Source organism: Caballeronia udeis (genome assembly GCF_044909315.1).
Taxonomy (GTDB): domain Bacteria; phylum Pseudomonadota; class Gammaproteobacteria; order Burkholderiales; family Burkholderiaceae; genus Caballeronia; species Caballeronia udeis_A.
In genome coordinates, this window is sequence record NZ_JBIYEB010000010.1 from 113,994 (window position 1) to 277,042 (window position 163,049).

At 61.0% G+C, this 163,049-nt stretch carries 149 protein-coding genes and 3 pseudogenes (1 of these 152 only partly in view); 70 read left to right on the top strand and 82 right to left on the bottom strand.

Annotated features, from left to right (window positions below; translation table 11 throughout):
* On the bottom strand, nucleotides 1-773 hold the 5' portion of the coding sequence (locus ABH944_RS17915; protein WP_404607897.1) for a LacI family DNA-binding transcriptional regulator. 262 nt of this gene lie to the left of the window's left edge; 773 of the gene's 1,035 nt are visible here — the first part of the coding sequence; its start codon is at nucleotides 771-773; the stop codon falls past the left edge of the window.
* Nucleotides 774-975: 202 nt separating this feature from the next.
* On the opposite strand from ABH944_RS17915, the gene ABH944_RS17920 reads away from it, so the two are divergent.
* The 7 genes from ABH944_RS17920 (at nucleotide 976) to ABH944_RS17950 (ending at nucleotide 7,727) form a co-directional block, all read left to right on the top strand.
* Nucleotides 976-2,298, top strand: coding sequence for an extracellular solute-binding protein (locus tag ABH944_RS17920; protein WP_404607898.1), 1,323 nt, complete (start codon nucleotides 976-978; stop codon nucleotides 2,296-2,298).
* Nucleotides 2,299-2,369: 71 nt separating this feature from the next.
* Entirely contained in the window at nucleotides 2,370-3,296 is a 927-nt protein-coding gene (locus tag ABH944_RS17925; RefSeq protein ID WP_404607900.1) for a carbohydrate ABC transporter permease, read from the top strand.
* Nucleotides 3,293-4,168: a carbohydrate ABC transporter permease gene (locus ABH944_RS17930; RefSeq protein WP_404607902.1), complete on the top strand. Its 876-nt coding sequence runs from the start codon at nucleotides 3,293-3,295 to the stop codon at nucleotides 4,166-4,168. The genes ABH944_RS17925 and ABH944_RS17930 overlap by 4 nt, the downstream gene beginning before the upstream one ends.
* A gap of 81 nt (nucleotides 4,169-4,249) precedes the next feature.
* Nucleotides 4,250-5,377, top strand: coding sequence for a Gfo/Idh/MocA family protein (locus ABH944_RS17935; protein WP_404607903.1), 1,128 nt, complete (start codon nucleotides 4,250-4,252; stop codon nucleotides 5,375-5,377).
* A complete protein-coding gene (locus tag ABH944_RS17940; RefSeq protein WP_404607905.1) occupies nucleotides 5,370-6,050 on the top strand; it encodes a ThuA domain-containing protein in 681 nt (226 codons plus the stop codon). Before ABH944_RS17935 ends, ABH944_RS17940 begins: the two co-directional genes overlap by 8 nt.
* A 159-nt stretch (nucleotides 6,051-6,209) precedes the next feature.
* A complete protein-coding gene (locus tag ABH944_RS17945) occupies nucleotides 6,210-7,202 on the top strand; it encodes a fatty acid desaturase family protein (RefSeq protein WP_404607907.1) in 993 nt (330 codons plus the stop codon).
* Between the two features lie 102 nt (nucleotides 7,203-7,304).
* Nucleotides 7,305-7,727 (top strand): RidA family protein, encoded by a 423-nt coding sequence (locus ABH944_RS17950; RefSeq protein WP_404607909.1) that lies wholly within the window; start codon nucleotides 7,305-7,307, stop codon nucleotides 7,725-7,727.
* 57 nt (nucleotides 7,728-7,784) lie between these two features.
* On the opposite strand, the gene ABH944_RS17955 is transcribed toward ABH944_RS17950, so the two are convergent.
* The 7 genes from ABH944_RS17955 to ABH944_RS17985 all read right to left on the bottom strand — a co-directional run bounded on the left by ABH944_RS17955 (nucleotide 7,785) and on the right by ABH944_RS17985 (nucleotide 15,244).
* A complete protein-coding gene (locus ABH944_RS17955; RefSeq protein WP_047848850.1) occupies nucleotides 7,785-8,321 on the bottom strand; it encodes a cupin domain-containing protein in 537 nt (178 codons plus the stop codon).
* A 227-nt stretch (nucleotides 8,322-8,548) separates the two neighbouring features.
* The gene (locus ABH944_RS17960; protein ID WP_404608114.1) at nucleotides 8,549-9,316 is read right to left on the bottom strand and encodes a MipA/OmpV family protein; all 768 of its coding nucleotides are present in this window, start codon (nucleotides 9,314-9,316) and stop codon (nucleotides 8,549-8,551) included.
* Between the two features lie 211 nt (nucleotides 9,317-9,527).
* Nucleotides 9,528-10,109, bottom strand: a complete 582-nt coding sequence (locus ABH944_RS17965) for a DUF4136 domain-containing protein (protein WP_404607911.1) — start codon at nucleotides 10,107-10,109, stop codon at nucleotides 9,528-9,530.
* Nucleotides 10,110-10,128: 19 nt separating this feature from the next.
* Nucleotides 10,129-12,579 (bottom strand): CHASE2 domain-containing protein, encoded by a 2,451-nt coding sequence (locus tag ABH944_RS17970; protein WP_404607913.1) that lies wholly within the window; start codon nucleotides 12,577-12,579, stop codon nucleotides 10,129-10,131.
* 9 nt (nucleotides 12,580-12,588) lie between these two features.
* Nucleotides 12,589-13,983: a FecR family protein gene (locus ABH944_RS17975; protein ID WP_404607915.1), complete on the bottom strand. Its 1,395-nt coding sequence runs from the start codon at nucleotides 13,981-13,983 to the stop codon at nucleotides 12,589-12,591.
* A 32-nt stretch (nucleotides 13,984-14,015) separates the two neighbouring features.
* Nucleotides 14,016-14,714: a response regulator transcription factor gene (locus tag ABH944_RS17980; RefSeq protein WP_097272212.1), complete on the bottom strand. Its 699-nt coding sequence runs from the start codon at nucleotides 14,712-14,714 to the stop codon at nucleotides 14,016-14,018.
* 122 nt (nucleotides 14,715-14,836) lie between these two features.
* The gene (locus ABH944_RS17985) at nucleotides 14,837-15,244 is read right to left on the bottom strand and encodes a peptidase (protein ID WP_404607917.1); all 408 of its coding nucleotides are present in this window, start codon (nucleotides 15,242-15,244) and stop codon (nucleotides 14,837-14,839) included.
* 624 nt (nucleotides 15,245-15,868) lie between these two features.
* Here ABH944_RS17985 and ABH944_RS17990 point away from each other — a divergent pair.
* Nucleotides 15,869-16,657 (top strand): substrate-binding domain-containing protein, encoded by a 789-nt coding sequence (locus tag ABH944_RS17990; protein WP_404607918.1) that lies wholly within the window; start codon nucleotides 15,869-15,871, stop codon nucleotides 16,655-16,657.
* Nucleotides 16,658-16,722: 65 nt separating this feature from the next.
* A complete protein-coding gene (locus ABH944_RS17995) occupies nucleotides 16,723-17,328 on the top strand; it encodes a pyridoxamine 5'-phosphate oxidase family protein (protein ID WP_404607920.1) in 606 nt (201 codons plus the stop codon).
* 17 nt (nucleotides 17,329-17,345) lie between these two features.
* Here ABH944_RS17995 and ABH944_RS18000 read toward each other — a convergent pair whose 3' ends face one another.
* On the bottom strand, nucleotides 17,346-18,434 hold the full coding sequence (locus ABH944_RS18000) for a zinc-binding dehydrogenase (protein ID WP_404607922.1): 1,089 nt from the start codon (nucleotides 18,432-18,434) through the stop codon (nucleotides 17,346-17,348).
* Between the two features lie 90 nt (nucleotides 18,435-18,524).
* Here ABH944_RS18000 and ABH944_RS18005 point away from each other — a divergent pair, with 90 nt between their 5' ends.
* Together ABH944_RS18005 and ABH944_RS18010 are read left to right on the top strand one after the other, a co-directional pair.
* The gene (locus ABH944_RS18005) at nucleotides 18,525-19,436 is read left to right on the top strand and encodes a LysR family transcriptional regulator (protein WP_404607923.1); all 912 of its coding nucleotides are present in this window, start codon (nucleotides 18,525-18,527) and stop codon (nucleotides 19,434-19,436) included.
* Between the two features lie 159 nt (nucleotides 19,437-19,595).
* A complete protein-coding gene (locus ABH944_RS18010) occupies nucleotides 19,596-20,837 on the top strand; it encodes a GGDEF domain-containing protein (RefSeq protein WP_404607924.1) in 1,242 nt (413 codons plus the stop codon).
* Nucleotides 20,838-20,853: 16 nt separating this feature from the next.
* Here ABH944_RS18010 and ABH944_RS18015 read toward each other — a convergent pair.
* The 4 genes and pseudogenes from ABH944_RS18015 to ABH944_RS18030 all read right to left on the bottom strand — a co-directional run bounded on the left by ABH944_RS18015 (nucleotide 20,854) and on the right by ABH944_RS18030 (nucleotide 24,607).
* A pseudogene (locus tag ABH944_RS18015) lies at nucleotides 20,854-21,583 on the bottom strand (class I SAM-dependent methyltransferase).
* A gap of 114 nt (nucleotides 21,584-21,697) precedes the next feature.
* Nucleotides 21,698-22,216: an ureidoglycolate lyase gene (locus ABH944_RS18020; RefSeq protein WP_404607926.1), complete on the bottom strand. Its 519-nt coding sequence runs from the start codon at nucleotides 22,214-22,216 to the stop codon at nucleotides 21,698-21,700.
* Nucleotides 22,217-22,222: 6 nt separating this feature from the next.
* On the bottom strand, nucleotides 22,223-23,233 hold the full coding sequence (gene alc / locus ABH944_RS18025; RefSeq protein WP_404607927.1) for an allantoicase: 1,011 nt from the start codon (nucleotides 23,231-23,233) through the stop codon (nucleotides 22,223-22,225).
* Nucleotides 23,234-23,284: 51 nt separating this feature from the next.
* The gene (locus ABH944_RS18030) at nucleotides 23,285-24,607 is read right to left on the bottom strand and encodes a C4-dicarboxylate transporter DctA (protein WP_404607928.1); all 1,323 of its coding nucleotides are present in this window, start codon (nucleotides 24,605-24,607) and stop codon (nucleotides 23,285-23,287) included.
* A 236-nt stretch (nucleotides 24,608-24,843) separates the two neighbouring features.
* Here ABH944_RS18030 and ABH944_RS18035 point away from each other — a divergent pair, with 236 nt between their 5' ends.
* Nucleotides 24,844-25,533, top strand: a complete 690-nt coding sequence (locus ABH944_RS18035) for a FadR/GntR family transcriptional regulator (RefSeq protein ID WP_404607930.1) — start codon at nucleotides 24,844-24,846, stop codon at nucleotides 25,531-25,533.
* Between the two features lie 211 nt (nucleotides 25,534-25,744).
* On the opposite strand, the gene ABH944_RS18040 is transcribed toward ABH944_RS18035, so the two are convergent.
* Nucleotides 25,745-26,344 carry a short chain dehydrogenase gene (locus ABH944_RS18040; RefSeq protein ID WP_404607932.1) on the bottom strand — a complete coding sequence of 200 codons (600 nt, stop codon included), beginning with the start codon at nucleotides 26,342-26,344 and terminating at the stop codon, nucleotides 25,745-25,747.
* A 103-nt stretch (nucleotides 26,345-26,447) separates the two neighbouring features.
* Between ABH944_RS18040 and ABH944_RS18045 the strand changes: the two genes are divergently transcribed.
* The 3 genes from ABH944_RS18045 to ycaO all read left to right on the top strand — a co-directional run bounded on the left by ABH944_RS18045 (nucleotide 26,448) and on the right by ycaO (nucleotide 30,076).
* Nucleotides 26,448-27,341 (top strand): LysR family transcriptional regulator, encoded by an 894-nt coding sequence (locus ABH944_RS18045; RefSeq protein WP_404607934.1) that lies wholly within the window; start codon nucleotides 26,448-26,450, stop codon nucleotides 27,339-27,341.
* 304 nt (nucleotides 27,342-27,645) lie between these two features.
* A complete protein-coding gene (locus tag ABH944_RS18050) occupies nucleotides 27,646-28,281 on the top strand; it encodes a 2OG-Fe(II) oxygenase (RefSeq protein WP_404607935.1) in 636 nt (211 codons plus the stop codon).
* 67 nt (nucleotides 28,282-28,348) lie between these two features.
* Nucleotides 28,349-30,076 (top strand): 30S ribosomal protein S12 methylthiotransferase accessory factor YcaO, encoded by a 1,728-nt coding sequence (ycaO, locus tag ABH944_RS18055; protein WP_404607936.1) that lies wholly within the window; start codon nucleotides 28,349-28,351, stop codon nucleotides 30,074-30,076.
* 102 nt (nucleotides 30,077-30,178) lie between these two features.
* On the opposite strand, the gene ABH944_RS18060 is transcribed toward ycaO, so the two are convergent.
* The 9 genes from ABH944_RS18060 to ABH944_RS18100 all read right to left on the bottom strand — a co-directional run bounded on the left by ABH944_RS18060 (nucleotide 30,179) and on the right by ABH944_RS18100 (nucleotide 38,565).
* Nucleotides 30,179-31,315 (bottom strand): ATP-binding protein, encoded by a 1,137-nt coding sequence (locus tag ABH944_RS18060; RefSeq protein ID WP_404607938.1) that lies wholly within the window; start codon nucleotides 31,313-31,315, stop codon nucleotides 30,179-30,181.
* 68 nt (nucleotides 31,316-31,383) lie between these two features.
* Complete coding sequence (locus tag ABH944_RS18065; RefSeq protein WP_404607939.1) at nucleotides 31,384-32,946, bottom strand: class I adenylate-forming enzyme family protein; 1,563 nt, start codon at nucleotides 32,944-32,946, stop codon at nucleotides 31,384-31,386.
* Nucleotides 32,943-33,719 carry a VOC family protein gene (locus ABH944_RS18070; protein ID WP_404607940.1) on the bottom strand — a complete coding sequence of 259 codons (777 nt, stop codon included), beginning with the start codon at nucleotides 33,717-33,719 and terminating at the stop codon, nucleotides 32,943-32,945. The genes ABH944_RS18065 and ABH944_RS18070 overlap by 4 nt, the downstream gene beginning before the upstream one ends.
* Nucleotides 33,719-34,165 carry a PaaI family thioesterase gene (locus ABH944_RS18075; RefSeq protein WP_404607941.1) on the bottom strand — a complete coding sequence of 149 codons (447 nt, stop codon included), beginning with the start codon at nucleotides 34,163-34,165 and terminating at the stop codon, nucleotides 33,719-33,721. Before ABH944_RS18075 ends, ABH944_RS18070 begins: the two co-directional genes overlap by 1 nt.
* A gap of 32 nt (nucleotides 34,166-34,197) precedes the next feature.
* Entirely contained in the window at nucleotides 34,198-35,202 is a 1,005-nt protein-coding gene (locus tag ABH944_RS18080; protein ID WP_404608116.1) for a quinone oxidoreductase family protein, read from the bottom strand.
* Nucleotides 35,203-35,251: 49 nt separating this feature from the next.
* The gene (locus ABH944_RS18085; protein WP_404607943.1) at nucleotides 35,252-36,253 is read right to left on the bottom strand and encodes an ABC transporter substrate-binding protein; all 1,002 of its coding nucleotides are present in this window, start codon (nucleotides 36,251-36,253) and stop codon (nucleotides 35,252-35,254) included.
* Nucleotides 36,254-36,274: 21 nt separating this feature from the next.
* Complete coding sequence (locus ABH944_RS18090; RefSeq protein ID WP_404607944.1) at nucleotides 36,275-37,048, bottom strand: ABC transporter permease; 774 nt, start codon at nucleotides 37,046-37,048, stop codon at nucleotides 36,275-36,277.
* A 3-nt stretch (nucleotides 37,049-37,051) separates the two neighbouring features.
* Nucleotides 37,052-37,792: an ABC transporter ATP-binding protein gene (locus ABH944_RS18095; RefSeq protein WP_404607946.1), complete on the bottom strand. Its 741-nt coding sequence runs from the start codon at nucleotides 37,790-37,792 to the stop codon at nucleotides 37,052-37,054.
* A complete protein-coding gene (locus tag ABH944_RS18100) occupies nucleotides 37,789-38,565 on the bottom strand; it encodes a GntR family transcriptional regulator (protein WP_404607948.1) in 777 nt (258 codons plus the stop codon). Before ABH944_RS18100 ends, ABH944_RS18095 begins: the two co-directional genes overlap by 4 nt.
* Before the next feature lie 356 nt (nucleotides 38,566-38,921).
* Between ABH944_RS18100 and ABH944_RS18105 the strand changes: the two genes are divergently transcribed.
* Nucleotides 38,922-39,242: a DUF4148 domain-containing protein gene (locus ABH944_RS18105; RefSeq protein WP_404607949.1), complete on the top strand. Its 321-nt coding sequence runs from the start codon at nucleotides 38,922-38,924 to the stop codon at nucleotides 39,240-39,242.
* 237 nt (nucleotides 39,243-39,479) lie between these two features.
* Here ABH944_RS18105 and ABH944_RS18110 read toward each other — a convergent pair whose 3' ends face one another.
* From ABH944_RS18110 to ABH944_RS18135, 6 genes are all read right to left on the bottom strand, one after another.
* Nucleotides 39,480-40,160 (bottom strand): GntR family transcriptional regulator, encoded by a 681-nt coding sequence (locus tag ABH944_RS18110; protein WP_404607951.1) that lies wholly within the window; start codon nucleotides 40,158-40,160, stop codon nucleotides 39,480-39,482.
* A gap of 776 nt (nucleotides 40,161-40,936) precedes the next feature.
* A complete protein-coding gene (locus ABH944_RS18115; protein WP_404607953.1) occupies nucleotides 40,937-42,259 on the bottom strand; it encodes a replication protein O in 1,323 nt (440 codons plus the stop codon).
* Nucleotides 42,260-42,608: 349 nt separating this feature from the next.
* Nucleotides 42,609-43,571, bottom strand: a complete 963-nt coding sequence (locus ABH944_RS18120) for a ParB/RepB/Spo0J family partition protein (protein ID WP_404607955.1) — start codon at nucleotides 43,569-43,571, stop codon at nucleotides 42,609-42,611.
* Nucleotides 43,572-43,573: 2 nt separating this feature from the next.
* Nucleotides 43,574-44,770: a ParA family protein gene (locus tag ABH944_RS18125; protein WP_062089437.1), complete on the bottom strand. Its 1,197-nt coding sequence runs from the start codon at nucleotides 44,768-44,770 to the stop codon at nucleotides 43,574-43,576.
* Nucleotides 44,771-45,018: 248 nt separating this feature from the next.
* Nucleotides 45,019-46,941: a phage integrase family protein gene (locus tag ABH944_RS18130; protein WP_404607956.1), complete on the bottom strand. Its 1,923-nt coding sequence runs from the start codon at nucleotides 46,939-46,941 to the stop codon at nucleotides 45,019-45,021.
* 371 nt (nucleotides 46,942-47,312) lie between these two features.
* The gene (locus ABH944_RS18135) at nucleotides 47,313-48,167 is read right to left on the bottom strand and encodes an SDR family oxidoreductase (RefSeq protein ID WP_404607958.1); all 855 of its coding nucleotides are present in this window, start codon (nucleotides 48,165-48,167) and stop codon (nucleotides 47,313-47,315) included.
* A gap of 88 nt (nucleotides 48,168-48,255) precedes the next feature.
* On the opposite strand from ABH944_RS18135, the gene ABH944_RS18140 reads away from it, so the two are divergent.
* Entirely contained in the window at nucleotides 48,256-48,657 is a 402-nt protein-coding gene (locus ABH944_RS18140) for a winged helix-turn-helix transcriptional regulator (protein ID WP_404607960.1), read from the top strand.
* Between the two features lie 80 nt (nucleotides 48,658-48,737).
* Here ABH944_RS18140 and ABH944_RS18145 read toward each other — a convergent pair whose 3' ends face one another.
* On the bottom strand, nucleotides 48,738-49,697 hold the full coding sequence (locus ABH944_RS18145; RefSeq protein ID WP_404607962.1) for an aromatic alcohol reductase: 960 nt from the start codon (nucleotides 49,695-49,697) through the stop codon (nucleotides 48,738-48,740).
* Nucleotides 49,698-50,000: 303 nt separating this feature from the next.
* On the opposite strand from ABH944_RS18145, the gene ABH944_RS18150 reads away from it, so the two are divergent.
* Entirely contained in the window at nucleotides 50,001-50,921 is a 921-nt protein-coding gene (locus ABH944_RS18150) for a LysR family transcriptional regulator (RefSeq protein ID WP_404607963.1), read from the top strand.
* Nucleotides 50,922-51,077: 156 nt separating this feature from the next.
* On the opposite strand, the gene ABH944_RS18155 is transcribed toward ABH944_RS18150, so the two are convergent.
* From ABH944_RS18155 to ABH944_RS18165, 3 genes are read right to left on the bottom strand one after another with little or no spacing between them, the layout of a single operon-like run.
* Complete coding sequence (locus ABH944_RS18155; protein ID WP_404607965.1) at nucleotides 51,078-51,569, bottom strand: DsrE family protein; 492 nt, start codon at nucleotides 51,567-51,569, stop codon at nucleotides 51,078-51,080.
* 40 nt (nucleotides 51,570-51,609) lie between these two features.
* A complete protein-coding gene (locus ABH944_RS18160) occupies nucleotides 51,610-52,398 on the bottom strand; it encodes a sulfite exporter TauE/SafE family protein (RefSeq protein ID WP_404607967.1) in 789 nt (262 codons plus the stop codon).
* 3 nt (nucleotides 52,399-52,401) lie between these two features.
* Nucleotides 52,402-53,121, bottom strand: a complete 720-nt coding sequence (locus ABH944_RS18165; protein ID WP_404607969.1) for an MBL fold metallo-hydrolase — start codon at nucleotides 53,119-53,121, stop codon at nucleotides 52,402-52,404.
* Between the two features lie 195 nt (nucleotides 53,122-53,316).
* Between ABH944_RS18165 and ABH944_RS18170 the strand changes: the two genes are divergently transcribed.
* The 4 genes and pseudogenes from ABH944_RS18170 (at nucleotide 53,317) to ABH944_RS18185 (ending at nucleotide 55,326) form a co-directional block, all read left to right on the top strand.
* Nucleotides 53,317-53,751 (top strand): YeeE/YedE family protein, encoded by a 435-nt coding sequence (locus ABH944_RS18170; RefSeq protein WP_404607970.1) that lies wholly within the window; start codon nucleotides 53,317-53,319, stop codon nucleotides 53,749-53,751.
* A gap of 1 nt (nucleotide 53,752) precedes the next feature.
* Nucleotides 53,753-54,194: pseudogene (locus ABH944_RS18175) on the top strand (DUF6691 family protein).
* 98 nt (nucleotides 54,195-54,292) lie between these two features.
* Complete coding sequence (locus ABH944_RS18180) at nucleotides 54,293-54,823, top strand: Mpo1 family 2-hydroxy fatty acid dioxygenase (protein WP_404607972.1); 531 nt, start codon at nucleotides 54,293-54,295, stop codon at nucleotides 54,821-54,823.
* A gap of 179 nt (nucleotides 54,824-55,002) precedes the next feature.
* Nucleotides 55,003-55,326 (top strand): DUF4148 domain-containing protein, encoded by a 324-nt coding sequence (locus ABH944_RS18185; RefSeq protein ID WP_404608118.1) that lies wholly within the window; start codon nucleotides 55,003-55,005, stop codon nucleotides 55,324-55,326.
* 231 nt (nucleotides 55,327-55,557) lie between these two features.
* Here the strand turns inward: ABH944_RS18185 and ABH944_RS18190 are convergent, their stop codons facing one another.
* A complete protein-coding gene (locus tag ABH944_RS18190) occupies nucleotides 55,558-56,940 on the bottom strand; it encodes an aminotransferase-like domain-containing protein (RefSeq protein ID WP_404607974.1) in 1,383 nt (460 codons plus the stop codon).
* A 112-nt stretch (nucleotides 56,941-57,052) separates the two neighbouring features.
* Here ABH944_RS18190 and ABH944_RS18195 point away from each other — a divergent pair, with 112 nt between their 5' ends.
* The 6 genes from ABH944_RS18195 to ABH944_RS18220 all read left to right on the top strand — a co-directional run bounded on the left by ABH944_RS18195 (nucleotide 57,053) and on the right by ABH944_RS18220 (nucleotide 63,523).
* Complete coding sequence (locus ABH944_RS18195) at nucleotides 57,053-58,396, top strand: hydroxymethylglutaryl-CoA reductase, degradative (RefSeq protein WP_404608120.1); 1,344 nt, start codon at nucleotides 57,053-57,055, stop codon at nucleotides 58,394-58,396.
* A gap of 73 nt (nucleotides 58,397-58,469) precedes the next feature.
* On the top strand, nucleotides 58,470-59,021 hold the full coding sequence (locus ABH944_RS18200) for a hypothetical protein (RefSeq protein WP_404607975.1): 552 nt from the start codon (nucleotides 58,470-58,472) through the stop codon (nucleotides 59,019-59,021).
* Nucleotides 59,021-60,403: a tripartite tricarboxylate transporter permease gene (locus ABH944_RS18205; protein WP_404607977.1), complete on the top strand. Its 1,383-nt coding sequence runs from the start codon at nucleotides 59,021-59,023 to the stop codon at nucleotides 60,401-60,403. Before ABH944_RS18200 ends, ABH944_RS18205 begins: the two co-directional genes overlap by 1 nt.
* A 273-nt stretch (nucleotides 60,404-60,676) precedes the next feature.
* Nucleotides 60,677-61,384 carry a response regulator gene (locus ABH944_RS18210; protein ID WP_404607979.1) on the top strand — a complete coding sequence of 236 codons (708 nt, stop codon included), beginning with the start codon at nucleotides 60,677-60,679 and terminating at the stop codon, nucleotides 61,382-61,384.
* A 127-nt stretch (nucleotides 61,385-61,511) separates the two neighbouring features.
* Nucleotides 61,512-62,327, top strand: a complete 816-nt coding sequence (locus ABH944_RS18215; protein ID WP_404607981.1) for an alpha/beta hydrolase — start codon at nucleotides 61,512-61,514, stop codon at nucleotides 62,325-62,327.
* A gap of 74 nt (nucleotides 62,328-62,401) precedes the next feature.
* On the top strand, nucleotides 62,402-63,523 hold the full coding sequence (locus ABH944_RS18220; RefSeq protein ID WP_404608122.1) for an ATP-binding protein: 1,122 nt from the start codon (nucleotides 62,402-62,404) through the stop codon (nucleotides 63,521-63,523).
* Nucleotides 63,524-63,565: 42 nt separating this feature from the next.
* Here the strand turns inward: ABH944_RS18220 and ABH944_RS18225 are convergent, their stop codons facing one another.
* The 3 genes from ABH944_RS18225 to ABH944_RS18235 form a co-directional block, all read right to left on the bottom strand.
* Nucleotides 63,566-65,791 (bottom strand): patatin-like phospholipase family protein, encoded by a 2,226-nt coding sequence (locus ABH944_RS18225; RefSeq protein ID WP_404607982.1) that lies wholly within the window; start codon nucleotides 65,789-65,791, stop codon nucleotides 63,566-63,568.
* Nucleotides 65,792-66,019: 228 nt separating this feature from the next.
* Nucleotides 66,020-66,562 (bottom strand): DUF2867 domain-containing protein, encoded by a 543-nt coding sequence (locus tag ABH944_RS18230; protein WP_404607984.1) that lies wholly within the window; start codon nucleotides 66,560-66,562, stop codon nucleotides 66,020-66,022.
* 234 nt (nucleotides 66,563-66,796) lie between these two features.
* On the bottom strand, nucleotides 66,797-67,429 hold the full coding sequence (locus ABH944_RS18235) for a TetR/AcrR family transcriptional regulator (RefSeq protein ID WP_404607986.1): 633 nt from the start codon (nucleotides 67,427-67,429) through the stop codon (nucleotides 66,797-66,799).
* A gap of 59 nt (nucleotides 67,430-67,488) precedes the next feature.
* On the opposite strand from ABH944_RS18235, the gene ABH944_RS18240 reads away from it, so the two are divergent.
* On the top strand, nucleotides 67,489-69,027 hold the full coding sequence (locus tag ABH944_RS18240) for an FAD-dependent oxidoreductase (RefSeq protein WP_404607988.1): 1,539 nt from the start codon (nucleotides 67,489-67,491) through the stop codon (nucleotides 69,025-69,027).
* A 46-nt stretch (nucleotides 69,028-69,073) separates the two neighbouring features.
* On the opposite strand, the gene ABH944_RS18245 is transcribed toward ABH944_RS18240, so the two are convergent.
* On the bottom strand, nucleotides 69,074-69,946 hold the full coding sequence (locus tag ABH944_RS18245) for a LysR family transcriptional regulator (protein ID WP_404607989.1): 873 nt from the start codon (nucleotides 69,944-69,946) through the stop codon (nucleotides 69,074-69,076).
* Between the two features lie 111 nt (nucleotides 69,947-70,057).
* Here ABH944_RS18245 and ABH944_RS18250 point away from each other — a divergent pair, with 111 nt between their 5' ends.
* From ABH944_RS18250 to ABH944_RS18265, 4 genes are all read left to right on the top strand, one after another.
* Complete coding sequence (locus ABH944_RS18250) at nucleotides 70,058-71,365, top strand: aspartate aminotransferase family protein (RefSeq protein WP_404607991.1); 1,308 nt, start codon at nucleotides 70,058-70,060, stop codon at nucleotides 71,363-71,365.
* Between the two features lie 304 nt (nucleotides 71,366-71,669).
* Nucleotides 71,670-72,005: an ArsR/SmtB family transcription factor gene (locus ABH944_RS18255; RefSeq protein WP_062089455.1), complete on the top strand. Its 336-nt coding sequence runs from the start codon at nucleotides 71,670-71,672 to the stop codon at nucleotides 72,003-72,005.
* On the top strand, nucleotides 72,002-72,529 hold the full coding sequence (locus tag ABH944_RS18260) for an SRPBCC family protein (protein ID WP_404607993.1): 528 nt from the start codon (nucleotides 72,002-72,004) through the stop codon (nucleotides 72,527-72,529). Before ABH944_RS18255 ends, ABH944_RS18260 begins: the two co-directional genes overlap by 4 nt.
* A gap of 65 nt (nucleotides 72,530-72,594) precedes the next feature.
* On the top strand, nucleotides 72,595-73,017 hold the full coding sequence (locus tag ABH944_RS18265) for a DUF1801 domain-containing protein (protein ID WP_404607995.1): 423 nt from the start codon (nucleotides 72,595-72,597) through the stop codon (nucleotides 73,015-73,017).
* Between the two features lies 1 nt (nucleotide 73,018).
* Here the strand turns inward: ABH944_RS18265 and ABH944_RS18270 are convergent, their stop codons facing one another.
* The gene (locus ABH944_RS18270) at nucleotides 73,019-74,056 is read right to left on the bottom strand and encodes a GlxA family transcriptional regulator (protein ID WP_404607996.1); all 1,038 of its coding nucleotides are present in this window, start codon (nucleotides 74,054-74,056) and stop codon (nucleotides 73,019-73,021) included.
* Between the two features lie 84 nt (nucleotides 74,057-74,140).
* Here ABH944_RS18270 and ABH944_RS18275 point away from each other — a divergent pair, with 84 nt between their 5' ends.
* Nucleotides 74,141-74,695, top strand: coding sequence for a cysteine hydrolase family protein (locus ABH944_RS18275; RefSeq protein WP_404607997.1), 555 nt, complete (start codon nucleotides 74,141-74,143; stop codon nucleotides 74,693-74,695).
* Nucleotides 74,696-74,741: 46 nt separating this feature from the next.
* On the opposite strand, the gene ABH944_RS18280 is transcribed toward ABH944_RS18275, so the two are convergent.
* Nucleotides 74,742-75,638: an alpha/beta fold hydrolase gene (locus tag ABH944_RS18280; protein ID WP_404607999.1), complete on the bottom strand. Its 897-nt coding sequence runs from the start codon at nucleotides 75,636-75,638 to the stop codon at nucleotides 74,742-74,744.
* Nucleotides 75,639-75,948: 310 nt separating this feature from the next.
* On the opposite strand from ABH944_RS18280, the gene ABH944_RS18285 reads away from it, so the two are divergent.
* Nucleotides 75,949-76,713 (top strand): IclR family transcriptional regulator, encoded by a 765-nt coding sequence (locus ABH944_RS18285; protein WP_404608001.1) that lies wholly within the window; start codon nucleotides 75,949-75,951, stop codon nucleotides 76,711-76,713.
* On the opposite strand, the gene ABH944_RS18290 is transcribed toward ABH944_RS18285, so the two are convergent.
* From ABH944_RS18290 to ABH944_RS18335, 10 genes are all read right to left on the bottom strand, one after another.
* Nucleotides 76,701-77,525 carry a citryl-CoA lyase gene (locus ABH944_RS18290; protein WP_404608002.1) on the bottom strand — a complete coding sequence of 275 codons (825 nt, stop codon included), beginning with the start codon at nucleotides 77,523-77,525 and terminating at the stop codon, nucleotides 76,701-76,703. The two genes, ABH944_RS18285 and ABH944_RS18290, sit on opposite strands and share 13 nt — an antisense overlap.
* A gap of 2 nt (nucleotides 77,526-77,527) precedes the next feature.
* The gene (locus tag ABH944_RS18295; protein ID WP_404608003.1) at nucleotides 77,528-78,727 is read right to left on the bottom strand and encodes a CaiB/BaiF CoA transferase family protein; all 1,200 of its coding nucleotides are present in this window, start codon (nucleotides 78,725-78,727) and stop codon (nucleotides 77,528-77,530) included.
* A 15-nt stretch (nucleotides 78,728-78,742) separates the two neighbouring features.
* Nucleotides 78,743-80,176 (bottom strand): MFS transporter, encoded by a 1,434-nt coding sequence (locus ABH944_RS18300; protein WP_404608004.1) that lies wholly within the window; start codon nucleotides 80,174-80,176, stop codon nucleotides 78,743-78,745.
* A 193-nt stretch (nucleotides 80,177-80,369) separates the two neighbouring features.
* Nucleotides 80,370-80,732, bottom strand: a complete 363-nt coding sequence (locus tag ABH944_RS18305; protein ID WP_404608005.1) for a c-type cytochrome — start codon at nucleotides 80,730-80,732, stop codon at nucleotides 80,370-80,372.
* Nucleotides 80,733-80,735: 3 nt separating this feature from the next.
* Nucleotides 80,736-81,059 (bottom strand): ribbon-helix-helix domain-containing protein, encoded by a 324-nt coding sequence (locus ABH944_RS18310; RefSeq protein ID WP_062089465.1) that lies wholly within the window; start codon nucleotides 81,057-81,059, stop codon nucleotides 80,736-80,738.
* 66 nt (nucleotides 81,060-81,125) lie between these two features.
* Nucleotides 81,126-82,694, bottom strand: coding sequence for a GMC family oxidoreductase (locus tag ABH944_RS18315; protein WP_404608007.1), 1,569 nt, complete (start codon nucleotides 82,692-82,694; stop codon nucleotides 81,126-81,128).
* Between the two features lie 45 nt (nucleotides 82,695-82,739).
* Nucleotides 82,740-83,372, bottom strand: a complete 633-nt coding sequence (locus tag ABH944_RS18320) for a twin-arginine translocation signal domain-containing protein (RefSeq protein WP_404608008.1) — start codon at nucleotides 83,370-83,372, stop codon at nucleotides 82,740-82,742.
* A gap of 41 nt (nucleotides 83,373-83,413) precedes the next feature.
* Nucleotides 83,414-83,809 (bottom strand): VOC family protein, encoded by a 396-nt coding sequence (locus ABH944_RS18325; protein WP_404608010.1) that lies wholly within the window; start codon nucleotides 83,807-83,809, stop codon nucleotides 83,414-83,416.
* Between the two features lie 584 nt (nucleotides 83,810-84,393).
* Nucleotides 84,394-85,254: a DMT family transporter gene (locus tag ABH944_RS18330; RefSeq protein ID WP_404608012.1), complete on the bottom strand. Its 861-nt coding sequence runs from the start codon at nucleotides 85,252-85,254 to the stop codon at nucleotides 84,394-84,396.
* Nucleotides 85,255-85,502: 248 nt separating this feature from the next.
* A complete protein-coding gene (locus ABH944_RS18335; protein WP_404608013.1) occupies nucleotides 85,503-86,273 on the bottom strand; it encodes an SH3 domain-containing protein in 771 nt (256 codons plus the stop codon).
* Nucleotides 86,274-86,532: 259 nt separating this feature from the next.
* Between ABH944_RS18335 and ABH944_RS18340 the strand changes: the two genes are divergently transcribed.
* The 4 genes from ABH944_RS18340 to ABH944_RS18355 all read left to right on the top strand — a co-directional run bounded on the left by ABH944_RS18340 (nucleotide 86,533) and on the right by ABH944_RS18355 (nucleotide 88,733).
* The gene (locus ABH944_RS18340) at nucleotides 86,533-87,006 is read left to right on the top strand and encodes a GNAT family N-acetyltransferase (RefSeq protein ID WP_404608014.1); all 474 of its coding nucleotides are present in this window, start codon (nucleotides 86,533-86,535) and stop codon (nucleotides 87,004-87,006) included.
* A 66-nt stretch (nucleotides 87,007-87,072) separates the two neighbouring features.
* Nucleotides 87,073-87,621, top strand: coding sequence for a GNAT family N-acetyltransferase (locus tag ABH944_RS18345; protein ID WP_404608016.1), 549 nt, complete (start codon nucleotides 87,073-87,075; stop codon nucleotides 87,619-87,621).
* A gap of 56 nt (nucleotides 87,622-87,677) precedes the next feature.
* Nucleotides 87,678-87,932 carry a cold-shock protein gene (locus tag ABH944_RS18350; RefSeq protein WP_404608018.1) on the top strand — a complete coding sequence of 85 codons (255 nt, stop codon included), beginning with the start codon at nucleotides 87,678-87,680 and terminating at the stop codon, nucleotides 87,930-87,932.
* A 78-nt stretch (nucleotides 87,933-88,010) separates the two neighbouring features.
* Nucleotides 88,011-88,733 carry a GntR family transcriptional regulator gene (locus ABH944_RS18355; RefSeq protein WP_404608019.1) on the top strand — a complete coding sequence of 241 codons (723 nt, stop codon included), beginning with the start codon at nucleotides 88,011-88,013 and terminating at the stop codon, nucleotides 88,731-88,733.
* Between the two features lie 35 nt (nucleotides 88,734-88,768).
* Here the strand turns inward: ABH944_RS18355 and ABH944_RS18360 are convergent, their stop codons facing one another.
* The 3 genes from ABH944_RS18360 to ABH944_RS18370 all read right to left on the bottom strand — a co-directional run bounded on the left by ABH944_RS18360 (nucleotide 88,769) and on the right by ABH944_RS18370 (nucleotide 92,497).
* Nucleotides 88,769-90,325, bottom strand: coding sequence for a methyl-accepting chemotaxis protein (locus ABH944_RS18360; RefSeq protein WP_404608021.1), 1,557 nt, complete (start codon nucleotides 90,323-90,325; stop codon nucleotides 88,769-88,771).
* Between the two features lie 84 nt (nucleotides 90,326-90,409).
* Complete coding sequence (locus ABH944_RS18365; protein WP_404608022.1) at nucleotides 90,410-91,243, bottom strand: amidohydrolase family protein; 834 nt, start codon at nucleotides 91,241-91,243, stop codon at nucleotides 90,410-90,412.
* A 6-nt stretch (nucleotides 91,244-91,249) separates the two neighbouring features.
* The gene (locus tag ABH944_RS18370) at nucleotides 91,250-92,497 is read right to left on the bottom strand and encodes an MFS transporter (RefSeq protein WP_404608024.1); all 1,248 of its coding nucleotides are present in this window, start codon (nucleotides 92,495-92,497) and stop codon (nucleotides 91,250-91,252) included.
* Between the two features lie 366 nt (nucleotides 92,498-92,863).
* On the opposite strand from ABH944_RS18370, the gene ABH944_RS18375 reads away from it, so the two are divergent.
* On the top strand, nucleotides 92,864-93,325 hold the full coding sequence (locus tag ABH944_RS18375) for a GNAT family N-acetyltransferase (protein WP_404608025.1): 462 nt from the start codon (nucleotides 92,864-92,866) through the stop codon (nucleotides 93,323-93,325).
* Nucleotides 93,326-93,337: 12 nt separating this feature from the next.
* On the opposite strand, the gene ABH944_RS18380 is transcribed toward ABH944_RS18375, so the two are convergent.
* Nucleotides 93,338-93,859 carry a DinB family protein gene (locus ABH944_RS18380; RefSeq protein WP_404608027.1) on the bottom strand — a complete coding sequence of 174 codons (522 nt, stop codon included), beginning with the start codon at nucleotides 93,857-93,859 and terminating at the stop codon, nucleotides 93,338-93,340.
* 99 nt (nucleotides 93,860-93,958) lie between these two features.
* Here ABH944_RS18380 and ABH944_RS18385 point away from each other — a divergent pair, with 99 nt between their 5' ends.
* Complete coding sequence (locus ABH944_RS18385; RefSeq protein ID WP_404608028.1) at nucleotides 93,959-95,116, top strand: citrate synthase; 1,158 nt, start codon at nucleotides 93,959-93,961, stop codon at nucleotides 95,114-95,116.
* Nucleotides 95,117-95,143: 27 nt separating this feature from the next.
* On the opposite strand, the gene ABH944_RS18390 is transcribed toward ABH944_RS18385, so the two are convergent.
* Nucleotides 95,144-95,494 carry a zinc-binding dehydrogenase gene (locus tag ABH944_RS18390; protein WP_404608123.1) on the bottom strand — a complete coding sequence of 117 codons (351 nt, stop codon included), beginning with the start codon at nucleotides 95,492-95,494 and terminating at the stop codon, nucleotides 95,144-95,146.
* Here ABH944_RS18390 and ABH944_RS18395 point away from each other — a divergent pair.
* Nucleotides 95,492-95,578: pseudogene (locus tag ABH944_RS18395) on the top strand (LysR family transcriptional regulator); the annotation flags it as partial. The gene ABH944_RS18390 and the pseudogene ABH944_RS18395 overlap by 3 nt on opposite strands.
* 33 nt (nucleotides 95,579-95,611) lie before the next feature.
* Nucleotides 95,612-96,316: a substrate binding domain-containing protein gene (locus tag ABH944_RS18400; protein ID WP_404608125.1), complete on the top strand. Its 705-nt coding sequence runs from the start codon at nucleotides 95,612-95,614 to the stop codon at nucleotides 96,314-96,316.
* Between the two features lie 84 nt (nucleotides 96,317-96,400).
* On the opposite strand, the gene ABH944_RS18405 is transcribed toward ABH944_RS18400, so the two are convergent.
* Nucleotides 96,401-96,694, bottom strand: a complete 294-nt coding sequence (locus ABH944_RS18405; protein ID WP_404608029.1) for a hypothetical protein — start codon at nucleotides 96,692-96,694, stop codon at nucleotides 96,401-96,403.
* Between the two features lie 357 nt (nucleotides 96,695-97,051).
* Between ABH944_RS18405 and ABH944_RS18410 the strand changes: the two genes are divergently transcribed.
* A complete protein-coding gene (locus ABH944_RS18410) occupies nucleotides 97,052-98,113 on the top strand; it encodes a helix-turn-helix domain-containing protein (protein WP_404608030.1) in 1,062 nt (353 codons plus the stop codon).
* A gap of 28 nt (nucleotides 98,114-98,141) precedes the next feature.
* Here ABH944_RS18410 and ABH944_RS18415 read toward each other — a convergent pair whose 3' ends face one another.
* The 3 genes from ABH944_RS18415 to ABH944_RS18425 all read right to left on the bottom strand — a co-directional run bounded on the left by ABH944_RS18415 (nucleotide 98,142) and on the right by ABH944_RS18425 (nucleotide 102,031).
* A complete protein-coding gene (locus ABH944_RS18415) occupies nucleotides 98,142-99,356 on the bottom strand; it encodes an MFS transporter (protein ID WP_404608031.1) in 1,215 nt (404 codons plus the stop codon).
* 203 nt (nucleotides 99,357-99,559) lie between these two features.
* Complete coding sequence (locus ABH944_RS18420; protein ID WP_404608032.1) at nucleotides 99,560-100,654, bottom strand: adenosine deaminase family protein; 1,095 nt, start codon at nucleotides 100,652-100,654, stop codon at nucleotides 99,560-99,562.
* Nucleotides 100,655-100,681: 27 nt separating this feature from the next.
* Nucleotides 100,682-102,031 carry an NCS2 family permease gene (locus ABH944_RS18425; protein WP_404608127.1) on the bottom strand — a complete coding sequence of 450 codons (1,350 nt, stop codon included), beginning with the start codon at nucleotides 102,029-102,031 and terminating at the stop codon, nucleotides 100,682-100,684.
* Between the two features lie 92 nt (nucleotides 102,032-102,123).
* On the opposite strand from ABH944_RS18425, the gene ABH944_RS18430 reads away from it, so the two are divergent.
* Entirely contained in the window at nucleotides 102,124-103,032 is a 909-nt protein-coding gene (locus tag ABH944_RS18430) for a LysR family transcriptional regulator (RefSeq protein ID WP_404608034.1), read from the top strand.
* Nucleotides 103,033-103,051: 19 nt separating this feature from the next.
* On the opposite strand, the gene ABH944_RS18435 is transcribed toward ABH944_RS18430, so the two are convergent.
* The 3 genes from ABH944_RS18435 to ABH944_RS18445 form a co-directional block, all read right to left on the bottom strand.
* Nucleotides 103,052-104,095 (bottom strand): nucleoside hydrolase, encoded by a 1,044-nt coding sequence (locus ABH944_RS18435; RefSeq protein ID WP_404608035.1) that lies wholly within the window; start codon nucleotides 104,093-104,095, stop codon nucleotides 103,052-103,054.
* Between the two features lie 2 nt (nucleotides 104,096-104,097).
* Complete coding sequence (locus ABH944_RS18440) at nucleotides 104,098-105,207, bottom strand: porin (protein WP_404608036.1); 1,110 nt, start codon at nucleotides 105,205-105,207, stop codon at nucleotides 104,098-104,100.
* Between the two features lie 207 nt (nucleotides 105,208-105,414).
* Entirely contained in the window at nucleotides 105,415-106,314 is a 900-nt protein-coding gene (locus tag ABH944_RS18445) for an AraC family transcriptional regulator (RefSeq protein ID WP_404608038.1), read from the bottom strand.
* A 166-nt stretch (nucleotides 106,315-106,480) separates the two neighbouring features.
* Here ABH944_RS18445 and ABH944_RS18450 point away from each other — a divergent pair, with 166 nt between their 5' ends.
* Complete coding sequence (locus ABH944_RS18450; RefSeq protein ID WP_404608040.1) at nucleotides 106,481-107,563, top strand: aldo/keto reductase; 1,083 nt, start codon at nucleotides 106,481-106,483, stop codon at nucleotides 107,561-107,563.
* Nucleotides 107,564-107,639: 76 nt separating this feature from the next.
* Here the strand turns inward: ABH944_RS18450 and ABH944_RS18455 are convergent, their stop codons facing one another.
* Nucleotides 107,640-108,404, bottom strand: coding sequence for a GntR family transcriptional regulator (locus ABH944_RS18455; protein ID WP_404608042.1), 765 nt, complete (start codon nucleotides 108,402-108,404; stop codon nucleotides 107,640-107,642).
* 157 nt (nucleotides 108,405-108,561) lie between these two features.
* Between ABH944_RS18455 and ABH944_RS18460 the strand changes: the two genes are divergently transcribed.
* From ABH944_RS18460 to ABH944_RS18485, 6 genes are all read left to right on the top strand, one after another.
* The gene (locus tag ABH944_RS18460; protein WP_404608044.1) at nucleotides 108,562-109,782 is read left to right on the top strand and encodes a pyridoxal-phosphate-dependent aminotransferase family protein; all 1,221 of its coding nucleotides are present in this window, start codon (nucleotides 108,562-108,564) and stop codon (nucleotides 109,780-109,782) included.
* A gap of 54 nt (nucleotides 109,783-109,836) precedes the next feature.
* Nucleotides 109,837-112,860 (top strand): FAD-binding and (Fe-S)-binding domain-containing protein, encoded by a 3,024-nt coding sequence (locus ABH944_RS18465; protein ID WP_404608046.1) that lies wholly within the window; start codon nucleotides 109,837-109,839, stop codon nucleotides 112,858-112,860.
* A gap of 204 nt (nucleotides 112,861-113,064) precedes the next feature.
* On the top strand, nucleotides 113,065-114,366 hold the full coding sequence (locus ABH944_RS18470; protein WP_404608128.1) for an MFS transporter: 1,302 nt from the start codon (nucleotides 113,065-113,067) through the stop codon (nucleotides 114,364-114,366).
* A 45-nt stretch (nucleotides 114,367-114,411) separates the two neighbouring features.
* Nucleotides 114,412-115,194: an enoyl-CoA hydratase/isomerase family protein gene (locus tag ABH944_RS18475; RefSeq protein ID WP_404608048.1), complete on the top strand. Its 783-nt coding sequence runs from the start codon at nucleotides 114,412-114,414 to the stop codon at nucleotides 115,192-115,194.
* Nucleotide 115,195: 1 nt separating this feature from the next.
* Nucleotides 115,196-116,425 carry a CaiB/BaiF CoA transferase family protein gene (locus ABH944_RS18480; protein ID WP_404608049.1) on the top strand — a complete coding sequence of 410 codons (1,230 nt, stop codon included), beginning with the start codon at nucleotides 115,196-115,198 and terminating at the stop codon, nucleotides 116,423-116,425.
* A 330-nt stretch (nucleotides 116,426-116,755) separates the two neighbouring features.
* Nucleotides 116,756-117,652, top strand: coding sequence for a DMT family transporter (locus ABH944_RS18485; RefSeq protein ID WP_404608051.1), 897 nt, complete (start codon nucleotides 116,756-116,758; stop codon nucleotides 117,650-117,652).
* A 6-nt stretch (nucleotides 117,653-117,658) separates the two neighbouring features.
* Here ABH944_RS18485 and ABH944_RS18490 read toward each other — a convergent pair whose 3' ends face one another.
* Nucleotides 117,659-118,288, bottom strand: coding sequence for a LysE family translocator (locus tag ABH944_RS18490; protein WP_404608053.1), 630 nt, complete (start codon nucleotides 118,286-118,288; stop codon nucleotides 117,659-117,661).
* Between the two features lie 142 nt (nucleotides 118,289-118,430).
* Complete coding sequence (locus ABH944_RS18495) at nucleotides 118,431-119,348, bottom strand: DMT family transporter (protein ID WP_404608054.1); 918 nt, start codon at nucleotides 119,346-119,348, stop codon at nucleotides 118,431-118,433.
* A gap of 208 nt (nucleotides 119,349-119,556) precedes the next feature.
* On the opposite strand from ABH944_RS18495, the gene ABH944_RS18500 reads away from it, so the two are divergent.
* Together ABH944_RS18500 and ABH944_RS18505 are read left to right on the top strand one after the other, a co-directional pair.
* Entirely contained in the window at nucleotides 119,557-121,035 is a 1,479-nt protein-coding gene (locus ABH944_RS18500; protein WP_404608056.1) for an AlkA N-terminal domain-containing protein, read from the top strand.
* Nucleotides 121,032-121,538 (top strand): methylated-DNA--[protein]-cysteine S-methyltransferase, encoded by a 507-nt coding sequence (locus ABH944_RS18505; RefSeq protein ID WP_404608058.1) that lies wholly within the window; start codon nucleotides 121,032-121,034, stop codon nucleotides 121,536-121,538. Before ABH944_RS18500 ends, ABH944_RS18505 begins: the two co-directional genes overlap by 4 nt.
* Here ABH944_RS18505 and ABH944_RS18510 read toward each other — a convergent pair.
* Both ABH944_RS18510 and ABH944_RS18515 read right to left on the bottom strand, forming a co-directional pair.
* Nucleotides 121,511-121,918, bottom strand: a complete 408-nt coding sequence (locus tag ABH944_RS18510; RefSeq protein WP_404608059.1) for a DUF4406 domain-containing protein — start codon at nucleotides 121,916-121,918, stop codon at nucleotides 121,511-121,513. The two genes, ABH944_RS18505 and ABH944_RS18510, sit on opposite strands and share 28 nt — an antisense overlap.
* Entirely contained in the window at nucleotides 121,915-122,514 is a 600-nt protein-coding gene (locus ABH944_RS18515) for an NUDIX domain-containing protein (RefSeq protein ID WP_404608061.1), read from the bottom strand. Before ABH944_RS18515 ends, ABH944_RS18510 begins: the two co-directional genes overlap by 4 nt.
* An 82-nt stretch (nucleotides 122,515-122,596) precedes the next feature.
* Between ABH944_RS18515 and ABH944_RS18520 the strand changes: the two genes are divergently transcribed.
* Together ABH944_RS18520 and ABH944_RS18525 are read left to right on the top strand one after the other, a co-directional pair.
* Complete coding sequence (locus tag ABH944_RS18520) at nucleotides 122,597-123,352, top strand: DeoR/GlpR family DNA-binding transcription regulator (protein WP_404608063.1); 756 nt, start codon at nucleotides 122,597-122,599, stop codon at nucleotides 123,350-123,352.
* A gap of 77 nt (nucleotides 123,353-123,429) precedes the next feature.
* Nucleotides 123,430-125,250, top strand: coding sequence for a serine hydrolase domain-containing protein (locus ABH944_RS18525; RefSeq protein ID WP_404608064.1), 1,821 nt, complete (start codon nucleotides 123,430-123,432; stop codon nucleotides 125,248-125,250).
* An 18-nt stretch (nucleotides 125,251-125,268) separates the two neighbouring features.
* Here ABH944_RS18525 and ABH944_RS18530 read toward each other — a convergent pair whose 3' ends face one another.
* Nucleotides 125,269-125,787, bottom strand: a complete 519-nt coding sequence (locus ABH944_RS18530; protein ID WP_404608129.1) for a nucleoside 2-deoxyribosyltransferase — start codon at nucleotides 125,785-125,787, stop codon at nucleotides 125,269-125,271.
* Nucleotides 125,788-126,769: 982 nt separating this feature from the next.
* On the opposite strand from ABH944_RS18530, the gene ABH944_RS18535 reads away from it, so the two are divergent.
* From ABH944_RS18535 to ABH944_RS18545, 3 genes are all read left to right on the top strand, one after another.
* Nucleotides 126,770-127,885 (top strand): porin, encoded by a 1,116-nt coding sequence (locus ABH944_RS18535; RefSeq protein ID WP_404608066.1) that lies wholly within the window; start codon nucleotides 126,770-126,772, stop codon nucleotides 127,883-127,885.
* A 416-nt stretch (nucleotides 127,886-128,301) separates the two neighbouring features.
* Nucleotides 128,302-129,444 (top strand): diguanylate cyclase domain-containing protein, encoded by a 1,143-nt coding sequence (locus tag ABH944_RS18540; RefSeq protein ID WP_404608068.1) that lies wholly within the window; start codon nucleotides 128,302-128,304, stop codon nucleotides 129,442-129,444.
* A gap of 131 nt (nucleotides 129,445-129,575) precedes the next feature.
* Nucleotides 129,576-130,859: a glycosyltransferase gene (locus ABH944_RS18545; RefSeq protein ID WP_404608069.1), complete on the top strand. Its 1,284-nt coding sequence runs from the start codon at nucleotides 129,576-129,578 to the stop codon at nucleotides 130,857-130,859.
* A gap of 38 nt (nucleotides 130,860-130,897) precedes the next feature.
* On the opposite strand, the gene ABH944_RS18550 is transcribed toward ABH944_RS18545, so the two are convergent.
* A complete protein-coding gene (locus ABH944_RS18550; RefSeq protein WP_404608070.1) occupies nucleotides 130,898-131,209 on the bottom strand; it encodes a hypothetical protein in 312 nt (103 codons plus the stop codon).
* 322 nt (nucleotides 131,210-131,531) lie between these two features.
* Between ABH944_RS18550 and ABH944_RS18555 the strand changes: the two genes are divergently transcribed.
* Nucleotides 131,532-132,986: a metallophosphoesterase family protein gene (locus ABH944_RS18555; RefSeq protein ID WP_404608071.1), complete on the top strand. Its 1,455-nt coding sequence runs from the start codon at nucleotides 131,532-131,534 to the stop codon at nucleotides 132,984-132,986.
* Nucleotides 132,987-133,065: 79 nt separating this feature from the next.
* Entirely contained in the window at nucleotides 133,066-133,719 is a 654-nt protein-coding gene (locus tag ABH944_RS18560; RefSeq protein WP_404608072.1) for a DUF2278 family protein, read from the top strand.
* 56 nt (nucleotides 133,720-133,775) lie between these two features.
* Here ABH944_RS18560 and ABH944_RS18565 read toward each other — a convergent pair whose 3' ends face one another.
* Together ABH944_RS18565 and ABH944_RS18570 are read right to left on the bottom strand one after the other, a co-directional pair.
* Complete coding sequence (locus tag ABH944_RS18565; protein WP_404608073.1) at nucleotides 133,776-134,117, bottom strand: zinc ribbon domain-containing protein YjdM; 342 nt, start codon at nucleotides 134,115-134,117, stop codon at nucleotides 133,776-133,778.
* Nucleotides 134,118-134,201: 84 nt separating this feature from the next.
* Nucleotides 134,202-135,362, bottom strand: a complete 1,161-nt coding sequence (locus tag ABH944_RS18570) for an alpha-hydroxy acid oxidase (RefSeq protein WP_404608074.1) — start codon at nucleotides 135,360-135,362, stop codon at nucleotides 134,202-134,204.
* Between the two features lie 97 nt (nucleotides 135,363-135,459).
* On the opposite strand from ABH944_RS18570, the gene ABH944_RS18575 reads away from it, so the two are divergent.
* Nucleotides 135,460-136,287 (top strand): IclR family transcriptional regulator, encoded by an 828-nt coding sequence (locus ABH944_RS18575; protein ID WP_404608076.1) that lies wholly within the window; start codon nucleotides 135,460-135,462, stop codon nucleotides 136,285-136,287.
* 15 nt (nucleotides 136,288-136,302) lie between these two features.
* Here ABH944_RS18575 and dapA read toward each other — a convergent pair whose 3' ends face one another.
* From dapA to ABH944_RS18600, 5 genes are all read right to left on the bottom strand, one after another.
* Nucleotides 136,303-137,208 (bottom strand): 4-hydroxy-tetrahydrodipicolinate synthase, encoded by a 906-nt coding sequence (gene dapA / locus ABH944_RS18580; RefSeq protein ID WP_404608078.1) that lies wholly within the window; start codon nucleotides 137,206-137,208, stop codon nucleotides 136,303-136,305.
* 26 nt (nucleotides 137,209-137,234) lie between these two features.
* Nucleotides 137,235-138,947, bottom strand: a complete 1,713-nt coding sequence (locus tag ABH944_RS18585; protein ID WP_404608131.1) for an ABC transporter permease subunit — start codon at nucleotides 138,945-138,947, stop codon at nucleotides 137,235-137,237.
* Nucleotides 138,948-139,043: 96 nt separating this feature from the next.
* Nucleotides 139,044-140,141, bottom strand: coding sequence for an ABC transporter ATP-binding protein (locus ABH944_RS18590; RefSeq protein ID WP_097272396.1), 1,098 nt, complete (start codon nucleotides 140,139-140,141; stop codon nucleotides 139,044-139,046).
* 52 nt (nucleotides 140,142-140,193) lie between these two features.
* Nucleotides 140,194-141,300, bottom strand: coding sequence for an ABC transporter substrate-binding protein (locus ABH944_RS18595; protein ID WP_404608080.1), 1,107 nt, complete (start codon nucleotides 141,298-141,300; stop codon nucleotides 140,194-140,196).
* Between the two features lie 97 nt (nucleotides 141,301-141,397).
* Complete coding sequence (locus tag ABH944_RS18600) at nucleotides 141,398-142,825, bottom strand: FAD-binding oxidoreductase (protein ID WP_404608082.1); 1,428 nt, start codon at nucleotides 142,823-142,825, stop codon at nucleotides 141,398-141,400.
* 101 nt (nucleotides 142,826-142,926) lie between these two features.
* Here ABH944_RS18600 and ABH944_RS18605 point away from each other — a divergent pair, with 101 nt between their 5' ends.
* Nucleotides 142,927-143,181 carry a hypothetical protein gene (locus tag ABH944_RS18605; protein ID WP_404659438.1) on the top strand — a complete coding sequence of 85 codons (255 nt, stop codon included), beginning with the start codon at nucleotides 142,927-142,929 and terminating at the stop codon, nucleotides 143,179-143,181.
* A 302-nt stretch (nucleotides 143,182-143,483) separates the two neighbouring features.
* Nucleotides 143,484-145,472, top strand: coding sequence for an RNA polymerase sigma factor RpoD (rpoD, locus tag ABH944_RS18610; protein WP_404608083.1), 1,989 nt, complete (start codon nucleotides 143,484-143,486; stop codon nucleotides 145,470-145,472).
* Nucleotides 145,473-145,586: 114 nt separating this feature from the next.
* Here the strand turns inward: rpoD and ABH944_RS18615 are convergent, their stop codons facing one another.
* Nucleotides 145,587-146,213: a ParB-like protein gene (locus ABH944_RS18615; protein ID WP_404608085.1), complete on the bottom strand. Its 627-nt coding sequence runs from the start codon at nucleotides 146,211-146,213 to the stop codon at nucleotides 145,587-145,589.
* A gap of 292 nt (nucleotides 146,214-146,505) precedes the next feature.
* Between ABH944_RS18615 and ABH944_RS18620 the strand changes: the two genes are divergently transcribed.
* Nucleotides 146,506-148,404, top strand: a complete 1,899-nt coding sequence (locus ABH944_RS18620) for a potassium transporter Kup (protein ID WP_404608086.1) — start codon at nucleotides 146,506-146,508, stop codon at nucleotides 148,402-148,404.
* A 333-nt stretch (nucleotides 148,405-148,737) separates the two neighbouring features.
* On the opposite strand, the gene ABH944_RS18625 is transcribed toward ABH944_RS18620, so the two are convergent.
* Complete coding sequence (locus tag ABH944_RS18625) at nucleotides 148,738-150,294, bottom strand: acid phosphatase (RefSeq protein ID WP_404608088.1); 1,557 nt, start codon at nucleotides 150,292-150,294, stop codon at nucleotides 148,738-148,740.
* Between the two features lie 258 nt (nucleotides 150,295-150,552).
* On the opposite strand from ABH944_RS18625, the gene ABH944_RS18630 reads away from it, so the two are divergent.
* On the top strand, nucleotides 150,553-151,821 hold the full coding sequence (locus ABH944_RS18630) for a cytochrome-c peroxidase (protein ID WP_404608089.1): 1,269 nt from the start codon (nucleotides 150,553-150,555) through the stop codon (nucleotides 151,819-151,821).
* Nucleotides 151,822-151,833: 12 nt separating this feature from the next.
* Here the strand turns inward: ABH944_RS18630 and ABH944_RS18635 are convergent, their stop codons facing one another.
* Entirely contained in the window at nucleotides 151,834-152,739 is a 906-nt protein-coding gene (locus tag ABH944_RS18635) for a LysR family transcriptional regulator (protein ID WP_404608091.1), read from the bottom strand.
* A 133-nt stretch (nucleotides 152,740-152,872) separates the two neighbouring features.
* Between ABH944_RS18635 and ABH944_RS18640 the strand changes: the two genes are divergently transcribed.
* The 3 genes from ABH944_RS18640 (at nucleotide 152,873) to ABH944_RS18650 (ending at nucleotide 154,913) form a co-directional block, all read left to right on the top strand.
* Nucleotides 152,873-153,724 carry an oxidoreductase gene (locus ABH944_RS18640; protein ID WP_404608093.1) on the top strand — a complete coding sequence of 284 codons (852 nt, stop codon included), beginning with the start codon at nucleotides 152,873-152,875 and terminating at the stop codon, nucleotides 153,722-153,724.
* 149 nt (nucleotides 153,725-153,873) lie between these two features.
* Nucleotides 153,874-154,326, top strand: a complete 453-nt coding sequence (locus tag ABH944_RS18645; protein WP_404608095.1) for an ester cyclase — start codon at nucleotides 153,874-153,876, stop codon at nucleotides 154,324-154,326.
* Nucleotides 154,327-154,451: 125 nt separating this feature from the next.
* Nucleotides 154,452-154,913, top strand: a complete 462-nt coding sequence (locus ABH944_RS18650) for an Lrp/AsnC family transcriptional regulator (protein ID WP_404608097.1) — start codon at nucleotides 154,452-154,454, stop codon at nucleotides 154,911-154,913.
* A 63-nt stretch (nucleotides 154,914-154,976) separates the two neighbouring features.
* On the opposite strand, the gene ABH944_RS18655 is transcribed toward ABH944_RS18650, so the two are convergent.
* Nucleotides 154,977-156,674, bottom strand: coding sequence for a S10 family peptidase (locus ABH944_RS18655; protein WP_404608099.1), 1,698 nt, complete (start codon nucleotides 156,672-156,674; stop codon nucleotides 154,977-154,979).
* A 437-nt stretch (nucleotides 156,675-157,111) separates the two neighbouring features.
* Between ABH944_RS18655 and ABH944_RS18660 the strand changes: the two genes are divergently transcribed.
* The gene (locus tag ABH944_RS18660; RefSeq protein ID WP_404608100.1) at nucleotides 157,112-159,043 is read left to right on the top strand and encodes a potassium transporter Kup; all 1,932 of its coding nucleotides are present in this window, start codon (nucleotides 157,112-157,114) and stop codon (nucleotides 159,041-159,043) included.
* 59 nt (nucleotides 159,044-159,102) lie between these two features.
* Here the strand turns inward: ABH944_RS18660 and ABH944_RS18665 are convergent, their stop codons facing one another.
* Nucleotides 159,103-162,735 carry a hydantoinase B/oxoprolinase family protein gene (locus ABH944_RS18665; RefSeq protein ID WP_404608101.1) on the bottom strand — a complete coding sequence of 1,211 codons (3,633 nt, stop codon included), beginning with the start codon at nucleotides 162,733-162,735 and terminating at the stop codon, nucleotides 159,103-159,105.
* A gap of 133 nt (nucleotides 162,736-162,868) precedes the next feature.
* A partial coding sequence (locus ABH944_RS18670; RefSeq protein ID WP_404608103.1) for a hypothetical protein occupies nucleotides 162,869-163,049 on the bottom strand: 181 nt, incomplete at its 5' end.

The window sequence follows — 163,049 nt, forward strand, 5'->3', positions numbered from 1 at the left end:
GCGATCGCGCCAAACGCGCTCAAATCATTCGCGGCAAAGATCGCGGTCGGCGGCCGCTTCAACTTCAACAGATGCAATGCCGCCTTGAAACCCATCGCCTGACTAAACCGTCCGATCGCCGTCAAGCTCGCTTCAGGACGCAGGCCCTGCTGCCGCATTGCGTCATTAAAACCGCGCGCCCTGTCGTGCGCGGCTGTCAGCCGTTCGTCGCCGCTGATAAATGCAATCCGCGTATGGCCGAGTGCGACCAGGTGCTGCACAGCCAGACGCGCACCCTCGTAATTGTCGGATGCGACCGAAGGATATTGCGGGAACACACCACGCTGATCCACCACCACGACCGGCACGTCCGCCTCATTCAACGCCTTTAGATAGGGCGCGTCGTCATGTGGAAGGATCGCCACCAGTCCGTCCGAAAACTGCTGCAGCAGCGTCAGCACGTTGTGGTGCGTCTCACGATCCTCGTCGAACATGGGATACACGAGCATTTCGTAACCCGCGTTTCGAGCGGCCCGGCCCGCACCAATGATCAACTCGGTGACAAACTGATCCTGGCGGACCGGAGTGAGCAAGCCAACAATACGGGTACGCCCGCCTGACAATTTCTGTGCGGTTCTGTTGGCGACATAGCCAATCTCCGCAGCAATGCGCAGAACCTTGTCGCGTGTCTGCTCCGACACCCCATGACGGTCGTTGATGGCGCGCGACGCGCTCATCTGGGAAATGCCGGCCAGCTCCGCGAGCCGAGCCAACGTGGGAGTCCGTCTTGCCATGAGCACAAATCAACTTAGTAGGATTAACCAATCAGTACAGCCAGCCACCGATCTGCAGGTCGCATGCGGTGAAATACGCGGTCCGAAGTCTTATCCCGGCTGGGGTAAATACGCATTTCATAGAGGAAGGCCGCTCCCTATTATTGTTACACAACGTTAGCGGTAACGTTATAAAACATTTTATAACTAAAAGTGGAAAGATATGAACGGAATCGTTTCGGTCTTCGTTTCAGTCATCACCCGCCGCCGGACCCTGGCCATAGCATGCGCGGCGCTCTGTGCAGGCCTCGCTTCGTTGGGGCCGGTGAGCATTGCCGCTGCTCAAACAAAAACGCTTACCGAATGGGATTCGCAGACTGTCGGCGCCGGCCCGAAGATCATCAATGACGCCGCCGCGCGTTTCGAGAAGGCGAACCCGGGCTTCAAGGTCGAGTCATCGCACGTCCTTAACGATGCGTACAAGACCAAGCTGAAAATCGCGTTTGGTGCGAACCAGCCGCCCTGCGTCTTTTCGAGCTGGGGAGGCGGTCCTCTGCGCGAGTACGTGAAGTCCGGTCAAGTGGTTGATCTCACGCCTTATCTTCAGCAAAACGCATCTTTCCAGAATCGCTTCCTGGCAACCGCGTGGCCGGCGGCGACCTTCGACAATAAGGTCTGGGCGATCCCCGCCGAGAACACGTCGGTGGCCGTGGTGTTCTACAACAAGGAGATTTTCGAGAAGTACAAGCTGACACCCCCGAAGACCTGGGACGAGTTGCTCCATGTGATCAGCGTACTGAAATCGAACAACATCGCGCCCTTTGCGTTGGCAAATAAAAACAAATGGACCGGGTCGATGTACTACATGTACCTCGTCGATCGCATAGGAGGTTCCGACGTGGTCCGCCACGCGGTCATGCGAGCGCCAGGCGGCAGTTTCGCCGATCCCGCCTTCGTGGAAGCAGGAACCCGCTTGCAGGAACTGGTAAAGGCCGGCGCGTTCGCGCAGGGATTCAATGGGCTTGACTACGACATTGGCGCGTCAAGGCGCCTTCTCTATTCCGGGCGTGCCGCAATGGAACTCATCGGAAGTTGGGAAGCGTCGACCGTGAAGGCGGAAAATCCGGCATTTTATTCAAAGCTCGACTTCTTCCCATTTCCTACCGTACCGGGCGGGAAAGGCGACCCGAACGATGTTATCGGCACGGTGGGCGACAACTTCTACAGTATCTCCAAGGCCTGCGCGGATCCGCAGGCAGCATTCAAGCTGATCCAGTCGATGACGGACGATCAATCCATGCGAGAGCGCGTGGCCGACACGCGCATACCGCCGGTTAAGAACCTGGAAGTGACCGATCCCATGCTTAAACGCTTTCTAAAGACGGTCTCCGACGCGCCCGCGGTGCAACTCTGGTACGACCAGGAGTTGCCGCCGGCGCTTGGCGAATTGCACAAGAACACAACGCAGGCTCTGTTCGGACTGACGATGAGCCCGCAGGAAGCCGCACAACAAATGGAAGTCGAAGCAAAGAAAGACCTCAACTAAGCGCCTGTATTTCGCTTGGAGCAGCGCGCGTTCAGCTACTCGCCGATTCCCCTCGACCGACGGAGCAAGATGTGAGTTCTACGAATCTTCCCATGGCGCCCATGCCGAAGCGATCGCGGCTGGGAAGACCCTCCGGGTTGGTCTCCGCTACGTTTCTCGCACCCGCGATCGCATTGCTCGGCCTCTTCCTGCTGTATCCCCTGGTCTCGAGCTTCCGGTTATCGATGCTCGACTGGAACGGACTTGGCACCACGGGACGCTTCATTGGGGCTCAGAACTGGATTCATCTCTCGCACGATCCCGCATTTTTTAAAGCGGTGCGCAACAACCTGATACTCGCGGTCTTTTCGGTGCTTATCCAGATGCCGGTCGCGTTGGCTCTTGCCGTCATGCTCGACAAGGCGGGCCGGGGATCGCGCACGCTCAAGATCCTGTATTTCCTGCCCCTGCTGATGTCGAGTGTCGCCATTGGTGTCGTGTTCAAGAACGTGTATGACCCGAATTTCGGCCCGCTAAACGCAGCTTTGAACGCGCTCGGGCTTGGCAACCTTGCGCAGGACTGGCTGGGTGACGGGCGCTTCGCTTTAGGCGCCACGCTTGCCGTGATCTGCTGGCAGAACATCCCGTTCTACATGATTCTCTTCATGGCCGGACTGTCTTCCCTCTCGCCCGAACTCCGTGAAGCGGCACGCCTTGACGGGGCTTCTCCATGGAGAGTGTTCTGGCATATCGAACTACCTCATCTGCAAGGCACTTTGCGCACCGGCGTGCTGCTTGCCGTGATCGGTTCGCTGCGTTATTTCGACCTGATTTTCGTGATGACCGGCGGCGGTCCCGACGGAGCGTCAGAGCTCATGGCGACCTATATGTACCGCACGGTCTTCAGTTCGTTTCAACTCGGCTACGGCAGCACCATTGCCTCCGCGATGTTCCTGATCGTGCTCGTAGTCGCCAGCGTCACCCTGACCCTGACACGCCGTTTCGAGACCGAGATATGAAAGCGATCCCCAACGTTCATCTTGAATCGAGTGCCCCGTTTCGGGCACCGCGATTTTCCGTATCGCGTGCGATGGTTCTGACGCTCGGTACCGGCTGGCTTGCGGTAACGACACTCCCTTTTCTGTTCGTCGTGGTAACCAGCCTGAAATCCCAGCAGGACACGTATTCCGGCTCGGCCTGGTCTCTCCCGTCGGCGCTGGACCTGAGCAGCTATCAAGCGGTCCTGGAAGGCGGTTTCTGGGTTTATCTGCGCAATAGCCTTTTCGTGGTGGGCTTGTCGACTGCACTGATCCTGTTGACCGCTTCAATGGCCGCCTACGTATTCGCGCGCATGAGCTCCCGGCTCAATAAATCGATTTTCTCGATTGTTGTTGCCGGAATGATCGTGCCGCTGCACGTCACCCTGGTACCGGTCTACCTGATGACGCGCACAGCCGGGCTGTACGACACGCCCTTTGCCTTGATCGGCCCTTATGTAGCGTCGAGCCTTCCTGTCTCGATCTTCATTCTCACGGAGTTCATGCGCCAGATCCCGCGTGAGCTGGAAGAAGCGGCGCTGCTCGACGGCTGCGGACCGTTTGCCATTTTCTGGCGCATCTTCATTCCGCTGTCCGGGCCGGGATTCGCCACGGTCGCCATCTACAACGCAATCGCGTTGTGGAATGAGTTCATTTTTGCCTATGTACTCACCTCGACGCCAGCCAATCGCACGCTGCCACTCGCGGTGTGGGACTTCCAGGGCCAATACGCGTCGAACATTCCAGCCACTCTCGCGGTCGTTACCCTGACGTCCCTGCCGTTGATCGTCGCCTACGCGTTCGGCCAGGAACGCATTATCAAAGGAATGATGGTCGGCTCCGTCAAGGGATGAAATTCGAGGCGTGAAGTGTCTTCAGATGTTTTCCATCTGCCCTCCGATGGGCACGTGTTCATTCGTTCGAGGCAACGTCATATGACTTCAGCACCCCATCACAAGCTGCGCGTCGCGGTCGTCGGCTGCGGCTATATCAGCGACATTTACCTGACCAACCTCCCTAAGTTCGCCGGCGTCGAGGTCTGTGCTGTTGCGGACCTCGACATGGAACGGGCGCAGGCTTCGGCACTCCGTCACGGGGTTGCGCGTGTCCTTGCCGCCGATGCGGTCTACGCCGATGCCGACCTTGACCTGATCCTCAATCTCACGCATCCGGCCGGCCATGCAGAGGTCGCGCGACGCGCGCTGCAGTCCGGCAAGCACGTCTACAACGAAAAGCCGCTTACGCTCGATCTCGATGAAGCACGCGGGTTGATCGATACGGCGCGGTCCGCCGCCCTTCAAATCTGCTGCGCGCCGGACACGGTACTGGGTGCGGGGATCCAGACGTGCCGCAAATTGATCGATAGCGGCGCCATCGGCGAACCGATCGCCGCGACTGCGTTCATGACCAACCACGGCCATGAAGGCTGGCACCCTGACCCGGCGTTCTATTACCAGCCAGGCGCCGGCCCGATGTTCGACATGGGACCGTACTACCTGAGCGCGCTGGTCAACCTGATCGGACCCATCGATTCCGTATCGGGATTTGCGCGCGCGAGTTTTCCGGAACGAGTCATCGGGAGCAAGCCCAAACGCGGTCAGCGGATCGAAGTGAATACACCTACACACGTAGCCGGCCAGATGCAGTTCGCCAACGGTGCAATCGGGACTATTGTGACGAGCTTCGATATCTGGGGGGCGAAACTTCCCTTCATCGAGGTCCACGGAACAGAGGGAAGCCTGAGTGTGCCCGACCCCAACACGTTCGGTGGTCCGGTAAGCCTGAAGGTTCGCAACGGCGACTGGACTGAAGTCGCGCTCTCGCATCCCTATAGCGAGAACACCAGGGGGCTTGGCATTGCGGAACTGGCCCATTCATTCCAGACGCGTGAGCGGCCGCGCACGGACGGGGAGATCGGATACCACGTGCTGGAGGTCATGCACGGTTTTCTTGCCGCGGCGGCCCGGCGTCAGACGGTATCGATCGACAGCACCTTTCAACGGCCCGCACCCATGTCGGAGCAACCCCTGCCGATGACAAACGAGAGAGTCACCCATGCCTGAAAACAACGTCACACCGCGCCGCTCGGCATTGATGGTCTGGGGAGGTTGGGACGGCCACGAGCCGCGCCTCACGACCGAGCGCTTCGCGAGCCTGCTCGACAGCCAAGGGTTCGCGGTAGAGATTCACAACGACCTGAGCGTGTACCTCGACCGTGAACATCTCGCTGAACAGAGCCTGATCGTCAACTGCTTCACCATGGGCCAGTTGGACAAAGCTCATACCGCCAACCTGCTCGCAGCGGTTCGTGATGGTGTCGGTTTTGGAGGCTGGCACGGCGGTGCCGGCGACGCGTTCCGCGCGAATACCGACTACCAGTTCATGGTGGGAGGCCAATGGGTTGCGCATCCTGGCAACATCGTTGACTACACCGTTCAGATCGCGGCGCCCGATGACCCTGTTGTTTCCGGTCTCGCCCAATTTTCGATGCACTCGGAGCAGTACTACATGCATTTTGATCCGAGCAACGAGGTACTGGCGACCACCCGCTTCGACGGCCCGTATGTACGCGAACATGAGCCGCAAGTGGCGGGCGTCGTCATGCCTGTCGCATGGAAACGCCGGTGGGGCAAAGGAAGGGTTTTCTATTCGGCGCTTGGTCACGTCAACGCCGATTTCGACGTCCCGGAAGCCCGTGAATTGACCTTGCGTGGACTACTTTGGGCAGCGCGCTGAGTGAGTAGCGCTCGTTGTATGCAGGTGCTGGCAATAAAGGCCGGGGCTCTTTTCCTGCTGCGCACCTTACCGATTGTTACGGACACACGAGCGAGTCTTCAGACTGTCACAAGGCGTTGCTAAGTTTCTGCGGCGACATGTCATGTCGACGGAGAGAAGATGGATCCACAGGCATCCGCTACGGCGGAACCGGACGCACCCGCGGCAGCGCGCACGCAGCGAACACCCAGGCAGGTTGCAATCAACAGCACCGTCAATCTGGCACTGCTCGCGCTAGTCGCCACGGCCATGCTGCTGCAACTCTTTGCGTGGCCATTCCTGTTGCGGCACTGGGGGAAGGCGGCCCTATGGCTCGCCGTGCCGCTCGTGGTGTTCACGCCGACTCACTGGGGCTTGATACACGAAGCGATTCACGGGCAGTTGCTGCCGCGGCGACGGCTCAATGAGTCGGTTGCCCGGGTACTGGCCATCACCTTCCTGCTGCCGTTCGACGCCGTGCGTTTCGGTCACCTGATGCACCATCGCTTCACGCGAGAACCCTACGATCGCCCGGATGTGTACGATGGCACGACCCATCGTATGCGCGCCCGCGCGCTCTATTACGCGCGCTTACTGGGTGGTATCTACGTGGCGGAACTGGTGTTACCGGCACTCACGTTTCTGCCGGTCAGGCACGCGTGCCAGGTGGTCGCGCGTGCGATCGGCAGCGAAGGACCGGCGGGGATGGATATCCAGCGCCTGTTCGTCCGGTTTGCAGGCGATCCTGCACGGCGCAGCCGCATCCGGCGCGACTGGCTGCTGTCGCTCGTGCTGCATGCGGGCGCGTTTTATCTATACGGCGCGTGGTGGCCGGCGCTTGCCATGACCCTGTATCTGCGCGGCGTGTGGTTGTCGCTGGCGGACAACCTGCCGCATTACGATGTCCCGCTCGATGAACCCGAACGGGCGCGCAATTTTCGCGTGCCACGAATCTGGCAGGGAGTACTGATGAATCATCATCTTCATCAGTTGCATCACCGGCACCCAACGCTGCCGTGGACGGCGCTTCCCACGCTTGCGCGCGAGATAAGCGCGTCATTGGCGCCCGTCGGTGAAGCCGCCTACTTCCGCACCGCGCTCCGACAGTTTCGCCGGTTCGGCAAGGTGCATTGAACGCGGTGTTTGCGAACGACGCGGGTTGGCATCACATCGCGAACAGCGGCCACGGCATGCGGCGCATAATTCCTCGATGCAACCACTCACAGGAATTCAGCCATGGTGAATGCCGCAAATCCCGCCGGTGTCTGGGCGCCGTTCGGCGCATTCTCGATGGTTGTGGTCCAGGGCGATGGTCAGATCGTTCACCTGAAAGGCCAGGTGTCTCTCGATCAGCAAGGGCAAATCGTCGGTCACAACGATATGCGCGCACAGGTGCGCAAGAGTCTGGAAAACATCCGCGACGTGTTGGCGACGATGGGAGGGCAAATGACCGACGTGCTGTCGCTCGTTCACTATGCAACTGACGTAGACGAGTTCATGCGCGCGTCAGACATTCGGAAGGAGTTTTTTGCCGCACCGTATCCGGTCACCACGACCGTTCAGGTCGAACGCCTGTACCGTCCCGAATTGATGATCGAGATCACTGCAATTGCAGAGATTCCCCGTTCGCGGTTTCGCTCCCCGCAGCCGCGCGATTGACAGACTGCCTTGCCCTTTCCGATTTGATGGGCCAATGCTGATCGGTTAGCTCGGCGCTTAAGGGTTCGGTGGAGTCACCGAGAGGATGATTTCGGTTTGCTTGTCCGACTCATTGCGATATCGATGGGCCAGGCGCCCGTCGAAGGAAACGCTCTCGCCGCCAACGACGGTGTAGTCCACACCGGCAATCTCCGCGATGAGTTCGCCCGCGACCACATAGACACACTCCGTTGACGCGTGACCGCGTGGCTCCTCGGCTGAGGTCTGGCCAGGATCGAGCACGGCCCGCAGCACCTCGAGCTGGCCGTTGCCGGCAGTCAGCCGTTCATAGGTCACCTGGCCCATAGGCGCAATCAGCCTTGCCCGGTTGCCGGGCCGGCTGATCCACACGGACGGCGCCGCTGTTGCGGTAAACAGAGACGCGACAGACTCGCCAAAGACACCGGCCAGGCGGCGCATGGTTTCCAGGCTCGGATCGGTGACAGATCGCTCGACCTGACTCAATAACGTCGCGGATACGCCCGCCTGGCTCGCCAGGTCTCGTAATGACAGGCCGTGCGCAGTTCGCAACTCTTTAAGTCTCTCGCCGATCACGATGTAGCCACCCGCTTGTAAAGTCTCAATTGACAAAAATAAGTATATGGAGCACACCGCAGGTGGTCAAGCCAGTGGCAAAACACCTTGGCAAGGCTGGCCGAATACCTCCTCAAGCCAGCACACAGGGGAGTGCGCGGCGTTCAGTACTTTAGGAGGCAGCGACGGAGCAGGTTTGGAAAATGTGATGGTGCGGCATTGCGTGTGCAGTAATTCTTCACATCATGTCACTTGAACCGGTAGTTCACTGCAGCGAGAAAATTCAGTTCGGTTCTTTGCTCGGTGATCGGGCTGTGCCCTGCGTTGTGCTCCAACCGACCGGCCGTGAGAGAAACCGACCCTACCCATTTCTTCGAGAAATCGTAGCTGACGTAGGTGTTGAGGTGAACGTCCCGAACCCCTGAACTGGTGTTATACGCCGGCAAACCAGACGCGGCGCTTTGACTGGCCGACACGCCGAACAGCGTCCGGTTATAGACCGCATTCGCCCACGTCACACCCGGCCCCATCGAAACCAGCAACTTCGAAGTAAGCGGCATGTTCGCCACCAGATCCCCGCTGACGAGCAGACCCTGCCCCGTCCCCGCGATGTCCTGATAGGCCGCGACCGAACCCGTCAGCAGCGACACCGAATAGTCCGCAAACACCTTCAGCTTCGGACCATAGTGCACATTACCCAGGCCGTGAAGACGCGGATCGTCGGATTCATTGCGCGATTGAAAGTCGAAGCTGATCGACGTGCCGAAGTGATACGCCGGACCTTTCAGGAGGTTGATGCCGAGTATGTCGAGACCTTGCGAGAAGATCCGGTCGTCGTAGGAGATATCGAGCGACGGCAGCGGCAGGACCTGGAACGCACGGGAACCAGGGTATTTCGGCGACACCATCAGCGCGGGGCCGATCGAGACCTTCCATGGATCGGAGGCGGTCGTGTCGGCGGCGGCTGCTCCGGTATCAGGGGTAGCGCTCTGCTCGTCGGCGAATGCGTTAGTCAGCCAAACGCAAGTAAACGAGACTACGGTGCAACGGCAAAAATCGGCAAACTTCACTGCGGGTTCCCTGGCATGTCGAGTCCTTCGGGCTCGTGTGGACTGAACGTCATCAGCGGCCTGGCGTGTCGCCTGCAATGCTCGCCGCTTCGTTCAGGCGCAAGAATACGCGAATATCCCCCGCGCCAGTCCCCGCGTGCCGATCTTCCGCTGGCCGCTAATCACAATGCGCGACTTCGCGCCGCTCGGCATTGTGCATGGGAAAGTCCGCGAACGCACAATTCATGAGGCCGTGCAGCGCCGCGTTGCCGGCCGGGTCGCGATCCGCATGGGTGACGTTTACCTGGTAACTCACCGCCCCGCTCGTCCGCCCGACGAACTGGACAGTTAGCGCGTGAACGTAGTGCTTGCGTCCAAACCATTCCTTCGACGGCACCACGTCGTCACATGCGCTTTCGGGCGCGCCCGTGCAGGCAGCGCGCACCCGCACCGCTTGTGGACGCGTTGCATAACCCAGCTTGACGAGGTAGTCCGCGCTGTCCTGAGGCGCCGGCCGCAAGCCCTTCGCGGCGAGTGCTTCATCAAGCCAGCGAGCGGCAGCGGCATCGGTTGCGGTGTCGGTCGCGGCGGTGCCCTGAGGCTCGATGCTCGACGATTGCAACGCGTAGGTCTTGACGCTCTTCGTCGCGAAATCCCCGCCCTGCGCACTGTAAGCACTGATCCTCACCGGCGGCTCGCTGGCGCAACCGCTCAGGAGCGCGAGAAGGAAAATGGCGCTTGCCATCGATCGTATGTTCACTTCGTTCCCCAAAAAACGTTCATTGCTTCTGCGCGGCGGGTTCTTCTCCGCTTGCTTCGCGCGGTTCAATTGTCTGCGAGCGCAAGGTGATCGTCACTGTTGTTCCCTGGTCCGGCGCGCTTTGAATCGCGATCTCCCCCGCGTGGCGGCTGATCACCGTCTTGACGAACGCCATCCCCAGCCCGGTTCCGTCGCTCGGCGGCTGGCCATCGAGATGAAAGCGCCGGAAGCGTTCGAACAAATGCGCCTGCTGCTCGAGCGCAATACCGTAACCCGCGTCCCGCACCGCGCACACGATAGCGCCCGGCATCTCCGTGACAATACAGTCGACGCGCGTGCCGGGCGGACTGTACTTCACCGCGTTGCTGAGCAGGTTGATGAGCGCGCGTGTCATCAGCGACCGGTCCGCCAGGACCCAGAAGACCTGGCCTTCGCTCTCGCAGCGCACCTCGATTTCCTTTGCGTTCGCGAGCGGCCAGATTTCGTCGCTGGCGTCGATCGCGAGTTCATGCAGGTTCAGCAGTTCGAGACTGTAATGCTGCGACTCGGCGCGGGCGAGCTGCACGAAGTCATCGGCCAGCGCGAGCGTGCGGCGCGCGTAGCGCTCCACTCGCTCCATCAGTTCCATTGCCGGCTTCGAGTCGATGTGCGGCCGCCCGGTGTCGAGCAGCGCGAGAATGGATGCCTGCGGCGAGCGCATGTCGTGCGACAGCAGATGCAGCATGTCGTCGCGCTGGCGCTCGGAGGCGTGCAGCGCGGTGATGTCCACCCAGCTCGCAATCCACCCGAGCGATTCGCCCGTGCTGGTCGTGCAGGGCGCATACCGCAGCATGTGGTCGCGGCCATGGCGATCGCGCACTTCGATGCCGTGCATCATCACGGCCGTGTGACGCTCGACGCGCGGGTCGAGCATCCCCGGCCATTGCATGCCGCTCGGCAGCGCGCCGCTGCTGTCTTCGTCGACCAGACGCACGAAATGGAACTCGCCGAAGAGCTGCATGATCGACAGGTCCGTGAATCGCACGGGGCCACAATGCAGCCGCGCGGGATCGTTGACCATCAGGATCCGGCCGTCGCAATCGCAGACCATGATCGGCTCGGGCAAGCTGTTCAGGCTGTCCCAGATGAACTGCCGCATATTGCGCTGGCGCTGCACGGCCTGGCGTGTGAGCGCGATCAGGCGTTCAAGCACGTCGCCCGCCGTGCCCTGCGGTTTCGGTTGGGGACCGGGCAGCAGGTTGGGCTCGGCAGCCAGCAGACGCAACTCCTGTCCGAGATACGACATCGCGACCTCGAGACGCCGCCAGCTCCACAGCAGATAGATCAGCGCCAGCCCGCCCACCGCAGGCACCGGCGAGAGCCAGCACGAGCGCAGATACATCAGGCAGGCGCTCGCAATCAGGCTGGCGAAGGCCAGCGCGATCGTCAGCATGAGCGACTGCAACGGCGACACCACCAGCAGCGCCGCGAGCAGGATGCCGACCGGCACGATGCTCACCCAGGCGGCCTCCTTGTCGCCGACAGGTTTGATCGCGCGGCCGTCGAACAATGCGTCGAGGATGGTCGCGTAGATATCGACACCCGGCAGTTCGCCCACTTCGCCCGAGATCGGCGTGGCAAAGCGATCGCGCAGACCGGCCGCCGTTGCACCGACCAGCACGATCTTGCCCGCGAAGAATTCGGGCGGGACGGCACCCTGCATCGCGGCGGCGAACGAGACCCGCGGATAATCCAGCGACGTGCGCGAGAACGGAATCATCATCCGGTGCGCGCGCTTGAGGTCGCCCGCGCCGGCCGGTCCCGACGCCGCGAACGCCGCATCCGCAGCCGCTGTGCCGATCCCGGGCAGCACCGCGTCCGGCCCCCGCAAAGCCTGGTACACCGGCACCGTGATGCTCGGCCACCAGTCCTTGCCGCTGCCTTCGAACAGCGAGACGCTGCGCACGATGCCGTCGTGATTCACTTCCAGGTCGATATGGCCCACGCCCGCCGCCGCCTGGCGCAACGCAGGCACGGGCTCGACCACGGCAGGCTCGTTCTGGTTGACGGGCAGCCGGTCGACGAGCAGCGGCAGATAGGTCGGCACATGCTTCATGGCCTCGGCGAAAGCGGTGTCGCCGGGAGACGGCTCGGTGAACAGCACGTCGTAGGCGACGCTCGCCGGTTTCGCCTTCGCAAGTTGCGTCAGCAGCGCGGCGTGAGTCTCGCGCGGCCATGGCCAGCGCCCGAGTTCCGCAATGCTCTCGTCATCGATAGCGACAATCACGATGCCATTCGACGGACGGCTCGACGAGTGCAACAGCAATTGGTCGTAGAACAGGAAACTGGCGCGCTCGGTCAGCGGGCTCAACACGCCAAAGAGCACCGCGGCCACCCCCACCATGCCGATCAGCGTCCATTCCAGGAAAAAGCGCTTGCCGATCGAAGGCCCCAGCCAGCGCCGGTTGCGGAAGGGGAAGCGCCATGGCATGGGTCGCGCCTACCGCGTTTGAGTGAACGACCGGATTTCGCTCGGGATCGACAGGAGCCGGCCGTTCTCGAAGGTATCGACAACAATCGTCCAGTAGTACTTTCCTGGCGGCAGGTTCGCCACCGTCATCTCGCCGCCCGCCACATCGAGCAAGTCGATATACGGCGCGCTCAGGTCCGCATGATCCGACAGGATGAACCGATACCGCGCGCCCTTCGCTTGGCTATCGACATGCCAGCGGAAAACGTAGCCATCCCCTTTTACAGGCGTGGCCGCCGCGTTGGTGGTGTCGGTATAACGGTTGAACGTGAACACTTGCGGCAAGCCGTCGATGCCGTGCGTGTCGGTGGCCAGGACGCGCACGAAGTAGTTGCCGTCGGGAATATTGTCGAACGCCGCGTGCAGGCCGGTGGTGCGCTCGTCGCGAAGCAGGTCGAGGAAGTCGGCATCGGTCGCGATCTCGGTGCGGTACGCCCGGGCGCCGTCGACCGGCGTCAGGTCGAAGCTCACTTGGGGCGCACGCTGCAACTTGCCCGGATCGACAATATCCGGCGGGGCGAGCAGCCGCACCGACGCGCCGGCGGCCTCGCCCGTGCGTGTCAGGTTACCGTAGCCGGCCAGCACGAGCGTCTGCGCACCGCCCGGGACCGGCAGCGGAGCAGCCGTGCTGTTCCCCGCACCGTCGGGCCCCGCTCCATCCACGCCGATCTTGCCCGCCAGCACCTCGACGGCGGTGGCATCCTGCTCCGCCAGGTAATTCACCCGGAACCGCGTGCCGCGCACGCCCGCCACCACGGACGGCGTGACGACACGGAACGAATCACGCGGGTTCTTGAACGGCGTGACGTCGGTCGTGACCTCGCCTTGCTTCAGGTCGAACTGCCGGTCGACCGCGCCCGTCAGCAGCGTGGTCCGCAAGCGTCCGATCTGGATCCGGCTGCTCGACGGCAGCACGACATGCGAGCCGTCCGGCAGCGTCATGGAGACAAACGCGTCGCGGCCCGTGCTGACCTCGTCGCCTTCTCTCAGCAGCGTCCCCGCGCCGACCGGCGTGGCGGACGCGCCCGCAGCGCCGAGCTTCTCGACACTGCCGCGCACCGCCACTACCTGGGCCGTCAGCAGTGTCTGCCTGAGCCGCGAGGTGGGCATGGAGAGATGAGCGTTGACCTGCAGGTGCCGCGGATTCGCAACGTGATTGATGTCGCGCAACAGCCTCCAGTCGGAAGGACTCTGCATATAGCGGTCCGCGAGCGTGTACAGCGAATCATCCGCGCGCACCACATAAGGCGTCATGTCCTGCGGCGGCACGCGTTTGGCGTAGACCGGCTGGATCGAACAGGCAATGGCGATGACACCGGCCACCGCCATTGCGATATCCAGCCCCGAGCGCGGAGGTTGATGCACCACCCAACCCCGGCTGTTTTTATGGAACCCGTTCACGGCGAATCATTCCCCACTTTTTCCAACCGGTAGCCGTAGCTGTAGATGGGTGTTATGCGGTAACCGTTTTGGGGCCGCACCACCAGCTTGGAGCGAATCTGCGACACATGCGTATCGATTGTGCGCGACGGAATATCCACGTCCTGCCGCCAGACCGATTCGCGGATATGCGTGCGTGACAGCGGCCTCGAGAGGTTGCGAAAGAGCAGCAGCGCCAGCTCGAATTCCTTCTGCGTCAGCGCGGCCGGCACTTCGTTGACCAGGGCGGTCTGGGTGGTCAGCTCGAATCGATAGATGCCGTAGGTTTCCTGGGTCACCTCGTTCTGATGCATGTAGACCCGCCGCAGCAACGCTTCCACACGGGCGAGCAGCACAGGCCGCGACACCGGCTTGAGGATGTAGTCGTCGGCGCCGGCATTGAGCATCTGAACAACGTCGCTTTCAACACTGCGGCTCGTCAGGAACAGAACCGGCAGGTTCGTGGTGAGGTTTTGCCTGACCCACTTCAGCACGACGTCGCCCGGCATTTCAGGCATGTTCCAGTCGAGCAGCAGCAGGTCGTACGGCTGACGCCTGAGCTCATGGATCAGGCTCTTGCCTTCCGTAAAGACCTGGCAGAAATGCCCGGCCGCAGTCAGTGTCTGAGCCACGAATGCCGTCTGGCTCAGGTCGTCGTCCAGCACACAAATCCGCATTGCCTGATATCCCGTTAATTAGTCAAGACGGCTTTGTCATTTATTTTGCTTGCGCACCGAATGCCAGTACAGATTGCCAGCGCAGATTATCTTGTATTCTTATTATACTTTTTTATACGAAATCAACGCATTTGAACCAACATCCGGTCAAAGCTTTTCATGACGTGATCCCATGCCGCAGCCGAGTAATCCTCACGCGCTCTCGCGCACATGCATGCAAACGCCATCAACCGCCGCGCCGTGTGTTCGCAATAAGTCAGCGGCATTGGGGCGGCGCCATCTTCCTGAAGTCCGGCAAACTGATCCTGAGCGCGTTCTGCCGAACGGTTTAATCTTTCCAGCCGTGCTCGCAGAATATCCGCCAACCACGGCAACTCGGCCGAACACGAATCGGCATATGCCTCGATTGCCGCACGAGCGTGCGAATCCGACGCGAGATCCAGCGTCACATAACGCAAGCTGTCGGCCGGCTGCTGCGGGCGGATTTTCGACTTCCACGCAAGCGGGCAGCCGCTGGATTTATTCAACATTCAAAGCCCCCGGTCTAGTGGGACGCCACGAGATTGCTTAAGAGCGATTGCACCGCGACGTCCTGCGTATGGCTCAGACCGGAATCCCGCAACGTCAATAACCGGTTACGCCAATAGTTCGCTTGAAAAATCGCGCCATCAGCTCCCATTGCCAGACAACGCGACATGATCGCTTCAATATGGAGTATTTCCGCGTCGATGATTATCGACGCACGATTTCCTTGGTATTGCAATTTGGTATTCACTTGATATCCCCGAAAAACAGACGTCTTGTGCGCGACGAACCCGCCTCTCAGCGCTGATAATGCGGCTCGCCTTCATGGGTTCTCAGCCCTTGGCGCAGGGCGCCGGGCATGTTTTTTCCCACTGATTTTATTGACCGAAGGACAAACCAAACATGTCTTTCGATGAAGTACTCTAACGCCAATCAATACGCTGTTTGTCGTACTTGTCAGTATTTAACAGTCCGGCCGGAGCAACTCGGCAGGGATGTCTGAGGGTATTGAAAGTAAAACGTTTGCGCCGGCTATATCGCGGGGTTGTTCCCTAACGACCCGTGTGCCCACGACGTTTAAACTTCGTCGGCGCAAACGTTATCGATTCATTCACTCCTTACGGTTATCCATGAAATCGTTCCTGCTAAAGCTTTCCACATTCGGATTCATTGCCGGCGTTGCAGCGGCGGGCGCGACTACCGTTCAAGCCGCCGAATTGCACGTCGTGAGCTCAGGCGGATTTACCGCGGCCTATAAAATCCTCGGGCCGAAATTCGCCGCGGCAAGCGGCAATACCCTCGACACGGCCCTTGGCCCGTCCATGGGCAAGGCGCCCGAAGCCATTCCAAACCGGCTGGCCCGGGGCGAACCGGCGGACGTGGTGATCATGGTCGGCTATGCGCTCGACGACCTCATTAAACAGGGCAAGGTAATTCCGGGTTCACGTGTGGAACTTGCCGATTCAGCCATCGGCATGGTCGTGCGCGCCGGTGCGCCGAGGCCGGACATCACGACGGTCGCGGCGTTGAAGGACACATTGCTGCACGCGAAGTCGGTCGCCTACTCCGACAGCGCGAGCGGCGTGTACATACAGAACGAGTTGTTCAAGCGTCTTGGCATAGAGGACCAGATCCGGCCGAAGGCGACCATGGTGCCGAAGATTCCGGTAGCGTCGGTGGTGGCCAGGGGCGACTACGAACTCGGCTTCCAGCAAGTGAGTGAACTGCTGCCCGTGCCGGGCGTAACGTTCGTCGGCAAGATCCCCGAGTCCGTCCAGTCGATCACGCGATTTGCAGCCGGTATTCCGGTGGGCGCGCAACATCCGGCCGAAGCGAAAGCGCTGCTCGAGTATCTCGCCTCGCCGGAAGCGGCGCCGGTCGTCACGCAGACGGGACTCGACCCTATCACACCGCACTAGTCACGTCAGGTTCAGCCGGGCCTGCTAATGTACGTGCTGAACCCTGATCACCGAAGGAGCGGAGCATGCTGACGAGCGTCGAACAACTGGAGGGTATCTACGGCAAGCCGAACGAGCGGTCGTTGCGCAAGGAGATTTCATTCATCAGCGAGGACTATGCGGCGTTCATCCTTGCGTCGCCGTTCGTGATGCTGGCGTCGGCGGGAGAGGACGGGCTCGACTGCTCGCCCAAGGGCGATGCAATGGGCTTCGTACGGATCCTCGATGCCCATACGCTCGCCATTCCCGACCGCCCGGGCAATAACCGTATCGATACACTCAGGAACCTCGTGCATGACCCGCGCGTGGCCTTGCTGTTTCTGGTGCCGGGCGTGGGGGAAATGATGCGGGTGAACGGGCGTGCATCGATTGCCGACGACAGCGAGTTGCTCGCCTCGTTCAGCGTTAACGGCAAACCGCCGCGCACGGTGATCCTCGTACATGTGGAGTCCGTGTATTTTCACTGTTCGAAGGCGGTCGTGAGGTCGGACTTATGGAACGGCGAGAAGCACGTCGACCGCTCGAGCTTGCCCTCGGCGGGCGCCATGCTGCAGAACGTAAGCGACGCCAGCTTCGACGGCGACGCCTACGATCGTGCATTGCCCGGACGCCTCAAGACCGACCTGTACTAGACGCCGCCCTCGTCCTGCTACTTCCAGGCTTGCGGTGAATCACCGCGCACCACCGTGCATTGCAGGCCCGACATGCGGCCCGCCTCGTCAATAGCCGCTTCCAGTGCGGCGAATGGAAACGTCTTCAGCTCGACGGACGCGAGCGGCAACTGGCGCGACGCGGCCAGCGCAACCAGCGCGAGGTAATCGGCGGGCGTGTACATGAAGTTGCCGATCAACTCCCAGTTGTTCAGCAGCATCTCGGAGTAGGGAATCGGCAAGTCCACCAGCATGCTGCCCATCAATACGAGGCGCCCGCCGCGGCGCAGGCTTCTTAGCGTAGCGAGCGTGGCGTTGGCATCGGTTGCATTGCCGACCATATCGAAAGCCAGGTCCGCACCGCCGCCCGCCGCCGCGCGAATGGCCGCCATGTCGTTCGCAGCATCGCCCGACAGCACGACCGGCACCACGCGGCCTTGTCCGAGTTCCGCCAGCGTTTGCAGCGGCTCTGCACGCCTGCCGAGTGCAACCACCCTGCTCGCGCCCATCGCCACCGCGGCGAGTACGGCCGCCGAGCCGAAGTAGCCGGTCGCACCGTTGACGATCACGGTTTCACCCGCCGCCAGCCGTCCGCGCCGCAAACCGCCAAACGGCACCGCGAACTTGCCCAGGATCGCGAGGCGCTCGGCCGGGAGATCGTCGAGACCATTGAGCGGAATCAGCGTCGACGCCGGGAATTCCGCCACTTCGCGCAACGTGCCATGTGGAAATTCGGCGAGCATCGGCGCGCTGTCGGCGCCAAGGCCGGTCAGCGCAATCAGCACTTGCGCCGGTTCGCGTACCGTTTCATTCGCCATCCAGTACGGGTTCACCGCGACGCGCTGACCAACGTGAAAAGACATCACGCCTTCGCCGACCGCTTCCACGCGGCCAACGCCGTTTGTCCCCGGCGAGAACGGTTCCGGCGGATAGGCATACGGCAACTTTCCTTCAACGTGAGCGCGCGTGTAGCTGAGCAGCGGCACGGCTTCCATCCGGACGGTTACTGCGTTGCGGCGCGGCAGCGGTTGCGCAACGTCGCGCAGCGCCAGCGGCGTACCGGGTTCATCGAGCATCCAGGCTTTCATCTGTATTCCCCTCAAGGTCGGTTGGACAGTTGAACTCTAGGTGTCGCGCACGTATTCTTGAAATCAATTACTGGAATGCGACCTATCAATATGATTGATCTTCGCGGTATCGATCTGAATCTGCTCGTCTCGCTGGACGCGTTGCTTGCCGAATCGAACGTCACGCGTGCGGCGCAACGACTGCATCTGACGCAGCCCGCTGTGTCGACCCAACTTGCGCGGCTGCGGCAAATCTTCGGCGATCCGCTACTAATACCCGCCGAAACCGGCCGGGGCATGACGCGCAGCACGCGGGCGCTCGAGTTGATGGAGCCGCTGCACGTGGCCTTGAAAAATCTCGAAGCGGTCGTGCGCCATCAACCTTCCTTCGACCCGCATACGGACCGCCGCAACTTCGTGATTGCCGCAAACGACAACGCCACGGCGGTGCTCGGCCAGCGGCTGATGGAGCAGTTGCCGACGCTGGCGGGGCCGGGCGTGCGAATCGCGTTTATCGTGGCCGACCAGCCGTCGATGGCGACCCGCCTCGAGCGCGGTGAAATCGATTTGCTGCTGGGCTCGGAGCGGATGGTCCCGGCGTCGATGAAAGCCCGCAAACTCTTCGACGAGCATTTTGTCGTCGTCCAGCGCAAGCGGCATCCGCGTGGCACTGCGCCGCTCGATCTCGACACGTATTGCGCGCTGGACCACGTGCTGGTGTCGACGAGCGGGGGCAGTTTTCATGGCTTCATGGACGAACACCTGGACGCGCTGGGACGCGAGCGCCGGGTCGTGTTGTCCGTGCAGCATTTCACGCTGGTGCCTGAGCTGCTGGCGCGCACGGACTATGTTTCGACGCTGCCCGCCCGGTTTGCCGAGCGTTATCGGGAACGCCTCGATATCTTCGATCTGCCGTTCGAGGCACGCGGTTTTACGCTGTTCGCTGCGTGGCCGCCCCGGAGTCAGGCCGATCCGGCGCACGTGTGGCTGCGTGACACGCTGGCCGAGATCGCCGGGGCATAGCGGGGTCGCAGTCGCTGCGGCTCCCGCCACCCCTCTCCGGCATGGGTAACCCCTTCCTATCCCCCATACGGCGTTTCGTCCGGACGCCGACGTGCCGGGGTGGATCGGTAAAATGACTTATCATGTTGCCCCCAACTGCGACATCCGACATGGCGAGCGATGGCAGAACTGAGTGAAATCTCACGGTTTGACGCCGAGACGAATTTCAGACTCGACCGCCTGTGGTCCGAGTTCGAAGACCCGTCGGTGGAACAGGAGTTTCAACTCCAGCACCGGGCCGCCACCCATACCGCTCTGGTGCGCACGCTTGTTTTCTCCGCGCTGTTTTACGTCGCCTTCACGATTACCGACATAGCCGCCCTTGGTCATTCCCGCACTACGGTCGTGCTTTTCCTCGCACGATGCTGCCTTGCGTTGACGTGTTTGATCGGCTTGCGTGCCGTCACCTTGCTGCAGGTTTCCATCGCCTCCCTGCGCGCGGCGGCGAGTGCGGTCGAAGTCGTCGGCTTCACCGCATTCATGATGATCACCTGGCTTCGTCCCACCGGGATGGTCGCGCACTGCATGTCCATGTGCATCCTGCTGGTCGTGGTTTACAACTTCATTCCGAACAAGCTGCTTTGGGCCGGGCTTATCTCCGTTGTCGCGACAATCGCGTTTATCGTCATTTCGGCGGCGTTGAAGACCCTCGATTCGTCGACGTTCCTGACGTCGACGATGCTTCTGGCCTTCACCAATGTGCTCGGTTATGTCACGGCTCGCCGCCACAACCGGCTGGCCCGCGATGAATTCTGCCAGCACGCGATGTTGCGCAACCTCTCCGTGCGCGACTACCTCACCGGCTGCTTCAACCGGCGATACCTGACCGACGTGCTGTTCGACGCCGAACTCCAGCGCACCCGCCGATACAAGCTCAAGCTTGCGGTCATCCTGTGCGACATCGACCACTTCAAGCAGATCAACGATACCTACGGGCACCCTGCAGGCGACGCGGTCTTGCGGACCTTCACTGCCATGCTGCTTGCCCACACGCGGCATCAGGTCGACAGCGTGATTCGCTATGGCGGCGAGGAATTCCTGTTGCTGCTTCCGCAAACCGACCTTACCGGCGCGACAGTGCTTGCCGAGCGCATGCGCCAATCGTTCGAACTGACGACCACGCGTGCATGGGATGGCCGCGAGGTGCGTTCCACCGCCAGTTTCGGTGTTGTGTCCGTGAATTACGCGGACGAGTCAGGTCACGTGACCGAGGAAAGCGTGGTCGGCGCGGCGGATGCGCAGTTGTACCGGGCGAAGAACGCCGGGCGCAATCGGGTCTGCGCCAGCGGAGCGCCGGCCGCATCGAGTGCACCAAGCCGGGATGCCGGGCAAGAGGGCGTCGTTGCCGTCACGCGGCCCTAGTTCTTGGAGCGCCCGGTTATCGGCGTGCGGACACCAGCAGCATCATGGGGCGCTCACGCTCCTCGGCCAGTTCGGGCCGTGCGGCAACCTCGTCGTCTGTCGGACCCCATTCCTGCACGTGGGCAATCGTAAAGCCCGCACCAATCAGACTGTTCAATAGTGTGCCCATCGTCCGGTGCTGCTTGACCACGCCATCGGCCAGCCAGTTGGTGATCCGCCCGCCCCTCCTGTTGATAGCTGTCGACGGGCCAGGTCTTGCGGCCGCTCTCATCGATCAACCATCCCGGCTTTTGAGGCGCCATGTAGATAGGATGCTCGATCGAGAAGACCAGCCGCGCACCCGGTACAAGCGCACGATGGATGTTCTGCAGCAGGCCACGCAGGTCTTCAATGTAGTGAAACGCGAGTGAGCTATACGCCAGGTCGAAGCTGGCTTCCTGGAGATCAAGCTTCTCCAGGTCGGCTTTTGCGTAGGTGATGGCCGGGTCGGCGGAGGACGATCTTGCGCGGTCGAGCATCTTCTCCGACACGTCAAGACCGAGAACGGCTGCCGCGCCCTGCTCGCGTGCCCAGCGGCAAAACCAGCCGTAACCGCAGCCGAGATCGACGACCCTGAGGCGGCGCGTGGGCGGAAGCAATGCCATGAGCGCAGGCCATTCCGCTGCACCCGCCAGACCCTGCACTGAGCGGCCCAGCTTGCTGTAACCCTCGAAGAACGCGGGATCGTCGTAGATGTTCTGTGTCATTTTCCGGTGCATTCCATCGCTTGATTTCGCCGTGCAGCGCGTCACTCATCCAGAATAATGCACTGAGCGAAGGCAAACGTGGAACGCCGGCATCCCGGCGAGAAGATCAGTGCTTTACGCGGCTGACGGATAAACAAGCTTGTCTTCAATCAGCCGCACACTCGCGGATAGATAGGCTTCCTCACAATTTTCTCCCTCACCTCCCCGATCCACCACAATGAAGTCCGCCCCCGTATTCAACACGATCAGCGGATGATGCCAGACGCCCCGCGCATAGTTCACGCCCTGCCAGCCGCGCGTGAAAAATGCCCGGAGTTTCGACGCATCGAATTCACCCGCCGGCGCGACCACCACCAGATACGACACCACGCCGAGCGGCAGGAACGCCTGGCTGCCCAGCGGATGGCGCTCCATCATCGAGATCTCGACGGGCTGAGCACGCGGCTGTCCGCGGAACACGTTGATGAGCGGCCTGCCGCCAACGTCCGCGCCGACATCCACACGCGCCAGGTCGTGGAAGCGTTCCGTCGTGCCGCCGTTGATCGGAAAATGCCGTGCGCCGTCGAGTTCGATGACATCGCCGAACGGCTCGAACGCCGCGCGCGTCAGGGGTTCAAGCGTAAGCGTGTTCATGTCTTCTTACTCGATCGCACCGAACAGGCGCAAGCGCGACACGCCACCGTCCGGGAACATGTTGAAACGAACGTGCGTGACGGGCCCAAGCGCCGCCACTTCACTTTCGAACCGATGGATATTGTCCGCCGACAGCTTTTGTTGCGACAGCAGCACCGGCCAGAACATCGCCTGCGTAACGAGCGACTCGTCCGTGCCACCAGCGACACGCGCGGCCTGCAGCGAACAGCCATCGGGGAAATTGCCCTTGAAGTGGGCGGTATCGACTTCTATCGCGTGGATCACGCCGGGGTGCGCCAGCGCCACGATCGCCCAGTCGTTGCCGGGCTCGCGGCGCCGCCGCGTTTCCCAGCCGTCGCCCATGTCCACACCTCGCCCGGGCATCAGCATCTGCGAAGCCGGTCCGAAATGCTGGTTGTTCGCCGCCACCAGATACGCGCCGTTTTCGATCGCGGCAAGGTCAACGCGTGTACCGCGCTCCACGCGCGTCCAGTCCACCTTGGGCTGGCCATACACACGCAATCGCGCGATCCCGCCGTCCGGGTAGATATTCACGCGCAGGTGGGTGTAGGCACGCGCATCGGAGATCGGCAGATAGTGATGCTGGTTGCCCTGCAGCGTGGTCGCCGGCACGATCTCGCGCCAGTCGGCATCGTCTTGCGGGGTGGCGCTTTCGCTTGTGCAGGCATCGATTGACGCCGCCGGCGGGAAGTTGCCTGTGAAGTGGCTCGTATCCAGGTCGATACCGTGAATGGTGCCCGGCCGCGCCAGTTTGACGATGCAGAAATCGTAGCCGGTGGTGCGCTTGCGGCGCGTTTCCCAGCCGTCCATCCACTTGCCGTTGTCATCGTACTTGCCGGGGATGAAAACCGCCGGCTGCGGATTGAGCATCCGCTCCTTGGGCGCGAAGAATTCGTCGCTGGCGAAGAGCGCTGTGGCGCCGAGACGCGGATCGGCGAGGTTCATGAAGCGGCGGGTAAATGCCGGCGCGTTGGGGTCGAGTACGGGACTGGCCATGAAGTGAGTTCCTTTAAGACGATTCAGGGAATGGCGACAAACACCGCGCGCTCAGACAGCGTGCGCAGGTTCGTGGCCGTGACTTGCGCCGGCGTGATCGGCCGGCACGAAAAGCAGTTCGGCATCCTGATTCAGCACACGTGTGGCGCGGACACGGTCGATATCCTTCTCCCACACGGCGACGACCACCGTCGCGACGCAGTTGCCGATCAGGTTGGTGACGGCGCGCGCAATGCCGACGAACCAGTCCACCGGCAGGATCAGCACGAGGCCGAGCACGGGAATGGCGGGGATCGCGGAGAGCGTCGCGGCAAGAATCACGATGGCCGAGCCGGGAATGCCATGCGCGCCTTTCGACGTCACCAGCGACACCAGCACCACCACGATCAAATCGTGGATGGACAGCGGCGTGTTGGTGGCCTGCGCGATGAAGATCACGGCGAGCGTGAGATAGATCGAGAAGCCGTCGAGGTTGAACGAATAGCCGGTCGGGATCACGAGGCCGACGGTGGAATCCTTCACGCCCATCCATTCGAGCTTGCGCATGATCTGCGGCAGCACGGCGTCCGACGAAGCGGTGCCGAGCACGATCAGCAGTTCCTCGCGCAGATATCGCACGAGCTTGAAGATGCTGAAACCAGTGAGCCGCATCACCACGCCGAGCACGACAAACACAAACACGAAGCAGCTCGCATAAAACACGATCACCAGCATGCCGAGTTGCTTGAGTGACTCGACGCCATACGTGCCCGTCGTGAACGCAATCGCACCGAGCACGCCGAGCGGCGCGAGCTTGATGATGAAACCCATGATGCGAAAGAACACGTGCGACAGCTCATCGATAAGACTCGTCACGCGCTGCGCCTTCTCGCCCAGCAGCGAGAGCGCCGCGCCGAACAGCACGGAGAACACCAGTACCTGCAGGATGTCGCCCTTCGCGAAGGCGTCCGTGGCGGTATCGGGAATGATCTTGAGCAGGAAGCCGGCCGTGTCCTTCAGGCTTTTCGCGTGTTCCGTGTAAGTGGCGAGCGAACCGGCGTCGAGCGTATGCAGGTCGATATTCATGCCCACGCCCGGCCGTGTGGCGTACGCGAGCACGGCGCCAATCACGAGCGCGAGCGTGGTCATGACCTCGAAATAGACCACCGACTTCAACCCGACGCGTCCGACCTTCTTCAGGTTCCCGGCGCTTGCCATGCCCGAGACGACCACGCAGAACACGATCGGCCCGATCACCATCTTGATGAGCTTGAGGAAACCGTCGCCCAGCGGCCTGAGAGTCTGGGCGAAATGAGGGAACACCGCACCGATCACGATCCCCGCGACCAGCGCGATCATGACCCGTCCAAACAGGGAATTAAGAAATCTCAACACGATGTTTCTCCTCGGTGTCGCACGGCACGGGATGATGACCATGCTAACTGTTCAGACTGGTCCGACCAGTTGCTGATGAGGAATATTAGAAAGCCGATATAGTGGAGTCAAGATCCGTTTGATACCGGTTTACCCGGCTTTTCAGCGTGCTTTCAAGCGGAAAACCGAATCAGGGCAGACGCTTGGGCGGAGCGCGCCTACAATGGCGGTCAGACCGCGCCACTCTTACTCGTCCTATGAAAAATGTTCCGCATACCGTGACCGATGCCGCCATCGCGACTATTCGTGAGCGCATCGAGACGAGCGTTTATCCGGTGGGCAGTCTGCTGCCGGCGCAGCGGCAGTTATCGGAGGAACTGGCGATCAGCCGCGCCTCGCTGCGTGAAGCGCTGTCCACGCTCGAAGCGCTCGGGATGCTGCATATCCGCCCCGGCAAGGGCGTATATGTGAACAGCGCCGAGGCGGCCGGCGCGCACGCGTGGCGTTTCGCCGATCAGGCGTCGCTGCCCGATACCTACCAGATGCGCTTCGCGCTCGAGGGTTTCGTCGCGCGGCTGGCGGCGCCGGCCATTGGGGACGCCGACATTGTCTGGCTGGAGGACAACCTCGATTCGCTGCATGGTGCGCTGACCTGCGCCGAACTCGACGAAGCCGCGCAACTCGACTTCGCGTTCCACATGCGCATCGTGAGCCTTGCGGGCAATACGGCGATCGAATCGATACTGCGCGGCAGCGCCGACATCATGAAAGAGAGCCAGCGTTTGCCGTTTTATCGGCGGGAACTGGTGTTGTCGACATATCACGAGCATCTGGCGATTGTCGACGCATTGAAGGCGCGCGACAGCGAACACGCCGGGCGCGCCATCGAAGCGCATATCGTCAACGCGGCTCAGCGGGCGGGCGTTCATTTTCCGATTCCGGTCTAGTCGGGCGGCCGTATTCACCGCCCGAAACAATGACGCGAAACAGGCTCGCAGGTTATTCACCGTTTATGTTGAGAACCTTGTGGATAACGTGTCTGGCGACGATCTAAGCCCTTGATGCGGCTCGGATTTGAGCCGCTGCCTCGCTTTGGTCAGCGGCGCATCGGGCGGGGAAACCGATTCATTACCGGCTCCGCTGATTGTCCAGACCCCGTTACCAGATCCGATAGACGCGACCCGTCTGCGCGCCTTCCACGCTGCGCCGGTAAGCCAACGCGACTTTCGCAACGGGGACACTCTCGAAGCCTGGAAAGAATGGCCCATACACCGATGCGGATTCCGTCACCAGGGTCGGACTGACGGCATTGATGCGAAGCCCGCGCGCCAGCTCGATCGCGGCTGCGCGCACAAAGCCTTCCACGGCGGCATTGACCGTGGTGGCATTGCTGCCCTGTCGAATGGGTTCCTCGGCAACAATGCCGCTCGTCAACGTGATCGAGCCGCCGTCGTTCAAGTGATGTTGGACTGCCAACGCGACGCGTATCTGGCCAAGCAGCTTGTCCTGCAAGCCCAGGTTGAACTGTTCGGCGGTGGTTTCAGCAACCGGCCCAAGATGCAGATTGCCTGTTGCCGCGATCAGGGCGTCGAATCGACCTACATGATCAAACAGCGCCTGCACGCTTGCCGCGTCGGTGATATCGACTTGCCGGTCTCCCCGGCTCTGGCCCACCACGACAATGTCATGCCGCGGCTGCATCTCTTCAACGATCGCGCGTCCAATCGTTCCCGTTCCTCCGATCACCACAATTTTCATCGCTAGCTCCCTGGTTCATGAAGATAAGCCGCGATTGTTCGCCTCCCACACGGTTAGTAAAAGACGCATAAGATTCGGACATCTCTAACTGGTGGTTAGCAATATGGACAAGTTGCGGTGTATGGAGGCGTTCGTCGCAGTGATCGAGACCGGGAATTTCAGCGCCGCCGCTGAGAAGCTCGACGTGTCATCCGTCATGGTCGGCAAGCACATCCGGCAATTGGAGGAGTTGCTGGGCGCCCGGCTTCTCCAGCGCAGCACGCGTCGGCAGAGCCTGACGGAAGCTGGTGCAGCCTTCTACGAAAGTGCCCGTACGGTGCTCGAACAAGTCCGCGTGGCGGAGCATTCGATCGAAATCATGCAGGCGGTTCCGCGCGGTCTCCTGCGCGTGAGCGCACCGGTGACCCTTGGCGCGAACGCCGTCGCTCCGCTGATCCCGGACTATCTGCGTCAGCACACCGAAGTGAAGATCGAACTGGTCCTGAGCAACACGCGCGTGGATCTGATCGAGGAAGGTTTCGACCTGGCAATACGCATAGGCGCGCTCTCCGACTCCGAACTCGTCGCGCGGCCGTTGCCGCCTTATCGGATGATCATTTGTGGCGCACCGGCCTATCTGGCACGAGCGGGCGTGCCGAGGACGTCGGCGGACCTGGCCAACCATCACTGTCTGGCACACCTGGTCTGGAACGGGCGAACCGCCTGGCAACTCGAAGACCGCCCCGAGTACACCTGGCCAATGCAGACGCGCTTTGCATCCAACGATGGGCAAGCGCTGCGTGCGGCAGCCGTGAATGGCGCGGGGTTGATCCTGCAGCCGGAAGTCCTGCTTGCGGACGATATTGCCGCAGGGCGGCTCGTACCCGTGCTGCAATCGATTGTGCCGGCCGCTCGTCCGGTGAACATGGTTTATCTTCGCGACCGCCGCCCGCGCCGCAAGCTGATGAGTCTCGTGGAGTATCTGCTCGAACGGATGGGCGGACCCGCGAACGCCTGAACAAGGCTCCAACGGCGCGAGCGAATCAAACGCTCAACACGTCTGCGTAGCCGATGGAAACCCGCTGCGCGAAGCAAAACACACCACCCGGAATGGGCCCAACGACACGCATCTTAAAGCGGGCCAGACCAGCGCGGGCACGCCGCTTGGGACCCCAGGGAAACAGTCAGGAGCCGGTGTTAATATCTGCCGCTCAGATTAAAGCCCCACCCCACCGATATCCGATCCCGCTTGCTTATCCGTAGCTTCGCTTCGGACAGCCTGCCGAATTTCCACCCAGCACCTTCGTTCGAAGGAAACCGCAGTGACCCGATCGCACCCGCCGGCGCATTCCGATGCGTCCGGAGATGACCTGCATGGTCATATTGTCGATGCCGTTCATGAGCATGGCTGGTCGGAACAGGACATTTTCCTGCCGCCGGACCTGACCCTTGCGCTGGCGCTGGAATGCGCGGCGCTCGCGGCGGCCGGCACGCTTACCTTGGCGCGTGTCAGCCAGGGCGCGGCGCGCTCGCTCCAGCCCGGCGTGCGCGGCGACCGGATCCAGTGGCTTGCGGCAGGTCAGTCGGCCGCATGCGATCGTTATCTCGCGATCATGGAAACACTGCGCGTTGCATTGAATCGCGGCCTGTTCCTGGGCCTCGATGAATACGAAAGCCACTTTGCGTTCTACGCACCGGGTGCTTCATACATGCAGCACCGCGACCGTTTTCGCCACGACGACAGCCGGACCGTGTCCGTGATCGTCTATCTGAATGCGGACTGGCTACCCGAGCACGGCGGCGCTTTAAGGCTGCATCCGGAAGGTTTGAGTACGCGGGACATCGCACCCGTCGGCAGCCGGATTGCCGTGTTTTTATCTGCCGACATGCTGCACGAAGTATTGCCCGCGACGCGCGACCGTTTATCGCTCACGGGCTGGTTCAGACGGCGCGCGTGACGTCACGTCATCGCCATGCCTCACACACATACCAGACTCCTCCTCGACCTAGATAAAGGCACACATCATGCAAACCGAAAGCTTCATTCCCGGCAAGGACGCATCGCTGGAATCCTCCATTGCCACCATGCAGCAGAAGCTCGCGGCGCGCGGCTTTTTCCTCGAGGAAAGCTCGTGGCTCAACCCGGCGGAGAACATCTGGTCAGTGCACATGCGCGACAAGGATTGTCCGCTGCTGTTCACCAACGGCAAGGGCGCGTCCGAACTCGCCGCGCGTGCGAGCGCACTCGGCGAATTCTTCGAGCGTCTCGGCTGCCACTATTTCTGGACCCACTTCTATCTCGGCCAGACCCGCGCTGAAGGCCCGTTCGTTCATTACCCGCAGGAACGCTGGTTTGCTCCCACCGAAGACGGTGCGTGGCCCGCTGAATTGCTGAACCCCAAGTTGCAGGCGTTCTACAACCCGGACAGCGATATCGACAGCTCGGTGATGGTCGACCTGAACTCAGGCAACGTGGAGCGCGGCATCTGCGCCCTGCCCTACACGCGTCTGCGCGACGGCACAGTGACGTGGTTCCCGGTGAATCTTATCGGCAACCTGTATGTGAGCAACGGCATGTCGGCGGGGAACACGAAACTCGAAGCGCGCACGCAAGCGCTCTCCGAGATTTTCGAGCGCCATGTGAAGTACCGCATCATCAGCGAAGGCCTGTGCCTGCCCGACGTCCCCGAGGAAGTCATCGCACGGTATCCGGGCATTGCGGCCGGTGTGAAGGCATTGCGCGACGCGGGCTTCGGCATTCTCGTGAAGGACGCTTCGCTGGGTGGCCGGTATCCGGTCATGAACGTGACCTTGCTGCATCCGAAAGACCAGGGCGTATTCCCGAGCTTCGGCGCTCATCCGCGCTTTGAAATTGCGTTGGAACGCGCGCTGACGGAACTCTTGCAAGGCCGCTCGCTCGACTCGCTGGAGAACTTTCCGGAACCCGGTTTCGATATGGACGAGATCACCGCCGTCGCAAATCTGGAGATCCACTTCGTGGATTCGAGCGGCGTGGTCAGTTGGGATTTCCTTGGCGAAGAACCCGACCACGCGTTCGCCGACTGGAATTTCAGCACGACGACGCAGGAAGATTACGACTGGCTGTGTGCGTGTATTGCGGCTGAGGGCAAGGACGTCTATATCTCGGATTTCGAAGAGCTCGATGTCTACGCGTGCCGCATTCTCGTGCCGGGCATGTCGGAGATTTATCCGGTCGAAGATCTGCAATGGGAGAACAACAGCGTGGGCAACGAGATCCGTCCGGCGCTGATCCGCCTGAACGAGCTCGACGACGACGAATGCCGCACGCTGCTCGACGACCTGCAGACCATGAACCTCGGCGACGAACGGCCGCTATGGGAGATTCTGGGCCTCGCCGTGCCGGTGGGAACAACATGGAAGGAACTGCGTATTGGTGAGTTGAAGACCTTGCTGGCGCTTGCCATAGGCGACACGGAAGCAGCCCGTGAAGGCTGCGACTGGATTCATCATTACCGCCAGATGAACCACGGGCGCTGGCTGGTTTACCGCTGTGTGGAAGCGCTGTTGAATCTCGACGAGCCGGACGACTTCAAGCATTCGCTCACGCTGCTCTACGGCGCGGAAACCTTGCGGCAGGCAGAAGCGCTGGTCGATGGTAAAGAGCGTTTCTTCGGGCTGCCCACGCTGGGCGCCGACATGGAAGGCAGTGCGATCCACGGCAAGCTGCTGGCAGCGTACGACAAGCTGTTTGTGCCGGTGAACAAGCACTGAGCGGAGATTCGAGGTGCGTCGCAGCGTGGACCATTCCCGGTTCCGGCCACGACGCGTATTGATCGTTCGTTGCAAAAGCGATGGCTTTAAAGAGCGTCCCTGTCAGACCGGGGCATCGTCACCCAGGGTGCCCTGTTCTCGAATCCACTGCGCAAACGCTTCATCCTCGAAGCGATATTCGCCATGTGCGAGTTTAGTCACGATGTTATCCGCCTGAAGCCGGCGCAATGAATGCGCAGGCGTGTTCATCGGCGGCGCCTTGGGCAGACCCAGCAATGTTCCCAGTTGCTCGCGCGCTGCCTGGCCATGGAAGTCGGAGACCATGCCTTGAGCCATCATGCCGAGCAGCGCGCGGTCGGCAGGCAGCAACCCGGTCCACTGCCGCTTGAATTGCTCGTTATTGAATACATGTTCTTTCGTGAATTGCAGCGCGGCGTCCGGGCCGTCGAACGGGTACGTAAGATGCCGCTCCAGAAAACGCCGGAAAAATTCCGGCGTGCTGTTGAGCTGATCGAAAGCCGCGACCGCATGCTTCATTGAGAGCTGATGCTTGGCGATGGTGTTGACTTTCTTCACCATGAATTCCAGGAAATCGCGGCCAAGCAACGGAAACGCTTCAAGGGGCGCCCAGTTGAAAAACGGCTCGGACGAACGCCCGAACATGGTTCTCAAGGTCGATTCCGAACTGCCGGCAAAGATCACTTTCAGCCGGTCCTTGCGAACATCAAGCTCCGCGCGCAGCGCATGCGCGAAATTCGAGTGGGCCACGGCAGCCAGAACCTGCGCTTCATCTATGATCAGCAGGAGTGGTTTCGGCTGCGAATCGAAGGCCTTGAGCGCGTCGGATAACAACGTGTCGACATACTTCTTGTCCTCCTCCGATAATTCCGCCTCGACCGACGCTTCACCGAATGCCGGAATCTTGCCCGAGGCCTTGAGCTTCCTGACCGGACTTTTGGCTCGACGTGCGAGCCTGGCCCACCAGTTTGGCTCAATGGCGCCATAGAGAGCGCCCACCAGCACGCCGGCGGGTTCCTTGTCGTCGTCCCACAGGTTCACGTACGCGCTCAAGTACCCGCGTGCCGCGGCTGCCGGAATCAGGTCTTTGAGCAGGAATTCGGTCTTGCCCATCCGCCGCTGTGCGAACAGCGTGCGCGCGGAAGAAAGACCCAACCCGAACAGGTCGAGATAGCCTGCAGCAAGCTCCGGACGAGAAAAATGCCACTGATCGGGTTTCATGTTTCAAACTATATCATCATATTTTAAATATATCAAAACCGATGATATAACTTGATAGTCAGCGCCGGTCAGGTCTTTTCAGGATGTTCTTCATCCGCCAGCCGCCTTGCCGCTTCGCCCTTTAAAACCGTCCGGTCGATCTTGTTCGTCGACGCGAGCGAAAACGCATCGACGAACCAGACTTGCCGCGGATGCTGATAGGCCGGCGCATGTTCCAGCGCGAAGGCTTTCACCTCCTCCGCGCTCAATTGCGCCCCCGGTTTCAGCACGACAAAGGCCACGGGTTTTGCCCCCTTGATCGCATCGTCGACGGGAATCACGCTCGCTTGCTGGATTGACGGATGCTGCTCGAGCATCTTTTCCACATCACCCGGGAAGATGTTCTCGCCACCGGAAACGAACATGTCGTCGCGTCGTCCGATGAACGAATAGAAACCATTTTCGTCGCGACGGAATACATCACCGGTGCGATAAAAACCGTCGGGGGTGATCGGCGTGGCCAGGTCCGGGCGGTTGTGATATCCGTTCATCAGGCCCCGGCTGCGCAGTTCCAGCTCACCTTCGCTCGCGAGCTCACCGTTCGTATCGACAAGACGAAGTTCGACCTGGCCGTGCGCCGCGCCGATCGCATACGCAGGCGTGGGCAAACCAGCGGGATGCGGTCCGAACACGACCGGCCCTCCCTCGGTCGTGCCGTACGCGTTGATGACCTGCGCGTTCGGCAGCAGCGCGTGAGTCCGCTCGAGCAACGCGCCGCTGACCGGCGCCGAGCCCATTCGCACATAGCGCACCGACGACAAATCCGTGTGCGCAAGCAGTTCACGCTCCTGCATCATCATGGCGATCATCGGCGGCACGGAAGTCAGCCACGTGCAGCGATACGTATCGATGGCGCGAATGTAATTGCGCGCGTTGAAGGCCGGCATCAACACGGTTGTGGCACGCGCGGCCAACGCAAGAAACACCAGCGCGAGCGCGTTCATGTGATAAAGCGGCGCGGCGATCAGCACGCGCTCACCGCCCAGCGGCTGCGCTTTCAAGCGCGTTTCGATCACCCAGAGATGACTCGCGTGCGAAAGAACGACACCCTTGGGACGGCCTGTGGAGCCCGACGTATAAAGGAATAACGCGGCTTCCTTTTCGTGCGGAATAACCGGCTCGAAGGTCCGCCCTTGTGCTTTTGAATCCGCGATAAACGATGCAAATCCCTGTTCACCGGGGGCTTCTTGCTCACCGTCGAACACCACGCGCGGCAGCATGACGGGAGCGTCGGCGAAACGCCTGGAATCAGTGAAGACGAGACACGCCCCGCTATCCGCAATCACATCCGCAATCAGCGCCCGCGGAAATTTATAGTTGACCGGCACAGCGACCAGTCCTGCGCGCATGATGCCGAGCATGGTCGCGACATAGTCCGCTGAATTCGCTGCGAGCAGCGCAATGCGCTCGCCTCGGGCGTACTGGCCGGCGAGCGTATAGGCCACTGCGTCGGCGAGCGCATCGAGTTGGGCGAAGGTGTATTGACGCTCGTTGAAACCATCATCAAGGCCGATGATCGCTAGTGCATCGGCGCCTCGATCGCCATTCTCGCCGCGTGCAATCAGCGCGCCGAGATTCGTCGGGAAAGTCATGGTATGAATTCCAGCAAGGTATCGAAGCGAGGCAGAGCGATAAGCGCGCGCTGCGTCTCGACAGACGCAGGAAAACCGGCCACGTCCGCGTGCTCACCCACCGAACGCCACGCCGGAGTGCGCACCGTGATCGCGGCATAACGCGGCCCACGCGCAGCAATGTACTGCGCAGTCGTGCCAAAACGCGTGTAGAAATCCGCACGAGTCCAGTACACCAGGTCGAAGCCCGGCTCGATCTCGCCGAGTTGCACATACGGCTCAGGCGCAACGTCGATCAGATGCAGCGCGCTCAAGCCCACGGCGCCATTCGGATGGCTCTGCCACTCGCTGCGGAAAACGAGCTCGGGCGTCAGGTGCCGGCAGAAGTAGACGCGGCCTCCGTCAAGCTGGCCCGGCTTCAGGCGCACGGTAGTGAAACGCGCGTCGCCAAGGGGTTCGCCATCGAGCTCGACCGGACGCGAGAACGTCTGCGGCGGCGTGGCATGGAAACCGGCCTGGCGCAGGCTATCGAAGATCTCGACCGGATCATCGATGCGGAACACGAGGCCATCGGGACCCAGTGGACTCGACACAATCTCCTCGCGCACGGTCTTGCCATCGGCAGGCAAGCCGATGAGTTCAAGGTAGTGGTCACCGAACACAATCGCGTGATTGATCGAGCCGAGCGTGTGATACCCACGGGGAGCCACCGTGAAGCCGAGTTGCTCAAAGGTCTGCTGAGCGGCGTCGGTATCGAAACGCGTGTTGATGACGAGATGGTCGAGCTTCAGCATCAGGGTCTGGCCGGCGCGGGGGTTGAGGTCGCGGTCGCCGTTGAATAGGCGCCGCGTCCGCTGGCAACGAGCTTGCCGTCCTTGTCGAAGACCTGTGCTTCGGACACGGAGACCTGCGAGCCGAACTTGATCACCTTGCCCTTCACGGTCAGGTCGCCCTGGAACGCGGCGCGGTGATAGTCCACGCGCAGGTCGATCGTGGGCACGCCCCGCCCGGTCTTCGACACCAGCGCCCAATCCGCCGCCAGGTCCACGAGCGCGGCGAGAATGCCGCCGTGCGTGTAGCCCTTGTCCGGATTCACGACCCATTCTTCGCGCCAGGTGGCGAGCAGTTCGATCTCGCCCTCACTCACCGATACCACCTTCAAACCCAGCCATTCGTGAAACGGGCCGCGCCGCAAACGCGCCTCGATATCCTGCGCGCTCGGCAATGTTGCTTCGTTCATGATGTTTACCTCAACTGATCTCATCGACGGATTCAGGGATTGACCACGACCTTGCCCAGCACTTCGCGATCGCGAATCAGGCGCAGTCCTTCAGCCGCTTGTTCCAGCGGCAGCGTCCGGTCGATGGACGGCGTCAGGTCACCCGCCGCAATCTGATCGAGCAGCGCGCGCAGGTTTTCATCGTAGAAACTGTTCGAGCCGATGATCTTCAGCTCGAAGCTCCAGATGTAGCGAAGGTCTTCGGCAGGCGCGTGCCCTGCCGTCGCGCCGCATACGAGCAACGTGCCGCCGCGCTTCAGGCATTTCAGCGACGGCACCCAGGTGTCTCCGCCGGTGAAATTCACCACCACATCCACCCCGCCCTCATAGGTCCGGCGCTGCGGTTTGCCGTACTCGCCGATCGCCCACTTCGAGAAGTCCGTCGTCTTGTAGTTCACCGTATGATCAGCGCCCAGCGCCTTCAGTTGCTCGCACTTCTCGTCGCTGCCTGCGCACGCAATCACCTCGGCGCCCAGTTGCTTCGCGATAAGAATGCACGCCGTGCCCACCCCGCCGCTCGCACCGAGAATCAGCACGCGGTCGCCCGCTTTCACGGTCTTGTGCGTGACCAGCATGCGGTGTGCAGTGCCGTACGCCACCGGCAACGCGGAAGCAGCGTCATAGCTCACGGCATCGGGTAACGGAATCAACTGGCCGACCGAGACCAGGCAGTATTGCGCCATGCCGCCGTCGAGCATTTCGCCCATCAAGCCTCTCTCGGGATATAGCGGATTCACGAGCACGCGGTCACCCGTCTTCCACCCTTCCACACCCTCGCTCAGCTCAGCGATATCGCCCGCCATGTCGAGCCCGATCACGACCGGAAACGGCACCTTGATTCCCGGCATGCCCTTCACGGTGAACACATCGTGGTAGTTGAACGACGACGCGCGCACGCGGATCACCACGTGTCCGGGCGTTGCCTTGGGCACAGGCTTGTCGGTGACCACATGCAGCTGATCGAGGTCGCCGTGCTCATTGAGCACGAGCGCCTTCATGGTCGATGGAATGGCTGTTGTCACGGTGTCTGCTCCATTTGATGTCAGATTATTGGATCGTTTTCGACGCCGCATACGGGCCGGTATCGAAGAGATCGGCGGGCAGCGTGCCTTTGATCACACCGCCATCCACGAAGATCTGGTGCTCGCGCTTGAGCGTCTCCAGATCGATTGGTTCAAACGTCACGCGATTGATGTCCGACCAGCGCGCGGCGTACGCCTGCGCGTCCTCGGCGGGCAGATTCGCGCTCTTCTGCAGGATTGCTGCGACGTCGTTCTGATGCGTCGCGCCCCATTGCAACGCCGTGCGCATGCCTGCGATCAGCTTTGCCACGTCTTGCGGATGCTGAGCGAGGTAGTCGGCGCGGATCGCGCTCACGCCTATGTAGGGGGTTGCATCCGACTTTGTCAGCTTCTTCCACTCATCGCCAAAACTGCCAAGCCGCTTGACCTTCAACTCCTTTAGTTGTGCGATGGTCACCGAACGCAATGCAGCGGCATCGACCTGATTTTGTACGAGGAATTGCGCAAGCCGTGCTTCGTTCCCTGGAACGATGGAAAAGTCGTTCGCCTTGATGCCGTCATTACCCTGCAGCACCGCGGTGGCAATCGCCGCGACCGAACTGCCCGGCGGCGACATGCCGACCTTCTTGCCACGCAGGTCGGCAAGTGACTTGATAGGCGAATCCTCGGCCGCGACGAATTCGACATCGGCCGGTTGTGTGGCAAGCACGATCTTCAACGGCACACCCTCGGCTGCTGTGCTGAAGACAGCAGCGGCAGGTGCGGCAAATGCGAAGTCGATCGCGTTGGCGGCCAGCGCGCGATTGGGTGCGTTAACATCGGAGAATCGAATGAAGGTGACGTCGAGGCCGCGCTGCTGCAGGAATTTTTGTGCCTCGAGCACCGCGCCGAAGCCGAGGCTCACACCGCTCGTCCAATAGCCAATGCGCATGGGTTCGGCATGCGCCGTTTGCACGGCGCCGAGTATCGCGGTGGTCGCGACAGCCGTCGCAACCGCCGCTCGCCTGAAGAGTGAAATACCTTTCATGGTTCCTTGTTCCCCGTTAGATCAATCCGTCTTTTTCCAGCGAAACAGATGGCGCTCGAGTGGCTTCAACACACCCGCTTCGAGCAGGAGCATCAGGACAACGAGCGTGACGGTCCACGCGAAGACCTGGTCGGTCTGCACGAGATCGGCCGCCTGCCGCAGACGATAACCAATGCCGTTCGACGACCCGATCGTCTCCGCCACGAGCGAGACGCGCCAGCCAAAACCGAACGCGAGCCGCGCGCCGGCGAAGAAATGCGGCAGGATGGTCGGCAGGAAGATCTTGCGCATGATCTGCGTCTGCGACATGCGAAAACTGCGCGCGAGTTCGACATGGCTGCTGTCAACAGTCAGCGCGCCTTGCCATACGTTCGTCAGGATCAGCGGCATTGCCGTCATGAACACAACGAAGATGGTGGTCGAGTTCGAGATGCCGAACCAGATGATGGCGAACACCGCCCATATCGCGGAAGACACCGTGTTCACGATCGACAGCAGGGGCTCGAAAAAATGCGCCACGCGCGGGTTCGAACCGAGCGCAATACCCAACGGCGCACCAACCAGGGCCGCCAGCAGAAACCCAGCCACTACGCGATACAGCGTGATGCCGAGGTCATCGAAGAACGTGCCGCTTTGTACGAGTCCGACAAACGCGTGCGCCACTCGCAACGGGCCGGGCAATACGAACTGCGGCATGCGCAGCGACGCGAGCCACCATGCCGCGAGCAGCAAGATGACAAGCACCACGCGTTGCGCAACGGTTGAAGCGAACGAACTACGCGGGACAGTGGACATAGGTCAGATCAGGAGACGCAGTTGGCGGATCGCTTCGGCGACGATCGGATCGGTGGCAGTACGCGGGCGCGGCAACTGGACATCGACAATCTCGCGCACACGGCCAGGGCGCGGCGCGAGCACCACGACCCGATCCGCAAGCACGATCGCTTCCTCCACGTCGTGGGTCACGAACAGCACGGTCATGCGCTGCATCGCATGAATGCGCAGCAGTTCCTCATGCATCTGCGTGCGCATCTGCGGATCGAGCTTTGAAAACGGTTCGTCCATCAGCAGGATACGAGGACCGGTGACAAGGCTCCGTGCCAGAGCGACACGGCTGCGCATGCCGCCCGATAACTGGTGCGGGTGGGCATCGGCAAAACCTTGCAGTCCAACCAGATCAAGGACCGCGTTGGCGCGGGTGTGGCGCTCGCGAGCGGGAATCGCAGGACTCGCCGCTTCAAGACCGAACTCGGCATTCGAACGCGCAGTGCGCCAAGGCAACAGGCGGTCTTCCTGGAACATATACGAGAGTGCGTTACGGTCCTTCGTCCCTTCGGCACGCTTGCCATCGATCCAGAGTTCGCCCTCGCCCGGTTCAAGCAGGCCGGCGACCATGTTGAGCAGGGTGCTCTTGCCGCATCCCGAGGTGCCAAGAAGCGCGACTATTTCGCCCTGGGCTACATCGAAGGTGACATGATCCAAAACCTTTAGTGATCCGAAGTGCTTCCCTATACCGCGCAACGAAATGACAGCGCTCATCGGCGAAGCTCCGCCACCGTGTATAGCGGCAACGACGCGCCGGCGCTCGAAAGACTCGCGTATACCTTCTCCATCGTCATGCTCTGGAACGTTTCTATATGACGGCGGGCGATGGTCTCCGCCCGGCGTCCATCGCGCGCAATGAACGCGTCGATCATCGCGTTGTGATCGTGCTTGATCTCCGGTTTGGTGCCCTGCACGCCAAAACCAAGCGCGACGAGACGCGACATTTCATCGAGCAGGCTTGCGAGCGTTCGATACAGCCGCTCGTTGCCGCTTGCCGCAGCTATTGCCAGATGAAATTCGCGATTGGCGTCGAGGAACACATCTATTTGCGCCGATAATGCCCGCTCCGGATGCGGCACCCGGCACGCCGCTTCGAGGCGCCGCAGCAGCTCGACATCAACGCGGCCGCATGCCAGCCGTGCAGCCAGCGGCTCGAGTTGCACGCGCAGCGCGAACACCTCTTCCACGTCTTTCAACGTGATCGCCGCAATCCGGTAACCCTGTCGCGGCAGAGAGCGGACGAACCCTTCGTGGACAAGCCGCACGAGTGCAATACGGCAGCTGGTTTTACCAATGCCGTACTCCGACATCAACTGGCTTTCGGTCACGGTCGACCCGGGCATCAGCTTGCACGAAAGCAGGTCGCGGCGGATACGTTCGTAGGCGTCATCGCCGCGTAAGACAGCGGGCATGGACGGAACAGGCAATTCAGGAGATGGCGCTGCGGATTCGTCGTAGGTCATGGCCGTAGGTTGTGAGCTGCTCACGACATGGAATTGATATGTTCAAGAAACTATCGTAGGCGCTGATACGGCTTTTCGAAAACAAGTTATTTAAATAAGTACCTTGGACACGGATATATCGTGGGATGCTCAGGATCAGGTGGCATCCAGGCCTTGCGCCTCCGTTAGCGCCCGGTTTTCCAATCAGATGTAAATGCTGACCATTGTCGGCAATCCTTAGCATGGCTTTTATTGCTTCGTTCGCAATTAAACGGGGGGTTTTAGCTACTTAAAGCCGATACTGTTGCTTATACTGGAAGGAATTGGCGGCAGTTAAGCCCCGCTTATCTGGCGTGAGGTTTGCATGTATCTACTTGGCAAACTTCATGGGAGATTTGATCATGCTCAAGACTCTTATTCCTGCGGTAGTCGTCGCTTCGGCCCTCGCTGCACCGGCGCTCGCATTTGCTCAGGACAACACGCAAGTGACCCGTTCGGCCGTCAAGACGGATTTGCAGCAAATGGAGCAGTCGGGCTACAACCCCGCAGCCGAGAGTACGACTTATCCCGACCAGGCCCAGGCCGCCGAACAGCGTGTGGAGTCCGAGCGCGGCGTGGCCGCGACGTCATACGGGCCATCGATGACCGGCGCATCTGCTTCAGGCATGCGCTCACCGATGACTGCGGCGGACGGAACACATTCAATTTATTTCGGCCATTGATGAGCCGGGTTGGGTTGGGGTAAGCCGCTGACTGACGTGGAGGAATGTGGGCGCTGGTAATACCTGATCGCGAGCGTTCCTACAACTCGACGGATCAAGGAGGCAAAGGCGCCGTACGGAACGAAAGAGGCCGTTTTCAACTGACGTTGGAAACGGCCTCTTTCATTGTCTGCTGAGTGCGACGCTTACCCGGCAAAGTGAGCTCGCCGGTCTTCGCTCCCGTCCTACCCCCGCGAATTACTCTTGCTCTTCCGATGTTTCATCCAGCATTCGCATAGCCGCCTGCTCGGCGTTGGCCACATGCAACCGCGCGGCCGCACCGGCTCCCTCCGCATCCCGCGCTTTCAATGCCTTGAACAGTTTGTCGATTTCACGAAGGCTGGTCGGCAACCGGTCTGGATGCATTAGCGAAGTCGCGCGCAGCAGGTTGACCCGCGAATACAGGCTATTCAGGATCTCTTTGACCAATGCATTGCCGCAGTTATCGAGCAGGACATCGTAGAGTTCAGTTTTGGCCTTGAGCACGCCCGCTTGATCATTGGCCAACGCCTGCGCGCGCAGTGCCTTCGCTTTTTCTCCGAACTGCACGATGGCCTGATCGTCCGCAAGGCGGGCGAATTCACTGGCCGCGAAACCTTCCAGCAAACCGCGAATTGCATACAGCTCGGCCGCTTCCTGCTTCGACATGATGGCGACCACAGGTCCCTTGTGCGGCACGCTGCGTACCAGCTTCTCAGCTTCCAGGCGGCGCAAGGCTTCGCGGACCGAGGTTCGGCTGACACCCAGCGTCTCGCACAACTCACGTTCGATAAGCCGCGCGCCAGGCGCGAAGCGTCCTGTCGTGATCGCCTGTCGAAGCACATTCTCCACCTGATGGCGCAGCGTTTCCGGCCGCACCAAACCCATTTCGGCTGTCATTATTGTATTCCCGTCTGACAAAGATCACCCCGCATGATACTTGATGCGGCGGGTTAAAAAGAATGCCCGTGAGCTTGGCTTTGGGCCGTTCTGGGAAGTATCTTGTCTTTCTGATGAATTTGTCGGATTGAATGATTGTCGGGTAGCTTGATCGATATTTGATGATGTCTTTTCCGTCGCCAGACTGGGTCGTCGTCAGTGCCTCTTTGAACGAAGCTTCGATCCGATGACCCGAATTCAGGGTGCAAGACTTCGACTCGCTTTTTGAACCGGCGTAAGCCTCGCTATTGATATTCCCTGGGGCACCTGGCCCAGTTCGTAATCTGGTTTTGGCCTGGCGCAGTGGTTTCGATCTGGAGACGAGGTCCTCTGGGAGTGGCCGCACGGCGCAGTGCATCATGAAATACAGACGGTAAGCGGTTTGACCGTTAGTTGCGACTGGGTACATTTCAGGTGTCTTCTGCGATCCGATTAGAAGGCATCTGCACCCTGGAGATGTGAACTGAAATTTGCAGTGGAAGGCTGACTCCCGCACGTTGCCGTGCTATGCATGCCCTTCTCGAATTCCGATTTCACTCCTGTCAACGAATCCCCCAGTCTGCTAAATCTGCGGGTGACGAACCAGCGGAGAGCATGTTTCGCTCACGCATTTATGCCGGTTCACATCCCACGGTTCGCGACAGATTGATCGTGCGGATCAATTGCGATTTGTCATTCAGAAGCATCGGAGAACACCGCTTCTGATGACATCTGTGAAACCGCACGGAAGCTCACCATCATTGACCAGTCGTCAAATTGGGCTCCACAGTCTCAACTGTCCGCACGTCGCGAGTATCTGACGAGACGCCGGCACACGTAGCCCGGAGCATCTTCTTCATCTCATTGAGGCGGTCGTTGATCGTAGACGTTCTTGTCCGCGGCATTGCGTGCTCAGCAGTCGATATGGCCTTTGTCTGATTCGCGTGGTTTTCGTCGCATTTCAAACGGAATGCCGTGACCTGATCGGGCGTTGCCGGACCGATTTCCTTCGCGTTTAGCGCGGCGACGAACGCGGTTGCCCATTGCCCAGTCGCGACACGTGGTCTTGCTTCACGATAGTTGTGGACGCTGATCGAATCCGCTGTGCTGGAGACCGTGATGAGTCGTGTGTTGGCAGTGTCGACGAACATCTGGGCAGCGCATTGAAGCACGGTGGCATCGACGCTCGCAGCGCGTTGGTTCTCTTCGGCCAGTTGTTCCGCAGCGAGTCGTTTAGCGCGGATCTGATGTCCAAAATCGACCGGGGAACGGAGCAGGGCGCGAAGATAGCTTATCGGGCGCTTCGCGTTTCGGAGATGTTCCCATGTCGCTTCGACTACATCGGACAGCAACTTTGCCTGTGCCTTCGCTTCTCGCATGAGTTTAAAAATCAAAAATTGACGAAAACCCAAGCTCAGCAGGCGCTGGAGATCCGCGGGGAGCTCTCCTGGTTGTCTCTTTTGATTCTTAGGGAACAGATCCTTATATATAGCTCCGTCTGCCACCGTGACACACGGTGGGTTAAATGAAGGAGCGGGCGGGCGGAGTGTTTCAACGCTCGTTGAAACGAAGCCATCAGGTTGAGCGGCTGGAGCGTGCCGGGCAAAAGCGTCCGAACCGGTCGCTTGTGTTCCGGATGCATGAGACACGTATCCAAGGACAATGGCGGATTTTTCGGTGAGATGGAGGTAGGCGCGGCCAAACAGGCCCGCGGTCCCGAAGCGTTTTTGCGGAACGCGTTCGACCAGCCCAGCCGTTTCGAGATCGTCCAGGCTCCGATAGAAGGTCCGCATTGACTGCATGGCACGGCCGGTCAGAAGCTCACGGCGGGCGAATATGGCGGCGTACGGACGGTTGGCGTCCACAGTACGAGCAAGCGCAGCCAACACGGCTCGAGCACGAGCAGGGAGTGCCGGGAAGTTCGCAGCACGATGTGCGGCCCGGAATACAACCCAAGGGAGGTTTGATTGACCGGCCAGAAACTCGTCCAGCGCGGTTTGATCGATGTCGACGGAATCGTCGGAGGGTGGAAGAGGGTACAAGTCCCCCTCGCCAGCAACGGAAAGTTGCGCGATAAGCATGTCACACGTCCATTTCTTCAAAATGGAAGAGAAACGCTTGACTGCCGATCGCTATCCGCTACACTTCGAGGTGTTGGGCCTTTATCCGATTCCCGTCGGAGAAATGCAGCGGTGGGCAAGCGACAGCGAAGCCCGGTTACTCAAAAGCCTTCGGTTCCCGCCGAAGGCTTTTGTTTTTCTTGCATTGAAATCAGTTCATGATCGTTCTCGGCCGTTTGGTTAAGTCCATGATTTTTAACGATTCCCTACTAGGGAAGTCCTGAGGAAATTTTGAACTTCGGTTCAGAACTTCAGGGTGCCGATGTGCTGCGCGCTAAGTCATTGATTTAAAGCAGTTCCCTACTAGGGATCACTGCTTTTCGAGTTCCGACTCAATAAATGCGTGAATTCTTTCTGCCCACTGTTCGGCTTCGTCGGCGGCTTTGCCGGAGAACGAAACACCAACCACTCCATTGCGTGCCGATATCTGGCAAACCTTCTTGGCGCCGCGTTTGACGACCAGGGGTTCGTGTTTCTCACGATGCGCCCGGTCTGGCTTCGTTGCCGCGACTGCTTGCGCCTGGGTGTAGGTGTCGTCAGTCAAAAGCCGCTCGATTGCTGCTTTAACCTTGTCTCCCCGACCCTCCGCTACTGCCTTGGCCATTTGCTCCGCTGCATTGCTTCCCAGCTTCTCGGGGCGGGTGGCCAGCAATTCCTTGCACTCGTCAGGCAGCAGATCGAATTTCATGATCCGCCCCACATGCGAGTCGCTAATGCCTGCAGCCTTTGCCAAATCTTCCTTCGTAATTCCGGTTGAATCCTGAAGCGATTTGAAGCCCCAGAATTTCTCGAAGTCAGAAAGAGTCGGTGATAGGAGGTTTGAGAAGAAAGCGGCGTACTCGACCATCGACGCATCGATGTCCAGCACGATGCCGTCGATCTCGGTGCGACCTAGTTCCCGATAGATCGAAGCCCGGTTATGACCGGCAACGATGTCGTATTCGCCGTCCGGCCGTTCGCGTACCGTAATAGGCTGGGCGAGGGGGTAAGCCGTCAGGTTCGCCTTAAGCTCGGCGTACTCCAACTGAGTGAGTCGTCGCCGCCGTCCCGGGATCTCGTGAAGCTTGTCCAGCGGGAGCTTGCCGGGCGCGCGTTGCTCCAGCGCCCGTTTCAGTTTGTCGATTTCAGCCTGCTGGCTGTGCACCCGCCCTTGAAGGCCGATCAACTGTCCAGGTGCGGTGCGAGGTGCGACCGGTTCAGAGGGCGTATCAAGACCATCGTCATCCAGTCGAATACCCGCTGCTTTTGCCTTTTGTTTCGCTGCTGTAGACATGCTTACTCCTTGTCCCAGAGGTAACAGACCTTGCTGTCGATCAAATCCACAACCTGGTCATAGGGCACGCGGATTCGCCGAAGCGTCGCGGCATTGCCGTCGTAGTTCGGGAAGTCGTACACCGTCGAAAAATCGTTGGTGGTCGTGCGAGCAAGGTCGGTTTCCGGGATTTCAACCGGCAAGACGCGCTCGCCGTAGGTCGTGATGACCCAGTCACGAACAATGGATGCGTTCGCCTTGTTCGGCATGCGCGTCACCAGGATGTCGATGAAATCGAATACCTTGGCTTCATCGGCCGATTCCCCGAACTGCTTCATGCCGGAGACCATGTCGGAGAAAAGCGACCAGAACTGGACCATCGATGCAAACGAGAGCGTGTCCGGCATCACCGGCACAATGACGCCATCTGCCGCGAACAGCGCGTTGATGGTCAGGTAACTCAACGTGGGTGCGGTATCGATGATGATGTAGTCGTACTCGTGCTTGAGATCCTTGAGCCCGTCGCTCAGCACGTTCCAGAACTTTGCGCTCGGCGACGCGTGAACGCGGGCCGGGAGCATGAATTCGGCGTTGAACAGATCCGTGGACGACGGGATCAGGTCGAGGTTTTCCCAATACGTCTGCATTGGCAAATGCTTCATGTCGAAGCTCTCGCCGCTGACGTAAGCCTCGATCAAGGGCAAAATAGTCTGGTCGCCGCTGATTTCCGCGTGCGGGTTGATCCCGTATAGCGTGGTCGCGCTGCCCTGCGGGTCCATATCTATATGCAGGACCCGCCGGCCGTGGCGCAGCGACAAGCCTTGCGCCAGCACCATGGACGTCGTGGTCTTGGTCACGCCGCCCTTGAAGTTGCCGATGGCGATGACTTTTCCGTCCTTCCCCGCCGGACGCTGTCTGGGCTTGCGTTCAGCCCTGACCCATTCGATGGTTTCGGCGAGCGTAAACTGCCGCGCAGCCCCAGGTTTTTCCTGGGTGCCTTGAGGCAGCTCCCCTTTCTTGATCAGATAGGAGAAGCGCGCTTTGTCGATGCCGCACAGTTCCTGGAGTTTGCCGCTCGGGAACACCGGGGCAACCTTCCGTGGGAACGGCTGGAGCATTTGAGTGCGAATTCGCTCGAGCATTTTCGCGGAACGAGCCGCCAAATTGACGAGGTCGTCCGGCGTCACCTCGATGGGTGGCGTCGAAAGGTTAATATCCATGCGTTCTTCCCGGTGGCTCTGGTTCTACCAAAAACGTGGATTCTCCCTTAAAAGGTAGAACCGACGGTAACCGAAGACTAAGAGGTATACGGAGTAAACGCAAGTAAACTTTGCCGACCCGGGGTAGCCGCAAAGGCACGTGGTTGTTGAGCTTCGAGGGAAAAGGTGAGAAAAGACTTGAGGCAAATCGGGGGTTTTGCGGGGCTTTAGGTCTGTAGATTCAAGCGCCGGCGTGGAATTTCTTGCTGTTAGCGCGTCGGTAAAACGCCGCTTTTACCGTTCACGACCGGACCGTGATGCCCGGCTTTCACGTAAAGAAGCGTGGTGGAGAGGTTGGCATGACCGAGGCGAAGCTGGATCTCGCGGCAATCCGCGCCGCTTTCGAGTGCGTGATGCGAGTGGGTGTGACGAACCCAATGGGTGCTCGCATTGGAACGAGCGCGGTCGCCGACCGGATTTTGCGGGGTTGAAAGCAGTGCCGCCCACGAAAAAAGCCGGCGAAATACCTGTCCCATACCGTCGGGCGTCAATGAATTGCCGGTACGAAAATGCGTAAGAAGTGGGGTGTCAGCGGGACAAACGCCAGGATCCCCGGGCAAACCGCGGGCGCGCAGGCTCTCCTCAACCAGTTCCATGACGGCTTGCGGAACGGGAATAGTCCGCGTCGCGCGGCCTTTTCCGGGGATAACCAGCTGCCAGCCATTAGCCGGTCCGCTCCCAAGCGCCGACTGGGTAAGCCAGCCGGTTGTTGCACGCGCTAATTCCGCACGCCGCAGCCCGGTCGAATAGGCCAGGTTCAGCGCCAGATAGTCGCGCAACTCCCTTTGGGAATACTGGACGCGACAGGCCGCCTGGACCACGTTTTGCCATTGCCCGTGGTTCAGCGAGCGCCCCGAAACATCGATGCGCGGGCCGATTGCCACTGCCGGGGCATTCGAAAACGGGTTGTGCCCCCAATAGTTCTGCGCGACCAGCCACTGGCCCATTGCGTGAAGAATCGCCTGCGCGGTTTCCCTGCTGCGGTTCGAGAGGGCGCCGACAAACGGGCGCCAATCCGGGTGATTTCGCTCGATTTTCGCGCGCCCGACCCATCGGGCCGCGGGCTGGGGATCGGCAAGAAACGTCCCGATGTACTCTGTACAGTCCGCGCTATCCAGCGAAGACAGCGCCTTTTTCCTTTCATTGACGGCCCATAAAAGCAGCCGCTCGGCTTCCCGCCGATAGGCCCGGGCGGTATGCGGACTATGTTGCCGTGTGGCAAGCCACGCATCGATTGCCTGCAAATCCGTGCTCATCGGGCACGGCAAACCAGGGTTTCGGAGCCGGTTGGTACCGGCCGATCCGTCTATTTCCGTGGGCACATCGAGTGATTCGATAGGGACAATGCCGCTTTGGCGTGGCCGCACGAGCGCGGGATCGTTGCTGGATAAGCGCCGGCGCGGGGTGAGCGCGCGTTTTGACAGCATATGAAGCAGTGAATCGGCGTGCAGGGCAAGCCATTCAACTATCCGGCGCGCCGCCTTCGGGCCGACGCGCGCCACGTTCGCGTACCAGCGATGGCCGCGCCGCTCGATGAAACCCAGCAGGTCGCCGAGCGTATGGATGCCAGTGTTCTGAAGACGGTGAGCAATTGAGGGTTCGAGCCAGCTTGCAACGGGGTGATCCGGCCGCGGCGCCTGGACCAGACTGGCTTCCATGCGCGCGAGGGCGTCGACCTGACGCCGGCGCAGGCGCGCATTTCTGGTTGTACGCCGGTCAACGCTCGGGGTGTTTTCCTGGGGAAACTCCGCCCTATAAAGCTCCAGAAGTTCGGCTTCGCTATGGAAACCGTCTGGATCGACTGATTCGCGATACGCCTCCAGCGTAGGCATCTCGCTGGCTGCCAGCCGCTGTGCTTCAGGAATGCTCCCCGGTCTCAGGCGTAAAAGATGCGTGGCTTCAACATCACGCGTGCGGCGTGCAGCCCCCGAGAGGGTGTCGCGCAACAGCCCGATCAGACGCCGGGTAGCGCGGACGTCGGTGGTGGCGTCGCCGTAGGTCGCGTGCAATTGCTCGACTGAGACGCCATCCAGGTATCCGCGATATAGCGCGAAATGTTCACGAGTGAGCCGCTTGATGGACGCGCGGTTCTCGGGGTTACGAACGGATGACGTTGGTGAAGCAGCCGGCATGAGTTATTTATGCTTTGGTTTCAATAGCTTGGAGGAAGGCTACCAGCGTGCAGGCGGTTTGACAACAAAAAAAGCTACATCTGATAAGTATACGAACACGCCGAACACATGCCGATGCCAACGGCGACGCGAACAGTGAGGAGATGAAAATCGAAGCGCCGACGTTCGCACGCTGGATGAAGCCGCATCGAGTGATGATGCTGACTGATGAGGGGTGTTCGGTTTGACGGGCGAGGGCAATGCTCCTTGAACCCTTGTCGAAGAAAACATCCGCGTTGACCCTGCCTGAAATGCCGAGCCGAGCTACCCAGACGTACCGGATCCCGTCGCGGACCGGCACGCCTCATCGCTATAAGAAGAACACCCGCGTTTTACGCAGCGAGTGCTTCGGCAACCACGGTAGCCAATGGCGTGGTCGGCCGGGCGAGGAGTTGGCTCAACTGGTGACCGTCGTCGAAGAGTGCGCCTTTCGATGTAGCCGTATCCGAGTCCGATATGAGCGCAGCCATGTATTCCGGTAGCCCGACGCCGATCAGCGCGGCCTTGTAGTCCGCCTCGGAGAGATTTTGGTACTTGACCTCCTTGCCCGACTGCCGCGTCACTTCGGCGGCGAGATCGGCGAGGGTGTAAGCGGTATCGCCCGCCAGTTCATAAATGCGGCCCGCTTGAGTGCTGCCTGTCATGACCCGTGCCGCTGCTTCCGCATAGTCCACCCGCGCTGCCGATGAAATCCTGCCGTCGCCCGCGCTGCCGCGGATAACGCCGTGTTCAAGCGCAGGGGCCAGGCTGCGGAGGTAGTTCTCGGTGTACCAGCCGTTACGTAGCAAAACGAACGGCACGCCCGACACACGTAGTGCCTCTTCCGTTTCGCGATGTTCATCGGCTAGTCCGAGCGGCGACGTATCGGCGCGCAGCACGCTCGTGTAGCCGATCAGTTGAACGCCATTACGGTTCGCCGCGTCGATTGCTGCACGATGCTGAACCCCACGCCGGCCCATTTCACTCGATGAAATCAGCAGCAACTTGTCCGCGCCCTTGAATGCGGTCTCGAGCGTGGCGGGTTCGTTGTAGTCCGCGCGCCGGACTTGCACGCCCAGTGCGGCGAGGTCGGCTGCCTTCTCGGGACTGCGTACCGCGGCAACAATCTCGCTTGCCGATTGAGTCTTCAACAACGCTTTGATAACAAGCCGGCCAAGTTGGCCGGTGGCTCCGGTGACGACGATCATGATGAAACTCCTGGGGTAAATGCGACTGAAGCCGTACCGTATCGGATAAACTAACTTTTCGTAAGTACGTACGCCGAGGTAAGTATCGATGGACTCAAAGGTTGATTTGCCCCGCGACGGCGTGCCGTTGTCGGATCTGCTGCGTCGCGGCGAATTGCTGTCGGCGGACTGCCCGTCGCGGGAAGTGCTCAAGCACGTGACCAGCCGGTGGGGTGTTCTCGTTTTGATGGTGCTGCTGGATCAGACCTGCCGTTTCAGCGATCTGCGCCGGAAGGTGGACGGTGTGAGCGAAAAGATGCTCGCGCAGACGCTGCAATGGCTCGCGGCCGATGGTTTCGTGACACGCACTGTGTATGACGAGGTGCCGCCGCATGTGGACTATCGGCTGACACCGCTGGGAGAAGAGGTTGCGCGCCAGGTGACGTCGCTGGCGGACTGGATCGAGATGAACCTGTCGCGGATCCTGAGTGCGCGGACGGTGGACGCGTAGACAACCGGGCTCGAACGACGCACCGCTGACGGTGCTGGCAAAACTGCCCGAACCCGCCCGTCCTCTTACGGCCGACTCAGTTACCGATGGCCAACGTCTGCAAGCGCAACGGGTTCATTTGCCAAAAGATTGGCGCGCATCCAGTCTTCCAGCCCGCAAGCCTTAATGCCGCGTTGGGCATTGAACGTCTGCGACTTGTCCCACGCCACGCCTCTTCCTTCGGCGAATACCGCGCGATATTTCTTGATCGAATTGTCGGGATCCTTGGCCAGTACGCGCTTCAGTTCCGGCACGCTCCACTCGCTGCGACGGACGTTCAGGCTTAGTAGTTCATCAACTGTATCGGCGAGTTGACGGTAAGTAATGGTGTCGCCCGCGATGTACACGATCTGATCGACGATACGCGGCCGCGCGAACACGATCTCCGTAGTCAGCGCACCGATATCGTCCGCCGTTGTCACGGTCACGCCGTTGTCCCAGCTTCCCAATGCGTTCACCGTCTTTTGCCCAAGATCCACCACGCCGAACGACGGCTCGAAGAGAAAGCTGGTGAACATGCCTGCTGATACGATTACCCACTCTGTCTGATCTTGCGAGCGCAGCAGGTCGCGCACGTCGAGCTGCTCGTCAAACAGATCCTGCGGACTACCCCGGCCGATGACATCGTAGTCAACGCCGAATTGCCAGGGGAAATACCGCTTCACTCCCGCTTTCAGCACCGCACGGGCGAGCTTGCGCTGTACGCCGCTGCCGCCCACGAATCCGGTGCAGGAGATAACCGTGTGGAAGCGTTCAAAAACAGCGGCGAGCGATTCTTCCGATTGCCCCGCCAGATCGCCCGGAAGCAGGCCGATGCCAAGCGAGCGCAATTCGGCAATGTCCTTTTGCCTGGCAGGATATTGCGAATCGATCGTAGACGGCCGCAGCAGAGCTGCGATGGAAACGCCCGGCGTCTCACCGGCGCGGCGCGCAAGACTGCGCAGCATGGCCATGCCGAGTTCGCCGGCGCCCAGGACGAGAATAGAATTAGCATGCGACATATCAGTGCCCTTGTAAGCCCTTTCAAGCTTGAGAAAAGTTATCGGAAGCGTGTCGCAAGTGTGTGATTGCGCGACCCGTCATCACCGGCTCAATACTGCGCAGCGCGTTAGAAGTTAAAAGCGAGGTCAGCCGGACAATCGAAAGTGTAGTGGCGGGTATGAGCGGCATTGTTCGCCGTGACGGAAATGAGAACGCGTGGGCATCGAACGATTCATCTGGCGGGCGGGAGATCAATGCAGGATCAACGACGCTTCCGAGCTGCCTGCCGACGACAAAATACAAACCGGACACGAACCCCGTTCATGGACAAACTTCAAGCGATGACAACCTTTGCGCGCGTCGTCGAAACGCAAAGCTTCAGCAAGGCGGCACAGACGTTGTCGATGCCCCGGTCGTCCGTGACGACGCTGATCAAGAATCTCGAGCGGCATCTGGGTACACCCCTGCTTCGGCGAAGTACACGCACGCTCAGCCTAACCGATGCGGGCGAGCGCTACTACGCCTCATGCCGGGAAATCCTGTCGGACATCGATCGGGCAGAGAGCGGGCTGCTAGCGGATGCCGCCACTCCGCAGGGGCGAATACGAGCGGGTATGCCGGGTGTCCTGGGCCGGGCGATCGTGTTGCCGAGACTGCGCGAATTCGAGCAGCTTTTTCCTGGCATTGAACTGGTGCTGGTCTTGAGCGACCGGCCCGTCGACCTGATTTACGATGGGATCGACTGCGTCATCCGCACCGGCGAACTGATGGATTCGACCTTGACCGCACGCAGGCTGGGTCATCTGAACTGGCTTACCTGCGCGGCACCACGCTATCTCAAGGAGTACGGAGAGCCTGATACTGTCGAATCGCTCAGTGCCCATCGTGCGGTCAACTACATATCGAGCGCTACCGGCCGGCCGCTTGACTGGCGCTTTAATGTCGACGGTGAAAACGTCACCGTGACAATGCCGGGCCGCTTCGCCGTCAACGAAACCGAAGCGTATTTGCAATGCGGCCTGGAAGGATTGGGACTGATCCAGTTGTCGGAGTTCGTCGCGTCACCGTACCTTGAAACAGGGCGTCTCAAAGAGGTGCTGGCAAGCGCAAGAAGTTCGCCCGTACCCATTTCTATCGTCTATCCGAACGGTAGAAATGCGGGCGCGGCTATCAAGGCTTTTGTCGATTGGGTCATCCGGATTTTTCCGCAAAGCGGCCTCAATCCGGATGCGGGATCAAGATGACAACCGATCCTCAAGGCGCTCCCAGTACCCGGCCGTTGACCTTCTCCCCGTACATCGAATTGGGTGGGCCGTGGTACTTCGCCCGCATCGTAGGGATGGTCTGAAAACAGCGCCTGCTGCTTTCGCCATGGCGTATGCCGGATCAAGCCGGGCCGACTATAGCGGCATCAAGCTGTATCCATCGTGTTGCAAGACAGTAATGGTCGTGAGCGCGGAGAGCGAGCGCGTCACGCCGTGAAGAAGTCCGTCCTGGGAAAAGCCATTGGCAATCAGCGCTTGCGTGCAAACCGATACCTCAACGCCCGCGACTTGCAGCGCAGCAATGAGGCTTGCGTTGGGGTTGGGCCGTCCGTCGTGGGTCTGGTGTTGCGCGTCGTTCAACACACTCGATGTTGCCTCGCCGTGGATAACGACGAGACATCGAAGTCGATCGGGGGTCACGCCGGACAGGTCGTACAAGTTCACGGCTCGCGCCACGCGCTCGAGTTCCGTATTGGGGGCCTCAGGCTTTTTGGCCGGCGCGCTGAGCGAGAAAACAATCTTGTATGTCGCGTGCGCGTCCGGAACATGGACCGCGCCCTTGATCCAATGCGCTGTACCGAATTGCTCTATGACGGGACTTGCCGCCGCGGAATGATCTTGCGTCATGACTTGCCTGCACCGGCTGAGGTGTTGAACTGATCGAGAGTCATCGCGCCTGCCATGAGTGATAAAGCATATAGGCCGCGACCGAGATGATCATCGCGGAGAAAACGCGGTTCAGCGCGCCGCGTTTGCGTGCAAGGCGGCTTGCCGCCTGGGTGCCCACCAGGCCGCCAACCACGCCGCCGCCAACGAATTCCGCCGCCACTATCCAGTCGACCTGGCCCGACAGCGAATAGTTGATCGCGGTCGTCAATCCGAACGAACCTACTGCAAACAACGACGTGCCGATTGCATCGACGATCTGCATTCGACCCGCGAACATCAGGCCCGGGACCACGAGAAAGCCCCCGCCGATTCCAAAAAATCCCGACAAGCTTCCTGCGCCCAATCCCGTTCCGCATAAACGCGAATAAGGCGTGGGGTAAGCACCGGCAGTGGCCGGTGCCAATGGGCGCGGCCGGAGCATGAGGAAAGCGACAAAGCACATTAGAAATGCAAAATAGGTCAACAGCTTCTGGCCATCGATCAGCTTGCCGACGGACGAGCCCAGCGTTGCGCCAAGCACGCCGCTCGCCGCGAACGCAAAGGCCGGTCCCCACCGGACATGCCCGGCTCGCGCGTGCGGGATCATGTTGATGTAGGCGCTGGCCGCGACCGCCAACGCCGCGGTCCCGATCGCGATGTGCGGATTGTGAACCCCGACCACGTACAGGATGAGCGGCACGGCGAGGATCGAGCCGCCTCCGCCGACGAGACCCAGCGAGAAGCTCACGAAACCACCGCATAGCGCCGCGGCAATACCTTGTGTCAAAGGAGTGGAAGCAACGATCATGGATCAGCCCTGCTGTCTGGCAGGGGTGGATAGCTGACCGCAGTCCAGGTTCGCCGGTATGGCGACATCCATCATCTTGGGGTTCGGAAGATTCAGCTTCTTCATGATCTCCACGTATTCGTTTTCGGTTTTCCCCGCCAGCCTCGGATTGAAGTGCTTCTCTTCGCCAATGCTCGACGCTGTCCATCCGTTGTAATCGTGAGCGGGATAGAGCGTGGTTGCGTCGGGCAGCCTGAACAGCTTGTTGACGATGGAATCCCATGACCGATGCGGGTCTCCACCCTGAAAGTCCGTGCGTCCGCTGCTGCGAATGAGCAGGACATCGCCGGTGAAAACCGCTTGCGGTGCTGAAGGGTTCAGCACGAAGCTAAAGGACTCGTCGGTGTGTCCAGGCGTATAAAGCGCGCGTAGCGCGATCCCGTCGACATGCAAGATTTCGTCTTCACGGACATGCTGCGACACGCAATGCGCCTTCGACAATTCGCCCATAATCGTTGTGCAGTGCGTGGCGTCTCGCAGGCCACCAAGCGCTGTGATGTGATCGGCGTGGGTGTGGGTGTCAATGGCGTGAACCAGTTGCAGGCCCAACTGCTCGATCACCTTGAGATATTGCTCAAGCTGTTCTTTGACGGGGTCGATGATCACTGCTTCCCCGCCTGTTCGAGAGGCCAGCACATAGGTGTATGTGCTCGATTGAGTGTCGAAGAATTGCCGGAAAAGCATTGCTTTATAACCTTGAAAAAATCGCTATATTACTTTTAAATATAAGCTTATATGTGTAAAGAATATAGATTGAGCGGGCGGAAAGTCAACGGGTGAAACGCGTCATGAGCTGGCAATGCGGTTATCAGGACGGAGGATGACGCGAACTGGCGTTGGTGAAACCTGCAACGGAAAACGAAGAAGGGATGACGAACGATGATGGTTGACTGGGTGAATTTCACGCCGATCAAGTCCCTGCTGGGAGGTGCGATGATCGGTTTGTCCGCGGCGCTTTTCATACTGCTCAACGGACGAATTGCCGGGATAAGCGGGGTTCTTGGCGGCCTTCTGACTGCCGGCGGATGGCGCGATGGCTGGAGAATTTCCTTCGTTGCAGGGCTGCTTGCCGCACCGGTGCTTTATGTTTTGACGAGACCGCTACCCCCGATCGTTATCCAGGCCAGCGTGCCGCTTCTTATCCTTGGCGGCTTGCTCGTCGGCTTTGGCACACGCGCGGCAAGCGGCTGTACGAGTGGTCATGGCGTGTGCGGAATATCGCGAGGGTCGGTCCGTTCGGTTGCCGCGACGTTGACATTCATGGTGGCGGGTTTCGTGACGGTCTTCGCTATCAGACATCTGTGGGGCGGCTAGCATGCGAAACGTGAGTTCGTTTCTGGTCGGGCTGCTTTTCGGTGGCGGCCTGATTGTGTCCGGCATGGCGAACCCTTCGAAAGTGCTGGGTTTCCTGGACCTCGCGGATCACTGGGATCCTTCGCTAGCCTTTGTCATGATTGGTGCAATTACGTTTGCATCAATCGGATTTATCGTCAGCAAGCGCATTGGAAAACCGCTTCTCGACGAAACAACGCATCTCCCCACGAAGAAAAAAATCGATGCGCAATTGATCCTGGGAAGCGCGATTTTCGGAGTCGGCTGGGGGGGTAGCGGGATTTTGTCCCGGACCGGTCATGGTCGCGGTGGGCGCGGGAAAATCCGGTGCTGCGATCTTCCTCGTGGCAATGCTTGCCGGCATGCTCGCTTTCAACTTGTTCGACGCTCGGCGAACCATCCGGGGCAATGCGAATGCGCGTTAGGCCGTCATCGCGTACGCTAGCAGGAGGTCGGAATAGTTTGAGCGCCGTCCACGGCTTGACCGTGCACAATGCCGTTAGCCACTTCGGAGGGCTGTGCCATGAAATCTCTGGTTGACCAACTTGGGCAGTACGCGGTGTATCACCGTGACTCGCGCAACATTGCTTCGCACCTCATCGGTATCCCGTTGATCGTGGTCGCGGTCGCTACCTTGCTGGCGCGGCCGTCGGTCGGTGTGACGGCTACGCTGGCCCTGTCACCAGCAATGATGCTCGCTGCAGCGGTCGCTGTGTTCTACCTTCGGCTGGACTTACGGTTCGGTATCCTGATGATGGTCCTGCTCGCGTTGAGCGTATGGGCCGGGAAGCTGCTCGCAATGCAAACGACCGGATTGTGGCTTGCATGGGGCCTGGGTCTGTTTTTCGTCGGCTGGGTCATACAGTTCATCGGCCACTACTTCGAAGGCAGCAAACCCGCTTTCGTGGACGATGTAATCGGGCTCGCGATCGGGCCGCTGTTCATTGCGGCGGAGGTGGCGTTCTTCCTCGGCCTGCGCGACCCGGTTCGCCGCGCGATTGAAGAACGCGCCGGTCCCGTACGCGGCGCGGCGGGCAAAAGCGCCGTTCGATAATCGTCAGTCATTTGTAGGGTGGTGCCGTCACCGCCCTTTCAGGTTCCTAGGGTTTACGCCTAATTAGACAATAATCCCTTGCGCAGTCTGCTATTAATCTTAAGCGTGCATTTACCTACACTTGAATCACTGAAACGCGAACAGGGCTGTTCGCGACGAAAATCAAGATTCGGAGGTAGATCATGAAAGTCGTTCAATCGCTTATTGTTGCCGCAGTGCTCGCTATCCCGGCTGTCTCGTCTTTTGCTCAATCGAATGCGCCTGTTACCCGCGCCGAAGTGAGAGCTCAACTGATCCAGGTTGAAAAGGCAGGCTATCAACCCGGCCGCGACGACCCGAATTACCCGGCTGACATTCAGGCTGCAGAAGCACGCGTTGCTGCGCAAAACGGCGCTGCTACCAGCTTCGGCGGCGTGACCGACGGTACGTCGGCATCGGGTGCACGGGCTGTCGTGAGCCCCGCGTTGAACGACAACGCAAAGTCGATCTACTTCGGCCACTAATCAGTTGTATTGCCAAGCCGCACAGGAATCCTGGCGGTATTGAACAAGGTTCGATACTGATGGATGAGCGCGCAGCGATCCTGTGCGCTCATCCATTTCGAATCAAGGAACAGCACCTCCTCCAGCGGGGTTGCTCCGATCCCGATGGAATTTGCCCAGCTATAAGTTGGGCTTTTTTTGCTCTCGACAACACGTGATGACACCCGACGGGTGCACACCCGGGTGAAGACCTCAACCGAGGGCCTTGAGCGCGGCCGCGAATCGAGGGTCCTTCAAATACGCGACGTTAAACCGGCAGTAAGGCGAAACGCCTTCCGCATGGGGTGAAAAGACTGTCCCCGGCGCGAGAATGACGGATTGAGCGAGCATCGCCCTGGCGAACGCGATCGAGTCATCGCCGTGAGGCAGCGCGGCCCAAAGATACAGGCTCTGATCGCTGACCTTGTAGATCTTCGCGCCCAGTGCGTGGAGCGCATTGACGCCTGCTTCGGTCGCCCGGCGAAGTTTCTCCTGCATATGATTGGTGTGACGCAGGAAATGGCCGTCGCTGAGAATGGCTTCCAGCGTGCGTTCGCAATACTCCGAACTGCTCACGTGCGTGAGCATTTTTACATCGGCGAGATCGCTTGCCAGCGCCGGGTCGCACGCCAGAAAACCAACCCGCAACGCCGCTGAAACCGACTTCGCGAAACTGCCGATATAAATCGTCCGGCGCAGTTGATCGAGTGTCGAGATGCGCGTAAGCGAGCGTGGTTTCAGGTCCGCGAGCGCGTCGTTTTCGACTATCGTGAGGTCGTAGGTTTCAGCCAGCCTGAGTATGCGATGCGCCTTCGCGGCGCTGGTGTCGGTCGCGGTCGGATTGTGTCCCACCGACTGCGTGAAGAACAGTTTCGGCCGATGCGTCTTCAACTGCTCTTCGAGCACCGCAATGTCAGGGCCGTCAATCTCCCTTGGCACGCCGACCATGTTCGCCCCGCTCAACTTCAACTTACCGAACAGCGGGTAATAACCGGGATCGTCGACGAGTACCGTGTCTCCCGGGCGCACGAAATAACGCAGCACCATGTCCATCGCCTGATTCGCGCCGTGCGTGAGCACGATCTGCGTGGGCGCCGCTTCTATCTCATAGCCGGCCAGCTTCTGCTGAAGATGCTGGCGCAATGGCAGATACCCGAAGCGGCTGCCGTAGCGAAACAGCGATCCCACCCCGGTACGAACCACGCGTTGATGGAATTGATCCAGACGCGTTTCTTCCAGCCACTCCACCGGCGGAAATCCTTCCCCGAGATTGAGAAATTCCGGCTTGTTCTGCAGTTGTTCGCGCATCAGCCAGACAACGTCCATTGCCCGGTCCAGGGTGGTGGGTTCGTCACCCGCGGGCTGTACCTCGACCGAACGTGACACGAAGAATCCCGATCCCCGCTTCGGCTCGATCAGGCCGTTGGCCGTCAGGATGTCGAACGCGCTGATGACGGTGTTCTTCGAGCAACCGTTCCCCTCAGCGTATTCCCTAATCGAAGGCAATTTGGCGCCGGCCTGCAGCAGGCCATCTTTGATCTGTCTGGCCAAATTGTCCGCGATGGATCGAGGCAGGCTCGTCTTCTCGCGTTGCATGATCCCGATTTCTCCGTTTTCGACTGAATTGTTCTGGGTACAGTGACTTGGCTGTCTCAGATAAGTGTGCCTTTTAATAGGGTACAGCTGGCCTATTATTCGCTCGATCCAGATACTTCCGCAAGCCGGACGCACGGCGAACAACAGAGAAAAGCAAGGAGCATTGCAAGTGAACATCGATTCGAAGTTGCCGAATTTTCGCGGGCTCTCGCCGGCGCAACGCCTGAAGCACATTGCCCAGGCAGCGGATCTGAGCGACGCCGAGCATGCGCTGCTCGGCAACCCCGGCGCGCTCTCGCTGGAAACCGCTAACGGCATGATCGAAAACGTGATCGGGACGTTCCAGTTGCCGATGGCGGTCGCCGGCTACTTCCAGATCAACGGACGCGACGTGCTCGTGCCCATGGCGGTAGAGGAACCGTCGATAGTCGCGGCGGCCTCGTTCATGGCGAAGATGGCGCGCGAGGCCGGCGGCTTCATCACGTCGAGCACCGGGCCGCTGATGCGCGCGCAAGTGCAGGTCGTCGGCGTGAGCGATCCCTACGGCGCGCGCTTGTCCATCCTCAAACACAAGGACGAACTGGTCCAGCTCGCGAATAGCCGCGACAAGGTGCTGATCGGTCTGGGCGGCGGCTGCAAGGACATCGAGGTTCACGTGTTTCCCGAGACGCCTCGCGGTGCGATGGTGGTCGCGCACCTGATCGTCGACGTAAGGGACGCGATGGGCGCGAACACCGTCAACACCATGGCGGAGTCGGTGGCGGGCCGTATCGAGGAGATCACGGGCGGTAAAGTTCGCCTGCGCATCTTGTCGAACCTCGCGGACCTGCGCCTTGCCCGCGCACAGGTCCGTTATTCGGCCGAGACGCTCACGACCAAGGAGTATTCGGGTGAGCAGGTGATAGACGGCGTGATCGATGCTTATCTGTTCGCCGCCATCGATCCGTACCGCGCCGCGACGCATAACAAAGGGATCATGAACGGCATCGACCCGGTGATCGTCGCAACGGGGAACGACTGGCGCGCGGTCGAAGCGGGCGCGCACGCGTATGCGTGCCGGAACGGCCGTTATACGTCGTTGACCAAGTGGGAGAAAGCGGGCAACGGTGACCTGGTGGGCACGATCGAAATGCCGATGCCGGTGGGCCTTGTCGGCGGGGCGACCAAGACGCATCCGCTCGCGAGGCTTGGCCTGAAGATCATGGATGTACGCTCCGCCCAGGACCTCGGCGAGATTGCCGTTGCAGTCGGTCTGGCGCAAAACATGGGCGCGTTGCGCGCGCTTTCCACCGAAGGTATCCAGCGCGGGCATATGGCGCTTCACGCGCGCAACATCGCGATGTCCGCAGGCGCGACGGGCGCGGACGTCGATTGGGTGGTCAGGAAGATGGTCGCGGCAAACGACGTGCGCACCGACTACGCGATGACGCTGCTCGCCGGGCCGCGTGACGCCTGAGAGAGCGGTCTGCGCGCCCAACGCGTGCACAACGGGTGTAACGAAACAAAAACTTCCGCAAACGGAGGAGACGATGAAACATTCATTATTGGACGCCGATGAGGCGTTACGACCCGCGTCCGTTGGCATGACCACCGGCGTCGATGCGCAGGCTTCCCACCTGGTTGAAGTGTGGGGAGACACCGTCGATATCCGGCATCTAGCGTGGTCCGTCGCGCTGGGCATAGGCATCAGCCTCGGCGCTTTTTTCTTGGCCAACTACTTGCTCGCGCTCTATGTACACGATGCCGCGATGACCCGTGCCTACGCAATGCTGGTGGGTCTCGCGGGCTGCCTGATCGCGGGCGCGGTGTGCGCGAAACTATTCAGGCCCAAACGCGAAGTAGTCGACCAGGCGTCAGATACCGCTCGCCGCGAAGAAGTGCTCGACCAGCTTGCGGCGGAAGCGGGCGGCCTGGGGTTTGTCGCCGACCTGCCGCTGCCGGTCGCGACCGAGATGAAGGAGCTCGGTCTCTACGATGTATTCCTTAAACACGAGCAGCGCATCGAGGCTTCAAAACGCGCGCTCGACGAAGGCTTCGCCGCCCCGAATACGAACACCCCTGCAAGCAAGGAGTCCTCCTGATGGACGCTCTTGCTCACCAGGTGCTCGTCGCTGTGTCGATGGGCTTGATTGGCGCTATCGTGTTCGCCGGGATCGGTCTTATCTCCGGGACGGACGAAACCACGACCATTGCACCGCTCACCTTGCTGGTCGTGCTGCTCGGCGTGCCGCCCGCCGGCGTCTTCACGTTCTTCATGGCTGGGGCCGTGGCAAAACACATGACGCACGCGATCCCGACGGCGCTGCTCGGTATTCCGGGCGACACGCTCGCCGCCCCCTTGCTTCAGCAAGCGACCATGCTGCGCAATCTCGGCGTGCCGCATATTGCGTTGCGAAAGATGATTTCGGGTGCGATTGTCGCGGCCTTCGTCGCGGTGCCGTTGGCCGTGCTGTTCGCTGTGCTGCTCGCGCCGTTTGGCCCGTCGATATCGAAAGCGGCGCCGTGGGTGTTTCTCGCGGCAGCCGTTGCAATCGCATACTTTTCGGCGGGCCGATGGGCGTCGGTGTTGTTGCTTGTGCCGTTCGTGCTGGTGATCGTCGGGCTTCAGGCGCTGACCGGGAAATATGGCGTGAAGCTCAGCGTCAGCTACTTTCTCGGCATTGCCATCGGCCCGTTGATTGCCGACCTGTTCTCCATCCTCTCGCCCGCCGACCGCGCGGTGATGCGCCGCGATCGCGTCAAGACGTTCTCGCTTGCGCCCGACGTGAAAGGCTGGAGCGGATACTTTCCTAATCCGCTCAAGGTACTGGACCGGCAGCAGCGCAACTGGACTGTCGCGACCGCGGCGGTGTCGAGCGCGACCTTCGTGTTCAGCCCGGTCGCAATGACAGTCGTGATGGGTGAACTGGTCGGCTCGCGGATCAAGCATGCATACCATCGCCTGACTACGGTCATTGCCGCGCGAAACGGCGTGACGGAGGCAACCTATATTGCCGAGGCGCTGATTCCCCTGATTGCGTTCGGACTGCCTTTGAGTCCTGTGGCGGCAGGTCCCGCTGCGCCGCTCTTCAACGCGCCGCCGCGCTTTTTCGTCGATACAGCCACGGGGCACATGAACAACCTGCACACGCTGATGACGACCTGGGAATTCCTCGGCTACGGCTTGTTGTCGGTGGCCCTCGCTGCGCTGATTGCGTATCCGTTCTCGATGAACTACGCCCACCGGGCGGCTTCGTTTGTCGCCAGGCGGCTCAGCCACGAAGCGATTATCGCGACGTTCGCAGGACTGATCGTGGTGATCAGCGTGTGGGAAGGGCAGTTGCTGGGTTTCCTGGTGATCGTGACGATCGGGCTGCTGGGAGGACTGCTGTCCCGGCGTTTCGGCTTTAACACCGGGGTTCAGTTCATGGGGTATTACGCGGCGGTGCTGAGCGTTCCGGCACTGACCAAATTGATCGCGTGAGCGGACGGGATTGGTGCCGGGTTGCTTCACGCCGGCAGTCCAAGGGTTCGAGTCGAATTACTTGGAGAATTGTTGAGTTTTGTCGAGCGATCCGGCCCTGCTCCGGCGCATCCACTATCCTTCGCGTCGCACGAACACGCCCAGCCAGTGCGGATAAACGGGGCAGTTCGCAGTATTATTCGGTCAGCGTCCACTGGCGCTGACCGTATTGTGTACGGTTCCGCCGTTATGGTAGGCCGGCATCCCAACTAGTACGTCTGGAACGAACCCCTCATGCCCTTCCGGATTCTGCTCGTAGAAGACGACGACCGCCTGTCCGCGCTGGTCTCCGGCTATTTGCGCAAACATGACTACCACGTAGACGTCGTGCTTCACGGCAACGACGCGGTTCCGGCCATCCTGAAAGGCCAGCCCGACCTCGTGATCCTCGACGTCAACCTGCCGGGCAAGGACGGTTTCCAGATCTGCCGGGAGGCACGCGAGCACTTCGACGGCGTGATCATCATGGTGACCGCCCGCGACGACCAGTTCGACGAAGTGCTGGGCCTCGAATTCGGTGCGGACGACTATGTTCACAAACCAGTCGAGCCGCGGATCCTGCTGGCACGCATCAAGGCGCAACTGCGCCGCGAGACGGGGCGCGTTGCCAACGCGGCCAGCCAGCAAGACAGCTTCACGTTCGGCAAATTCGAGATCAGCCGTGCGAGCCGCAGCGTGAAACTGCCGGACGGCAGCGCGCCCGAACTGACCTCAGCCGAATTCGACCTGCTGTGGGCATTGGCGAGCTGTGCAGGCGAAGTGGTCAGCCGCGACAACCTGATGCGGCAGTTGCGCGGGCTCGAATTCGACGGCCTCGACCGCACCATCGACGGCGGCATCTCGCGGCTGCGCCGGAAATTGCACGACGATATCGGCACCCCGCAACGTATCAAGACCATCCGCGGCAAGGGGTATCAGTTCAGCAAGGGCGGGTGGGACTGAGTCAAGTAGCCGAGCAGGGAAACGCGGGACCGAATCGACAAAACTCGACAATCCCCCGTGTAACTCGACAGTCGCAGGCGCGCGGCGCGGCTAGCATCGCAGGCTCATTCTGCCAAGAGCCTGTGCCATGTCCACCCCTGCTTCACCTCCTTCAAATCACGCCGTTCTGATGATTCATGGCCTGGGCGGCACGCGTCACGACTTCGGGTCGCTCGACCGGAAGTTCGAACAGATCGGCTGCGATGTGTATCTGCCGTCGCTGCCCGGTCACGGCTCGCGCCCCGACCAGTTGAGCGGCGTGAGCCTGCGTGACTATATGCAACTGTTGAGCCGGACCTACCGGGAACTGGCGTTGCGTTATGAACGTGTCGATGTGGCCGGCATCTCGATGGGCGCATTGCTCGCGGTGATGCTGAGCGCACGCGAGCGATTGGGTAGCGGGACAGGCAGAGGCAAAGGCCGCCTGATCCTGCTGTCGCCGCTGCTTTTCCTCGACGGTTGGGCCGGGTCGCGTTTCCAGCCGTTGCGTTACCTGCTGTATTGCGTGCCGGGACTGCGCCACCTGATCCGCGTGCCGGAGGGCGAGCCGTTCGGCATCAAGAACACGCGCATCCGCAACCTGATCCGCCGGCATCTGCTCAAAGGCAGCGGCGTGCATTATCCGTACGTGCCGCTTGCCGCGATTGCCCAGGTGGACTGGATGCGTTTTGCCGTCAAGCGCGCGTTGTCGCGCGTTACGTGCGAGACGCTCGTGATGCATTCGGAAGAAGACGAAGTCACGAGCATCCGTTCCGCCGAATTCGTTTGCAAGCATCTGGGCACGCGCAATGTCACGCTGGTACGCCTGACTGACAGCTACCACATGATCACGCTCGATAACGAGCGCAACACCGTTGCCGACTACACCGTCGCGTTTGTCCAGCGCCCCGGTATGCTAACGTGAGCCGCGCGCCGGCGCGCTGGCTTGAGCGAGCGCTACTGCCCGGTTCGCCTGCTCATCTGAAGAAGTCCGTGACCATGACCTCTCCCGCGCAAAAACTGACTCCCTTCCGATACCTAAAATGGCGCTGGCTGCACTTCCGCCGTTCGTGGACCGATACGCGCGCCGACCGCATTCCGAGCTGGTCGAGACTTTTTCTGCGAGCCTATTTTCGTCTCCTTGGGCTGGTGCTGCTCGTCGCCGTGATGCTGCTGCTGGTGTTGGCGTATGTGCTGACGCCCGGTGTGGTGTGGCATGCATTCGATGTGCTGCCGGGCGGCGGTGTGTCGATGATCCTGGTCGGCTGTGCGTTGCCGGCGGTGGTCGCGTATCGCTGGATGCGGCCGGTCTGGCATGACCTCGTGATCATCCGCGAGCGCGCGAGTGATTTCACGGGCGGACGTTTCAACACGCGGGCGCAGGTGTCGCACAGTGTGATCCTCGGTCCGCTGGCGCGCATGCTCAATGCGCTCGCCGCACGCATGGAGCGCCTGATCGCCGCGCAACGCGATCTGACCAATGGCATCTCGCATGAGTTGCGCACACCGCTTGCACGTGTGCGTTTTGCGCTGGAAATACTACGTCAGCCAAGCTCGACAGCGGAGTACGACCATGCGTTGGCGAGCATTGCGCAGGACGTCACCGAGCTGGACGAACTGATCGATATGAGCCTGACTTATGCGCGGCTCGAATACAGTTCGCTGCAATCGAATCTTGAACCGACGTCGCTGGTAGCGTGGTTCAACAGCCAGTTGACCGACGCCACGCTGATGTACGCGGACAAGCAGATCGTCCCGCAGGTGGAGATCGACGAGACGGCGCAGGTCGTGATGGACAAGCGCCTGATGTCGTATGCCATGCGCAACCTGCTGCGCAACGCCAGCAAATACGCGCGCTCGCGGATCCTGGTGGGTTTATCCGTGCGCCACGGCAACGTCGAGATCTTCGTGGAAGACGATGGCACGGGGGTGCCGGAAAGCGAGCGCGAGCATATTTTCAATGCGTTCGTGCGGCTCGATCGTCATACCGCGGGCTACGGGATCGGGCTTGCGATTACCCGCCTGGTGCTGCACGCGCATCACGGCCGGATCGGCGCGACCGACCCCGTCACGTTGGCCGGTGCACGCTTCGAGTTGAGCTGGCCGGTCGGGGTTGTTTGAGGCCCGCGGGTCCCGACGATGAAACTCAAATCCAAGACTGCTTCAATAACTGTGTCCAAGCTGGAAGTAGAAGTTTCTCCTGCCACCCGGTGCAAACGCGACGCCCAGGTAGATCGGGCCAAACGAACTCGTGACGGGCGAAAAGAGCGTGACGCTGCGCTTGAGCGGGCCGCTGCCGAATTGCGCGTCGTGCACCCAGACGTTGCCGGCTTCGAGGCTCATCCCGGCATACAGGCCGCGGATAGGCAGTGCGTTGAAGGCGGCGAGCTGGTTCATGTAGGTAACTTGACCGTAGACCATCGAATTGCCGGACAACTGGTCCGCCGCATACGCCGACAGATGCTGGAAACCGCCGAGCGTAAAGCCGAGCGGATTGGTCAGGTTGGTGGTGCTGCCCAGATCGTCGCCACCTTCAATGCTCGCGTTGAAGCTGTGACGCCCGAAGCTCGCCGCGACGAGTCCCTTGCCATAGACCTCCGTGAAGTTGTCACTGCCGGCGAACAGGGAGCGCTCCACGCGCAGTTCCGTGAAATACCCCTTGCGTGCAAACAGCGGATCGTCGAGCTGATCGATCACAAGGCGTGCTCGTGCGCTGATCTGCCGCCCGGAGATGTCGTCGAACAATCGAGCGGACGGCGGGGCGGTGGGGTCGAAAATATCGAGCGGCAAGTTGTATTGCGGCGAACCGAATGCATGAGCGTAGGCAACGCCGATACGGAAGTCGCCGAGCGTGGCCAGCGGCAGGCCGAAGTCAAGGCCGGCGCGTTCGGTCTGCAGAGAGTATTGCGTCAGCTTGGTGTCGCCGGTGTCGTCGTAGACGTTCGCGTAGCGGCGCTGGAATTCCAGATAGGGCGCGATGTAGTAACCGGCGGCATTCGACAAAGGCTGCCGCAACTCGGCGTGAATTTGCGTCAGGTCGCTGCCGACCGTTGCATCAATGCGCCCCTCCAGCCCCGACGAAGTCAGCCATGGCCGCCGATAACCCCCATGCATCCGGAAGCCGCCGGCGTCGGTGGAACTGCTCGACAAGCCGAGCCCGAACAGCAGGAAGTTGGGGCCCCAGTATTTGTCGCGGGCATCGATCACGAGCGTGTGTTCATCGCCGTTCTCGACGAGCTGCTGCGTGATGCTTTCAAAGTCTCCAGCGGTCGTGAGCGCCAGCAGATCCTTGTTGAGCGTCTTTGGATCGTAGATGTCGCCGGGTTTCACGTGCAACGCGTCACGGATGCGGCCCTTCGGCACGGCGCCCCGCGACTCGATCTCGATCCGGGTAATGCGCACAGGCTTCGTTCCCGGCATTGCGTGCGACGCACGATACGCCGCGTACTGCTCGGGCGACAGCGCGAGATGCCGCAGTTTCGGCAGCGCGGCAATTGCTGCCGCCTCCCCCGCGGCAATCGCCTGAGGGGCATTGGCGAAATCCGTAAAGCTCAGCGAGCCGAGCGCCGGTTCGATCAGCACGTCGCCCGCACCCAGTTGCTCGCGTTGGCGTGCGACGTTCTGGTGAATCAGGATGCCGATCATCTGCTGCATCACATCCGTAGGCGAAGCCAGCGCGTCAAGTCGCCGCAGCGGCGAGCCGATATCAACCGCGATCACCACGTTCGCACCCATCGAGCGGGCGGTTTCGATCGGCAGGTTGCTGACGAGGCCGCCGTCGACCAGGGTGCGGCCGTCCACCTCGGCCGGCGAGAACAAGCCGGGCAGCGCCATGCTGGCGCGAATGGCTTGCGGCAAAGAACCGTGATCGAGCACGACCATCTGCCCGGTCTGCAGGTCGGTGGCGATGGCCCGGAACGGAATGGGCAGTCCGTTGAACGACACGTTGCCGGGGATAGCCGAGGTCCAGTCCTGCAGCAGTGCCTGCAGCCGGTTACCTTGTACGAGGCCGGTCGGCAGCCGGAAGCCGTGCGTGCCGAAGCCGAACGACAGGCTGTTCACATACAGATGCTCGTCTTCGCGTTGCGATTGCGGCAGGTCGGCGCGGGCGGTGACGTCGAAGGCGACATCGGCGAGGTTGATTTGTGCGAGGCGGTTCTGCATGTCCTGCGCGGTCATGCCGCTCGCATACAGTCCACCGACCACGGAACCCATGCTGGTTGCCGCGATGCAGTCAACCGGAATGCGGTTCTCCTCGAGCACCTTCAATACGCCGAGGTGCGCATAACCGCGTGCGCCGCCGCCCGAGAGCACGAGACCGATAGCGGGACGATTAGCCGGACCGGAGTCGGCCAGACACGCAGGAGCAGCGGCAGCGGCGGGACGCACGCAGGCAGCAGGCCAATTGCCAACAGCGTAGCGGCATGGAGCAGGCGTTGGGCTGCAGAGCGGGATTGGCCGCCGGTCGTTATAGTCAGGATTTTTTTGCTCGCCAAGGCCCGCATCGTCTACTTCAGGACAGGAAGAAGACCGAGAGGTTACATGGTTTCGGACGTCCGAAAGCGGATCTTGTGACGCGAGCGGCGATGTGCCGCGAAGCGGCAAGCGCGAGCTGGTTCAGGAGGCAGTGGGCCAGCCAATGCGCGCGGCGCGGCGCATGCTTGATCGAACCACCATTTCGTGGAACGGCGCGATGAGCAGAATGTAGGTGCGTCCCAAAAGATTGTGGCATCGCACGACAGTCGATACCGTCAGATAGCGCCCGCCGCCTTCCGCCTCTTCCCTGGCTCCCTGGAACACCGACAGCCTGAAATCGAGATGCTTGTCGTCTTCGCCGAGGACGATCTCGTCGACCGTGCGCTCGTAGATCCTGAAAAAGGAAACATGCTTGTCACGCTCGGAGCGCGCGGACTCCTCCAGGCGCTTCGATGTCTTGAGGCCAAACCCGGCAACGAGCGCGTCCCGTACTCGCAAGAGTTTTCCAATCCATGCGGCCTGGTGCGAAAACATGAACCGGGCGAGTAGTTCGGGGTCGGTGGTTGCGTTGTCCGGCAAGCGGATGGTGTAGGCGTCGGCAAGGTTCGGATGTGCGTACATCTGCGCTACATGCGAGCTGGCCGGCAATGCGACGGCGGTCACGGACACAGTTGGATTTTCCATGAGTCAAGCGGCTCCGAGGTGATGGCCCGGGCATGAGTTAACCGCGAGCTTTGTTTGCGACTGTACACCCGCCCTGTATGTCTCCGTTGACGCGGCGGCGCTCTACTTTCGCATGCGAACGAAATAACGGATGCGTTGCGGTACGCGCCCGTGGATCAGGCGCTCGCTGCAGATTCGCGCGCGAGCAGCTTGCTTCAGCGATAGTCAATATTCCGGCGTGATTCCGCTGATTGCTCAAGCGTAGGGCGTGCCTGCCATTGCGGCTTCCAGGGCCGCGGTTCCCTTATCGACAATGGCGAGAAAGACGGCTTTCGCTTCCTCTGTATCCCGACTCTGCCGAAAGGTGTGGTGAGCCTGGATGAAGGCCACGGTCCACGTTGCCAGGAGCAGACCAGCCGCCAGATGGGCGGCGGGGTCGGCAGGTTCTCGCCCTGCGCATTCGGATAACGCCACCATGACGACTTGCGCGAGTTCGTCACGTATCGCCCTGGCCCGGGCCTTGAGCGTTTCGCTGCCCTCGATCGTCTCTATGAAGCCCTGGCTCACCGCAGAAAATTCGACGAACGGGCTTCGTTCCGAAACCAGCCGGTGAGCGAGCAGACGCAGGGTCTCGATCGGAGCGACGCGAGGATCGCGCTCCCGCAAAGCTTCGCGCAGGATCTCGCGCCCCTCCTCGTCGCGATCAAAGAACATGTCCTCTTTGCGGGGAAAGTGGTTGAAGACTGTCATCCGTCCGACGTCGGCGGCTGCCGCGATTTCGTCCACCGTGACTTGATCGAAACCCCGCTCGAGGAAGAGGCGTGTAGCGGCATTGGAGATGCCCTGCCGGGTGGCGAGGCGCTTACGGGATCGGAGATCAGTTGGCATTGACATGCCGTCATTTTATAGGATAGTTTATGTACTGAGTACACATTGGGATTCAGTATATGAATCAAGTGATTGATGTTGTTGTTGTGGGCGCCGGGCCGGTCGGACTCCTGAGCGCCATCGAACTGACTTTGGGCGGCCTACGCGTCGTCGTGCTGGAGCGCCTGAGTGCTCCGAGCATGGTAGCAAAGGCGTTGGGGATCGGAGTGCTGGGAAGCGAAGCGTTGCAGCGTCGCGGGATGGCCCCGGACATTGCCGTTGCAGAAGAGCGCACCTTCGCGGCCATGAAGAAGTTCGCCGAGCAGAACGGACCGGACGTGCGGGGTCGAGGGTCCAGGTTCAGTGGCCATTTCGCCGGCCTGTCTCTTATCCGAAAGGACGCGCAGAAAGAGCCGCAACGGAGTCCCCACCCGGTGGATCAGCACGCCGTGGAAGCCATGCTGGCCGGCCGCGCCCGCGCTCTTGGGATCGAGGTGCGCCGCGGGTGTGATGTCACCGGTTTCGTCCAGCAGGAAGGCGGCGTCGACGTGGAGTGGACTTCTCCTGCGGGCGAGGGCCATATGCGCGCCTCCTACCTGGTTGGTTGCGACGGAGGGCGCAGTGCGATCCGCAAGATGGCCGGTTTTGAGTTCCCCGGCACGGATCCAGGCATGACGATGTACCAGACGGTCGCCGAGATCGACCATCCCGAACGCCTGTTGCCTGTCGGTTGGCATCGCACATCGGGGGGCGTGTTTTCCTACGGGCCGTTTCCGGGTCGATTGTTCTTGCTGGACTTCAGCGGTCCGCCCGAAGACCGGGAGGCTCCGGTCACACGCGAGGAGATCGAAGAGGTACTGCGCCGCGTCAGTGGAGCGGATGTCCGTGTGGACGCGCTGACAAGCGGGAGCCGATGGACGGACAACACGCGGCTTGTGGATACCTATCGCCGGGGCAGGGTGCTGCTTGCCGGCGATGCGGCGCATGTCCACTCGCCGTTTGGCGGTCAGGGCCTGAGCCTCGGGCTTGTGGATGCGGCAAACCTCGGCTGGAAGCTCGCTGCGGTCATTCGGGGCGAGAAGCCCGACAGCCTGCTCGATACCTACACGGCCGAGCGGCGGCCCGTCGCCCACGCCGTTCTGGCGAACACGCTTGCCCAGATGGCCATCATGCGGCCCGATCCGCAGTCGGGTGCGATGCGGGATCTCGTGGCGAACCTCATGCAACTCGATGACGTCAATCGGCTCATTGGAGGGATGATGAGCGGCGTTGCCACCCGTTACGATCTCGGGTCGGATCTGGACGACATTGGACGGCTGATTGGCGACAAGCCGATCCGCCACGGCGATGCCGACGTCTCGCTCTACGATGTCATGCAGGATGGCATGGGCGTTTTTCTCGATGCCTCAACCGAGGGGAGGGCTTCAAGGCTCGTTGCGGCCAGCACGCAGAGGATACGTTGCGTCACCACTAATACAGGGCCTTCGATGCTGATCCGTCCCGATGCCTGCGTTGCCTGGGCTGGTGAGGGGAACAGCATGGACGGATTGGAGGAAGCGCTCCGCCGCTGGTTCATCCCGACACTGGACGACGGGTCCATGGTGCGATCCGGACAGTGATCATTCCCGGTCGCGTCAACCGGATTCGCCGGATGGCCGGAATACCTCAGGGCGCAAGCGGCGACATCGTTCTCAAGGTACGGATCATAAGATCCTTCACATTCTCCACAAGAAGCGAATCGACCGTACCCGAGTACGAAACAACAGCAATGCCAACATGCGGAAGCGGCGGCAGCATTTCTCCAACCGGCATGATTCGCAAATCCGCAGGAACCGCTCCTCTCGTCAGCACGGCGACGGCAATGCCTGCTCTCACGATGGCCAGCAGCCCATCCTTGCTGACGCTCTCATATGCCACGCGGTAGCTGACATTGGCAGCGTCGAGCGCACGCCGCGCCGCCTGATGGTCCAGCGTTTCGGGAACTGACAAGGCTATTTGAAGGGGGCCGTCGCTTGGGGCGAAGAAGTCTTGCGATGCGATCCACACCAGGTCCTCCCAGCGGATCAGCCGTTCGAGGTTGCCCTCCGGGTCGAGCGATATCAATGCCACATCGAGACGGCGTGCATCGAGCATTTTCTCGAGCAAGGGCGTAGGCGCACACACGACTTCCAGTGCGACCCGCGGATGCTGCGTCGCTATCGCGCGTAGCACGACCGGAAGGAACTCGGTGCAATAGTCCTCCGGGCACCCGAGCCGGATGGAGCCGGTGAGCCCACGGCCGGTCACGTCGACCAGCGCTTCGTCGTGTGCCCGGACCAGCCTTCGGGCGTGCGCCAGGAGCCGGTCTCCACGTGACGTCAGCTCAACACCGCGTGCGGTACGCACCAGCACCGCGCCACCGACGATCTCTTCGATCCTCTTGAGCTGCATGCTGATCGCGGATTGCGTGCGGCCAACTTCCGCCGCTGCGCGCGTGAGCGATCCGGCATCCGCTATTGCCACGAAGGTCCTGAGCAAATCGAAATCCAGCTGCAACATGATGGCATCAGCTCCTTGAATGGCACGCATCACAACTATTCATTTCCACCCGCCGGCGTGGTTCGCTTACATTGATCTTCGGCACGCCCGCCTTCCACTCTGGACACCGTCATGTCAGCACAAACCGATCTGGACTTCTGGTCAAACGCTCAGCGGCACCTGATCCGCTACGGCGGTACATTCTCGCCCGTCATAATCGAGCGTGCCAGCGGCAGCCATGTCTACGATTCCACGGGCCGCGCGATACTCGACTTCACCTCTGGACAGATGAGCGCCATACTCGGTCACTCTCATCCGGAAATAGCCGAAGTCATCGCCGAGAGCGCGCGTAATCTCACCCATCTTTTCAGCGGGATGCTCTCGCGCCCGGTAGTGGACCTCGCAACCCGCCTTGCCGGTATCGCACCGAAAGGACTTGAACGCTCCTTGCTGCTCAGCACCGGTGGAGAAGCCAACGAAGCAGCGATCAAGCTGGCAAAGCTCGTCACCGGCCGACACGAGATCATCAGCTTCGCTCAATCGTGGCACGGCATGACGGGCGGTGCAGCTTCGGCCACTTACAGCGCCGGGCGCAAGGGTTACGGTCCGGCCGCCGTGGGGTCCTTTGCCATTCCTGCGCCCTATCCGTACCGGCCACGATTCGAACGCAACGGTGCCTATGATTGGGAGGCTGAACTCGACTATGCATTCGACCTGATCGACAGGCAGTCTTGCGGCAGCCTCGCGGCGTTCATTGCTGAGCCAATCCTGAGCTCGGGTGGCCTGATTGAACTGCCGCACGGATATATGCGCGCACTAAAAGCGAAGTGTGCCGAGCGCGAAATGCTGCTGATCGTGGACGAAGCCCAGACCGGCATGGGCAGGACCGGAACCCTGTTCGCGTGCGAGCACGACGGCGTGGTGCCCGACATCCTGACCTTGTCCAAAACGCTTGGCGCGGGCCTTCCGCTGGCTGCCGTGCTGACGACCCAGGAAATCGAGAATCAGGCACATGAACGCGGGTTCCTTTTCTATACGACGCACGTGTCGGACCCGATGCCGGCAGCGGTCGGTCTCAAGGTCATCGAGGTCATAGAGAGGGATGGCCTGGTTGAACGCGCCGGTGAAATGGGCACCCGTTTGCGCGACGGTCTGGAGAGCCTTCAAAGCCGCTTCGATTGCATAGGCGATGTGCGCGGACGCGGGTTGATGCTCGGGATCGAAATCGTCGGCAACAGATCGACAAAGACCGCAGCCCCGGCGCTTTCCGCTGCAATTACACGTCGCTGCCTCGGACTGGGCTTGCACATGAATATTGTTCAGTTACCCGGACTTGGAGACGTCTTCCGCCTCGCTCCGCCGCTGACCATTGCCGAGGCTGAGATCGACAGGGGGTTATCGATCATTGAGCAAGCTATAGAGGAAAGCGTGAGCATGTGACACGCAATGGCATGAAGCCCGCGTGCGAAATGAGTCGTTCGGTCAGTCGCAAACGATTCGACTCCCCCCGGACGGGCCTGCGCACCGTCGCATTGGCGAACGGTTCGCTAAACTCGCGTTCGGCCGCGGTGGCCCGTTTTCCGACGAAGGTCAAACACCATAAGGGTCGGCAAGGTTCCGCGAAAGGACACTTGAGCGGAACGTGCGAATGGGCCTTGATGGATGGCTTTCTCCTGTCGCTCAATGGTGCCCCTTACATGCGTGTGGCTTGACACGTATATGCTTGATCGAGTATATACGTGGAATGGAATCAACATTTGCCGTCATCGCCGAACCGAGCCGCCGCGCCATCCTGAGTCTGCTTGCATCCTCCGAGCAGTCCGTGGGTGATATCGAGGAGAAACTGAACCTCCCGCAGCCCTCGGTTTCAAAACATCTGCGAGTCCTTCGCGAGGCCGGATTCGTGGAGTCGCGCGTTGACGCACAGCGGCGTCTATACCGGATCAAACCGGAACCTCTCATGGAGATAGACGCCTGGCTCGCTCCGTTCCGCCAATTCTGGTCGGTCCACGTCGACGCTCTCGAACGCCACCTCGACCAGACGAATCCTGTACCGCGCCGAAAGGGGAAAAAACGATGAGCAACCGCGACGAATACCTGCCGGGTCCTGCCGCCGGCGCCGAAGTCCGAAAGGACGGGGACAAGTGGACACTCATTCTGGTCCGCGAGTTGCGTCATCCGCCCGAGAAAGTGTGGAAAGCGTTGACCGACCCGGCCAGCCTGCGTGAATGGGCGCCGTTCGATGCCGACCGGAGTCTCGCGGCTGTCGGCCCGGTCAAGCTTTCGACAGTCGGAACGCCGACGCCGCAAATTTCGGAGACGCAGGTGACGCGCGCCGACGCGCCGACCCTGCTCGAGTACCGCTGGGGTGACAACGACATGCGGTGGCAACTCGAGCCGCTCGGCAACGGCACGCGTCTTACGCTCTGGCATAACATCGATCGCGGCTTTATATCGATGGGTGCGGCCGGCTGGCACATCTGCCTGGATGTGCTCGACCGGTTCGTGGCCGGGGACTCCATCGGGCGTATTGTCGGTGGCGAAGCAATGAAATTCGGCTGGCCGCGCTTGAACACCGAGTATGCGAAGCAGTTTGGTATCTGAACCCGGGGCGCAGTGAAAGGCTTGCTCCAAAATCTGGAAGGGTCTTGAAGTTTCAGGAGGAGAATATGAAAAAGCAGGGTTTGAGCGAGGGCGAGTCCGCGTCCGAGTTGATCGACAAAAGAATCACCGATCTCGGGGACTGGCGCGGGGAGACGTTGAGCAGGATGCGCGAGCTCATCAAGGAGGCTGACCCGGACGTTGTGGAGGAGTGGAAGTGGATGGGCACTCCCGTCTGGTCACACGACGGGATCATCTGCACCGGCGAGTCCTACAAGTCGGTCGTGAAGCTGACCTTCGCCAAGGGGGCTTCGTTGGATGACCCGGCCAAGCTCTTCAACTCGAGCCTCGACGGGAACACAAGGCGCGCGATCGACATCCATGAGGGGGAGGAGCTCGACTCGGGCAAGTTCAAGGCGCTTATCCGTGCGGCGATCGCCCTGAATACATCCGCTGCCAAGGCAAAGACAAAGGCAAAGCGAGCAAAGTAGGTCACACCTCCTCTGCCTGCAGAGTTGGCGAAGTACCTTGGCCTTGGCTTTGCACTCGAAAGCGTCTTCTGTAGTCCCCTGGGGATAGCCCGGTGAGCTTGATGAAGACTTTTCGGAATGACCCGACATCCTCGTAACCGACTTTCCAGGCGACCTGATCGAACGACTGTTGGCTCGTTTCGAGCATCTCACGCGCTTTGCCGACCCGAAGATGCTGGCAATATTCCGTCGGGCGAAGACCGGTCGCTTTCTGGAATCGACGAAGAAATGTCCTCTCCTCCAACCCGGCGCGCTGAGCCATTGAAGCGATTGTGGGATGGTGGGCACTGTCCTGTTGTAACCAGTGCTGCACTTCAAGAATTGTTTTGTCGCCGTGATTGAGTTTCGGGGAGAAGGCGCTGTAGTAGCGTTGCTCGCGTCCCGGGGGATCGACCAAAAGAAAACGCGCAGTCTCCACTATGGCTGCAGAACCGAGCAGACGGTCGACTATCCTGAGCCCCAGGTCGGGCCATGCCATCAAGCCGCCGGCGGTAAGAATGTCGCCATCATCAATCAGGAGTTTGTCCGCATCGACGCGGATTTCCGGAAAGCGCTCGGCAAGGTGCTGCGCCTGCGACCAATGCGTTGTCGCTGCGCGCTTCGCGAGCAGGCCGGTCTGAGCAAGAAGGAATGTCCCGACACAAACGGACGCCAGCACTGCGCCTCTCGCATGACAGTCTTTCAGCCATTGCACGATCGGGGCGAAAGCATCGCCGATGGGCAGCCCCCCGAGCGAGGGCGGAACAATCACGAAATCAGGTGCGCTATCTGCCCGCGGCGGAGAAGAGCTGCCGGCATCAAACTGAACGTGGCTTACCCTGAGCACCGGGTGTTCAATACCTTTTGATCGCTGAAATAAGCGCTCAGCAATCTGGAATAAGTCCGTTAGCCCATGAACGGCGGCAAGCTGGCTCCCCGGATAGATCAGCAACGCTATTTCGACGGGGGCTGTTTTCTTTGCCATTGTCAGTTTTACCTCGTTTTTTGTCAGTCCTGCCAATTCGCTAATCCACCGCGCAAGCTTACTCTTGAGTCTCGGAGAACGATCGCGTCTCTCATCAATACCCGTCATCAATATCAGGAGATGGACATGACCAAGCGTGCACTTATCGTCGTAGACCTGCAGAACGATTATTTCCCGGAAGGGAAATGGACGTTGACTGGCATCGAGGCCGCTGCCGCCAACGCGGCGCGACTTCTTCAATCCGCACGTGCTGCCGGGCATCTCGTCGTGCACGTCCGCCACGAGTCCCCGAAGAGCGATGCAGCGTTTTTCGTTGCTGGTTCCGAAGGTGCCGCGATCGCTCCGCAAGTGATCAACAAGGAAGGGGAGCGCGTCGTCTTGAAGCATCAAATCAATGCCTTTCGTGACACCGATCTCAAGAATATCCTGGACACCAACGGTATAGAAGAAGTGGTTATTGCCGGAGCAATGAGCCACATGTGCGTGGACGCGATCACGCGGGCGGCTGTGGACTTTGGCTACAAGGCGACGGTCATACATGACGCCGTCGCTACGCTCGACATGGAATTCGGCGGCGTTAAAGTGCCAGCCGCCCACGTGCATGCGGCCTTCATGGCAGCGCTTGGCTTCGCCTATGCAACCATGTTGTCCACGGACGAATACATCAACGCTTAGTTCGGGTTGCATATCCGTCTCGCTCACCTGCAAGCCATCCAGGCAGTCACTCGCCGCGCAGATGCGCGATAACCAGATCCGCCACTGCGCCGGGTGCTTCGCGAGGCGGGAAGTGCCCCACGCCGCCCAGCACCACTCGCCTGTACCCGCCGGTGAAATGGGCTTCCATCCCTTCCGATGAAACCGGCTCATCGCAGAAATCGGCGCCGCCCTGGATCATCAGCGTGGGTGTGGAAAGCTGGTCGATGGTCGCCAGTTTCTCCCGCAGCACGGCATACGCCGGATCCGATGCCTCGCCGTCACGCCAGCGCCGACGATAAGCGTTGAGCGTGACAGGCACCCAGTCGGGGTTATCGAAGGCGGCTGCGGTGCGGGCGAATTCTGCGTCATCGAACCAGCCGGGCGGCGACCATGTTTCCCATTGCAGACGCGCGAAACCTTTGGGGTCGGCGGCGACCGCTGCGGGAGCGGCATCGAGCGCCATGAACCATTGATACCAATGTTTTCGCGCTTGCGAAAAGTGCGGTAATGCGAACGCGCCCTTCGGCTGGAACGCCAGCGCGAGTGCAGCGATGCGTCGAATGCGCCCGGGAAACAGCGCCGCCAGCGTGTAGGCCGTGCGTCCACCCCAGTCATGGCCGACGACATCGAAACGATTGATTCCCAGGACATCGGCCAGATCGATCACGTCTTGCGCGAGCGCCACCCCGGAACCGTCGCGCACCGTGTCCGCCGACAAAAAGCGCGTGTTGCCGGCGCCGCGCAAGTCCGGAACAATCGTTCGAAAACCGGCTGCGACGAGGCGTTCCGCCACGGGCGTCCAGGCTCGCGCAGCGTCGGGCCAGCCGTGCACCAGCAGGACCGGCGGCCCGTCGGCGGGTCCTGACGCGGTGTATGCAATCTCGAGTTTAGGTGTGCGCGCCAGCAGGTTCCGATCGTCCATCAGCGTTCTCCAGGAGCGTGGCCAGTTACGTTCGACATATAAATGCTGCCACGTATTCCAGAGCCGCGCATGAGGGTGTACAACCAAAAAAAGCAACTAACGATCTGGCCGCCGCGCGCCCATGAGTTTGTCGTTTGCTTGTCGCCCGATCAAAGCGCTTTCGAGATTCATCAAACGACGTTCCGCAGACCTGGGGGGTTTTCGGCTTCCATATAAACCGTATGAGACGCGCCCGGCATCGCGTAAAATTTCCCCTTCGATACCAACACAGGACGAGACGCGGCGCTAACGTCGTCAACGTCGCTTAACCATGCAAACGCCCGAGATCCGACCTGGCCCGAAAGAGAGCGAAGGCGTTGCCGTCATCGACCGTGCTTGCGCGATCCTGTTCGCGTTCAAACCTGACGATGGGTCGTTGACGCTCGCCGAACTCGCGGCCCGAACCGGGCTCTACAAAAGCACGCTGCTCCGGTTGGCGGGCGCGCTGATCCAGCACCGCTTGCTGCTGCGTCTCGACGACGGCCGCTATCAGCTCGGCCCGGCCACCTTCATGCTCGGCGCGCTGTATCAACGCAGCTTGAATCTCGGCGACATCGTCGTCCCGCTGATGTGCGAGCTTGCCGAAATCAGCGGCGAAAGCGTGTCGTTCTATGTTCGCGACGAAGCGGTGCGTGTGTGCTTGCATCGTGTGGACTCGACGCATGCGGTGCGTTATCACGTTCGCGAGGGCGACGTGCTGCCGTTGGAAAGCGGTTCGGGCGGTTTGGCGTTGCTGGCGTTCGGCGGGGCTGAAGGCGAAGTGTTCCAGCGCATTCGGGACGACTTTTACTGCGTCTCCATGGGCGAACGTGACCGCGAGACAGCCGGGATTTCGATGCCCGTTTTCGGCGTGCGTCAGACTGTGCGCGGTGTGCTCACGCTGGCCGGTCCGAGTTCACGAATCGATCAGGCGTTCGTCGAGCGAAACATCGGCGCGTTGTTCGATTGCGCTGCGCGTGCAACCGACGCGCTCGGCGGCGACGCGCGCGCGTTGCGCAACGCACAACGGCACGCGGCCGAGGTTCAGGGCAAATGACGCTCGGGTTTGCCGGTGTATTTGTAGGCCATCTGACGCGGCATCGGGCCTTTATTGCGTTCGTTGCGCCCACGTTGTTCCCAAGCGTGCGACAAGATCCCGACCGCACGCGATAAGCAAAACACCCCGCGCGCCAACTCCGGCGCGAAGCCGAGTTCCGCATAGATCACGGCCGTTGCGCCGTCGATGTTCATTGGCACCGGCTTGTTTTTCCGCTGCTTCAGCAAGGCTTCAATACCACGCGCAACAGCGGCGTAGCGTCCGCTGATCGCGCCTTGTCCGACACTGGCATCAACTAGTGCAAGCAGCTTGACCGCACGCGGATCGACAGGATGAAAGCGATGGCCGAAGCCCGGCAGATACTTGCCCTTCGTTTCGATAAACGTGTCCACGCCTTGCGCGACGGCATCGCTCAACGCGGTGCCCGCATCTTCCAGTGCGACGATCAAATCGTATAGTTCGACCGCTTGCTGGCCCGCGCCGCCGTGGACATCGTCGAGCGCATTGATCGCCGACGCCATCGCGCCGTTCAACGGCAAACCGCAACTCGTCGCCATGCGCGAGATGGCGATGGACGGCGCGTGCGGCCCATGGTCCACCGATGCGACGAGCGCCGCTTCAAACAAGCTCGCCTGTGCCTTATCCGGCAATTCGCCACGCAGCATCAGCCAGATCATCTGCGGGAAACTGATCGCGCCGATCAGCTCCTGAATCGGAAAGCCACGGACGTTGATCGATCCCGGATGGATATCGATGATCGATGTGCTCCAGTAATCCGCGGCAAGCGTAGCGGCGTCAAATGTTTGCGTCATGGTCAGATCACTCCCTCGGCGCGTAGTTCGTCGATCTGTGTGTCGTCGAAACCGAGCGTTGCAAGATGTTCGCGCGTGTTGGCGGACAACGCCGGCGCGGGGGTGGGGGGCGCGGTGTCGGCATCGGAGAAACGGAAACCTGCGCGGGTGACACGCTGCCGCGCGATGGCGTCGTCGCCGTTGAACTCATGCACGAATTCACGCGATACCAGGTGCGGATGCGCGAGGATCTCGGGCACAGACATCACGCGTCCTGCCGGCACACCAGCCTCGGTGAACTTCGCATCCCAATTCATTGCGCTGTCGGTGGCCAACGCCGTTTCAATCTCGGCTTTCAATGCCGCGCGATTCACCTTGCGTATATTGCGCTCGGAAAAGCGCGGGTCATCAGGGAGATCCGGCCGCCCGATCAACCGGCACAAACTCACGAACTGCTTCGTTTCGTTCGCCGCGATGTTCAGCAAACCATCGCCCGTCCTGAACGTACCCGAGGGAGCCGCGGTGAAGTTTTCGTTGCCCATCGGCGCGGGGGTGACGCCGGCGTTCAGGTAGTTCGACACGACCCAGCCCATGGTCGAGAGCGTGGCTTCGAGCATCGATACATCGAGCATCCGGCCACGACCGTTCGCGCGGGCATCGACCAGCGCCGCGCAAATGCCGAATGCGGCAGTCAGTCCGCCGATCGTATCCGAGACCGGATAACCCACGCGTAACGGCGCGCTTTCCGCATCGCCGGTCACGCTCATCACGCCGGAAATGCCCTGGATGATCTGGTCGTACGCCGGGCGCCCGGAAAATTCGCCATCCTTGCCAAATCCTGAGATCGCGCAATAGATGAGCTTTGGATTGATCGCGCTCAGGTTCTCGTAGCCAAGATCCAACCGACTCATCACGCCGGGCCGGAAGTTCTCCACGAGCACGTCCGCTGTCTTCACGAGTGAACGCAGGATCTCTTTCCCACGCGGATCTTTCAGGTTCAGCGTGATCGATTGCTTGCCTGCATTGACGGCCACGAACGACGTACCCATGTCGCGCGCGGACGCGTCTTTATCGGCGCCCAGGCGCCTTGCCAGATCGCCGCCTTCCGGATGCTCGACCTTGACCACTTCCGCGCCGAGCAGCGCGAGTTGATACGCGCAGAACGGCCCGGCCAATACATTCGATAAATCCAGCACCCGCACGCCAGCTAATGGAAGCGTCATGTCAGAACCCCAGGTTCATTGCGAAATTTCATCGAGATTGCGGTTGTTGGTGCGCGGCCCGAAGATGCCGATCGCGCCCATCACCATCACCATCGAGACGCTGATCAAGGCGAACACGCCGGTCACTTCGAAGTGGCGCAGCGCGAACGCGATCATGAAGCCGGAAAACATGGCTGAAAGACGAGAGATGGAATACACGAAACCCACGGCGCGAGCGCGCAGGCGCGTGGGGAACAGCTCGGTCTGATATGCGTGATAGCCCACGGAGAGCAAGGTGCCGCAGAGCGTGATCAGCACGCCGAGGATCATCAGCATGACCGGCGAGGTCTGGGTGGCGAACAAGCTGCCGAAGACCACGATCCCGAACGCCGACAGCACGATCAGCGTTTTCCGTTCAATCCGGTCGGCAATCGCCATCCCGATCAGCGGTCCAAACGGATTCGAGATAGCGATGACAAACGAGTACAGCAAGCTGTGCGTGATCGTGACGCCTTTGGATACGAGCAACGTAGGCACCCAGGACGCGAAGCCGTAGAACCCGATCGCCTGGAAGAAGTTGAAGACGAGCATGGTGATGGCGCGCTTGCGATACGGCGGCTGCCAGATCTCGCGGAACGCGGCTTTCGTGGTCGCTGGTTCGACCGTTGCAACGGGTGTCGGCAATGCGCGTCCGTATTGCGCGGCCACTTTTGCCTCGAGCGCTTGCAGCACCTTCTCCGCTTCCGCCGCGCGGCCTTGCTGCGCCAGCCAGCGGGGACTTTCCGGCACACGCCGGCGGATCGCCCAGACCACGATCGCCCCCAATGCGCCGATGATCACCACCCAGCGCCACCCGTCCAGGCCGAACGGCTTTTGCGGCACGAGCCACCACGCGAGAAACGCGACCGAGGGCACCGCCGAATATTGAACCAGGTGCACGAACGCGAACGCGCGGCCACGCAGATGTTTGGGGACGAGTTCGCTGACGTAGGTATCGATAGTCACGAGCTCCACGCCCACGCCAATGCCTGCAATCAACCGCCACAGGTTGATCGCGGGCGCGGTGGTTTGCAGCGCCATGATCAGCGTTGCCGCTGAATACCACAGCAAGGAGACAGTGAAGACTGTGCGACGGCCGTATTTATCGGCGAGACCCGCGAGGAAGAACGTGCCGATGAACAGACCCGCAAACGACGCCGCCACGAACGCGCCGAGTCCCGAGACGCCGAAGAAGGAGGCGGTGGTCGTGGAATAGAGACCGCTCTTGACGAGGCCGGGGCCGACATAGGCGGTGAAAAACAGGTCATAGAACTCAAACCAGCCGCCTATGGACAGCAGGAACACCACCATCCAGACGGAACGCGTTGCCGGCAGCCGGTCGATGCGCGCATTGACGCCGAACGTTGTATCGCCCGCGCCGGTGCTTGAATTAGGCGACCCGTGTGTCGCATCGATTGGCAGGCTTGCCATTGAACCCTCCTATGGGCATCTCGTCTCGTGTCGTTCTGTCAGATAGAGCGACGTTCTATTTAACGGTGACGCGAGAGTAGTGCGGGAGGAGATCGTGGGAAATAAGGGGTTTTACCTAGGCGGGGGAGGATTACCGCGCGCTGCATGGGGAGGGCAGCGCGCTCGGGCCCGGATTCCGGCTTGATGAGCCGGCTTACTTGTCGGGCGCGCCGGCGAGAATCCACGCGATGACGGTATGCAGGTCGGCGTCGCTGATATTCGGGTTAGGTGGCATGGGGACCTCTCCCCAGACGAAGGCGCCGCCATTGCGGACCTTGGTGAAGAGCTTGTCCGGTGCGCTGGCGTCCCCGTGGTACTTCTTTGCAATCTCGCGATACGCCGGGCCGACCACCTGCGAGTCCACGGCATGACAGGAGAGGCAGTTGTTCTTCTGCACGATCGACAAGGCAGCCGCTGCGTCCGGCGCTGCCTGTGCCGCCGCCGGCAGCACGCATGCCGCTAACAGTGCGCCACAAGACCATTTGGCCCATCTATGTCCGGTCATCGGTTTTGTCATGGGTCAGCCCGCCACCTTGTCAGTCGCCGTCGCTGCCACGTGGTTGCGAAAATCCATCGATGCATTCGCCCTCAGCCCTTGATATCGAAGACAGGTGACGCGCAGGAACGACGCAAAATTCGTCGTTTCGCCCAGATGCTGCGTGACTTCCTCATGCAACTTGGCAATGAGCTGGTTGGTCGTCATGTCGTTGTCCGCGGCGAGTTCGGATAACGTCTGCCAGAAGAGGTTTTCCAGCCGGATGGTCGTCGTCACGCCGCTGATACGCACCGAGCGCGCGCGGCATTCATAGAGAATCGGATCGGTTTGAGCGTAGATCCTGCACATGGACAGCTCCTCACAATGAAGAAGGAACCGCCGGCCGGCGGTTCCTGAGGTTCCTTTCGCAAGCCCCTATATGCTACGGCGTTTCATCTGATCCGCAATGTATTCCGATTGCCGGATCGCCAGCGTCACGATCGTCAGCGTCGGATTCTCCGCAGCGCTGGTCGTGAACTGACTGCCGTCCGAGATGAAGAGGTTCGGCACGTCGAAGGTCTGGCCGTGCTTGTTGCAGACACCGTCACGCGATTTCGCGCTCATCCGGCAAGTGCCGAGGTTGTGCGTGGACGGGTAGGGTGGCGTGCGCAGCGTCTTCACCGCCCCGGCCGCGACATAGATGGCCTCGCCTTGCTTGAACGCATGATCGCGCATGGCGTTGTCATTTGGATGATCGTCGTAGTGAACGTTCGCTACCGGCAATCCGACCTGATCCTTGACGTCGTGATTCAGCGTGACGCGGTTGGTCTCGCGCGGCATGTCCTCGCCGACGATCCACATCCCGGCAGTATTTGCGTAGTTATCCATATAGTAGGTAAAGTCCGATCCCCATGCGCCCGGATCGAAGAACGCGGCGGCGAATGGCAAGCCGAGCGAGATGGTTTCCATTTCGTAGCCGCCGGCAAAACCGCGTTTCGGATTGAATTCGGCTTCGTCCGTGACGATCCCGGCCATCACCGTGCCACGATAAAAATGCACCGGTTCCTTGAACACGCCGAACACCGAGCCCGTGGTATGCCGCATGTAATTGCGGCCCACCTGGCCTGAGCTGTTCGCCAGGCCGTCCGGGTGCTTCGAGGATTCAGAGAGCAGTAAAAGCCTCGGTGTTTCTATCGAGTTTCCCGCAACGCAAACCACGCGTGCACGCTGACGCTGCTGCTTGCCGTCGGCATCCATGTAGACCACGCTGCTCGCTTTGCCGGCCGCATTAGTTTCGATACGCATCACATGCGATTCCGGCCGTAGATCGAGCCTGCCCGTAGCTTCGGCTGCGGGGATCTCAGTATAGAGCGTGGACCATTTCGCACCCGACTTGCAGCCCTGGAAGCAGAAGCCGAGCTGCATGCAGCGGCCGCGTCCGGCGCGCGGGCGGCTGTTGATCGCCATGTGGCCGGTGCTGCAGTTCTTGTAGCCGACCTTTGTCGCGCCGTCGTACAGGATCTTGAAGTTGTTGTTGCCCGGCAGACCGGGAATGCCGTTCGTGCGCGTGACGCCCATCTTGTCTTCGGCGCGTGCGTAGTAGGGTTCGAGATCGGCGAGCGTGATCGGCCAGTCGAGCAGGTTCGCCTGGTCGATGGAACCGTAGGTCGTGCGCGCCTTGAACTCATGCTCATGAAACCGCAGCGACGCGCCCGCCCAATGGGTCGTCGTGCCGCCCACGGTCTTGCAGATCCACGCCGGCAGTTCCGGGAAGTCCTTGGCGACGCGCCAGTTGCCTGACGTGGTGCGTTTGTCGGTCCAGGCGAGTTGCCCGAAGGACTTCCATTCGTCGTTTATAAAGGTGGCCGACGACTGGCGCTTGCCTGCCTCCAGCACGACCACTTTCACGCCTTTCTGACATAACTCGTTCGCCAGCGTCCCGCCGCCCGCGCCCGAACCGACGATCACGACAACGGAGTCGTCGTTGTAGTCGAACTTAGCCATGCTTGCCTCCTCGGCAGTATCGGATGTGTGCCTGTATTCCGGCTATCAGGCAACCGGCGGACTCGCGTCGGCGGGCGGATTGGGCAACCAGGTCAGGTCGTTGAAGCCGCGATACACGTAGCCGCCCTTGCTGAACGCTTCGCCTTCGTAGCCGAAATGGGCAAACGCCAACTCGTTGTTGTAGAGCGAGGTGATGCACTGGCCGCGCACGAGCTGGACGAACGGATCGTTCTGGTTCGCTTCCACAATGGCGGTTCGCTGCGCGTCCGGGAGGCTTGCTGTGTCGTTCCATTTGCCGGACGCCGCGTCGTTCAGCTTGGCCACGCCGGTCTTGATGACCTCGATGGTCTTCGGGTCCGTGGCTTTTGCATCCACGTCCTTGGCCGCGAGTGCGTAGACCGCGTCCGGCAGCGTCTTGTGCGGATAGAGCGTGCGCGCGAGCACCATGATGGCGTCGGCCTGCTTCTGATCGATATGGGTGAGTTCCACCGCCCACGCGCGGCTTGGCGCAAGCAGGGCGATCGGGGTGCCTGCCACCAGCAAACCGGACAGCACCACGGAACCTTGGAGGAAGCGCCGGCGGCTCACGCGCGCAGACGATACAGCAGGGATTGCGTCGTCCGCCGGTCCCGTGAAGGTCTCGGCGGCGACTACGGCAATGGGGATTGCCTTGGGCATGATTTGTCTCCTTTTATATTGTGTGCAGCGCCAACGTCAGTTCATATGTAGTGGCCCTCCCTGGACAGCACTTCGATCTTGTAGCCATCGGGATCAGTGATGAAGAAAAAGCGCGCGGCGATGGCGCCGTTGTGGGTCAGCGATTTCAGGTCGCCGGGTTGCAGGCCCTGGCTTAGCAGACGGGCACGGAAGGATTCGATGTCATCGACCGCGAATGCCACGTGGCCGTAGCCTGTGCCATGCGTGTAAGCGGTGGTTGTGCCTTTGTTCAAGGTGAGCTCGATCTCGGCGCCACTCTCAGGATCGCGGAGATAAACAAGCGTGAACGTATCGAAGTCAAGGCGATGCGACTCGCGCATGCCGAACACGTCGCGATAGAACGCGATGGAGGGATCCAACGCCTGAACGCGGATCATCAAGTGGAGGAATTTGATCATGCCGGGACTCGTGTCATAGCGTCGCTTCAGTATGCAACGTTGACAGAAAAGAGGGTAATAGCGGGCTATTACTGCGGGGGAGTTTGCTCGGGTGAAACACCTAGGGCGGTGGTTTTTCGCTCGCGCCGGTGGACGGAGTTGGGAGGGGTTCGTGGTCGGGGTTCGGGCTGCGTTGCCAGGTTCTAGCGTCAGCGGTCTGAGTCAATGCCGGGTTGCTGCTTTCGGCGTTAGCGGTCTGCCTGAGTCGGATATTCTCTTTATCACTATTAGCCACTGTGCGTGGCGGCACCCGTCATTTCTTTGTCCAAAGCGACAAAGAAACGAAGCAAAGAAAACGCTTTAACCGCTCTACCCTAAGTGTCCACAGCGTGCAGTTTTAATTCATTGGTGCCCCAAAAGCACGGTGCTCGCCAGAGCGAAGGATGTGTGAAACCCTCCTTCTCCGAACACGGATACCCACACGCTTCGCCACCAGTGACTGAACCCGCCCAAGGACCACCCCGCGCTATCCGCGTAAAACCAATCTTCATAGCTACGTGAACGTAACAAGCCCTTTTGGGCCGCCGGTCACGTTCGGTTTATCGTCAAGCCTTTCTCGGTTTCACGCTTGACGTCGACCAAGTCGCAAGCGCCACTCCCGCCACCGCAAACACCATCGCACCCCACGCCAGCGGCGGCATGACTTCATTCAACAACATCCACGAAAGCACCGCCGCAACCGGCGGGATAAAGAAGAACAACGACGCAATCCTAGACGCCTGCCCCGCACGAACCAACGCAAGCAACAACGTAATCGCAATCAGCGAGTTGCCAATCACCAGGTAACCCAGCGCAGCGATAAACGTCCCCGTCCATTCCACATGAACGTCTTCCAATAACAGCGCCAGCGGCCCACAGAACACCAACCCAACGGAGTACTGAATCAGGTTCGCCGTCACCGGATGCTGCCCAACGCCAAACCGCTTTTCATAAAGCAACGCAGCCGTCATTCCAATCAACGCGACAATCGAGAGCAACAATCCCGACATCGAATGCACCGATAAACTCGATCTGGCAACAATGACACCCGTTGCCCCAATTAACCCAAGCCCCAACCCGAGCCATTGCCGCACACCCACGCGCTCACCCACAAGCCGTGGCGCCAACGCGGCCACCAGCACCGGCTGCAACGACACAATCACCGCCACCACACCCGCCGAAGCCCCCGCCTTGAACGCAAGGTAACTCATGCCGAAATAGATAACCTGCACAAGGAATCCCACCACGCACGCATGCATCCAGTCAGCACGGCTTTTCGGCAGAGCAGGCCGGGTAATGATGAAGAGCGGGATAAGCACACAAATCGAACATCCATAACGCAACGCCAACAGCGTCAGCGGCGGCGCGTATCCGACAGCAATCTTCGCCACCGAAAACCCCCCGGACCACAGCAGCACAAAAGCCATTTTGGCAGCAAAAGTCTTAAGGCTCGTATGTTGCGTCGAAGCATTGGCTTGCAGCATTGTCCTGGCTCAAGTGTTCTGCGATCCCGCGTTGCACGGGCAGCTTTTTTATCGATGCTTCAGACGCCCGCAGAAGCGGACGCCTGATCGGGAAGACGACTCTTCAAAACGAACGACGCGAGCGCATGCGGCGCGAAACCCGTCATGTTGCTGCCATCGCCTGCAGTGGTGCCGCCGGCGAAAGACCCCGGTTAGCGCGGCTGCTGCTGATTGTTCCCGCCGCCGTGGCCACCTTGGTTGCCCCCACCGTGGCCACCACCGCCATTGCCACCTCCGCCGCCACGATTCGGTGGCGGTCCCGAAGGGCGCCCACCGCCGCCGGGTTGCCCCGGAGGACGACCACCCGCGCCCTGACCCGGAGGACGACCGCCCGCGCCCTGACCCGGAGGACGGCCACCCGCGCCTTGCCCCGGTGGCGGTCCTCCCGGACGGCCACCCGCGCCCTGACCCGGCGGTGGTCCGGGAGGACGCCCGCCGCCGCCATGGCCAGGCTGCGGTCCAGAAGGGGGACGTCCGCCATAACCGGGCGGACGGCCGGGACCGCGTCCGGGCGGCGGACGATTCGCCCAATGCGATTGCTGGTTGTACCAAGGGCGGCCGCGGTAATAACTACCCCAGTACGCACCGATGGAAAACGTCACGATAGGTAAGCCGATCGTAGGCCCGTAAGTCAGGATGGGTACATTGCCGCCCTGATACGGATAGCTAAGACGCCCCGCGTAAACCCAGCCGCGCAAGTTGGGCACCACCACGTCGCACCATGAATAGCCGCTGATGCAACCCATGACGGTGACCGGTACACCGCCCGGCAATTGAGTCACGATCGGATAGTCGCCCGCAGGTCCGGCGCGCATGTTGACCGGGCTATTCGTGTACGCCTGTTGCTGCGCGAACGTCACACCCGGCAACGCCAGCAACCCCGCAAATCCAATACAACCCCATTGAAGCAATTGTTTTCGCATATGGCCTCTTGTCGTGAGAGCGCAGCGCCCGGTACTTGTCAGCGACCGTCCCCGTCATAGCGTCATCGACCCCGAAACCCGGCAGCCGGACTCATTAAGCAAGTATGGAGTTCGTTCGCCATGGAGTCTATGCCGGTGAAACCCGGCAGAACAGGAAATTTGGATAAACTTGAATCCGCCTCCGATGATGCGCTGCACCCAGAGTTCACCCAACCGCAGCCACCTGCAGCAGGAATCACGCCGCAAGCGCGGGACGACAATGACACCTGACACGACCATTACGCGGATTACCGCGCTGCCGCCCGAGTTGGACACGCTCGAGGTCTTGGCCGCGTCGGAAGGCTTCAACTTCATGGCACGGTTACTTGCCGAATGGCGGAGCGGCGCGAACCGGTTCGACAAACCTGGGGAGTGCCTGCTCGGCGCGTTCGAGGAAAGGAGAATGATCGGTATCGGTGGCCTGACGATCGACCCCTATCTTCCGGCGGCCGATGCGGGACGGCTGCGGCGCCTCTACGTAGCACCTTCCGCGCGGCGGCGCGGGATTGGCGGAGCACTGGTCGACGCGCTTCTCCGGCATGCATCCGGACGGTTCCGCCTCGTTCGTTTGACGACCGACACGCAAGCCGGCGCCGACTTCTACCTGCGATGCGGTTTTTCTCAAGTAGACGATGACTCGGCCACGCACGCGAAGCCGCTCACCTGGACCGCTCCCGGTACGATGTACAGATGAAAGAGATGTGTCGCAGCTTGAACGGCGCTATCGCTATCGGGCAACCCCCTCGACAAGGAACTCGGCATGCTTGTTGGAATACGCGAGGCAACGGCCGGAGACGCGCAAGCCATTGCCACGATCCACGTGGACGCATGGCAGGCGGCGTATCGGGGAATCCTGCCCGACGCCTACCTGGCGAACCTGATCGTGGCGCAGCGTAGCGAGGCATGGCGCAAGTCGATCATCGCGGGAAGGCCCCGGGTCCTGATCGCTTATGCCGATGTTCATTCCGATACCCCTTCAAATGCCCCCGGAACAATTCTCGGCTGGGTCGCATTCGGCGACTCGCGGGACGGCGACAAGGATCATCGCTGGGGCGAAGTGGAGACGCTTTACATCGCCCCGTGGTGTTGGCGCAAGGGCGTTGGCAGGCGCTTGATCGACGCCGCGCGCCACACGTTGTGGTCCGCCGGATATACGGACGTCGCGCTTTGGGTCCTGCTGGACAACCGCCGTGCGCGGGCCTTCTACAAACGCAGTGGCTTTGTCTGCGATAACTCGAGCAGGGGTGTTCAACTCGGCGGCAAGTGGCTGACCGAACTGCGATACTGCTGCCCGCTTGGGCGGACCTGAACGACCGCTTCATCCACACGGGAAAACAGCGTGGCACGCGACGAAGGCCTGGAAGAATGTTCGGCGGATGGGCGTGGCTGAAGTACGGCAACCTCCTGTGCGGCGCCCGCGACGACGGCATGCTGGTTCGCCTCGGCAAGGACCGGGATACCTGGGCACTGAAAATATCCGGCATTGTTCCGATGACCTCGCGTGGCCGGCGAATGAATGGCTGGGTATGGGCCGCTTCGGAAGCCTATGGTAACGACGTGCTACGCCGCAAGCTGATGGACGCCGCGCTTGAATTCTCCCGGTCTTTGCCGGGGAAATAGCCGGGCAAACAATTTGACGCTACAAAGCCCGAAGGGAAGTCATACAATCCTGTGGATGTATTACACAGAAGATCACGCATGCAAGCCGACAACCGACTTCCCCGATATCAACGCCTGCGCGACGAGCTTGCGTCGAAAATAGCAGCGCGCCGCTGGCAACCCGGCGAAGCCATTCCCACAGAACAGGAACTTGCCCAGAGTTTCGATCTCGCGGTAGGGACCGTGCGCAAGGCGATCGACCTGCTGGTCGCCGAAGGACTGCTCGAACGCTACCAGGGCCGCGGCACGTTCGTCCGGCGCGCGAGCTTCGACGGTTCGCTGTTCCGGTTCTTCCGCTTCCAGAGCAAGTCCGGCGAGCGGCGAATTCCGAAAAGCCAGATTCTGAAGCGCAGCGTGGTGGAGGCGCCGGCCGCCGTCGCGGCCACGCTGCAGATTGCGCCCGGCGCCAACGTGATCCAGATGGCGCGGCTGCGGCTGATCGAGGACGCGCCTGTACTAACCGAGGACATCTGGCTGCCGCTCGACCGGTTTGCGGCGTTCGCCGACCTGCCGCTCGACGCTATTGGCGACCTGCTTTATCCTGTGTACGAAGCGAAATGCAATCAGGTGGTAGCGTCGGCGACGGAAACCCTGACGGTCGAAGCCGCGAGCGTGAAGCACGCGAAACTGCTTGGCATCGAGAAGGGAACGCCGATCGTGGTGATCGAGCGGCTGGCCTATGGGTATGACCGCCATCCGCTCGAATGGCGTCGTTCGCGCGGACCCGCGAGCCAGTTCCTGTATCAATCGGAGATCCGCTGAGGCACGCGCGAAGAAGCGCGCTCAGGCCTTCCCGCTTATGCGCTCACGCTGAAAATCGCGAGCGCGTCTTTCAGCGACTTCGCCTGATCTTCCAGCGATTGCGCAGCCGCCGCGGCTTCTTCCACCAGCGCAGCGTTCTGTTGCGTGACCCCGTCCATTTGCGTGACGGCGGTAGCGACCTGGCTGATCCCGCGGCTTTGCTCGCCGGAGGCCGCCGAGATCTCGCTCATGATGCTGGTCACGCGCTGAACGGCTTGCGTGATCTGCGTCATCGTCGTGCCGGCTTCTCCCACCAGCCCCGAGCCTGCGTTCACCCGTTCCACCGATGTATCGATCAAACCCTTGATCTCTTTTGCCGCGCTCGACGAACGTTGCGCGAGGCTGCGCACTTCGCCGGCCACGACCGCGAACCCGCGGCCTTCCTCACCGGCACGAGCCGCTTCCACGGCCGCGTTAAGCGCCAGGATGTTGGTCTGGAATGCAATCCCTTCGATGATCGTAATGATGTCCGCGATCTTCGCCGAACTCTGCGAGATATCGGCCATGGTCGAGATCACGTTGTTGACCACCGCGCTCCCGTGGCTTGCAATGGTTGACGCGCTCGCGGCAAGCGTGGTCGCCTGGCTGGCATTGTCCGCGTTGCGTTGAACGGTGCCGCTGATCTGCTCCATGCTCGCCGCCGTTTCCTGCAGTGAAGCAGCTTGCTGCTCGGTGCGTGCCGACAGGTCGGTGTTCCCTGCGGCAATCTCGCCGGCCGCGACGGTAATCGATTCCGCTGAATGCCGGATGTGTCGCACGGTCGTCGCGAGTTCGGTCTGCATGCGGCGCAACGCGCCTTGCAACCGGCCCATTTCGTTGTCGCTTTCCACCATGATCGGGGTATGCAGATCACCGCCGGCGATGCGCTCGAAGTCGGCCGCCATCGCCGTGATCGGCTTCACGACCAGACGTGTCAACGCGACCCTGACGGTGATGCCGATCACCAGCGCCAGCAGCGCGCAGGCGACCAGTACCGTATTCACGATGTTCGCGGTAGTTTCCGCCCCTTCGAAACGCTGCTGCGCACGCGACGATACATAGCCGAGCAAGGGCTGCGAAAGCTGGTCGAACTGGTTGTAGAGCGGACTGCTGAACTGCATCTGGATGCGCTTGTACGCGTCAAAGTCCTTCGCTTCGAGCGCGTCGAACTCCGGCATGATGCCCTTTTGCATCATCGCGGCATGCTTGGCGGCCGCGTCGGCAATGAGCGCCTGCGCGTCGCCCGATACCGGCAGCGCCGCGAACGCACCCCACTGCTTTTGCGATTCATTGCAGTATTCGTGCGCTGTGGCCAGTTGTTTTGCGGCGGCGTCGGCCTTGTTGTCGGCAATCAGCGATTCATACCGGTTCTTCGCCGAACGGCAACGCAGCAGCAATTCGGAACTGCGGGTCAGCGCGGTGCTGCCCGCCAGATCGTGCTCGTACATGCCGCTAAGCGCCTGGTTGGCGCGGCCCAGCGAAACAAATGCACACGTGCCGACAACGAGTACGAGCAAGACAAACACGCTCGTCGCAAGGGTCAAGCCTGTCTTGATTGAAAGGTTCCTAAGCACTGTCCGTCGACCTCATTGATATGAACATATATATGTTTAACGGATCGAAAGCGGAAGACTTGAGGGTTTTTTCCTTGCTTCTGGTCAGGTGAAGTGGAACAGCTCCGCAGGCGTGTCGATCAAAACGGCCCGCCGATGGGACTCGTCGGTGACAAGGCGATACAGATCGTGCAGCGCGTGCCGTGGATTGCAGACGTGTTCGAACTGGGTATGCGGCCAGTCGGTGCCCCAGAGCAGGCGGTCGGCGCCGAAAGCGGGCAGCAATTCGGACCATGCGTTCGCGCTCGTGGCGAAGGTGGCTTCGGGATTCGCCGGTTGCGCACTCACCCGATATGCCGCAGATACCTTGACCCACACGCGCCGTGTCTGGCCCAGCAGGACCAGGTAAGCGAAGCCGGGATCGCTGACGCCGAGCGCGGGATCGAAACGCCCGAAATGATCGATCACGATCCGCGCGCCGCTTGCCAGCAACGCGGGCGCCACCAGATGCAAGCGGCCTGCGTCGATCTGCATTTCGAGGTGCCAGTCGAGCGCGACCATGCGTGACAGCAATGCGCTCCAGTGTGGATCGGCGAAATCGGGCAGTTGGGTGCCGATCAGGTTGGCGCGGATACCCACCACCCCCCGCGCATGCCAGCCGTCGATAGACCCAGGCGCGTGGGCCGGATCGGCCATGACGACTCCGCGCAACTGCTGCGGATGCGCGTCGAGACACGCGAGCAGATAGCTGTTGTCGAAGCCGAGGAAGCTGGGCTGGATCAGCACGCCATGCGACATCCCGATGCTCGCAAGCATGGCCTGGTAGCGCTCGAGCGTGGCGTCGTAGGCCGGCGCGTAACGCCGCCCGGGCGCGAGCGGCAGGTCCCGCGTGAAAACATGGGCGTGCGAATCTATGCCGGTGACGAGACTATCGTTCATCACGGTCTATGCCGGAACGTCTTCGCTGAGCGTGCGCCCGCGCGTTTCGGGCAGCATCATCACGCTGACGGCGACGATTGCATACGCGAAAGCCGCGTCCACGCCGATCGCGAATCCGAGTGAATACTGCGAGGCCAGATGCCCCACCATGACGGGGAACCCCGCCGACACGACCCGGCCGAAGTTATAGCAAAACCCCACCCCGGTCCCGCGCGTGCCGCGTGGATAGAGTTCGTTGAACAGCGCGCCCATGCTGGCCGGAATGCCGGCGGCGAAAAAACCCAGCGGGAAGCCGAGCGCGAGCATCGCGTGATTGGAGAGCGGCACAAACAGGTAAACGATGACTGTCCCCACGCAGCATACGGAGAACAGCAGGATGGTCTGGCGGCGCCCGATCCGGTCGAGCAACTGCGACGCGGCCAGGCAGCCGAAGAAAAACGCCGCGATGATCACCGCCAGATAACCGCCGGTACTGAGCACCGAAAGATGCCGCTCGGTCTTCAGGTAGGTGGGCAGCCACGTGGTCAGCGCTGAATAGCCGCCATGTGCGCCCACGCCCAGCAGGCCACCGATGAGCGTCATGCGTATGACGTCGGGCGCGAAGATCGACAGAAGCGGCGTGCGCGCATTCGCGCCCGTGAGTGCCGCCTCCTTGCGTGCGGGCGCCACGGGTTCCTTCACGTTGCGGCGGATGTAGATGATCAGGAGCGCGGGCAGGATGCCGATGCCGAACATCACTCGCCACCCTATATCAGGCGACATGAGCGAAAACACGGTTGCGTAGAGCAGCACCGCCGCGGCCCAGCCGACGGCCCACGCGCTTTGCACGGCGCCCATCGCCTTGCCGCGATGCTCGTTGCGGATGGTCTCGGCCATCAGCACCGCGCCCGCTGCCCATTCGCCGCCGAAGCCAAAACCCTGCAGTGCTTTCAACACGATGAACTGCGGATAATTCTGCGCGAACGCTGACAGCAACGTGAAGACGGAGAAAAAGACGACAGTGACCTGCAAGGTTTTCACACGGCCGTAACGGTCCGCTGCCGCACCGCAGATCCACCCGCCCAGCGCCGACGCCACCAGCGTAACGCCGCTCACCAGACCTGCCTGGGTCTTGCTGATGCCCCATTCCGCAATGATCGCCGGGATGACGAGACTGAACATCTGGACATCGAGGGCGTCCAGCGCCCAACCGCCGAAACACGCCCAGAACGTGTATCGCTCACCTTTAGAAACCTGCCGGTACCAGGAAAACATCGAGTCTCCGTGCGTCTTTGTCTGCTTGAGTAAATGAGGCGTGCCGAGATTGAGGACTGATCAACCAATCGTTAAAACATATATATGTTTATATGAATGATTGGTTCGTGGGATAGGTGTTTACCCGTTATCGGCAGATGGCGCTCAGACTTTAGACGGAGTTTTTGACAGTTTGCGCGTTGAGCGGAGCATGGCGCGCACGATGTCTGCCAGCTTGCCTACGGCCTCGTGGTCCGTGCGGAAGCCCGGCCGTGGCTCTAGTTTTAATGGCCTTATTGGATCTATGAAGGGTGCCAGCACCCATCTATTCTGCGTGCAGCTTCCGCTCGCCGACGCGCGAACCTTCAACCACACCAGGCACCCGATATGAACGAAGCCATTCATGTACGCCCCGTTGAGATATCCGATTTCGCCGCCTGGAAACCGCTCTGGGATGGCTACAACGCTTTCTATGGCCGCCACGGCGAAACGGCTTTGCCGCTTGAAATCACCCGGATGACATGGTCACGTTTCTTCGATGCCTATGAGCCCATGCATGCGCTGGTCGCGGAGAGTGCTGGAGAGTTGATCGGGCTGACGCACTTTCTTTTTCATCGAAGCACGATCCAGCTGGGGCCGAGTTGTTATCTGCAGGACCTGTTTACTGCGGAGGCTGCCAGAGGAAAGGGCGTAGGCCGCAAGCTGATCAACGGGGTTTATCAACACGCGCAGAACTCAGGCGTGGAGCGCGTGTATTGGCACACGCAGGAGACCAACACCACGGCGATGCAACTCTACGACAAGGTCGGCGAGAAGCAAGGATCCGTGGTCTATCGCAAGCCGCTATGAGGCAGCTGCCGCTTAAGCCAGCCCCCGCTCCGCGAGGCGTTGGTAGAAGAGCAGGTCAAGCTCCGGCGCGCGTCCGGTGAGACCGGTCAGCAGCCCATGCACCTGACCCCGGTGATGCGTCTGGTGATTGAACCAGTGCGCCAGTGCAGGCGCGAGAGGTTGCGTGATTGCTTCCGGCGTGGAGACGCGCCGGTACGTGATCGAGCCTTCCATCGAAGTCTCGTCAAGCCCCGTTATATATCGCACGATCCGGGCGTCCTCCGCTTCACGCGCATCGCGCAGCGGCTCAAGCTGCTCGAAGAGGATTGCATCGAGCCGCTCGGGTGGCTCACCCTCGCCGGTAAAGCGAAACATCCATACGCGGTCGGTCACGAGCAAGTGATTGAGCGTGCCGTGAACCGACTTGAAAAACGCGCCGCGATCTGCCCGATAGTCGGCGTCGCCCAGGAGGGCGGCTGCATCGAAGAGACGGGCGTTTGCCCATGCGTTGTAACGCGCGAATGTGTCGAAGTGCTGTTTGAACAAGCCTTGCATGTCGTCCTCCTTGCGGCTCCATGACGTTCGTACCGTACGGATATTAATATTGATAAAGTTGACGTCAATCTTGATTCAATTCATCAATGTGAGACTTTCATGGCATGGATGACAGCGGCCGAGGCCTTGAGCGTGATGAACGTGCGCGCGCAGACGCTGTATGCGAACGTGAGTCGTGGAAAAATCCGCGCGAAGCCCGACAAGACAGACCCTCGCCGCAGCCTCTATCACCGGGACGATGTATTGCGGATGGCCGAGCGGCGCAGCGGACAGCGCAAGGTCGCGAAGGTGGCGGCCCAGGCTATTGACTGGGGCGATCCCGTTTTGCTGTCCGCTATCTCGACGGTATCGAACGGGAGGTTGTGGTACCGCGGGCGGGACGCTATTGAGCTTGCAAACACGGCGACGTTCGAGGAAGTCACGGGCATGTTGTGGGACACCGATGAGGTCTGCATCAAGACATCAACGGTACGCCGGACTGCCGCCACTGATGATCCGCTAACGGCGAGTCTCGTCGCCTTGGCCACGCGTAGCGCGCGTGATTTGCCATCGAGCGGACGTACGCCCGCCGTGCTGCGGGACGAAGCCGCCAGCGTGCTCGCGACGCTCGCACAAGCCATCCTTGGCCCGTCCGCTTCAGCAGGTGAGCACGCGGTCAGCGAGCGGCTGGCTGTATCGTGGGGATGCGGCGAGGCGGAAGACGCGATCCGCCGCGTCCTCGTTTTACTCGCCGACCATGAACTGAATGCATCGACGTTCGCCACGCACGTCACCGTCTCCACCGGCGCGTCGTTATCGGCGGGGGTGCTGGCGGGCCTTGCCACGCTCACCGGGCCGTTGCATGGAGGCGCGTCGACGGCCGTTCGTGCATTGATCGAGCTGGCAACCGGCATTGGCCCGGAAGCGGCCGTGCGCAACTGGCTCGCGCAAGGCCGGGTGTTTCCAGCATTCGGCCATCCGCTTTACGCCGATGGCGATCCCCGGGCGAGTGCCCTGCTCAGCACCGTGAGCGTACCGCCGCTTTACGCGGAGCTTGCCGCGTGCGTGGAGAAAGCGGTGGGTGAGCGCCCGAACGTCGATTTCGCGCTGGCGGTTCTCGCTTCCGCTTTCGATCTGCCGGCGCATGCGCCGCTCTCGCTCTTCGCGCTTGCACGCTGCGCCGGCTGGCTGGCTCACGCGTTGGAGCAAGCGCAAACAGGCCACTTGATCCGGCCTCGCACACGTTATGTCGGACTACCGCCGAAGCCCGCGCAGTGAGCCCGGTGGTGCAGCAAACGCAGCAAATCAGGCATCCAGGTCGATCGCGACTTTGCCGAAGTGCGCCGCGCTTTCAAGGAACCGGTAAGCGTCGACGGTTTGCTCGAAGCCGAAGGTTCTATCGATTACAGGCTTGATACCCGTCGTGGCGATGGCGCGCACGGCATCGGCGAGATTCGCTGTCGACCCCGTGTTGCTGCCCACAATATTGAGCGTCTTCAGATTGATGGGCAGGATGGGAATGGAGAGCGCCATCCCGCTGACAAACCCCACCACGAAGATCGTGGCCGTCACCGCGGCCGCGTTAAGCGAGCGCGCGAAGGTCGCCGGCCCGACCGTTTCGACAATCAGGTCCGCGCCTGCGCCGTCGGTCGCGATGGCTCGGTCGTATCGCGACGGGTCGCGGCCCTCGAAGCGCGCCTGGGGATCCGCCTGCTCGAGCGTTCTACGCGCCGCGTATCGCCGACTGAAGCGAGTGTTCGTTTCCGCGACCGGATGCGCAATGCAATGGACATGGTGCGCGCCGCCGAGGACGAGGCGCGTGCGATGGCCGCGGCGCCCACGGGCCTGTTGCGGCTGACGCTGCCTGTCACGTTCGGACGCATGTGGATCGCGCCGCGCTTATCCGAGTTTCTTGCACGGTATCCGGCGGTTCGCGTCGAGGCACTCTATGCCGACAGATACACCGACCTGATCGCCGAGGGCTTCGATGCCGGAATCCGGGTAGGCGAGACGAAGGACACCCGGCTGATCGCCCGCCGCCTCGCGATGACGAGCCGGCTTCTTTGCGCAGCGCCTTCATATCTGGATCGGCGGCCCGCGCCGAGGGAGCCGGACGACCTGTTGCGTCACGATTGCATCTGCTTCACGCGGCTGACGACGCATCCGGTGTGGCATCTGCATCGCGAGGGCAAGAAGCGCACGGTCAGGATCGCGGGAAGGCTGGAGACGGACGATGCCGAGGCCGCTCTCCAGGCGGCGCTCGCGGGCACGGGCATCATCATGGCGGCTGACTGGCTGGTGGCGCGGGAACGGGCGGACGGCCGGCTCGTGCCGGTACTGACGGACTGGACCGTGAGCGGGGAGTCGGGGGTCGGCGTGGTCCGGCCTTCGGTTCAGCATGAGCCGGCGAAGACCCGCGCGTTCGTGGATTGGGTGCTGGGTGTGTTCGCCGATCCGCCGTGGCAGGGGCCACGGTAGGCGGCGACAGGATCTACAGAGCGCGGCGGCGGGAGAGAAGGCATTGAGGCCAATGCCGCTTGTTCATCTACCGCCGCTCCAGATTTACGCCGCGGTTCGGTTGAACGCGTTCGGACGTGCTCGCTGGGCCAGGTCTTGCAATAACCGCTGCACGCGGTGTTGCTGTACCGCCACAAGGTTGTTCTCATTCACCAGGGCACGAAGCCGGCTTTCCCAGTACCCCTGGTCCATGCCGTGGACGGGTCCGGCAGGGTTGGCACGCACGATGGTCCGAACCATGCGCTCAATATGGTCAAGTTGGCGATCGGCTAAACTTGCGGGCAGCAAGTTGCCGGGGACTCCCAGGTTAGGCCACGGTACTTTCTTTGAAGTGCTCATTTGCTGATATCTCGTCGTGCTTCGCTGAGCTTCTCAGGAAGGGTGCTGCGATCAATTCGTCCGGACATCGCCCGCCAGGCCGCTCGCCTCGCCAGTGAAAACGGCGATGAACGAGGGCGGCGGTCCCGTTTCCGGTACCACGGCCCTTCGATGGAAAAAGCCTGCAATTCCCGCTCGCAATGCCGTAAACCAACCATGTCCTCTCCACATTTCGGAAGGGACAGCGATGTTATTGATGTGAAGATATCGCAAGGGTTTAACCGGACTTGACCGTATGTCTCAGTTCTCGAAATAAATTGTTCACCGCGTCCCATGCTGCATGGAATGGTTTTTTTGGGGCGCCATCAGGTACTCATCATGGCTTCGAATACCGATCGGTACGGACTCGCTGAAGCTGCTGCGGAGCATCGAATTGTCCGCAGCAGCTTCAGCACGTACGCGTCAGAGCTCAACCAGCAGATGCTCGCCTGGCGTGATCGCGTCGGGCATGTCGTGGATGTCCTGCCCTCGAAGGAGCAGATCGCCGACGGCTTTCTCGGCCGTATCGACCGGTATTCGGTCGGCGATTTCACTTTCACGGACGCCGTTACCGACGCTATGACGCTTGAACGCTCGGTCGCGAGAGTGTCCACCGACGAGCGGCGCAGCTACGCTTTCCACATCTTCGTGCAGGGGAAGATCAGCACGGAAATGGGCATGCAGAAGAAGCGCGGCGCTGCGGATTCGACGGAGGGGTTAATCGTTTTCGACCTGGACCAGCCGTTTCGCGTCGAGCGCTCTGCGTGCCACATGTTGACGATGTTCGTACCAAGAGAGGTCGTCGAGGCCGCGTTCCCCGGCGCGGATTCCATTCATGGCCGCGTGGTCGAGCACGGAGCGCCGCTGACCCAGCTGGTGGTGAATCACGCGCTCGCGCTGAGCCGCGACCTGCCGGGAATGGGCGCGGCGCAGGCGGCGCATGAACTGGATGCCGGCGCGCAGTTGCTGCTCGCGGCGTTCCGGAAGCAGGCGAGTTTGACAGGCGATGCTCGTGCAGCCGTGCAGGCGGCCGTAATGAGCCAGGTGCGGCGGTATGTTGAAGCGAATCTCAACGAGCCGGATCTTTCGCCTTCGAGCGTAGTGGAAGCGCTGCAATTGAAGCGCGCCACGATCTACCGCTGGTTCGAGCATGAGGGCGGACTGGGGGCGTATATCCGCAACCGTCGTTTGCGTGAGGCCGCCGACGAACTCGTCCGCTTCCCACGCCTTCATATCCTCGATATTGCCTACGGGCTCGGTTTTAGCAGCGCGTCGGATTTCACGCGGGCGTTTCGCCGTGCTTACGGCATGAGTCCGCAAGATACGCGTGCTCGCGCACTGGAGTTGCAGCGGGCGAGCAAACTGGATCTGCTGTCGTCGTATGGGCCTGGCGGCAAATAAAACGCCGAACCGATAATACGCTACCCGCTCAGTCGAGCGTCCTTTCAGGAAAGCGCTGCAGGGCGAACAGCGTGACGCACGTGGCGGCGATCAGATACCACGCGGGCATCATCGGGTTGCCGGTCGCGGCGATCAGCCACGTGACGATGAGCGGCGAGAAGCCGCCGAAAATCGCCACGCCGAAGCTGTACATGATGGACAGCGCGGCGGCGCGATGCTGCGGCGCGAAGGCCTCCAGCATCATCACCGTGCTTGCGCCGGCGTTACTGAGCGCGACCGCCACATATCCCAGGATGATCAGCAGCGCAGTGACATCGCCTACACCCATCCTCAGGGCGAGGAAGGCCGGATACGTCATCACCAGACAGATCACGAGCGTCATGTACTGGATGGGTTTGCGCCCTGGCTGACGATCGGCAATTTTGGCCAGCAGCGGGTTGACCACCAGGATCACGAGACCTGAGAGGCTCGCGGTCAGCAGGCTGATGACGGGCGGGCGATGCAGCGTTCGCACCAGATAGCTCGGCATGTAGAACACCGTGATGTAGATGCCGATAGACGGCGCGGCCATCATCAAGGTTCCGTAGAAGAGCGGGCGGCCGTGCTCCGCGAGCAGGGTGGCGAGCCGGGGGCGCTTGGGTACATCGACGACGACCGAAGGCATCCGCCGGCGCAGGTACCAGCCGACAGGGCCGATCAGTCCACCGAGCATGAACGGAATCCGCCATCCCCATTCCTGCATGTCGGCAGGCGAGAGCCACGCGGTTGTGATCGCGCCGAGCATCGCGGCGGCAAACGCGGCAGCGCCCTGGCTGGCGCCGCGCCAACTGGTGAGATAACAGCGGCGGTTGCGCGGCACCGATTCCATCAGTACCGCCGACGCCGGTCCGATCTCTCCGCCTGCCGCGAGCCCTTGCATGAGCCGCGCGAGAACCATCAATACCGTGGCAGCCGGGCCAATGGAGGCAACCGTCGGCAGGCACGCGATCATCCAGGTACCGAGTGTCATGAGCGCAAGCGACCACGCCATGCCGGCTTTCCGGCCCCGGCTGTTGGCGATCTGCCCGATGATCATGGCCCCGAGCGGACGCATGACGAAACCCGCGCCGAAGGTGGCCAGCGACAGCAGCAGCGAGGACAGCGGGTCGTGCGACGGGAAGAACAGTTTGCCGATGATGACGGCGGAGAAACTGTAGACCGTAAAGTCGTATGCGACAAACGCGTTCCCGATGATGGTAGCCACGACAATACGTGCCGGTCTGGCGTTCGGGGTGCGGGTCAGGGGATCTGCTGCGGGGTGCATGGGCGCGGTATGGGGGATTGCATCTTTCTGCTCGGGGCATGGCTTTCGCCGTGCCCGGCGAATGATAAGGCAACCGGGATACTCGCGCTTGAACCCGGTCTGCAGCCGGCAGCCACAGGGACCAACGGCTCCAGGCGAAACCCCTACGGCAATTGCGCGGCCAGCGCGTCAAATTCGTTGAGCCACTGGACTCTCCACGCGTCGCGCGTCACGTTACCGACCCATGCCCCATCGATTCCATTCAGCATGAAACCCCGCAAATCGCTGATACCGAATCCGAAATGACTGAACATCAGCTCCCACGCTTCACTCGGGTTCACCTTGTGCAGCGCCGGGTCATCGGTATTCGGATGGATCTTCAAACCCAGTCCGGGCATGCGCCGGATCGGATGAAGCTCGGCCCATTTCTCCGGCGGCAACGTCCGCAAATAATAAGAGTTGGTCGGCACCACCGTGAACACCAGACCGGATGCGGCATATTTGGCGGCTAGCGCGGGATTGTCGACGATCGTATAACCGTGGTCGACCCGGTCCACCTTCAGCAACTCGACCGCGGTCTCCACATTGCGCCACGGCATGCCGAACTCGCCCGCATGAGCGGTGGTCCTGAAGCCCGCTTCCCGGGCGTTGCGATAGGCCTTCCAGAACAATTCCGGCGGCCGGTCGTTCTCGCGATAATCCACGCCAATGCCCGCGACTTCATCGGCGCGATGGGACTTCATCCACTCGACCAGGGTCACTGCTTCGTCAGGATCGGCCTCACGGTCAATACTCGGAATCAGCAGAGCGGACATTCCGAAGTCCCGTGATGCGTCGCGAATCGCCGCGACAATGCCCGCCTGTGCGTCACCGTATTCAATCTTCGATACCCGCACGGTACCGGTCGGATTCCAGAAAAATTCGGCGTGGCGCACGTTATGCGCGGCGGCGTCCTCCAGATATTCGTAGGTGATGCGGCGCAGGTCATCGGCATCGGTGAGCAGGTACTCGTCGAGCGCGCGCAGTACGCGCAACACGCCGACCGGCTTTTCACCACGGGTATAAAACGCATCGATCTCGGCCCGTTCGATGGGTGCGTGGCTTTTTTCGGCCAGCGCGATAAACGTCTCGTGCCGAACTGCGCCGAGCAAATGGCAGTGCAGTTCGACCTTCGGGATTGCCTTGAAGAATGCCCGGTGCGCCGGCGTGGTGCTGATGCCGGTGCGTGAAGCGGGCACGTTGCCAAATGTCTCGTTCATATTGTTGGTACTTGCGGTAGTGCGGGATTAATGGTGCTTAACAACGGTCCAGAAGTAATAACCGAGCGGAATGGCCAGCACGACAAGGCCCCAGGGGACTTCCTTGAACCGTCCGGCAAGCAGCTTCACGATCACGAAACACAACAAGCCGCCCGCAATCCCCGTGCCGAAACTATTCGACATCAGCGTGAGCAGGACCATTGAAAGGACCGGGAAAGCATCCGTGAAATCGTCGAAATGCGCGTGGCGGATCGTGCTGAACATCGACAGGCCGATCAGGATCAGCGCCGGCGCGGTGGCTTCCTTCGGAATCGCGAGCGCGACCGGCACGAACAGGAGCATCAACGCGAACATGCCTGCCGCAGCCAGCGACGAGAGCCCGCTGCGCCCGCCCGCTTCCACGCCCGCCGCCGATTCGACCAGCGCGGTCAGCGCTGGAATTCCGAACACGGGGCCGAGCGTGGCCGCGATCGAATCGACGAGGAACGGCCGGTTGATATTCGGCAGGTTGGCGTTTTCGTCGAGCAGGTTCGCTTTGGCGCCGACCGCGAGCGTCGTGCCGAGGGTCGAGAAAAATTCGGCGGCGAAGAACACAAACAGATAAGGAATGGCCGCCACCGTCAGCGCGCTTGGAATATCCAGCTTGAACGCGACGGGCATGATGTCGTGCGGCAACGAGATCATCGATTGCGGCAGATGCGTCACACCAAGCGGTACGCCTGCCGCGGCTGCGATCAGGATTGCCCAGAGAATGGCGCCGGGAATGCGCCGTCCCTGCAATACCACGGCGGCGGCCAGGCCGATCAACGCGACGATGGTTCCGGGCCGCGAAAAATCGCCGAGCGCGAGGGCATTGGTCTTTGCGTTCGCGATCACCATGCCCGCGTTGCGGAATCCAAGCACCGCGATAAAGAGCCCGATGGATGCGCCGAGACCCAGCTTGATCTGCGCCGGAATCAGCCGCACGACCAGACTGCGCGCGCCGACCAGCGTGAGGATAAGAAACAGCACGCCGGAGATGAACGCAATGCCGAGACCTGTCTGCCACGCGACATGTTCGGTTGCCGCCAGCGTCACGCCAAGGATCACCGAGCCGCCAATTCCAGGCCCGACGATAAACGGCAGGTTCGTATAAAGCCCCATGAAAATGGTGCTCAAAACGAAAACGATGATGGTCGACGTGGTCGCCGCGCCGCGGTCCATGCCGCCCGTTGCGAGCAGCGACGGGATCACGACGAGCAGATACGCCGCCGCGAGAAACGACGTAATGCCTGCGAGCGTCTCAATGCGCACGCTGGTATTGCGTGCGCTCAATGCGAAGCGGCGATCCAGCCAGCCGCTCGATGTTTTTGGTGCGGCGAGGTCGTTCGATGCCATCGAAGATTCCTTGTTCACTATTATTTCCTTTGCAGATTCTGGCCTGGACGCGCTTTATACTGCGGCGCATTGTCCCCAAGCGGTGGCGCTTCATGTCCGATCGTTCGTCCCTCCTGCCCGCGCTGACGCTGCGGCAAGTGCAGTATTTCGTTGCGCTCGCCCATGCGCGCAGCTTCACACAAGCGGCGCAATCGCTCTCGCTGACACAACCCGCGCTGACCGCCGCGATCCGGCAGATCGAGTTCCTGCTCGGCGGCCCGTTGTTCGCGCGTTCCGCTCATCGCCTCACGCTGACCGCCGCCGGGGCCAGCGTACTGCCGCTCGCCGAACGCCTGCTCAACCATGCGCGCGGTACCTTCGACGACATGGCCAGCACCTTCGCCGAGCGCGTGCAGACGGTGCGCATTGCGATGATTCCATCGGTGGCGGGGCGTCTGCTGCCGGTGTTGAACGCGTTCCGCGAACAACGGCCGTCGTTGCGTTTCACGCTCACCGACCTGCCGAACACCGCACTGATCGACGCTGTGCGCGATGGTGTCGCGGATATCGGCATTGGCGTGCATGAACCGGAAGCGAACCACGAGGCCCTGCGTTTCAAGGACGTCTTCGAAGACGAGATCGTCGTGGTCCTGCGGCGCGACGACCCGCTCGCCAAACGCAAGACCTTGCCGTGGGCGAAGCTGGTTGGCCGCGACCTCGCGGTGTTCGTGCGCGGCAGTGTAAGCGACGCACTGCATCGCACGAGTGGCGACGAAAAGCTGCGTCTCTCCGTGGCGTACCGGATGGAATACTCCGAGCCGCTGTACGCGTTGGCGCGCAACGGCCTTGCGATTGCGGTGCTGCCTAGCCTCTATACGCTGCATCTGCATGATCCCGAACTCGTGGCGCTGCGTCTCGACAAGCCGCGCGTCACACGTGCCATCGCGTTGATCTCGCTGCTTGGCGAGGATCGCGGCCCGCACGTGAAAGCGGTCTGGGACTATATTGCCGCGCACATTTGAACCTTGGGTGCACGGCGGCTCAAGGCAGCGTTGCAATGCTCGCGCGTAACGCGGCGTAGAACGCATCGGCGTCGACATCGGTGATCCAGGTCGCGTTCGGCGCACGGCCGCTATGGCCGCTCCAGTCGACCACCGTTTCGCCCAGCGTCCATTGTCCGGTTGTTTCCACCACCACGTTGACCATACGGCCCTTGAACAAGCTCGGGTCGACGAGATAGCCCGCCGCGGTGGGGTCGTACATCGGCGCTTCTTCCGCACCGCGCCGGCCCTTCTGATACTTCACCTCCGCCGCCATGATGTCCGCGACGATCGCGCCGCAGCGGTTGCCAATGGCGCGGAAGGGCGCAATGCGTGCGGGTGTGATGGGCGCTTTCACGGCGACATCGCGTGGCAGCACGACGATCGGCACGCCGCTCGCAAACACAATACTGGCTGCTTCCGGATCGACATAGATGTTGAATTCGGCGGCAGGCGTGATGTTGCCGCGCTCGAAGAATGCGCCGCCCATCAGCACGATTTCGCGCAGGCCTTCGCGTATTTCCGGCGCTTCGGTGAGCGCGGCGGCGAGGTTGGTCAGTGGTCCGATCGCGCAGATCGTCACGCTGTGCGGCGGGGCCGCTTTCAATGTCTCGACGAGATACGCCACCGCGTGTTGCTGCGCGACCGGCGCCAGCGGTTCGTGCAACTCCACGCCCTCAAGTCCGGTCTTGCCATGCACGTTCGCCGCGGTGATCAACGGGCGCATCAGCGGACGCGGGCAGCCTGCGTACACCGGCAGGGTCTTCGTCTGGCCGGCCCAGTCACGCACGATGCGCGCGTTGCGCTCGGTCAGGTTCAGCGGCACGTTCCCCGCCACGGCGGTCAGCGCACGCAGGTCCAGCCGGTCGCGCGCACCGAGTGCGAACAGGATGGCGATAGCATCGTCCTGACCCGGATCGCAGTCGATGATCACCGTGCGGCGCTCGTTCGCCGCCTGTGCAAGCGGGTTGAACAGCGCACCGGCAGTCAGCGCCGCCGATGCCTTGAGGAACGTGCGGCGAGGAAAGCAGGAAGTTTGGCTCATGTTCAGAATACGTGGCGCATGCCGATAGTTGCGACGAGTTGGCGTGTCGTGGTCGACCGGGCGAAGGCGAAGATCTGCGCATGCTCGGCGTCGCCGGCAGCCAGCTGGCCGATCACCGTCAACGCCACGTCGGTACGCTTCGAGAGGAAATAGTCCGCCTGCAAGTTGACCTGATGCCACTGCGGCTTCTGGTTGATCACATCGTACTTGCCGTCCGTGTAACCGTAGGCCGCGCCGAGGAACAGCGACGGGGTCATGGTGTACACCACGTTCACGCCGAAGTTCTGCAAGTGCAGGTGGGAGTTGTCGAGGTAATCGTAGCGGACGTCGGTAAAGAGCGCAGCGAATTGTGCCTTCCCGATGGTGTAGAAACCGCCGGTGCCCGCAATGCGCTGTTTGCTCGCGAACACGGACGGGTTGGTCGCGCTCTTCGCGAAGATCAGCAGCGAAGACGCGTAGTCATTGGAGATCGCGCCGTCCTGATTCGTGGGGCTGTACGGGTGGTTGTACTGCGCGTAGACCGCGCTCCACTTGAGCGGGCCGTTCTCGTAACCCACGCCGAAGCTGTACGCGTTGTTGTCGCCGAAGCTGGTCGAGTTGCTGAAGCCATAGACGGCGGTGGCCTTCAGCCCGCGATAATCCGGGCTCACATACTTGACCGAATTCTGGAAGCGGATGTCGTTATAACCGTTGTCGTTATCGCCAATATTCACGCCGTTGCTCGCAATGATCACCGGGCCGATGTAGTCGTGGATCGTGTCGTACTGGCGGCCGAGGGTCAGCGTGCCGTAGGTTTTATCGGCGAGACCGACGTACGCCAGCCGGCCGAATTCGCGGCCGTTCTGCGAGGCCGTGCCGCTCATGATGTTGAAACCGTTCTCAAGCTGGAACACCGCGCTTAAGCCACCGCCCAGGTCTTCCCGTCCTTTCAGGCCCCAGCGCGGATTCTGGTTCGTGCCGCTCAGCGCCTCGTAAGCGTTGTGACCGCCCTGGTTGGTCGCGAAGCCGACGCCCGCTGAAATGAGGCCGTAAAGGGTGACACTGCTCTGTGCATACGACGACGCCGTGAAGGCGCCCAGCACCGCGAGGGGAGCAAGCTTGAGAAGTTTCATGGTGGTCCGGTGGCGAGTGGATGTTGTTGTCGCGCTCGTTGTTTGCTGCATGGCGCGTTGTGACTGCATCGGACTGTACAAAGCTGAAAACCATAAAAATAATTGTGTTTTCTTATAAACCCATCAAATGGATTTATACAAGGCGGTTTGAGCGTGGGAAGCGTGCGCGCGGGTCGTGGCGCACGGAGGGGTGCGTCCGTACGTGTTTCAGGCGATGCCTTGCTCCAGCATCGGCATGCTGCGTAAGCGCGCCACGTCGCGGCCCGGCGGCGCGCCGAACAGGCGGCTGTATTCGCGGCTGAACTGCGACGGGCTGTCGTAGCCGACCTCGAATCCCACCGCGGCGACGTCGCCCGATTCCGCAAGAAGCCGTGCACGCGCTTCCTGCAGGCGTATGCGCTTCTGATATTGAAGCGGGCTCATTGAAGTCACCGCGCGGAAGTGGCGGTGAAACGACGAAACGCTCATGCTCACCAACCCGGCCAGATCTTCGGTCGCGACCGTCTCGGCGTAGTGGCTGCGGATCCAGCGGATGGCATGGCTGATCTGCGACAAGCGGCTATCGGCGAGACCGATCTGCCGCACCATCCCGCCCTGTTCGCCCGCAAGCAGCCGCCACAGGATTTCGCGCTCGAGCATGGGCGCGAGCACGCAGGTGTCTTCAGGGTGCTCCAGCAGTCGAAGCAGGCGCACGACCGGATCAAGCAATTCCGGCGATGCCTGGCTGATGGCAAAACCCAGAGATTCGGCGATGGTCCTGTCGCCGCCCGTGGTCTCCAGCAGCAGCGTGGCAATGGTCGCCGGCTTCAGCACCATCCCCATCGCGAGAAAGGGTTCGCGCTCGCTGGCCTCGATTACGTGCCCGGTGATCGGCAGATCGACGGACACGACGAGGTATTGCCCCGCGCGGTACTCGAAGACCTTGTCGTTCAGCACCGTGCGTTTGGTGCCTTGCGCGATGACGGCAAGCATGGGTTCGTACACATGGTGGATCGGTTCGGTGGTTGTGCTGGAAGCCATGACCGCGACGCCCGGCAGCGCTTCGACCATCATGTCGGCGCGGGCGTGGCGTTTGATCAGCGTGCGAAGTTCGGCGAGATGTTCCATCCTTCCACGGTAAGGGCCGAACGTTCGGGACGCAAGCACCGTACGCATGATTCGCCCAAGCTTGGCAGGATTGTGCAAGAGCTTGCGAGAATTGGTCTATCGCCGGGAAGGCGCGCGGTGGTTTTATTGACGTCAGGCCAACCCGTCAATTTTCAGGAGAAACATTATGTCGCTGGATTCCTACGTCACGCTCGGCCGCTCCGGTCTTCGCGTCAGCCCGTTTTGCCTCGGCACCATGACCTTCGGCGAAGACTGGGGCTGGGGCTCGAGCCCCGCTGAGGCAGAAACCATCCTTGCCGAGTATCTCGACCGGGGAGGCAATTTCATCGATACCGCCAACATCTACACCGTCGGCCATTCCGAAAAGATCATCGGCGACTTCTTTGCGCGGCAAAAGGGCCGCCGGGATCGCACGGTCATTGCCACGAAGTTCTTCGGTAACCTGCATCGCGGAGATCCGAATGGCGGCGGCGCCGGACGCAAGGCGATGGTCGAGCAATGCGAGGAATCGCTGCGCCGGTTGCAGACGGACTACATCGACCTGTACTGGATGCACAACTGGGACCGCACGGCGCCCATTGAAGAGACGATGCGCGCAATGGACGATCTCGTGAGAGCGGGCAAGGTGCGTTACCTGGGATTCTCCGATGCACCCGCCTGGAAGGTCGCGCAGGCGCAGATCATTGCGCAGTTCCGAGGCTGGACACCGTTGATCGCGATGCAGATTGAATACTCGCTTCTGCAGCGGACCGTGGAAGGCGAACTGACGCCGATGGCGCAAGAGCTCGGCATCGGCGTGATGCCGTGGAGTCCTCTCAAGAACGGCTGGCTGTCGGGCAAATACAGCCGTGAGAATGTGGGTGCCGTTGCGTCGGATCGCGGTTCCCTGGTTGGCTTGCCGGGCGAGAAGGATTTTCAGGTTATCGATACGCTGACGGCCGTTGCCAAGGAAGCGAACGCCACTCCCGCGGCGGTTGCGCTTGCGTGGCTACAAAGCCGGCCGGGGGTGACATCGACCATCCTGGGTGCACGCCGGATCGACCAGTTGCGGGCGAATCTTGCCGCGCTCGACCTCAAGCTGACTGACGCGCAGATCGCGGTGCTCAACGAGGTATCGAAGCCCGCTCTCAACTTCCCCGCCGATCTCAACCGCGATCTTTCGCCGAGCTTTGCGTTTGCCGGCGCGACTGTCGACGGCCAGCGGACTGCAGTCTTGCCCCTGCTGACCGAAAACGCACAAAGATATTGACGGCGTTTGGGTAATGGCGCCGGCGAATGGCGGTTCCGAACCCCGGCGCTTCAGGCTCAAGGTTGTGCGCGGCAATTCAACCCGGCGGCGCGTCCGGCAGCGTGCCGCCCTCTGACCGTGTACGCAGCGTCGTCATGGTTCTTTCGGCCAGCACCGCATCGCGCTTGGATAACAAATGGCCGCGCAGGATCAGCGCCATGCGCTTGCCGTCGCGCGCTTCCAGCGCTTCGATCATGGCTTCGTGATCGCGAATCGCGCTGTCCCACTTCACCGTCTGGAAGTTGGACCGGAACCGCAGCGCCTGCAGCCGCCGGTTCACCGCTATATACGTCTGCCGCAAAGCCGAATTGCGCGCGGCGTCGTTGATCTTGTCGTGAATAGCCTGATTGCGGCTGTAGTACCCCGACAGGTCGTTCTGCTCCCGGCACGCCAGCATGGCGTAATGCAGCGCCTTGATTTCGCTCAGCTCGGCTGGCGTCATGCGCTCGCACGCGAGTTCGCCCGAGAACGCTTCCAGCCCGCTCATCAGTTCGAAGGTCTCGCGAATCTCCGCCTCGCTCATCTGCGACACCGACGCACCCCGGTTCGGCAGGATGTCGATCAGTCCCTCGGACGCCAGCACCTTCAGCGCTTCGCGCAGCGGCGTGCGCGAAATGCCCAGCGTCTCGCACAACGTGCGTTCGTTGAGCTTCACGCCCGGCGCGAGCAAGCCCTCGACGATGAAATTGCGCAGGTGCTCAACCACCGTGTCGTGCAACCGTTGCCGCTCGACTTTTGGAAGCGTGGCAGCGATCTGCGGAATCTGCGCGATCTGTGAATCCTGCAGATGATCATTTTGCATGCAATACCTCGACCCATTCTGTTGACACGATTTTACCGTACGACGCCGGTAAATTTGGAGGGGTGGGTTTTCACCTAAGAAAAACAAGCATTTATCGCTTTCGGTCACCGCAATGGTGCGATAAAGTATTTTGCATGCAAAATTCAAAGGACGCATCATGTTAAAGCTCGATTTCCATCCCACCGGTCGTCATTTCCTGCAGATTCCGGGTCCGAGCCCGGTTCCCGACCGCATCCTGCGGGCAATGAGTTATCCGACGATCGACCATCGCGGGCCGGAATTCGGCGCTTTGGGCCTGAAAGTCCTGGACGGCATCAAGGCAATTTTCAAGACCGCCCAGCCGGTCGTGATCTATCCGTCATCCGGAACGGGCGCATGGGAAGCGGCGCTCTGCAACACGCTCAGCCCTGGCGACACCGTGCTGATGTTCGAGACCGGCCACTTCGCGACGCTCTGGAAAAAGATGGCCGAAAACCTCGGACTGAAACCGGAGTTCCTGGGCTTGCCGGGCATTGAGGGATGGCGGCGCGGCGTGCAGGCGGACATGATCGAAGCGCGTTTGCGTGAAGACACGCAGCACACGATCAAGGCGGTGTGCGTGGTGCATAACGAAACCTCGACGGGCGTCACGTCGGATATTGCCGCGGTGCGTCGCGCGATTGACGCGGCCGGGCATCCGGCGCTGTTTCTCGTCGATACCATTTCGGGCCTTGCGTCCGCGGATTATCGGCATGATGAATGGGGTGTGGATGTCACCGTGTCCGGTTCGCAAAAAGGCTTGATGCTGCCGCCGGGGATCAGCTTCAACGCGGTTTCGCAGAAAGCGATCCAGGCGAGCAAGGACGCGAAGTTGCCGCGTGCGTTCTGGGCATGGGACGAGATCATCGAGATGAACAAGGGCGGGTACTGGCCGTACACGCCGAACACCAATTTGCTGTACGGCTTGTCCGAAGCGCTGGAGATGATCGGCGACGAAGGCCTTGAACAGGTTTTCGCCCGGCATCAAAGATTGGCGGCGGCTTGCCGCGCGGCGGTCAACGCATGGGGACTCGAGATCCAGTGTGCCGACCCGGCCGTGTATTCGCCGGTGCTGACGGGCGTGATGACGCCTGAAGGCGTGGACGCGGACGCAGTCCGCAAGACTATCTACGAGCACTTCGATATGTCGCTCGGCACGGGCCTCGGCAAGCTGAAGGGCCGGATGTTCCGCATCGGGCATCTGGGTGACTGCAACGACCTCACGTTGATGGCCACGTTGACGGGCTGCGAAATGGGCCTCAAGTTGTCCGGCGTGAAGGTCGCCGGCAGCGGCGTACTTGCAGCCATGGATTACCTGACGAGCCACACCGCGGCACCAGCATTAAAGGCCGCAGCGTAGTACGTTAAGAAAACTATAAGTAATCCTTGCTAAATCAACCGCGTGAAGACGCCGATGCTGACTAAATCTTCCGAAGCACTCGTCCAGCCGATTCACCTGATGCCGGCTTCGGCACGCGCCACCCTGTCGCCGCTGGCCATGCGTCTGCGCCAGGAGTTGAGGGGCGATGTGCTGTTCGACCGGGCGGCGCGCGGACGCTATGCGACCGATGCCTCGATCTATCAGATCATGCCGTTGGGCGCGGTCGTACCAAAAGATCAGGCCGACTTGCTGCTCGCTTTGGAGATTGCACGCGACGCGCATGTTCCCGTGCTTGCACGCGGGGCGGGGACAAGCCAGTGCGGCCAGACGATTGGCGAAGCGCTGGTTATCGATACAAGCAAGTGGCTCAACAATATCGTCCACTTCGATGCTGAGGCACGCACGGTAACGGTGGAGCCGGGTGTGGTGCTCGATCATCTGAACGCGTGGCTGAAACCACACGGTTTGTGGTTTCCCGTGGATGTATCGACCAGCGCGCAATGCACGATAGGCGGCATGGCGGGCAACAACTCGTGCGGCTCGCGGTCGATGGAATACGGGATCATGGTGCACAACGTGGTGTCTATCGACGCCGTGCTCGCCGATGGTCATCAAGCCACGTTCGGGGCACTGCACGCAATGTCATCCGACGCACGCACGCGTTCGCTGGTCGAAGGTGTACAGCGCATAGCGCAACGCGAACGCGATGAAATCCGCGAGCAGGTGCCGAAGGTGTTGCGGCGCGTGGCGGGCTACAACATCGACCTCTTCGATTGCCAGAGCCCCTTGCCCTTCAGCGCTGACGGCGAGCCGAACTTCGCGCAGTTGCTGGTGGGCTCGGAAGGCACGCTCGCATTCAGCCGCCAACTCACGTTGAAACTGTGGCCCCTGCCCGAGCACAAGACGCTCGGCGTCGTGAACTTCCCCACGTTCTACGACGCAATGGACATGACCCAGCACATCGTCAAGCTGGGACCGGTCGCAGTGGAACTGGTCGACCGCACGATGATCGACCTGTCGATGTCCAATCCCGCGTTCCGTCCGGTGATTGAACGTGCGCTGGTCGGTCAGCCGCAAGCCGTGTTGCTGGTCGAATTCGCGGGCGCGGACAAGGCCGTGCAACTCGCGAAGCTTGCGCAACTGGTGGAGCTGATGGGCGATCTCGGCTTGCCGGGCTCAGTGGTCGAGATGCCTGATGCCGCGCAACAAAAGGCCTTGTGGGAAGTGCGCAAGGCCGGCCTCAACATCATGATGAGCATGAAGGGCGACGACAAGCCGGTGTCGTTCATCGAAGATTGCGCCGTGCCGCTGGAACATCTGGCGCAGTACACCACGCGTCTCACCGAGGTCTTCCACAAGCACGACACAGAAGGCACCTGGTACGCGCATGCGAGCGTCGGGACGCTTCACGTGCGGCCGATTCTCGACATGCGGCGCGCCGGCGCGCAGAAAATGCGGGCGATTGCGAAGGAGGCGTCGGCGCTGGTACGCGAGTACAAGGGTGCCTATTCGGGCGAACACGGCGATGGTCTGTGCCGCGGCGAATGGGTTGCGTGGCAATACGGGCCGCGTCTGAACGAGGCGTTCCGCGAGATCAAGACACTCTTCGATCCCGAGAATCGCATGAGTCCGGACCGCATCGTGAATCCGCCGAAAATGGACGACGCGACGAACTTCCGTTTTCCGCCGACGTATCGCGAGCGTGAGATCGCGACACAACTCGACTGGTCGCAGTGGAACGTGACACGCGATCCGTTGACGGGTGTCGAGACCGCGCCGGGAACGGGCGACGATCACACCGGCGGGCTCGCGAAGGCCGTCGAGATGTGCAACAACAACGGCCATTGCCGCAAGTTCGATGCAGGCACCATGTGCCCGAGCTACCGCATCACCAAGGACGAACAGCATGTCACGCGAGGCCGCGCGAATACGCTGCGGCTTGCGATCAGCGGGCAACTTGGTGAGGGCGGGCTCGCCAGCCAGGACGTGAAGGATGTGCTGGACCTGTGTGTGTCCTGCAAGGGCTGCAAGCGCGATTGCCCGACGGGCGTCGACATGGCGAAGATCAAGATTGAAGCGCGCGCCGCTTGGACCTCGGCGAATGGCCTGCGCATGCGCGACCGGCTGGTGGGCTTTCTGCCGCGTTATGCGCCATATGCGAGCCGCCTGCCGTCCTTGTTTGGCACGGTCGAGCGTTTACCGCGTTTCGCAGGCTGGTTAAAGACCCGTCTCGGGCTTGCGCCGCAACGCGCGTTTCCGCATTTCGTGAAGTCGTTTTTATCGACGGCGCTACAGCCCTTGCCACCCGTGCAGGGTGACAAGGAAGTGTTGCTTTTCGTCGATACCTTCAACAACTATATGGAACCCGGCAACGCCCGTGCCGCGAAGCGCGTGCTCGAGGCGGCCGGGTACACCGTGCATCTGAACCTGAAGGCGGGGGAGCGTCCGCTGTGCTGTGGGCGCACGTTCCTGTCGGCAGGACGGGTCGACGAAGCGAAGGCCGAAGCCCGTCGCACGCTGGACACATTGCTGCCTTATATAGAACGCGGTGTGCCGGTTGTCGGGCTTGAACCGTCGTGCCTGCTGTCGTTCCGCGATGAGTTCCTCGATTACGGTTACGGCAATGAAGCGCGCAAGCTCTCGCAGTCATCGTTCTTGTTCGAGGAGTTCCTGGTTCGCGAGAAAGAGGCAGGACGCCTGCGGCTTTCGCTGAAACCCCTCGCTCAGCCGAAGGCGCTCGTTCATGGCCACTGCCATCAAAAGGCCTTCGACGTGTTTCGTCCCGTCCAGGCCGTGCTCGGCTGGATTCCCCGGCTCGAAGTCTCCGTGATCGAGTCGTCGTGTTGCGGCATGGCCGGGAGTTTCGGTTATGAAGCCGAGCACTACGAGGCGTCGAAGGCGATGGCGGAGTTGTCGCTGCTGCCGGCTGTGCGAAAAGCACAGGACGCGGTGATCGTCGCCGACGGCACCAGTTGCCGTCACCAGATAGCAGACGGCGCGGATACGAAGGCGCTGCATGTCGCGCAGGTATTGGCCGCCGCGCTCAGGGATTATTGATCACCACGGCAGCACGGGTTCACATAAACAGCGGATGGCATTACGTTCCGCGCACTGGAGACCAGCATGGCACGACCGCGCAAACCCAGGATTCGCTGCATCGCTTTAACGTCCATTCAGTAAAGCCTTATCGAAAGTTCCGGATGCAGATCGCTTCGGGCACCCGTGGGCGCCATGATGAAGCACGCACTACTCAAGGAGACGATGATGTTCCGTCGAGCTACGACGCGCGTTCTGTTGCTGCTGTGCGCCATGTATTTCATCACCTATATTGACCGTGTCAACGTCAGTACCGCTGCCTCGCAGTTCGGCGCGGAACTGCATTTGTCGCATGTCCAGATCGGCTTTGTTTTTTCCGCATTCGCCTATCCGTATCTCGTGTTCCAGATTATCGGCGGATGGGTGGGGGACCGCTTCGGACCTCGCCGGACGCTTGCCGTCTGCGCCGTGATCTGGGCGGGCGCCACGATCATGACCGGGCTGGCCGGCGGGTTTGTATCGCTGATCATTGCGCGCTTGTTGCTCGGGCTGGGTGAGGGGGCAACGTTCCCGACCGCCACCCGCGCCATGTCGAACTGGATGCCCGCTGACAAACGCGGCTTTGCGCAAGGGACCACGCATGCCGCGTCGCGTATTGGCAATGCGGTGGCGCCGCCGCTGATCGTCTGGTTGATGATTGCAACGAGCTGGCGCGGCGCGTTTATCGTGACGGGGATCGTGAGTTTCCTGTGGGCGGTGGTCTGGATCTTCTATTTCCGCGATAACCCCCGTGAGCACAAGAGCATTACCGCTGACGAGTGCGCCACGCTTTCATCGTTCTCCGGGATCAAGGAGCGTGTGCCCGTGCCGTGGCGTAAATTGCTGGGACGGATGGCGCCCGTGACCGCCGTGTACTTCTGCTATGGCTGGGTGTTGTGGCTCTTCCTCGGCTGGATTCCGCAGTACTTTCTCCACAACTATCACATGGAGTTAGGGAAGTCGGCATTGTTCGCCTCGGGCGTTTTCTTTGCCGGCGTGCTGGGCGACTGGCTTGGCGGCTCTGTCACGGACCGCATCCTGCGGCGCAGCGGGAATATCCGCATGGCTCGCAATGTGATGGTGGGTGTCTGCATGTTCCTGACGCTGCTTTCGCTCGCGCCCATCATGCTGGTTTCCAATATGTCGATCACGTTGGCCGCGGTGTGCCTGAGCGGCGGGTTCTTCTTCAACGAGATGACGATCGGACCCATGTGGGCCGTGCCGATGGACATTGCCCCCAAGCATGCCGGCACCGCCAGCGGCATCATGAACTCGGGCTCCGCGCTGGCTGCGATCATCAGTCCGGTCGTGGGCGGTTTCCTGATCGACAAGACCGGCAACTGGAACCTGCCTTTCACGGTTTCCATGATCCTGATGGCGGTCGGCATTGTGCTCTCGTTCACCATGCGGCCGGATCGGGCACTGGACGAGGCTGCTCCGGACGCTAAAGAAAAGGAAGGCGCAGAGCCAGCGAGGAAATTCGTCTAGGGGTGCGCTCGCACCGGACGCTGTTATTTTTCTCCAGGAGACGATGTGGCTGAACCATCCATCTTGATCGAACGCGAGGGGTCCATCGCGACGGTTGTCATCGACCGGCCGGCGAAGCGCAACGCAATGACCAAACCGCTCTGGCAGTCGCTCGGCGAGACTATCGAAACGCTCTCCGCCGATGACTCCATCCGCTGCATCATCCTGCGCGGCGCCGGCGAGAAAGCTTTCTCGCCGGGCAACGACATAGCGGAGTTTCAGACCGATCGCTCCAACGTCGAACAAGCCCGCGCTTATGGGGCGATCATGCATCGCACGTTGTCATCGCTGAATGCATGCAGGCATCCGGTTGTCGCGATGATTCATGGTATTTGCGTGGGCGGCGGCCTTGAGATTGCAGCCATGTGCGATCTGCGCATTTGCGGAGAATCCAGCCGCTTTGGCGTGCCGATCAAGAACCTGGGCCTGGTGATGGCGCACGCGGAACTCGATGCGCTCGTGCAGCTCGCGGGCCCCGCCGTCGCGCTCGAAATCTTGCTGGAAGGGCGCATTTTCGGGGCGCAGGAGGCGTTTGCCAAAGGGCTGGTTACGCGCGTCGTGGCCGACGATCAGGTCACCGCGGAAACGCTGGCGACGGCACACCGGATTGCTGACGGCGCGCCTTTGGTCGCACGCTGGCATAAGCAGTTCGTCAAGCGCGCGCTGAACCCGGTGCCGCTCACACCCGAGGAACGCGACGAAGGTTTCGCCTGCTTCGGTACGGAAGATTTTCGTACCGGTTATCAAGCCTTCCTCGACAAGGTCAAACCGGAATTCAAGGGGCGTTGAAATGCTCGAGACTGAAACACATGGCAAGGGTCCGCTTGCCGGGATGCGCGTCATCGAACTGGCTCACATCATGTCCGGCCCCATCTGCGGAATGATGCTCGCCGACATGGGCGCCGATGTCATCAAGGTCGAGAAGATTCCCGGCGGCGACGACTGCCGCCGGTTCGCGCCCATCCTGGAAGGCGGAGAGTCGGCGTCGTTCATGATCGTGAACCGCAATAAACGCGGCGTGGCCATCAACCTCAAGACCGATGGTGGCCGTGAAGTGCTGCGCAAGATGCTGGCTACCGCCGACGTGGTCACCGAGAACTATCGTCGCGGCACCATGGAAAAACTCGGCATGGGTTACGACGCCCTCAAGGCGGAGAACCCCGGCCTGATCTATTGCGCGATCTCGGGTTTCGGCCGCAGCGGACCCATGGCCGACAAAGGCGGTTTCGACCTGATCGCGCAGGGCATGAGCGGTCTCATGAGCATGACAGGCGAACCGGGTCAGGCGCCGATCAAAGCAGGGTCGCCCGTGACCGATATCAACGCCGGCATTCTCGCCGCGCTCGGAATCTGCGCGGCCTATGCGGGCAAGCAAAAGACCGGGCTGGGCCAGATGGTCGACACCTCGCTTTTCGAAGCGGGCTTGCAGCAGATGTACTGGGCTTTCGCCAACTACTTCGCTGACGGCACGGTGTTGCCCAAGGCGGGTTCGGCCAATCCGACGAGCGCGCCGTATCAGGCATTCCGGACCCGCGACGGCTGGGTGAATATTGGCGCGGCGAATCAGAGCAACTACGAGCGGCTGGTCGGCGCGCTGGATATTGCGGGTCTGGCCGACGATGAGCGATTCACGACCAACGCCGGGCGCTTGAAACATCGGGGAGCGCTGGTCGAGATCCTGACCGCGCGCCTCGTTGAGCGAACAACGAACGAATGGCTTGCCGCATTCGATGCAATCGGGCTGCCGTCGGGGCCGGTGCTTGGCGTGCCCGAAGCGGTGGCGCACGAACAAGCGCTGGCGCGGGGAATGATTGTCGAGACGACGCATCCGGTAGCGGGGCGCATGCGCGGCCTGGGCTTGCCGATCCACTTTTCCGACGGGCTTGCCCAGTCGCCCATGCCCGCGCCGCTACTGGGTCAACATACGGCGGAAATACTGCGGGAATATGGTTTTTCCGATGAACGTATTCACGCGCTAAAAGAGGAAGGCGCCATTATTGCCAGCGATATAACGGCCTAAGCCAAGACCCCGATGTCCGGCAAAGCCGGACATCGTTTCAAAGCCGATTTCACTTGGGACCAACTTCACCCACAACGCCAGGCACATTCCCGTTAAAGAGGAATGTCTTAAGCCGTCTAGCAGGGTGATTTAATCCGTCACGACCCGAAAATGCTGCGTCGTATTTGATCAAGAGCGTGAGCAAAAGCATCATCTGATGCCCGGTCATCCGGTGATAAGCTACGCGATGTCCAGACAGGCCGGTTCTCGTATCGTTCATGGCTACGGCCACCCGCTTTATCCCAGGACACTTGCGCGGGGACGCCGCGTTGCCTTCGACTCGTGAGCACTATGCCCGCAACCATTGCCCAAAGCAGAACGGTGCCGCTGCGCAGCATCACGCAAATCCTTGCCGCCATGTTCTGCTTTGCATTGGTCGATGCCCTGGCAAAGTCAGTCAGCCTGAAATACCCCGCTAACGAGATCACGTTCTTCAGGATGATCTTCGGCCTGTTGCCCGCATTTGCGATGTGCCTGCAAGGCAAACCCTTGAGCGAGCGGCTAAGGACTCTGGATTTTCGGGCGCAGACGCTGCGTGCGATTACCTTGCTATGTGCACTCGGCTTGTTCTTTGCCGGCTTGCCTTATGTGCCGCTGAGCGAAGCGGTTGCTATTGTCTATTCGGAAACCATCTTCGTGATCGTGCTGGCGCCCTTGCTTCTCAAGGAAACGCTAAGGCGCCGCGACGCCGGTGCGGCCGCAATCGGTTTTATCGGTGTGCTTCTGGTCGTGCGTCCAAGTAGCGATCAGACAAGCTGGCTCGGCCCCGTGCTCCTGTTGGCAAGTGCGGTGTTCGGAGCGTTATCGATCCTGCAAATCAAGCGTATCCGCGCATCGAATGATTCGAGCGTCACCGTGCTGTACTTCACCCTGGTCGGCGCGCTCGTCAGCGGGCTTTCGCTCTTTTTCGCGTGGCAAACGCCGACGCTGGATTTCCTGGCCTTGATGGGTTTGCTCGGTATCCTGGCCGGCACAGGGCAACTGCTGTTGACCATGGCGTTCCGGCAAGCCGACGCAAGCGCACTCGCGCCCTACAACTACACGAGCATTGTCTGGGCCGCGATCTTTGGGTTTGTGGTCTGGGGAGAGACGGTCGGCATGGTCTCGCTGCTGGGCATCCTACTCATTGTCGGCAGTTCAGTCATGGTGGCGATCAGGAGGAAGCAGGCCGACGGCCCGCTGGTTTGATCAAGCTCATTCAATCGACAACCTCAGCGCAAACGCCAGCAAGGCGGCCGAGAACGTCCAACGCTGCAAGACCTGAGCGCGCGGATGACTGCGCAGCCAGCGCGACAAGCGTACGGCCGAAAACGCCAGCGTCATGTCGAACAGCGCGCCAATCACAACCAGCACCACACCCAGTTCAAGAACTTGCGACCAGACCGCGCCCGCGTCGGGATGCACGAATTGCGGCAGCAGGACCGAACAGAACAGCAGCGCTTTGGGATTGAGCAGACTACTCAGCACGCCCTTCGACAGGGAGGCGTGCAACGGCGGACGCGTCTTTGACATTACGTTGTTGTCATCGAGACCGAATGCCGGCGAACGGAAAATCTGGATCGCCACGTAGGCGAGATAAAGCGCTCCGGCAATACGTACGCCTTCATAGAGCCATGGCGCGCTGCGCAGCAGAGCCGCGACGCCCAGCGCCGACAATGTGACGTGCAGGCTACGGGCGATTGCCAGGCCGGCAGCGGTCGAAAGCCCATGCTTCAGGCCATGCGATGAACTTGTCTGCAGGATGAGCGCCATGTCCGGGCCGGGGAGTGCATAAACGACCGCGAGGGCCCCGATAAAGACGAGCAGCAATTGCAGCGAGACCATGACCAACCTCCAATTTCGAAGACTTCATGGTGCCGCGAATTGATGAGCATTTTCTGGCGTAGTTGTGTTTGTTTTAGGGCTTGCTTAGGGGAAAACGCCAAGGCGTGGGGATCTCCTCCAGCGTGGGTCATTGCGCCGGCGGCTAAATTCTCAATGGACTGCGTCTTCGAGAAGGGATGGTCATGGCGGCAACTCCGGCGACCACGCACACCAGGCCCAGCCATGCCGACGGCGCAAGCGTTTCACCCAGGAACCCCACGCCTATGGCGACTCCGATAGGCACTCGCAAATACGCTTGCGCGGTGGTCCCGACGGGCCCCAGGGTCTGCACCAGCCGGAAGTAAATCAGGAACGCCAATGCGGTTGAAAAGACCGAGAGCGCAATCAATGCCAGCAGCGAATGGTTCGACGGATGCAGGGTCCAGGGCTTGTCAACGAACACGCTGGCAGGAACGAGCAGCACGGCCCCGACGAGTAGCGACCCCGCCGCGGGCGCGGCCGCGGGCAATCCTTTGAACGAACGCCCGTAGAGCGCCGCGCCTGCGTAGCAGACTGTTGCAGCAACAATGGCCAACTGAGCCAGCAGTTGATTCCCAAGCCCATGGAACGCGGTCGTCCCCACGACGAGGCATATTCCCACCAGCCCTGCCGTGACGCCGAACAGCTTTCGGGGCGTGACTGATTCATGGCGAGTGATGAGCCAGGTCCCGAGAAAGGCGAGAACAGGCGAAGCGGAATTCAGGATGGTGGCGAGTCCCGCTTCCACCGAGCGTTCAGCCCACGCTATCAGCGTAAAAGGCACGACGCTATTCAGCATTGCCTGCACGAAAAACCGCCGCCAGACCGCGGGGTCGCGAGGCATCGAAATCCCTTTGAAGATCATCCAGCCCAGCAGGATCGATCCCGCGATCAACGTTCGTGCTGCAATCAGCGTGATGGGAGGAATGGTCGCAACACCAATCCTGATCAATGCGTAAGACGCGCCCCACAGCGCTGACAGTATCAGGAGGAGAATCAGATCAACCAAGGCGTCGTGTTCTCGGACAAGGGGTGTTTTCATCGGTCGCCGTCGTGGGTCGGAGCAGGGAATTCGCGCGGCAGGAAGATGTGCGGCGTGCCCGGATTATGGCTGGCTGCACTGGTGTACGTTTCAGCCCGAACTGAACGATGGAATACGCGCTCCCTCGCCGTTTGCATGGTGCCGATGCACGAATACTCATGTCCGAAAATGGCCAGAATCCGGGGGATTTTTCATTTAGAGTCAGCGCATGAACCTTGATCCCAACCTGTGTTATCGAACCCTTCTTTCGCGGGACCGTCGATTCGACGGCTGGTTTTACGTGGCCGTTTCGTCCACCGGAATCTACTGCCGGGTCGTGTGTCCGGTACGGCCGCCCAAGCGCGAGAACTGCAGCTATTTTCCGACTCCGGCAGCGGCTGAGAAGGCGGGTTTTCGTCCCTGTTTGCGCTGCCGTCCCGAGCTGGCTCCGGGCAATGGTTTGCTGGACGCTTCCAGCCAGTTGGCGCATGCAGCGGCGACGCTGATAACCGAGGGTTTCCTGAACGACGCGAACCTCGCGGATCTGGCGAATCGCGTGGGCGTGACGGAACGGCATCTTCGGCGGATCTTCGCGGCGGCGTACGGCGTTTCAATGATCGAGTTCGCTCAGACCCAGCGCTTGCTGCTGGCAAAACGCCTGCTGACCGATACAACGCTTCCGCTAGCGATGGTTGCATCCACAGCAGGCTTCGGAAGCGTCCGGCGATTCAACGACCTGTTCGTTTCGCGCTACGGGCTCAATCCGCTTCGTCTGAGGAAGACGTCCAGTACCGGTACCAGTACCAGTACCAGTACCAGTACCAGTACCGGCGTCAGCGATCATCTGCGTTTCACGCTGGGATACAGGCCGCCGTTCTCATGGCCGGGCGTACTTGCGTTCCTGTCGCGTCGCGCCATATCGTCGGTCGAGCACGTGGACAATGAGGTCTATAGCCGTGCGGTTGAATTGAAGAGCGGCTCCGCCAGGGTCGCTGCGTGGATCAGCGTGAGGGACGTCCCGCAGCGCCACGCAATCGAGGTGACTGTGCCCCTGGCTCTCGCGCCGGTCATAGGCCAGGTGCTCGGGCGAGTGAGCAGGCTCTTCGACCTGAGCGCGCGGCCTGACCTGATCGATGCGCAGCTTGGCGAACTGGCCGCGGATATGCCGGGAATGAGGGTGCCTGGCGCATTCGACGGTTTTGAGATCGCCGTGCGCGCAATCGCGGGTCAGCAGCTTTCAGCGCCGAATGCGCGATCGGTCCTGGCTCGTATCGCGGTGCGGTTCGGGACAGGAATTGCCGATGCACCTGGCAATATAAGCACGGCCTTCCCTTCGGCCGAAGCGTTGGCTGCGTTACCCGTTTCATCGCTGTCGGATCTTGGCATGACGGCCGCGCGTGCAGAAGCGGTCATCGAACTGGCTGAAGAAGTCGCATCCGGCCGCGTTCTTCTGGAGCCCATGGCGCCGCTCGACGCCACGCTTGCGGCGCTGCGGCGTATTCGCGGGGTCGGCGAGTCCACCGTGCAAACCATTGCCATGCGTGCACTCGCCTGGCCGAATGCCTTTCCAGAGGGCGATGCCGTGTTGAGGCGGCAACTCAATCAACCCGGCTTGTCAGCGCTAAGACGGCATGCGACTCGATGGGAACCCTGGCGCGCCTATGCCACCCTCCATATCTGGAGACACTCCGAGGAGCACTATTCATGACACCGGGTTACCGCATCGCCAGTCCTTTAGGCGACATTGTCTTGCGGGTTGAAGACGATCTGTTGACGGGTCTGTTTTTTGTCGGCCAGAAGTATTTTCCGGCTTTGTCCATTGCGTCCGTTCAACAGTCCATGCCGCCGGTCGCTCGTCAGGCGCAAACACAATTAGGCGAATTCTTTGCCGGCGAGCGACGCGTATTCACCGTCCCGCTGCACCTTCGAGGAACCGCATTTCAGCGGCTTGTCTGGAAAGAGTTATCGAAGATTCCTTACGGAGTCACGGTCTCGTACGGCACCATTGCACAACGCATGGGATTGCCGTGCGGCGCAGCCAGAGCCGTAGGAAGTGCCAATGGAAAAAATCCTGTGTCCCTGATCGTGCCGTGTCATCGCGTCATTGCATCGACGGGCGACCTGACCGGCTACGCGGGAGGGCTAGACCGCAAGCAGGCACTCCTCGCCCTGGAGAGCGGGTCTCACGTCGATCTTTTCGATGGAATATGAGGCGCGTCAGCGTTAACCACCATGTTCGGAATATCATCAGGACTTCTATAAATTGGCAGCCCGAGTTCTTGCGCCAGGCGGACATCGGCATCGGCGCCCTGGGACGCGCCATCTATGCGATACACCGCGTGGCATTGCCGGATCAGGCGATTCGCGACCGGATACAAGAACGTTTCGCTGATCGGATCACCCACCGCTTTGGAGCCTGCCGCGGCCGCTAGCGGAAGTGCTGCCCACTCGCCGATCATCGGCATATGGCCGAGCCGGTAGACCTGCAATGCAGCCTCTTCAAGCCGGTGCAGATTGGCGGCAATCAGCGCGGCGTCCCCGTTGGTGCCGCTGCGGTACGGTCCCGCGACGAGTATCAGTTGAGGTCTCACGGCACACTCCTTTCAAGCACATGGTTCAATGCGGCGAACTGCAGCAGCATGATGGTTTTCGCATCGACGATCTCGCCGCGGCGCACGGCGCCCAACGCATCGTCCAGCGTTAATTCAAGTACTTCAAGATCCTCGCCCTCGGCTTCCACGCCGCCGCCGTGTCCCACGCGCGCCGAAGCGTCGTACTCGGCGATGAAGAAATGCAGCTTCTCCGTGACCGAACCGGGGCTCATGTACGCTTCAAAGACTTTCTGGACGTTGTTCACGCGATACCCCGTTTCCTCCTCCGCTTCGGCGCGGATCCGCTCCTCCGGCGAGGCGTTGTCGAGCAGTCCGGCGGCCGCCTCGATCATCATGCCGTCGTGGCCGTTGACGAACGCAGGCAACCGGAATTGCCGGGTCAGTACGACGGTTCGCCGGTCGCGATCGAACAGCAGGATCGTCGCTCCATTGCCCCGGTCGTAGGTCTCGCGGCTTTGACGCTGCCACGCTCCGTCACGGCGTTGGAAATCGAACGCTGTCTTCTTCAGCACGTACCAGTCGTCGGACAGAACCGTCGTATCAATAATGCGAACCCTGTCTTTTGTAGCCACCATTTCATCAGCTCCATATCGCGCAGAGGAGCAATCATGGTATCGTGCATATTCGTGCAATATCAAGATATTTCGTGCAATCACCATGCTGACCTCTCAACGCAAGAAAGCCATTCTCAAGACCCTGGCGCGCGACGGGCAAGTGCTCGCCAAGCAACTCAGCGAGACCTTCGGGGTATCCGAGGACACGGTCCGGCGCGACCTTCGGGAGCTGGCCGGAGAGGGATTGCTGCAGCGTGTTCACGGCGGCGCGCTGCCGGCTTCAACGGCCGTGGCGCCGTTCGCCGAGCGAAGCGGCCTGGAGTCGTCGGCCAAGCGCGCGATTGCCACCGCGGCGGCCGCCATGATCGGAACCGGACAGGTCGTGATCATTGACGGCGGCACGACTTCCGCCGAACTCATTCGCCAACTCCCGCACGATTTATCGGCAACGGTGGTGACGCATAGCCCGAGTGTTGCCGTCGGGCTGGTCGATCATCCGTTGATCGAGGTGATCGTGATTGGTGGCCGGCTGTACAAGCATTCGATCGTGACGGTCGGAGCCGCGGCCGTTGAAGCGATGTCGCATATCCAGGCCGACATTTATTTCATGGGCGTGACCGGCGTGCATCCAACCGCGGGCCTGAGCACCGGAAATTTCGAGGAGGCGTTCGTCAAGCGAGCCCTTGCGGCTCGCGCAGCGGAAACGGTCGTGCTGGCTTCATCGGATAAGATCAACGCAGCTTCGCAGTACGTGATCGGCGACATCACGCTGGCTCAGACCATCATTGTCGAGCAGGCAACCGAGCTTGCGCTGACCAAGCCGCTAGAGGATGCAGGCATTACGATAGTCCGCGCTTAGTGACTTGGCCAAGGAACAAGGAACAAGCAAGAAACGTAAGCGCGGTCACTCCTGAACCGACATCACGGGGTCGTTGCATGAGATGCTATTTTTCAGGGCTTGCACGAAAGGCCGGTCTTGTCGCATTGATCGTTCTCACTCATTCCATGGCCATGGCGCAGCAGCCAGCGAATATAACCGGCATAAGCGGCGATTACGCGGGGGACCTGGCTGGACTTCCCATCAAGCTGCATTTGACCGACAGTCCTGACGGGACACTCGGCGGGACGGTGGATAGTCCGAACCAGGGCGCGGCGGGGATCCCTTGTGCAGACTTTCATCGCGACGGCGACTCGCTAAGCTTCACGATTCCATCCATACATGGCACGTGGAACGGCAAGATTGAAAGTAACGGTCTGACGCTCTCCGGTATCTGGAATCAGGGCACGCCAACACCCATCACATTTGCGCGCGATACCTTTGTTGCGGCCAGGCACCCGTCGCCCGTCGATGGATTCTGGTTAGGCTCACTGGCAATCGAGCCTAACCCCCTGCGCATCCAGATCACCGTCCGAAGCGGTGAAGCGGGCCGTGAATTTTGTAGTTTGGACAGCCTTGACGAGCGCGCGACGGGTCTGGAATGCAAGATCGTCGCAGTCGATGGGCGGACCCTTTCCTTCGAAGTGCCGGGCATTGAAGCACGTTGGGCTGGGGCGCTTTCGCAGAACGGAAATTCGCTCAAGGGAACGTGGACGCAGAGCGGATCCATGACGCTCGACTTCGACCGGCAGCCGCAGGCATTGACCGTTACGCCGAAGCCGCGACCCACTTTCGATGCCGCGATGCCGCCTGTGCCCGTGGCTGAGCTAGGGCAGGTTCTCGCCCGCGACCTGGAGACAGCGTTGAAGTCCGGTGCCTTGAAGGCGGGGACGGGGGCGGGTGTGTCGGTGGGCGTGTCGCAGCGTGGTGTGCAAAAGATCTTCGCATACGGGTTCGCCCAAGCCGATTCCATCTATGAGATCGGATCGATCACCAAGACCTTTACAGGGCTGATCCTTTCGCAAATGGTCCTGCAAGGGAAAGTGCGGCTGGACCAGCCAGTGCGTGAATTGTTGCCCGCCGGCACGGTACAGAAGCCACCGGGTGACGAGATCCGGCTGGCGGACTTGTCGATCCAGCATTCCGGTTTGCCGCGTTTGCCGGACAATTTCCACCCGGCCGACCGGTCCAACCCCTACGCGGACTATGGGACCGCCGACCTGTACGCATTCATGTCGAAACATGGCGTGGGGAAACCCGCTGATGCGCCGTTTCTTTACAGCAATCTGGGAGTCGGACTATTAGGGCAGGCGCTTGCGAACCGCGCCGGAACGTCGTACGAAAACTTGCTGGAACAAGAGATCACGCGTCCGCTCGGCATGACCGAGACCGCGGTGACGATGCGGCCGGACCTGCGTCCGCGATTTATCGAAGGCCATGACGCGAACCACCAGCAGGCTTCCGCATGGGACCTGACCGCGCTGGCGGGAGCCGGTGCGATCCGTTCGTCGGTCAAGGACATGCTGACTTATCTCGACGCCAACCTGCATCCGGAAAAATACGCCGCGTCGCGCAGCCCGGAAAGCAAAACGATGGCGGCGGCGCTCACGCAGGCTCAGGACCTGAGAGCGGAGGCATGGCCGGGCGGGCGCATCGGGCTCGGGTGGCTCTACGAACCGGGCAACCAGATGTATTGGCACAGTGGCGGAACCGGCGGTTACACGTCCTATGCGTTGTTCAACCGCCAGGCGGACTATGCGGTGATCGTGCTTTCCAATACCGCCGGCGGACCCGACGGGACGTTTTCTGATCTGCTCGCCTTGCATATCCGCCAAAGGCTTGAGGGCAAGCCCGCCATTTCGCTAGGAGGCTTGCGTTAACCCCGTGGCTGCTAACGGCTAGAACTGCCCGCTTGCGAGCATGGCGTCCAGGCACGCTTGCGGGCCGCCCACGACAATACGGGCGGTGCACGCCAGCATGAGATTCATGTTCAAGCCGAAGTCCTCGACCAGAAAGCCGTTTGCACAATACGCGGCGGATTCTTCCTTCTTTACCGATACACGCTCGAGCAGCGAACGGTCGTCGTCGATATACGCCCATACCGGCCTGCCGAGCGCGGCGGCAAAACCGACTTCGAACGCGGTTCCGCTGTCCGGCTCGCCGGCTCCGCGAAAGTCGTTCAGGTTGGCGAGGACGACATCGGCGGAACGAATGGCGTCCATGTTCGCGCGGCAAATCCATTGCGCTTTGGCGCGCGGTTCGAGTTCGTCCGGAACTTGTCCGTCCATCGGATAGAGACCGATCATTCCGCGCGCCTGGCAGAGTGCTTTCAGATGCTGGCCGTGACTTAGCGCGTCGCTGCGGAAGACGTCGAAGCCTGCGAGATAGACGCGCGGAGTGGCAGCTGCACGCTCGATGGGTAGAGGGGCGGGTGCAAAATGCCCCTCGCGCACTTTGCGTCGAACCCGGTTCAGTTGCTTATGAACCGACGCCACCAGTTTCCCGGTACGCGTCGCTATTTCCTCGACGCTCAAGCCCTGGTCGACTAGTTCGATTAAAGTCAGTTGCTTCTTGGTTGGGCCGCGCATTGCTCTCCTCAATTACCGCTTCCGGCAGACATTCCCCGACAGGGGCGTAAGTAGAATAGCGAACGCGGGTCAAGTCAAGAACCCCGTTGTGTGCGCCCAAACTTAAGATACGACAGTGCTGCGAAAGCCCACGACCTCCACATATTCCTGACGCCCTCTGGCGGGAAGTGTGTGATATCCGCTGCGCGTGCCAAGTATAAAGATTATTGAATTGGCACCGGTAACCTTCAACAGCCGCTTTTGAGTGCGCAGATCTGTAAGCCTCATAACGGACAAGCAGCTAGTGGAACAGCCTGTTTGAGTTCCCTGATCAGAACCGGTGTTCGAGTCCGCCATATTTCTCCTGCCCGGTGCCTGGCTCACCAGGTGTTCGCTCAATAGCGGCGATTTTAAATCACACGCATGCCATAAGTGCGTGCACGACGATGCCTCCAGACTCCTCGTCCCCGTATATCGAACACGGGACTGCGGCGGCTATACAACGGTCGCTACCTCTTTAATCGCTCATCGCCGGTTTGGCGCCTCGTCTCAACGCGCTCGGGACCGCTGCTGCGATCGATTGGCAAAAGAGCCCGTGGGCTGCTGGCAGCGGCCTATCCGGGCTTAAAGCCTTTGCCCGACCCCATGCATTCCATGCAGTGAGTGCATCTAAACGATAACAACAATGCACTGGAATTATCGGGGGCTTAACGTCAAATTGCAGACGCCAGCACGGTCTATCGACAAGCCTTTGGGTGGGGATGCAGGGGGTTGCCGATCCGGGCGCCGGCCACCAGTCCGCAGAAAGCGGGAATCAAGAAGGGGAGACAGTATGAGGAAGTTGAGCAAGTGGCGTTATGCCTTGCTGCCGGTCGCGCTGGCTTGTCAGCAAGCGCATGCGCAATCGAGTGTCACGTTGTATGGCGTGGTCGATGAAAGTATTCGCTACATGACGAATGCAAATAAGGCGGGTGATTCAAGCGTGGCGCTTGGCAACGGCGGTTTGACACAAAGCCGCTGGGGCCTGAAGGGCGTTGAGGATCTGGGCGGCGGCTGGTCGACTGTCTTCAAGCTCGAAAATCGATTCGACATCAACAATGGTCAAAGCGATCCCACGTTGCCATATTTCAACGAGGCACAGGTCGGACTGCGTTCAAGAACGTATGGCCAGGTCATCATAGGTCGTCAGTACAACGTGATGATTGAAGTGGTCACGGTTGGCGGATACGGCAGCAATCCATGGGTTCCGTACGACTTCAGCTTCCAGCCCGAGGTGACCATGACCGGCGGGATCTGGACCAGCAATCAGGTCCAGTACCAGTTCAAGGCCCATGACATCATGGTCTCGGCGGGCTATGCGTTCGGCGGTGTCGCCGGCCACATGTCGTACGGCACCGAGATGGGCCTGGCCGCCGCCTACGCGCCTGCGGGCGGTCCGGTCTCGCTGGGCGCAGCCTATAAGGAATCGAAAGATTCGGTCAACGGCAGCGATTCGAAGTCATGGACCTTCGGAGGATCGTACACGTGGGACAAGACGCGATTTGCGCTGGGGTACATCGTGGACCAGAACGATGCCGGTTTCTCGAATTTCGCTAACGGGCCGTTCACGGCGGCCGCCCTGACGGCGCTCAAGTACACCGACTTTTCAAAGCGTCGCATGATCATGGGCGGCGTTACGCAGCAGGCAGGCAATGCGTGGCACTTTGCGGCGAACGTATGGCGTACGCTGCAGGATGGCAAGACCCAGTCGAAGGACGGGTCGGCGTGGCAGTATCAGCTAGTGGCCGACTACAACCTGTCCAGGCGTACGGACGTCTACGTGGAAGCGGATTACTCGCAATACCGGGGTGACCTGATCGGCGCGCAATTGCAGGGTGTCAACGGCGTCGGGCTGGCTCAGAAGGGTACGCAAGTGGGCGCGATGGCCGGTCTGCGCCACCAGTTCTAGCAGTACCGCTGGCCGGATCAAAACCGGCGGCGTCCGGCATCCGGCACCTTGCCGTGAACTGCACTTCAAAAGCCGGATACCGATGCGAGCTTTGGGGTGCAGTTCAGAATTGAGGACGTGGTCGCCTTCCTGTCATCCGGCGCGCAAAAGCCGCGCTCTTGAAAGTGCTTGATACGTCCGGAATGCGCTCCGGAAACACACTCCAATCCTGCGGTTTTTCACCTTGATATCGTTGCGCAACGCCTCGTGCCGTTCAGCCTCCATGGCCGCGAGGAGCGCCCGGCCCATTGGAGTGCACACATTCCCGTGACTTGAGCCGAGTATAGAATACCGGCTTGTTCGGCTAAAGCGCTTGGATGAGCGCTAGTGCCGTGAGTAAACATGACACGGCAGCCGCGCATAAAATGCAACGATCCATGGATACGAAAGTAGCGCCGTTTAGCTTGCCCCGCTGGCGATTCACGACCTGGTTATGTTATTCCGGGCCCGACGTACCCGACGACATCCGGGTCGCGCTGATTGGAAGCCTGTTTGGCACGCTGCCTATTTTCGCCGGCGGCGTCCTTAATACCATCGCTGTCTCGGTTGCAATCGACCTGCGCGATCCCTCGCCAGCATTTATCGCGTGGGTGGTGATCGAAGTCGTCCTGTGCAGCGCGCGCCTGATCCTGCTGGTCGCGGCGCATCGGGCAGCGAGGCGCGGAGAGCCGACCTTCACCGATATCTATCTGCTCCTGGGCGTTTTTTGGGGCGCCAGCGTGGGTTACGGTGCATTTATCAGCATCCTGAGCACGGACTGGGTCGCCGCCACGCTTTCCTGCCTGTCCGCCGCCGCCATGGTGGGCGGCATCTGCTTCCGGAATTTCGGCGCCCCCCGGCTGGTCGGGATCATGATCCTGCTGTCGCTCGGCCCTTGTTGTATTGCAGCGGCCATGTCGAAAGAGCTCATCCTGAGCCTGACGCTGCTGCAGATTCCGTTCTACCTCATCGCAATGAGCATTGCCGCATTCCGCCTGAACGGACTGCTTGTCTCGACCATGAAAGCGGAACGGGAGAATGATCACCGTGCGCGCCACGACGCGCTGACCAGCCTGCCGAATCGCGCCGGGCTGATCCACGCGTCCCAGACCCGATACAAGACAGCATCGGACAGCGCTCTAAAAACCGCTGTTCTCTATATTGACCTGGACGGCTTCAAACCCGTCAACGACCAGTACGGCCACGAGGCGGGAGACCTGTTGCTGGTGATGATCGGCGGGCGTCTCAACGCATTGAAGGGACCGGAGGGCATGGTGTTTCGAATTGGCGGCGACGAATTCGTGGTCACGTTCAGCGCGCTGAATCATGAGGAAGCAGCCGCATTCGCGGATCGCCTGATCAGCGAAATGTCGGCGTCGTTTGCACTGACCGCGCATGTCTCGGTCAATGTGGGCGCGAGTATTGGCGTGGCACTGATTCCGGATCATGGCACCGACGTGCTGACGGCGCTCAATGCCGCCGACAAAGCGCTCAACGTTGCGAAGGCAATGGGCAAATCGCGCTGGAGCCTGGCGTCGTAGAGCGAGTCAAGCCTTCGCCCAGGCATAGGCGGCCCCTAACTCGGCACAGGCAAATTGAACGGGCTTCCCGGGCTGTCATATGGCCCTGCAGGACAGCGCCCGGATGCAGAACCGACAATAAGAAAGAGCCAATGAAACTCCTTGCATTGACCTATGGCACTGAAGGTGACACGAGACCCCTGGCTATGCTGTGCCGCGCCCTGATGGATGCGGGACACGAAGTCACTCTGCTTGCGGAAGGGACAACGCTTGCGAGCGCTCGCGCCCTGGGAGTTCCCCATGCGGGCTTGAGCGGGAACATGAGAGACGAGTTGACCGCCCTGGTGTCGAGCGGCAAGGGCGTCAACGCTACGGCGGCGGGTCTGGCGCGCATTGCAAACGCCAACGCGCATAGCTGGATGCAACAGACCGTTCAAGCGGCTACAGGCTGCGACGGGCTGATTGTGTCGGGACTGGCCGCCTTCGTGGGCTTGTCCGTAGCTGAGCAGCTTGGCATACGAGCGATCGGCGCCGGCATGATCCCCATCTCCCCGACCGGTGTATTTGGCTCGCCGTTCCTGCCTCCTCGCTGGATCCCTGCGTTGTTGAATCGGACCAGCCATCACGCAGTGAACGGGCTGCTTTGGCATGCTTTCCGCAAGGAGATAAATCTGGCGAGACGGAGCGTGCTTGGACTGCCACCGCGTCAGAAGATATGGACAGAGCATCCTATGTTGTACGGTGTTTCTCCTGCTCTCGTGCCTGAACCGCGGGACTGGCCCGCGCACACCAGATTGTGTGGGCAATGGCTGGCTCCTGAGGATTCCTGGGCGCCGCCAGCCGCGCTCAAAGCATTTCTGGATGCGGGCGAGCCGCCCATTTATCTGGGATTCGGGAGCATGGTCGGCTTCGACCGGGAAGCCGTGCTTGATGCTTTCATGGACGCAGCAGAGGGGCGCCGGGTGCTTGTGTATCCGGGCTGGTCCGGCATTCCGGACAGGGTGCTGCCCGACAATTTCTTCATCATCGAAGACACACCTCATCAATGGCTATTCCCCCGTACGTCGCTGGTTATCCATCACAGTGGCAGCGGCACGACACACTCGGCGTGCCGTGCAGGGGTGCCATCGGTCGTGTTGCCTTTTGCGGGAGACCAGTTCTTCTGGGCTCATCAACTGAACCGTCTCGGCGTAGCCGGCCACGCAGTATCAACCCGCAAGCTGGACCGCGAGAAACTCAAGCAGGCGATCAGATTTGCGCAACGTGCAGAGACCCGCGAGCGAGCCTCGGCACTAGGACAACACATGGCGCGGGAAACCGGAACAGCGACCGCTGTTGCGGAGATAGAGACCATCCTCGGCGTATCAACCGATTCAGAAACAAATGACCAAGGCGGTGAATCATCGATGAATCGCATCGATGAATCGCATCGATGAATCGCATCGATGAATCGCATCGATGAATCGCATCGCCGCTAGCCAATGGCGTTCATTCCGTCGGACCTGCGCCCGTTTTCGCCAACCGGCTTCGATTCGCCCTTCAGCCACGTCATCTCCACGTGCAGGAGTTCCGACAAGCGACGGCAGTCGGCGGTTCGCGGCAGCGTGATACCGGCTCGCCACAGCGTGACATCCCCTTCGGTTACCCCCAGTGATTTCGCCACGCGCCCGGATGAGAGCCCGGAACGCTTGATGGTCATGTCAAGCCTGGCAGCAAACGCGCGGCCTACTCGCTGGCTGTCGGGGGCGTCACTGACGTGGTGGTCGGAAAGGGAAGGTGCGTTCATGAATGTCGCAAGACCTGATAGGCGGTTACGGTGGTCGAACGGGGCACTGTACGCGACGAAAGAGTCGCGTTGGTGACATTACATACCGCTCTTGAAGGCCTATGTGTTTGGGAGCGTACACAAGACGAAAGGCGCGGGAAATGCCAGCTGCGCTTACGCTGTTTCAATGACGTTTTGATGGCAACCGAACATTAAATGGATGTTTGGAGACCTTCGCAGCTTCGGTGGCACTTCTCGGCAGACAGCCGGTCGAACCTGCCGGCGACGAGCGCAGCGCGTGCATCGCCTCGCACACACCGATCGATTGCTGCAAGGAGGATGAATGCCGACGAAAGCGAAGTCGAATACGAAGGGTGGCCGCGAGAAGGCAAGCCGGAAGCCGTCGGCCACGCGCCGCGGGGCCGCGGAGGGAAAGCACGGCGGCAAAGCTCATTCGCCGGGCGTGGCCAGCAAGAAAAACCCGCTCGGATCGCGCGTGCTCGCGCAGCCGGTTTTTGCGCAGCCACAGGCAACCCCCGATCCAACTGTATTCCGCGTTCCTCATCCCTCCGACAACGTGGTGTACAAGGAGATCGACAAGCTCAATGCAGAGCATAAGCTGTTCCCGTTGCCATTTCCTGCGCCGCGCGGCGGGGTCGAACCAAGACTGACGCTGGCCGACGTGATCGGCGGCAACACGAATGCCGCCGACCGGATCAACGCTGCGGGCCAGATCGTCTTCCATGCAACGGGAGACTGCGGCAACACGAGCGGTCCGGTCACGCAGAACCAGGTGGCGGACAAGATGACCGCCGACTTCGTGGAGACCGCCGCGAACGAAGTGCCACAGTTCGCGTTGCTGCTCGGCGACGTGGTCTACAACTTCGGCGAGGGTAAGTACTACTACGACCAGTTCTACGAACCATATCGCGACTATCCGGCGCCGATCCTCGCTTGTGCGGGCAACCACGACGGCATGGTTTCGCCCGAAGCACACGCGAAGAGCCTGGCCGCTTTCCTGCGCAATTTCTGTTCCGAAAAAGTCGTGGTGACACCGGAAGCGGGCGGCTTGTCGCGTACCGCGCAGATCCAGCCGGGCGTGTTTTTCACGTTGGAAGCACCGTTCGTTCGGGTGCTGGTGCTGTACAGCAACACGCTGGAAGATCCGGGCGTGATCGCGGATTCGCATATAGGCAAAAGCCAGCTTCAATTCCTCGATGCCGCGCTCAAGCGGATCAGGTCGGAGAACTATCAGGGCGCGTTGATCATTGCCGATCACCATCCCCCCTACACCGTCGCGGCGCATGGATGGAGCGTCGAGCTGCTGGCGCAGATCGACAAGGTTTGCGCCGCGAACGGCATCTGGCCGCACGCATTCCTGTCGGGGCACGCGCATAACTATCAGCGCTTCACGCGCACGCGCAGCGCCGACGGTACGCATATTCCGTATCTGGTGTGCGGAAACGGCGGCCACGGTCTCGCGAAGCTCACAAAACAGGGCGACCCTGCGTTGCGCGCGCCGCAGGTCATCCAGGCCGCCAGCAGTTCGACAGATCAGGTCGTCCTGGAAAGTTACGACGACACCCACTACGGTTATCTGCGCATCGTCGTGACGCAGGCGCAGCTTCGCATTGAGTACCACGCAACATCGGCCGGGGGTTCCGCGAAGTCTCCCAGCGACTATGTCACGGTCGATCTCGCCACCCGCCAGATCGCACACTTCGCGGCGCCCGATCTCGGCCGTCCCGCGGCGGCAGTGGCGGCGCGTGCGAGGTTCGAGAAAGGGCCGCAGGAGTAAGGTGCATGCACCAGCCGGATTACGCAGGGGCAGCGGTTGCTGCCGGTTTTAATACAAGGTTTCACTACGAGGAGGATGCATGGCAGTGAACTATGGGGTGCTCAAGGGCACCGTGACCGGTCATTTTCGTAACGCTGATGACGACCACTATCAAATCCTGGTCCACGCAGGAACGACCATTTTCCGGATTGCATCGAACGTGAAGTCGTCGGCGCCGCACGCGCCTTCAACGGTTCTGTTCGAAGAGCGGGACACGTTGCCCGATACCTTGACGAGCGGTCTTGCCGCATTGACGCCCGGTTTCACCAAGCTGCCGTCCACACCGGGTGGTCTCGCGATTGACTATGTGCGCAGCGGCCTTGTCGATACGAAGGCGATGACACCCGTGCCCGCCGACGCGCCCGACTCGACCAACGACCTAAAAGACAAACTGGAAAGCGCGGTCGTGGCGGCGATGGCCATGGAAGGGTCGCTCATTTACGCGTTTGGATCGAGATGGGGTCCTGAAGAAAACAAACCGGACCAGTATTTCAAATTCGTGCCGGGCAATGGCGTTCACGACATCCATATGAACCAGGGCAACGGCGCGCCGTACGAGCAGGATAACGGCGTGTATCAGGATGGCGCGCTGATGATCGCGTATGCGGACAACACATGGCGCGCGTTTTTCTTTGCGTTCCAGTCGCAGACCTTCGATACCGACGATCAAGGCGATCCCATAGCGGGAGGTTGAACGCTGGCGATGGGTCATGGAAGGCCATCGCGGTTCGATGGCCTTCGCGCCTGCCGTTAAACCTTCTTCAAATAGCAGGCTTTCAGCATAAAGCTGCCGGCGTCCATCTTGCAGTCGACCTCGTGGTCACCGCCGACCAGCCGGATGCTCTCCACCTTCGAGCCCACCTTCAGCGTGATCGACGAGCCCTTTACCTTCAGGTCCTTGATCAGCACCACGGAGTTGCCGTTCGCCAGCACGTTGCCGTTGGCATCTTTCACGACTGCATTCGTTTCGTCATCGGCGGGCGCGGCTTCCGATGCCGGCCATTCGTGACCGCAGTCCGCGCAAATGACGCGATCGGCGTCCGCGTAGGTATTTTCCATCGCGCATAGTGGGCAGGCTGGGAATGGTGACATGGTTCCTTCAAATAATCGTAACAGTCGAGGAGGCGCGAACGGGCTCCGGCGGCCGGGATTATAAGGGGCGGCCTGATGGCTTTGTTAAACCGGATCCGCTCCATGTGAATCATCGCGCGCGACATGCGCCGGACCGAGATCGCCCATTCCCTGGCACCCCAGCAAGCGCAGCGAAATCAGCATCTCCTCCATCATCAGCGCGAGCACTTCGCCGGCCCCGGCGGCACCGCGAGAAGCCAGGCCATAGAGCGGCGCCCGTCCGAGCAACACGCCGCGTGCGCCTAGCGCGACCGCCTTCAATGCGTCGCTGCCGCGCCGCACGCCGCCATCGATAAAGACTTCCGTCTTGCCACGGACTGCATCCACTATTCCCGGCAGCAGCTCCAACGGCGCGAACGTGCTCCCCAACTGCCGGCCGCCATGATTCGATATCACCACGCCATCCGCGCCATGCGCGACGGCCAGCAGCGCGTCCTGCCCCCCCATGACGCCCTTGACGATCACCTTGCCGCTCCAGTGTCGCCTTATCCACTCCAGATCCGTCCAGCCCAGCGTCAAGTCCATCTGCCGGCTCAGCATGGCGGCATGACGCGACAGGTCCGCATGCTCGCCCACGCTCTTCGCAATGTTCCTCAGTTGCGGTGAACCGGCGCGCGCCATTTGCCAGGTCCAATGCGGATGTGTCAGGCAATCGGCGAGAAGCTTGGGCGACAGGCGCAACGGCAAGCGGAAACCATTGCGCGTGTCGTGATCGCGCTTGCCGTGCACGGGGACATCGACAGTGAGAACCAGGGTTGAATAACCCGCGGCGCTTGCGCGGCGCATCAAGTCCTCCGCAATACCGCGATCCTGTTGCACATAGAGTTGCATCCACAGGTCGCCTTGCGGTGCGGCCGCGCGCACATCTTCCAGCAGCGACGTTGATGCGGTCGACAACACGAACGGCAAGTTCGCGCGGCTCGCTGCTTGCGCGAGCAGTTCGTCGGCGCGTGGCCAGAAGAGTCCGTTCAGTCCCGTCGGTCCCACGATCAGCGGCGCGGCTGCTTCGCGTCCAAAAAAATGCATGGCGCTTGAACAGCGCGACACATCCGTGAGCACGCGCGGTTTGAACAGCCACTGCCCGTATGCGCGGCTATTGCGCCGCAACGCGTCCCCGTCTTCGGCGCCGCCATCCAGGTAGTCGAACGCAAGCCGCGGCAGGCGCCGCCGTGCGGCGATCCGGTATTCAGCGACAGAGGCAAGCATCAGTGCTCCACGAAGTGGCAATCGGTCATAAATCCGCGATTCGATTGCACTACAATTGAGGTAATCACAATCCGATATTTTCAAAGCCCACACAAGCATGTCAAAAAGCGCCGCTGGCACGCCGGAAAAGCCCGACGAGAAAGCTCTTCAACGCTCGTCGCTGTTCGTCGGATCGACTGAAAAAGCCTTCCAGGTGATGCACGCCTTCGACGGCCCGAGCCGTCACATGACACTCGTCGATATCGCGCGTGCCTCCGGCCTCGACCGCAGCGCGACACAGCGCCTTGTGCACACGCTCGAAGTGCTCGGCTACCTTTACCGCGTGCCCGAAACGCGCAACTACGCCCTGACCACGAAGGTGCTGCAGTTCTCGTACAACTACGTACGGGCCAACGAACTCATCGACAAAGCTTCTCCGTATCTGCTCGACATCAGCCGGCGGCTGGGCGAAACGACCAACCTGCTGGAACTCGACGGCCACGAGATCGTGTTCGTTGCGCGCTTCCCGGGGCAGCATCTGGTGAACATCGACATTGTGGTCGGCGCTCGTTTGCCGGCCATGTTCACCGCTGCGGGCATAGCAATCCTGTCGCGTCTGTCGGACGAGCGCGTGCGTGAAATCCTGGCGCAAACGCGACTTGACCCGCTCACGCACCACACCGAAACCAATCCCGACAAACTGCTTGAACGCGTGCGCAAGGTCGCGCGCCGGGGTTACGCGGTGATCGAGAACGAGACCGTGCTCGGCGATATTTCGGTCGCCGCACCGGTCACGGATCACGGCGGCATGGCCGTAGCCGCGATCAACATTTCGGTGCCCACTTCACGGTGGTCGATCGAACGGGTTGAAGCCGAACTCGCGCAGCACGTGCAAGTCGCCGCGACCTCTATCTCGAAGGCGCGGCTGTCGACTTACAAGCGTTGAGGGTTTAGCAACGCTTCAAAGCCCGCGCTCAAACAAGTCGAGCTGTTTGTCCAGTTCCACACGCAAGCGCGCCGACAGCCCCGCCTCCGCCTGAACCAGGGGCGCCAGCATCGCGGGCGCGTGGACATCGATCAGGTCCATCACGGACTTCATCGGACCGGGATTGGTCTCGGCGAACGCCATGTTCATGAGCGGAATCAGCGAGCGATGCAACGTCAGTGCTTCCTGCGTCTTCCCGTCTGCAGCCAGTTGATAGATCTTTCGCCATGCGGTCGGCAGTAACGTTGCCGTCACCACGATTCCACCGCGCGCGCCGGCCGCCACATGCAACGGGAACAACGTGTCCTCGCCGCTCAGCACAGCGAACGATTCGTCCACGCCCGCGACGGTGCGCAGGAAATGCCACATGTCCGTGTTGCACGCCTTCATGCCAATGATCCGCTCATGCTTCGACAACTCGTGCAGCACTTCGGGCGCGATCGCAATCCGCGTGCGATACGGGATTTCATAGATGAGAATAGGCAGCGGCGATTCGTCGGCGTAACGCATGAAGTAATCGCGAATGCCGCCCTGCGTCGGGTTCGTGTAGTAGGGCGTCAGCACGAGCAGGCCATCGGCGCCCGCCGCTGCGAAGTCCTTTCCCGCTTGCATCGCGTCGTGATACCCGGGGTCGAGCACGCCCGCGACAACGGGGATCTTGCCCGCTGCCTGCTCCGCCGTGATCTCGGCCATGCGAATGCGCCCGGCGCGCGAGAGTGCGCCATATTCACCAGTGCCGCCAAGCGGCACGACTCCGTCCACGCCCTGCTTCAGCAGATAGCGCATGAGCGCCCGGGCGGCGTCAGGGTTGATGGTGTCGTCGGGATTGACGGGAGTCGGAATGGCCGGAAAGACGCCACGCAGTTGGTGTGCTGAAAGCATGAGTTAGTCCTGGAAAACAAGGTTATTCAAGAAGCGAGGCTGCGTCGGCGCAGTCGGTCCGCCACCCAGATCAAAGCTGCAATAAAGACGAACAGGCATGTGGAAACGGCGGCAATGACCGGTGAAATCTGCATCGTGATTTCGTCCCAGAACTGCTTGGGCAAGGTCGTGCTCAAGCCGCCGGACGAGAACAGCGCGATGGTCAGTTCATCGAACGAGGTAGCGAAAGCGAACAGGAACGACGACATCAACCCGGCGCCGAGAATAGGGAACGTGACGCGGCGCAGCGTGGCCCACGGGCGGGCGCCCATGCTGTGCGCGGCGAGATCGAGCCGCGTGTCGTAATTGCGCAGTACAGCCATCATGGTGATCACCACGTAAGGCACGGCGACCACCGTGTGACCGAGCACGAGGCCGAACGACGACCCGATCAGGCCGATCTTCGCGAAGAAATAGAACACCCCTACGGCGATGATCATGCGCGGCACCACGATAGGCGCGAGGATGAAAGCCAGCATGGCCGCCTTGCCTTTCATGCCGCCACGAACCAGCAGGAACGCCGCGGGCGTGCCGATCAACATCGAGAGAATGCCGGTGCCTATACCCACCAGCATGGAGCGCGTAATGGCCTGCATCCACAAAGGCGAATCAGTGATCTGCCGATACCACTGCAACGAGAAGCCATGCGGGGGCCAAGCAAGACCGGACGCGGAATCGAACGAGAGCGGAATCATCAGGAACGCCGGCGCGCTCAGGAACACAAGCAGCAGGATCACGATCACGCGCAACGTCAGGCTCTCGCCTTTGGCAGCGCGCTTGCTGCGTTTGGGGAGGATGCTGATCACTGCATCGGTCGCGTTGCCCAGCGCGGTCAGAATCACGTCGCCGAGCTTTCGGCTCCAGCCGCCGCCGCGCTTCGGGCCGCGTGCCGCCGAACTGTCGCCGGCCATGGTGGAGAGGCCAACCATGCGGTCGTAGATCAGGAACACGAGCAGCACGACGGCCAGCAACAGCACGGAGATGGCCCCCGCGAAACCCCAGTTCAACGCCTGCATGACCTGGTCAATGATCAGTTGCGTGATCATGGTCTGATGGCGTCCGCCGAGCAGCGTGGGCGTGATGAAGAAGCCGATAGCCGTGACAAACACCATCAACGCGCCGGCGGCGACGCCTGGCAGCGACAGCGGAAAATACACCTTCCAGAACACCGTGCCCGGACGTGCGCCGAGCGTGGCGGCAGCGCTTGGCAAGCGGCGGTCGATGTTCTCCATTACCGAGAGCATGGTCAGCACGGCAAGCGGCATCAGCGCGTGGACCATGCCCACGATCACGGCGGAAAAGTTGTAAAGCAGGCTCAAAGGCCGGTCGATAATGCCCAGTCCCAGCAGCACCTGGTTGATCACGCCGTTGCGCCCGAGCAGCACGACCCACGCGAACGTGCGCACGAGAAAGCTGGTCCAGAAGGAGAGCAGCACCCAGAACAGCAGGCGATTCTTGCGTTCGCGCGTCAGCGATGAAATCAGGTAAGCGATCGGATACCCGGTGAGCACGGAGAAGAGGGTCGTCCATAACGATACCTTCAGCGTGATCAGCAATACATCCACATACACGGACGACGCAAAGAGCCGCTTGTATTCAACCAGCGTAAAGCCGCTGTCGTTGTGCACGCTCAGCAGCAGCAACTGGCCGACGGGGTACACGAGCATGACCAGCAGCAACACGATGATCGGTGCGCTCATCGCGCCGGGCCGCAGCCACGCGCGCCATCGGGCAGGACGTGGCGGCGGCGCGCCGGGATGCATTTGCTCAGCAACGAGGGCGGAACGATTCATCTCTCACCCCGCAATAGCGACAGCGTCCGCGGTCAGCCACGAGAGCCCGAGCGTCTGCCCGATCTCGTACTGACGGCCGAGCCGGTTGGTGGGAAAGGCCGCGACGAGCGGCGGGGCATCGCTGATATGCGACTGCAGGTAAAGCTTCGTCATGCTGCCCGTGACCATGATGTCGGTGAGCTTCGCCGACAACGTGCCGCCATTGATCGACGCAGCCGGCGGTCCATCGTGGATCTGCAGGTTCTGCGGGCGCAGCATCAGCTTCACCGGCTTGCCGTCGCGGATCACGGAGTCGTACGCCATCGCGTTGACGTTCGCGCCACCCTGCACGCTGATCTGTACCTGATCGCCGCTGCGTCCTGTGACCACCGCATCGAGCAGGTTCGATTCGCCGAGGAAGTCCGCGACAAACACGCTCTTCGGGCGGAAATACAAATCCGCTGGCGTGCCGAGCTGCGCAATCGACCCGGCGTTCATCAGGCAGATACGGTCGGACATGGTCATCGCTTCTTCCTGGTCGTGCGTGACGTAAACGATTGTCGTGCCCAGGTCCCGATGGATCCGCTTGATTTCCAGTTGCATCTGGTCGCGCAATTTCTTGTCCAGCGCGCCAAGCGGTTCGTCCATCAGGATGATCGACGGCCGGTAGACCATGCAGCGCGCGAGTGCGATGCGCTGCTGCTGACCGCCCGACAATTCACGCGGATAACGTCCCGCGACGTGCGGCAGATGCACCATCTCCAGCGCCTGCATGACCTTGTCGCGCGTCGCCTTGGCGTCGGTCTTGCGCATCTGCAGCGGGAACGCAATGTTCTCGGCCACAGTCATGTGCGGGAACAGCGCGTAGTTCTGGAACACCATGCCGATGTCCCGCTCATACGGCGCGCCGTACGTCACGTCGACGCCATTGATCCGCACCTGGCCGTCGTCCGGTTGCGCGAGCCCCGCGATCAGGCTGAGCAGCGTCGTCTTGCCCGAGCCGCTGGGTCCGAGCAGGGTCAGGAATTCGCCCTGGGCGACATCGAGATCGGTTGGCGCGAGGGCGACAAAGTCTCCATAACGCTTGCAGAGTCCCGTGATTTGAAGGTTCGAGGCAGGCATGGAATCGGCATCCGTGGCGGTAAAAACACAAGAGAAGCGACGAAAACAGCGCTCAGGTCAGGATCCAGCTATTGAACTTCTCGAGCGCGACGCTTTGGTTTTCCTGCCAGAACTTCGCATCGATATGCAGGCCGTTCTTCATGTTCTCCGGGAACGTCGGGCAGTTCTTCGCAATCTCCGGCTTGATGTAGTTAAACGCTTCGGGCTGCGTAACACCGGCCGGGAAATACTCGACCAGCGAGGCCTGACGTTTCGGATCGGAGGCAAACTTGATGAACTCGCGGCAGGCGGCGCCATTCGGCGTGCCCTTGAGAATCGACCAGTTGTCGACACCCCAGATGTTCTGGTTCCAGACGATCGCCACCGGTGCGCCATTGGCAATAGCCGATTGCGCCCGTGACACCCACGTGCTGATCATGTCCACTTCACCGGAGCCCAGCATCTGTTCGACTTGCGAGCCCGTGGTCCACCATACGTCGATGTGCTTGGAGATCTTGTCGAGACTGGCAATGCCCTTGTCGAAATTGACCGGATAGACCTGCGAGGGCGGCGTGCCGGCAGCCATCGTCGCTTCTTCGAAGGTGTCGAAGGGATACTTGCGCAGCCCGCGACGGCCCGGGTAGTCCTTGACGTTCCACATATCGGCCCATGAATTGGGGGCCTTGCGGCCCTTGAAGGCGTCGGTGCGATACGCGAGCACGGTCGTATAGATGTTGGTGGCAACACCGTACGGCGACATGTATTGCTGCGGGATCTTCGCAATCACCGGGTCGGCTTCAAGCCCGTGCTTCTCCAGGTACTCCTTGGCGCCGCCCGTCAGCAGCAGGATGGCCGGCTGGCTGATCTTGGCCATGTCCCACGTGTAGCTGCCGGTCTCGACCATGCTCTTGATCTGCGCGGTCGGCTCGGCGTTGGCCTGCACGCCAATCACTTCAATGCCGGTCTTCTCCGTGAACGGCTTGTAGAAAACTGCGCCGTACGCCTTGGTGTAGATGCCGCCATCGTCACGAATGACGATCCGTTTGTTCGCCGCGCGCGACGGTGTCCAGACGAACGGGAACGCCACGGCGGCAGCGCCGGCAACAGCAGTCTTGATGACCGTGCGGCGGCCGGGTTGTTCAAGCACTTGAATCTCATCGCGTACGGACTGCTTTTTCATGTCGGCTCCAAGGGTGTGGATAGAAACAGAAACGCTAGTGGCGAATGCCCGGGCTTCTTCTTGGCCCGGATCAGGTAATCACGACTTCAGTACGAACTCACGGCAGCAAACGTCCCGGATTGAAGAGGTTGTCCGGATCGAGCGCGCGCTTCACAGCACGCATCAGGCCGAGTTCGGCCGCGGATTTGTAGTGCGCCATTTCCGCCAGCCCGGTTTGCCCGACGCCGTGCTCCGCGCTGAACGTGCCGCGCAATTCATGCGCAACGTCGTTCACGCAACGGCGCATGGTGTTGGCCATCGCGGAGCGGTCGGCAAGCTGGCGCCAGGCCTCGAACGGGAAGAAGGGGATGAAATGCACGTTGCCGTCGCCAAGGTGGCCGACCACGACGAGGTCGAGCCCGGGAACAATGGCATGCACCGCTTGCGTCGCGCGCTCGATGAACAGCGGCACCGCCGATACCGGCACGGCACAGTCGGTCGTCAGGCCCACGCCGCCTTTCTTGTTGGCTTCGGACACGCTATGGCGAATTTCCCAGAGTGCGGCGCGCTGGGTCTCGTTGCTGGCAAGGACGGCGTCGTGGATCAACCCGGCTTCGGCCGCGTGTTCGAGCGTTTGCTGCAGCAACGCAGCCATTTCCTCGCCGCCGTGGGTGTCTGCGAGTTCGACCAGCACATGCCATTCATGCGGTTCCGAGAGCGGATTGCGGCGGCCGGGCACATGCTCGATCACGAGTTCGAGCTGGCGGCGGTTGATCATCTCGAAGGCGCTGAGCCGCGATCCGCACGCGGCCTGGAACAACCCGAGGATAGTCAGCGCGGCCGGGGGATCGACAGGGGCGAACCACGCGAGCGCATGTTGCGCCGGCAGCGGATGCAGCTTCAGCGTAGCCGCGGTGATGATGCCGAGCGTGCCTTCCGTGCCGATGAACAAATGCTTCAGGTCTAGCCCGGTGTTGTCCTTGCGCAAGGCGCGCAGGCCGTTCCAGATGGTGCCGTCGGCGAGCACGACCTCGAGTCCCAGCACGTTGTCGCGCGTGTTGCCGTAGCGCAGGACGGCGGTGCCGCCCGCATTCGTCGATAAATTCCCGCCGATCTGGCACGAACCCTCGGCGCCCAGGCTCACCGCGTACAGGCGATGTTCGGCTGCGGCTGCGTCCTGGATGGTTTTCAGCACGCAGCCGGCTTCGACTTCCATCGAGCCGTTGGCGGCATCTATATGACGAATGCGCCGCATGCGTGTCAGGTTGACGATGACCGGCGGCACACCCGTGTTCGCCGGCACCGCGCCCGCACACAGGCTGGTGTTGCCGCCCTGCGGCAGGACCGGCACGCCGTACGCCGCGCAAAGGCGCACGACGGCCGATACCTGCGAGGTGTTCGAGGGCTGGACGAGCGCTGTCGCCGGACCCTTGTAGCGGCCTCGCCAGTCTTCCGTGAAAGGCGCGAGGTCGGATTCGGCTGTCAAAACCGCGTCGGCTCCGAGTTCCGCTTCCAGGGCTGCGATCAACGCCGCGGCGTTTTTCATGTCGACTTCCTCGATAGGCACGGGCGGCCACCCGGATCAGCAGGTCATCCAAAGCGCCGCGTATGGAAAAGAGAATAGGTAGAAAAAAATCGCATTGAAATGTGTTTGATCGCAATGCGATTAAAGTAGGCGTTATCGCCAATGAATGTGTCGGCGGGGTTGGTTGTGTTGGCCGGGAGAGGGCTGCTACACAAAAAAAAACGCCTCACGGCTACGCAAAGTCGTCGAGAATCGTCCCATCGCCGGGCAAAGACATTAATCGGGGTCGGATTAATGCCGTATTTTTCATGCTCGATGAGCTGTCCGAAGTGGCTTTTGCAGCCTTGATTCGGGCTGATTTGTCCGCAAATGAGTGATTGTCCGAGCTAAATGTTGTAGTTTTGCTGCGCTCGGCTACTAGATACGCCTGATATTGGCGTTTACCTCACTAGCCGCAACCAAGTTGCTATAGACTGTACGACCCGCGCGAATACTGCGCTCGTTAGCGCGCCCCGCCTCCAAACTGATTCAGTTTTGCTCGAATCAACGCATCGAAGTAGCTGAATAAGCTGAATAGCTGAACCCGAGGTGATGATCCCGTCGGTCGTCACGGTAGTGCTCGTGTCTAACCGCTTGTGCACTGGTTTGTTATTACAGAGCAAAGCTGTCGAGGAAATGTATGACAAGTTTTGATCCAACCGAATCTACCGCCGGCAACGGCGTTCCTGCAAAAAAATCGAAAGCCCGCCGTGGGTCTGCGGACAAGTTGTCGCGGCCAATAGACGAAAGCGTCTGCTCGCCCGAGCAGGCCGATGAGCGTCAACGCCAGATGCGCGCGTTGATTCAGCTGGGAAAACAGCAAGGGTTCCTGACCCACGCAGAGATCAACGATCACCTGCCGGGTAACTTTGCTCAGACGTCGGCTATCGAAACCATTGTCAGCACCTTCCGCGACATGGGCGTGGCCGTCTACGAAGAAGCGCCGGACTCCGAGACGCTGCTGCTGAACGATTCCGCCCCCGCGGCGGTGTCGGACGAGCAGTCGGACGAGGAAGCGGAGGTCACGCTGGCGACCGTCGACTCGGAATTTGGCCGGACGACCGATCCCGTGCGTATGTATATGCGCGAAATGGGCAGCACCGAACTGCTGACCCGTGCGGGCGAGATCGAGATCGCGAAGCGCATTGAAGACGGCCTTGGCGAGATGATCAAGGCGGCCTTCACGTGCCCCTCAACCGTGATCACGCTGCTTACGACCGTGGACAGGATCGTCGCGGGCGAGTTGCGCATCGACGAACTGGTCGATGGCTTCAAGGACAACACGCTCGACGAAGACGCCGTGGTAGCAGATACCGACGAAGCCGAAATCGACGAGGCTGAACTCGCGTCGGAAAGCGACGACGAAGACGGCGAGAGCGAAGACGAGCAAGCCACGCGTGCGAACGCAACGCGGCTCAAGCATTTGCTGCGCGACTGCTTGCCCATTTTCGCGAATGTGCGCGACCATTTCGACGCATTCCACGCGGCCTATACCGCAGACGATTCGCGTACCGGCGACTGGCCGAGCGTGCAGGAGCATATCCGGCAAGAACTGGCGACGATCCGCTTTACGGCTCGTACCATCGACCGGTTGTGCGCCGAGGTGCACGAGCAGGTCGAACAGGTTCGCGCTATCGAGCGTCGTATCCTGAAGATCGCCGTCGACGTGGCGGGCATGCCGCGTGAGAGGTTCGTGGAAGTGTTCCCGGGCCATGAGACGGACCTCGAGTGGACCATGCGTCATGCGGCGACCTCGAGCGCTTATGGGAAGGCGCTGGAACGCAGCCTGCCGGCCATTCAGGCCGAACAGGAGAAGCTGATCCAGATCGAGTCGAACCTGATGCTGCCGCTGTTGCAACTGAAGGCGCTGAACAAGCAGATGACGTCCGCCGAGCACAAGATGCGTCAGGCGAAGCGTGAAATGACGGAAGCGAACCTGCGTCTGGTGATCTCGATCGCGAAGAAGTACGTGAATCGCGGCATGCATTTCCTGGATCTGATCCAGGAAGGCAACATCGGGTTGATGAAGGCCGTGGACAAGTTCGAATATCGCCGTGGCTGGAAGTTTTCGACGTACGCCACGTGGTGGGTTCGTCAGGCTGTGACGCGTTCGCTCGCCGATCAGGGCCGGACCATTCGCGTGCCGGTTCACATGATCGAGACGATCAACAAGCTGAACCGCGTGTCGCGGGAGATCTTGCAGCAGACGGGGCAGGAAGCGCATCCGTCGGTGCTGGCGGTTCGTCTCGATTTGTCGGAAGAGAAGGTTCGTAGCATCCTGAAGATCGCACGGCAGCCGGTTTCGCTCGAAACGCCGTTGGGCGAAGACGGCGACACCACGCTTGGCGACATGGTCGAAGATTCGAACACGGAATCCCCGGCCGACGCCGCCATGCACGCTGACATGCGTCTGGCGATCAAGGACGCGCTGGACTCCTTGTCACCGCGTGAAGCGAAGGTGCTGCGCATGCGCTTCGGTATCGACACCGTGTCGGACCATACGCTGGAAGAAGTCGGCAAGCAGTTCGATGTGACGCGGGAGCGGATTCGCCAGATTGAAAGCAAGGCGATGCGCAAGCTTGTGCATCCCAGCCGGTCCGAGAAGCTGCGCTCGTTCCTGGCACATTAAGGCTGAGAGGGTTGCCGTAAGCACAAACGCCGTTGAACCCGAGAGGGTCCAACGGCGTTTTTTCGTGGGGATCCGCCGTTTGTCGCCACGCTTGCCCGCTCACGGTGCGCATTGTTACGCGCGTGGCGATCCCGCGCTGGCGGCCTTGCTTTTGTAGAACCCCGGCAGTACCAGCGCGTCCGGACTTCTGGCAAGATGCACCCCCTGCTGCACGGCGGCGCTGAACTGAAACGACGTGCTCCACAAACGGACGCGAGTCCTGAAGAAATCCGCCCACTGGAATTCTGCAAACGGTTCCGGCGTTTTAATATAGCCACCGGCGTTGCGCACATACGCTGCCAGGCTTCGGTACGGGTCGTCTATCAGCCCCGAGACATTAGGCGGAATCGCGGCAATGCCGTGCAGGATGCCGTGCTCGTCATAGGGATGCACCCAGCGCCGGTTCGCCATTTCCAGCCAGAAGGCATCGCCTTTCAGCTTCGACAGGTCCGCCATGACCTCAACGTAAGCATAATTAATCTGGGCGTCGAACAGCGCCCGCGCAAGGTGATGATGATCGGTCGCGAAGTGAGTTCCATCCCGGCCCAACACGGCCGGAATAGGCAGGGCCTTGAGCGCCTGCTTCAATGCTTCCGCGGACAGGGACGCGAAGTGTTTGCGTTTCTCATCGACTTCCAGCATTCCGGCGGTCATCTGCGTCGGATGGATCTGCTGCAATTCCAGCCTGACTAGTTTTTTCATGGCGTGTCCGCAGGGTCTTCAATAAGCGGCCAGCGTACCCGACGAAGTGCAAGCGAACAAGTTTGCGCGGCGCGTGCGTACTGCTGGTCCTGGTCACACTATTCAAATGCGCGTACTTCGCATTTTGTTTTTTACATGACTCACCGTCATTTTTCGCGGTTATGGTTATGGGGTTGCAATAAGAATGTTGAAGCGCGCTTGGTGTAAATGCTGAGGTCCGTGCCGATGAAACCGGTTAGCCTGTGGGCGATCCCGGATAGCGGTGATGATTAACAAAACGAGCGAAAGGCATATGTCAGCATCCGTCGCAAATACTTCGACCAAAGTTGAACAAGCTGCACCTGTTTTAATGCTCGGCGCTGTAGGCGTTGTTTTTGGCGATATCGGCACAAGTCCGCTTTATACCCTTAGAGAATGTCTCAAGGCCGCGGGCGGAGTCAGTCAGCCTAATGTGTTTGGCATCGTGTCGCTGATCCTGTGGTCGATCCTGCTTGTCGTCACGCTCAAGTACGTCAGCTTCGTGATGCGGGCCGGCAATGACGGGGAAGGTGGTATTCTCGCGCTGACGGCACTCGCATCGGGTGTCGCCCCCGAGCGCCTGCGCAACGTCCTGCTGACGCTCGGTGTGTTCGGCGCCGCCATGTTCTATGGCGACTCCATGATTACGCCGGCCATTTCCGTCATTTCGGCGGTTGAAGGCGTGACGCTGGTCGACGCCCAGCTCACTGCCTGGATCGTGCCCATTTCCGTGGTTATCCTGACGGTTTTATTCGCCATCCAGAAGCATGGTACGAGTGTGGTGGGGAAGGTCTTCGGGCCGGTCATGGTGGTCTGGTTCGTGACCCTGGCCGCGTTGGGTTTGCTGCACATCGTCGAGCATCCGCTTATTCTCGAGGCGGCTTCGCCAACCTTCGCCATATCGTTCCTGGCGCATAACCCGGGCACTGCGTTTATTGTGCTGGGTTCTGTTTTTCTCGCGCTGACCGGCGGTGAAGCCTTGTATGCCGACATGGGCCACTTCGGTAAAAAGCCAATTCGCCTGGCGTGGATGTTCCTCGTCTGGCCGAGCCTGGTCATGAACTATTTCGGCCAGGGCGCGCTTGTCATGATGCATCCCGGCACGCTCAAGCAACCGTTTTTTGAGTCGGCTCCGGGCTGGGGACTTGTCCCCCTCGTTATCCTGGCGACGGCGGCAACCATCATTGCGTCGCAAGCGGTGATCTCGGGCGCGTTCTCCATGACGAAGCAAGCCGTGCAACTGGGTTTCCTGCCGCGCATTCCGATCGTCCATACGTCGACGCATGAGATCGGGCAGGTCTATGTGCCGTTTATCAACCTCACGTTGTATGCGGCTGTCGTGTTTCTGGTGGTGTACTTCAAATCATCCGATAACCTCGCGTCCGCATACGGTATTGCGGTGGCTTCCACCATGCTGCTTACCACGCTGCTGATGTATTTCATCACGCATTGCCTCTGGCACTGGAAGCCGCTGGCAACGGCGTTTGTCATTGGGCCGCTCGCGGTTGTCGACGCGGTGTTTGTATCGAGTAACGTCAGCAAGGTGCTCGACGGCGGCTGGTTTCCGCTGCTCGCAGGCGCTACGTTGTTCACCGTCATGACGACGTGGCACAAGGGACGCGAAACGCTGATCGACCGGATGAAATCCGAGAACCTGCCGCTCAAGGACATCATTTATTCGCTGTGCCGGAGCAGTCACCCGCCTTCGCGTGTTGAAGGCACGGCGGTGTTCCCGGGCGGCGTGGCCGGCATGACCCCGACGGCGTTCATGCACAACCTCAAGCACAACCGCGTGCTGCACAAGACGAACATTTTTCTCGCCGGGACAACCGCCAACGTGCCCCATGTCAGGGACGCCGACAAGGCCGTGGTCGAGGATCTTGGCGATGGTTGTTATGCGGTCAGGGTGCGTCACGGCTTCATGGAGATTCCCGATGTGCCGGTGCTTCTGACGCTGATCCAGAAGCAGATTCCGGGCTGGACCTACGACGCCGCCGACACCTCGTTCTTCCTCGCCCGCGACACGATCCGTGCGACTGGCGAAAGCAAGGCGATGGCGCTTTGGCGCGAGAAGCTGTTCGCGTTCCTCGGCCGCAATGCGGCGCAAGCGGCGGAGTACTACAGCTTGCCGCCTAATCGGGTGGTTGAGCTAGGCGGACAGATCAATATGTAAGGGCGGTGCTGGAAGCGGCGTGACAGGTCCGCTTGGCTGGCGTAGGAATGGAGAGCGCGATGCCTCAACGCCTGTCACGGGCGGCATGCCACTGCGTTTGCCGCCTTTCGCTTTTCATCCCCCGGCTCGTCCTGACTGCGTTGCCGCAATGACGGCGATCGGCTCTCGGTCGCGAAGAAGGCCCCGGCGCTTGGCGACAGCGCATGCAAGCGGTCCCTATAGGACGTGATCCTGGCACGGTTGCGCACGCCCAAAAAAAGCGCGATGAGCAGACAACCTCATCGCGCTTCAATCAGCACGGCGCCCAGCGAGCCGCCATCTAAAACCTCAGCGTCAGAACTGCAACGCAGCCGTCAGATCGCCCATTGGCTTGCCGCCTGCCGCGGCCATTGCTGCGTCGCGTGCCGTCAGGCCCGGCAGCTTCGGCAACGAGTACCGTGTGGTGATCAGGCGCAGGATCGACGTCGTATCGTATTGCGTGTGATCGACGAAACCCTTCTTCGCGTACGGCGAAATCACCAGCGCCGGAATGCGCGTACCCGGACCCCAGCGGTCGCCCTTGGGTGGCGAGACGTGATCCCAGAAGCCGCCGTTTTCGTCGTACGTCACGACCACGACCATGTTCTTCCACTGCGGGCTCGCCTGCAGATGTTGAATCACATTTGCGATGTGAGCATCGCCTGAAGCCACGTCCGTATAACCCGCGTGCTCGTTCAAGTTGCCCTGCGGTTTATAGAACGACACTGCAGGCAAGGTGCCTGCATCGATCGCAGCGATGAACCCCGCGCCGTCCGTGCCGCCATCCAGCAAGTGCTGCGCGCGGTTCGTCGTGCCCGGCGCCAGGTCGGCGAAATAGTTGAACGGCTGGTGATGCGTCTGGAAGTTCGGTACTGAATTTGTCGAGCCGCTGATCTTCGTGCGATCCGCCAATGCCGCACCCCACGAGCCGCCGTACCAGGCCCACGAAACGTTCGCGCCATTCAACAGGTCGCCAATATGCGTCTGCGTTTGCGGCGGCAATGTGGTCGCCACAGCCGGGTCGGCCAGTGCAGGATCGCCGCCTGTCGCCGGCGTGTTGCCGCTAGGCTGATACGGCGGCTGCATCGTATTGATGGCGTAGAAGTCCGGCGTCAGGTTGCCCGAGTTGACGAACTTCGGGATACCCGTGATGGCGGAAGTGGGCGAGGCGGCCGTCAGTTTCAGCGATACCCCGTCGGCGTTCACCGATGAAATCGACCCTGACGCCACGCTCTTGTCCGCATTCGGATAGATCGGCGTGCACGCGCAGACAAGCCACTGGTGGTTCAGGAACGAACCGCCGAATGCGCCCATGAAGAAGTTGTCGGCGAGCGTGTATTGCTGGGCGATCTTGTACAGAGGCAGCTTGTCGGCGTTGGTGTTGTAGTGACCCATGACAAAGCCGCCCGAGTCGGCCCACGCGGCGAACTTGTCGTTCTTGCCGCCATTGATCTGCATCTGGTTTTCATAGAAACGGTGATACAGGTCGCGTGTTGTCAGCGACAAAGGCGTGTTGAAACCCGCCGGGTCGTCAATAGCGAAAGGCGAGTTCGGCAGGTTCGCCGTCATGGCCTGGGTCACGGCAGGCATCACGCCGGTGGCGGTCAGGCCGTTCCAGATTGGCGGCAGCGTGGCCAGCACGCTGCCGTCGCGGTCGAGCTGCTGCGCGCTTGCAGCGGTGACGTTCTGCAAGCCGTTGGCGCCCGGGAAGTTGCCATAGAGGTTGTCGAAGCTGCGGTTTTCCGCATAGATCACGACAATGTTTTTCACCGAGTTGAGGTCGGCATGGTTGTCGTCATTGCCGCCGCACGCGTATAAGCCGAGTGCGATCGACGCCGTGAGTGGCACGGCGAGGACGAGTTTCTTGTTCATCGATAGGTCTCTGTCGTTTGGGGGATCGGCGAGGGAATCGCTATGTACCGTTTGGTTCACGCCAGGCGTTGCTTGAGCCGTCGAGCGATTTTTGCCGGTGCCGCAGTGTCCCAATGACATTTGACAGGAACATTTAATATAGATTTCAATAAGTAAGAATATGTCAGGTTGCATCAGATAAACGAATGGCTTTTGTCATGTCATTGATGTGACACATAAACGTCATAGGCTTAGGCTTCCCTCCAATGCCTTACGCACATGCCATCCATCGCTTCTCTCTTGCTGCCCTTGGCCGCAATCTGTGTTTCAGCCGTCGCGCTGACCGGCTGCGATTCGCACGCTGCTTCAACGGCAACGCCTGCCGTGTCTTACAGTGCAGGCGAAGCGAAAACTCGCGCGCAGGTTTTCACGCAGGTCAGGCAGATGACGTTGGTGGGAGAAAAGATGTTCCTCGACCCGTCGTTGTCCGGGTCCCGCAAACTGGCTTGCGCGTCATGCCATAGCCCCGATCACGCGTTCGGACCGCCTAACGCGTTGTCGGTGCAACTGGGCGGCAGCGACTTGCGGCGGCCGGGATTTCGCACGGTGCCGTCACTGCGCTATTTGCAATCGGTGCCGCAATTCACGCAGCATTTCCACGATTCCGACGACGAAGGCGACGAAAGTGTCGACGCCGGTCCTACCGGTGGTTTGACCTGGGACGGCCGTGTTGATCATGGCGCGGATCAGGCGCGGATTCCGCTGACGTCGTCGTTTGAAATGGGCAGCACGCCGGCGCAAGTGGTCGCGGCGGTGAAGGCCGCGCCGTATGCGGGAGAGCTGCGTGAAGCGTTCGGCGCGACCATTTTCGACAACGACGAAAAAGCCTTCGACGCCATCCTCCGTTCACTTGAAGCGTTCGAGCAGACGCCACAGAAGTTCTATCCGTACACCAGCAAGTTCGATGCGTTCCTGGCCGGCAAGGCGAAACTGAACGAAGCGGAAATGCGTGGGCTCGAATTATTCAACGATGAGAAGAAGGGCAATTGCGCTGCATGTCATATCAGCCAGCGCGCAAAGGATGGCTCGCCGCCCCAGTTCAGCGACTTCGGTTTGATTGCGTTGGGCGTGCCGCGCAACCGGGCGCTGCCTATCAACAAGGACCCGAAGTATTTCGACCTCGGCGCGTGCGGTCCGGAGCGTCAGGACCTGAAGGGTCAGCCGGAGTATTGCGGCATCTTCAGGACACCGTCACTGCGCAATGTGGCCACACGCAAGGTGTTTTTCCATAACGGGATCTATCACTCGCTGGACGAAGCCGTGCGCTTCTATGTTCAACGCGATACGAACCCCGAGAAGTTTTATCCGACGGTTCACGGCAAGGTGCAGAAGTTCGACGACTTGCCCAGGCGTTACTGGGCGAATGTGAATACCGAACCGCCGTTTGATCGCAAGCCCGGTGAAAAGCCTGCTTTGGACGAGGCGGACATCAAGGACGTGGTCGCGTTCTTGAATACGTTGACGGATGGGTATCAGGCCGCGAAGTAAGGGCGTAAGCGCTTAGGGTCTGGTTGAGCGCTCCGGCTTCAGGGCATCTATAAATGCCCTTAGCTTTGCCTGCGATTGCGTGCGGACCGGGAAATATAAATACAGGCCGTCGCCGGGAGGAGTAAAGGGCAGCAATACTTGCTCGAGTTCTCCTGCGGCCAGCTCACCCCCTGCTTCGAAATCCGCGACGTACGCAAGCCCAAGCCCCATGCGGGCAAATTTAATCAAGACTGCCCGATCATTGACCGTCAAGCGGCTGCCGATGTCGATCATGACCTTGCGGCCGTCGACCTGAAAATCCCACCGGTGGACCACACCCGATTTGACGAAGCGATACTGAATGCCTTCGTGATTCATCAGGTCCTGCGGCGTTCGGGGACGTCCCGCCCTGGCGAAATACGCAGGGCTGCCGACCACCGACCAGACCGCGTCCGGCGTGAGCCGCAAGGCCACCATGTCCTTCGCGAGCGATTCGCCCAGGCGAATGCCTGCATCGAAGCCACTTTCCACCAGATCCACGGCGCCCTCATCGAGCGTCAGGTCCAGATGCACGTCGGGATGCGCCACGCGAAACTGTTCGATCATTGGCTCGATCAGCAGCGTGCAGGCAGAACGGGTCATCGTGATGCGCAGCGTGCCGGAAGCATTGTCACGAAAACTGTTGAGTGCTTCAAACGCACCGTCGATGTCTTCAACAGCCGGACGCAAGCGCTCGAACAGCGATACCCCGGCGTCGGTCAACGCGACTTTCCGGGTGGTGCGCTGAAACAGCGACACGCCGTGACGCCGCTCCAGCAGCCGGATCGATTTACTGACCGCCGTGGGCGAAACCTGCAGGCGAGCGGCCGCGGTCGTAAAGCTCTTATGCTCGGCCACCGCCAGGAACATGGCCACGCCGTCCAGAAGATCCTTGTCCATGCACTGCTCCATTATGAACTTTTGGTTCATGGCGAATGTACCTCGATACGCTTTTTCAAGCAGAATCGAATGCGTAGGATGTGCGTCATGGCAACCGGATCCCCGGTCGCCGTTCCGATCGGAGAGGTTCGACATGACCCCGCAAACTAGTTTCAAGCGCGTCTGGATGATCACCGGCGCATCGCGCGGAATGGGCGCCGAGATCACCGCTGCGGCGCTTGCTCAAGGTGACGCCGTGGTTGCCACGGCGCGCAAGTCGAGCGCCGTCACCCATGCGCTCGGCGTGCAGCCCGGCCTCCTGGCTGTCGACCTCGATGTCACCAGCGAGTCCGCGGCGCTTCAAGCCGTCAAGCTGGCGGTGGAGCATTTCGGCCGCATCGATGTGCTGGTCAACAATGCCGGTTATGGTTTGGCAGGGGCGGTTGAAGAGACCAGCGCCGAAGAGGTCCGCAGTATTTTCGACACCAACGTGATGGGTTTGCTCAACGTCACGCGCGCCGCGCTGCCGCAAATGCGCAGCCAGCGTTCGGGGCATGTGATCAACATGTCGTCGCTTGGCGGGTATAGGGTCGGTGCGGGTTTCGGGGTGTACGGTTCGACCAAGTTTGCAGTGGAAGGGCTTTCAGAAGCGCTTCACGCAGAACTTGCGCCGCTCGGCATTCATGTCACGGTGGTCGAGCCCGGTTATTTTCGAACGGACTTTCTCGATTCATCGTCTGCAATGGAAGCGAAGAATGTGATCGCGGATTATGCTGAAACCGCCGGCAAGGTCCGGGTGTCGGCGAACGCATACAACCACCGCCAGCCGGGCGACCCCAAGCGGCTCGCGCAAGCACTGTTGACGTTGGTCTCCGCCACGAATCCGCCCTCGCGGCTTCAGTTGGGCACGGACGCTCTGGCCCGGATTCGCGAGAAGCATGCGTTTGTCGAGCAGGAGCTTCAGACCTGGGAGGCGCTGTCGCGCTCGACAGACATTCCTGTTTGAGGAGGACGTGGTGTTGCGCCGGGTTTCATGCTCGCGAGCCGCCCGCCAAGTGGCATATCATTGCACCAACCACAGCCCCTTGCAGCATCAGGGAGGGGACGTCGACAGCTTGGCCTTGCGCGTCTCACCGGCGCCGGAGAGGACGGAACATGACTGTATCGAACGAGGTAGGGCACGCCGCCACGAGGGACGTCATCGAGCGCTTTTATCGCGCCATTGAGCATGCGGATATAGAGCTTCTGCGCACGGCCGTCACTTCCGACTGGCAGTATATTCCGGGCACATCGGGAGAATCGATCGGCGTGGAGCAGATAGTACCCATGCTTGCAAATTTCTTGCATGCGTTGCCTGACATGAAAGTCATCCTGCTCGATGTCCTGATCCACGACGCCATGGTCGGCGTGCGTGCAAAGGTCACGGGCACGCAGTCAGGACCGCTCATGGGCATTCCGGCCACGTCCAAGGTGGTCGATTTCGCGATTCATTCTTTTCATGAACTTCGCGACGACCGCATTGCCAAGACGTGGCATCTCGAAGACTGGCTAGGCTTGTTCCGGCAAATTGGCGAGTTGCCGCCGGGCCTGGCGAACCGTCCCGCCTAGAAAAGAGCGCAGCTTCATTACATCAGACCCTATCCGCCGGTTAGGCATTTCCCGTCGGAAGATCGCGACTTCTAGCGGAATGCACTAACATTCGTATCCTCCATGGAGGATGACGGATGGACCGGATGGAACTTGACAAGATAGATCGCGCAATCCTGATAGCGATCCAGGCCGATGGCCGCGCCACCAACGCAAGCCTCGCCGAAGCCGTGGGCTTGAGCGAAACGCCGTGTGCTCGCCGCCTCAAGCGGCTGGAAGCGGAAGGTTATATTGAAGGGTATCGGGCGGTCCTGTCGAAATCGGCATTAAAACTGGGTCTGGTCGCATTTACGCTGGTGCGTTTTGGCGTGCACGACCGGCAACTGGCCGAGCGGTTCGAACGCGAAATACAAGCCATACCGCGCATTGTTTCGTGCCACAACATTTCCGGCAGCGCCGACTATCTGCTGGAAGTTGTCGCGCGGGATCTGGAGGACTACGGGACGTTCCTGCGGGATGTATTGCGGACATTGCCCGGCGTCACGGCAGTCGAGTCCACGCTGTCGCTGCGCGAGGTCAAGCGCGATGCAGGGTTACCATTGCTCTGAGCAATCCGCCGCTTATTCATCAGGAATCCGAACAGGCTCTTATTGCATATCCCTATTCCCTGTTCACTGTGAGCCGGCCTTGGGCGTTTGCGCCGTACCGGCACTATAAAAACGTACGAGATCGCTCTTGAGCGAATGGAGGGCGGCATCGTCGAGATAGATCATGTGGCCCGTCGGATAATACGTGCGCTGCACATTCGCCCGCAGCGTCGGATCCAGTCCCATATGCGACAGATCGTATTCGGTCTGGAAGAATGGCGTTGCCAGATCGAAATAGCCGTTGAGCGACAGCACGCGCAAGCGGGGATTCTGCCGCATCGCTTCAGCGAGGTCAGCGGCCGCATAGGGCAGCATAAGCTGCTCCCCCCACCACTCGCGATGTTTCCAGTTCCATTGCTTTAGCGCTTCGTCGTTGAATACACGATACGTATCCTTCGCGTCGAAGTGCAGGTCTTGCGCCAGATGCTCGTGCAACGCTGCATCGAAGGCGCTCGACACGCTGGTCACCGACGGATCGTAATCCGGATGCTCGGATGCGTCGTCGTAGTCCATGCCTTCGAAGCGCGCATCGTAGCGGCCCACGGTGCGCGATTCGCTGATCAGCAGTTGCTTGCGAAACCGCGACGGCCAGATTTGCAGCCGCGTCTGCTTGGCGTAATTCACATCAAGGCCGGTGTAATGCGCGACACGTGCGGCGATTGCGTCGCGCTCCGAATCGGGCAGCGAGTCACCCGCGGCTAATGCTTGCGCGTAGGGGCCCGAAGCGAACGCGCGGACCTCGTCGAGGAACGCCGGCAAGCTTGGCGGCTTGGGCGTGATCTTGTCGTGATACCAGGCAATGGCTGCATAGGTCGGCAAGTAGCTCTCCGCCTCCAGATCCGTTCCCTCCGCGTGCGCGCCCGAGTTGAGGACGGAGGACATCAACACGACCCCGTTCAATGCAATGTTGCTCTGGCTCAGACGATACGCAAGCATGGCGGCGCGCGCCGTTCCATACGATTCCCCAAGCAGGTATTTCGGTGAGTTCCAGCGCTGGTTCACGCTCAAGTAGCGCTCGATAAAGTGTTCGAACGCGTCCAGGTCTTCATCTACGCCCCAGAAGCGCTTTCCGGTTGCGCGGCCTACGATTCTTGAGAAGCCCGCACCGGGTGCATCGATGAAGACCAGGTCGGTGGTGTCGAGCAGGCTGTCAGGATTGTCCGCAAGCACGTAAGGCGCTGGCGCCGTGATGGCCGGACTCGATGTACGGGCACGCTTGGGTCCGAACGATCCCATCAACAGAAAGACGCTGCCCGCGCCCGGGCCGCCGTTAAAAAGAAACGTGATGGGACGCGTGGCGGTGTTTTTCGTATTCGCGGTGTAGGCGACATAAAAGACGCTGGCCTCGGCCTGGTCCGCGTTGTTGCGCAAAAGCAGATTGCCGGCCGTTGCCGTGTAGTCGATCTTGCGGCCGTCGAGCCGGATCGAATGTTGCGTGACCGATCTGGTTTCCGGCGGGACCGGTATCGGCGTCTCGGCCTTCGTTTCGCTGGCGGCGTCGCCGGCGGCTGCCGTCGGTCGTGCGGCGTTTGCGCGGTTGAGGCGTGCAGGGTTGACGCTCGCGTCCGGGCGTACGCGTGTTCCCGCCGGCGATGAGGCGGGCTCGGGCGGTTCCTGCATGTCGGCAGGCGCGGCTGAGGCGTCAGCGGGCGCCGCGCCGGTTTCCTGAGCCATGACACCGGACGGACCGCCGGCGAGGCCAAGCACGAGCAGACTGCTCATCAGACTGCTGACTACTGGATAGAAACAAGCGCGCATCTTGGTCCCGGCTGTTTTTGTTTTCTGTAGGTGCTGGCTGGATTCTCGACAAGCCAACCCGCCCCGTCAATCACATTGTTGTCATCGGAGTGACGACGCGGGATCCGTCAGCGCGCATGTAAGTATTTCGAAGCCGTAGTGTCAGCCAAAGCGTTTGATGGTCACAAACACGACATGAAGCCGTCAGCATTTGAGTTAACCCTTAGCACGTTACCTCGATGCAGCGTGACGCGAGATCGATTCGCCGATCCGCTTACGCTTTCCTATACTTGGATCACCAGAGATAACAAACCGCTTTTCGCCTGACAATTAAGCCGGCTTCGGATCGCACCAGAACAGGCAGACGGACGATCCGTACCCCGGGAGCCAAAGGTTCCCGGCGGCGGCCATCTGGAGGAGACATGGGACTACATGCACCCGCTGCAACCGGCGCTGAGAATGTCGGTGAGCCCCAGCCGCACCGGCCGGCAGTATATGGCCTGGCGCTGGCTGCCCTTGGCGTGGTTTATGGCGACATAGGCACCAGTCCGCTGTACACCCTGCAGACAGTCTTCGATCCCGCCAACGGGTTGAAGCTGGAACCGGCCAATGTGATCGGCATTGTCTCGCTGATCTTCTGGTCGCTGACGGTGGTCGTCTCGCTCAAGTACGTGACGCTCATCCTGCGTGCGAACAACCACGGCGAGGGCGGAATCATGGCGCTGCTGGCGCTTGCCGCGTCTTCGGTGGCGAGTCGTCCACGACTCCGTCATGTCCTGCTGGCCGTCGGTGTGATGGGCGCGGCGCTGTTCTACGGCGATGGAGTGATTACGCCAGCCATCTCGGTGCTGAGTGCGGTTGAAGGGCTGCAGGTCGCAACGCCGCTGCTCAAGCCCTATGTCATCCCCATTACGCTGGCCGCGCTGATCACGTTGTTCATGATGCAAAAGCACGGGACGTCCGGCATTGGCGCGGTGTTCGGGCCGATCATGGTGGTGTGGTTCATCGTGCTGGCCGGAGCGGGGCTCATCCAGATCCTGAACGCGCCGCATATCCTCGTCTCGCTCAATCCGCTCGCGGGGCTGGCATTCTGCCTGCATCACCGGTGGTTGGCGTTCGTTGCGCTGGGGGCCGTCGTGCTCTCGCTGACCGGGGCGGAGGCGCTCTATGCCGACATGGGGCATTTCGGCGCGCAGCCGATCCGGCTCACGTGGTTCGGCCTGGTATTCCCGGCGCTCGCATTGAATTACCTGGGTCAGGGCGCGCTGTTGCTGGCCGATCCGTCCGCCGTGCAAAATCCGTTCTATCGATTGTTCCCGGTATGGTCGCTTTATCCCATGGTGGTGTTGTCGACGATAGCCACGGTGATCGCCTCGCAAGCCGTGATTTCAGGCACCTATTCGATGACCAAGCAGGCCATGCAACTAGGCTTCCTGCCGCGTATGAACGTGGTGTACACGTCGGCGAAGGAGATAGGGCAGATCTACGTTCCGGGCATCAACTGGACCTTGCTGGTCGCCGTGGTGGCGGCTGTGATCGGGTTCGGTTCATCGACTGCACTGGGGTCGGCCTACGGTATTGCCGTTACCGGCACCATGCTCATCACGACCATGCTCACGTTTTTCGTGGTGCGTTATGCGTGGAATTACAACTGGTTCCTGTGCGTGGGGGCCACGGTATTTTTCTTTGTGATCGACGCTACATTCTTCTCGGCCAATCTGCTCAAGATCACGCAGGGCGGCTGGTTCCCGCTCGCTATCGGGCTGCTCATGTTCGCCGTCATGACCACCTGGGGACGTGGATGGGAAATCATGCTGGGGGAAGCCAAGGTGCGGGCCGGGACTACACCGCTGAAGCCGTTCCTTGAAGGGCTGCTGGCTCGCTCGCCGGTGCGGGTCAGCGGGACGGCGATTTTCCTGTCGCCCGATCCCAATGGCGTGCCGCATGCGCTCCTGAACAACCTCATGCATAACCAGGTGCTGCACCGGCGAGTGGTGTTCCTGACGGTGGCGAACAAGGAGGTGCCGTGGGTTGAGGAGCGGGAGCGGGTGTCGGTGCAATTGCTGTGCCGCGACTGCTATCACATCACGATCTCATACGGTTTCAAGGACGAGGTCAACCTGCCGCGCGCCCTTGAAGCATGCAAGGCATACGGCCTTGTGTTCGAGCAGTCGGAGACGTCCTACTTCCTGAGCCGCGCGACCGTGATACCCAAGCAAGAGAGGGAAAGGTGCATGGCGCTGTGGCGTGAGCGATTGTTCGGCATCATGCTCCACAACGTCGGCAACGTTTCCGCGTATCTCAAGTTGCCGACTAACCGCGTGGTTGAATTCGGATCGAAAGTGGAGATTTAAGGTTCGGACGCTTGAGTATCTGCCGGCCGCCTCGCTGTTTGCGAGGTGGCCGGCAGATTTCACCGCTCTTCGCCGTAGCCGCCACCGCCTGGTGTCTGGATGACAAAGACATCGTCGGGATTCATCTGCGCCTGATGGCGCGCGCCGAAGCTTTCACGCCCGGTCCCGCCCGCTCGTTCGACCCAGTTCACCCCGAGCGCACCCGGCTTGCCGCCCGCGAGTCCGAACGGCGCGACACGACGCCGGTTGGACAGGATCACGGCGGTCATCGGCGCGAGGAAACGTACCCTCCGTTCGGTGCCGTCGCCGCCCGCATGCAGCCCCGCCCCGCCGCTGCCGCGCCGGATACGGAAGTCGTCGAGACGTACCGGAAAGCGCCACTCGAGCACCTCCGGGTCGGTCAGCCGCGAGTTCGTCATGTGCGTCTGGACCGCGCTGCAACCATCAAATGCGGCGCCGGCGCCTGCGCCGCCGCAGATGGTCTCGTAGTACTGGAACTGCTCATTGCCGAAGGTGAAGTTGTTCATCGTGCCCTGTGCCCCCGCCATCACTCCAAGCGCACCGTAGAGGGCGTCGGTGACGACCTGCGAGGTCTCGACATTGCCCGCCACCACCGCTGCCGGATAGTGCGGGTTGAGCATCGATCCTGCCGGAATGCGGATCTCCAGCGGCTTCAGGCAGCCGGCATTAAGCGGGATATCGTCGTCTACCAGCGTGCGGAACACATACAGCACCGCTGCCTTGCAGATTGCCGATGGCGCGTTGTAGTTGTTCGGCTGCTGCGCGCTCGTGCCCTCGAAGTCGATCACGGCCGAACGCGTTTCGTGGTTGATCGATACCGCCACCACGATCTTCGCGCCGTCGTCGAGCGCGTATTCGAAGCGGCCGTCCTTCAATACCGACAGCGTTCGCCGCACGACTTCTTCCGCGTTGTCCTGCACGTGCCGCATATAAGCGCGCACGACATCCAGGCCGAACTGCCCGCACATGCGTTCAAGCTCCTGCGCGCCCTTCGTGCAGGCGGCAACTTGCGCGCGCAGGTCGGCCAGGTTCTGTTCGACGTTGCGCACCGGATACGGGCCGGAGGTCAGCAGGCTGCGTATTTCATGGTCGAGAAAACGCCCTTGCGCCACGAGTTGAATGTTGTCGAGCAACACGCCTTCCTGGTCCACATGGGTGGAGTCCGGCGGCATGGAACCGGGCGTGATGCCGCCGATATCCGCATGATGTCCGCGCGCCGCCACATAGAACGTCGGCGTGGGACTGGCGTCGACGAACACCGGCATGATGACGGTCACGTCCGGCAAATGCGTGCCGCCCGCGTACGGCGCATTGAGGACGTAGACATCGCCGCCTTGCATGGTGCCCGCGCGCCGGTCAATGATCGTCTGCACGCTTTCGCCCATCGATCCAAGATGCACCGGCATATGCGGCGCGTTGGCGATCAGGTTGCCGCCGGTGTCGAAGAGCGCGCACGAAAAGTCGAGACGCTCCTTGATATTCACCGAGTACGACGTGTTCGCCAGTGTCACGCCCATCTGTTCGGCAATCGACATGAACAGGTTGTTGAACACTTCAAGCAGCACGGGGTCCGCTTGCGTACCGGCTGCATGACGATTGACGAGCGCGGTCGTGCGTTCGACTACGAGATGGTTGTGCTTGCTCACCACGACTTGCCAGCCCGGTTCGACCACCGTTGTCCCGGTACGCTCGTTGACGATCGCCGGGCCGTCGATACGCGCGCCGGGCGCCAGTGCATCGCGATCGAAGACGGGGGTATCGCGCCATTTGCCGCCCGAGAAAATACGCGTGGTCGCGAGCGCTTCCGGATTCACCGATGCCTGCTCGGCCAGCGGCCACTGTTCGTCTTCAGCGTCCTGCGTGCGGCCGATAGCTTCGACCGCGACGGCTTCGATGATCAGCGTCTTGTTCGGCATGAGGAAGCCATAACGCGCGCGATACAAGCGCTCGAACGTGTCTGTGATCTTCGCCGGTTCCGTTGAGAAGTCGATTTCAAGCGCGGTGTCCGTGCCGTCGTATTTGATATGCAGCGTGCGCCGCAACGCGATGTTGCCGACAGGAATGCGTTGCTCGGCGACTTCGTTTCGCGCTGCCGTTTCAAGCGGTTCGAACGTGTGGTCGCAAGCGGCGAGTGCTGCGCGATCCAGCGGCGTTTCAAGCGCCTGTTGCCGCAGTGCGCGGACATCGGCGAGACCCATGCCGTAGGCGGACAGCACGCCCGCCAGCGGATGGATGAACACGCGGGTCATGCCAAGCGCATCGGCGACGAGGCACGCATGCTGACCGCCCGCGCCGCCAAAACACGCCAGCGTGTAGTGGGTTACGTCGTAGCCGCGCTGCACGGAGATCTGCTTGATCGCGTTGGCCATGTTTTCCACGGCGATCTTCAGGAAGCCCTCCGCAATTTCTTCGGGCGTTCGCGCGACGCCGGTCGCGTCTTCCATTGCCGCCGCCACTTCGGCGAACTTGCGTTGCACGACATCGGCGTCGAGCGGCAGGTCACCGTTCGGCCCGAATACGCGCGGGAACCAGCGGGCGCTGATCTTGCCGGTCATCACGTTGCAGTCGGTCACGGTCAACGGGCCGCCGCGCCGGTACGAAGCCGGTCCGGGATTCGCCCCCGCGCTCTGCGGGCCGACGCGAAAACGCGCGCCGTCGAAGCTGCAGATCGAGCCGCCGCCTGCTGCGACCGTGTGGATCTTCATCATTGGCGCACGGATGCGAACGCCTGCCACTTCGGTGGCGAACTCGCGCTCGTACTCACCGGCGTAGTGTGTGACGTCGGTGGATGTGCCACCCATGTCGAAGCCGATGATCTTGTCGAAGCCCGCGAGCCTGGATACCTGCGCCGCCCCCACGATGCCGCCGGCCGGTCCCGACAGGATTGCGTCCTTGCCCTGGAAACGGTGGGCGTCGGTGAGGCCGCCGTTGCTCTGCATGAACTGCAGCGGCACCGCGCCGAGATCCGCTTCAACCTGCCCTACGTAACGGCGCAGGATGGGTGAAAGGTATGCGTCGACCACGGTGGTATCGCCGCGCGATACCAGCTTCATCAGCGGGCTGACTTCGTGACTGACCGAGATCTGCGTAAAGCCAATCTGCTCCGCAAGCTCCTTGAGCTTTTGTTCATGCGCGGTGTAACGGTAGCCATGCATCAGCACGATTGCGCAGGAACGGATGCCGTTATCGAAGGCGCATTGCAACGCCTGGCGGGCCTGTTCGACGTCGAGTTCACGCACGACTTCGCCACGCGCGCCAATCCGTTCATCGATCTCGACAACTTGCTCGTACAGCAGCGTGGGCAATTCGATCTGCCGCACGAATAGCTTCGGCCGGCTTTGATACGCGATGCGCAGTGCATCGGCGAAACCTTTCGTGATCGCGAGCACTGTTGGCGCGCCCTTGCGTTCGAGCAGCGCGTTGGTTGCGACCGTGGTGCCCATGCGCACGCTGTCGATCAGTTCGGCCGGCACGGCTTCATGGCTTGCGATGCCGAGCAACTCGCGGATGCCATGCACGGCGGAGTCGCGGTATCGCTCGGGGTTCTCCGACAGCACCTTGTGCGTGACGATGCGGCCGTCGGGGCGGCGCGCGACGATGTCGGTGAACGTGCCTCCGCGGTCGATCCAGAATTGCCAGCGGCGGTCGTGGGAGGAGTTGGTCTGCGACATGGGAGTAATCCTTGGAAATATTGTTCGCACCGGTGGACGGGTTTTGGGGGTTTTATGGGCTTGAGGTTAGCGGTCGGGGTTGGTGTTGAGTCGCCAGGTTCCGGGGTTAGCGGTCGGAGTCAATGCCGGGGTGCTAGGTTCCGGTGTTAGTGGTCGGAGTCAATGCCGGGTTGCTGCTTTCGGCGTTAGTGGTCTGCGAGAGTCGGATTTTCTCTTCATGAGGGTGTCCCGGATTTTGTGTAAACGGGTTTTCGTTTAACGCGGCGACATCCGGTCTTCGAACTGGATAGTGAAGCGGTTTAGGGCCGCCTTCC

What these genes read in the sequence shown, in the direction of transcription:
- ABH944_RS18630 (WP_404608089.1), top strand. Translation starts at nt 150,553, where the DNA reads ATGCCATCCATCGCTTCTCTCTTGCTGCCCTTGGCCGCAATCTGTGTT.
- ABH944_RS18615 (WP_404608085.1), bottom strand. Translation starts at nt 146,213, where the DNA reads ATGAAAAAACTAGTCAGGCTGGAATTGCAGCAGATCCATCCGACGCAG.
- dapA (WP_404608078.1), bottom strand. Translation starts at nt 137,208, where the DNA reads ATGCTTTCAGCACACCAACTGCGTGGCGTCTTTCCGGCCATTCCGACT.
- ABH944_RS18435 (WP_404608035.1), bottom strand. Translation starts at nt 104,095, where the DNA reads ATGAGCCAAACTTCCTGCTTTCCTCGCCGCACGTTCCTCAAGGCATCG.
- ABH944_RS17940 (WP_404607905.1), top strand. Translation starts at nt 5,370, where the DNA reads ATGCCTGAAAACAACGTCACACCGCGCCGCTCGGCATTGATGGTCTGG.
- ABH944_RS18665 (WP_404608101.1), bottom strand. Translation starts at nt 162,735, where the DNA reads ATGTCGCAGACCAACTCCTCCCACGACCGCCGCTGGCAATTCTGGATC.
- ABH944_RS18465 (WP_404608046.1), top strand. Translation starts at nt 109,837, where the DNA reads ATGCTGACTAAATCTTCCGAAGCACTCGTCCAGCCGATTCACCTGATG.
- ABH944_RS18490 (WP_404608053.1), bottom strand. Translation starts at nt 118,288, where the DNA reads ATGGTCTCGCTGCAATTGCTGCTCGTCTTTATCGGGGCCCTCGCGGTC.
- ABH944_RS18210 (WP_404607979.1), top strand. Translation starts at nt 60,677, where the DNA reads ATGCCCTTCCGGATTCTGCTCGTAGAAGACGACGACCGCCTGTCCGCG.
- ABH944_RS18190 (WP_404607974.1), bottom strand. Translation starts at nt 56,940, where the DNA reads ATGCAACGCGAGAAGACGAGCCTGCCTCGATCCATCGCGGACAATTTG.
- ABH944_RS18145 (WP_404607962.1), bottom strand. Translation starts at nt 49,697, where the DNA reads ATGTCGCATGCTAATTCTATTCTCGTCCTGGGCGCCGGCGAACTCGGC.
- ABH944_RS18585 (WP_404608131.1), bottom strand. Translation starts at nt 138,947, where the DNA reads ATGAGCGCACCGATCATCGTGTTGCTGCTGGTCATGCTCGTGTACCCC.
- ABH944_RS18120 (WP_404607955.1), bottom strand. Translation starts at nt 43,571, where the DNA reads ATGTCTACAGCAGCGAAACAAAAGGCAAAAGCAGCGGGTATTCGACTG.
- ABH944_RS18105 (WP_404607949.1), top strand. Translation starts at nt 38,922, where the DNA reads ATGCTCAAGACTCTTATTCCTGCGGTAGTCGTCGCTTCGGCCCTCGCT.
- ABH944_RS18250 (WP_404607991.1), top strand. Translation starts at nt 70,058, where the DNA reads ATGTCAGCACAAACCGATCTGGACTTCTGGTCAAACGCTCAGCGGCAC.
- ABH944_RS18255 (WP_062089455.1), top strand. Translation starts at nt 71,670, where the DNA reads ATGGAATCAACATTTGCCGTCATCGCCGAACCGAGCCGCCGCGCCATC.
- ABH944_RS18455 (WP_404608042.1), bottom strand. Translation starts at nt 108,404, where the DNA reads ATGCAAAATGATCATCTGCAGGATTCACAGATCGCGCAGATTCCGCAG.
- ABH944_RS18640 (WP_404608093.1), top strand. Translation starts at nt 152,873, where the DNA reads ATGACCCCGCAAACTAGTTTCAAGCGCGTCTGGATGATCACCGGCGCA.
- ABH944_RS18265 (WP_404607995.1), top strand. Translation starts at nt 72,595, where the DNA reads ATGAAAAAGCAGGGTTTGAGCGAGGGCGAGTCCGCGTCCGAGTTGATC.
- ABH944_RS18600 (WP_404608082.1), bottom strand. Translation starts at nt 142,825, where the DNA reads ATGAAAAACGCCGCGGCGTTGATCGCAGCCCTGGAAGCGGAACTCGGA.
- ABH944_RS18535 (WP_404608066.1), top strand. Translation starts at nt 126,770, where the DNA reads ATGAGGAAGTTGAGCAAGTGGCGTTATGCCTTGCTGCCGGTCGCGCTG.
- ABH944_RS18245 (WP_404607989.1), bottom strand. Translation starts at nt 69,946, where the DNA reads ATGTTGCAGCTGGATTTCGATTTGCTCAGGACCTTCGTGGCAATAGCG.
- ABH944_RS18450 (WP_404608040.1), top strand. Translation starts at nt 106,481, where the DNA reads ATGTCGCTGGATTCCTACGTCACGCTCGGCCGCTCCGGTCTTCGCGTC.
- ABH944_RS18555 (WP_404608071.1), top strand. Translation starts at nt 131,532, where the DNA reads ATGCCGACGAAAGCGAAGTCGAATACGAAGGGTGGCCGCGAGAAGGCA.
- ycaO (WP_404607936.1), top strand. Translation starts at nt 28,349, where the DNA reads ATGCAAACCGAAAGCTTCATTCCCGGCAAGGACGCATCGCTGGAATCC.
- ABH944_RS17920 (WP_404607898.1), top strand. Translation starts at nt 976, where the DNA reads ATGAACGGAATCGTTTCGGTCTTCGTTTCAGTCATCACCCGCCGCCGG.
- ABH944_RS18160 (WP_404607967.1), bottom strand. Translation starts at nt 52,398, where the DNA reads ATGATCGTTGCTTCCACTCCTTTGACACAAGGTATTGCCGCGGCGCTA.
- alc (WP_404607927.1), bottom strand. Translation starts at nt 23,233, where the DNA reads ATGGCCAGTCCCGTACTCGACCCCAACGCGCCGGCATTTACCCGCCGC.
- ABH944_RS18660 (WP_404608100.1), top strand. Translation starts at nt 157,112, where the DNA reads ATGGGACTACATGCACCCGCTGCAACCGGCGCTGAGAATGTCGGTGAG.
- ABH944_RS18045 (WP_404607934.1), top strand. Translation starts at nt 26,448, where the DNA reads ATGGACAAGTTGCGGTGTATGGAGGCGTTCGTCGCAGTGATCGAGACC.
- ABH944_RS18480 (WP_404608049.1), top strand. Translation starts at nt 115,196, where the DNA reads ATGCTCGAGACTGAAACACATGGCAAGGGTCCGCTTGCCGGGATGCGC.
- ABH944_RS18110 (WP_404607951.1), bottom strand. Translation starts at nt 40,160, where the DNA reads ATGACAGCCGAAATGGGTTTGGTGCGGCCGGAAACGCTGCGCCATCAG.
- ABH944_RS18065 (WP_404607939.1), bottom strand. Translation starts at nt 32,946, where the DNA reads ATGACTTTCCCGACGAATCTCGGCGCGCTGATTGCACGCGGCGAGAAT.
- ABH944_RS18505 (WP_404608058.1), top strand. Translation starts at nt 121,032, where the DNA reads ATGACACCGGGTTACCGCATCGCCAGTCCTTTAGGCGACATTGTCTTG.
- ABH944_RS18315 (WP_404608007.1), bottom strand. Translation starts at nt 82,694, where the DNA reads ATGGCTAAGTTCGACTACAACGACGACTCCGTTGTCGTGATCGTCGGT.
- ABH944_RS18470 (WP_404608128.1), top strand. Translation starts at nt 113,065, where the DNA reads ATGATGTTCCGTCGAGCTACGACGCGCGTTCTGTTGCTGCTGTGCGCC.
- ABH944_RS18400 (WP_404608125.1), top strand. Translation starts at nt 95,612, where the DNA reads ATGCGCAATGCAATGGACATGGTGCGCGCCGCCGAGGACGAGGCGCGT.
- ABH944_RS18645 (WP_404608095.1), top strand. Translation starts at nt 153,874, where the DNA reads ATGACTGTATCGAACGAGGTAGGGCACGCCGCCACGAGGGACGTCATC.
- ABH944_RS18070 (WP_404607940.1), bottom strand. Translation starts at nt 33,719, where the DNA reads ATGCTGAAGCTCGACCATCTCGTCATCAACACGCGTTTCGATACCGAC.
- ABH944_RS18365 (WP_404608022.1), bottom strand. Translation starts at nt 91,243, where the DNA reads ATGAACGATAGTCTCGTCACCGGCATAGATTCGCACGCCCATGTTTTC.
- ABH944_RS18550 (WP_404608070.1), bottom strand. Translation starts at nt 131,209, where the DNA reads ATGAACGCACCTTCCCTTTCCGACCACCACGTCAGTGACGCCCCCGAC.
- ABH944_RS18375 (WP_404608025.1), top strand. Translation starts at nt 92,864, where the DNA reads ATGAACGAAGCCATTCATGTACGCCCCGTTGAGATATCCGATTTCGCC.
- ABH944_RS18330 (WP_404608012.1), bottom strand. Translation starts at nt 85,254, where the DNA reads ATGGCTTTTGTGCTGCTGTGGTCCGGGGGGTTTTCGGTGGCGAAGATT.
- ABH944_RS18520 (WP_404608063.1), top strand. Translation starts at nt 122,597, where the DNA reads ATGCTGACCTCTCAACGCAAGAAAGCCATTCTCAAGACCCTGGCGCGC.
- ABH944_RS18300 (WP_404608004.1), bottom strand. Translation starts at nt 80,176, where the DNA reads ATGGCAAGCCTGCCAATCGATGCGACACACGGGTCGCCTAATTCAAGC.
- ABH944_RS18570 (WP_404608074.1), bottom strand. Translation starts at nt 135,362, where the DNA reads ATGCTTGCCTCTGTCGCTGAATACCGGATCGCCGCACGGCGGCGCCTG.
- ABH944_RS18430 (WP_404608034.1), top strand. Translation starts at nt 102,124, where the DNA reads ATGTCCGATCGTTCGTCCCTCCTGCCCGCGCTGACGCTGCGGCAAGTG.
- ABH944_RS18010 (WP_404607924.1), top strand. Translation starts at nt 19,596, where the DNA reads ATGGCAGAACTGAGTGAAATCTCACGGTTTGACGCCGAGACGAATTTC.
- ABH944_RS18280 (WP_404607999.1), bottom strand. Translation starts at nt 75,638, where the DNA reads ATGGACGATCGGAACCTGCTGGCGCGCACACCTAAACTCGAGATTGCA.
- ABH944_RS18130 (WP_404607956.1), bottom strand. Translation starts at nt 46,941, where the DNA reads ATGCCGGCTGCTTCACCAACGTCATCCGTTCGTAACCCCGAGAACCGC.
- ABH944_RS18405 (WP_404608029.1), bottom strand. Translation starts at nt 96,694, where the DNA reads ATGAGCACTTCAAAGAAAGTACCGTGGCCTAACCTGGGAGTCCCCGGC.
- ABH944_RS18655 (WP_404608099.1), bottom strand. Translation starts at nt 156,674, where the DNA reads ATGAGCAGTCTGCTCGTGCTTGGCCTCGCCGGCGGTCCGTCCGGTGTC.
- ABH944_RS18325 (WP_404608010.1), bottom strand. Translation starts at nt 83,809, where the DNA reads ATGATCAAATTCCTCCACTTGATGATCCGCGTTCAGGCGTTGGATCCC.
- ABH944_RS17950 (WP_404607909.1), top strand. Translation starts at nt 7,305, where the DNA reads ATGGTGAATGCCGCAAATCCCGCCGGTGTCTGGGCGCCGTTCGGCGCA.
- ABH944_RS18560 (WP_404608072.1), top strand. Translation starts at nt 133,066, where the DNA reads ATGGCAGTGAACTATGGGGTGCTCAAGGGCACCGTGACCGGTCATTTT.
- ABH944_RS18340 (WP_404608014.1), top strand. Translation starts at nt 86,533, where the DNA reads ATGACACCTGACACGACCATTACGCGGATTACCGCGCTGCCGCCCGAG.
- ABH944_RS18385 (WP_404608028.1), top strand. Translation starts at nt 93,959, where the DNA reads ATGGCATGGATGACAGCGGCCGAGGCCTTGAGCGTGATGAACGTGCGC.
- ABH944_RS17935 (WP_404607903.1), top strand. Translation starts at nt 4,250, where the DNA reads ATGACTTCAGCACCCCATCACAAGCTGCGCGTCGCGGTCGTCGGCTGC.
- ABH944_RS18285 (WP_404608001.1), top strand. Translation starts at nt 75,949, where the DNA reads ATGCAAACGCCCGAGATCCGACCTGGCCCGAAAGAGAGCGAAGGCGTT.
- ABH944_RS18215 (WP_404607981.1), top strand. Translation starts at nt 61,512, where the DNA reads ATGTCCACCCCTGCTTCACCTCCTTCAAATCACGCCGTTCTGATGATT.
- ABH944_RS17970 (WP_404607913.1), bottom strand. Translation starts at nt 12,579, where the DNA reads ATGCCATGGCGCTTCCCCTTCCGCAACCGGCGCTGGCTGGGGCCTTCG.
- ABH944_RS18540 (WP_404608068.1), top strand. Translation starts at nt 128,302, where the DNA reads ATGGATACGAAAGTAGCGCCGTTTAGCTTGCCCCGCTGGCGATTCACG.
- ABH944_RS17930 (WP_404607902.1), top strand. Translation starts at nt 3,293, where the DNA reads ATGAAAGCGATCCCCAACGTTCATCTTGAATCGAGTGCCCCGTTTCGG.
- ABH944_RS18460 (WP_404608044.1), top strand. Translation starts at nt 108,562, where the DNA reads ATGTTAAAGCTCGATTTCCATCCCACCGGTCGTCATTTCCTGCAGATT.
- rpoD (WP_404608083.1), top strand. Translation starts at nt 143,484, where the DNA reads ATGACAAGTTTTGATCCAACCGAATCTACCGCCGGCAACGGCGTTCCT.
- ABH944_RS18420 (WP_404608032.1), bottom strand. Translation starts at nt 100,654, where the DNA reads ATGAACGAGACATTTGGCAACGTGCCCGCTTCACGCACCGGCATCAGC.
- ABH944_RS18410 (WP_404608030.1), top strand. Translation starts at nt 97,052, where the DNA reads ATGGCTTCGAATACCGATCGGTACGGACTCGCTGAAGCTGCTGCGGAG.
- ABH944_RS18320 (WP_404608008.1), bottom strand. Translation starts at nt 83,372, where the DNA reads ATGCCCAAGGCAATCCCCATTGCCGTAGTCGCCGCCGAGACCTTCACG.
- ABH944_RS18020 (WP_404607926.1), bottom strand. Translation starts at nt 22,216, where the DNA reads ATGAACACGCTTACGCTTGAACCCCTGACGCGCGCGGCGTTCGAGCCG.
- ABH944_RS18355 (WP_404608019.1), top strand. Translation starts at nt 88,011, where the DNA reads ATGCAAGCCGACAACCGACTTCCCCGATATCAACGCCTGCGCGACGAG.
- ABH944_RS18200 (WP_404607975.1), top strand. Translation starts at nt 58,470, where the DNA reads ATGAAACATTCATTATTGGACGCCGATGAGGCGTTACGACCCGCGTCC.
- ABH944_RS18180 (WP_404607972.1), top strand. Translation starts at nt 54,293, where the DNA reads ATGAAATCTCTGGTTGACCAACTTGGGCAGTACGCGGTGTATCACCGT.
- ABH944_RS18035 (WP_404607930.1), top strand. Translation starts at nt 24,844, where the DNA reads ATGAAAAATGTTCCGCATACCGTGACCGATGCCGCCATCGCGACTATT.
- ABH944_RS18220 (WP_404608122.1), top strand. Translation starts at nt 62,402, where the DNA reads ATGACCTCTCCCGCGCAAAAACTGACTCCCTTCCGATACCTAAAATGG.
- ABH944_RS18060 (WP_404607938.1), bottom strand. Translation starts at nt 31,315, where the DNA reads ATGAAACCCGATCAGTGGCATTTTTCTCGTCCGGAGCTTGCTGCAGGC.
- ABH944_RS18090 (WP_404607944.1), bottom strand. Translation starts at nt 37,048, where the DNA reads ATGTCCACTGTCCCGCGTAGTTCGTTCGCTTCAACCGTTGCGCAACGC.
- ABH944_RS18625 (WP_404608088.1), bottom strand. Translation starts at nt 150,294, where the DNA reads ATGAACAAGAAACTCGTCCTCGCCGTGCCACTCACGGCGTCGATCGCA.
- ABH944_RS18305 (WP_404608005.1), bottom strand. Translation starts at nt 80,732, where the DNA reads ATGACAAAACCGATGACCGGACATAGATGGGCCAAATGGTCTTGTGGC.
- ABH944_RS18080 (WP_404608116.1), bottom strand. Translation starts at nt 35,202, where the DNA reads ATGAAGGCGCTCGTGCTCAATGAGCACGGCGACCTCGATCAGCTGCAT.
- ABH944_RS18205 (WP_404607977.1), top strand. Translation starts at nt 59,021, where the DNA reads ATGGACGCTCTTGCTCACCAGGTGCTCGTCGCTGTGTCGATGGGCTTG.
- ABH944_RS18380 (WP_404608027.1), bottom strand. Translation starts at nt 93,859, where the DNA reads ATGCAAGGCTTGTTCAAACAGCACTTCGACACATTCGCGCGTTACAAC.
- ABH944_RS18635 (WP_404608091.1), bottom strand. Translation starts at nt 152,739, where the DNA reads ATGGACAAGGATCTTCTGGACGGCGTGGCCATGTTCCTGGCGGTGGCC.
- ABH944_RS18575 (WP_404608076.1), top strand. Translation starts at nt 135,460, where the DNA reads ATGTCAAAAAGCGCCGCTGGCACGCCGGAAAAGCCCGACGAGAAAGCT.
- ABH944_RS18290 (WP_404608002.1), bottom strand. Translation starts at nt 77,525, where the DNA reads ATGACGCAAACATTTGACGCCGCTACGCTTGCCGCGGATTACTGGAGC.
- ABH944_RS18005 (WP_404607923.1), top strand. Translation starts at nt 18,525, where the DNA reads ATGATTGATCTTCGCGGTATCGATCTGAATCTGCTCGTCTCGCTGGAC.
- ABH944_RS18595 (WP_404608080.1), bottom strand. Translation starts at nt 141,300, where the DNA reads ATGAAAAAGCAGTCCGTACGCGATGAGATTCAAGTGCTTGAACAACCC.
- ABH944_RS17980 (WP_097272212.1), bottom strand. Translation starts at nt 14,714, where the DNA reads ATGCGGATTTGTGTGCTGGACGACGACCTGAGCCAGACGGCATTCGTG.
- ABH944_RS18425 (WP_404608127.1), bottom strand. Translation starts at nt 102,031, where the DNA reads ATGGCATCGAACGACCTCGCCGCACCAAAAACATCGAGCGGCTGGCTG.
- ABH944_RS18040 (WP_404607932.1), bottom strand. Translation starts at nt 26,344, where the DNA reads ATGAAAATTGTGGTGATCGGAGGAACGGGAACGATTGGACGCGCGATC.
- ABH944_RS18170 (WP_404607970.1), top strand. Translation starts at nt 53,317, where the DNA reads ATGATGGTTGACTGGGTGAATTTCACGCCGATCAAGTCCCTGCTGGGA.
- ABH944_RS18275 (WP_404607997.1), top strand. Translation starts at nt 74,141, where the DNA reads ATGGACATGACCAAGCGTGCACTTATCGTCGTAGACCTGCAGAACGAT.
- ABH944_RS18495 (WP_404608054.1), bottom strand. Translation starts at nt 119,348, where the DNA reads ATGAAAACACCCCTTGTCCGAGAACACGACGCCTTGGTTGATCTGATT.
- ABH944_RS18075 (WP_404607941.1), bottom strand. Translation starts at nt 34,165, where the DNA reads ATGAACGAAGCAACATTGCCGAGCGCGCAGGATATCGAGGCGCGTTTG.
- ABH944_RS18545 (WP_404608069.1), top strand. Translation starts at nt 129,576, where the DNA reads ATGAAACTCCTTGCATTGACCTATGGCACTGAAGGTGACACGAGACCC.
- ABH944_RS18240 (WP_404607988.1), top strand. Translation starts at nt 67,489, where the DNA reads ATGAATCAAGTGATTGATGTTGTTGTTGTGGGCGCCGGGCCGGTCGGA.
- ABH944_RS18565 (WP_404608073.1), bottom strand. Translation starts at nt 134,117, where the DNA reads ATGTCACCATTCCCAGCCTGCCCACTATGCGCGATGGAAAATACCTAC.
- ABH944_RS18310 (WP_062089465.1), bottom strand. Translation starts at nt 81,059, where the DNA reads ATGTGCAGGATCTACGCTCAAACCGATCCGATTCTCTATGAATGCCGC.
- ABH944_RS18620 (WP_404608086.1), top strand. Translation starts at nt 146,506, where the DNA reads ATGTCAGCATCCGTCGCAAATACTTCGACCAAAGTTGAACAAGCTGCA.
- ABH944_RS18000 (WP_404607922.1), bottom strand. Translation starts at nt 18,434, where the DNA reads ATGAAAGCCTGGATGCTCGATGAACCCGGTACGCCGCTGGCGCTGCGC.
- ABH944_RS18115 (WP_404607953.1), bottom strand. Translation starts at nt 42,259, where the DNA reads ATGCTTATCGCGCAACTTTCCGTTGCTGGCGAGGGGGACTTGTACCCT.
- ABH944_RS18445 (WP_404608038.1), bottom strand. Translation starts at nt 106,314, where the DNA reads ATGGAACATCTCGCCGAACTTCGCACGCTGATCAAACGCCACGCCCGC.
- ABH944_RS17995 (WP_404607920.1), top strand. Translation starts at nt 16,723, where the DNA reads ATGCTGACGAGCGTCGAACAACTGGAGGGTATCTACGGCAAGCCGAAC.
- ABH944_RS18260 (WP_404607993.1), top strand. Translation starts at nt 72,002, where the DNA reads ATGAGCAACCGCGACGAATACCTGCCGGGTCCTGCCGCCGGCGCCGAA.
- ABH944_RS18345 (WP_404608016.1), top strand. Translation starts at nt 87,073, where the DNA reads ATGCTTGTTGGAATACGCGAGGCAACGGCCGGAGACGCGCAAGCCATT.
- ABH944_RS18440 (WP_404608036.1), bottom strand. Translation starts at nt 105,207, where the DNA reads ATGAAACTTCTCAAGCTTGCTCCCCTCGCGGTGCTGGGCGCCTTCACG.
- ABH944_RS18650 (WP_404608097.1), top strand. Translation starts at nt 154,452, where the DNA reads ATGGAACTTGACAAGATAGATCGCGCAATCCTGATAGCGATCCAGGCC.
- ABH944_RS18155 (WP_404607965.1), bottom strand. Translation starts at nt 51,569, where the DNA reads ATGACGCAAGATCATTCCGCGGCGGCAAGTCCCGTCATAGAGCAATTC.
- ABH944_RS18140 (WP_404607960.1), top strand. Translation starts at nt 48,256, where the DNA reads ATGGACTCAAAGGTTGATTTGCCCCGCGACGGCGTGCCGTTGTCGGAT.
- ABH944_RS18165 (WP_404607969.1), bottom strand. Translation starts at nt 53,121, where the DNA reads ATGCTTTTCCGGCAATTCTTCGACACTCAATCGAGCACATACACCTAT.
- ABH944_RS18500 (WP_404608056.1), top strand. Translation starts at nt 119,557, where the DNA reads ATGAACCTTGATCCCAACCTGTGTTATCGAACCCTTCTTTCGCGGGAC.
- ABH944_RS18485 (WP_404608051.1), top strand. Translation starts at nt 116,756, where the DNA reads ATGCCCGCAACCATTGCCCAAAGCAGAACGGTGCCGCTGCGCAGCATC.
- ABH944_RS18525 (WP_404608064.1), top strand. Translation starts at nt 123,430, where the DNA reads ATGAGATGCTATTTTTCAGGGCTTGCACGAAAGGCCGGTCTTGTCGCA.
- ABH944_RS18335 (WP_404608013.1), bottom strand. Translation starts at nt 86,273, where the DNA reads ATGCGAAAACAATTGCTTCAATGGGGTTGTATTGGATTTGCGGGGTTG.
- ABH944_RS18295 (WP_404608003.1), bottom strand. Translation starts at nt 78,727, where the DNA reads ATGACGCTTCCATTAGCTGGCGTGCGGGTGCTGGATTTATCGAATGTA.
- ABH944_RS18230 (WP_404607984.1), bottom strand. Translation starts at nt 66,562, where the DNA reads ATGGAAAATCCAACTGTGTCCGTGACCGCCGTCGCATTGCCGGCCAGC.
- ABH944_RS18135 (WP_404607958.1), bottom strand. Translation starts at nt 48,167, where the DNA reads ATGATCGTCGTCACCGGAGCCACCGGCCAACTTGGCCGGCTTGTTATC.
- ABH944_RS17945 (WP_404607907.1), top strand. Translation starts at nt 6,210, where the DNA reads ATGGATCCACAGGCATCCGCTACGGCGGAACCGGACGCACCCGCGGCA.
- ABH944_RS18515 (WP_404608061.1), bottom strand. Translation starts at nt 122,514, where the DNA reads ATGGTGGCTACAAAAGACAGGGTTCGCATTATTGATACGACGGTTCTG.
- ABH944_RS18370 (WP_404608024.1), bottom strand. Translation starts at nt 92,497, where the DNA reads ATGTTTTCCTGGTACCGGCAGGTTTCTAAAGGTGAGCGATACACGTTC.
- ABH944_RS18085 (WP_404607943.1), bottom strand. Translation starts at nt 36,253, where the DNA reads ATGAAAGGTATTTCACTCTTCAGGCGAGCGGCGGTTGCGACGGCTGTC.
- ABH944_RS18125 (WP_062089437.1), bottom strand. Translation starts at nt 44,770, where the DNA reads ATGGATATTAACCTTTCGACGCCACCCATCGAGGTGACGCCGGACGAC.
- ABH944_RS18235 (WP_404607986.1), bottom strand. Translation starts at nt 67,429, where the DNA reads ATGCCAACTGATCTCCGATCCCGTAAGCGCCTCGCCACCCGGCAGGGC.
- ABH944_RS18095 (WP_404607946.1), bottom strand. Translation starts at nt 37,792, where the DNA reads ATGAGCGCTGTCATTTCGTTGCGCGGTATAGGGAAGCACTTCGGATCA.
- ABH944_RS18350 (WP_404608018.1), top strand. Translation starts at nt 87,678, where the DNA reads ATGTTCGGCGGATGGGCGTGGCTGAAGTACGGCAACCTCCTGTGCGGC.
- ABH944_RS17985 (WP_404607917.1), bottom strand. Translation starts at nt 15,244, where the DNA reads ATGTTGAATAAATCCAGCGGCTGCCCGCTTGCGTGGAAGTCGAAAATC.
- ABH944_RS18150 (WP_404607963.1), top strand. Translation starts at nt 50,001, where the DNA reads ATGGACAAACTTCAAGCGATGACAACCTTTGCGCGCGTCGTCGAAACG.
- ABH944_RS18590 (WP_097272396.1), bottom strand. Translation starts at nt 140,141, where the DNA reads ATGCCTGCCTCGAACCTTCAAATCACGGGACTCTGCAAGCGTTATGGA.
- ABH944_RS17990 (WP_404607918.1), top strand. Translation starts at nt 15,869, where the DNA reads ATGAAATCGTTCCTGCTAAAGCTTTCCACATTCGGATTCATTGCCGGC.